This is a genomic window from Tessaracoccus sp. OS52 (assembly GCF_020687685.1).
Taxonomy (GTDB): Bacteria; Actinomycetota; Actinomycetes; order Propionibacteriales; family Propionibacteriaceae; genus Arachnia.
In genome coordinates this window covers 1-230686 of the sequence record NZ_JAJEWM010000002.1, presented here as the reverse complement: position 1 = coordinate 230686, position 230686 = coordinate 1, and the positions used below count along the sequence as shown (strand labels likewise).

At 68.0% G+C, this 230686-nt stretch carries 207 protein-coding genes, 2 tRNA genes and 2 pseudogenes (1 of these 211 cut by a window edge); 138 read left to right on the top strand and 73 right to left on the bottom strand.

Annotation, left to right across the window (positions count from 1 at the left end; all coding sequences use genetic code 11):
• A protein-coding gene (locus tag LKO27_RS10635; RefSeq protein ID WP_227737479.1) for an MFS transporter crosses the window boundary here: on the bottom strand, positions 1-199 show its start. The gene continues 1190 nt to the left of window position 1, outside the view; 199 of the gene's 1389 nt are visible here — the first part of the coding sequence; the start codon lies at positions 197-199; its stop codon lies beyond the left edge, outside the window.
• A gap of 195 nt (positions 200-394) precedes the next feature.
• On the opposite strand from LKO27_RS10635, the gene LKO27_RS10630 reads away from it, so the two are divergent.
• From LKO27_RS10630 to LKO27_RS10620, 3 genes are all read left to right on the top strand, one after another.
• The gene (locus LKO27_RS10630; RefSeq protein WP_227737478.1) at positions 395-1435 is read left to right on the top strand and encodes an NAD(P)-dependent oxidoreductase; all 1041 of its coding nucleotides are present in this window, start codon (positions 395-397) and stop codon (positions 1433-1435) included.
• Positions 1435-2484 (top strand): dihydrodipicolinate synthase family protein, encoded by a 1050-nt coding sequence (locus LKO27_RS10625; RefSeq protein WP_227737477.1) that lies wholly within the window; start codon positions 1435-1437, stop codon positions 2482-2484. The genes LKO27_RS10630 and LKO27_RS10625 overlap by 1 nt, the downstream gene beginning before the upstream one ends.
• 79 nt (positions 2485-2563) lie before the next feature.
• Positions 2564-3550: an aldo/keto reductase gene (locus tag LKO27_RS10620; protein WP_227737476.1), complete on the top strand. Its 987-nt coding sequence runs from the start codon at positions 2564-2566 to the stop codon at positions 3548-3550.
• Positions 3551-3586: 36 nt separating this feature from the next.
• On the opposite strand, the gene LKO27_RS10615 is transcribed toward LKO27_RS10620, so the two are convergent.
• From LKO27_RS10615 to LKO27_RS10605, 3 genes are all read right to left on the bottom strand, one after another.
• Positions 3587-3988: a type II toxin-antitoxin system VapC family toxin gene (locus tag LKO27_RS10615; RefSeq protein WP_227737475.1), complete on the bottom strand. Its 402-nt coding sequence runs from the start codon at positions 3986-3988 to the stop codon at positions 3587-3589.
• Positions 3989-4685: 697 nt separating this feature from the next.
• On the bottom strand, positions 4686-6545 hold the full coding sequence (locus tag LKO27_RS10610) for an ABC transporter ATP-binding protein (protein ID WP_227737474.1): 1860 nt from the start codon (positions 6543-6545) through the stop codon (positions 4686-4688).
• The gene (locus tag LKO27_RS10605) at positions 6542-8407 is read right to left on the bottom strand and encodes an ABC transporter ATP-binding protein (protein ID WP_227737473.1); all 1866 of its coding nucleotides are present in this window, start codon (positions 8405-8407) and stop codon (positions 6542-6544) included. Before LKO27_RS10605 ends, LKO27_RS10610 begins: the two co-directional genes overlap by 4 nt.
• 166 nt (positions 8408-8573) lie before the next feature.
• Here LKO27_RS10605 and treY point away from each other — a divergent pair, with 166 nt between their 5' ends.
• The 6 genes from treY to LKO27_RS10575 all read left to right on the top strand — a co-directional run bounded on the left by treY (position 8574) and on the right by LKO27_RS10575 (position 17018).
• The gene (gene treY, locus LKO27_RS10600; protein WP_227737472.1) at positions 8574-11150 is read left to right on the top strand and encodes a malto-oligosyltrehalose synthase; all 2577 of its coding nucleotides are present in this window, start codon (positions 8574-8576) and stop codon (positions 11148-11150) included.
• 50 nt (positions 11151-11200) lie between these two features.
• The gene (locus LKO27_RS10595) at positions 11201-12826 is read left to right on the top strand and encodes a response regulator transcription factor (protein ID WP_227737471.1); all 1626 of its coding nucleotides are present in this window, start codon (positions 11201-11203) and stop codon (positions 12824-12826) included.
• Between the two features lie 140 nt (positions 12827-12966).
• Positions 12967-13344, top strand: coding sequence for a hypothetical protein (locus LKO27_RS10590; protein ID WP_227737470.1), 378 nt, complete (start codon positions 12967-12969; stop codon positions 13342-13344).
• Entirely contained in the window at positions 13247-14395 is a 1149-nt protein-coding gene (locus LKO27_RS10585; RefSeq protein WP_227737469.1) for a class I SAM-dependent methyltransferase, read from the top strand. The genes LKO27_RS10590 and LKO27_RS10585 overlap by 98 nt, the downstream gene beginning before the upstream one ends.
• 262 nt (positions 14396-14657) lie before the next feature.
• Positions 14658-16418, top strand: coding sequence for a malto-oligosyltrehalose trehalohydrolase (treZ, locus tag LKO27_RS10580; RefSeq protein WP_227737468.1), 1761 nt, complete (start codon positions 14658-14660; stop codon positions 16416-16418).
• 96 nt (positions 16419-16514) lie between these two features.
• Positions 16515-17018 carry a ferritin-like domain-containing protein gene (locus LKO27_RS10575; RefSeq protein ID WP_227737467.1) on the top strand — a complete coding sequence of 168 codons (504 nt, stop codon included), beginning with the start codon at positions 16515-16517 and terminating at the stop codon, positions 17016-17018.
• A 171-nt stretch (positions 17019-17189) separates the two neighbouring features.
• Here the strand turns inward: LKO27_RS10575 and LKO27_RS10570 are convergent, their stop codons facing one another.
• The 3 genes from LKO27_RS10570 to lgt all read right to left on the bottom strand — a co-directional run bounded on the left by LKO27_RS10570 (position 17190) and on the right by lgt (position 19422).
• Complete coding sequence (locus tag LKO27_RS10570) at positions 17190-17354, bottom strand: hypothetical protein (RefSeq protein WP_227737466.1); 165 nt, start codon at positions 17352-17354, stop codon at positions 17190-17192.
• Between the two features lie 48 nt (positions 17355-17402).
• The gene (locus tag LKO27_RS10565; RefSeq protein ID WP_227737465.1) at positions 17403-18140 is read right to left on the bottom strand and encodes a hypothetical protein; all 738 of its coding nucleotides are present in this window, start codon (positions 18138-18140) and stop codon (positions 17403-17405) included.
• Between the two features lie 223 nt (positions 18141-18363).
• Complete coding sequence (gene lgt / locus LKO27_RS10560; RefSeq protein WP_227737464.1) at positions 18364-19422, bottom strand: prolipoprotein diacylglyceryl transferase; 1059 nt, start codon at positions 19420-19422, stop codon at positions 18364-18366.
• 145 nt (positions 19423-19567) lie between these two features.
• On the opposite strand from lgt, the gene LKO27_RS10555 reads away from it, so the two are divergent.
• Positions 19568-19640, top strand: a tRNA-Ala gene (locus LKO27_RS10555).
• Positions 19641-20069: 429 nt separating this feature from the next.
• Positions 20070-20222: a hypothetical protein gene (locus LKO27_RS10550; protein WP_227737463.1), complete on the top strand. Its 153-nt coding sequence runs from the start codon at positions 20070-20072 to the stop codon at positions 20220-20222.
• Positions 20223-20280: 58 nt separating this feature from the next.
• On the opposite strand, the gene LKO27_RS10545 is transcribed toward LKO27_RS10550, so the two are convergent.
• The gene (locus LKO27_RS10545; RefSeq protein ID WP_227737462.1) at positions 20281-21501 is read right to left on the bottom strand and encodes an ABC transporter substrate-binding protein; all 1221 of its coding nucleotides are present in this window, start codon (positions 21499-21501) and stop codon (positions 20281-20283) included.
• A 249-nt stretch (positions 21502-21750) separates the two neighbouring features.
• Entirely contained in the window at positions 21751-24519 is a 2769-nt protein-coding gene (locus tag LKO27_RS10540) for a LuxR C-terminal-related transcriptional regulator (protein WP_227737461.1), read from the bottom strand.
• 276 nt (positions 24520-24795) lie between these two features.
• Between LKO27_RS10540 and LKO27_RS10535 the strand changes: the two genes are divergently transcribed.
• From LKO27_RS10535 to LKO27_RS10500, 8 genes are all read left to right on the top strand, one after another.
• A complete protein-coding gene (locus LKO27_RS10535) occupies positions 24796-25365 on the top strand; it encodes a hypothetical protein (protein WP_227737460.1) in 570 nt (189 codons plus the stop codon).
• 38 nt (positions 25366-25403) lie between these two features.
• Positions 25404-28340, top strand: a complete 2937-nt coding sequence (locus tag LKO27_RS10530; protein WP_370630015.1) for a SpaA isopeptide-forming pilin-related protein — start codon at positions 25404-25406, stop codon at positions 28338-28340.
• Positions 28341-28445: 105 nt separating this feature from the next.
• The gene (locus LKO27_RS10525) at positions 28446-29933 is read left to right on the top strand and encodes a SpaH/EbpB family LPXTG-anchored major pilin (RefSeq protein WP_227737459.1); all 1488 of its coding nucleotides are present in this window, start codon (positions 28446-28448) and stop codon (positions 29931-29933) included.
• A gap of 118 nt (positions 29934-30051) precedes the next feature.
• Positions 30052-30219, top strand: coding sequence for a hypothetical protein (locus tag LKO27_RS10520; protein WP_227737458.1), 168 nt, complete (start codon positions 30052-30054; stop codon positions 30217-30219).
• A gap of 35 nt (positions 30220-30254) precedes the next feature.
• Positions 30255-31184 (top strand): class C sortase, encoded by a 930-nt coding sequence (locus LKO27_RS10515; protein WP_227737457.1) that lies wholly within the window; start codon positions 30255-30257, stop codon positions 31182-31184.
• Between the two features lie 116 nt (positions 31185-31300).
• Positions 31301-31777: an Hsp20/alpha crystallin family protein gene (locus LKO27_RS10510; RefSeq protein ID WP_227737456.1), complete on the top strand. Its 477-nt coding sequence runs from the start codon at positions 31301-31303 to the stop codon at positions 31775-31777.
• Between the two features lie 341 nt (positions 31778-32118).
• On the top strand, positions 32119-34326 hold the full coding sequence (locus tag LKO27_RS10505; protein WP_227737455.1) for a hypothetical protein: 2208 nt from the start codon (positions 32119-32121) through the stop codon (positions 34324-34326).
• A 125-nt stretch (positions 34327-34451) separates the two neighbouring features.
• The gene (locus LKO27_RS10500; RefSeq protein ID WP_227737454.1) at positions 34452-34802 is read left to right on the top strand and encodes a hypothetical protein; all 351 of its coding nucleotides are present in this window, start codon (positions 34452-34454) and stop codon (positions 34800-34802) included.
• Between the two features lie 100 nt (positions 34803-34902).
• On the opposite strand, the gene LKO27_RS10495 is transcribed toward LKO27_RS10500, so the two are convergent.
• Positions 34903-36633 (bottom strand): glycerol-3-phosphate dehydrogenase/oxidase, encoded by a 1731-nt coding sequence (locus tag LKO27_RS10495; protein ID WP_227737453.1) that lies wholly within the window; start codon positions 36631-36633, stop codon positions 34903-34905.
• Positions 36634-36803: 170 nt separating this feature from the next.
• On the opposite strand from LKO27_RS10495, the gene LKO27_RS10490 reads away from it, so the two are divergent.
• The 9 genes from LKO27_RS10490 (at position 36804) to LKO27_RS10450 (ending at position 44765) form a co-directional block, all read left to right on the top strand.
• Positions 36804-37736: a sugar-binding transcriptional regulator gene (locus LKO27_RS10490; RefSeq protein WP_255622471.1), complete on the top strand. Its 933-nt coding sequence runs from the start codon at positions 36804-36806 to the stop codon at positions 37734-37736.
• Between the two features lie 56 nt (positions 37737-37792).
• On the top strand, positions 37793-38743 hold the full coding sequence (locus LKO27_RS10485; protein WP_227737451.1) for an enoyl-CoA hydratase/isomerase family protein: 951 nt from the start codon (positions 37793-37795) through the stop codon (positions 38741-38743).
• 50 nt (positions 38744-38793) lie between these two features.
• Positions 38794-39768, top strand: a complete 975-nt coding sequence (gene trxB, locus LKO27_RS10480; protein ID WP_370630007.1) for a thioredoxin-disulfide reductase — start codon at positions 38794-38796, stop codon at positions 39766-39768.
• A 64-nt stretch (positions 39769-39832) separates the two neighbouring features.
• Positions 39833-40153 carry a thioredoxin gene (gene trxA, locus LKO27_RS10475; protein ID WP_227737449.1) on the top strand — a complete coding sequence of 107 codons (321 nt, stop codon included), beginning with the start codon at positions 39833-39835 and terminating at the stop codon, positions 40151-40153.
• A gap of 1 nt (position 40154) precedes the next feature.
• Entirely contained in the window at positions 40155-40982 is an 828-nt protein-coding gene (locus tag LKO27_RS10470) for a hypothetical protein (protein ID WP_227737448.1), read from the top strand.
• A gap of 51 nt (positions 40983-41033) precedes the next feature.
• Positions 41034-42341: a PLP-dependent aminotransferase family protein gene (locus tag LKO27_RS10465; RefSeq protein ID WP_227737447.1), complete on the top strand. Its 1308-nt coding sequence runs from the start codon at positions 41034-41036 to the stop codon at positions 42339-42341.
• A gap of 17 nt (positions 42342-42358) precedes the next feature.
• Positions 42359-43294: a D-alanine--D-alanine ligase gene (locus LKO27_RS10460; RefSeq protein WP_227737446.1), complete on the top strand. Its 936-nt coding sequence runs from the start codon at positions 42359-42361 to the stop codon at positions 43292-43294.
• A 1-nt stretch (position 43295) separates the two neighbouring features.
• Positions 43296-44012: an SURF1 family protein gene (locus LKO27_RS10455; RefSeq protein ID WP_227737445.1), complete on the top strand. Its 717-nt coding sequence runs from the start codon at positions 43296-43298 to the stop codon at positions 44010-44012.
• Between the two features lie 69 nt (positions 44013-44081).
• Positions 44082-44765, top strand: coding sequence for an FAD-binding protein (locus tag LKO27_RS10450; protein ID WP_227737444.1), 684 nt, complete (start codon positions 44082-44084; stop codon positions 44763-44765).
• A gap of 16 nt (positions 44766-44781) precedes the next feature.
• Here the strand turns inward: LKO27_RS10450 and LKO27_RS10445 are convergent, their stop codons facing one another.
• From LKO27_RS10445 to rpmH, 10 genes are all read right to left on the bottom strand, one after another.
• Entirely contained in the window at positions 44782-45195 is a 414-nt protein-coding gene (locus tag LKO27_RS10445) for a DUF3817 domain-containing protein (protein ID WP_227737443.1), read from the bottom strand.
• Positions 45196-45264: 69 nt separating this feature from the next.
• Positions 45265-46167 (bottom strand): ParB/RepB/Spo0J family partition protein, encoded by a 903-nt coding sequence (locus tag LKO27_RS10440; protein WP_227737442.1) that lies wholly within the window; start codon positions 46165-46167, stop codon positions 45265-45267.
• 1 nt (position 46168) lies between these two features.
• Positions 46169-47002: a ParA family protein gene (locus LKO27_RS10435; RefSeq protein WP_370630014.1), complete on the bottom strand. Its 834-nt coding sequence runs from the start codon at positions 47000-47002 to the stop codon at positions 46169-46171.
• Between the two features lie 526 nt (positions 47003-47528).
• The gene (locus tag LKO27_RS10430) at positions 47529-49586 is read right to left on the bottom strand and encodes a glycoside hydrolase family 3 protein (protein WP_227737440.1); all 2058 of its coding nucleotides are present in this window, start codon (positions 49584-49586) and stop codon (positions 47529-47531) included.
• Positions 49587-49725: 139 nt separating this feature from the next.
• The gene (gene rsmG / locus LKO27_RS10425; RefSeq protein ID WP_227737594.1) at positions 49726-50349 is read right to left on the bottom strand and encodes a 16S rRNA (guanine(527)-N(7))-methyltransferase RsmG; all 624 of its coding nucleotides are present in this window, start codon (positions 50347-50349) and stop codon (positions 49726-49728) included.
• A 59-nt stretch (positions 50350-50408) separates the two neighbouring features.
• Entirely contained in the window at positions 50409-50924 is a 516-nt protein-coding gene (locus LKO27_RS10420) for a R3H domain-containing nucleic acid-binding protein (RefSeq protein ID WP_227737439.1), read from the bottom strand.
• Between the two features lie 118 nt (positions 50925-51042).
• Positions 51043-52170: a membrane protein insertase YidC gene (gene yidC / locus LKO27_RS10415; protein WP_227737438.1), complete on the bottom strand. Its 1128-nt coding sequence runs from the start codon at positions 52168-52170 to the stop codon at positions 51043-51045.
• Positions 52167-52466 carry a membrane protein insertion efficiency factor YidD gene (gene yidD / locus LKO27_RS10410; protein ID WP_227737437.1) on the bottom strand — a complete coding sequence of 100 codons (300 nt, stop codon included), beginning with the start codon at positions 52464-52466 and terminating at the stop codon, positions 52167-52169. Before yidD ends, yidC begins: the two co-directional genes overlap by 4 nt.
• Entirely contained in the window at positions 52460-52810 is a 351-nt protein-coding gene (gene rnpA / locus LKO27_RS10405) for a ribonuclease P protein component (RefSeq protein WP_227737436.1), read from the bottom strand. Before rnpA ends, yidD begins: the two co-directional genes overlap by 7 nt.
• 9 nt (positions 52811-52819) lie before the next feature.
• On the bottom strand, positions 52820-52957 hold the full coding sequence (gene rpmH / locus LKO27_RS10400) for a 50S ribosomal protein L34 (protein WP_227737435.1): 138 nt from the start codon (positions 52955-52957) through the stop codon (positions 52820-52822).
• Between the two features lie 358 nt (positions 52958-53315).
• Here rpmH and dnaA point away from each other — a divergent pair, with 358 nt between their 5' ends.
• The gene (gene dnaA / locus LKO27_RS10395) at positions 53316-54695 is read left to right on the top strand and encodes a chromosomal replication initiator protein DnaA (protein ID WP_370630006.1); all 1380 of its coding nucleotides are present in this window, start codon (positions 53316-53318) and stop codon (positions 54693-54695) included.
• Between the two features lie 383 nt (positions 54696-55078).
• Here dnaA and LKO27_RS10390 read toward each other — a convergent pair whose 3' ends face one another.
• Positions 55079-55444: a hypothetical protein gene (locus LKO27_RS10390; protein ID WP_227737434.1), complete on the bottom strand. Its 366-nt coding sequence runs from the start codon at positions 55442-55444 to the stop codon at positions 55079-55081.
• 432 nt (positions 55445-55876) lie between these two features.
• On the opposite strand from LKO27_RS10390, the gene LKO27_RS10385 reads away from it, so the two are divergent.
• The 7 genes from LKO27_RS10385 (at position 55877) to LKO27_RS10355 (ending at position 68247) form a co-directional block, all read left to right on the top strand.
• Entirely contained in the window at positions 55877-56761 is an 885-nt protein-coding gene (locus LKO27_RS10385) for an ABC transporter ATP-binding protein (RefSeq protein WP_227737433.1), read from the top strand.
• Positions 56762-56766: 5 nt separating this feature from the next.
• Positions 56767-59322, top strand: coding sequence for an ABC transporter permease (locus tag LKO27_RS10380; protein ID WP_227737432.1), 2556 nt, complete (start codon positions 56767-56769; stop codon positions 59320-59322).
• Positions 59323-59425: 103 nt separating this feature from the next.
• On the top strand, positions 59426-60586 hold the full coding sequence (gene dnaN, locus LKO27_RS10375) for a DNA polymerase III subunit beta (protein WP_227737431.1): 1161 nt from the start codon (positions 59426-59428) through the stop codon (positions 60584-60586).
• A 196-nt stretch (positions 60587-60782) separates the two neighbouring features.
• Complete coding sequence (locus LKO27_RS10370; RefSeq protein ID WP_227737430.1) at positions 60783-63944, top strand: DEAD/DEAH box helicase; 3162 nt, start codon at positions 60783-60785, stop codon at positions 63942-63944.
• A gap of 49 nt (positions 63945-63993) precedes the next feature.
• Positions 63994-65163: a DNA replication/repair protein RecF gene (gene recF, locus LKO27_RS10365; RefSeq protein WP_227737429.1), complete on the top strand. Its 1170-nt coding sequence runs from the start codon at positions 63994-63996 to the stop codon at positions 65161-65163.
• A complete protein-coding gene (locus tag LKO27_RS10360; protein WP_227737428.1) occupies positions 65144-65692 on the top strand; it encodes a DUF721 domain-containing protein in 549 nt (182 codons plus the stop codon). Before recF ends, LKO27_RS10360 begins: the two co-directional genes overlap by 20 nt.
• Before the next feature lie 74 nt (positions 65693-65766).
• Positions 65767-68247, top strand: coding sequence for a phosphoketolase (locus LKO27_RS10355; protein ID WP_227737427.1), 2481 nt, complete (start codon positions 65767-65769; stop codon positions 68245-68247).
• 510 nt (positions 68248-68757) lie between these two features.
• Here the strand turns inward: LKO27_RS10355 and LKO27_RS10350 are convergent.
• From LKO27_RS10350 to LKO27_RS10340, 3 genes are read right to left on the bottom strand one after another with little or no spacing between them, the layout of a single operon-like run.
• Positions 68758-69201: an iron chaperone gene (locus tag LKO27_RS10350; protein WP_227737426.1), complete on the bottom strand. Its 444-nt coding sequence runs from the start codon at positions 69199-69201 to the stop codon at positions 68758-68760.
• A gap of 4 nt (positions 69202-69205) precedes the next feature.
• Entirely contained in the window at positions 69206-69610 is a 405-nt protein-coding gene (locus LKO27_RS10345; RefSeq protein WP_227737425.1) for a VOC family protein, read from the bottom strand.
• Positions 69611-69665: 55 nt separating this feature from the next.
• Entirely contained in the window at positions 69666-70076 is a 411-nt protein-coding gene (locus LKO27_RS10340) for a helix-turn-helix domain-containing protein (protein WP_370630005.1), read from the bottom strand.
• Positions 70077-70170: 94 nt separating this feature from the next.
• On the opposite strand from LKO27_RS10340, the gene LKO27_RS10335 reads away from it, so the two are divergent.
• The 6 genes from LKO27_RS10335 to LKO27_RS10310 all read left to right on the top strand — a co-directional run bounded on the left by LKO27_RS10335 (position 70171) and on the right by LKO27_RS10310 (position 78134).
• Positions 70171-71505, top strand: coding sequence for a serine hydrolase (locus LKO27_RS10335; protein WP_227737424.1), 1335 nt, complete (start codon positions 70171-70173; stop codon positions 71503-71505).
• Between the two features lie 205 nt (positions 71506-71710).
• Complete coding sequence (gyrB, locus tag LKO27_RS10330) at positions 71711-73741, top strand: DNA topoisomerase (ATP-hydrolyzing) subunit B (RefSeq protein ID WP_370630004.1); 2031 nt, start codon at positions 71711-71713, stop codon at positions 73739-73741.
• Between the two features lie 33 nt (positions 73742-73774).
• A complete protein-coding gene (gene gyrA, locus LKO27_RS10325) occupies positions 73775-76399 on the top strand; it encodes a DNA gyrase subunit A (protein WP_227737423.1) in 2625 nt (874 codons plus the stop codon).
• Positions 76392-77450 (top strand): DUF3566 domain-containing protein, encoded by a 1059-nt coding sequence (locus tag LKO27_RS10320; RefSeq protein ID WP_227737422.1) that lies wholly within the window; start codon positions 76392-76394, stop codon positions 77448-77450. The genes gyrA and LKO27_RS10320 overlap by 8 nt, the downstream gene beginning before the upstream one ends.
• 71 nt (positions 77451-77521) lie before the next feature.
• Positions 77522-77598 (top strand) — tRNA-Ile (locus tag LKO27_RS10315).
• 80 nt (positions 77599-77678) lie between these two features.
• Positions 77679-78134: an HIT family protein gene (locus LKO27_RS10310; protein WP_227737421.1), complete on the top strand. Its 456-nt coding sequence runs from the start codon at positions 77679-77681 to the stop codon at positions 78132-78134.
• Positions 78135-78294: 160 nt separating this feature from the next.
• Here LKO27_RS10310 and LKO27_RS10305 read toward each other — a convergent pair whose 3' ends face one another.
• Positions 78295-78627, bottom strand: a complete 333-nt coding sequence (locus tag LKO27_RS10305) for a TraR/DksA C4-type zinc finger protein (protein WP_227737420.1) — start codon at positions 78625-78627, stop codon at positions 78295-78297.
• Positions 78628-78711: 84 nt separating this feature from the next.
• The gene (locus LKO27_RS10300; protein ID WP_227737419.1) at positions 78712-79323 is read right to left on the bottom strand and encodes a TetR/AcrR family transcriptional regulator; all 612 of its coding nucleotides are present in this window, start codon (positions 79321-79323) and stop codon (positions 78712-78714) included.
• 43 nt (positions 79324-79366) lie between these two features.
• Here LKO27_RS10300 and LKO27_RS10295 point away from each other — a divergent pair, with 43 nt between their 5' ends.
• A complete protein-coding gene (locus LKO27_RS10295; protein ID WP_227737418.1) occupies positions 79367-80182 on the top strand; it encodes a type II CAAX prenyl endopeptidase Rce1 family protein in 816 nt (271 codons plus the stop codon).
• Between the two features lie 183 nt (positions 80183-80365).
• Here LKO27_RS10295 and LKO27_RS10290 read toward each other — a convergent pair whose 3' ends face one another.
• Both LKO27_RS10290 and LKO27_RS15600 read right to left on the bottom strand, forming a co-directional pair.
• Positions 80366-80950 (bottom strand): dihydrofolate reductase family protein, encoded by a 585-nt coding sequence (locus tag LKO27_RS10290; RefSeq protein WP_227737417.1) that lies wholly within the window; start codon positions 80948-80950, stop codon positions 80366-80368.
• 763 nt (positions 80951-81713) lie between these two features.
• Positions 81714-82099, bottom strand: a pseudogene (locus LKO27_RS15600) (hypothetical protein); the annotation flags it as partial.
• Here LKO27_RS15600 and LKO27_RS10280 point away from each other — a divergent pair.
• A pseudogene (locus LKO27_RS10280) lies at positions 82098-82331 on the top strand (dihydrofolate reductase family protein); the annotation flags it as partial. The pseudogenes LKO27_RS15600 and LKO27_RS10280 overlap by 2 nt on opposite strands.
• A gap of 538 nt (positions 82332-82869) precedes the next feature.
• On the opposite strand, the gene LKO27_RS10275 reads toward LKO27_RS10280, so the two are convergent.
• Positions 82870-83421, bottom strand: a complete 552-nt coding sequence (locus tag LKO27_RS10275) for a GNAT family N-acetyltransferase (RefSeq protein ID WP_227737415.1) — start codon at positions 83419-83421, stop codon at positions 82870-82872.
• Between the two features lie 325 nt (positions 83422-83746).
• Here LKO27_RS10275 and LKO27_RS10270 point away from each other — a divergent pair, with 325 nt between their 5' ends.
• Positions 83747-84190, top strand: a complete 444-nt coding sequence (locus LKO27_RS10270; protein ID WP_227737414.1) for a hypothetical protein — start codon at positions 83747-83749, stop codon at positions 84188-84190.
• Between the two features lie 131 nt (positions 84191-84321).
• The gene (locus LKO27_RS10265) at positions 84322-84666 is read left to right on the top strand and encodes a hypothetical protein (protein ID WP_227737413.1); all 345 of its coding nucleotides are present in this window, start codon (positions 84322-84324) and stop codon (positions 84664-84666) included.
• Between the two features lie 309 nt (positions 84667-84975).
• Here LKO27_RS10265 and LKO27_RS10260 read toward each other — a convergent pair whose 3' ends face one another.
• Complete coding sequence (locus LKO27_RS10260; RefSeq protein ID WP_227737412.1) at positions 84976-85728, bottom strand: hypothetical protein; 753 nt, start codon at positions 85726-85728, stop codon at positions 84976-84978.
• A 286-nt stretch (positions 85729-86014) separates the two neighbouring features.
• On the opposite strand from LKO27_RS10260, the gene LKO27_RS10255 reads away from it, so the two are divergent.
• The 3 genes from LKO27_RS10255 to LKO27_RS10245 all read left to right on the top strand — a co-directional run bounded on the left by LKO27_RS10255 (position 86015) and on the right by LKO27_RS10245 (position 89436).
• The gene (locus tag LKO27_RS10255; protein WP_227737411.1) at positions 86015-87253 is read left to right on the top strand and encodes an IS256 family transposase; all 1239 of its coding nucleotides are present in this window, start codon (positions 86015-86017) and stop codon (positions 87251-87253) included.
• Positions 87254-87566: 313 nt separating this feature from the next.
• Positions 87567-88235 carry an FHA domain-containing protein gene (locus LKO27_RS10250; RefSeq protein ID WP_227737410.1) on the top strand — a complete coding sequence of 223 codons (669 nt, stop codon included), beginning with the start codon at positions 87567-87569 and terminating at the stop codon, positions 88233-88235.
• A gap of 76 nt (positions 88236-88311) precedes the next feature.
• The gene (locus LKO27_RS10245; RefSeq protein WP_227737409.1) at positions 88312-89436 is read left to right on the top strand and encodes a dual specificity protein phosphatase family protein; all 1125 of its coding nucleotides are present in this window, start codon (positions 88312-88314) and stop codon (positions 89434-89436) included.
• A gap of 99 nt (positions 89437-89535) precedes the next feature.
• Here LKO27_RS10245 and LKO27_RS10240 read toward each other — a convergent pair whose 3' ends face one another.
• Positions 89536-89856, bottom strand: a complete 321-nt coding sequence (locus tag LKO27_RS10240; RefSeq protein ID WP_227737408.1) for a hypothetical protein — start codon at positions 89854-89856, stop codon at positions 89536-89538.
• 205 nt (positions 89857-90061) lie between these two features.
• On the opposite strand from LKO27_RS10240, the gene LKO27_RS10235 reads away from it, so the two are divergent.
• The 5 genes from LKO27_RS10235 (at position 90062) to LKO27_RS10215 (ending at position 95916) form a co-directional block, all read left to right on the top strand.
• Complete coding sequence (locus tag LKO27_RS10235) at positions 90062-90967, top strand: ABC transporter ATP-binding protein (protein WP_227737407.1); 906 nt, start codon at positions 90062-90064, stop codon at positions 90965-90967.
• Entirely contained in the window at positions 90964-91716 is a 753-nt protein-coding gene (locus LKO27_RS10230) for an ABC transporter permease (protein WP_227737406.1), read from the top strand. Before LKO27_RS10235 ends, LKO27_RS10230 begins: the two co-directional genes overlap by 4 nt.
• The gene (locus LKO27_RS15595; RefSeq protein ID WP_227737405.1) at positions 91713-92915 is read left to right on the top strand and encodes a sensor histidine kinase; all 1203 of its coding nucleotides are present in this window, start codon (positions 91713-91715) and stop codon (positions 92913-92915) included. The genes LKO27_RS10230 and LKO27_RS15595 overlap by 4 nt, the downstream gene beginning before the upstream one ends.
• Positions 92912-93541, top strand: coding sequence for a response regulator transcription factor (locus LKO27_RS10220; protein WP_227737404.1), 630 nt, complete (start codon positions 92912-92914; stop codon positions 93539-93541). The genes LKO27_RS15595 and LKO27_RS10220 overlap by 4 nt, the downstream gene beginning before the upstream one ends.
• A 110-nt stretch (positions 93542-93651) precedes the next feature.
• Positions 93652-95916, top strand: a complete 2265-nt coding sequence (locus LKO27_RS10215; RefSeq protein WP_227737403.1) for a beta-galactosidase — start codon at positions 93652-93654, stop codon at positions 95914-95916.
• On the opposite strand, the gene LKO27_RS10210 is transcribed toward LKO27_RS10215, so the two are convergent.
• Together LKO27_RS10210 and LKO27_RS10205 are read right to left on the bottom strand one after the other, a co-directional pair.
• Positions 95905-96564 (bottom strand): response regulator transcription factor, encoded by a 660-nt coding sequence (locus tag LKO27_RS10210; protein ID WP_227737402.1) that lies wholly within the window; start codon positions 96562-96564, stop codon positions 95905-95907. The genes LKO27_RS10215 and LKO27_RS10210 overlap by 12 nt on opposite strands.
• A gap of 9 nt (positions 96565-96573) precedes the next feature.
• The gene (locus LKO27_RS10205) at positions 96574-97869 is read right to left on the bottom strand and encodes a histidine kinase (protein WP_227737401.1); all 1296 of its coding nucleotides are present in this window, start codon (positions 97867-97869) and stop codon (positions 96574-96576) included.
• A gap of 163 nt (positions 97870-98032) precedes the next feature.
• On the opposite strand from LKO27_RS10205, the gene LKO27_RS10200 reads away from it, so the two are divergent.
• The 3 genes from LKO27_RS10200 to LKO27_RS10190 all read left to right on the top strand — a co-directional run bounded on the left by LKO27_RS10200 (position 98033) and on the right by LKO27_RS10190 (position 100791).
• A complete protein-coding gene (locus LKO27_RS10200) occupies positions 98033-98944 on the top strand; it encodes a hypothetical protein (RefSeq protein WP_227737400.1) in 912 nt (303 codons plus the stop codon).
• 133 nt (positions 98945-99077) lie between these two features.
• Entirely contained in the window at positions 99078-100250 is a 1173-nt protein-coding gene (locus tag LKO27_RS10195; protein ID WP_227737399.1) for a nucleotide disphospho-sugar-binding domain-containing protein, read from the top strand.
• A gap of 31 nt (positions 100251-100281) precedes the next feature.
• Positions 100282-100791: a flavin reductase family protein gene (locus tag LKO27_RS10190; protein ID WP_227737398.1), complete on the top strand. Its 510-nt coding sequence runs from the start codon at positions 100282-100284 to the stop codon at positions 100789-100791.
• A gap of 551 nt (positions 100792-101342) precedes the next feature.
• Here the strand turns inward: LKO27_RS10190 and LKO27_RS10185 are convergent.
• The 4 genes from LKO27_RS10185 to LKO27_RS10170 form a co-directional block, all read right to left on the bottom strand.
• Complete coding sequence (locus LKO27_RS10185; protein WP_227737397.1) at positions 101343-103040, bottom strand: alpha-amylase family protein; 1698 nt, start codon at positions 103038-103040, stop codon at positions 101343-101345.
• Positions 103041-103058: 18 nt separating this feature from the next.
• Complete coding sequence (locus LKO27_RS10180) at positions 103059-104015, bottom strand: TIGR03885 family FMN-dependent LLM class oxidoreductase (protein WP_227737396.1); 957 nt, start codon at positions 104013-104015, stop codon at positions 103059-103061.
• 91 nt (positions 104016-104106) lie between these two features.
• Positions 104107-105771 carry a nuclease-related domain-containing DEAD/DEAH box helicase gene (locus LKO27_RS10175; RefSeq protein WP_227737395.1) on the bottom strand — a complete coding sequence of 555 codons (1665 nt, stop codon included), beginning with the start codon at positions 105769-105771 and terminating at the stop codon, positions 104107-104109.
• A gap of 100 nt (positions 105772-105871) precedes the next feature.
• Complete coding sequence (locus LKO27_RS10170; protein WP_227737394.1) at positions 105872-106267, bottom strand: four-helix bundle copper-binding protein; 396 nt, start codon at positions 106265-106267, stop codon at positions 105872-105874.
• Between the two features lie 280 nt (positions 106268-106547).
• Between LKO27_RS10170 and panC the strand changes: the two genes are divergently transcribed.
• From panC to panB, 3 genes are read left to right on the top strand one after another with little or no spacing between them, the layout of a single operon-like run.
• The gene (gene panC / locus LKO27_RS10165; RefSeq protein WP_227737393.1) at positions 106548-107414 is read left to right on the top strand and encodes a pantoate--beta-alanine ligase; all 867 of its coding nucleotides are present in this window, start codon (positions 106548-106550) and stop codon (positions 107412-107414) included.
• Positions 107414-107806, top strand: a complete 393-nt coding sequence (gene panD / locus LKO27_RS10160) for an aspartate 1-decarboxylase (RefSeq protein ID WP_227737392.1) — start codon at positions 107414-107416, stop codon at positions 107804-107806. The genes panC and panD overlap by 1 nt, the downstream gene beginning before the upstream one ends.
• Complete coding sequence (panB, locus tag LKO27_RS10155) at positions 107803-108684, top strand: 3-methyl-2-oxobutanoate hydroxymethyltransferase (RefSeq protein ID WP_227737590.1); 882 nt, start codon at positions 107803-107805, stop codon at positions 108682-108684. The genes panD and panB overlap by 4 nt, the downstream gene beginning before the upstream one ends.
• A gap of 12 nt (positions 108685-108696) precedes the next feature.
• Here the strand turns inward: panB and LKO27_RS10150 are convergent, their stop codons facing one another.
• Positions 108697-108930, bottom strand: a complete 234-nt coding sequence (locus LKO27_RS10150) for a helix-turn-helix transcriptional regulator (protein ID WP_227737391.1) — start codon at positions 108928-108930, stop codon at positions 108697-108699.
• Positions 108930-109691, bottom strand: coding sequence for a hypothetical protein (locus LKO27_RS10145; protein ID WP_227737390.1), 762 nt, complete (start codon positions 109689-109691; stop codon positions 108930-108932). The genes LKO27_RS10150 and LKO27_RS10145 overlap by 1 nt, the downstream gene beginning before the upstream one ends.
• Positions 109692-109952: 261 nt before the next feature.
• Here LKO27_RS10145 and LKO27_RS10140 point away from each other — a divergent pair, with 261 nt between their 5' ends.
• A complete protein-coding gene (locus LKO27_RS10140; RefSeq protein ID WP_227737389.1) occupies positions 109953-110894 on the top strand; it encodes a uroporphyrinogen decarboxylase family protein in 942 nt (313 codons plus the stop codon).
• 21 nt (positions 110895-110915) lie between these two features.
• Here the strand turns inward: LKO27_RS10140 and LKO27_RS10135 are convergent, their stop codons facing one another.
• A complete protein-coding gene (locus LKO27_RS10135) occupies positions 110916-111656 on the bottom strand; it encodes an NYN domain-containing protein (protein ID WP_227737388.1) in 741 nt (246 codons plus the stop codon).
• Positions 111657-111872: 216 nt separating this feature from the next.
• On the opposite strand from LKO27_RS10135, the gene LKO27_RS10130 reads away from it, so the two are divergent.
• Positions 111873-112976, top strand: a complete 1104-nt coding sequence (locus LKO27_RS10130; protein ID WP_227737387.1) for a DUF4349 domain-containing protein — start codon at positions 111873-111875, stop codon at positions 112974-112976.
• A gap of 8 nt (positions 112977-112984) precedes the next feature.
• Here the strand turns inward: LKO27_RS10130 and LKO27_RS10125 are convergent, their stop codons facing one another.
• A complete protein-coding gene (locus LKO27_RS10125; RefSeq protein ID WP_227737386.1) occupies positions 112985-114661 on the bottom strand; it encodes a glycoside hydrolase family 10 protein in 1677 nt (558 codons plus the stop codon).
• Positions 114662-114902: 241 nt separating this feature from the next.
• Between LKO27_RS10125 and LKO27_RS10120 the strand changes: the two genes are divergently transcribed.
• The 4 genes from LKO27_RS10120 (at position 114903) to LKO27_RS10105 (ending at position 117698) form a co-directional block, all read left to right on the top strand.
• Positions 114903-115250 carry a hypothetical protein gene (locus tag LKO27_RS10120; protein WP_227737385.1) on the top strand — a complete coding sequence of 116 codons (348 nt, stop codon included), beginning with the start codon at positions 114903-114905 and terminating at the stop codon, positions 115248-115250.
• 73 nt (positions 115251-115323) lie between these two features.
• On the top strand, positions 115324-116445 hold the full coding sequence (locus LKO27_RS10115) for a glycerate kinase (protein ID WP_227737384.1): 1122 nt from the start codon (positions 115324-115326) through the stop codon (positions 116443-116445).
• Between the two features lie 22 nt (positions 116446-116467).
• On the top strand, positions 116468-117250 hold the full coding sequence (locus LKO27_RS15590) for a 2-oxo acid dehydrogenase subunit E2 (protein WP_227737383.1): 783 nt from the start codon (positions 116468-116470) through the stop codon (positions 117248-117250).
• A gap of 127 nt (positions 117251-117377) precedes the next feature.
• A complete protein-coding gene (locus LKO27_RS10105; RefSeq protein WP_227737382.1) occupies positions 117378-117698 on the top strand; it encodes a hypothetical protein in 321 nt (106 codons plus the stop codon).
• Here LKO27_RS10105 and LKO27_RS10100 read toward each other — a convergent pair.
• Positions 117670-118176, bottom strand: a complete 507-nt coding sequence (locus LKO27_RS10100; RefSeq protein ID WP_227737381.1) for a hypothetical protein — start codon at positions 118174-118176, stop codon at positions 117670-117672. The genes LKO27_RS10105 and LKO27_RS10100 overlap by 29 nt on opposite strands.
• A gap of 55 nt (positions 118177-118231) precedes the next feature.
• On the opposite strand from LKO27_RS10100, the gene LKO27_RS10095 reads away from it, so the two are divergent.
• Entirely contained in the window at positions 118232-118714 is a 483-nt protein-coding gene (locus LKO27_RS10095; RefSeq protein WP_227737380.1) for a hypothetical protein, read from the top strand.
• Positions 118715-118751: 37 nt separating this feature from the next.
• On the opposite strand, the gene LKO27_RS10090 is transcribed toward LKO27_RS10095, so the two are convergent.
• On the bottom strand, positions 118752-119672 hold the full coding sequence (locus tag LKO27_RS10090; protein ID WP_227737379.1) for a C40 family peptidase: 921 nt from the start codon (positions 119670-119672) through the stop codon (positions 118752-118754).
• Between the two features lie 636 nt (positions 119673-120308).
• Here LKO27_RS10090 and LKO27_RS10085 point away from each other — a divergent pair.
• From LKO27_RS10085 to LKO27_RS10065, 5 genes are all read left to right on the top strand, one after another.
• Complete coding sequence (locus LKO27_RS10085) at positions 120309-120578, top strand: PqqD family protein (RefSeq protein WP_227737378.1); 270 nt, start codon at positions 120309-120311, stop codon at positions 120576-120578.
• 33 nt (positions 120579-120611) lie between these two features.
• The gene (locus LKO27_RS10080; RefSeq protein ID WP_227737377.1) at positions 120612-120770 is read left to right on the top strand and encodes a lasso RiPP family leader peptide-containing protein; all 159 of its coding nucleotides are present in this window, start codon (positions 120612-120614) and stop codon (positions 120768-120770) included.
• 80 nt (positions 120771-120850) lie between these two features.
• Positions 120851-122020, top strand: coding sequence for an asparagine synthase-related protein (locus LKO27_RS10075; RefSeq protein ID WP_227737376.1), 1170 nt, complete (start codon positions 120851-120853; stop codon positions 122018-122020).
• On the top strand, positions 122017-122490 hold the full coding sequence (locus tag LKO27_RS10070) for a lasso peptide biosynthesis B2 protein (RefSeq protein WP_227737375.1): 474 nt from the start codon (positions 122017-122019) through the stop codon (positions 122488-122490). The genes LKO27_RS10075 and LKO27_RS10070 overlap by 4 nt, the downstream gene beginning before the upstream one ends.
• Positions 122487-123431 carry a hypothetical protein gene (locus tag LKO27_RS10065; RefSeq protein ID WP_227737374.1) on the top strand — a complete coding sequence of 315 codons (945 nt, stop codon included), beginning with the start codon at positions 122487-122489 and terminating at the stop codon, positions 123429-123431. The genes LKO27_RS10070 and LKO27_RS10065 overlap by 4 nt, the downstream gene beginning before the upstream one ends.
• A 64-nt stretch (positions 123432-123495) precedes the next feature.
• Here the strand turns inward: LKO27_RS10065 and LKO27_RS10060 are convergent, their stop codons facing one another.
• Positions 123496-124623 (bottom strand): nucleotidyltransferase family protein, encoded by a 1128-nt coding sequence (locus tag LKO27_RS10060; RefSeq protein ID WP_227737373.1) that lies wholly within the window; start codon positions 124621-124623, stop codon positions 123496-123498.
• 149 nt (positions 124624-124772) lie between these two features.
• On the opposite strand from LKO27_RS10060, the gene LKO27_RS10055 reads away from it, so the two are divergent.
• From LKO27_RS10055 to LKO27_RS10015, 9 genes are all read left to right on the top strand, one after another.
• The gene (locus LKO27_RS10055; protein ID WP_227737372.1) at positions 124773-126635 is read left to right on the top strand and encodes an ABC transporter ATP-binding protein; all 1863 of its coding nucleotides are present in this window, start codon (positions 124773-124775) and stop codon (positions 126633-126635) included.
• Positions 126636-126764: 129 nt separating this feature from the next.
• On the top strand, positions 126765-129971 hold the full coding sequence (locus LKO27_RS10050; RefSeq protein WP_227737371.1) for a family 20 glycosylhydrolase: 3207 nt from the start codon (positions 126765-126767) through the stop codon (positions 129969-129971).
• Positions 129972-130190: 219 nt separating this feature from the next.
• Entirely contained in the window at positions 130191-131195 is a 1005-nt protein-coding gene (locus LKO27_RS10045) for a sugar ABC transporter permease (protein ID WP_227737370.1), read from the top strand.
• Complete coding sequence (locus LKO27_RS10040) at positions 131195-132133, top strand: carbohydrate ABC transporter permease (RefSeq protein WP_227737369.1); 939 nt, start codon at positions 131195-131197, stop codon at positions 132131-132133. Before LKO27_RS10045 ends, LKO27_RS10040 begins: the two co-directional genes overlap by 1 nt.
• 68 nt (positions 132134-132201) lie before the next feature.
• Positions 132202-133908, top strand: a complete 1707-nt coding sequence (locus tag LKO27_RS10035) for an extracellular solute-binding protein (RefSeq protein ID WP_227737368.1) — start codon at positions 132202-132204, stop codon at positions 133906-133908.
• A 66-nt stretch (positions 133909-133974) separates the two neighbouring features.
• Positions 133975-135516, top strand: a complete 1542-nt coding sequence (locus LKO27_RS10030; RefSeq protein ID WP_227737367.1) for a hypothetical protein — start codon at positions 133975-133977, stop codon at positions 135514-135516.
• Between the two features lies 1 nt (position 135517).
• Positions 135518-137554 carry a beta-galactosidase gene (locus tag LKO27_RS10025; RefSeq protein ID WP_227737366.1) on the top strand — a complete coding sequence of 679 codons (2037 nt, stop codon included), beginning with the start codon at positions 135518-135520 and terminating at the stop codon, positions 137552-137554.
• A gap of 7 nt (positions 137555-137561) precedes the next feature.
• On the top strand, positions 137562-138260 hold the full coding sequence (locus tag LKO27_RS10020) for a hypothetical protein (protein WP_227737365.1): 699 nt from the start codon (positions 137562-137564) through the stop codon (positions 138258-138260).
• Positions 138257-140194, top strand: a complete 1938-nt coding sequence (locus LKO27_RS10015; RefSeq protein ID WP_227737364.1) for a hypothetical protein — start codon at positions 138257-138259, stop codon at positions 140192-140194. Before LKO27_RS10020 ends, LKO27_RS10015 begins: the two co-directional genes overlap by 4 nt.
• Before the next feature lie 29 nt (positions 140195-140223).
• On the opposite strand, the gene LKO27_RS10010 is transcribed toward LKO27_RS10015, so the two are convergent.
• The 5 genes from LKO27_RS10010 to LKO27_RS09990 form a co-directional block, all read right to left on the bottom strand.
• Complete coding sequence (locus tag LKO27_RS10010; RefSeq protein WP_227737363.1) at positions 140224-141183, bottom strand: ABC transporter substrate-binding protein; 960 nt, start codon at positions 141181-141183, stop codon at positions 140224-140226.
• Positions 141184-141192: 9 nt separating this feature from the next.
• Positions 141193-141888, bottom strand: a complete 696-nt coding sequence (locus LKO27_RS10005; RefSeq protein ID WP_227737362.1) for an ABC transporter permease — start codon at positions 141886-141888, stop codon at positions 141193-141195.
• A complete protein-coding gene (locus tag LKO27_RS10000) occupies positions 141885-142475 on the bottom strand; it encodes an ABC transporter permease (RefSeq protein WP_255622434.1) in 591 nt (196 codons plus the stop codon). The genes LKO27_RS10005 and LKO27_RS10000 overlap by 4 nt, the downstream gene beginning before the upstream one ends.
• 62 nt (positions 142476-142537) lie before the next feature.
• Positions 142538-143365, bottom strand: coding sequence for an ABC transporter ATP-binding protein (locus tag LKO27_RS09995; protein ID WP_227737360.1), 828 nt, complete (start codon positions 143363-143365; stop codon positions 142538-142540).
• 151 nt (positions 143366-143516) lie between these two features.
• A complete protein-coding gene (locus LKO27_RS09990; protein WP_227737359.1) occupies positions 143517-144305 on the bottom strand; it encodes a sulfurtransferase in 789 nt (262 codons plus the stop codon).
• A 115-nt stretch (positions 144306-144420) separates the two neighbouring features.
• On the opposite strand from LKO27_RS09990, the gene LKO27_RS09985 reads away from it, so the two are divergent.
• From LKO27_RS09985 to LKO27_RS09970, 4 genes are all read left to right on the top strand, one after another.
• Positions 144421-144705 (top strand): DUF4031 domain-containing protein, encoded by a 285-nt coding sequence (locus LKO27_RS09985; RefSeq protein ID WP_227737358.1) that lies wholly within the window; start codon positions 144421-144423, stop codon positions 144703-144705.
• 114 nt (positions 144706-144819) lie between these two features.
• Positions 144820-145836 (top strand): LacI family DNA-binding transcriptional regulator, encoded by a 1017-nt coding sequence (locus LKO27_RS09980; RefSeq protein ID WP_227737357.1) that lies wholly within the window; start codon positions 144820-144822, stop codon positions 145834-145836.
• Positions 145837-145849: 13 nt separating this feature from the next.
• Positions 145850-146809, top strand: a complete 960-nt coding sequence (locus LKO27_RS09975; protein ID WP_227737356.1) for an NAD-dependent protein deacetylase — start codon at positions 145850-145852, stop codon at positions 146807-146809.
• Between the two features lie 86 nt (positions 146810-146895).
• Positions 146896-148620, top strand: a complete 1725-nt coding sequence (locus LKO27_RS09970; protein WP_227737355.1) for a cell wall metabolism sensor histidine kinase WalK — start codon at positions 146896-146898, stop codon at positions 148618-148620.
• Here the strand turns inward: LKO27_RS09970 and LKO27_RS09965 are convergent.
• Positions 148586-149086 (bottom strand): methylated-DNA--[protein]-cysteine S-methyltransferase, encoded by a 501-nt coding sequence (locus LKO27_RS09965; RefSeq protein WP_227737354.1) that lies wholly within the window; start codon positions 149084-149086, stop codon positions 148586-148588. The genes LKO27_RS09970 and LKO27_RS09965 overlap by 35 nt on opposite strands.
• Complete coding sequence (locus tag LKO27_RS09960) at positions 149083-150558, bottom strand: AlkA N-terminal domain-containing protein (protein WP_227737353.1); 1476 nt, start codon at positions 150556-150558, stop codon at positions 149083-149085. The genes LKO27_RS09965 and LKO27_RS09960 overlap by 4 nt, the downstream gene beginning before the upstream one ends.
• Positions 150559-150663: 105 nt before the next feature.
• Between LKO27_RS09960 and LKO27_RS09955 the strand changes: the two genes are divergently transcribed.
• Complete coding sequence (locus LKO27_RS09955) at positions 150664-151476, top strand: HAD-IIA family hydrolase (RefSeq protein WP_227737352.1); 813 nt, start codon at positions 150664-150666, stop codon at positions 151474-151476.
• A 127-nt stretch (positions 151477-151603) separates the two neighbouring features.
• On the opposite strand, the gene LKO27_RS09950 is transcribed toward LKO27_RS09955, so the two are convergent.
• Positions 151604-152266: a metalloregulator ArsR/SmtB family transcription factor gene (locus LKO27_RS09950; RefSeq protein WP_227737351.1), complete on the bottom strand. Its 663-nt coding sequence runs from the start codon at positions 152264-152266 to the stop codon at positions 151604-151606.
• Positions 152267-152431: 165 nt separating this feature from the next.
• A complete protein-coding gene (locus tag LKO27_RS09945) occupies positions 152432-154879 on the bottom strand; it encodes a polysaccharide lyase 8 family protein (RefSeq protein ID WP_227737350.1) in 2448 nt (815 codons plus the stop codon).
• 77 nt (positions 154880-154956) lie between these two features.
• Here LKO27_RS09945 and LKO27_RS09940 point away from each other — a divergent pair, with 77 nt between their 5' ends.
• From LKO27_RS09940 to LKO27_RS09920, 5 genes are all read left to right on the top strand, one after another.
• Complete coding sequence (locus LKO27_RS09940; protein WP_227737349.1) at positions 154957-155127, top strand: hypothetical protein; 171 nt, start codon at positions 154957-154959, stop codon at positions 155125-155127.
• A gap of 6 nt (positions 155128-155133) precedes the next feature.
• Positions 155134-155745 (top strand): GyrI-like domain-containing protein, encoded by a 612-nt coding sequence (locus tag LKO27_RS09935; RefSeq protein WP_227737348.1) that lies wholly within the window; start codon positions 155134-155136, stop codon positions 155743-155745.
• A gap of 107 nt (positions 155746-155852) precedes the next feature.
• Positions 155853-156365 (top strand): hypothetical protein, encoded by a 513-nt coding sequence (locus LKO27_RS09930; RefSeq protein WP_227737347.1) that lies wholly within the window; start codon positions 155853-155855, stop codon positions 156363-156365.
• Positions 156366-156446: 81 nt separating this feature from the next.
• Positions 156447-157490 carry a GTP 3',8-cyclase MoaA gene (gene moaA / locus LKO27_RS09925; RefSeq protein WP_370630013.1) on the top strand — a complete coding sequence of 348 codons (1044 nt, stop codon included), beginning with the start codon at positions 156447-156449 and terminating at the stop codon, positions 157488-157490.
• On the top strand, positions 157487-157735 hold the full coding sequence (locus tag LKO27_RS09920) for a MoaD/ThiS family protein (protein WP_227737345.1): 249 nt from the start codon (positions 157487-157489) through the stop codon (positions 157733-157735). The genes moaA and LKO27_RS09920 overlap by 4 nt, the downstream gene beginning before the upstream one ends.
• Positions 157736-157741: 6 nt before the next feature.
• Here the strand turns inward: LKO27_RS09920 and LKO27_RS09915 are convergent, their stop codons facing one another.
• Positions 157742-158344, bottom strand: a complete 603-nt coding sequence (locus tag LKO27_RS09915) for an NTP transferase domain-containing protein (RefSeq protein WP_227737344.1) — start codon at positions 158342-158344, stop codon at positions 157742-157744.
• Positions 158345-158430: 86 nt separating this feature from the next.
• On the bottom strand, positions 158431-159252 hold the full coding sequence (locus LKO27_RS09910) for an alpha/beta hydrolase (protein WP_227737343.1): 822 nt from the start codon (positions 159250-159252) through the stop codon (positions 158431-158433).
• Positions 159253-159469: 217 nt separating this feature from the next.
• On the opposite strand from LKO27_RS09910, the gene LKO27_RS09905 reads away from it, so the two are divergent.
• From LKO27_RS09905 to moaC, 9 genes are all read left to right on the top strand, one after another.
• Positions 159470-163177, top strand: a complete 3708-nt coding sequence (locus LKO27_RS09905) for a nitrate reductase subunit alpha (RefSeq protein WP_227737342.1) — start codon at positions 159470-159472, stop codon at positions 163175-163177.
• Positions 163177-164745 (top strand): nitrate reductase subunit beta, encoded by a 1569-nt coding sequence (gene narH, locus LKO27_RS09900; protein WP_227737341.1) that lies wholly within the window; start codon positions 163177-163179, stop codon positions 164743-164745. The genes LKO27_RS09905 and narH overlap by 1 nt, the downstream gene beginning before the upstream one ends.
• Before the next feature lies 1 nt (position 164746).
• Positions 164747-165373, top strand: coding sequence for a nitrate reductase molybdenum cofactor assembly chaperone (gene narJ, locus LKO27_RS09895; RefSeq protein WP_227737340.1), 627 nt, complete (start codon positions 164747-164749; stop codon positions 165371-165373).
• On the top strand, positions 165370-166125 hold the full coding sequence (gene narI / locus LKO27_RS09890) for a respiratory nitrate reductase subunit gamma (RefSeq protein WP_227737339.1): 756 nt from the start codon (positions 165370-165372) through the stop codon (positions 166123-166125). Before narJ ends, narI begins: the two co-directional genes overlap by 4 nt.
• A gap of 3 nt (positions 166126-166128) precedes the next feature.
• Positions 166129-167469: a nitrate/nitrite transporter gene (locus LKO27_RS09885; RefSeq protein ID WP_227737338.1), complete on the top strand. Its 1341-nt coding sequence runs from the start codon at positions 166129-166131 to the stop codon at positions 167467-167469.
• Positions 167466-168854: an MFS transporter gene (locus LKO27_RS09880; protein ID WP_227737337.1), complete on the top strand. Its 1389-nt coding sequence runs from the start codon at positions 167466-167468 to the stop codon at positions 168852-168854. The genes LKO27_RS09885 and LKO27_RS09880 overlap by 4 nt, the downstream gene beginning before the upstream one ends.
• A gap of 94 nt (positions 168855-168948) precedes the next feature.
• Positions 168949-169407, top strand: coding sequence for a molybdenum cofactor biosynthesis protein MoaE (locus tag LKO27_RS09875; RefSeq protein WP_227737336.1), 459 nt, complete (start codon positions 168949-168951; stop codon positions 169405-169407).
• 326 nt (positions 169408-169733) lie between these two features.
• A complete protein-coding gene (glp, locus tag LKO27_RS09870; protein WP_227737335.1) occupies positions 169734-170939 on the top strand; it encodes a gephyrin-like molybdotransferase Glp in 1206 nt (401 codons plus the stop codon).
• Positions 170932-171402: a cyclic pyranopterin monophosphate synthase MoaC gene (gene moaC / locus LKO27_RS09865; protein WP_227737334.1), complete on the top strand. Its 471-nt coding sequence runs from the start codon at positions 170932-170934 to the stop codon at positions 171400-171402. The genes glp and moaC overlap by 8 nt, the downstream gene beginning before the upstream one ends.
• Here the strand turns inward: moaC and LKO27_RS09860 are convergent.
• Positions 171399-171887 (bottom strand): molybdenum cofactor biosynthesis protein B, encoded by a 489-nt coding sequence (locus LKO27_RS09860; RefSeq protein WP_227737333.1) that lies wholly within the window; start codon positions 171885-171887, stop codon positions 171399-171401. The two genes, moaC and LKO27_RS09860, sit on opposite strands and share 4 nt — an antisense overlap.
• A gap of 77 nt (positions 171888-171964) precedes the next feature.
• On the opposite strand from LKO27_RS09860, the gene modA reads away from it, so the two are divergent.
• The 8 genes from modA to arsA all read left to right on the top strand — a co-directional run bounded on the left by modA (position 171965) and on the right by arsA (position 181153).
• Positions 171965-172702: a molybdate ABC transporter substrate-binding protein gene (gene modA, locus LKO27_RS09855; RefSeq protein ID WP_227737332.1), complete on the top strand. Its 738-nt coding sequence runs from the start codon at positions 171965-171967 to the stop codon at positions 172700-172702.
• On the top strand, positions 172702-173478 hold the full coding sequence (locus tag LKO27_RS09850) for an ABC transporter permease (protein ID WP_227737331.1): 777 nt from the start codon (positions 172702-172704) through the stop codon (positions 173476-173478). Before modA ends, LKO27_RS09850 begins: the two co-directional genes overlap by 1 nt.
• A complete protein-coding gene (locus LKO27_RS09845; RefSeq protein ID WP_227737330.1) occupies positions 173475-174518 on the top strand; it encodes an ABC transporter ATP-binding protein in 1044 nt (347 codons plus the stop codon). The genes LKO27_RS09850 and LKO27_RS09845 overlap by 4 nt, the downstream gene beginning before the upstream one ends.
• A 103-nt stretch (positions 174519-174621) precedes the next feature.
• Positions 174622-177603, top strand: coding sequence for a FlgD immunoglobulin-like domain containing protein (locus LKO27_RS09840; RefSeq protein WP_227737329.1), 2982 nt, complete (start codon positions 174622-174624; stop codon positions 177601-177603).
• Between the two features lie 76 nt (positions 177604-177679).
• Positions 177680-178282: a disulfide bond formation protein DsbA gene (locus LKO27_RS09835; protein ID WP_227737328.1), complete on the top strand. Its 603-nt coding sequence runs from the start codon at positions 177680-177682 to the stop codon at positions 178280-178282.
• A 98-nt stretch (positions 178283-178380) separates the two neighbouring features.
• Positions 178381-178809 (top strand): VOC family protein, encoded by a 429-nt coding sequence (locus tag LKO27_RS09830; protein WP_227737327.1) that lies wholly within the window; start codon positions 178381-178383, stop codon positions 178807-178809.
• Positions 178810-178895: 86 nt separating this feature from the next.
• Positions 178896-179312, top strand: a complete 417-nt coding sequence (arsD, locus tag LKO27_RS09825) for an arsenite efflux transporter metallochaperone ArsD (protein WP_227737326.1) — start codon at positions 178896-178898, stop codon at positions 179310-179312.
• Positions 179313-179365: 53 nt separating this feature from the next.
• The gene (gene arsA, locus LKO27_RS09820; protein WP_227737589.1) at positions 179366-181153 is read left to right on the top strand and encodes an arsenical pump-driving ATPase; all 1788 of its coding nucleotides are present in this window, start codon (positions 179366-179368) and stop codon (positions 181151-181153) included.
• 9 nt (positions 181154-181162) lie between these two features.
• Here arsA and LKO27_RS09815 read toward each other — a convergent pair whose 3' ends face one another.
• Positions 181163-181936: a hypothetical protein gene (locus tag LKO27_RS09815; protein WP_227737325.1), complete on the bottom strand. Its 774-nt coding sequence runs from the start codon at positions 181934-181936 to the stop codon at positions 181163-181165.
• Between the two features lie 99 nt (positions 181937-182035).
• On the opposite strand from LKO27_RS09815, the gene LKO27_RS09810 reads away from it, so the two are divergent.
• Entirely contained in the window at positions 182036-182395 is a 360-nt protein-coding gene (locus LKO27_RS09810; RefSeq protein ID WP_227737324.1) for a helix-turn-helix transcriptional regulator, read from the top strand.
• Positions 182396-182466: 71 nt separating this feature from the next.
• Here the strand turns inward: LKO27_RS09810 and LKO27_RS09805 are convergent, their stop codons facing one another.
• On the bottom strand, positions 182467-183594 hold the full coding sequence (locus LKO27_RS09805) for a 6-phosphofructokinase (protein WP_227737588.1): 1128 nt from the start codon (positions 183592-183594) through the stop codon (positions 182467-182469).
• A 115-nt stretch (positions 183595-183709) separates the two neighbouring features.
• On the opposite strand from LKO27_RS09805, the gene LKO27_RS09800 reads away from it, so the two are divergent.
• On the top strand, positions 183710-184204 hold the full coding sequence (locus LKO27_RS09800; RefSeq protein ID WP_227737323.1) for a flavodoxin domain-containing protein: 495 nt from the start codon (positions 183710-183712) through the stop codon (positions 184202-184204).
• Positions 184205-184212: 8 nt separating this feature from the next.
• Here the strand turns inward: LKO27_RS09800 and LKO27_RS09795 are convergent, their stop codons facing one another.
• Entirely contained in the window at positions 184213-185658 is a 1446-nt protein-coding gene (locus LKO27_RS09795) for a sulfatase-like hydrolase/transferase (protein ID WP_227737322.1), read from the bottom strand.
• Positions 185659-185661: 3 nt separating this feature from the next.
• A complete protein-coding gene (locus LKO27_RS09790; protein ID WP_227737321.1) occupies positions 185662-186765 on the bottom strand; it encodes an ROK family protein in 1104 nt (367 codons plus the stop codon).
• A 222-nt stretch (positions 186766-186987) separates the two neighbouring features.
• Here LKO27_RS09790 and LKO27_RS09785 point away from each other — a divergent pair, with 222 nt between their 5' ends.
• From LKO27_RS09785 to LKO27_RS09755, 7 genes are all read left to right on the top strand, one after another.
• The gene (locus tag LKO27_RS09785) at positions 186988-187800 is read left to right on the top strand and encodes a carbohydrate ABC transporter permease (RefSeq protein ID WP_227737320.1); all 813 of its coding nucleotides are present in this window, start codon (positions 186988-186990) and stop codon (positions 187798-187800) included.
• A gap of 100 nt (positions 187801-187900) precedes the next feature.
• A complete protein-coding gene (locus LKO27_RS09780) occupies positions 187901-188704 on the top strand; it encodes a carbohydrate ABC transporter permease (protein ID WP_227737319.1) in 804 nt (267 codons plus the stop codon).
• A 58-nt stretch (positions 188705-188762) separates the two neighbouring features.
• Positions 188763-190079 (top strand): ABC transporter substrate-binding protein, encoded by a 1317-nt coding sequence (locus LKO27_RS09775; protein WP_227737318.1) that lies wholly within the window; start codon positions 188763-188765, stop codon positions 190077-190079.
• Entirely contained in the window at positions 190072-191097 is a 1026-nt protein-coding gene (locus LKO27_RS09770; RefSeq protein ID WP_227737317.1) for a Gfo/Idh/MocA family protein, read from the top strand. Before LKO27_RS09775 ends, LKO27_RS09770 begins: the two co-directional genes overlap by 8 nt.
• Positions 191098-191116: 19 nt before the next feature.
• A complete protein-coding gene (gene betC, locus LKO27_RS09765; protein WP_370630000.1) occupies positions 191117-192685 on the top strand; it encodes a choline-sulfatase in 1569 nt (522 codons plus the stop codon).
• A 173-nt stretch (positions 192686-192858) separates the two neighbouring features.
• Positions 192859-193266: an NUDIX domain-containing protein gene (locus LKO27_RS09760; protein ID WP_227737315.1), complete on the top strand. Its 408-nt coding sequence runs from the start codon at positions 192859-192861 to the stop codon at positions 193264-193266.
• A 1-nt stretch (position 193267) separates the two neighbouring features.
• The gene (locus LKO27_RS09755; RefSeq protein WP_227737314.1) at positions 193268-193474 is read left to right on the top strand and encodes a hypothetical protein; all 207 of its coding nucleotides are present in this window, start codon (positions 193268-193270) and stop codon (positions 193472-193474) included.
• Here LKO27_RS09755 and LKO27_RS09750 read toward each other — a convergent pair.
• Positions 193461-194684, bottom strand: coding sequence for an anaerobic sulfatase maturase (locus LKO27_RS09750; RefSeq protein ID WP_227737313.1), 1224 nt, complete (start codon positions 194682-194684; stop codon positions 193461-193463). The genes LKO27_RS09755 and LKO27_RS09750 overlap by 14 nt on opposite strands.
• A gap of 146 nt (positions 194685-194830) precedes the next feature.
• Here LKO27_RS09750 and mgrA point away from each other — a divergent pair, with 146 nt between their 5' ends.
• The 5 genes from mgrA to LKO27_RS09725 all read left to right on the top strand — a co-directional run bounded on the left by mgrA (position 194831) and on the right by LKO27_RS09725 (position 199295).
• Entirely contained in the window at positions 194831-195868 is a 1038-nt protein-coding gene (gene mgrA, locus LKO27_RS09745; RefSeq protein ID WP_227737312.1) for an L-glyceraldehyde 3-phosphate reductase, read from the top strand.
• Positions 195865-196140, top strand: a complete 276-nt coding sequence (locus LKO27_RS09740) for a hypothetical protein (protein WP_227737311.1) — start codon at positions 195865-195867, stop codon at positions 196138-196140. The genes mgrA and LKO27_RS09740 overlap by 4 nt, the downstream gene beginning before the upstream one ends.
• A 367-nt stretch (positions 196141-196507) precedes the next feature.
• Entirely contained in the window at positions 196508-196795 is a 288-nt protein-coding gene (locus LKO27_RS09735; protein ID WP_227737310.1) for a FeoA family protein, read from the top strand.
• A complete protein-coding gene (locus LKO27_RS09730; RefSeq protein WP_227737309.1) occupies positions 196792-198732 on the top strand; it encodes a ferrous iron transporter B in 1941 nt (646 codons plus the stop codon). The genes LKO27_RS09735 and LKO27_RS09730 overlap by 4 nt, the downstream gene beginning before the upstream one ends.
• Positions 198729-199295, top strand: coding sequence for a NifU family protein (locus LKO27_RS09725; protein WP_227737308.1), 567 nt, complete (start codon positions 198729-198731; stop codon positions 199293-199295). Before LKO27_RS09730 ends, LKO27_RS09725 begins: the two co-directional genes overlap by 4 nt.
• On the opposite strand, the gene LKO27_RS09720 is transcribed toward LKO27_RS09725, so the two are convergent.
• Both LKO27_RS09720 and LKO27_RS09715 read right to left on the bottom strand, forming a co-directional pair.
• Positions 199222-199608, bottom strand: a complete 387-nt coding sequence (locus tag LKO27_RS09720) for a VOC family protein (protein WP_227737307.1) — start codon at positions 199606-199608, stop codon at positions 199222-199224. The two genes, LKO27_RS09725 and LKO27_RS09720, sit on opposite strands and share 74 nt — an antisense overlap.
• 18 nt (positions 199609-199626) lie before the next feature.
• The gene (locus LKO27_RS09715) at positions 199627-200847 is read right to left on the bottom strand and encodes a YibE/F family protein (protein ID WP_227737306.1); all 1221 of its coding nucleotides are present in this window, start codon (positions 200845-200847) and stop codon (positions 199627-199629) included.
• Between the two features lie 131 nt (positions 200848-200978).
• Between LKO27_RS09715 and LKO27_RS09710 the strand changes: the two genes are divergently transcribed.
• The 3 genes from LKO27_RS09710 (at position 200979) to LKO27_RS09700 (ending at position 204023) form a co-directional block, all read left to right on the top strand.
• Positions 200979-201446 (top strand): DoxX family protein, encoded by a 468-nt coding sequence (locus tag LKO27_RS09710; RefSeq protein ID WP_227737305.1) that lies wholly within the window; start codon positions 200979-200981, stop codon positions 201444-201446.
• Between the two features lie 84 nt (positions 201447-201530).
• Positions 201531-202445 (top strand): rhomboid family intramembrane serine protease, encoded by a 915-nt coding sequence (locus LKO27_RS09705; protein ID WP_227737304.1) that lies wholly within the window; start codon positions 201531-201533, stop codon positions 202443-202445.
• Between the two features lie 189 nt (positions 202446-202634).
• On the top strand, positions 202635-204023 hold the full coding sequence (locus tag LKO27_RS09700) for a M23 family metallopeptidase (RefSeq protein WP_227737303.1): 1389 nt from the start codon (positions 202635-202637) through the stop codon (positions 204021-204023).
• On the opposite strand, the gene LKO27_RS09695 is transcribed toward LKO27_RS09700, so the two are convergent.
• On the bottom strand, positions 204024-205946 hold the full coding sequence (locus tag LKO27_RS09695) for a penicillin-binding transpeptidase domain-containing protein (RefSeq protein ID WP_227737302.1): 1923 nt from the start codon (positions 205944-205946) through the stop codon (positions 204024-204026).
• A gap of 258 nt (positions 205947-206204) precedes the next feature.
• On the opposite strand from LKO27_RS09695, the gene LKO27_RS09690 reads away from it, so the two are divergent.
• Positions 206205-207386 carry a TerC family protein gene (locus LKO27_RS09690; RefSeq protein ID WP_227737587.1) on the top strand — a complete coding sequence of 394 codons (1182 nt, stop codon included), beginning with the start codon at positions 206205-206207 and terminating at the stop codon, positions 207384-207386.
• A gap of 8 nt (positions 207387-207394) precedes the next feature.
• Positions 207395-208777 carry an MFS transporter gene (locus LKO27_RS09685; protein ID WP_227737301.1) on the top strand — a complete coding sequence of 461 codons (1383 nt, stop codon included), beginning with the start codon at positions 207395-207397 and terminating at the stop codon, positions 208775-208777.
• Here the strand turns inward: LKO27_RS09685 and LKO27_RS09680 are convergent.
• From LKO27_RS09680 to LKO27_RS09655, 6 genes are all read right to left on the bottom strand, one after another.
• Positions 208774-209163, bottom strand: coding sequence for an ATP-binding protein (locus LKO27_RS09680; RefSeq protein ID WP_227737300.1), 390 nt, complete (start codon positions 209161-209163; stop codon positions 208774-208776). The genes LKO27_RS09685 and LKO27_RS09680 overlap by 4 nt on opposite strands.
• Before the next feature lie 13 nt (positions 209164-209176).
• A complete protein-coding gene (locus LKO27_RS09675) occupies positions 209177-209509 on the bottom strand; it encodes an STAS domain-containing protein (RefSeq protein ID WP_227737299.1) in 333 nt (110 codons plus the stop codon).
• Positions 209506-211458 carry a glycosyltransferase gene (locus LKO27_RS09670; protein WP_227737298.1) on the bottom strand — a complete coding sequence of 651 codons (1953 nt, stop codon included), beginning with the start codon at positions 211456-211458 and terminating at the stop codon, positions 209506-209508. The genes LKO27_RS09675 and LKO27_RS09670 overlap by 4 nt, the downstream gene beginning before the upstream one ends.
• On the bottom strand, positions 211455-212606 hold the full coding sequence (locus LKO27_RS09665) for a GAF domain-containing SpoIIE family protein phosphatase (protein WP_227737297.1): 1152 nt from the start codon (positions 212604-212606) through the stop codon (positions 211455-211457). Before LKO27_RS09665 ends, LKO27_RS09670 begins: the two co-directional genes overlap by 4 nt.
• A 64-nt stretch (positions 212607-212670) precedes the next feature.
• Entirely contained in the window at positions 212671-213324 is a 654-nt protein-coding gene (locus tag LKO27_RS09660; RefSeq protein WP_227737296.1) for a response regulator transcription factor, read from the bottom strand.
• Positions 213325-213334: 10 nt separating this feature from the next.
• The gene (locus LKO27_RS09655; protein ID WP_227737295.1) at positions 213335-214531 is read right to left on the bottom strand and encodes a sensor histidine kinase; all 1197 of its coding nucleotides are present in this window, start codon (positions 214529-214531) and stop codon (positions 213335-213337) included.
• 127 nt (positions 214532-214658) lie between these two features.
• Between LKO27_RS09655 and LKO27_RS15245 the strand changes: the two genes are divergently transcribed.
• Positions 214659-214784, top strand: a complete 126-nt coding sequence (locus tag LKO27_RS15245; RefSeq protein ID WP_255622371.1) for a hypothetical protein — start codon at positions 214659-214661, stop codon at positions 214782-214784.
• A 39-nt stretch (positions 214785-214823) separates the two neighbouring features.
• On the opposite strand, the gene galE is transcribed toward LKO27_RS15245, so the two are convergent.
• The 3 genes from galE to LKO27_RS09640 all read right to left on the bottom strand — a co-directional run bounded on the left by galE (position 214824) and on the right by LKO27_RS09640 (position 217160).
• Entirely contained in the window at positions 214824-215813 is a 990-nt protein-coding gene (gene galE, locus LKO27_RS09650; protein WP_227737294.1) for a UDP-glucose 4-epimerase GalE, read from the bottom strand.
• 125 nt (positions 215814-215938) lie between these two features.
• Positions 215939-216562: an MBL fold metallo-hydrolase gene (locus tag LKO27_RS09645; protein ID WP_227737293.1), complete on the bottom strand. Its 624-nt coding sequence runs from the start codon at positions 216560-216562 to the stop codon at positions 215939-215941.
• Positions 216555-217160 carry a TetR/AcrR family transcriptional regulator gene (locus LKO27_RS09640; protein ID WP_227737292.1) on the bottom strand — a complete coding sequence of 202 codons (606 nt, stop codon included), beginning with the start codon at positions 217158-217160 and terminating at the stop codon, positions 216555-216557. Before LKO27_RS09640 ends, LKO27_RS09645 begins: the two co-directional genes overlap by 8 nt.
• A 176-nt stretch (positions 217161-217336) precedes the next feature.
• Here LKO27_RS09640 and LKO27_RS09635 point away from each other — a divergent pair, with 176 nt between their 5' ends.
• The 10 genes from LKO27_RS09635 (at position 217337) to LKO27_RS09590 (ending at position 230136) form a co-directional block, all read left to right on the top strand.
• Positions 217337-220063, top strand: a complete 2727-nt coding sequence (locus LKO27_RS09635) for an MMPL family transporter (RefSeq protein ID WP_227737291.1) — start codon at positions 217337-217339, stop codon at positions 220061-220063.
• On the top strand, positions 220060-222858 hold the full coding sequence (locus LKO27_RS15405) for a hypothetical protein (protein WP_304650898.1): 2799 nt from the start codon (positions 220060-220062) through the stop codon (positions 222856-222858). Before LKO27_RS09635 ends, LKO27_RS15405 begins: the two co-directional genes overlap by 4 nt.
• Positions 222859-223072: 214 nt before the next feature.
• Positions 223073-223711 carry a hypothetical protein gene (locus tag LKO27_RS09625; protein WP_227737290.1) on the top strand — a complete coding sequence of 213 codons (639 nt, stop codon included), beginning with the start codon at positions 223073-223075 and terminating at the stop codon, positions 223709-223711.
• Positions 223711-225078, top strand: a complete 1368-nt coding sequence (locus LKO27_RS09620; RefSeq protein WP_227737289.1) for a hypothetical protein — start codon at positions 223711-223713, stop codon at positions 225076-225078. Before LKO27_RS09625 ends, LKO27_RS09620 begins: the two co-directional genes overlap by 1 nt.
• A gap of 16 nt (positions 225079-225094) precedes the next feature.
• Positions 225095-226015 (top strand): hypothetical protein, encoded by a 921-nt coding sequence (locus tag LKO27_RS09615; RefSeq protein ID WP_227737288.1) that lies wholly within the window; start codon positions 225095-225097, stop codon positions 226013-226015.
• Between the two features lie 410 nt (positions 226016-226425).
• Positions 226426-226674, top strand: coding sequence for a hypothetical protein (locus LKO27_RS09610; protein ID WP_227737287.1), 249 nt, complete (start codon positions 226426-226428; stop codon positions 226672-226674).
• A gap of 94 nt (positions 226675-226768) precedes the next feature.
• Positions 226769-226936, top strand: coding sequence for a hypothetical protein (locus LKO27_RS09605; protein WP_227737286.1), 168 nt, complete (start codon positions 226769-226771; stop codon positions 226934-226936).
• A 1322-nt stretch (positions 226937-228258) separates the two neighbouring features.
• Positions 228259-228525, top strand: a complete 267-nt coding sequence (locus tag LKO27_RS09600; protein WP_227737285.1) for a hypothetical protein — start codon at positions 228259-228261, stop codon at positions 228523-228525.
• 157 nt (positions 228526-228682) lie between these two features.
• Positions 228683-229480: a hypothetical protein gene (locus LKO27_RS09595; protein ID WP_227737284.1), complete on the top strand. Its 798-nt coding sequence runs from the start codon at positions 228683-228685 to the stop codon at positions 229478-229480.
• 305 nt (positions 229481-229785) lie between these two features.
• Positions 229786-230136, top strand: coding sequence for a hypothetical protein (locus LKO27_RS09590; RefSeq protein ID WP_227737283.1), 351 nt, complete (start codon positions 229786-229788; stop codon positions 230134-230136).
• The last annotated feature ends 550 nt before the right edge of the window (positions 230137-230686 follow it).

The following is a 230686-nucleotide window of genomic DNA, read 5'->3' as shown; positions in this document are numbered from 1 at the left end:
GCCGGACCCCCATCGACGCCACCAGGGAGTCCTGATGCGCGGGCGAGAGTGCCTCGTAGATCAGACCACCCGGCTCCCGGAACCCGGGCATGACGGCGCCGTAGATCACCAGGTCGTAGCCGTCGAAGACCAGCCCGGCGAGGCTGATGCCCAGAACCCACATGATTGTTGATCGTCGCTTGGTGTTCGCGGCAGACATGGGCGAAAGTCTCCCACACGACGCTCCGCGAGCGCCGCCGTCGTCCCAGCGGAGGCACGAGCCGGCCGAATGCCGTTGCCCGTGCTTGGCCGATTTCCGCACCCGAAGCCGGATTCCCGAGGAAGCTTGACCCCGGCCAGCCGGATGCAATACCGTATAGAAAAGGCTTTCTGAATGCGTAAGAGTGGAGATGACATGCAAGCGGGAACACGCCCTGCGCCGCAGACCGAGGATGAGCTGGACGAAGTCCTGTCCCGTCCGACGGCGGGTGTCGTCGAGCAACTCCGGCAACTCGACGGCGACCTGGTACTGCTGGGGGGCGGCGGCAAGGTCGGACCCACCCTGGCCATGATGGCCCGCCGGGCACTCGACGAGATCGGCTCCAGCCACCGGGTCATCAGCGTCTCGCGCTGGTCCGACGAGCGGGCAGCCGCGGCCCTTCGGGAGGCGGGCGTCGAGCTGGTCTCGGCGGACCTCTCCAACCCCGACGCGTGGACCGGCCTGCCCGACGCCGCGGCCGCGATCTACCTGCTCGGCCACAAGTTCGGGAGCGCTTCGGCACCTTCGCTGACGTGGTGGCTCAACGCCGTCGTCCCCGGCTTCTGCGCCGCCCGCTACCGCGGAGTCCCCACCGTCGTCTACTCCACTGGCAACGTCTATCCGCTCCGCGAGACCAGCACCGGCGGCAGCTTCGAGACCGATCCGGTCGCGCCCGTCGGCACCTACGCCCAGTCCTGCGCCGCCAGGGAGCAGGCGTTCCTGCACGCGGCCGGGATGTGGGACACCCCCACCCTGATCTACCGCCTCAACTACGCCGTCGAACTGCGCTACGGCGTGATCGCCGACATCGCCGGCCAGTTGGCCGCCGGCCAACCCGTCGACGTCACGATGCCCGCGGTGAACGTCGTGTGGCAGGCGGACTCCAACGCGTGGACCCTGCAGTCGCTGGGGCTGACCGGGCCGGAGCCGACCATCCTCAACGCCACCGGCCCCGAGACCCTGTCCACCCGCTGGATCACGCAGCAGCTCGCCGAGCGCGGCGGCTGGGAGCCCCGGATCACCGGCACCGAGGCGCCGACGGCCCTGCTCAGCAACGCCGCCGCGGCCCACGGCCACTTCGGCTATCCGACGGCGTCGCCGCTGGAAATCATCGACTGGGTGGCCCAATGGGTCTCCGCGGGCGGCCGCCAACTCGGCAAGCCCACCAAGTTCCAGCAGCGCGAGGGGAGTTTCTGATGAAACCGGACGGACACGACATCCTCGGCAGCGGCCCCTTGGTCATTCCGGCCCACCCGCTCGCGGTGGACGACGACGGCGCCCCGGACTGGGTCTCCCAGCGGATCCTCACGCAGTACTACCTCGCCGCCGGCGCCACCGGCCTCGCCGTCGGCGTGCACACCACGCAGTTCGACATCCACGACGACCCGTACCTCTTGCGCCGCACGCTCAGCGAGGTGGCCGACGTCGCCGCCGCACAGGGCTCGGGCGTGAAGCTGGTCGCGGGGGTCTGCGGGGACACCGAGCAGGCCGTGGCTGAGGCGGAGCTGGCTGCCAGCCTGGGCTACGGTTCGGTGCTCCTGTCCCCCTACAAGGTGACCGCCTCCACTCACGCGGACTTGTTGGACCGGGCCCGCCGCGTCGCGGACGTGCTGCCCGTACTCGGGTTCTACATGCAGGAGAGCGTCGGCGGCGAGTTCCTCCCCGAGGAGTTCTGGCGGGAACTGTTCAGCATCGACGGCGTGGTGGGTGTGAAGATCGCCCCCTTCGACCGCTACCGGACCCGCGACGTGCTGTCCGCGCTGGCGTCGTCGCCGCGCTGGGACCAGGTGGTGGTGGTCACCGGGAATGACGACACCATCGTCGCCGACCTCGTGACCCCCTACCGCTTCGCCAACGGCGACCAGACCCGGACGTTGCGCTTCTCCGGCGGGCTTCTGGGCCAGTGGGCTGTGGGGACCCGCGCCGCCGTCGAGCTGACGCGCGAGGCGCACACCGTGCGCGGCGCCGTCGTTCCGGAGGCGCTGCTGGCCAAGGGCGCGGACCTGGTGACCGTCAACCGCGCGGTCTTCGACCCGGACAACCACTTCGCCGGCGCCGTCGCGGGGATCAACGAGTTGCTGCGCCAGCAGGGACTGGTGAAGTCCAGCCGGTGCCTCAGCCCCCGGGAGCGCCTCTCGCCCGGACAGGCGGAGCGCATCGCCGAGGCGCGTCGCGCCCACCCCGACCTCCTCGACGAGCAGTTCATCGCGGAGTTCATCGACTCCTGGCGTGCCGCGGCGGCCTGACCGGCCCCGGTTGGCCCGAGTGGACGTCGTCTCCGGGGGTTCGGGCTCCGATGTCGGGCACCGGTCCTAGGCTGAGTACATGGACACCAGAACACTTGGACGGACAGGGCGCCATGTGAGCGTCGTCGGGCAGGGCTGCTGGCAGTTCGGCGGTGATTGGGGAAACGTCAGCGACGACGCGGCGATGGGCGTGCTGCACGCGGCGGCCGACGCCGGCGTCACCTTCTACGACACCGCCGACGTCTACGGCGACGGGCACAGCGAGGAGCTCGTGGGTGCCTTCCTCAAGGAGCGCCACGACCACCTCTTCTTCGTCGCCACCAAGCTCGGCCGACGCGCGGATCCCTTCACGGCTGAGACCTACACCCGTGAGAACCTGCGGGCCTGGACGGACAGGTCGCGCAGCAAGCTTGGTCTCGACACCATCGACCTCACGCAACTGCACTGCCCACCACCGGCGGTCTACTCCACCGAGGCCGTGTTCGACGCCCTGGATGAGATGGTCTCCGACGGCTGGATCCGGCACTACGGCGTTTCCGTGGAGACCGTCGAAGAGGCGCTGTCGGCAATCGAGCGGCCAGGGGTGGCAACCATCCAGATCATCCTCAACGTCTTCCGCCGCAAGCCGCTCGAGGAGGTCCTCCCACGGGCGAAGGCCGCCGGCGTCGGCATCATCGCCCGGGTGCCACTGGCCAGTGGCCTGCTCTCGGGGAAGTTCTCCGAGGACACGCAGTTCCGGCCGCAGGACCACCGCAACTACAACCGCCACGGTGAGTCCTTCGACCAGGGAGAAACCTTCTCCGGGGTGCCCTACGACGTCGGCGTCGCAGCCGCGCGCGAGTTCGTGGAGCTCGTGCCGGAAGGGCTCACGCCCGCGCAGTACGCGCTGCGGTGGATCCTGGACCAGGACGGCGTTTCAGCAGTGATCCCGGGGGCAAGCCGGCCAGACCAGGCGACGGCGAACGCCAGGGCCGCAACGCTGCCGTCGCTGTCGTCGGACCAGCTTGGCGAACTGGAGGACCTCTACGACCGCCACATCAGGGAGCACGTGCACGGCCGCTGGTAGGCGGTCCCGCGGCTCCGCCGACCGCCAGCCGGCGCGTCAGCTGCCGAAGATGGCTGGGTATCCCGCTACGGGGACGATTCCCCGCGCCCCCGCCACCAGCGTCGGGTCCTCCGTGACCAGGACGTCGGCCTGCAGCTTCGCGACGGCGAGGTATTCGGCTGCCTCGATGTCCTCCCAGCCGAGTTGCGACGCGAGCTTCCAGGCGGTGGCGCGGGAGACCCGGTCCCCCAGGAGCCGGATCCGCAGCGCGGCGAGGTCGTCGAGCTGCCGCAGCGCGTCGCGTTCCGGGAGTTCCGCCGCCCGGACCTCCCGATAAATCCGTGACATCACGTGTGAGCGCAGGATCGACGGCGCAACCAGCTGGTCGCCCTCTGCCACCCGCCGCTCATCGCGGATGAGTCTGAGCGCGACGTCGGCGTCGATCGCGAAGCGCGTCACGGGACCATCCTGCACCAGATTCGCTCGAAATCGCCTCCTGCCCAGCGGTTGCCGGGTTCCGTTGGTCGAGTAGCGCCCGTGAGGCACGAACGGGGTTTCGGGCTCCGGTGGTCGAGTAGCGCCCGTGAGGCACGAACGGCGCGTGTCGAGACCAGGCCCGGGTCCGCAGGGGTCTCGACACGCTCGCTGGCGCTCGCTACTCGACCAACGGTGGGGGTGGGTCTCGCCACTCGATCAACGGTTGGTGTGTCGGTGGTCGAGTAGCGCCCGTGAGGCACGAACGGGGTTGCGGGTGTCGGTGGTCGAGTAGCGCCCGTGAGGCACGAACGGGGTTGCGGCTGTCGGTGGTCGAGTAGCGCCCGTGAGGCACGAACGGCGCGTGTCGAGACCAGGCCCGGGGGTCCGGGGGTCTCGACACACTCGCTGGCGCTCGCTACTCGACCAACGGTGGGGGTGGGTCTCGCTACTCGACCAACGGTGGGGGTGGGTCTCGACACGCTCGCTGGCGCTCGCTACTCGACCAACGGTGGGGGTGGGTCTCGACACGCTCGCTGGCGCTCGCTACTCGACCAACGGTTGCGGTTCCGTTGGTCGAGTAGCGCCCGTGAGGCACGAACGGCGCGTGTCGAGACCAGGCCCGGGGCTCCGGAGGTCTCGACACACTCGCTGGCGCTCGCTACTCGACCAACGGCGGGGGTCAGGCGCCCAGTGAGGTCTCCCACTGGCCGTGGAGGGCGGCGAAGTGGCCCGTGGCCTCCTCGATGAGGGTGGCGGGGTTCCCGTCCTCGACGATGCGGCCGTCCACCATCACCAGCACCCGGTGCGCGATGGCGACCGTGGACAGGCGGTGGGCGATGATGATGGCGGTGCGGCCCTTCAGCAGGGTCTGCAGACCGCGCTGCACCAACCGCTCGCTGGGCAGGTCCAGGGAGCTGGTGGCCTCGTCGAGGATCAGCACCTGCGGATCGGCAAGGAACGCGCGAGCGAATGACACCAGCTGCCGCTGTCCCGCCGACAGGCGTCCGCCGCGGCTGCGCACGTCGGTGTCGTAGCCGTCGGGCAGCGCCCGGATGAAGCCGTCGGCGCCGACGTTGATGGCCGCCGCCTCGATGTCCTCGCGGGAGGCGCCGGGCCGGCCGATCGCGATGTTGTCAGCCACCGTTCCGGAAAACAGGTAGGCGTCCTGGGTGACCGTGACGATCAGCTTGCGCAGGTCGGCGTCGGTGATGTCGCGCAGGTCGGTGCCGTCGATGCGCACCGTGCCCTGCTGCGGGTCGACGGTGCGGGCGATGAGTTTGACGAGCGTGGTCTTGCCGGCGCCGGTCTCCCCCACCAGCGCGACCACCTGGCCGGCGGGAATCTCGAGGTCGATCCGCGGCAGCACCGGAGCGCCCTCACCGTAGGAGAAGGTGACGCCATCAACCTCGATGTGGCCCTTGGCCCCGTGGACGGGCACGGGCACCGCCGGGTCCGAGAGGGTTGGCCGCTCCTCGAGCACGCCGGAGATCTTCTCCAGCGCTGAAGTGGCGCCCTGCAGCTGGTTTGCGAACATCATGATCTCGGTCACCGGGTCGAAGAACTGCCGCGCGTAGAGGACGGCCGAGAGCAGCACGCCGACCGGCAGCGTCCCCGCAAGCACCCGGCTGCCGTCGTAGAACATCAGCACCGCGCTCACGATCCCGGCCAGCGCCACGATCACGGTGTTGGCGATCCCGAAGACGAAGATGACGCTCGCGTTGCTGGTGCGGTACTCGTCGGCGCGCGCACCGAACTGCTGGCGGCGGGCGTCCTCGGCCCGGAACGCCTGCACGGCCCGGATCCCCACCATCGACTCCACGAAGGACCCGATCATCGACGACGACGCCACCCGCACCCTGCGGAACCGGTTGCGCGACTCCGTGACGAACCACCAGCCGAACAGCACCGTCGGCACCAATCCTGCAAGCAGGATCAGGCCGCTGGGGACGTCGAGCAGCATCAGCGCGATGACCGTGCCGAACAGGAACAGCAGGGAACTCACGAACGATGAGATGCCACTGGCGACGAACTCACGGATGGCCTCGACGTCGCTGGTCTGCCGCGAGATCAGGCGCCCGGAGGTGTACTTCTCGTGGAAGGCGATGCTCAGCCGTTGCGCGTGCTGGAAGAGCCGACGGCGCAGCTCCAGCACCAGCGCCTGCGCGAACTTGGGCGTCACGGCCTTGGCGTGGCCCTCCAGCAGGCCGGCCAGCAGCGCGGCCACCAGGGCGGCGACGGCGATGACCACGAAGCGGGACCAGGACCCGGTGTCCAGCGCTCGGAAGCCGGCGTCGACACCGAGTCCCACCAGTGCAGGCACGGAGACCTTCGCGGCGGTGCCGAAGACCGTGGCCGCGGCCACCTCCGCGACCTGCCACCGCACCGGGTGGAGCAGCGAGCCCAGCAGCCGCATCGAGCGCTGCCGCAGTGCTCGGTTCTCCGCACGCGTGTGGTGTTCGGCCTCCTCGCCCATCGTCCCCTGGACGCTCGACGGCGACTCCTGCCGGCGCGGCAGGCGCTTGGCGGGCTTCTGGGTCATCGTGGCTCACCTGCTCCCGTCGTCTCGTACCCGGCATCGGGGTCCAGTTCGGCCTCAGCCTCGCCGGCCTCCTCCGGTTCGTCGAAGGAGGAGATTACGTAGCGGTAGCGCTGGCTGGTGGCGAGGAGTTCGGCGTGGGTGCCGACGGCGACCACCTGCCCCCGGTCCATGAGCGCCACGCGGTCCGCGAGCGCCACCGTCGAGGGCCGGTGCGCGACGATCAGGGCCGTCGTGCTGCCGAGGGCGGCGTCGAGGGCCTCGGTGACTTTCGCCTCGGTGTGCACGTCCAGGGCCGAGAGCGGGTCGTCGAGCAGCATCAGGCGCGGCTTGGCAGCGATGGCGCGGGCGAGCGCCAGACGCTGCCGCTGGCCGCCGGAGAGTCCCTGGCCCTCCTCGCCGATGACGGTGTCGATGCCGCCGTCCAACTCGCCCACGAAGTCGGCGGAGGCGACGTCGAGCGCTTCCCGGAGGACGTCGTCGGAGGCCTCGGGGTTGCCGAGCAGCACGTTGTCGCGGATGGAGGCGGAGAACAGTGTGGGCGCCTCGAAGGCCACCGTCATCTGCTCGCGCAGGTGGTGACGCGAGACGTCGCGGACGTCGACGCCGTCGACGAGGATGCAGCCGGAGGTGACCTCGTAGAGTCGGGCGGCCAGGTTGACCAGCGTCGACTTGCCCGACCCGGTCAGTCCTACCAGGGCCATCCGTTCGCCGGGATGGACCTCCAGGTTGAGGCCCGACAGCAGCGGTTCCTCACCCGGTCCCTGGTCGTCGAAGCGGAACGTCACGTTTCGGAACTCCAGGCGGGCGCCGTGCGGGGCGCCGTCGAGTGGGACGGGGATGGTGGTTGGCTCGTCGGGGTCCGAGATCCGCGGGGCGGCGTCCATCACCTCCTTGAAGCGGGCCAGAGCGCTCAGCGCGTCCAGGGTGAACGCCAGCAGGAACCCGAGGAAGGCCAGCGGGTTGCGCAGGATGGTGGCGGTGGCGAAGAACGCGACGACGCCGCCGATGGTGACCCAACCGAGGGAGGCGAACCAGATGGACATGACCAGGCACACGGCGATCACTACGTTGGGGATGAGCGTGAGCCAGCGGAACATGCGGGCGTCGGCAAGGCCGCGGGCCACCTCGAGGTCGCGGAGTTGCTCGGCCTGGTCGCCGAACTGCGCCAACGCCTCCGGGGCCCGCCCGAACGCCTTGAGGATCCTGATGCCCTTGACGGACTCCTCCACGACGGTGGCGACGTCGCCGGACTTGTCCTGCGCCCTGCGGGTGAGGCGGGTGTACTGCCGCTCGAAGCGCAGCATCAGGTAGATCAGCGGCGCTGAACCGACGAAGAACACCAGGGCGAGGATCCAGTTGGTGCCGGCCATCAGGATGACGCCGACGCCGATGGTCACCACGTCGGAGATCAGCATGATCAGGCCGAAGGCGAGCCACCGTCGGATGAGGTTGAGGTCCTGCGTCACGCGGGTGAGCAGCTGTCCCGAGGGCCACTGGTCGTGGAAGGTGGTGTCCAGATCGACGAGGTGGTCGAACAAGGCCATGCGCGCGCCGTACTCGATGCGGGTGGAGGCACCGAGCACCAGCAGGCGACGGGTGAAGACCATCGCAGCCTCGAACAGGCCGAGCCCGCCCACGAGGAGCGTGGCGGGTAGCAGGGCGGAGCGGTCACCCGCGGCGATCGGTCCGTCGATCAGCCGGCCCAGGACCTGCGGCATCATCAACGCCGCAGCGGACCCGAGGATGGTGCACACCAGCGCCAGCACCAGCTTCCACAGGTGCGGCCGTGCGAACGGTGCGATCACTCCCACCAGTGCGCGGGGTGAAGGTGCCTGGCCCGATACCGGTTCTTTCCTGACCATCTCGTCCACCAAGCCTCCCAGTCCCCTCCCGCGGCGCCCAAAGGGCAGCCCGGACATGTTACCCCTTGAAACAATCCAATTCATCGTTGACCGGATCTCAGTCGGACAGGCCGTCGCGCAACTCGCCCCCGGACCGCCGGGGACCACCACCATTTACAGTGGGCCCGTGAACAACCGCGCCCTGCCAGCATCCACGTACCGCCTGCAGCTCCACGCAGGATTCACCTTCGACGACGCCGCCGCGCAGGTGGACCACCTGGCCGCGCTGGGGGTGACGCACCTGTTCTGCTCCCCCATCCTGCAGGCGGCGCCCGGATCCATGCACGGCTACGACGTCGTCGACCACTCCCGGATCTCCGCGGAGCTGGGCGGCATCGACGGGTTCCGCCGCCTGGTCTCCGCCGCCCACGGGCGCGGGCTGGGGATCGTCGTGGACGTCGTCCCAAACCACATGGCGGTCCCCACCCCGCTCTACCACAACCACGAACTGTGGGAGGTCCTCAAGGAGGGTCCGAACTCGCCGTTCGCGCGCTGGTTCGACATCGACCTGACCGGCTCGCAGGCCATCCTGATGCCGGTGCTCGGCAGCCGGATCGGGCAGGAGCTGGAGGCCGGCACCATCACCGTCGAGGAGCGGGAGATCCCGCGTGCCGACGGGTCAACGCAGGCGGAGTTGGTGGTGGTCCACCACGACCACGTCTTCCCCATCCTCCCCGGTACTGCGGGCCTGCCGCTGCCGGAGCTGCTGGAGGCGCAGTGGTACCGGCTCGCGCACTGGAAGGTGGGCAGCGAGGAGCTGAACTACCGCCGCTTCTTCGACGTCGACACCCTGGCCGCCGTGCGGGTGGAGGACGACGCGGTCTTCGAGGCCACCCATCGGCTGCTGTCCGACCTCCACGCCGAGGGCCTCATCGACGGCTTCCGCATCGACCACCCCGACGGCCTGGCCAACCCCCGCCAGTACTTCGCGGACCTGCAGAAGCTGACCGGCGGGTGCTGGGTGGTGGTGGAGAAGATCCTGGAGGCAGAAGAAACCCTGCCCGAGTTCTTCGAGTGCGCCGGAACCACCGGGTACGAGGCGCTGCTGCGGGTGAGCGGGTTGTTCCAGGACTCGGCGGGCTTGCCACGGCTGGACGCGTTGTGGGAGCGCATCTCGGGCTCCGGCGAGGGTTTCGGCCCGGTCCTGGCCCGGGCCAAGCGCGAGGTGGTGTCCTCGATGCTGTTCGCCGAACTCAACCGGCTCACCTCCATCGCCGTGACCATCTGCGACGGTGACATCCGCCTGCGCGACCACACCCGTCGCCAGCTCCGCAACGCCATCCGGACGCTGCTGGTGGAGATGGACCGCTACCGCGCCTACGTCGAGCCCGGACGACCGGCGCCCGAGTCCGAGCGGGAGGTCCTCGTCGAGGCTGCTGACCGCGCCCGCGAGAGCCTGGCCAGCGACGAACTGGACACGCTCGACCTGATCGTCGCGCTGGCCTGTGGCGACCCCGGCACCGGCGACGAGGGGCAGGGCGCCGAGACGCTCCCCGAACCCGGCAGCGGCCCCGTGACCACGCAACTCCCCGACCGCCCCCACGACACCCGCGAGCTGCGTGCCGAGTTCATGGTGCGCTTCGCGCAGACCTGCGGCCCGGTGATGGCGAAGTCGAAGGAGGACACCGCCTTCTACCGCTGGAACCGGTTCGTCGGCGTGAACGAGGTGGGCAGCGAACCCACCCTCGTCGGCATCAACCCCGACGGCTTCCACGACTTCTGCGCCCACCTCAGCACCCAGTGGCCCAGCACGATGACCAACCTCAGCACCCACGACACCAAGCGCTCGGCCGACGTCCGGGCGCGGTTGTCCGCCATCACCGAGTACCCCAAGGAGTGGGAGGCCTGCGTCCACGAGCTGCGGGCGGCCACCGAGGAACTGCGGGCGGAGCCGCTCGACGGCGCCACCGAGCTGTTCGTCTGGCAGACCCTCGCCGGCACTTGGCGGCTCCCCGGGACGGCCGCCGGCGCCAACCCCATCTCGGACGAGCGGCTCACCGGCTACCTCACCAAGGCGATGCGGGAGGCGAAGTCGCACACCAGCTGGACCGAGCCCAACCAGCCCTACGAGGACGCCGTCGTCGGCCTCGCCCTCGCGGCCCTGACCGACGACGCCTGCGCCGCCGCGCTGGATGCGTTCACCGCCACCGTCGCGCCCTCGGTCCGCGCCGCCATCCTCGGGCAGGCGCTGCTGCAACTGACCATGCCCGGGGTCCCGGACACCTACCAGGGCTGCGAGTTGGTGGACCTCTCGCTCGTGGACCCGGACAATCGCCGCGAGGTGGACTTCGGGCTGCGACGGCGCCTGCTGGCCGACGTCGACGCCGGGACCGCCGACGTCGACGGCTCGCTCGACGCCGCAAAGCTGCTGGTCACGAGCCGGGCACTGCGCCTGCGGACCCAGCACCCCGACGCGTTCCGCGGCCCGACGGCGGAGTACCGTCCCATCGCAACCACGTCCGGCCACGCCGTGGCCTTCGCGCGGGCGGTGGCCGGCTCCGACGACGTGACCGCCATCACCGTCGCCACCAGGCTGCCGTCGCTGCTGGGAGAGACCGGCTGGGCCGAGCACCGCATCATCCTTCCCGAGGGCCGGTTCACGGACCTGCTGTCGGGCCGCGGGGTGTCGGGCGGGGAGACGCCGCTGGCCGAGGTGCTGGCCGACCTCCCGGTGGCTCTGCTGGTACCCGACGGCGCGGCCTGAGCCCTTTTTCGAGGTGTTGCGGCCGGTGTTACCGTTGATTCGGAGCCACGATGGTCGACCAGGCAGAGGAGCTGCTCTCGACGGCGCGGGCGGCCTATGTCCGCGGGGACTGGAACGCGGCCAATCACGACCTGACGCTGGCGCATGAGAGCGGCGAGTTGTCCACCGACGGACTGGACCTGCTCGGCAGCACGTTGTGGTGGCTTGGCCGGGTAGGCGAGTCGCTGGCGTTGTCGGAGGAGGTCTTCCAGCGCTACGAGGACCAAGGCGACCACCTGCAGGCGTTGCGCAAGGCGCTGGACCTTGCCCTGCTCTGGTTCATCCGCGGGGACCTCGTCATCGCCTCCGGCTGGTGCAACAGGGCCCGCAGGCTGCTGGAAAGCGCGCAGGACTCACCGGAGGGCGGGTATCTCCTCTACCTCGACGCGGCCGTGGCCCTGGACTACAACAATCTGGGGCCGACGCGGGAAGCCGCCCGTCAACTGCAGGCCATGGGCACCCGCTTCAGGGCCTCGCCGCTGACGTCGCTCGGTCTGGTCCTGTCCGGGCTCGCCGACATCCGGGAGGGGCGTACCTCGTCGGGGTTCGCGCAGTTGGATGAGGCGATGCTGCCGGTCCTCTCGGGGCACATGCCGCCCGAGTGGGCCGGAGACATCTACTGCACCGTGATCCACACCTGCAACGAACTGGCCGACACACCCAGGATGCGGGCCTGGACCGAGGCGATGGAACAGTGGTGCCAGCAGTTCCAGGGAGAGGTGGTCTACTCCGGGATCTGCCGTATCCACCGCCTGCAACTGCTGTGCCTCGAAGGCGACTGGCAACACGCCGAGGAATCCATGACGCGCAGTGGCAGCGAACTGGTGGGGCGCAACAACTGGGTGGCCGGGGAGGCCTTCTACCAGTTGGGGGAGATCCACCGGCTGCGAGGCAACAGCCCCGGTGCGAGGGAGGCCTTCGACAGGGCGCGGTCGCTGGGCATCGAGCCCCAGCCCGGTGAGGCACTACTGCAGCTCTCCGCTGGTGAGGCGGAAAAGGCGTGGGCAGGGCTCTGCTCGGCGCTGGCCGGACTGGACCGGCTGTCAGCCGCGCGCCTGCTCGGCGCCGCCGTCGAGGTGGCCGTCCACCTGGACCGGCTGGAGGCGGCCGAACACTGGTGCGGAGACCTGGAGACCACCGCGCAGATCTTCGGGACTTCAGGGTTCCGCGCATGGGCGGCACACGCCCGGGCGAGGGTCCTGCTCGCCCGGGGCAGGCACGCCGACGCCCTGGCCAGATTGCGTGTCGCCGCGGCAGAGTACCGGAGCCTCCACGCCCGCCACGACGCCGCCAGGGTCCACGAGCTGCTGTCGGTGGCCCACCGAGGTCTCGGGGACGACGCTGCAGCGGCCGCTGACACCGCCCAGGCCCTTGCCATCTACCGTTCGCTGGGAGCGGGGCCGGACGTGCGTCGGCTGGACGTGAAGGAACTGCCGGGCGGGCTGACGGAGCGGGAGGCCGCGGTGCTGGCACTGATCGCATCCGGTGTCAGCAACCGGGAGATCGCCGAACGACTCTTCATCAGCCAGAAGACCGTGGCACGGCACCTGTCCAACATGTACACCAAGATCGGGGTGTCCTCGCGTACTGCGGCCGCCGCCTGGGCGCACGAGCACGGGCTAGCCCACACTCGCTGAGCGCCCGCCGACCAGATGAGTCGAATGACCCATCCGGTGCGCCACGAGATGGGCACTCCTCCCGATTCGGGTCAGGGGGTGGCTTCCTTACCGTTCTTGTAGTCCCCGACGCCGGGGACCCGACGGCAAGGAGAACCGGGATGGACCTGGACGTGTCCCTGGTCGCTGGGAGCATTTCCAGCGTGATCTTCGCAGGCAGCGTGCTGCCAATGGTGGCCAAGGCGCTTCGGACGCGCGACCTGTCCTCCTACAGCCTCGGCAACCTGATGCTTGCCAACGTCGGAAACCTCGTGCACACCGTGTACATCGTGAGCCTCCCGGCGGGGCCCATCTGGGCCCTCCATGGCTTCTACCTGCTCACCACCGGGCTGATGTTCGTGCTCTACCTCACGCACGCCCGGCATCCTGAAGGGATCACACATGACCACCCAGACCCTGCCGACCACGGCGTCGCACTCCCAGAAAAATCCGATCGCCGGTTCGTCGCCGTCGGACCAGGGCCCGCCCACGCCGTTTGACACGGAAGTCGCCACCGCGCTCGCGAACCGCTACCTGCAGATCCTCAACGACGCATCGATCGCGCTGCTGACCAGTGTCGGCCACAAGACGGGCCTGTTCGAACTGCTCGCCGCGAACCCGGGGAGCACCAGCCACGACCTCGCCGCCCTCGGCGACCTGCACGAGCGCTACGTCAGGGAGTGGTTGGCCGGCATGGTGGTGGCCGGCGTCGTCGAGTACGACCCCGTGCACGCCACACACGTTCTGCCGCCTGAGCACGCCGCGGTTCTCACGTCCGCCGCCGGGCCCAACAACGTCGCCCACATCATGCAGTACATCCCGATGATGGGCGGGGTCGAGGACAAGATCGTGGAGCGGTTCCGGCTGGGAGGAGGGCTCACCTACGCCGACTACCCGGACTTCCACCGGACCATGGCCGAGGAGAGTGCCTCGGTCAACGACGCCTCGCTCGTCGACGAGATCCTTCCGCTGGCGGACGGGCTGCCGGGGCGCCTGGCCGAGGGCATCGACGTGGCCGACATCGGCTGCGGCTCCGGGCACGCGGTCAATCTGATGGGACAGGCCTACCCCGCGAGCCGCTTCGTCGGCTATGACTTCTCCGAGCCCGCCATCACCGCCGCCCGGCAGGAGGCCGCCGCCATGGGGCTGACCAACGTCAGCTTCGAGCAGCTTGACGTCTCGTCACTCGAAGTCACGGATGGTTTCGACGCCATCACCGCCTTCGATGCCATCCACGACCAGGCCCACCCGGCCCGCGTGCTGGACAACATTCGGCGTGCACTGCGTCCCGGTGGGGTCTTCCTGATGGTGGACATCCGGGCAGCGAGCGCGGTTCAGGACAACATGGCACTCCCCTGGGCCAGCTACCTCTACGCCATCTCGATGTTCCACTGCATGAGCGTCTCCCTCGGCCTGGACGGGGACGGCCTGGGCACCGCCTGGGGGCAGGAGTTGGCCGTTCGGATGCTGGAAGGGGCGGGCTTCAGCCACGTCAAGGTCCGCGAGGTCGAGACCGACCCCTTCAACCTCTACTACGTCTCGCGGCCCTGACCCTCACCCCGAACGGCCTGGCGGCTGAGGGGCGCCTCCGCTCCCGCCGCCGGGACCGGGGGTGGCGCGGCCACGCCTTCAAAATGTGCACCTCACGGACTGGGCAAAGGCTTACTGCCCGCCCCAGCCTGATCGAGTTGCACGGTTTGAAGGTGGCGTCCTGCGGCCTTGAAGTGCGGGAGCCGGTCAGACCCATGCGTTTGGACGCGCTCAGCTGTCCGCAACGGGCTTGGGACTCGCTCGACTTGGTAGTCTCCGCCCCATGCTTGAGCCCCGGAACCCATCCGTACCCGAGGTCTGGGCCCCCAGTGCCGCCGCCGTATCCGCAGTGGTGGACGGGCAACCAGAGGACCTGCGGCCCATCCCCGGACGCACTGGATGGTGGTCACTCGGGCGCGAGTTGTCCCAAGGGCAGCGCTACGCGTTCAGCGTCGACGGCGGCCCGCCGCTCCCGGACCCGCGCAGCCTGGCCCAGCCCGAGGGCGTCCACGGACCGAGTGCCGTCGCGGACCCCGCGATCTTCGGGCGAGCTCCTGGCTGGGCCGGGCGCAGCCTGCGTGGCGCCGTCGGCTACGAACTGCACATCGGGACGTTCACCGACGCCGGCACCTTCGACTCCGCCATCGAACGGCTGGATCACCTCGTCGGGCTGGGCGTCGAGTACGTCGAGGTGATGCCGGTGGCGCCATTCCCGGGCGAGCGCGGTTGGGGTTACGACGGCGTCGCCCTCTACGGCGTGCACCACGCCTACGGCGGACCCGAGGCCTTTGCCCGGTTCATCGACGCCGCCCACGAGCGCGGCCTCGCGGTGGTGCTCGACGTGGTGTTCAACCACCTCGGGCCGGAGGGGAACTACCTGTCCCAGTTCGGGCCGTACTTCACCACCCGGCACCACACCCCATGGGGCGACGCGCTGAACCTGGACGACGAGGGCAACCAGGAGGTGCGGGCCTTCCTCCTGGGCGCCGCACGGCAGTGGCTCGTGGATTTCCAGGTGGACGGGCTGCGGCTCGACGCAGTGCACGAACTTGCCGATGATTCGGAGCCCCATTTCCTCGCCGAACTCGCCGGCGCCGTCGACGACTGGGAGCGCGAGACCGGGCGCCCGATGACCCTGATCGCCGAGTCCGACCTCAACCGGACCGAAATGGTCTCCCCTCTCCGCTCCGTTCCCGGCGCGCGCGGGATGGACGCCCAGTGGGCCGACGACGTCCACCACGCCCTGCATGCCTTCTTCACCGGCGAGACGCATGGCTACTACGTCGACTTCGGCACCGCCGACGTCCTGGCGAAGGCCCTCACCAAGGTGTTCATCCACGACGGCGGCCACTCGACCTTCCGGGGCACGGACTGGGGCGCCCCCGTCGACCGGGAATCAGACCTCTATGACGGCCACTCGTTCGTCACGTTCACCCAGGACCACGACCAGGTCGGCAACCGGGCCGTCGGGGACCGGTTGGCCCACGTCGTGGATCCTGGCTTGCAGGCGGCCGCTGCGGCCCTGAACCTGCTGAGCGCGTTCGGGCCGATGCTGTTCATGGGCGAGGAATGGGCCGACTCCAGCCCGTTCCCCTACTTCTCCCACCTCGGTCCCGAGCTGGGTCCGAAGGTGACCGAGGGCCGGGCGCGCGAGTTCGCGAAGGTCGGCTGGGCGGAGCCGACGCCCGACCCACAGGCCGAGGAGACGTTCCGGAGCGCCGTCCTGCGGTGGGAAGAGCGCCAGGAGGAACCGCACGCCCGCATGCTGTCGTGGTACCGGCGGCTGATCGGGATCCGCCACCGGGAGGACGACGTCAAGGACCCGGCCCTGACGTCGACGCGGGTCGAGGTGGTGGACGAGAACACCGTCGTGATGTGGAGGGGGCGCATCGGCGTCGCAGCCACGCGTGCTGCCGACGGCGCCGAGATCGGGTTGGGCGAGGACTTCGAGGTGCTGGCCGCCTGGGATGAGCCCGCCGACGCCGACGGCGGCGACCTGCGCCTGCGGGGCCCCGGGGCCGTCGTCGTGCGGCTGCTGACGTAGGGAGATTTTCGCTTTCGACCCATGGGTGAACCGCGCCGCCAGTAATGTCGTTCCACGCGCCCAATACTCAAAGGCGCCCGAACGGAAGGAGTCAGAATGGCTGACAAGGGACTGGAAGACCTGTTCTTCGACACACTTCGCGACATCCACTACGCGGAGCGCCACATCCTCAAGACCCTCCCCAAACTCCAGGCAAACGCCAGCTCGGACGAACTCAAGGAAGCCTTCGCAACCCATGAGAAGGAGACCGAAGGGCAGATCCAGCGGCTCGAGAAGGTGTTCGCGCTGATCGACCGCCCGCCGACATCCAAGCGCTGCGAGGCGATCGACGGAATCCTTGAGGAAGGCAACGGGGTCCTGGAGGACTACAAGGGCACCACGGCCCTCGACGCCGGCCTCATCTCCTCCGCACAGGCCGTCGAGCACTACGAGATCACCCGCTACGGCACGCTGCGCCGCTGGGCGAAGATGCTGTCGATCGGCAACGCCTACGACCTGCTGACCGAGAGCCTCGAGGAGGAGAGCCGCACCGACGAGCTCCTCACGAAGATCGCGGACAAGGAAGCCAACGCGAAGGCGGCCACGGTCGAGAAGAAGTAGCGTCCACGCACTGATCGAGCAGGACACCTCCCCGCTGATCGAGTAGGAGCCCGCGAGGAACGAGCGACACCGCCCCGCTGATCGAGTAGGAGCCCGCGAGGAACGAGCGGCGACGTGTCGAGATCCAACGACGACCCAGTGGTCTCGACACGCTGGCTCGTCCCTCGCCAGCTACTCGACCAGCGGAAAACAGCCCAGCGGCAACACCTCCCCGCTGATCGAGTAGGAGCCAACTAGCGCCACCTCCCCGCTGATCGAGTAGGAGCCAACTAGCGCCACCTCCCCGCTGATCGAGTAGGAGCCCGCGAGGAACGAGCGGCGACGTGTCGAGATCACACAAACGGCCCGGGGATCCACCCCGGGCCGCTTTTTCGTGTCGGTCCCTCAGGCATCCAGCCCGGCGCAGGACGTCACCTGGGAGCCGACGGCCTCGATGACCGTCGGGTCCAGGGAATCCAGACCGAAGTTGGGGGTCGAGGAGCCCTGGGCCTCGGCCTCGATCTCGTTGATCGCCGCGACGAGTTCCTCCTCCGTGGCGTACCCGGCCGAGGAAACAGTCTCCGCGCCGGTCACGTAGACATCACCGACGGCGGCAAGGTTGGACTCGACGTGGTCGGTCAACTCGGCGGAGCCCTCGAAGTTGAAGTCGTCTGGGAGCGCCGCCAGGTCCGTGCTCGCGGTGGTGAGGATCGTGCCGAGGTCGGTGTAGGTCTGCACGACGATGTCGGTCACCTCGGCGACGTCCATGTCAGGCTCGGTACTGGGCCCGGCCACCTCGCCGACACTGGCGATCGACACGCAGAAGGTGTCGAACCACTCCAACGCCTCCGCGCTGAGCTCGGCGCCATCCAGCGGACCCGACGACGGCGCGGGTTCGGCCGTGGAGGTGGTTGCGGGATCGACGGTCGGGGTCTCAGTAGGTGACTCGCTGGCGGTCTCCTCGGCGGTGGCCTCAGCTTCCGTCGCCTGGGATTCGGTGGGTTCTGCCTCTTCCGTGGCGACGGTGGAGGTGGTGGCCTCGGGTTTCAGCTCGTCGGTGTCAGCGACGCAACCGACCACGAGCAACGCGGTCAGGGATACGCACGCGACGACGGTACGGCGAACTGAGAATGGCTTGTTCATTGTTCGACCCTACGCGTCCACCGGTGCAGTGACCGAATCGCGCAGAGCCCTGCACGCGGATCTGGAAGCTCTTTCCACAGCCTTCCAAGCCTTGCGCACGGCAGATGTTCAGCGCTTTCCCGGTTTTCAACAGTTGTTCACAAGCTTGGGGAAATCCTCGACGTCGAGATTCTACGAAATGAGCATTCTTACGCTCAATCCACGCTGAGAAAGCGATCTCCCGTCAACCACGCGTCCCTTTACCACCTGTGCTACCGGGCGTGTCGCGCGGGGTGGCCGTAGCCGCCGTGCGGGAGTCGTCATCCACAGGTGCACCCGGGTTATCCACAGGTAGTTGAGCGCGTTCCTCAGCATTATCGTCCACCTCGTCGTCGCGGCCATCCGACGGCGGCTCCGCGCCCTCGGCGCTGGCCCCGTCCACCGCGTCATCGTCAGCGCCAGCGGCCCCGCCGGCCTCGACGTCGGAGATTGCCCGTGCGCGCGACCAGGTCCACAGGATCACGCCTGCCACGACCATCGGCAGTGACAGCCACTGGCCCATGCTCAGCCCCAGGGAAAGGAATCCAAGGTGAGCATCGGGCTCCCGCCAGAACTCTCCGATGAAGCGGAAGACGCCGTAGCCGATGAGGAAGGCGGCCGCCACCTGGCCTCGGTACCGCGGCTTGCGGGCGTAGAGCCACAGCAGGATGAACAGCAGCAGCCCTTCCAGCAGTGCCTGGTAGATCTGCGACGGGTGGCGGGGGATGTCGCCGCCGGTGGGGAAGATCATCGCCCACGGCAGGTCCGCGGGTGCCTCACGGCCCCAGAGCTCGCCGTTGATGAAGTTGCCGATCCGGCCGGCCATGAGACCGAACGGCACCGCGGGAACCAGGAAGTCGCCCACCTGCAGGAACGGACGCTTCTTGATCCAGGCGTGGACGGCGATGCCGACGATGACGCCCAGTGCGCCGCCGTGGAAGCTCATCCCGCCGTCCCACAGCTTGAACGCATCCAGCGGGTTCTGCAGGTAGAAGGCGGGCTTGTAGAACAGGACGTATCCCAGACGGCCGCCGACGATGACCCCGGCGATGGCGTAGAGCAGCAGGTCCTCGATGTCCTGGCCCGTGTACCTGGCTGGCTTGGTGATGGAGCGGTACGGCTCGTGCTGGAGCCGGCGCCTCAACAGAAGGTACGCGACGGCGAAGCCCAACAGATACATCAGCGCGTACCAGTGGATCTTCAGACCGAAGATGTTGATGGCAACTGGGTCGATGTCGGGGAACTCGAGCACGAGGGGTGGCATGGCAACAAGCATGTCACCTGCCACCGACGGGGAGAAAAGCAGTCCGGCGCGTCCACTCCGTGTGCACCTCGGCCCGTTCGGCTCTGCAAGCGGTCGTTTTCACAGTCGCGTCGGGGGCCGGTATGCTGGTCGGGCTGTCAAGCGCGGGGCATTAACTCAATTGGTAGAGTGCCACCTTTGCAAGGTGGAAGTTAGGGGTTCGAGTCCCCTATGCTCCACAATCCGAACCCGCGTTTCTCCAGGCCGAATGAGGGTAACAGCTCTAGTCAGGCCGGAAGGGTCCTGCGACAGGCCCCGCATCTCCCCGAAACTTGGCCAGAAACTGGGCTCAGATTGGGTTCAAGGTGGCGCATAAGTGCATCAGATTGAGCCTAACTTCTGAGCTCGGAGGTCCGATTGCGCGTGCAGATGTAAACGTGTGTATCGGCGTATATGGGTTCCTCTTACACGCGGTGATGGAGTCTTAGACATGGATCCCGTGATGAATCCTTCCGTCCCGGCGCTGGCCGACGACCTCCCGTACTGGCCGGGCGTGAGCGGCTACTCTCCAGTACCGGTCGCGGTGGGAGAGAGCGACTGTGGCGCAGCGGCGCATGCTAAGCGGGATGGCTGAACTCAGGGGCGACGATCCCGTGTAGATCGGAGAGTTGGCCACCTACCTCGGCAAGAACCGGACCTCGGATCTCTCGGTAGCCCGACGAGAACTGATCGGCAAAGGCCTCGTGTACCCACCTGAACGCGGCTTGGTGGCCTTCACCGTACCGGGCATGGCCGACTTCATCCTGGGTCAGGACAACTGACCGCGCCCCAACGTCGGCGATGCGCATGCACAGCCTTGCTCCCCGTCGCAAACGCCGGTCATCCCTTCGCGATCTTCCCCATGTCCGCAGCCGCGCGCCGCAAGGCCGCGGCGACGTCGTCGCCCGTGTAGGCCTCCCGTAGCGCCTGCACCCACCGCTCGGCGATGGTCCGGTACCGAGGGTGGGGCGTGACGAGGACTTCGGCGTGGTGCTCCAGGAGTTTGCGCGAGACGGCCGCGAAGTCGCCCCACCCCGAGACCAACTCCTTGAACTGCGGCGCCTCCCAGACGCTGCGTCGGGTGGGGTTGAGGTTGCCCTCCGACGCGGACCGGAGCAGGAACTCCTTGGAACTTGCCCACTCGATGAAGGCCCAGGCCAACTCCGGGTGCCGTGAGGACTCCGTCATGGCCAGGGACCAGGTCCACAGGTTGGGCCGGACGCCGAGCGTGCCTGCAGGTGTCATCGCGTAGGCGATGCGCTCGCCCATGCTGCACAGTTCGGGGTTCTCGAAGATCGGCGCGTAGTGGTCAGAGTCGACGATGAGCCCGTACTTGCCCGCCCCGAAGTCGAGGGCGAGCTCGTACCACCGTCGCGACGTCCAGTCGGTGGGCCCCGCCTCCCGTAGCGCGTCGACGAACCTGGTCGTGGCGGGGAGCGCCTCGTCGGACGCGACGGCAACCCGCTCCCCATCGAAGTCTGACCCGCCCTGGGACCAGAGGTAGGTGGCGAACCCGGTGTACATGGTGTGCCAGGCCTCGGTGCCCCGTTGGGCGAAACCCATCGTGCCCGGCACTCGCTGAGCGACGGCGGCCGCCGCCGCGAAGTACTCGTCCCACGTCGTCGGCACCCCGACGCCTGCCGCCTGCAGATGCTCAGGGACGTAGGCCAGGTTGTAGGACTCGCAGTTGACGGGGACCTCCATCAGCGGGCCATGCCCCAGCGGATCCCCGAAGCGTCCGGTCCACCGGTTCGACTTGAGCAGGGTCCCGAAGAAGTCGTCTGCATCCCACTGCGCCGACGCGGAAGCAACGTGGGCGTCCAGCGGCGCGACGAGCCCGGCTCCCATGTGTTCCCACAGCAACACGGGTCCCGACATGAACACGTCGACCCGACCCGGTTCGGCGAGGGCGCCCTGGATGTTCCCGGCGAAGTAGTCGTCACTGGCGACGATGGTCGTCTCGAGCCCGATCCCGGTCTGCTCGGTGAACTCGTCGGCGTGCTTGACGACCGAGGCGACATAGGCGTCGGTGTCCGGGCCCAGAAATCTGACCGTCTCCATGATCATTCCCACATCTGCATCGAGGTGGACTCGTGAAAGGAAGTTACTCCCAACCGGTGTGGGGTGGCGGCGATTGCCAAAAGCGCGGGCCTGAGGATGTGGCCGCACGACCCCCGAAGAGGCGCCCCCCGGCAGCGACCACACCCTGGCCTGCGATTCCACTTCGGTGATCCGTCGTGGTGAACCCAAACCTATTTGGTACTTAGTCGCGACGCCTCAGTAGTGGACTACTGAGTTTTTCCGGACCACTTACGCAGAGTCCCTACGCAACCCCGACGACCGACCCGAGCGACCCGTCGAGTCGGTTCGATCCTCGCCGTCGACGCCCAGCAGCTCTGCGATCTCCTCCCGACGGCGCACGCCGAGCTTTGCGAAGACCTGATAGAGATGCGACTCGACGGTGCGCACGGACAGCACGAGCCGCTCGGCGATGGCCTTGCTGCTCAACCCCTCCGCCACCAGGTGGGCGACCTCGCGTTCGCGCCGCGTCAATTCCGGCAGGTCCTTGGGGATCGCGAAGCCGTTCACGGCTGCCCCTTCGCACTCTGCGGCCAGCCGGGCGGCCCGTGCCTTGGCCCTGTCGGCGGCAGCTCCGGGGCGCATGAGACGACCCGCCTCGGCAGCGGCCTCAGCCGCCTCCAGCCGGAATCCGGCGTCCTCCAGCCGTTCCGAGATCCGCTCCAGGCGGGCCGGGTTCCGCGCGACGAGCGCTGCCGCATGCTCCGCGAGCAGAGCGGGCAGCGGCGATGGGCATGCCTCGGCGCAGTCGGCCAGCAACGGCTCAACGGTCGCCACGGGACCCCCGAGGCGGAGTGCGGTGTGCAGCAGGCGTGCGCGATGCACCGGCAGTTCCTCGAACTCGGCCGCCCGCTCGAGCGCGATCCGCGACGCGTGGGTCTGGTCTCCCAGCGCGGCACGCACGAACACCTCGGCCAGCACGAAATCCAGCCGGGAGCGAGACCTCACCCCTGCGATCGGCAGCCTGCGGGCGCGCTCCAGCGTTTCGCGCGCGGTGGCCCCGTCGCCGGTGCAGGCCTGGGCGTGGGCGATGGTGGCCAGGACCCACGCCAGGTTGCCCCCGAGGTCCGCCTCCCGGAACGACGCCGCCGCCTGCTGCAGGTGCTCAAGTGCGGTCGCGGGGCATCCCCGGAGCAACTGCATTACCCCCAGGCCGAACGTCGCCAGCCCGACGCTCACGTCGTCGTACCCGGGCACCCACTTCTTGTAGTTGGCCTGGATCAGGTCCTCGGCCAACCGAAGCTTCCCGTCCTGCAGCAGACAGTAGATCTCCTGCAGGTCCATCGACTGCCGGATCCGGGGCGCGAGGGGACCGCCTCGCGCGGCGAGGGCCCGGAGCCTGCCATGGATCTCACGCGCGCGGTCCGTCTGGCCCATCAGGGTGAGCGACTCCCCCGCCACCTCGCCGGCGATGACGAAGGTCTGCTCGCGGACGTCGGGGTCCTCCACCACCTCCAGCGCCTGCTGCGCCGCTGCCCGCAGCCGCCCCGACTCAAGGTCGATCATCGCCCGCAGCGCGGCGTGGAGTCGCCTTGAGTCCGGGTCCGTGCAGCGATCGCGGAAGCGGTCGAGCACAGCGCGAGCCTTGTCGTCCTCGCCCAAGCCGTGGAACAGGGCCACCACCCTCCGGTTCACGTACTCCAGACGCACGTCCACCCGCTCCTCGGCGAAGGCGCTTTCCTCCACCGACGCCAGGGTCGCGGCCGACTCCTGGAACCGCCCCAGGCCGTTGAGCGCAGCGGCCATCACGACGGTGGCTCGCACGTCCGCGCCGCGTGCGACGGCGGCATCGGCGAACCGCAGCGCTTCGTCGAAGGCGAACACGGAGGCGGCGTGCTCCGCGGCCAGGACCAGCGTGTCAGTGTCGGGCACCTCGCCGGCGTCGAGCTGCCACCCCGCCAGCCGCATGCGTGCGGCGCCGTCGAGGATCTGCAGCGAGGCGGCACGTGCCAGTGTGTGCAGCAGGCCCCTTCGGTCCTCCGCCGAGAGCCGGGCGAGCGCCACCTCCCCGAGGAGCGGGTGACCCAGCCGGTAGACGCTGTCCAGGTCCCCCTCGTGGTCGCGGACGCGCTGGACCATCCCGGACCGAACGAGCGACGCGAGGGCTTGTGGATCGCAGACCCGCTCCGCGAGGCGGGGCTCCAGTGGCTCCCCCAGCGCGAGCAGGGCGAGGGACTTGCGCTCGGCGTCCGTGAGCGAGTTGAGCCGGCCACCGATGGCGTCCACCAGCCGTGCGGGCAGAGGGACCTCGCCGTCCCAGCTCCAGACGCCGTCCTGTTCAGTCAGCGAACCGGCTTCGACGGCGGCCAGCACGAATTCGCGGATGTGCAGGGGGTTGCCGCCGGTCACGTCGTAGAGCCGATGCAGCACCGGCTCGGCGATCGCTCCCCCGAGCGCTGTCCTGACCAGACTTGCTGCCTCCTCCCGGGTGAAGGGGCGGATGTCCAGCCGATGTGTGAGGCCGTCGCGCCACAGGGCAGCGATCGGGTCCGGGGCGGGGGCCCCCGAGCGGACCGTGGCCACCACCACACCCGATCCCGTGAGCGCGATCCGTAACAGGAGAGCCGCACTTCCGGGGTCCAGCAGGTGCGCGTCGTCGACCACCAGCAATGGCACCGTGCCGTCGCCCGGGTCAAGTGCGTCGATGAAGGCAGAGTGGAAAGACACGACGTCGGTGAAGTTGCCCGGCGCGATCCGCGGTGCCCAGTGCGCGAGCGCGGCATACGGGATCATCGCGGCTGCGCCAGTGCCCACCGCCCAGAAGTTCCGGAAGCCAGCCTGCTGCGCCCGCAAGCTTGCCTCCCTGGCGAGCCGGGTCTTCCCCTTGCCCGGTGGCGCGACGATCACCGCCCCCCGCGGCCCCTCTGACGGTCCCGGTTCGCCGATCGCCTCAGCGAGGAAGGCCAGTTCCTCGTCCCGCCCGACCAGGGGCCAGGATGCGAGCAGGCGCGACGGGAGGTCTCCCCCGTCGGATCGCAAATGTCTGTCGACCTGCGCCATGCGCCGATCTTAGGAGTTGGCCCCGTGCCTCGCGACGGTTTCGCCCGTTTGCCAGGCTCGTGCGGCGACCTGAAGGCCATGGAAAAGTTGCCGACGAAGTGCGGGCGCGTAGCGTAGCGCACGATGGGTGCAACTTAAGCCAACAAGTTGCCCTGTGATTGAATTTATTCTAACTTTCTTGTTACAGTGATATCGCCGGTAGAGAAGCCGGTTTCTATCACCCGCATCGAGCTGCAACCCACACCTAACTACCCCCGGAAAGGTGGCCAAGAGCTCATGTCCAGCCCCCTTTCCGTGTCCCCGAACGCGGCCAGGAGCACCTCGACGACGGCAGCCAACGACGGCTCCCCGACAGAGGTCCGGTCCTTGCGCAACCGCCGGATCCGACGTCGCCGTATCCTGATGGCCGTCGTCGGAGTGGTTCTCAGCGGCCTTGCCCTCTCCCCCGCCGTCCAGGCGTCGGCAATGAGCCGTCCCGATGCAGCCTCACGTTCGACGCAGCTTTCCGCAGCCGCGCTGGCACCGGCGGCGGTCCCGGCACCCCCCGCCGGTCACGCCGTCGTCTCGGTCAAGGTCAGCGGTGACAGCACCGGATTCAACACGAACAAGCGCGGCGGCACCGGGCTGGTGGGCCGCCCAGGCGTGCAGCTCGGCCTGTACTCGAGCTCCTCGGACACGAGCAGGTACAACGCTTCCTGGGCGTGGACGACGTGCACCTCCGACGCCGCTGGGGACTGCAACTTCGTGATTCCGATCGGAGGCAGCGGCACCCCACCCAGACGGCAGTACCCGAGGACACCCGCTTCTACGTCCGTGCGGAGTCCGCCCCCGCCGGCTGGCGCCTGAACCAGCATCTGCGCAACAGCTCCGGCGGCGGCACGCTGATGCCCTACACCTTCCAGACCGGCTCCAGCCTGCGATCGGGGAGCACCTACCTGTCCACGCAGGACTTCATGTGGAAGCCGGAAGTGGACCGCCACTTCAACAGCTCCAGTGGCAACTGGCAGGTCTCGCGCGTCAACCCGGCCCCGTACGAGGAGTGCGGGATCGACGTCGCCCTCATGCTCGACCTGTCCAACTCCATCCCCGACGTCACCCAGGTCCGCAGCGCGGTCAACAAGATCGTCGATGGCCTGGTGGGCACCCCGTCGCGGGTCTCCCTGTTCTCCTTCAGCCGCCAGAGCCCCGCCGACGGCGCCACCAACTACCCCAACCTGATGCCTGTGGCCACGTCCAGCCAGGCCCAGAACGTCAAGAACCTCTACAGCTCCTGGGGCACCTCGGCCGGAACCAACTGGGACGCCGGGTTCAGCGCCGTCGCCACCTCAGCCAGCAACTACGACGCCGTGGTGGTGCTTACCGACGGCGGCCCCACCGTCAACCGCGAGAGCAGCGCCTCGAGCAGCACCGTCCGGAGCACCAACCGCGACGTCGAGTACGGCATCTTCAGCGCCAACGCGGTCAAGGCAAAGGGCACTCGGGTGGTGGCCATGGGCGTGGGCGGTGGCATCTCTGGCAGCGACGCAGCGCAGAACCTGATCGCCATCTCCGGGCCGGTCCAGAACAGCGACTACTTCCAGACCTCGGACTTCACGCAGGCCGCCAACCAGATCGTGCAGATGGGCCAGGCCGCCTGCAGCGGCAACATCACGGTGACCAAGCAGTTGGTGCCGCTCGGCGGCACCAAGAGCAACGCGACCCTCGCCGGCCCGGGCTGGACCTTCACCGCGACGGCCCAGACCAGCGGAGTCACCGTCGCTCCCGGCAGCGCCACCACCGTCAACGACGAGACCAGCACAGTCTCCTTCGACGTGAGCCTCCCCAGCGGCACCACCCAGAGCGCCGTGACGGTCACCGAGCAGCAGCAGGCGGGCTACCAGATCTTCCAGGTGAGCGGGAAGAACGCCGAGTGCCGCAACCTCAACACGGGCGCGGCGCTGACGGTCACCAACGTCGGCGCGAACGGGTTCTCGGTGACCGCACTCAGCGACGCCGCCGTCGGCTGCACCGTGTACAACACGCCCCCGCCGCCATCGACCTCCTGTGAGGCCAACACTGTCTTCAACGTCGACGCCAGCAGCGGGGAACTCTACAAGATCACCGGTGGGACGGCGACGAGGCTGCTGGACCCGCCCAACGACGTCTCCGACACCTTCGAGGGCGTTGGCGTCTCCCAGGACGGCTCCACCTTCTGGGTGCTGGAGTCGAACAGCGCGGGCAGTGTTGAGATCTTCCGGTGGCGGTCGGGGGACACCAACTGGCAACCCTTCCCGTCGGGCGGCGGTGTCCACACGATCACCAGCGGGGTGAAAGCTACCGGCGGCGCGGTAGCCCCCGACGGTGCCTACTGGTTCGGCGCCTTCAGCGGCTCGAATTACCAGCTGTGGCGCGTGGACCCGAACACCGGGGCGCTTACGTCTGAGGGTTCCCTGGCCTTGGGCACGGTGTCCAGTCCCAGCGGCGACTTCGCCTTCGACGCCCGCGGCAACCTCCACCTCGGCCAGTACGACGCCACCGGTGGTGCGCGGTTCGCCAGCGTTCCCGCTGCCGAGCTCATCGCCACCGACGCCACCCTGACAGCCACTTTCACGGGTTGGCGCCCCATGCCCAAGGTGTTCGAGGGCATCGCCTTCGACAACGACGGATCGGTGTTCACGGCATCCTCGGACAAGACCATCCAGAAGCGGGTCTCGACGACCTGGGCCGGCACCGAGCTGGGCGTGTTCGACGGGGATCGGGACCTCGCCAGCTGCCAGACCCCGCCCACCATCACGCTGGCCAAGAACGTCGTCACCAGGGTCAGGTCCACTGACCAGTTCACCCTGAGCCTGGTGGGCTCGGGCTCGAACATCGCTTCCGTCACCACAACGGGCACCGCCACGGGGGTCCAGGCCCAGCAGGTCGGGCCGGTGGTCATGATGAACATCGGAAACTACACGTTGAGCGAGACCGCCTCGGGGACCAACAACACGCTTACGAGCTACCAGACCACCTATGAGTGCAGGATCCCGCAGACGGGAACGGTGCTGACCTCCGGCACAGGAGCGTCCTTCTCCCTGACTTTGGGAGCATCCAGCACCACCGGTCCCGAAGTGGTGTGCACCTTCACCAACCGGCTGCCCAGCGCCGCCCTCACGCTGGTCAAGGGATTCGACATCCGGTACGGGGCACCGTCCAACCCATCCGCCTGGGTCCTGACCGCCAATGCCCTCCAGTTCGCCAGTGGCCAGACCCAGGATGTCCCGCCCAGCACCTACACCATCGGCGAGGTGGCCAAACCCGGATATGAGTTGTACAGCATCGCCTGCACGCTCAACGGCACCCAGTCCACCACCTCACTCGCGTCGCCGACGATCGCGCTGAACGCCGGCGACGTCGCCACCTGCACCCTCACCAACCGGGACCTGCCCGGCCAGGCGACGTGGCTGAAGTCCAATTCCGCCGGCACGGCATTGTCCGGGTCCGAATGGGAACTGACCGGTCCGCGCGGCACCACCATCGTGGTGGACAACGGCGCCGGTGACACCGACCCTGCTGAAGGCGCCATCGCGGTCGCCGGCCTCGCCTGGGGAGAGTACGAACTCTTCGAGGTCAAACCACCCACAGGATTCCAGCTCACCACGGAGCTCTGGAACTTCGTCGTCACCGACGTCTCGCTCGCCAACAGCAAGCCCCAGGCCTTCGTGAACAGCCCCGTCACTCTACCCGCGCTCCCGCTCACCGGGGCCTCCACCCAGCTGGTGGTGTGGCTCACCGGGCTGCTGCTCGTGCTCGCCCTGCTCGGCGTGGCCGGCTGGACCCAGTTCAGACAGAAACCCTGACCCATCATCCCCACCCCGACGGCTCCACCCGCTCCCAGCGGCCCGGCTGTCCCAACCCCCCAAGAACCAGTTCCGGAGCCACCGGAGCAACAAGAAAGGAAAATCGTGTCAATCCGAACCAAGGCACTTCGCCGCGTCGCGGCGGCAGCCGGGGCCCTCACCCTGGCTGGTCTCGGCCTTGCCGGTGGTGCATCCATTGCCCACGCAGCACCCGGCGACGTCGACTTCACAGAAGACGGGTCAATCACCGTCCACAAGCTCACCCAGCCCGCCACCCCCGGCGCAGAGGGCACCGGTGAGCAGATCACCATCCCTTCCGGGTCCGAGCCGATCGCAGGGGTTGACTTCACCGTCACCCAGATCACCAGCATCGACCTCTCCGACCCCGCCGAGTGGGACCAGCTCGCCACCCTCACCGTCGCCGACGCCAAGGCCACCGAAACCCTCGGCACCCCCGCAACGGGCACCACCGACGTGACCGGCGCTGCGGCCTTCACACCCCTGCCGGTGGGCGTCTACATCGTCGAGGAGACCAGCGTCGCGAACGCGAACGTGAACGGCGAACCGGTCACCATCACCTCTCAGGCTGCCCCTTGGATCGTCGTCATCCCGACCAGCATCAACGACGTCTGGACCTACGACATCCACACCTACCCCAAGAACGTCGTGACGCAGCTGGTCATGGCCGTCAACGAGACATTGGCCTCCGGCCTCGGCTCGGCAGTCTCCTGGCCGGTCACGGCAACCCCGCCGGTCTACCCGGGCGACGAGCTCCTGTCCGCCTACACCCTCACCGACGTCCTCGATCCCCGGTTGGCCTACACCGGAATCAGCGGAGTCACCTACAACGGCGTCGCACTCGTTGAGGGCACCGACTACTCGGTCACCGTCACCGGACAGGAAGTGGTCATCACGCTTCTGGCCCCGGGTCTGAGCACTGTCAACGCCACCCCCGGCGCCGAGCTTGCGCTCGTCGTGGAGACCACCATCACGACCATCGACGACGGCATGATCCCCAACTCCATCACGCAGTCGGCGCTCGGCAGCGCTGCCGGTGCAGTTGCTGCGGTGACCTTGTCCAACGAGCCGCTCACCAACTGGGGCGCGATCCAGATCATCAAGCAGGACCAGGACAGCCTGGCCCGGATCTCCGGAGCGGAGTTCCAGGTGTACTCGGTCGATCCCGCCACCAACCCCGGCGCCACGCCCATCGAGTTCCCGACCGGCACGGCGGGGCTCGTGGACGGCTCGACGAACACGTTCGTCACCAACGACGACAACCCGGCCGACCTGGGAAGCGTCGTCATCCCCGGTCTGGTCACCGGCCAGGACAACACCCAGGACTACTGGCTCGTGGAGACCAAGGCACCTGCCGGCTACGTCCTCGACGCGGCCCCTCGGTTGGTCACCGTCGTCACGAGCAGCATCGAGACCGCCGTCGACGTGGTCATCGACAACGTGAAGCAGGACCGCCCGCTGCTCCCCCAGACCGGTGGAGCTGGCACCGTCGCATTCAGCGTCGGTGGCCTGGGCCTGGTGCTCGTCGCCGTGGTCCTGGGCATGCGCTCGCGTCGTTCACGTGCGACTGCCTGATGAACCCACGTCAGCCGGGCCGAGGGCATAACCTGACCTGACGTGCTGGAGACTGGGGCGCGGACCAATCGGTCCGCGCCCCAGCTCTCATCACAACCACAAGACAGGAGGCCGATTTGTGCTGAACATGATTCTGGCGTTGTGGCTGGTTCCCGCCACTCCTCCGCCGCCACCCTTGGAGGACGTCGAGTTCTCGGGCACACCTGCCTTGTTCTACTGGGTCATCGGTGGCCTGCTGCTGGCCGGGGTGCTGGGGATCCTCCTCTACGGGCGCTTCAAGAAATGACCCATGGCGCCGCCTCCGGGCGTGGCCGCCACGCAATGCCCGAGCCTGGGCCCGCGCAGGCGCGGAGCCCACGGGGCAACGGGCTGACCTCCCGGACAGTGCTCGCGGTCATCGGCCTCCTCGGCCTGGGCATGGCCCTGTACCCGTCGGTCGCCAGCTGGAACGCCGCCGTCATCCAGTCCCAACTGACTGACACCTACCACGTCGAGGTCAATGACCTCGCCGAGGAGAGCCGGCTCGCCGCACTGCGGAGGGCCGCGGACTACAACGTCACTGTCGCCGCCGGCGCCGCCTACGACCCGGAGACAGGGCTCCTGGCCCCGCCCGACTCGCAGGAGTACGGCACCTACCTCTCGATGCTCAGGGACGTCCCCTCCGGTGTGATGTCGCGGATCAAGATCCCGAAGATCGAGGTGGACCTGCCCATCTACCACGGGACGAGCGAGGCCGTCCTCCTGGCCGGCGTCGGCCACCTCTACGGGACCTCCCTTCCGGTGGGGGGTGAGTCCACCCACTCGGTCCTCACTGGGCACGCCGGCCTCGCGGAAGCGATCATGTTCACCGACCTGCGCGAGCTGGACCTGGGCGACGAGTTCGAGCTGCAGACCTATGGGGAGACGCTCAACTACCGGATCTCCGACATCCAGATCATCGAGCCCAACGAGACAGAACTGCTCGTGGTCCAGCCCGGTCGCGACCTCGTCTCTCTCATCACCTGCACACCCATCGCCATCAACAGCCACCGCCTCGTGGTGACCGGGGAGCGGATCCCCACCCCGGCCGAGCCTGTGCCGGATGAGGTGGTCGCCGAAGCGCTCGGCTTCCAGTGGTGGATGGTGTGGGGCGCCGCAGGCTGCCTCCTGGCCCTGCTCTACGTGATCCTGGGCGGCCGCAAACGCAAGCCGCCGACGACGCCGCGGCGCGCGCTGGTCTCCACGGACCATGCGACGCCGCAAGAAAACTGATTTTCCTTTCGGCAATCTTGACTCCTCGTCGCCCCGTACTAAACTTGAGTCGAAGGCACTCAAGTTGTACGAACAACTCAAGAACGCCACTCAAAACCCACGAAAGGAGCAACATCATGGCACGCAGTTTCGATCCGTTCCGGGACATGGAGCGCCTCTTCGGTGAGGTGGCACGCAGCACCACCCAGCCGGGTCTGGCAATGGACCTGTACCGCTCGGGCGACCACTTCGTCGCCGAATTCGACCTGCCCGGTGTGGACCCGCAGTCGATCGACATCGACATCGACGACCGCACGCTGACGGTCAGGGCCGAACGCAGGAGCGAGGACACCCGCCAGGAAGGCCAGTGGCTGGTGCGCGAGCGCGCCTCCGGCACCGTCGCCCGCCAGCTCGCGCTGGGCCGCGGCGTCGATCCCGCAGGGATCGCGGCCGACTACAGCGACGGCGTGCTGAAGGTCACCATCCCGGTGGCCGAGGACTCCAAGCCTCGCAAGATCTCCGTCCAGCACACCGGCGGAAACCGGGCGATCGAGTCCGACGTCATCGAGGGCGAGTCCTCCGAGGAGCCCCAGGAACAGGCTCAGGCGAGCTGAGTCACCGACGCTGGCAAGCCCCCACCCGAGCGGGTTGGGGGCTTGCTCATGTCTGAAACATTTATCGTTGTCAGAGCCAAGTTGCACTGCTCTGACAAGGGCAAACACCTCTTTGGTGCGGATCTTGTCCCGGAGGCAATTTAGTGCAACTTGTGTCTGAAGGCGCACGACGGCGCTTAGTTTCAGTCCCACGGATCGCAGCGAGGCGTTGCCAAGTGGGTGGTGCCTCCCGACAGGAAAGAGACACAGTGAACCGAAATCCAAAGAGGAGCCTAGCCGCTTTCACCGGCGTCGCGCTCCTTGCTGGCCTCTCCCTAATCGGGGCCCAGCAAGCAACCGCAGTGGGGACGACGTACTACGTCGACGCCGTTGCCGGCAACGACACCAACCCCGGCACCTCGGAGTCCGCTCCACTGAAGTCCACGGCAGCGGTCACCGCCCTGGTGCTGCAGCCCGGCGACACGGTCAAGTTCAAGGCGGGCCAGACCTTCGACGGCAACATCAAGCTCGAAGAGTCCGGAACTGCGGCGAACCCGATCAAGATCAACTTCTACGGCGAGGGCACCCGCCCGCACATCCGGGGCATCAACCTGGATATCGACACGGCAACCAACAAGTACAAGGGTGGTGCAACCATCCAGCTCCTGAACGTCGAGGGCTACGAGATCTCGGACCTCGAAGTCACCAACGACGTCCCGGTCCGTTCCGAGGAGACCCGCGCGTACCGCCAGGGCGTCGACGTCCTGGTCAACCGCGCCACGGAGGGTCAGGATGGGGTCTACGAGCACATCCACTTCGACAACCTCTACATCCACGACGTCTGGGGCTTCCTCGACTACAAGGGTGACGGCAACCTTGGCAAGAAGAACGGTGGCCTGGGCTTCGTCATCTCCAAGACCCTTGGCGACACCGGCGCCCCCGGGCGCTTCGACGACATCCGGGTGACCAACACCCGCATCCACGACGTCGACCAGACCGGCCTCTGGCTCGAGGGCATCCGCGACGCCAAGGTGGATCCCGGTTCGGACGGCACGCAGGCGACGGGACAGACCTGGGACCAGGTGAAGTTCACCAACGTCGTCATCCGCAACAACGAGATCCTGCGCACCGGCAAGAACGCCGCCATCCTGCGCATGATGGAGGGCGGCGTGTTCGAACACAACCGCATCTCGGAGATCTCCGCGGACATCGGCGCCGGCAACTCGGTGTTCACGTCCTACGTGGATGGCGCCACCATCCAGTACAACGAGGTCTCGCACAACCTGTCCAACGTGACCAGGGACCCCGACAACCCGACGCAGCCTGCCAGCGGAGATCCAGACCCCGCGTGGAAGGACGGCGCCGCGTTCGACCCCGACCTCGACAGCCCCAACACGGTGTGGCAGTACAACTACAGCCACGACAACCACTACGGCCTGGTGACCATCTGCACCCGCGACGACGATGACGGCATCATCCTGCGCAACAACATCGACATCGGCGGCAAGGGTCGCATCCTGAACATCAACTACTCCTTCGAGGGCGTAAAGATCCTCAACAACGCCCTGTGGACCAAGCCGGTCCCGGAGAAGGAGTACGACCACCTCGAGTTCGACTTCACCAACCCTGACCGCAAGGAGGCCAACGGCTACCCGCAGCTCATCTGGGAAACCTTCCTGCGCGAAGCGCCCACCTTCACAAAGGGCCAGACCTACACCCTGTCGGGCAACACCTGGTTCAACGAGGCCACCACCGCATCCTGGTACCTCAACCCGAACAAGGACGGCGTCTCCCAGCAGATGGTCAACCGCACCGTCTCCGGCAACAAGATCTACGGGAACGTGCCCGGAGTCGACACCGTTCCCGACGGCGCCGAGGACGACTACCAGCAGGTCATGGCCGGCTTCACCCAGAAGGGCGGCAGTGCGCCGGCCACCTGGATCAAGGACACCGTCGGTGACGAGGCCTGGAACTACTGGCAGCCGGTGATCGAGGGCGTCGAAGGCGGGCAGCCGAAGAACGGCCCGCAGACGCACGAGAGCTTGGTCCCCCAGCCGATCGATCCCACCTCGTCCCCGACGGCGTCCTCGTCCCCGACGGCGTCCTCGTCCCCGACGGCGTCCTCGTCCCCGACGGCGACCTCGTCCCCGACGGCGTCCTCGTCCCCGACGGCGACCTCGTCCCCGACGGCGACTTCGTCCCCGACCCCGTCCCCGACTCCGACCACGTCTGCACCGACCAATGCAGGCTCCACGGCCACCGTCGCGGACTACAAGGTGAACATCTACGACACCTACGGTGACAAGCTCCTCAAGGCGCACCGCGTATACAAGGACGACGCGTCGAACGAGGCAGAGTTCTACCAGGAGCGCATCAGCGACTCAAAGAGCCGGTTCCTGCCGGTCGAGCTCGTCGCCTCCTGCGATGGTGACGAGTGCGTGACCGTAGGCGGCCTCACGGAGGACTTCTACGACGCGGCTCCCACGTTCAGCGTCCACCCGGACACCGGCAAGCTGACCGCCGCCCAGGAGCAGCAGATCCGCGACTACTTCGCGAAGTACCTCAACTGATGCAGCAGTAAGCACTGGTTGAAACCACAAGAGCAGCCAGGTCACGCCCCCCGCGTGACCTGGCTGTTCTCTTGCCTCGGGGAACTGGCAACATGTGCTCCATCCGACCCCGATTGGAGCAGCCGATGAGAACCCTCCCCTCCCTTGACGGACGCGTGTTCACCGCCGTCGTGAACGACGACGGCGAGGTCGGTTCCAGCACCCGCTTCCGGTACACCGAGAGAAGCGCCGTCGTGCACGCCGACTACGCGGGCGGCGACGTGGTGCGAGGATTCCTGGTCGGCACCCGCGACGGCGACCAGCTCGACTTCCGCTACGCGCACCTGAACACCCAAGGCATCACCTCCACGGGCCACTGCGTCACCCGCGTCGAGGAACTGCCCGATGGCCGGCTCCGCCTCCATGAGACCTGGGAGTGGGAGTCTCGCGATGGAAAGGGGACCAGCATCGTCGAGGAGATCCCGCGCGACAGCTGAGCGGTCACAGACCGTCAGCCGGCTGGCGCCCCGCACGCCGTGGCCGGGAACCGAACGGCCCCTGCACCGGGAGGTGCAGGGGCCGTCGTCGTCGGTGTCTTCAGTCCAGGGAGCCGCCCTCGACGACCTCTGGTGCCTGCAGGCGCGCGGCCGCGGCCGCCTCGTCGGTGGCCTCCTCCTCGGCCGCCAGCTCGGCCGCGATCCTTGCCCGGTACTGATCCTTTTCCGCCTGCTTGCGAGCCTCGTCCCAGCCGAGCACGTCAGCTGCGATGTCGGCCACCTCATCGACGGCGGACCCGCCCCTGTCGCGGGCCTCGGAGTTCAGCCGGACCCGGGCCACGAAGATGTCCTCCAGGTGCATGGCCCCTTCGACGGCGCAGGCTCGGTGCACCTCGGCGCGCAGGAACTGCGGTGCCGCCGTCAGCGGCTCCCCGAGCTTCGGGTCGCGGTCGATCTCGGCCAGCAGCTCGCCGAGTTCCGAACCGTAGCGGGACAGCAGGTGCTTGACCCGGTCGTCGTCGAATCCGTACTTCTGTCCGATGTGGGCTGCCTGGTTCCTCATGGCGTCGTAGCCGGCAGCACCCAGCAGCGGCAGTGACTTGGTCACAGACGGCTTGCGCTTGGCCTCTGCCTTGCCGAGCGCGAAGTCGACGGCGTCCTCGGCCATCACGCGATAGGTCGTCAGCTTGCCGCCGGCGATCGCGACCATGCCGGGCGCGACCTCGGTCACGGTGTGCTCGCGGGAGACCTTCGTCGACTTCGACTCGTCCAGCACCGCTGGCTGCAACAGCGGACGCAGGCCCGCGTAGGTGCCGATGATGTCGTCGCGCGTGAGTGGCTTGGCGAGCACGGAGTTGGCGTGCTCCAGCAGGTAGTCGATGTCCGCGCTGGTGGGTACGGGGTGCTGCAACTCCTCATGCCAGGCGGTGTCGGTGGTGCCGATCACCCAGTAGTGCTGCCAGGGAATGATGAACAACACCGACTTCTCGGTGCGCAGGAACATGCCGGACCGGGCCTTGATGCGTTCCCTCGGCAGCACGATGTGGATGCCCTTCGACGCCAGCACCCGCAGGCCACCGGAACCGCCGGCCATGGCCTGGGTCTTCTCGGTCCAGACGCCCGTGGCGTTGATGACGTGCTTCGCCCGGATCTCGAGCTCGCGCCCGGACTCCAGGTCCACGACCTTCGCTCCGGTGACCCGGCCGTCGGTGCCCCGCGGGATCTCGGTCACCTTTGTGCGGCTGGCAGCCACGGCACCCAGGGACACCGCCGTGCGGATGAGGGTGATCACCAGACGGGCGTCGTCCACGCGCGCGTCGTAGAACTCGATCGCGCCGATGAGCGCCGATGGCTTGATGTCCGGGAAGTGCTCCATCGCCCCCTTCTTGCTCAGGTGGCGCTGGATCGGGACGGTCTTCTTGCCACCCGAGCCGATGAGGGCCAGAGCGTCGTACACCCCGACGCCGACGGCGGAGTACGCGCGCTCGATGACCCGCTGCTTGAGCGGCCACAGGAACGGCTGCGCCTCCACCAGGTGCGGCGCGATCTTGCTCAGCAGGGCGCCTCGCTCGCTCAGGGCTTCGGCGACCAGCTTGAAGTCCAGGTTGTACAGGTAGCGGAGCCCGCCATGGACCAGCCGGGAGGATCGCGACGACGTGCCGGAGGCCCAGTCCTGTGCCTCGACAACAGCTGTGCGCAGGCCGCGCGCTGCGGCGTCAAGGGCGATCCCGGCGCCGGTGACGCCCCCGCCGATGACAAGTACGTCGAACTCCTGTGTCCCCAGGGCCTCGATGGCCTCGGAGCGTTGTTCAGTGGACAGCTTGCTTGACATGCGTTCTCCTTCGATCCGCGTGATTTCAACCCTCCCTGCAGCTGCACGTAGTTGCAAGGCCGCTGCACGTTCGTGCATCCACCCTGTAGGCTGGCGCAACAAACCAACGTTCCCCCGGAGAGGGAGTGGCCGTGCGCCGCAACAACGACACGCTGCTACGGGTCGCCCGCATGTACCACGTGCAGGCGGAGACGATGGAGGCGATAGCCAACCAGCTCGGGGTTTCACGCTCGACGGTGTCGCGGCTCCTCAAGGACGCCAAGGACCGCGGCCTGGTCCGGGTGACCGTGGTGGATCCGGACCGGCCCTCCACCCGCATCTCTGAGCTCTTCGAGCGCTTCTTCCACGTCCAGACCCACCTGGTGAACGTGCGCCATGGGGCCAGCAGCGTCTTCCGGCTGGAACAGGTGGCTCGCGTCGCCGCCACCCTCCTGGACGAGACCGTGCGCAACGGGGACACCGTAGGCGTGGCCTGGGGCACCACCACCTCCGCGATGGCGTCGCACCTCAGGCCCAGGGACCTGAGCGGTGTGACCATCGTCGGGCTCAACGGCGGCGCAAACCACCGCACGACGGGCCTGCCCTACGTAGGCAGCATCCTGCAGCGCTTCGCCGCCGCCTTCAGGGCCGACGAGCAGCTCTTCCCGCTGCCCGCGTTCTTCGACAATCCCCAGACCCGGCGCGCGATGTGGCTGGAGACCAGCACCCAGCACATGCTCGAGGTGCGGGCCCGGACGCGGGTCGCGGTCTTCGGCGTCGGAGGGCTCGGTTCGGAGCTGCAGTCCCACGTCTACGCGTCCAACTACCTCAGCGAGAGGGACCTGGCCGAACTGAAGTCCGCCAGCGTCGTCGGTGACGTGTGCACCGTCATGCTGCGCGAGGACGGCTCCTGGCGCGATGTGGCGTTCAACGACCGGGCCACCGGCATGAATCCCGACGAGCTGCGCCGGATCCCGAAGCGGATCTGCGTGGTCAGCGGCACCAGCAAGGCACCCGCGGTGCTCGGGGCGCTCCGCGCGGGCGTCGCGACCGACCTCGTCATCGACGACGAGACCGCGCGCGTCGTGCTGCGCAGGATGCGGCCCGGGCTCAGGCTCGAATGACCTGATATTCATGGGATGATCTCCCGAGCATCGGGTGGGTGTCTACGCTGGAGGCCATGTCGGAACTCATTCAGGCCACCGTCGACGACGGCGTCGCCACCCTGACGCTGAACCGGCCGAAGGCCATCAATGCCCTGAACCTGGAAATGCTCGAGGCGATGGTTTCCGCGCTCACAGGTTGGACCAGACGCCAGAGCCACGAGGGTGAGCCGCCGCTGCCCGAGATCTCGCAAGTGGTGTTCAAGGGTGCCGGGGAGCGCGGATTCTGTGCGGGCGCCGACGTGCGCGAACTCGCCGAGCTCGTGGCGAACGACGGGGCCTGGCTGCAGTACCTCGAACTGGAGTACGCGCTCGACGGCCTGATCAACAGCTACCCCAAGCACACGCGCTCGGAGATGTTCGGCATCACCATGGGCGGCGGGCTGGGGTTCGCCTCCAAGGCCAGCTCCCGGATCGTCGACGACTCGACGCTCATGGCCATGCCGGAGACCAAGATCGGCTTCTTCCCCGATGCCGGCGTCATGTACCAGCTGGCCAGGGCCGGTGGCGTCGGCACGCACGTTGCCCTTACCTCGGCCCAGTTCAACGGTGGTGACGCCATCGCCATGGGACTGGCCGACGAGTCGGCCGTTGGTGATCTCCCCACTCCCCTGTCCGACGCCGCCGCCGAGTGGATCGACGAGTGCTACGCCGGCGACGACGTCGTGGAGATCGCAAACCGCTTGGAGAACCACGAGCACCCCGACGCCAGGCGCGCGGCCCAGGACCTGCGCGCCCGCAGCCCGTTCGCGGTCACCGTCGCGCTCCGGGCCCTGCGTCGCGCCGAGACCCTTGACATCCCCGAGGTGCTCACCCAGGACCTGCGCCTGGCGGAGTCGGTCATCCCCGTCGACTTCCTCGAAGGCGTGAGGGCTCTGCTCGTACGCAAGGACAACGCCCCGAAGTGGCAACACGCCCGCCTCGAGGACGTCCCCGCCGCGTTGGTGGATGAGGCCTTCGCCTACTGACCGACCGCTTGGTTAAGCCCTGCGCGGAACCGCAGTTGCGGGCGCATAGGATGGGGGCGCCCGCCAATCGACACCCAGGAGCTTGCATGTCCGACCAGGTCCACGACCTCATCATCATCGGATCCGGACCCGCCGGCTACACCGCCGCAATCTACGCCGCCCGCGCCGCCCTGAACCCCGTCATCTTCGAGGGTTCCTTCGACGCCGGTGGCGCCCTGATGAACACCACCGAGGTCGAGAACTACCCCGGATTCTCCGAGGGCATCATGGGCCCAGCCCTCATGGACGAGATGCGCAAGCAGGCCCTGCGCTTCGGCGCCAACATCATCACCGACGACGCCACCGAGCTCGACCTGACCGGCGACGTGAAGCTGGTCACCGACTCCGATGGCGTGGTCTGGAAGGCCCACGCGGTCATCCTCGCCATGGGCTCGGGCTACCGCAAGCTCGGGATCACCGACGAGGACCGCCTGTCCGGGCGCGGCGTGTCCTGGTGCGCCACCTGCGACGGCGCCTTCTTCCGCGACAAGCCGATCGCCGTCGTCGGCGGCGGGGACTCGGCAATGGAGGAGGCCACCTTCCTCAGCCGGTTCGGCTCCAGCGTGGCCGTCATCCACCGTCGCGACGCCCTGCGCGCCTCCGCGATCATGGCGGCCCGGGCCGAGAAGGACCCCAAGATCAGCTTCGAGTGGAACTCCGCCGTCACCGGGATCAACGGCGACAAGTCCGTGGAGTCCCTGACCCTCACCGACACCCTCACCGGTGAGGAGCGCGACTTCCCGGTCCAGGGCCTGTTCATCGCGATCGGCCATGAGCCGCGTTCGGAACTGGTCCGGGGCCAGGTGGACCTCGACGGCGAGGGCTACGTCCTCACCAAGCAGGGCTCCACCGCCACCAACCTGCGTGGCGTCTTCGCCTGCGGGGACCTCGTGGACCACACCTACCGCCAGGCCATCACCGCCGCCGGCACCGGCTGTTCGGCCGCGTTGGACGCGGAGAAGTTCCTGGCTGCGCTCTCCGACTGACCGGCTTGCGCGGACTAGACTTGCCCATCGCCCCCGAAGGGGATCACAGGAGGAAGAGGAACCAATGGCAGTCACCGATGTGACCGAATCGACGTTCTCAGACGAAGTGCTGGGCTCAGACCAGCTGGTCGTCGTGGACTACTGGGCGGACTGGTGCGCGCCCTGCAAGCAGCTGAGCCCCATCGTCGAGGAACTGTCCAACACCTACGCGGGCCAGGTGAAGTTCGTGAAGGTGGACACCAGCGCGGAGCCCGGTCTCGCCGCGCAGCAGGGAATCCTCAGCCTGCCCACCCTGCAGTTCTTCAAGTCCGGCGACGTCGCTCACTCGATCTCCGGCGGCAAGTCGAAGAACGCGCTGAAGAAGGTCATCGAAGAACTCCTCTGACGTGACCGAGCCCAGAGACCCAGTGCAGGGCGACGAGGAGCCGCAACCGGTACCCCGTCGCTCTGCCGAGTCCGCCCCGACGGCAGCCACTGCGGTGTCGCCGCCCTCTGGGACGTCCGCGACGTCGGCCACCTCCGTCGGTACGCCGTACTCGTCCTGGAGCTCGTCGTCGGCGCGGTCCTCGGCGTCGGCCCCCGAGCCCCGCGAGGTCAGCGGCACCCCCGAGGGCACGCCAGACCCGTCCGGCTCCTGGCGCAAGGTGACCAAGGCGCCGCCGGCAGTGACCGACCCCACCCCGCTGATGGACGCAGCCATCCCGGACCCGCCTCCTCCGATCCCGCTCTGGGTCAAGATCGCGGGCCTCGGTGGCGTCGCGGTCCTGCTGCTCCTGTCGCTTTGGCTCGGGCTGACCCTCGGCGCCCCCGGACCGACGGCGTCCCCGTCGACCACGCCGTCGCCGAGTGCAACCTGGGAGCTGGCAGCGCCACAACAGGTGGGCGACTTCGTGCAGGGCGACGTGTCCGAGTCCATGGACCCCGCCATCGAGGAACGCCGCATCATCACCTCCGGTTACAGCGACGGCACCGACCGCATCGTGGTGGTGCTCTCCCGGCCCGAGCCGGACATCCGCACCTACCTGGCCAATGCCGCCATCTCCGACGTCACCGAGGTCGGCGAGGCAAGCTGCGGCACGTCGTCGGACACCGGCGCGCCCGTGTGCGTCCGGATCGTCGACGACAGCGCCGTGATGGTGCTGGGCCTCACCGAACAGACCCACACCGTGCTCGCGGGCAATGTGGAGGCCTTCATCCAGGCACTGACGGCGTGAGATGGGCGGACCGTCCCCGGTGTCCCCGCGCTGATGGGGCACAGTAGATCCATGACACCCGAACAACCCAGGTTCGATACCCGGCTCGACCGGTTCATCGACAACTACGCGAACCGGACCCGCGGCATGAGGGTGTCTGCCGTTCGTGCCCTGTTCGCCGTCGCGAACCGGCCGGAGATCGTCTCGCTCGCCGGGGGCATGCCCAACATCAAGGACCTGCCGCTGCCCGACATCGCCGACCACCTGGCCCAGCTCATCCGCGACCACGGCACCCAGATCATGCAGTACGGCTCCGGGCAGGGCGAGCCTCGCATCCGCAATCACATCTGCGACGTGATGGCGCTCGAGGGCATCGAGGCCCATCCCGACGACGTGATGATCTCCGCTGGCTCCCAGCAGGGTCTGGACCTGGTCTCCCGCATCTTCCTGGACCCGGGCGACGTCGTCCTGGCGGAGTCGCCGTCGTACGTGGGGGCCCTTGGCACCTTCCTCAGCTACGAGGCCAGCGTCGTGCACGTGGCAAGCGACGATGCCGGCCTGGACCCGCAGGCCCTCCGGGAGACGGTGCTCCGGCTGCGCGCCGACGGCAGGCGTGTCAAGTTCCTCTACACCATCCCCAACTTCAACAACCCCTCCGGGCTCACCCAGCCCTGGGAGCGCCGCCTCGAGGTCCTGCGGGTCTGCGAGGAGTTCGGCGTCCTCGTGGTCGAGGACAACCCGTACGGTCTGCTGAGCCTCGACGCGGAGCCGGTCCCGGCCATGCGCTCCGTCAACGCCGACGTCATCTACCTGGGCTCATTCTCGAAGACGTTCGCGCCCGGTTTCCGGGTCGGCTGGGTGCTGGCACCGCACGCGGTGCGCGAGAAGCTGGTGCTCGCCCAGGAGTCGGCGACGCTGTGTCCCCCGGTGTTCAGCCAGTTCGCCATCTCCAACTACCTGGAGGAGTCGGACTGGCGCGGACAGATCGTCGTGTACCGCGACATGTACCGCCAGCGCCGCGACGCCATGCTCGAGGCCCTCGACGACTTCATGCCACCCGGCTGCACCTGGACGCGCCCCAAGGGCGGCTTCTTCGTCTGGGTGACGATGCCCGAGGGTGTGGACTCCCAGGTGATGCTGCCGCGCGGCGTGGACGCGCGCGTCGCCTTCGTCCCGGGGTCGGCGTTCTATGCCGACGGCCAGGGCGCCCGCAACGTGCGCCTGTCCTACTGCTTCCCCACGCCGGACAACATCAGGATCGGCGTGGAGCGTTTCGCCGACGTCCTTGAGGGTGAGCTCGAAGTCATGACCACCTTCGGCGTCCACTCCCCCACCATCCACCCGGGACGCCCCGTCGGACCCGGCCCAGATCTCTCCTGACAAGGACTGATGCACCCATGACCATCATTGTGATCTCCGGTGGGCTGAGCCATGAACGAGACGTGTCCATCCGTTCGGGGCGTCGCGTCTCGCAGGCCCTGCGGGACCAGGGGCACGACGTCGTCGAGGCCGACGTCAACGCCGAGCTCGTGCGCCTGATCGAGACCTCGACGGACCCGGTGGTGATCCCGATGCTCCACGGCGGCCTGGGCGAGGACGGGGCGCTGCGTGAGGTTCTCAGCCTCCTCAAGGTGCCCTTCGTGGGCTCCACCGCCGCCGCTTCGCGCCTTACGTTCGACAAGTCCATCGCGACGCCGGTCATCCGCGCCGCCGGTCTTGCGGCTCCTCGCCAGCTGGCCCTCCCCCACGACATCTTCAAGGAACTCGGGGCGCAGTCCATCATGGCCGCCATCGGCGAGCAGCTCGGGTACCCGCTGATGGTCAAGCCCTCCAGGTCCGGCTCCGCGCTGGGCGCCACCCGGGTGGACTCGGCCGAGGGACTGCCGGGTGCGCTCGTGGGGGCGTTCGCCTACGGCCCGATGGCCGTCATCGAGCAGTTCATCACCGGCACCGAGGTGGCCGTCACGGTGCTGGAGACACCGGAGGGGCTCCGGGCGCTGGCACCCGTCGAGATCCGCCCCAGCTCGGGCATCTACGACTACGAAGCCCGCTACACCGCCGGCTCCACCCGGTTCGTGACCCCAGCCGAACTCCCCCGCGAGCAGCTGGAGGCCGCCAAGGAGCTGGCACTGGCCGCGCATAACACCTTGGGGCTGCGCCACTTCTCCCGCACCGACATCATCGTGGACGGACAAGGGGTTCCGCAGTTCATCGAGGGCAACGTCGCTCCGGGCATGACGGAGACGTCGCTCGCTCCCCTGGCTTTCGAGGGAGCCGGGCTCGAGATCGGGGCGGTGTTCGCAGGCCTCGTCGAACTCGCGAAGCAGGCCTGAGGTGAAGCTTCGCACCAAGCAGGTCATAACCGTCGGGGTGGGCATCCTGGTGGCCGTCGGGATGCTCCTGCTCGGCCTTTGGCAGATGTCGCGGTTCCAGTTCTCGGTGGCCGACGTCGCGGCCGAGCGGGCTCAGCAACCGCCCGTTTCGTTGGCCGAGAGCGTCGCACAGGACGGCACCATCGACGACATCTACGGGCGCACGGTCACCCTCCAGGGCCGGTTCCTCCCTGACTACGCGGTGCTTGTGGGTACCCAGTGGCCGATGCGCTCGGTGATGGCCTACGAGATGAGCGACGGTCGGGTTGTTGCCGTGGTCCTGGGGACTGTCGAGCCCACCACACCCCCGCCGGACGTGCCGGAGGAGATGTCGCTGAGTGGGGTCTTCCTTGCCGGCGACGCCGGCAGCCAGGACACGGTGGCGCCTGACGCGCCGGAGGGTTCCCTTCCGACGGTGCGGCTCCAGAGCCTGGTGCAGCACTGGCCCCAGCCGATGATCGCCGGCTACGTGACCGTTCCGGCGGAAACGTCGGCGGAGTTCGGCCTCTCGGGCGCGGAGACGGTGTTGCCCGAGACCGACGGCACCGCCATGCACCAGGGCTACGCGCTCCAGTGGTGGGTGTTCGCCGCCGCGGCCGTCGCCTTCAGCATCTTCGTCGCCAAGGGCTTCGAGCAGGACGAGCGGAAACGGCTGGCCCGCGTCGATGGTCCTCGTTGAACCGACGCTGCTGGCGGGTGTCCCCCGCAAGCTCTTGTAATCGCAGCGTCGCGGGGGTGCAATTGGGCCATGGGAGCAACCGAGGTTGTCACGGCGCGCACCGAGCGTGAACTCCTGGCCGTGGTCCGGGCGGCCGACGAGACGGGGGTGCCGCTGTTCCTCACTTCCGCTGCACCCGGCTACCTGGCTTCTCAGGGCCGATCAGTGCGGGTCGCGATCACCGGTATGGAGATCGACGAGACCGGGTGCGACACCGACGACCTCGTCTACTGCGGCGCCGTCCAGGTGACGGCGGCCCCGGGCGAACAGTGGGATGATCTGGTCGCCCGTGCAGTGCAGACCGGCTGGGTGGGAGTCGAAGCCCTCTCCTGGCTCCCCGGTTCGGTCACGGACGCGGTCAGGTACAACGCGGCCGCCTACGGGCAGTCCGTGGCCGACGTCGTCGTGTCAGTCCGGACCTGGGACCGGGCGCAGGGAGCTCAGCGAACCTTCCCCGCCGTCGACTGCGATTTCGCCCTTGGCTCGTCCAGATTCCAGGAAACACTGGCCGACGGGACGGCCCGCTACGTCATCCTCGGGGTGTCGCTGCTCCTGCCGCAGGGTGAGCTCACCAAGCCTGTCCGGGACCCCGAGCTGGCGGCCCTCCTGGGGGCAACTCTGGGTGAACGGGTCGAACTCGCCCGGGTTCGGGAGGCTTTGAGCCCGCACGCAGACGCGCCAGCCAGTGGTCCGGCGGGCCGGCCCCTGGTTTGAACCCAGGCCGTGCGGATCAGGACTCCAGTTCGGCGACCTGGGTCAGCTTCTCCCGCACGTCCTTGGTGGCGTAGTGCTCAGCCACGAAGGACAGGAACGGGACTGTTCCAGCGGCCATGATGGCCAGCACCCACTTGATGGACCACCCGACGCGGCGGCTGAGGTCGTAGGCCGTGATCAGCAGGACCATGTAGAGCCAGCCGTGCGGGACACCGGTGAAGGTGACCATCGTGGTACCGAAGGCGCGGATGGCCTCAGTTGGCCCGAACCACTTGGGCAGCGCCCCGAGGCAGACCAGCACCACCAGCAAGATGCCCACAACCCAGGCCATGATGCGGTAGCGCAGCAATGCCCCCCGGATGCCCGGGATCTCATCAACCTCAATCCCCTCAAACTCCGTGGGGGCCGGTTCCGTACCTGCGTCAGCCATTCAGCCATCCTAACCGAGGCAATATGCTGCTTTGCAGCCGTGCCGGTCTATCGCTATATCGCCATATCGTTAGATCGTTGTGTCGTTGATCACGGCCAGGATGCGCTCCAGATCCTCCCCGGAGGCAAACTCGATGGTGATCTTCCCCTTGCTCCGCCCGATGTTGACCTTCACCCGGGTGTCGAAGTGGTCGCTGAGCGAGCGGGCCAGGTTGGTCTCGCGCTCCGACGGCTGGTGCAGTCCACGTCGAACGGGCGCCGGCCTGGTCTCTCGCTGACCCATCGCCACGATCTCCTCCGTGCTGCGCACCGAGAGCCCCTCCGCGATGATGCGGTCCGCGAGTAGTTCCTGCGACCTGGCGTCAGGAAGACCAAGCAGCGCTCGTGCGTGTCCGGCGGAGAGAACACCTGCTGCAACCTTCGACTGCACTTTGGCAGGGAGATTGAGGAGGCGGAGGGTGTTGGAGATCTGCGGCCGACTGCGGTGGATCCGTCGTGCGAGTTCCTCCTTGGAGCAGGCGAAGTCATCCAGCAACTGCTGGTAGGCGTGCGCCTCCTCCAGGGGATTCAGGTTTGCGCGGTGAAGGTTCTCCAGCAGAGCGTCGCGCAACAGCGCCTGGTCTTCGGTCCCGCGTACGATCGCGGGCAGCGTGGCCCTGCCAGCGCGGTGGCTCGCCCTGAAGCGACGCTCCCCCATCACCAGCTCGTAGGATTCCCTTCCCACTTCCCGCACCACCACCGGCTGCAGGACGCCGAACTCGCGAATGGACTCAGCGAGTTCGCCCAAGTCCTCCTCGTCGAAGTTCGTGCGCGGTTGCCGTGGGTTGGGGACGATCTTGTCCAGCGCGATCTCGGCGAAATAGGAGCCGTCCGCAAGCGGTTTGGACGGCCGTCCCGCCTGCTCATCCTCATCGGTCCGCGCGAAGAGGTCTCCGAGTCCCTTGCCCAGTCCACTGTGTTTCATCGCCGCCATGTCAGGCTCCTTCCGTTCGGGCGCTGTGTGCAATCTCCTGCGCCGCCTGCGCGTACGCCACAGCGCCTGGGGACTTGGGTTGGTACGTGAGGACCGTCTGCCCGAAGCTGGGGGCCTCGGCCACGCGTACCGACCGGGGGATCAGGGTGTCCAAGGTCTGCTCCGGGAAGTACTTCTTCGCTTCACGTGCAACCTCTTGGGAAAGGTTGTTGCGCTGGTCATACATGGTCAGGATGACGGTGGATAGCTCCAGCTCGTCGTTCAGGTTGCCCTTGACCTTGTTGATGGTGCGCATCAATTGCGAGACGCCTTCCAGCGCGTAGTACTCACACTGGATCGGGATCATGATCTCGGTGGCTGCCACCAGGGCGTTGAGGGTGAGGAGTCCCAGCGACGGGGGACAGTCGAAGAAGACGTAGTCCACCTCCGAAGCCTCGATGTAGCGTGCCAGCGCCTTCTTCATGCGGGCCTCGCGACCATGTTCGGTGACGAGCTCGAGTTCGGCGGAGGCGAGGTCGATCGTCGCTGGCAACACATGGAGGTTGGGGGTGTGGGGTGAGCGTTGCACCAGGTCCGCGATCTCGGCTCCGTCGAGCAGCACCTCGTAGGTGCCTTCGACGCCCTGTCCATGCTCGACACCGAGTGCGGTGGCCGCATTGCCTTGCGGGTCGGTGTCCACCACCAGAACGTTCAGTCCACCAAAGGCGAGGGCCGTGGCGATATTGACGGTCGTGGTGGTCTTGCCCACGCCGCCCTTCTGGTTGGCGACCACGAAGACGCGCGGCTCGGCGGGCCGGGGGAGTGTCAGTTCGGGCGCCTCCGGCTCCAGTTCCATCCCGTACTCGTCGTCGACGTCCCACTCGTCATCGGCACGGTCGAACGCCGCTCTCCGGGGACCCTGCGGCAGCTTGATGGCCGTTTCACGTGAAACGTTCTCGTGCTTCTTCCAGAGTTCGCTCGCAACTGGCTGTGGGGGAGTCTTCGCTTTCTTGCGAAAGAACAAGGCCATGGGTGACGTCTCCTCTCAACGCATGGTCACTCTAGTGGGGGACTTCACCACGACACGAACCGACCACACTCCAGGCGCTTCCGGCGACCGCGGGCATCCAGAGGAACCGGGCGGTCTGATGGACCAGCGGCGGGAGTTCGCGCGTCGGCGCCTCCGGCCGGAGTCAAGCCAGCTGCCGGGACACCAACTCCAGTGGGGCTGAACTTGGCCCGGTCCTGGGGAGGCCGGCCAACCGCTAGGAGATCCGCCGTTCGCAAAGCCCGAGAGCGCCAACGAGGGGCCGTTTCACGTGAAACGGCCCCTCGCGCTATAGCGTTTTGTCGCTATATCTCTACAGCATTACATCGGTACATCAATTCGGACCCTTGCCGGAGCCGCGGCCGGGCCGCTCGAAGGTGTGAGTCCACTCCGAGTCGACATCCGACGGGATGTAGTAACCCTCAACCGCCCGCGCGACCACTGTGACCTCGCCCTTTGCGGGGTAGCGGCCTGCATCAACCAGCACCCCATTCACCAGGTACTCGACACCCTCGACCTCACCGATGGTGTAGAAGTCGTTGGCACGGTTGAGCTGGTCATCGAACACCGGGGCATCAGGCACCACCGGTGTCTCGTAGGAGAGCCCGAAGCCAAGCGGCAGCAGGATGCCTGAGCCGTCCGCCGTAGGGACGTCAACAGGCAGGCGCCCGCTTGGATTCACCAGGCCCGCGATGGCGCGCGCTCCGGCGCGGTGATTCGGAACGCCCCAGCCGTAGATGTTCAGCACGGCATCAGCAACCGGGAACACGTTGATGTCGTAGGGATTCCGCGTCGCCACGACGATGACCGGGGTACCCGTGGCAGCCAACTCGGCCACCATCTGACGCTGAGCCGCGTTGCCCGTCGCATTGTACGATGCGAATACGACTGCGTCGTGCAAGGGCGCCGCCGCGACGGCGCGAGCCCGGTAGGCAGCGCTCGGCGAGCCACCGTTCTCATAGTCCTGCGTGACCTCGAACCCGAGATCAACGAGCATCGGACCCATTCGCTCGGGCCAAGCGCTTCCCGCCCCGACCATCAGGATGGAGTCGGTCTCCGGGTCAAGAGGCAGTACATGATCCTCGTTGCGGAGCAGCGTCACCGCGCGGTCGGCGATCTCCGCCGCCGTGGCCAGGTGCTCCGCATTGCCCACCACGTCCATCACCGCGTCCACCGGAACGCTCGGGTCGGACTCCCAGACACCACGTTCCAGCTTCCATTCGAGGATCCGTGTCACCGACTCCTCAAGCCGCTCGCGCGTGATGTCCCCTGCGGCCACTGCCTCCAGCACGCCGGTGATCGAGGCGTCGACGTTGGGGGAGTTGAGGAGGATGTCCGAACCGGCCTGAATGGCCAGGGCCGCAATGTCGCCGTCGTCCAGCGGCATGTCGGGCAGCTGCTTGAGGGCTGCCATGTCCAGCGCGTCGGTGGTGATCAGGCCGTCGAACCCCATCTCCTCGCGGAGAAGTCCGGTCAGGACGGCCTCCGACAGCGTGCCGGGCATCGTCGGGTCAATGGCCTCGACGATGACATGAGCGGTCATGATCATGTCCACACCCGCCTCGATCGCGGAAGCGAAGGGGATGAGGTGCTGGTCCAGAACGTCTCGGGAGTAGGTGACGATCGGCAGGCCGGTGTGGGAGTCCACCGCGGTGTCACCGTGTCCCGGGAAGTGCTTGGCCGTGGCGGCGACGTCCTGGGACTGCATGCCCTCGACCTGCGCGGCACCGAGCTCACCGACGAGCTCCGGGTCCGAGCCCATGGAACGGACCCCGATCACGGGGTTGGCGGGGTTCGTGTTGATGTCGACGACCGGGGCGAAGTTCACGTTGACGCCGACGGCAGCCAGTTCCGAGCCCAGCACCTCACCCTGCGCCAGCGCCAGCTCGGCGTCAAAGGTGGCGCCCAGCGCCATGTTCCCTGGGAGCACCGTGGCCGGCGCACCCATTCGTGCGACGATTCCGCCCTCCTGGTCTATGGTCACCGCGAGCGGGATGCCTGAGCCCTCATCACCGGTCGAGGCCGCCTGCAGCCCGTTGGACAACTCGGCCGTCCCCACGGGATTGTTGATCACCACCGGATTCGACCACGCGAAGTACAGCACCCCGCCGAGGTCGTACTTCTCGACCACCTGCGCCGGGGTGTCTACCCCGTAGCGGGCCTGGTTGCTGGCCGCCATCGACGTGTCGTCGGCCGACCTGCCATAGACATGGGTCCACGTCATCTGGCCGATGAGCTGTTCCAGGGTCATGGCGTCGACGACGGCTGCGATGCCATCGGGTGACGACGGTGGGGGGATCTCTGCGGCGGCAGGCGACACGCCGGAGACAAGCAGTCCGACTGCAAGGGCACCCGCAGCGCCCCAACGAACGGGCTTCAACTTATGAGACACGGCTCCTCCTGGCTCGTGAGCGCAACCCTGCGCTCGACAAAACATGAAGTGGCCCCCCGCCCAACCTTCTGGGCCTAGACGGCCACCCGCGTCACATTACGTCACGGGTCCGCGCTCGGGAAGAGTTCGCCGGAATCGCTCAGGCGTCGTTGCGGGTGACGCGGATTGCGCGGGTGCCCTCGACGTCGGTGGCGGCGCGGATCTCCAGGATCTCAGCCCGCAACCGGGCATGTCGCAGCCAGCTGCCAGCCTCGGCAACCTCCCGCTCAGCCGTGAGTCCCTTGAGCGCGAGGAGCTGACCGTTCGGCAGGAAGAGGGCCGTGGTCCAGCGCAACAGCTTGTCGAGCGGCGCAACAGCCCGGCAGACGACGGCGTCGAACACGTCGCCGGAGTCCTCGGCGCGGATCCTGTCCACCGTTGCGCGTGCCTCGAGGTCCAGGTCCGCCAGCGTCTCGCCCAGGAACGTCGCCCGCCGCAGGAGCGGTTCCATGAGCGTGAGCCTCAGGTCAGGTCGCACGATGGCCAGGGGAATGCCCGGCAGACCTGCTCCCGATCCCACGTCTGCGACGTCGGACCCCAGCGGCAGCACATCCACCAGCGCCAGCGAGTTGGAGACGTGCCGACTCCACAACTTGTCCCCCTCGCGCGGGCCGAGCAGTCCCCACTCGATCCCCTTGGAGCCAAGGATGGCGACGTAGGCGTCCAGCAATTCCGCGGATTCGGGAAAGCGCTGGTGGAGCGCGGCGCGCGCCGATTCCTCCACCGACTCCGCCGACTCACCGGCAGGTGCCGCAGGGTCGGCCCCGTGGGAGTGGGGCTCGTTCACTTGGAGACGACCACCCGACGGTGGGGCGGCTCACCCTCGGACTCGCTCACCAGCCCAGCGGCGGCCACCTCGTCGTGCACGATCTTGCGCTCGTAGGCGTTCAGCGGTGCCATGCGGACCGGCTCCCCGGTCTCGAGGACCGCGGCGATGGCGTCCTTCGCGAGCGCGACGAGTTCCACCCGCCGCTTCTCGCGATAGCCGGCCACGTCCAGGGTGAGCCGGGAGCGATTGCCGGTCTCGGTCATGACCACCAGCCGCGCCAGTTCCTGCAGTGCCTCCAGCACCTCGCCGTCGGGACCGACGAGGCTTTCGTCCTCGGTGTCGATGACGACGTGGGCGCGCCCGCTCACGACCGAGTTCTCGATGTCGCCGTCGAGGTCGGCGATGTCGAGGAGTTCCTCCAGGTAGTCGGCCACGAGATCGCCCTCGTTGAGGAGCGCGTCGGTGGCGGAGGGCTGCTTCTCCTCGGCTGCGGAGGGCTTCAGCTCCTCCGTGGTGGTGTTCTCGCTCATGTGTTACTCGCCTTCACTTCAGGGCCCGCTCTGGCGGGAGTTCACTGGGATCTTGGGTACTGCTCGGAAAGGGTGGGGCAGAAGGTCTGCCACCACCGTCATCCGCGACGGTGGGGACTCACTTCTTCCTGCGGTTGGCTCGTGACTGGGTCCGGGGCTGCTGGCGCGTGACCACGGTCTTGCCGTCCGCGGTGGTCCGGACCGTCTGGCGTGCCACCTGCTGCCGCGCCACCTTGGGCTTGTCCTGCTCGCCGTCCAGCTCCGAGGGGGAGACTGCGGAGGTGGCCGACGCCGCTGAGCCGGCTCCGACGGTGCGCCCGACCGGGGCCTGCTTCACCTTGCGGCGCTTGGCCATGCGCTGCGCCATGATCTCCTTCGGGTCGTGACCCTTGGCGAGCATGCGCTCCTCCCAGTCGATGAACGCAGGAGTGTTCGGTGCTGGGTTGTTCCGGATCAGGAGTCCCTGCTGACCCATCGTCCAGATGTTGGAGGTGAGCCAGTAGATCAGGACACCGATGGGGATGACGGCCGACGACGCGGCGTAGATGACGGGGAACAGGTAGAGCATCATCTTCTGCTGCTGTGCCATCGGACCGTTGAGGGACTCGGGCGGCATGTTCTTGCGCATCAGCTGCAACTGCGTGACGAACAGGGTGCCCACCATCAGGATCACCAGGATGATTCCGAAGACCTGGGTCGCACCGAACGGGGTCAGCGGGAAGATGCGCTCGGCAAGGCCGGCGCCGAACAGTTCGGCGTTCTGCAGGGACTCGACGAGCTGCGGGTTGTCCTTGAAGAACTGGCCACGCACGTTGTTGTTGGAGACCCCCTCCAGCACCCGGAACAGCGCAAGGAAGATGGGCATCTGCAGCAGCAACGGAAGGCAGGAGGCCATCGGGCTGATGCCCTCCTCCTTGTAGAGCTTCATGGTCTCCTCGCCGAGTTTCTGGCGATCGGCACCATGCTTCTTCTGCAGCTCCTGCACCTTGGGCTGGACGAGCTGCATGTTGCGTGCAGAGTTGATCTGCTTCACGAACAGCGGGATGAGCAGTGTCCGGATGAAGATCGTCAGAAAGACGATCGCCAGGGCCCAGGTGACACCGGAGTCTGCGGGCAGGAACCTGGACCAGGCCCAGTGGAAGAAGACCACCAGCCCGGAAACCGCCCAGTACAGCGGTTGCATCATCGTGGACAACGCCCCGTAGATGCTGTCCCAGATGCTCAGCGGAATCAACAGTTCAATCACTTGGCAACCTCAGTCGTGGTCTTCTCGGAGTGGTCCGAATGGTTGTGGGACTCGTTTTCGGCCCACTGCAGCGCCTCGGGAGTGCCGGGCACGTAGTCGACGCCGCCGTCGGACCAGGGGTGGCAGCGCACGATCCTGGCCACGGTGAGCGCGGAACCCTTGAACGCCCCGTGGAACTCGAGGGCGCGCAGGCCATAGGCGGAGCAGGTGGGGTGGAACTTGCAGACGTCACCGTAGAGGGGGGAGATGACCTTGCGCCAGCCCTTCACGAACCAGATCAGCGGGTATTTCAGCATGCCTGGACCTTCTGGGCGGCGCGTCGCCAAGCCGAGGTCAGGTCCTCGCCGAGCCGGTCGGGCTCTGAGGCCGCGGGCGGCAGCGCCCGCACCACGACGTCGGCGGGCACCGGGGTGGTCAGCCCAGCCGCAAGGTGGCGCAGTCGGCGTTTCACCCGGTTCCGGACGACGGCGTTGCCCACCTTCTTGGACACAACAAAACCCACCCGAGGCAGCTCGGGTGGATTCGTGTCGTCGAGTCGGTGCATGTGCACGACCACGCTCGGGGTGCCGGCTCTGGCCGCTGACTTGAAGGCCCCGGTGAAATCACCGGGCCGGATCAGTCGTCTGGCCCTGGGCAGCACTGGGCCCGATCAGCCAGCCAGTTCGCTGCGGCCCTTGCGACGGCGTGCGCTCAGGATGGAGCGGCCGGCGCGGGTGCGCATGCGGAGGCGGAAGCCGTGGGTACGGCTGCGACGACGGTTGCTCGGCTGGAACGTGCGCTTGCTCATGGGGCAAACTCCCTGAATTGTCTTTGATCGGAAAATCCGCCCTTGCGGGCAGGCGAGGTGGCCACCGCACGGCGGCGACCTGTCAACGATACGCTCCAACAGGCCGTTTCCACAAACCAGCGGCGGGGATCAAGTACCCAAGCAAATGACACGGCTGTAAGTCCAGAAGACACGCCGCGAAAACTAAGAATATGTTGCAGAAGCGGCCCCGGACCACTAGTTTCTTGAGCCTATGCATTTGACCTTTTCCACAGGGGGAGGGTCCCGCAGCAACCCATCCGTGAGTTGTACCCTACTGTGGACAAGTGTGTGGAAAGTCGTCCAAAGGGGCTGTGACCCCCAGTCAGGAAGGGGTTAGGTGAGTCAACCCACGCCGACCCCGGACCTGGTGGATCTGTGGAACGAAGTCGTCCTGGCCGCCGACATGCCCACTAGGGCGTGGCTGCGGCGGACCAAGCCCCTTGCCATGCACGGCAGCACGCTGATGCTGGCCGTGGCCGACGAGACCACCCGCGAGCGGGTCGAGTCGAAGCTCCGGACAGAGATCGAGCACCGCCTCACCAACCACTCCGGCCAGATCACGCACCTGGCCGTGATGATCGACGCCTCGCTCGTGATCGACACAGAGGACGGCATCGCCGAACCGGTACTCGAGGAGCAACCCGCCGCACAGCCCAGCTTTGCCCCGGTGGGAGCCCGACCGAACGCGGGGGAGGACAAGCTGAACCCCCGCTACACCTTCGAGTCCTTCGTCGCCGGCTCCTCCAACCGGTTCGCCCACGCTGCCGCAGCCGCCGTCGCCGAGCAGCCCGGCAAGTCCTACAACCCGCTGATGATCTACGGACCCTCCGGCCTGGGCAAGACCCACCTGCTGCACGCCATCGGCCACTACGTGCGCAGCTACTACGAGAACCTGCGCGTGCGTTACGTCTCCACCGAGGAACTCACCAACGACTTCATCAACGCCATCTCCGACAACCGAACCGCGGAGTTCCGCAGGGCCTACCGCGACGTCGACATCCTCCTGGTGGACGACATCCAGTTCCTGGAGTCCAAGATCCAGACCCAGGAGGAGTTCTTCCACACGTTCAACACGCTGCACAACTCGCAGAAGCAGATCGTGATGACCTCCGACCGGCCGCCGAAGCTCCTGGAGGCACTGGAGCCCCGGTTGCGTTCGCGGTTCGAGTGGGGCCTGATGACCGACATCCAGCCCCCCGACCTCGAGACCCGCATCGCCATCCTGCGGAAGAAGGCCGCGTCACAGCGCCTGACCGCGGGCACGCAGGTGCTCGAGTTCATAGCCTCGAAGATCACCACCAACATCCGCGAACTCGAGGGCGCGCTCACCCGCGTCGCGGCGCTCGCGAGCCTCAACCAGCAGGAGATCGACCTCCCGCTGACCGAGGACGTGCTGCGGGACCTCATGCCCGACGGGGGTGACGTCCGCGTCGACGCGGAGACCATCATGAACGCGACGTCGCGGTACTTCGGGATCTCCATGGACGACCTGACCGGCGCGAGCCGCGTCGCCACCATCGCCTCGGCCAGGCAGATCGCGATGTACCTGTGCCGTGAGCTCACGGACCTCTCGCTGCCCAAGATCGGCGCCAAGTTCGGCGGCCGCGACCACACCACCGTGCTGCACTCGGTTCGCAAGATCAACGAGAAGATGGGCGAGGACCGGGACCTGTTCACCCAGGTCACCGAGCTGACCAACCGGATCAAGCACTCCTGACCAGGGTCTCGACACGCCGGGCTTCGCCGCGGCTACTCGACCAGCGGATCTCCGGTGATCGAGTAGGCCGCGCGACGAAGGAGCCGGGCAGGAACCGTGGGGGGGATACGGGTCTTGGTGCTGGATACAAGCCGTGTACGGCGGGTATCCAGCACGAAGGCTTGTATCGAACCTCCCGCTGATCGAGTAGCCCCGCGCGACGAAGGAGCCGGGGCGTGTCGAGATCACCAGCCCCAGCCACACCAGGTCTCGACACGCGCCCGTTCGTCCCTCACGGCCGCTACTCGACCAGCGGGACCTCCGGAGTCGAGTAGCCCCGCGCGACGAAGACCCTCCGCTGATCGAGTAGCCCCGCGCGACGAAGGAGCCGGGGCGTGTCGAGATCACCGCCTCAGCCGAACAGGAACGAGACCACGTTCAGCAGCACCATCGCGACGGCGATCGCGACGCTGAGCCAGGCGGCCACCTGACCGCTGCGCGAGCCATTGCGATGGGCGCGCATGCCGAAGTGCCACGCAGGGCACGACGGGCAGCGCGAAGACCACCAGTGCCGGGACGCTGGCAGCCAGGATCTGCCACAGAGCGGGCTCGGCGCCATCGGGCCAGCCGAACAGCCACGTCGCGAGCCCCTCGCCGACGAGGAACGAGGCTCCGAAGGACACGATGAAGAACAGCAGGGACAACCAGGCGAAGACGGTGTCCTGCCTGGGGTCGTGGGCGATGTGTACGGGGATTCCAGCGGTGCTCATGGATCCCACCTCCTGAAGAAGGAGGCACCTGGCGAAGAGGTGTCGGGAGCCGCCATGGCTCTCACTCCAAGGATGCCACCACCATGCCCTCTCCGCTGCCCCGGGGGCTGGTATGGAAGCCTGTGCAAACGCTTGGGGAAAGCTGGTGCAAGCGGCTGTGGACGAAATCTGCCGATCGACGATCCCCACAAATCCTCCCCGTGTAGTTTTCGGTTCATCCACAACACATGCACACGACGGGTCGTGATCTGACAAGGGAAGATGATGGTTCTCCACAGGATCCACAGCAGCTATGACTACAGCTGGTAATTACATGTCCTGATTCCTTCAAAGTAACAAGGGCGCAAAGGTGTGGATGTCCGAGCACGGTCGCTCCAGCACAGCCCCAAGAGCACCGATCCCCGACGGTGACCCCGCTGGTAGCGTGACCCCGTGACGATTGCTGCTCGCGCCAGAGGGCTGACCAAGACCTACGGTCAGGGGACTGCCAAGGTGGTCGCCCTGGACGACGTCGACTTCGAAGTGGTGCAGGGCGAGTTCACAGCCATCATGGGGCCCTCCGGCTCAGGCAAGTCGACGCTCATGCACCTGCTCGCAGCGCTCGACACCCCGACGTCGGGAACCGTCTACATCGGCGAGACCGACGTCGCCTCGCTGAAGGACACCCCACTCACGGAACTGCGGCGGGACCGGATCGGGTTCATCTTCCAGGCGTTCAACCTGGTGCCGACGCTGACCGCGCGCGAGAACATCGTCCTGCCGCTTGCCATCGCCGGCAGGAAGGTGGACCAGGACTGGTTCGACCGGATCATCGACGTCCTGGGCCTGGCGGACCGGCTGACCCACAAGCCGTCTGAGCTCTCCGGCGGCCAGCAACAGCGCGTCGCCTGTGCCCGAGCGCTCATGAACCGTCCCGACATCGTGTTCGGCGACGAACCCACCGGCAACCTCGACTCCACCTCGGCCGCGGAGATCCTCACCTTCCTGCGGCGCAGCGTCGACGAGTTCGGGCAGACCGTCGTGATGGTCACCCACGACGCCCACGCCGCCAGCTACGCCGACCGGGCGGTGTTCCTCTCCGACGGGCGCATCGTCGAGGAGATGCGGGGAGCCTCCCAGGTGGACCTGCTGCACGCGATGTCGCGGATCTACCCCCGTCATGACTTGGCCCCCGGCGAGCAGGAGCCCAGACCTGCCCACAGCCCGCTCGAAGCTGAGCTCTACCGCGAGGGCGGACCTGCGCCGGAGCAGTCGGATCCGGACCTTGACGAGCCCACCGTCGAGCAGAGCCTGCCCCGTCGCGCACTGCGGGACTGAGTCACATGTTCAAGGCCGCGTGGAAGTCACTGCTGGGACGCAAGATCCGCCTGCTGATGAGCGCCTTCTCCATCGTCCTGGGGATCGCTTTCGTGTCGGGTTCGCTGATCTTCACCAACCTGCTCGGCGACAGCTTCGACCAGATCCTCACCGGTTCCATCGCCGACGTCAACGTCGCGGCCGCGACGTCGGACACCGGCACCGACGCACCCGACCCCGCCGTGGCGGCCGTGATGGACCCGGACCTGGTGGAGCGGATCTCCCAGGTCGACGGCGTGGCCGAGGCCACCGGCAGCGTCACCTCCTCGGCCATCTACGCGCTCGACAAGGACGGGAAGGTGCTGGCTTTCGGGGGTGCTCCCGGGATCGGCCAGAACTACTTCGAGACTCCGGCGTCGGGGGGCAAGCCAGGCATCGGCATCGTCGAGGGGCAGGCACCTGATGCCGACGACGAAGTGGCGCTCGACCCGGCCACCCTCGCCAGGGGCGGCTACGCCGTCGGCGACGAATTGGAGGTGGCCACGCCCTTCGACGGCGTGCGCACCTACCGGATCGTCGGCACCGCCACGTTCGGTGGGGGCGGGACGGCCGGCGCCAGTTACCTGTTCTTCTCCACGGCGGAGGCGCAGGAGCTGTTCATGGACGGCCAGGACGCCTTCAACGGCGTCTGGGTGGCCACGGAGCCCACCGCCGACGTCGAACAGGTGACCGACGCCATCGCGGAACTGCTGCCCGCCGGCGTCGAGGCGGTCTCCGGCCCGGAACAGGCAGAGGCGCTGGAGGAGCGTCTCAACGTCGGGTTGTCATTCGTCAACACGTTCCTGCTGGTGTTCGCCGCGATCGCGCTTCTGGTCGCTGCCCTGCTGATCCTCAACACCTTCTCGATCCTCGTGGCCCAGCGCAGCAAGGAGCTGGCGCTGTTCCGGGCGCTCGGCGCCAAGCGGACCCAGGTGCGCAACTCGGTGCTGTTCGAGGCCGCCGTGATCGGTTTGCTGGGAGCGAGCGTCGGCATCGTCGCCGGCTGGCTGCTGTGCTGGGGCATCGCCATCTCGCTGCGCGTCATCGGGCTCGACCTCGGGTCGGTGGTTCCCCAACTCACGCCACAGGCGATCATCGCCTCCTACGTCCTCGGCCTGGGCATCACCATGGTGGCGGCCTGGATGCCGGCTCGAAAGGCATCGGCCACCCGGCCCGTGGAGGCGATGACCGCGGCCGCGGCCAGCGGCCCCGAGGGCATTGGCGTCGGGGTCATGATCGGGTTCGCCGCCCTCCAACTCGGCGCGGCGGGAATCGTCTGCGGCCTGTGGCTGGACGTTCCCGAACCGCTGGCCTGGGTGGGCATCGGCTGCGCTCTCGTGCTGGTCGGCCTGGTCCTGACCGCGGCGGTGGTGGGCAGGCCGGTGGTGTGGCTGTTCGGCCGCCTCTACCGGGTGGTCTTCGGCGAGGTCGGCAGGATGGCGGAGTTGAACTCGCTGCGCCAGCCGCGCCGAACCGCCGCCACTGCTGCCACGCTCATGATCGGGCTGTCGCTGGTCACCACCGTCGCCATCCTCGCCGACTCCACGACGACGTCGCTGCGAGCGGGGCTCACCGAATCCCAGCGCGGCGACTTCCTGGTGACCCCTGTGAACTTCATGCCGTTCGACAGGGCCGTTGCCGAGGAGGCAGAGACCATCGACGGGGTCCGCGCGGTGTGGACGTATGCGCGCACGGCTTCGGTGTTCGGTGAGGAACGTGTGCCCATCGTCGGCACCACACCAGAGGGCCTTGCCGACGGCACGGCGACGGAGGTCCTGGCGGGCCGGCTCAACCCCGACGACAACTCGGTCCTGCTCAGCCACGAGGCCTCCCGCGAACTGGACCTGCCCATGGGAATGACCTTCCGGCTGCCCACGGTCACCGGTGACACGGTCGAACTGCTGGTCTCCGGGATCTACGACGAGGGCACGACCGGCGCGCTGTTCTCCCACATGATCGTGAACCTCGAGACCTACGCCCAGCTCGGCGACGCCCGCGTCGTCGACCAGATCAAGGTTGAACTCGCCGACGGTGCCGACCCCGACGGCGTGCGCAAGGCCCTCGACGAGGCCACGGCCGAGCTGCCCACCGTCGTGGTGACCGACAACGACGAGTACGCAGACACGCTCGTGAGCCAGTTCGACCAGGCCTTCGGCATCATCTACGCACTGCTGGCGCTGGCGATCGTCATCTCCGTGCTCGGCATCGTCAACACCCTGGGGCTTTCGGTGTTCGAACGAACGCGCGAGATCGGACTGCTGCGCGCCGTCGGCATGACCCGGCCGCAGCTGCGCCGTCTGGTCACTCTGGAGAGCGTCATCGTCGCGGTGTTGGGCTCCTTCCTCGGCGTTCTCCTGGGACTCCTCTTCGGGGTCGTGCTGGTGGAGATGCTGCGGGACTCCGGGATAACCCACCTCGGCATCCCGTCGGGACAGCTGGCGGTGTTCCTGGGTCTGGCGGTCGTTTTCGGAATCATCGCGGCGTTCGGCCCGGCCCGCCGCGCATCCGGAATGAATGTTCTGCAGGCGATAGCGGAGGAGTGATCACCCGGCCAGCGGGCACGACCTGCGAGCCGGTATGCTGTCGACCGACCGGGCCCGACACCGGCGTTGGCAATCGATCACTGAGGGAAAATAGGGGTTTGATGTGAAGATCCGAGTGGAACGCGACGCGCTGGCCGACGCTGTTGCCTGGGTGGCACGCAGCCTCCCCAACCGCCCCACCGCACCGATCCTCGCAGGACTTCTCATCGAGGCCGAAGGTGATTCCGTCACCCTCTCCAGCTTCGACTCCACCACGTCTGCCAAGGTCACGATGCCCGCGGAGGTGACCGAGGAGGGCACGTCCCTGGTGTCCGGCCGGCTGCTGGCCGAGATCGCCCGCTCGCTGCCCAACAAGCCCGTCGAGATGTCGGCTGACCACTCCAGGGTCGAGCTGACCTGCGGGTCGGCGCGCTTCACCCTGCAGACCCTGCCGGTGGAGGAGTACCCGAGCCTGCCCGAGATGCCCAGCCAGACCGGCACCGTCGCCGCTGACGTCTTCGAGAAGGCGGTCTCCCAGGTGGTGGTGGCCGCTGGCCGCGACGAACTGCTCAACGTCTTCACCGGCGTCCGGGTTGAGATCAACGGTGACCAGCTGTCCCTGCTCGCCACGGACCGCTACCGCATGGCGCTCAAGGAACTGAACTGGAAGCCGTCGTCGCCGTCGGTGGAGGGCGCGGTCCTGGTGCCGGGCCGCGTGCTGGCCGACACGGCCAAATCACTCACCTCCGGTGAGACCGTCACCGTCTCACTGTCCACCACGGAGTCCGAGGGCGAGGGCCTCGCCGGCTTCATCGGTGAGGGCTCGAAGGGCAGCCGGGAGGCCACCACCCGCCTGCTGAACCAGGCCTTCCCGAAGGTGCGCCACCTCATGGACGTCGACGCCACCGTCGCGGTCCGGATCTCGACGGCGGACCTGCTGGCAGCGGTCAAGCGCGTGTCGCTCGTGGCGGAGCGCAACACCCCGCTGCGCATGCTCATCAACGAGGACAACGTCGCGCTCGAGGCGGCCACCGGTGACCAAGCGCAGGCGTCCGAGGCCATTCCGGCCGAGGTGGAGTTCACCACCGACGAGCCCACCATCACGGCCGCCGGCTTCAACCCGCAGTACCTGCTGGAAGCACTGAACGCCCTGGATGCGCCGTACGCGCACTTCTCGTTCACCGCGCCGGGCAAGCCGTGCCTGATCACGGGCCTGGCCAGCATCGACGGTGACCAGCTTCTGGACTACCGCCACGTCATCATGCTGATGCGCCTGCCCAGCTGACCCGTCCCCGGAGGTCAGTACGGGTTGAACATCACATAGACCACCACTGCCGCCCAACCGCCGGCAGCGATCACGCCACCGGCCAGGCCGCGTGCTGCCGATGGGTCAGCAGAATCTCGTGGGACAAGCGCCCGCGTGCCCACGGCCAACCGACGCGCGCGCCATGTCCGAGCGACTCGACTACGATTCTGCGAAGATGACCAACTTTCCAGCCTGGGTGCTGACACCCAGCGAGGCCGACCTGAATCGCTACTTCGGCGCGCAGACGCTCGCCCGCGGGGAGGCCTACGCGCGGGAGCGGCGAGTGGGTAGCGTCCAGGCGTTCGAGAAGATGGTCACGGCCCAGGTGCGCGGCTCCGGCTACCACGTCTACCGCACCACCGTGGTCGGCGAGCGCGAGGGCGCGGCGATCACCACGGTCTGTACCTGCCCGGTGAAGGACGCCTGCAAGCACGGCGCCGCGGTGCTGGTCCACGCCCGAACTGCCCTCCGCACCCAGAACACGCCGTTCTGGCAGCGCGCCTTCGACCTGGTCCTCTCCGACGCTCACCAGCTGCGCGACGGTGTGAGGCTCGGCCTGCTCGTGGACGACGACGGCACCGGCCCGGGCATCACCCCGATGCGCTGGGGGAAGACCGACAAGTGGGTCAAGACCGGTGCCTCCTGGAACGAGCTGCGCTACTCGGCCCAGTTCGACCCGGCGCAGGCCGAGGCCCTCAACCGGCTGGGTGACATCTACCCGACCGACTACTACTACGGGCGCATCCCCGCGCGGTTGCGGCTGCACGAGTTCTCCGCCGATGTCTGGCGGGCCCTCCGAGCGCTGGGGGAGGTCGGCATCCCCCTGCTGGCCGCACCCGCACGCGGCCGCTCGGATGGACCGACACCGAAGCTACTGGAGGGCCACGCCAGGGCGGCGATGACCATCGGCAAGGACCCGGCTGGCATCGTCGCCTCGCCCACCGTCGTCGTCGAGGGCAGGAAGGTGCCGGTCAGCGCCCGCGAGCTCCTGGGTTCACCCACCCACGGCATCTACCTGCGCACCGCCGAGCACCTCCTCCTCGGCCCCCTTGAGCGACCGCTGTCGGACGTCGAGGAAAGCCTGTTCATGGCGGGGCAAGTCCGGATCCCGGCGAAGGACGCGGCGCTGTTCGCCACCGGCTACCTCCCGCGTCTCCGGTCCCGGTTCGAGGTGGACGTCGAACCGGGCGTCGTGCTGCCCGAGCCCCTGCCGCCGAGGCTCCGGTTGCAGGTGACTTTCGACGGGCACTCCGCGGCGCTCGCATGGGGCTTCAGGTACCAGCTGGAGGACCAGACCCTCGACGTCGGCCTCCGCACGGGCGCCGGCGACCCACCGCTGCGGGACCCGGAAGCCGAGGCCGCGCTGGTCGAGTCGCTTCCGGCCGGGCCATGGCTCACCACGCACTACACCGGACGCAGCCACCTGCACGATGCGGAACTGCGTGGCATGTGGCTGATCACCTTCACCACCGAGGTCCTGCCGGAACTGGTCGCGCGCGACGACGTCGACGTCGAACTCAACGAGGCCGCACCGGAGTTCCGCCGGGCCGAGGAGGCGCCCACGATCTCCCTGAACGTCGAGGAGTCCCGCGAGGGTGACTGGTTCGACCTCCAGGTGGAGGTGAGCGTCGGTGAGGAGAAGGTGCCGTTCGCTCCTCTGCTCTCCGCGCTGGCGGCAGGGCAGGACCACATCATCCTGCCCACCGGCACCTGGTTCTCCCTGCAGGTCCCGGAACTGGATCGGCTGCGGCAGCTCGTCGAGGAGGCCCGTGTGCTCGTCGACCACGAGGGCGACACCTTCCAGCTGCGCCCAGAGCATGCGGGGCTGTGGCAGGAACTGGTCGAGCTCGGCGTCGTGGGGGAGCAGTCCGCGGCCTGGCGCGACGCCGTCGGCGCACTGCTGGACCACTCGGAACTGCCCGACGACGAACCCCCGGCCGGGCTGCGGGCCACGCTGCGTCCCTACCAGCGGGAGGGCTACGCCTGGCTGAAGTTCCTGTGGCGGACCCGGCTGGGCGGGATCCTCGCCGACGAGATGGGGCTCGGCAAGACCCTGCAGTCGCTGGCGATGGCCCAGGCCGCGCTCGAGGCCGGACAGCTGGACCGGCCCGTGCTCGTCGTCGCGCCGACGTCGGTCATCGGGACCTGGGCGTCGGAGGCGGCCCGGTTCGCGCCGGAGCTGCGGGTGGTGGCCATCACGGAGACCGGCAGGCGACGCGGGGAGCCGCTGGCCGACGTCGTGGCCGGGGCCCACGTCGTGCTCACCTCCTACACCCTGCTGCGGCTGGAGGACGAGGACTACCTGGGGCTGGAGTGGTCCGCGGTGCTGCTCGACGAGGCGCAGTTCGTGAAGAACCCGGCCGCCAAGGTGCACCACGCCGTCCGGAAGCTGCGGGCCCGCATGAAGGTGGCGCTGACCGGCACCCCGCTGGAGAACAACCTGATGGACCTGTGGGCGCTGCTCTCGATCACCGCGCCCGGGCTGTTCGCGGACCCGAAGGCGTTCACGGAGGTGTTCCGAAAGCCCATCGAGGGCGGCGACGCCGACGCCCTGGCCAAGCTCCACCGTCGGATCCGTCCCCTGATCCTGCGGCGCACCAAGGCGGCGGTGGCCAAGGAGCTGCCGGAGAAGCAGGAACAGGTGGTCAGCGTGCCGCTGGGCCCGGTGCATCGCAAGCTCTACGACCGCCACCTCACCCGCGAGCGGCAGAAGGTGCTCGGCCTCGTCGGTGACCTGGGCCGCAACCGGATCACCATCCTGCGCTCCCTCACCCTGCTGCGGCAGCTGAGTCTGGCGCCGTCCCTGGTCGACGACGAGTACCCGGCCACGTCGGCGAAGATCGACGCCCTGCTGGAGCACCTCCAGGAGCTGCGGGCAGCGGGCCACCGGGCGCTGGTGTTCAGCCAGTTCACCAGCTTCCTCACGCTGGTCAGGCACCGGCTCAACGAGGCCGGGATCGCCTTCGAGTACCTCGACGGCCGCACCCGGGACCGGGCCAAGCGGATCGACGACTTCCGCACCGGCGACGCCCCCGTGTTCCTGATCAGCCTCAAGGCGGGCGGCTTCGGCCTGACTCTGACCGAGGCGGACTACGTGTTCATTCTGGACCCCTGGTGGAACCCGGCTGCGGAGAGCCAGGCCATCGACCGCACCCACCGGATCGGGCAGGACAAGCACGTCAACGTCTACCGGCTCGTCAGCGCCGACACCATCGAGGAGAAGGTGGTGGCGCTGCAGGCGCGCAAGCGGGACCTGTTCGACGCCGTCGTCGCCCGCACCTCGGACCTGGCAGCGCCCCTGTCGGCCGACGACATCCGCGGTCTCCTGGACGCCTGAGTCCTCGCCACCGGCCACCCCGGGCGGGTGGCCTAGGATCGAAGCCACCATGTTCGTGACCGAGCTGTCCCTGACGGACTTCCGCAACTACCCCGAGGCCAGCCTGCAGCTGACCGCGGGTGTGAACGTGTTCGTCGGCTCCAACGGGCAGGGCAAGACCAACCTCGTCGAGGCCATCGAGTACCTCTCGACGATGACCTCGCACCGGGTCGCGGCGACGGCGCCGCTGATCCGCTCCGGCTGTGAGTCCGCGATCGCCCGGGCCCGGGTCCAGCGCGGACTCGACGACGACCGCACCATCCTGATCGAACTCGAGATCGCCAACGGCAAGTCCAACGTCGCCCGCCTCAACCGGGCCCCGGTCAGCCGGCCCCGCGACATCATCGGGGCGCTGCGCACGGTGGTGTTCTCCCCCATGGACCTGGTCATCGTGCGGGGGGACCCATCGGACCGGCGGTCCTGGCTGGACTCCCTCATCGTCACCCGCTGGCCGCGAATGGCCGGCGTCAAGCAGGACCACGACAAGATCCTCAAGCAGCGAAACGCCCTGCTCAAGTCCATGTCCGGCCGCTCCATGCGGCCGCCGCGCGGAGACGAGGAGTCCACCCTCGAGGTGTGGAACGAGCAGTTGGCCGCCATCAGCGCAGAACTGCTGCACGCCCGGCTGGACACCCTGGCCGACGTCCTCCCGCACGCCCAGCGCGCCTACGAGGGCATCGCGCCGGTCAACAACCAGGTCAGCGCCAACTACCGCGCCTCCATCGACCTCACGGGCGTCGCCTCCGAGACCGACGTGCGGCTTTCGCTCACGGAGCGGCTGCTGAGCGCCTACCAGGAACGACGTGACGAGGAGGTGCAGCGGGGCGTCACGCTCGTCGGGCCGCACCGCGACGACGTCGACCTGTTCATCGGCGACCTCCCCGCCAAGGGCTACGCCTCGCACGGCGAATCCTGGTCGCTCGCGCTGTCGTTGCGGCTCGGTGGTTTCGAACTGGTGCGCGTGGAGGGCACCGAGCCGGTGCTGGTGCTCGACGACGTGTTCGCCGAGCTGGACTCGACGCGTCGGGAGCGGCTCGCGGGCGCCGTCGCCGACGCCGAACAGGTGCTGATCACAGCAGCCGTCGGGGCCGATGTGCCGGACTTCCCGACCGAGCGCCGCTTTCGGGTGGATGCTGGAACGGTGGCGCAGGAGGTGAGCGATGACCGAACCGCACGATGACTTCGAAGAGCCCGTGGAGCACGACCCGACGGGGTTGGACCTCGCCTCGCAGATCGCCCGCCAGACTGCCTTCACCGAGGCCCTGCCGCCCGTGCCGGTGCAGCGCAAGCCGCGTCGACAGTTCCGGAGCCGCTTCTTCGAGGAGCAGCGCTCCGGGGCCCGCCCCGACGACCGCGACCCGCAGCCACTGGGCTCGGTCCTGGGCCAGGTCGGTGCCAAACGGGGCTGGCAGAAGCGGATCTCGCTGTCGACGGTGCTGCAGGGCTGGGCGGCCCTCGTCGGGGAGGACAACGCCGAGCACAGCAAGCCCGTACTGTTCGAGGAAGGCGTCCTCACGGTTGTGTGTGACTCGACGGCGTGGGCGACGGGAATGCGGTACTCGGCCTCCAAGCTGGTGGCCAGGCTGAACGCGGAACTGGGGGACCAGACCGTGAAGCGCGTCGACGTCCGGGGGCCCAACGCGCCCAGCTGGAAGAAGGGTCTGCGCTCGGTTCGCGACGGCCGCGGCCCGCGCGACACCTACGGCTGAGCACCGTTGCGGTGAACCCCTGTCCCGCGGACCCCCCCGGTGCTTTGATGGAGTGGTCCAGCAGGAGAGGAACAATGATGAACCAGACCTGGCAGACCCGCGCCGAGTGCGGCGCCCCGGAACTCACCGACGACCACGTCCGAGGCATCCACGCCTGGTGGCGAGCCGCCAACTACCTTTCGGTCGGGCAGATCTACCTGCTCGACAACCCGCTGCTGCGCCGCCCGCTGGAGCGTGACGACGTGAAGCCGCGCCTGCTGGGGCACTGGGGCACCACACCCGGCCTCAACTTCCTCTACGCGCACCTGAACCGCATCATCGCCGAGCGCCATCAGAGCGCCCTCTACATCACCGGCCCTGGTCACGGCGGCCCCGGGATGGTGGCCAACAGCTACCTCGACGGCACCTGGACCGACACCTATCCCGACGTCACCCGCGACGAGACCGGCCTGCAGAAGCTGTTCAAGCAGTTCTCCTTCCCGGGCGGCATCCCATCCCACGTCGCCCCCGAGGTCCCGGGGTCCATCCACGAGGGTGGCGAGCTGGGCTATGCCCTCTCGCACGCCTACGGCGCGGCCTTTGACAACCCGCACCTGCTGGTGTTCGCGGTGGTCGGCGACGGGGAGGCGGAGACCGGCCCGCTGGCCACCTCCTGGCACTCCAACAAGTTCCTGAACCCCGTCAACGACGGCGTCGTGCTCCCCGTCCTGCACCTCAACGGCTTCAAGATCGCCAACCCGACGGTGCTGGCCCGGATCCCCGAGTCCGAACTGGTGGACCTGATGCGCGGCTACGGCCACAACCCGCACGTGTTCACCGCAGGCTTCGACGACGAGGAACCCGTGGCGTTCCACCGTCGCTTCGCCGAGCTGCTCGATGAGGTGATGGACGAGATCGCGGGGATCCGCCGTGCGGCGTCGGAGCAAGGGGCGATGACGGCCGAACGACCCCGCTGGCCGATGATCGTGCTGCGCACCCCGAAGGGCTGGACCGGACCGGAGGAGATCGACGGCCAGAAGACCGAGGGCAGTTGGCGCAGTCACCAGGTGCCGCTGGCCAGCGCCCGCGACACCGACGAACACCTCAAGGACCTGGAGAGGTGGCTGCAGTCCTACCAGGCCGACGAGTTGTTCGACGAGGCCGGCGCCCCCGTCGCCGACCTCGCCTCCCTGGTGCCGCCCGAGGGCTTGCGGCTGGGGGAGCGGCCGGAGGCCAACGGCGGCCGGGTGCTGGAGCAGCTGCGGCTGCCGGACTTCCGCGAGTACGCCGTCGACGTGCCGACCCCCGGTGGCAGTGAGTCCGAGGCCACGCGGGTGCTGGGGGAGTGGCTGCGCGACGTCGTGGCCGCCAACCGTGGCAACTTCCGCATCTTCGGACCCGACGAGACGGCGTCGAACCGCCTGCAGGCCGTCTACGAGGAGACCGACAAGCAGTGGGTCGCCGAGTACGAGTCCGACGAGGTGGACCAGCACATGGCCCGCGATGGCCAGGTGGTGGAGATGCTCAGCGAGCACCAGTGCCAGGGCTGGCTGGAGGGCTACCTGCTGACCGGTCGCCACGGGCTGCTGTCGTCCTACGAGGCGTTCATCCACATCGTCGACTCCATGGTGAACCAGCACGCCAAGTGGCTGAAGGTCACCAACCACCTGGAGTGGCGCCGGCCCATCGCCAGCCTGAACTACCTGCTGAGCTCGCACGTTTGGCGGCAGGACCACAACGGGTTCTCACACCAGGACCCGGGCTTCATCGACCACGTCGTCAACAAGAAGGCAGACATCGTCCGGGTGTACCTGCCGCCGGATGCCAACACGCTGCTGTCGACCTTCGACCACTGCCTGCGCAGCACCCAGTACGTCAACGTCGTCGTCGCCGGCAAGCAGCCGAACCCCAACTGGCTGACGATGGACGAGGCGGTGAAGCACTGCACCCGAGGCCTGGGGATCTGGGACTGGGCCGGCACCGAGGAGGCGGGTACCGAACCCGACGTCGTGCTGGGCTGTGCCGGGGACATCCCGACGGTGGAGGTACTGGCCGCCGCGCACATCCTGCGCGACCGCATCCCGGACCTGAAGGTGCGGGTGGTCAACGTCGTCGACCTGATGCGCCTGCAGGACGAGGACGAGCACCCGCACGGCCTGCCGCACCGCGACTTCGACACCATCTTCACCTCGACCAAGCCGATCATCTTCGCCTACCACGGCTACCCGTGGCTGATCCACCGCCTCACCTACCGACGCAACGGACACGGCAACCTGCACGTGCGCGGGTACAAGGAGGAGGGCACCACCACCACACCGTTCGACATGGTGATGCTCAACGACCTGGACCGGTTCCACCTGGTGATCGACGTGATCGACCGGGTGCCCGGGCTCGGCACCCGCTACGCCGGGCTGCGGCAGGAGATGGCCGACAGGCGCATGGATGCTCGTGCGTATGCCCGCGTCCACGGCGAGGATCTGCCCGAGGTGAGCGAGTGGGTGTGGCCCGACTCCGGCAACACCGCGAGCGAACGCCAGGCTCGCGCCGTCGCCGCCACCGGTGGCGACAACGAGTAGGCCCGGTGGCCGCGGGTGGCCCGGCCGGCCCGGGTTGGGCGCGGCCGCGGTGGCGGTGGCGGGGGGCGCGTCGACGGTCTGTGTCGCGTCGCGCTGTGCCCCGCCGGGGTTGTGCGGTTTACCAGCGTTGTTGCTCGGTACCAGCCTTGTATGGCTGGTGGTGAGCGATAGCGCTGGTGAACGCCAGCAAGCGCTGGTGAATGCGAGGGAGCGCTGGTGAACGCGAGGGAGCGCGGTGGTGCGCGGGCGTGGGGGGTCGCGTCGACGGTGTGTGTCGCGTCGCGCTGTCTCCCGGCTGGGGTGTGCGGTTTACCAGCGTTGTTGCTCGGTACCAGCCTTGTACGGCTGGTGCCGAGCGATTGCGCTGGTGAACGCGTGGGAGCGCTGGTGAACGCGTGGGAGCGCTGGTGAACCCGACCGAGCGCTGGTGAACCCGACCGAGCGCTGGTGAACCCGAGGAAGCTCTGGTCAACCCGGAGGAGCGCCGCGGTGAACCTGAGGGAGCGCTGCTCAGTCCCGGTCCCCGACCGCGTTTCTCACCAGAGCGGTGAGCTGTTCCTCCTCCTTGGCGCCGATGGCGGTGATGGCGAACGACGTCGCCCAGAGCGTGCCGTCGTCGAGGTTGGCCCGGTCGTTGAAGCCGAAGGTGGCGTAGCGGGCGCCGAACTTCTTCGCGTCCTGGAAGAAGCACAGCACGTTCCCGTCGAGTGCATAGGCGGGCATCCCGTACCAGAGCTTGGGTGCCAGCTGCGGTGCGACGGTGGTGACAATCCGATGGATCCGTTCCGCGATCTCCTTGTCGCTTCCCTCGAGGGAAGCGATCTTCTGCTCGACATCCTGGGCGTCCTGCGCGGCCTTCTCCTGCTTGGTCATCCGCTTCCGGGGTGCCCGCACCTCGGCGGCGCGTTCCTTTATGGCGGCCCTCTCCTCTTTGCTGAGTCCCGCTGAGCTCATCGGCCTATCCCTCCGCGTTGATGCGGATCATGTTGCCCGACGGGTCGCGGAAGGCGGCGTCCCGCGGGCCCCAGGGCTGGTCCATGGGCTCCTGCAGGACTTCGGCACCCGAGGCGCTGAGGGTTTCGTAGACGGCGTCGAGATCCGGGACCGACAGGACCAGCGGGCCGATCGCTCCCTTGGCGACGAGGCGTTCCAGGGCAGCGGCGTCCTCCTCGGAGCGGCCGGCGCCCGGTGCGGAGAGCACCAGGCTGAGGTCCTGCCCGGGCACGGCGAGCGACACCCAGCGGAAGTCGCCGTTGGAGACGTCGGAGGCCACCTCCAGGCCGAGGGCGTCGCGGTAGAAGGCGAGTGCCTCGTCGACGTCGAGGACGGTCACGGGCACGTACTTGACTGAGATCTGATTCATGTCACAAACGCTAGGCAACGCCCACACGTCGATGCTTCTCCAAAACTGCTCGGTTTCACCAGCGGGGTGGCCGGAGCAGGATCTTGGCGATGCAGGCGGGGAGTTCCTCGGTCTGGCTGTGTTCGCGCGCCCGGTAGGCGGTCGGCGACTCACCCACCACCTCGGTGAATCGCGCCGAGAACGAGCCGAGCGACGTCCAGCCGACGCGCATGCACGCGTCGGTGACCGAGACGCCGGCCCGCAGGAGGTGCATGGCCCGCTCGATGCGACGGGTCAGCAGGTAGGAGTGCGGGGTCTCACCGTAGGCGCGTTTGAACTCGCGGGAGAAGTGCGACGGTGACATCAGCGCGCGCTGGGCCATCGTCGGGACATCAAGCGGACTCGCGTAGTCGCGGTCCATCAGGTCCCGGGCGCGACGCAGATGGGCCAGGGTCACGGCGCTCTGCTGTTCGGAACTGGCGGACACACCCGAGACGCTACCAAGCGGGCCTTGCACGCCAGGCCAACGCGAGTTCGGCGGCCCGACGGCGCGTGCGCCGACCCGGCGTTATCGTGTCGCCATGGCTGAACGACGGCGGAGTCGCCGCGCACGCTGGGTGCTGCTGACGCTGGCGCTGGTCGTGACCACCGCCGCGGTGGGGGCCTATTGGTACGTTCGGCCGCTGCTGCTCACCGCCACCGGCTACGCCGCACACAACGCCTGCGCGCTGGAACACATCGCTGACCGGACGGATCCCGCCTCCGACCTGCCGCCCAACCCCTTGGTGCCCTACCTGCGGACCAGCAGCTCCGACGACGGCTCGGTCAGGGCCTCCGTGCTCGGGCTGCTCGCCGCCCAGACCGCCTGGTACACCGAGGGCCACGGCTGCGCGCTCGCCGACGAGCGCCCGGCCTTCCCCGCGGCCACCCCGATCACAGACGCCCACCCGCTCATCGACGCCCCCGCCCCGACGTCGACACGCGAGGGGGTCGAGGCGGCCATCGACGCGGCGTTCGCCGAGGGCCTGGGGACGCGCGCGATCGTCGTCGTGAAGGACGGGGAGCTCGTGGCGGAGCGCTACGCCGACGGTTTCACGGCCGAGACCCCGCAACTGGGCTGGTCGATGTCCAAGAGCGTGGCCAACCTGCTGGTGGGCAGACTCGTGGAGGAGAACGGCTTCGACATCCGGGCCTCCGACCTGCGCCAGGAGTGGACAGGCGAGCACAGCACCATCACCGCAGACCACCTGATGCGGATGACAGCCGGACTGGCCTGGGATGAGACCTACGACCTCGGCACCCCAATCACGGCCATGCTCTACCTCACCGAGGACATGGGCGACTACGTGGCGAGCCAGCCGCTGGCGCACCCCGTCGGCGACTTCCAGCAGTACTCCACCGGATCCACCAACCTGCTGTGCGAGGTGGCCAGCGAAGCCGTCGACGGCGACGCCAACCTGGCGCGCGAACTGCTGCTGGAGCCGCTCGGGCTGCCGTCGGCGCAGTGGGAACTGGACGCCTCGGGCACGCCGGTGTGTGGTTCCTACCTGTGGGCGACCCCGCGCGAATGGGCCGCCATCGGGCAGTTCGTCCTGGAGGACGGCGTGGTGAGCGGCGCCCGGCTCCTGCCGGAGGGCTGGGTGGCGGGGGCAACTGAGCCCACCGTCGCCGACGAACTCATCCCGACTCCGTACGGCGCGGGCTGGTGGCTGAACCGGGACGTCGACGGCGACGTCGCGCTCCCTGGGTTCCCGGCCGACGGTTTCTGGGCCCAGGGACACGACGGGCAGCGCCTATACATCGTCCCGTCGGAGGGCTTGGTGGTGGTGCGGATGGGCTTCAGCCCGGGCCTCGACGACACGGGCATCGGCAGCGCGGAGCTCATGACCGGCATCCTCGACTCGCTTGTCGGCTGATCGCCGCGATTTTGGCGCCTCAGGAGCCCGGGGCGCGTATCGGGAGTAGGGAAGTGGCCCCAAAACGGCTCCAATCGCCTGTTCCGGCGATTTGGGGGGCAGCCACGCCGCCGTCCGACCCTTCGATTTCGGCCCGGACAGGGTAGAGTTGAGACGTTGCCCGGGCCGTCGGTTTCCGACGGCTGTTCTGTGAACAGGAGAATCGGTGTCGGAAGAGTACGCAGAGGAACTCGTGACCGAGCGGTTGGAGGGCCTCACTGACAAGGCCGACACCTCCGCCAATGGCAGCTACGACGCAGACCAGATCTCCGTCCTCGAAGGACTCGAGGCGGTCCGCAAGCGCCCGGGCATGTACATCGGCTCCACCGGTGAGCGCGGTCTGCACCACCTGGTCTACGAGATCGTGGACAACTCCGTCGACGAGGCCCTCGCCGGACACTGCGACCAGATCGACATCGCCCTCCTCGACGGCGGCGGTGTCCGCGTCGCCGACAACGGCCGCGGCATCCCCGTCAAGGAACACCCGATCGAGAAGATCCCCACCGTCACCCTCGTGCTGACCGTGCTGCACGCCGGCGGCAAGTTCGGCGACGGCGGCTACAAGGTCTCCGGCGGCCTCCACGGCGTCGGCTCCTCCGTGGTGAACGCGCTCAGCGAGGAACTCACCGTCGAGGTCAAGCGCGACGGTCACCGCTACGCGCAGACGTTCCACCTCGGCGTGCCCACCGGTGAACTCCAAGAGCTGGAGGAGACCGACGAGACCGGCACCACCATCACGTTCTACCCCTCGAAGGAGATCTTCGAGACCACGGACTTCAACTACGAGACCCTTTCAGGGCGCTTCCGCGAGATGGCGTTCCTCAACAAGGGCCTGCGGATCACCGTCTCCGACCTGCGCGCCGTCCCCCGCGACGGCGACGACCTCGACGACGAGCAGCGCGCGGACTCCTTCATGTTCCCCGACGGCCTGATCGACTACGTCAAGTTCCTCTCCGGCCACAAGGAAACCATCCACCCCACCGTCATCGACGTCGAGGCCCACTCGGCGGAGATGAAGATGGGCCTGGAGATCGCGATGCAGTGGAACACGAGCTACACCAGCAACGTCCACACCTTCGCCAACACCATCAACACCCACGAGGGCGGAACCCACGAAGAGGGCTTCCGCACCGCGCTGACGACGATGGTGAACCGGTGGGGAGAGACGTGGGGCCTGATCAAGAAGCGTGAGGACCGCGTTTCCGGCGACGACTGCCGCGAGGGCCTGACCGCCATCGTCTCGGTCAAGCTGTCCGAGCCCCAGTTCGAGGGCCAGACCAAGACCAAGCTGGGCAACACCGAAGCCAAGACCTTCGTGCAGCGCGTCATGAACGACCGCCTCGGTGACTGGTTCGAGCGGAACCCGGCCGAGGGCAAGGAGATCGTCCGCAAGTCCCAGGCCGCGGCTGCCGCGCGGATCGCCGCGCGCAAGGCTCGCGACATGGCCCGCAACCGAAAGGGGCTGCTCGGCTCCGGTGGCCTGCCCGGCAAGCTCGTCGACTGCCAGTCCACCAACCCCGCCGACTGCGAGGTGTTCATCGTCGAGGGCGACTCCGCAGGCGGTTCCGCCCGCGGTGGGCGTGACCCGAAGACGCAGGCCATCCTCCCCATCCGCGGCAAGATCCTGAACGTGGAGAAGGCCCGCATGGACCGGATCCTCGCCAACAAGGAGGTCGAGGCCATCATCAACGCCCTCGGCACCGGCATCCAGGACGACTTCGACATCGACAAGCTGCGCTACCACAAGATCGTCCTGATGGCCGACGCCGACGTCGACGGCGCCCACATCCGCACGCTCCTGCTGACGCTGTTGTTCCGGTTCATGAAGCCGCTGATCGACGCCGGCCACGTGTACCTGGCGCAGCCGCCGCTGTTCCGGATTCGCTGGAGCAACGCCCCGCACGAGCTTGCCTACAACGACCTGGAGCGCGACGGCCTCCGCGACAAGGGCCTTGCCGAGGGCAAGAAGCTGCCAGCCGTCAACCCCATCCAGCGTTACAAGGGCCTCGGCGAGATGAACGCCGACGACCTGTGGGACACCACGATGGACCCGGAGAAGCGGATCCTGCTCCAGGTGACCCTCGACGACGCCGCCCTGGCGGACCAGATGTTCCAGGTGCTCATGGGCGAGGAAGTCGAGCCGCGCCGCAACTTCATCCAGCACAACGCGCGCGACGTGCGTTTCCTCGACATCTGATCCGGCCCGCCCAGCAATTCAAGAAGGTAACCGATGACTGACACCCCCCAAGGCCCCGCGGACAACGAGGACGGCGCCATCGACACCGGCATCGTCCCGCCGCAGCTGGGAACCGTCTCGCCCGTAGACCTCCAGGTGGAGGTGCAGCGGTCCTACCTCGACTACGCCATGAGCGTGATCGTGGGACGTGCCCTGCCCGACGTGCGCGACGGCCTCAAGCCGGTGCACCGTCGCGTCCTCTACGCGATGTGGGACGGCGGCTACCGCCCGGACCGCGGCTGGAACAAGTGCTCCCGCATCGTGGGCGAGGTGATGGGGCTCTACCACCCGCACGGCGACTCGGCCATCTACGACACCCTGGTGCGCCTGGCGCAGCCGTGGGCCATGCGTCTGCCGCTGGTCACCGGGCAGGGCAACTTCGGCTCCCAGGGCGACGACAAGGCCGCGGCCATGCGTTACACCGAGTGCAAGCTGGCTTCGCCGGCAGCCGAGATGGTGCGCGACATCGAGCAGAACACCGTCGACTTCAAGCCCAACTACGACAACCGCGAGCAGGAGCCGGTGGTCCTGCCGGCACGGTTCCCGAACCTGCTCGTCAACGGCTCCACCGGCATCGCCGTCGGCATGGCCACCAACATCCCCAGCCACAACCTGCGTGAGGTCGGCGACGCCGTCAACTGGGCGCTCGAGCACCCGGAGGCCACCAACGAGGAGATCCTCGAGGCGGCCATCCAGCGCATCCAGGGCCCCGACTTCCCGGGCGGCGGCCTCATCGTCGGCCGACAGGGCATCGAAGACGCCTACCGTACCGGCCGCGGCTCGGTCATCATGCGTGCGGTGATGGACCTGGAGGAGGACAGCAACGGCCGCCAGGTGATCGCCATCACCGAGCTGCCCTACATGACCAACCCGGACGCACTCGCGGCCCGCATCGCGGAGCTCGTGAACGCAGGCAAGCTCACCGGCATCGCCGACGTCCGCGACGACACCTCCGCGCGTACGGGCCTGCGCCTGGCGATCGTCCTCAAGCGCGACGCCCAGCCGCGCGTCGTGATGAACAACCTGTACAAGCACACGGCGCTGCAGGACACGTTCGGCTGCAACATGCTGGCGCTGGTCGACGAGGTGCCCCGCACCCTGCGCCTGGACCAGTTCATCACCCAGTGGATCAAGCACCAGCTCGACGTCATCCGTCGCCGCACGCAGTACCAGTTGGACGAGGCCGAGAAGAAGGCCCACATCTACCGCGGCCTGGTCAAGGCGCTCGACGCGCTCGACGAGGTCATCGCGCTGATCCGGCGTTCGCCCACCACCGAGTCGGCCCGCGACGGCCTGATGTCGCTGCTGGGGATCGACACCGTGCAGGCGACGGCCATCCTCGACATGCAGCTGCGTCGCCTGGCCGCCCTCGAGCGCCAAAAGATCGTCGACGAACTGGAGGCCCTGGAGCTGAAGATCGCCGACCTCGAGGACATCATCGCCCGCGAGGAACGGCAGCGCTCCATCGTCACCAGCGAGCTCGCGGAGATCGTCGAGAAGTACGGCGACGAGCGCCGCACCCGCATCGTTGCCGCCGACGGTGACTTCTCCGACGAGGACTTCGTGCCCGACGACGAGATGGTGGTCACCATCACCCATGGGGGATACGTCAAGCGCACCCGCGGGGACCAGTACCGGGTCCAGAAGCGTGGCGGCCGTGGCGTGCGCGGGGCCTCCCTGCGCGCCGACGACGAGGTGCAGCACCTGTTCACCGCCACCAACCACGAGTGGATCCTGTTCTTCACCAACATGGGCCGGGTCTACCGCGAGAAGGTCTGGCACCTGCCGGAGGCGGGCCGCGATGCCAAGGGCGGCCACGTCGCCGGGCTGATGAGCTTCCTGCCCGACGAGCGGATCGCCCAGGTGCTCACGCTCAAGACCTACGAGGACGCGCCCTACCTGTTGCTGGCCACCAAGAACGGCCTGGTCAAGAAGACGGCTCTGTCCTCCTACGACTCGCCGCGCCAGGCCGGTGTCATCGCCATCAATTTCCGCGAGGAGGGCGACGAGCTGATCGGCGCCGCGTTGTGCTCGGCCGAGGACGATGTGCTGCTGATCTCCCGCAAGGGACAGGCCATCAGGTTCCAGGCCTCCGACGAGCAGCTCCGGCCAATGGGACGTGCCACCTCGGGCGTCACGGGCATGAAGTTCCGCGACGGCGACGAACTGCTGTCGATGGCCGTCCTGGAGGGCGACGCCGACCACTCCGAGCGGTTCGTGTTCACCGTCACCGACGGCGGCTTCGCCAAGCGCTCCCTGGTGGACGACTACCGCCAGCAGGGCCGTGGGGGCCTGGGCATCAAGGCCATGAAGCTGAACGAGGGCCGCGGCAAGCTCGTCGGCGGGCTCATCGTCGGGGAGACCGACGAGGTCATCGCCATCAAGGAGTCCGGCCAGATCACCCGCAGCGCGGTCAGCGACGTGCCGGTGAAGGGCCGCGACACCATGGGCGTGAAGTTCGTGGGCATCAAGGGAGACGACGCCGTGGCGGCGATTGCCCTCTACCCCGACAACGACGCCGACTCCGCCGAAGAGGAATCGGGCGGGGAAGAAGGTACCGTTGACGAACACGTGGCCGAAGACGCGGCCGCAGTGATCCAGGAGGATGGCGATGAGTGATAGCTCGCCACGCTGGCCGGGGAACAACGGTTCCCCCGGTCTGGACTTCTCTGCGCGCCGTGACGCTCCGGCCGAGGGCCCGGCAAAGGGCGGCTCGGCGAGCCGACCCGAGGGCGGTCAGGGCGACGGTCCGGTAGGCGCGAACGCACCGCGCCCAACGCGGCCGACGCCCCCGCCGTTCGACCCGACCGCACCCCCAGCTGCCGCGCCGCAGAACCAGGGCACCTCGGTCCAGACCCCCTCTCGCACCGACGGCGGGGCCGCGCCCACGCCGTCGGATGGCTCGCCGGCCAACCGCAACGGTGAGGCCGCCAAGCCGAAGGATCTCCCCACTCCGGGTCCGCAGGAATCCGCCGCCTCCTGGGCGTGGCAGCCTCTCGACGCGGAAGCTGCGGGCAAGCTGGCTCCCGGTGCGCCTGGCGCCCGTCCCGGCCGCACCGCCGGTCCCGGCGCCGGAGGCGCTCCTGGACGTCCCGCCCCTGGCCCGGGCACTGCCCGAGTGGGTGAGACCGGCCCAAGGCCGGCCTCGGAGGTGGGCGCGGCGGCAGCCGCCGGTGTGATCGCCGGGGCCGCCGTGCGAGCAGCCGACCAGGCCAAGCAGCAGCCGGGCACCCCGCGGCGCCACACGCCGTCGTCCGCGGTCTCTGCACCCAGGACGGCCAGCCTCCGCAACGGGGTCCGCCGCACCCGCAAGGCGAGGTTGCGGCTTGCCCGGCTGGACCCTTGGTCGGTGATGAAGACGACGTTCCTGTTCTCCATCGCGTTCGGCATCATGATGATGGTCATCGCGTGGGTCCTGTGGTCGGTGATCGCCGGTTCGGGTGCGCTCGAGTCGCTGAACCAGTTCCTCACCACCCTCATCGGCAACCAGGGCGACGCCCCCTTCCGCATCGAGGACTACATCAACGCACCGCGCGTTCTCGGGGCTGCCGCTGTTCTGGCAGCCATCGACGTCGTCATCCTCACCGCCGTCGCGACGCTGTTCGCGTTCCTGTACAACCTCGCGGCCACCGTCATCGGCGGCCTCGAGGTCACCCTCGCCGAGGACTGAGCCCCCTCCCGGGCACGGCTACCCGTTTTGATTCGGGTACGGCCCGTGCGCTAGAGTCAGTCGTCGGTTACGGGCCTATAGCTCAGACGGTTAGAGCGCTGCCCTGATAAGGCAGAGGTCACTGGTTCAAGTCCAGTTAGGCCCACCAACGACCCGCGTCGACTTAGGTCGGCGCGGGTTTCTTCGTTGCGGCAGGCTCAGCCAGTGCCCAACTGGGACCATTGCGGCATGACTGCGAATGCTTCACCGGAGACCGACGACTGCGTCTTCTGCGCGATAGCGGCCCGTCAGCACGAGGCCAGTGTCGTGTACGAGGACGAGACCGTCGTGGCCTTCATGGACCGCTACCCGGTCACGCGCGGCCACGTGCTGGTGGTGCCACGCCGGCACAGGGTCGGCCTCGAGGACCTAGATGCAGCCACGGGTTCTCACGTTTGGTCCGTCGGACACAAGATTGCACGAGCCCTCAGGCGCTCAGGCCTGGGATGTGAGGGGATCAACGTCCTCGTGTGCGACGGCGAAGCCGCCTTCCAGTCGGTCTTCCACTTCCACCTTCACGTCATTCCCCGGTACACCGACGACGGCTGGACCATCAATCCGGAGACGCAGGAACGGCAGCGAACCCTCCTTGACGACGACGCGGCAGAGATCAGGAGCGCCATCCAGCCTTCGGAGACCCACTGATCCCTGCCGGGACTCCCACAGCGGGATTCTCACGCCGCCTCATGCTGCACCTTGTTTATCGTCCCGTACTCCCCTGTTCGTCCATTCGAGCCAATCGGGACGCTCGCTGATGCACACCGCTCGGGTAAGCGCTGGCATGAGGGAGTGGAGCGGCGGGGGGTCAGGCGTGGTCCATGCACCGCGTCGACCAAGGACGGAACTGGAGCCGGTCGTCGTCGATCGGTTCACCGCAGACGTCACACTGCCCGTAGGTGCCCTCGGCCAGCTTGGCCGTCGCGCGCAGCACTGCGTCGAGGGTGGAGTTGAGGGCCTGAGCGGACGAGGCGTCCGCCATCTGCTGGATGGCTTGGGTGGTGCCTTCTCCTATGCGCTTGCCGAATCCGATCGTGGCCCCTTCGGCGGGTGGCGCAGTCAGGCGCTCGATGGAGCGACGCAGGTCGGCTTCCTTCGCGTTGAGTTCCGCCCGCATCTTCGCCAGATCGAGACTCGTCATCGACCCATCATGCGGCTTCGCGTGGCCGTGCGGTCGGAATGTCGGCTGACTCGGTGGACGCTGTGTCCAAGGACTGGGATCGCGTCACCGCAGGCCCAATGCGTCCAGGAGTAGCTCGAGTTCGTCGAGGTCTCCGGTCGGCAGCCGTGATGCGGCCAGGGTCAGCGGGATCTCTGCCGGGTCCAGCCCTGTGAGCAGCCCGGCGGGGACGTCCTCGTCGTCGGAGGCACGCAGCAGCGCCCGACCGTGCAGCCAAGCCGTCAACAGGTAGGTACCCGACGCTGCATGCGCCAGCCCCAGCCCCGCGCGTTCGGTCAGGAACCCGAGCAGCGCCTCCTGCAGCGCCAGCGAGTTCACGCCAACCACTCGGTATCGACCCAAGAGGTCGGCCTGGCCGGGGTGGGACGTGAACTGGTCCCACACCTGTCGGATGAAGGACGCGGCAGCTTCCCTCGGTGCGGCGGAGTCGAGCAGCGTGAGGTCCCAGGTGCCGATGAACGCGTCGGCCACGGCGTTGGTGAGGTCGCGCATGTCGGCGACGTAGGTGTAGACGGCGTTGGGTGCCACCCCCGCCTCGGCGGCGACGGCGCGGAGGCTCAGCGCCGACGCGCCGTCGCGCTCGACGATGGCGCGGGCGGCTTCCACGATCAGGTCCCTGTCGATATCGCCACGGGGACCCCTGCGTCCCTTTGCCATGGCACCCCTTCCATTGCTCTTGCCCACAGGCTACGCTCTATTTGTGCAGCGAACAAATATCTCGCCCGAGCAGGGTGTCAGAAGCTTCATCGTCTTCTCTCTCATCGTTGTGGCCGCCCTCTGGCTGGTGGTCCTGCCCTTCATCCTGGACGCCACCGATCCGCCCGGTTGGCTCCTTCTGGCGGGCAGGTGGATACCGGCCCTCGCGTCGCTGGTGGTCGTGCTCTGGCTGGTGCCGCTGCGGGTCCGGATCCCCGAGCTGTGGGGGCTGCGCGTTCGAAGCTGGTCTCGGACGCTGGTCTGGGCAGGGTTCGCGTTCGCGGCCGTTCTGGTGGCGCAGCTGGTGCAGGTTGCGGTTGGACTGCCACTCGGGCTGGCGCGCTGGGCGCCGACCGAGGGATGGCTCCTCGCCGTCGTCGGCTCCGTGATACCGATCACCCTGGTGACGATGCTCAGCACCCTGGGTGAGGAGGTTGCGTGGCGTGGGCACCTCGCGCAGGCGCTGGCGCACCTCGGGTTCTGGCGCTCGACCATCCTCATCGGGCTGGTGTGGATGGTCTGGCACCTCCCCCTCGTGGTGGCCTACGCCGTCGCCGACGTGATGCCGCTGGCCGCGAACCTCGCGGCCAACCTCGGCATCGCCTTCCTCGCGCCGCTGCTGGCGGCGGTCGCCATCCGCGGCGGGTCCATCTGGCCAGCCGTCGTTGCGCACGCCGTACCACCGTTCAGCGGCGTGCTGGTGACCGACGCGTCACCGTGGTTCCACGTCTTGTTCGTCGCGGCGATGCTGATGTTCGGGATCGCGCTGGCGCCCAGGACGCGAGCCCGTGCGGAGCGGGAGCGTGCCGCCGCGATCTGATCGATGAAGGGCGAGCTGGCTCTCCAGGTCACGGGGCCGTCGTCAGCGATCAGGATCAGACCCCGGCACGGGTAGGAGGAGGCGCTTGACGTTCGTCCAAGGTCGTTCGGTCCCTGACATGCTGGAGCGCCCAGGGTCTACGGCCATCTGTCCCACCGTTGTCGGCGGAAAAATGCGCTCGGTCTACACATAGAGTGTGTAGACCGCCGCGATGGTGCCCTTGCTGGTGGTGCCGACGCTCGACAGCCGCAGCGGCCGGGGCGCCGGCACCTCACCGAACAGTCGCTTGCCGGCGCCCAACAGCAAGGGGTGGATGAACAGCCGCAACTCGTCGATGAGACCAGCCACCATCAGCTGGCGCACGACGTCACCGCTTCCGAGGATCACCACGTCTCCGTCACCCTCGCCCTTCAGGCCTCGAACCGCCTCAGTGAGCTCTTCGTGCAGCGGGACGGCTCCCGCCCATTCGAGCACCGGGCGGGTTCTCGTTGCGACATGCTTGGGCGCGGAGTTCAGGCTGGCTGCCATCGGATTGTCGGGCGACTGGAACGGCCAGAAGGCGGCCAGCTTCTCGTATGTTCGACGCCCGAACAGGTACGCCGAGGTTGCGCCAAGACCCGCCGGATCCACAACCTCATGCATGACGTCTCCATAAGGCACGCCCCAGCCACCGTGTTCAAAGCCACCGTCGCGGTCCTCGTCCGGCGAGCCGAGGCCTTGCATCACGCCGTCGACGCTCAGGAACTCGACGGCTACCAGTCTTCTCATCGCATGCATTCCTTCCTGTCACTTGTGCTCCATTCTCTCTGCGGAACTTCTGTTGTGGCTTGAACAAATCTGACCGGCAATACTGGATCAATGGCGAACCCGGAGTTGGTGCGGCACCGTCCGCACCCTTGCCTTGCCGGGCTGGTCGCGGGATTCGTCGGCTCCCACGAGCGCGCCGACGATCCCGTCGAACGACGCCAGCCGGCCGGTAGTTTGCTGCCTCTGGTCGTGTCGTTCGGTGATCCGCTGGACGTCATCAGCCTGTCCGAGGGCGAGGGGACGGGCCGCTACTCCTCGTTCATCGCAGGATTCATGCCGGGCCATGCGACCACGCGCTTCGTCGGCACCCAGCGCTGCGTACAGGTCTACCTGACCCCCCTGGGTGCCTATCGTCTGCTTGGCCTCCCCGGTCGTGAACTCGCACGTCGGGTGGTGGGCGTCGACGAGGTCGCACCGTTCCTAGGCGGCTCGCTACCCGAGCGCCTCGCGGAGACCACGACGTGGGCGGGGCGGATCGGCGTGGTGGAGCAGACCCTGCTCTCGGCCCTCGACGCAGGTCCCGAGCCGGAGCCCTTCGTGGCATGGCTGTGGAGCCGGATCCGCGACTCCGGTGGCCGTGCCCGGATCGATGACCTGGTAGCCCAGACTGGGTGGAGCCATCGCCACGTGACGACCCGCTTCCGGGTCCAGATCGGGCTTTCCCCCAAGGCAGCCGGGGGCATCGTGCGGTTCGAGCCCCGAGGGCCGTGTATGCCGTGGGGCGTTGTGCCGCCAGTGTCACGGCTGCTTCGATGCTGTCGACGAAGTTGGAACGGCGCTTCGGGGATCCCAGCCCTCGGGCGCCGGCCGGTGCGTCACGACGACGACGTGGTCTATCCCGCTTGGCGGCGTCCCGTCCCAGCCGTCCGTGATGTCGAAGACGTGGCGGCCGGTGATTGTCACCCCGACCTGGTCCCAGTAGGGCCGGATATGGTCGTAGGACGCCTGCGACACCTTCAGTACGCCGCCGTCGTCCAACGGCACATCCCCACTGACCAACCACTCGAACAGCGGACCGGGGTCGTCGTTCTCAGCCGCAATGAAACCATCCACTGATACCGGACCTCCCTGAGATGGCCGAAAACCGCAAGAGTTGGGACTCCAAGACAAGGCACAGGAGCTCGCGGGCGACCGCATCGTCGAGTTCGCCGCCGGCGACGTCGGTGGGCAGGCGCTTGCCGCCGGCCTGATCGACGAGGTCCGCATGGACGTCGCACCCGGGGTGTTTGGGTCAGGCAAGCGCTACTTCGGGTCGGTCGACGCGCAGCACCTGCTGGAGGACCCACACGTGGTTGTTCAGGGCAACCGGGTGCTCCACCTGCGCTACCGGGTGCGCCGTTGACCAATCTGAGTGGGTACGGGAAGAACCCAACTTCTACGGTGACACGAGATGGGCGCTCGCTGTGCTTGTGCGTCGCTGCGCCCCGGGACGGAAGTCGAGGTCTTCCAGATCGGCACAACCAGACACGTCTGACGCTACCTTTTTTGCTTGCCGGTGCTGCCTGTGCGAGTCAGAGTCAATAAGCCAACGGTCCCGGACTGGGAAGCTCTCCGGCTGCTCAGCGTCCATGTCCCCGCCTGCACGGCGAACCGAGGCTCATCAGTCTGGGTCAAAGTGCCTTGTTTGGGCCCAGCCTCGGCCCGCTCATGTCGATGGGAACGCTCTGTCATGCCGATGTGCGAGCGCCCAGAGATCCCACTCTGCGCGCCAACCCAAGCCCCGCGCATCGGCCCAGACAATCCAAAGCGCTGGAATGGTTACGGCTGTCGAAACGTGGTCGAGTTCCGCTTCAAGGTGCAACGCGTAGCCAGTAGGCAATGTCGGACAGCCCAGAGGGGTTCTGCGCGTGGCGAACTTCTGAGACAGGGCGGACGTGAAGTCAGGGTCGTCTGGCGCGCCAGTCTGCATCGCTCATCGCGTACACCAGATTGTCGTCCCAGGCGCCGCGGCACCAGTACGACTTTGGGGCCAACGTTTCGACGTGCATGCCCAACTTTTCCAGCAGCCTTGCTGATCGCTCGTTCTCGGGCGACAGCTGCCCGAAGATGCGGTGGCAGCCCAGCCGATCGATCAGATCCCCGACGACGGCCGCGGCAGCCTCGAACGCGTACCCGTAGCCCTGGTACTCGACCCGAAGGGTGAAGCCGATCTCTGCGACCCCACCGTGCTCATCGAGGCCGACGTAGAGGTCTCCGATGAGTTCGCCATCGAGGTCAATCCCGATCTGGCGGGGCTCGCCGGGGACGATGTCACTCCAGCCTGGGTGGGCCTCGACGTTCCGCCCAACCCGCTCGCGCGTGACGGGAAGATCCCAGTCCTGGTACTGCGCCACCGCAGGGTCGTTCCGGTAGGCGAGGATCACGTCGATGTCTTCCTTGCGAAGAGGGCGCAGGGTGAGACGTTGAGTCTTGCGTGGGTAAGCGGCACTCATACCCCCAGTGTGTCAGTCTCGCCGTCCCAACAGCCCTGAGGTGGAGCCCGACTTCCGCTTGGGACCAACCGGGCCCCATCGACAATGCCTCCAAGTTGGGTTGCCCCTCTCGCTGCCCCATTGTCGGAGCAACCTGAGGTGTTCGTCAGGGAGCCGAGCGAGTCCGTGAGGTTCCTGATGAACAGAGACGACCCAAGGTGCCCTCCACGACGGTCCGTCGAGCGGCATCGACGAACGCGCGCAAATGCCGCGTCTAGAGCGGGCATCCAGCTAGTGAAATGCAGGGCTACCCCCGCTGGTGTGCCCGTGGTGGCAGGATCGAGCAATGAAGCGCTGGCCGGGCATGATCGCCCTAATCGTGGCAACCGGAGGTGTCGGCGTGATGCTGCTCCCAACGATGGAAATGCACTGGGGTATCGACCCGGCTCTGCGAGCGGATCCGCCGGTGACCAGGCACTCCTGGTTCGACCCGATTCTTCCCAGCTACGGCCACTTTGATGCGCCTCTGGCGCTCCTGGCGGAAATGGCGGGAGTCCTGCTGCTGGCTGCGGCTGTTCGACGGGGCTCGCCCTCGAGGCTCGCTGTTGGCTTTCTCGTCGCATCGGCCGCGTTGCCACTGCTCGGCTGGTGGGTCCTTGGAAGTCCCGGCTGGATTGCGCTGATGGCGCCGCTCGCCTTGGGGATCAGTGCTGTGGTCTCGGTTGCTTGGCGTCGCCTTCTGAAGATCAACGCTCCCTCTCTCGAGACGCATGTCCGCTCCGAGGCTTGAACAGATCCTCAAGACCGCACATGCCGCGACGCGGGTTCGTGCTCTGGTCGGTGACACGGATGAAGTTGCCGCGAGTCGTCAGCACGTCGGTTTGATGCTCGCCCCTCGCCCCTGCGTGCTAGCGTCCGCTCATGAGTGACGCCAAGACTGTCGCGAGCACTGCAGTCGATGGGTTTCCCTTGACGCCTCGGGTCGTCCGCGCAGTGACTTGGGTGGGCCTTTCGTCAGCCATCATAGGCCTCATCACAGGCCTAGCGATGCTGCTACAGCGTCGGGTCGTGGAATGCCCCGACGGCACCTATTTTCCCAACGGAACCACCGATTTCCGGTGTTTCGAGCATCCCCTCGCATTCGAGGGCACGGCCGTCTCCGCCCTCGCGATCTCAGTTGGCGCTCTCATCCTCCTCACGAGCTCCGCGGTCACCAGGTCTGCAGTCCCCGCGACGGCAGAGCCAAGTCAGACTGTCACGGAGTGAGCGCGCCTGTCAGTACGTGCTGACTGCCTGTCGACCGACTCACACACCCCGACATCCTCGTTGCTGCGGTGTGCGAGGGCAACCTTTCCGGCTGGAGGGAGTGACGGCGTAGCTGCCCGGTTGCTAAGCGTTCGCGTCCCCGCCTGCACGGCGAACCTATGCCCATGCTGGGGGCTTTAATGAGCGACAGGGAGTGGTCCCACCCAACGCTGATGGCACCTATCCGTGCAGCAGACCCTCGTCCCTGGGCGGCGCGTGGGGGGACATTAAGCTACGGGAACCCCGAACCTCCGTGAGAAGAGTTGCCGATCAGACGTCGAAGCCGAGTTCGTGTGCTCGGTGTCGGCCATGGAACCATCTGCCGCTGTCCCGGGAGCGTCGGAACTGGCCGATGAGCCCAATCGGGACGATCGTGACGTCCACCCGCCAGGAACGCCCGTTCGGGAGTGGTTGCAGCCGCGACCCGGCCTGTTCGAGCAGCCGGTACCAGCCGCGATGCACCGGCAACACCAAGGATGCGTGGCCCGGCTCGTTGACCTGGAGCACGGCCAGCTCTTCAGCGCGACGTTCCGGCTCTGCGACTGCTGCTTGGTAGTGCCAACCAAGATGCAAGTTGTCGGGGCCGAACATCGCGGCATCCTCTCGAGCCGCCTGCAGGTGTTGCAGCGCAACGGTTGCTGTGGCGTGTTCGTTGGCGTGGGGGGAGCCGAGGTACCAGAACGTGAACGCCGGCAACGCTGGCCCCCACAACTCACTGACCGTGTTGAGGGTCGGGTCCCCGTTCGGGTCGAACCCAGCCAGGGCCCAACGCGCCAGCCCGATGTCCACGCGCAGCCATCCGAGGTGGTAGTGAAGTAGCGGGAGAAGCGGACCCCACGCACGTAGCCGCAGGGTGTGTGGTTGGCGGGTGTCTGTCACTTTCGGCATTGCGCAGCTTGGAGCTCCGCCGACGCGGCGCATCACCTCCGGGGACCAGAAATGCCAGCCCGGTTCATCCCCGAAGTGGCCGAAGTCTTCGTGGGTGATGCTTTGCAGCTGCCACAGGTCGCCGGTGATGATCACGGCTGTCTCCCTTCGCGATCTGTTTGGGCCGAGCGGATGCTGGGGCCGACCGGTTCGAGCCAGACTTTGAACATGCCCCAGCTATGTTTCGGATCCTCCTGCAGCACGTTGTAGTCGTGGCTGACAGCCCATGGTGTGGTGGTGAGCCAGTCGTGGGTTCGGTTCCAGTTGAGTCCCTCATAGTGGTGTAGCCCTCGGTGGCTGCGGCTGGCAGAGACGGGAGCGCGGTCACCGTGGGATCCTTCGAGTTCACCTCTCACAGATCTCTCGAAAGGACATCGCCACGATGACCGCTCCTCACATTGTCGACCCTGCCCACGTGCTGGGCAACCTACTGGCCGACGCATCGCCGGACATGATGCGCAGCCTGCTGCAGAACATGATCAACCAGCTCCTGTCCGCCGACGCCGACCAGGTTTGCGGCGCCGAATGGGGCCAGGCCTCAACCGGGCGGGTGGCCCAGCGCTACGGCTACCGCCACCGGCCCCTCGATACCCGCGTCGGCACCGTCGATGTCGCCGTCCCTAAACTCCGCTCCGGCACCTACTTTCCCGAGTGGCTGCTGGAGCGCCGTAAACGAGCCGAAGCCGCACTGATCACGGTGATCGCCGACTGCTACCTCGCCGGCGTCTCGACGCGCCGGATGGACAAACTCGTCAAAACCCTCGGCATCGACGGCCTGTCGAAGTCCCAAGTGAGCCGCATGGCCGCCGACCTGGATGAGCACGTCGCCCAGTTCCGTCACCGACCCCTGGGCGAGGCGGGTCCGTTCACGTTCGTCGCAGCCGACGCCCTCACCATGAAAGTGCGGGAAGGTGGCCGGGTGATCAACGCCGTCGCCATGGTCGCCACCGGCGTCAACGGGGATGGGCACCGCGAGGTCCTGGGCCTGCAGGTCGCCACCTCCGAAACCAGAAGCGCTTGGAACACGTTCTTCGCCGACCTGGTCGCCCGCGGCCTGGCGGGGGTGAGGTTGGTCACCTCCGATGCCCACGCAGGGTTGGTGGAAGCCATTAGCGCGAACCTGCCCGGAGCCAGTTGGCAGCGCTGCCGAACCCACTACGCAGCCAACCTGATGAGCGTCACACCCAAGAGCATGTGGCCGGCGGTGAAGGCGATGCTGCATTCGGTCTATGACCAGCCCGACGCAGCATCCGTCCAGGCCCAGTTCGACCGGCTGCTGGACTACACGGCAGAGAAGCTCCCCACCGTCGCCGAACACCTAGAGCACGCCCGGGCCGACGTCCTCGCCTTCACCGGCTTCCCCAAAGACGTGTGGACCCAGATCTGGTCCAACAACCCAGCCGAACGCCTCAACCGGGAGATCCGCCGCCGCACCGACTCCGTCGGGATCTTCCCCAACCGGGAAGCCATCATCCGCCTCGTCGGGGCAGTCCTGGCCGAACAAACCGACGAATGGGCAGAAGGCCGCCGCTACCTCGGCCTCGACATCCTCGCACGCTGCCGCCTCACCACCATCACCAACACCGAGGAGGTGACCGAACCCCTAGCCCTCACCGCCTAAACGAAGGAACCCGCACTACACCACTACACGGGACTTGACCCGGGGGTTCCCACGGTGAGTGAACCTGCACGCTGAGGGTTCACGCACCCGCCTGCACGGCGAGCCTAGGACCATGCTTGGGCCGTGATGCGCGACGGGGAGGTGGCCCCACGCAACGCTGATGTCACCGGTTCGTGCAGCAGACCCAAACGATCCATCCCACTGCCGGCGCATCCACCGCCGCCAATCCCGCCACCGATTCACCGCGCTCGCCAGCATCGAGGTGTTAGACGCGCAGCACGCAGTCCGCGAACCGGTATGCCAGACTGAGTTCATGCCGCCGTGGGGGACGCTGAAAATCCTGGTTGAGGACCAGGTCCTCCAGCGCACATTGACTGCTCCGCGCTATCGACTCGGCCGGGAGCACGGATCCGAGATCTACCTCGAGCCGGGCTGGGTGTCGCGCCGGCAGGCGTCCATCGCCAGGCATCCAAGCGGGGCCATCCTGACGAACCTTGCGCGCTACAAGATGCGCGTCACATCCGACGCATTGGACTCCACCGTCTACAGGGGCGGTGCGGTGTTGATCAGCCGTGGGGACACGGCAGAAGCGGCATGGCCTGGGATGCCGGATCGGCTAACGGCTTTGCTGGCGGTCTCCCTGCCAGAAGGCGTCAAGCGACTGTTGCCCAGAGGGAAGGGTGCGGGCACGTTGCGCCCGTCTCCCTCCTGGATCGAGGATGCCTCGCCCGTGGTGCGGTACCGCATGGCGGTGCTGTTTCGGCACTTGCTGTGTGGCGGGGAGCGCCCGTCGGCTCTGTACGAGGCCGCCGCAGCCGAATTGGGAGTCAGCGTGGGGGTACTCAAACAGACTGTCCACCGGTTGAGGGTTCAAGCGGCCCGTAGTGATCATGCATTGGTCGATGTGGATGCCCTTGGCCGCTATCTCGTGGATTCCCGGTCGCTGACGAAGAACGATCTGGACCTGCCGGGTCGGATGTAACCCGGGGTTACGGATCTGGGAGCTTGCCGATGCCACACGGGCACAGTGGTCCCAACGACCACGAAAGGACTCCCTGATGTACACCTTCACTACCGCTAACGCTGACTTCGTCACTGACCGAATCGTCGTGGGCGGCGATTTCGAGACCCGCTACACCGGCCTCGCTTTGACGCAGCTCCGTGAGCTCGTCGACGCGGGCGTGACACACATCATCGACACCCGGGTGGAACGCGACGACCGGGCCGTCGTCGCCGAGCACGCCCCGCACATTGAATACCTCCACCTCGGTGTCGACGATGACGGCCAGCGCAAACCGAACGCTTGGTTCGACACCGCCGTCGCCTGGATCGATGAGGCGCTTCGATCCCCCGACAGCACAGTCCTGGTCCACTGCCACATGGGCATCAACCGCAGCCCTTCACTCGTGTTCGCATACCTTCTCCACAGCGGCGTGCACGTCCCCGCGGCGCTCAACGCCATCCGCACGGCCCGAAGCATCGCCGTCATCGACTACGCGGCAGCCGCCCTCGACTGGCACCACACCCGCACCCAGGCCTCAGCGCGTAAGCGATCGGCAAACCGGGCCGCCCTGGACCAATGGCGCTCCGAAAACCACCTCGACGCCAACGAAGTCGTGCGCACCATCCGCGCCAACGAGACCCTCACACAAGCCGCCCACGACCTCACCCGTGTGTCCAATGGAATGCGCGACGCCGACGGGCATCCTCTGGGCTACACCTGGTTGTTCCAGATGTCATCGACCTACGCGGAGAACTGCCGCGACGACTGGAACGATGGCATCGACTCATGGATCCTCCCAATCAGCCGCCACGAGGAGGAAGTGCTCCCAGGAGACGTGGTGCTGCTGTGGCAAATGGGAGGCGGCAACACCGCGGGCCTCTTCGGCTACGCCGTGGTCACCGAGACCGACCTCCAAGCTACCCGCCCCCGACGTTGGGACGAGCCCGACGGCCCCACCACCATGGAGAAGGCCGTGGAAGCGGAGCTCATTCTCGTAGCAAACGAGCCGTTCATCACACGGACCCTCCTCAAACCAGTGGTGGAACTCAGCCAGTTCGAACTCTTCGTGATGCCCAACCGCCCCAACATGTTCGCAGTCACACACTCCGAACTAGACGCAATCGCCGGCGAACTGCGCAAGCGCACGGGCATCTTGAGGCGGCTTCCTCTGGCAGGTTGAAGGACCCGCGCCCCCAATCCGCCACGGTAAGGATTAGCCCCGGAAGGTTCGCTTCAGGCCTGCAGGTGTCTCTGACATGGTCCGCCTCGATGGGTTCGATCATCGGTTCTGGAACATGAGGCGGTCGATGATTTCCTGAAGCGCACGGGGGTCGATGTCGGGTCGGGTCGCGGCCCACTTCCTGAGTTCAAGACCGTAGCCGGTGATGGGACCGCCGGGGTCGGGTACTCGCCGCGCCTCCTGCCACACTTCTTGGACGCCCTCGAGCAACTTGTGGCCCCGCTGTGTCCCGTAGTGGGCAAGGAACCGGTCAGCACCCGTAGGCACGGTCCCGGGGCCTCGCCGGGCAGGATCGAAGAGGGCCTCGTGGTTGGCCTCGCGGAGCGTGCGCAGCGCGGCGCTGAGTTCGTCGTCGATCATCTCGATCCTTCCCGGAGGCTTGGCGCCCAGATGTCAGGGTTCGCGCGGCAGGCCGCCCCGTTGGGCAGGCAGTTTAGGGTGCATCTCGAGCAACATCCGGGCGTCACCGGACGCTGAGCGCGGGTGGCGACCTCATCCGATCGGGAGTCGCGCTCCACCGGGTTGGATGAGCCGCGGCGACTGTAATCAGGGGACCGTGGTGGGCATGAACATCATCGAGGTCCGCGATCTGCGGAAGAGCTACTCGGGAAGACCCGTGGTGCAGGGCATCGACCTGTCGGTGGCCGAGGGGGAGGTCTTCGGCATCCTTGGCCCGAACGGGGCTGGCAAGACTACGACGGTGGAGATGATCGGCGGGCTCCGGCCCCGCGACGTCGGCTCCATCCGGGTGGCCGGGTTCGACCCTGCGGCGGAGGAGCGGGAGTTTCGCGAGCTCCTGGGAATGCAGCTGCAGGAGTCGCGGCAGCCGGCGAAGATCAAGGTGCGGGAGTCGATCGAGCTGTACCGGTCGTTCTACCGCAACCCCAGGGCCACCGACGAGCTGCTGGAGCGCTTCGGGCTGGCCGACAAGGCTGACACGCGCTTCGAGCACCTCTCCGGCGGTCAGCAGCAACGTCTCTCGGTGGCGTTGGCGCTGGTCGGGAATCCGCGGGTGGCCATCCTGGACGAGCTGACCACGGGCCTGGACCCGGCGGCCCGCCGCGAGATCTGGGAGTTCCTCGGCGACCTCACAAGCGACGGAGTGACCATCATGCTGGTCACCCATTCGATGGAGGAGGCCCAATTCTTATGTGACCGGGTGGCCATAATCGACGGCGGGCGCGTCGTCGCCCTGGACAGCCCGGCCGGGCTGGCCCACAGCGGGGCCCAGTCGATCATCCGCTTCACCACTAGCCACGCCGCCGACGTGGCCTGGCTGGCCGACCTGCCCTCGGTGGCCACCGTCGAGGTGGAGGGCAACCAGGTCACGGTCCGTGGGTCCGAGGCGAGTCCCGTCGCCGTGCTGGGCGGCCTCACGGGGGCGGGTATCGAGTTCGAGGGTCTTCGGATCACCGCGCCGTCGCTGGACGACGCCTACGTCAGCCTGACCCGGAAGGAGGAGGCCCGATGACTGCCCCCAATGCGTTCCCCATGTTGTTGCGCACCGAGGTGCGCCTGCTGGGACGGGAGCCTGCGCCGGTGATCTGGGCGGTTGTCCTGCCCTTCCTGGCCGCTGTGGTCACCCCGCTGGTGCCGCCCGTCGCGGCCCCGCAGCCCTACCTGGGCGGGATGAGCTTCGCGCAGGTCTACCAGCCGGTGCTTGTGTTGTTCACGTCGTCGGTGCTGGCGTTGCAGGTGCTCCCGACGGTGGTGACGCAGTACCGCGAGTTCGGGGTCCTGCGGCGGATGCGGACCACCCCGGTGCCGGCGTGGACGCTGCTGTCAGCCATCGTCGTCGTGGTCCTCGGACTGAGTGTCCTCATGACGGCCCTGCTCGTGTTCGTGCCGGCGCTGCTGGGGCTTCCGCTCCCGGCAAACCTGCCGGCGTTCGCGCTCACCGCACTGCTCGGAGCGTTGTCGTTCCTCGCCATCGGTGCCATGCTGTGCGGCGTGGCGAAGAACTCACGCGTCGGCGCTGGGATCGGCGGATTCGTTGCTGCCTGCATGTGGTTCGCCGCAGGCATGTGGGTGCCCCGCGCCGTGTTCCCGCCGGTGCTGACCGTCATCTCGGACCTCACCCCCGGCGGTGCTGCCGCCGGCGGCATGCTGAACGCGATGGCGGGGCAGTGGCCCGACGCGTCGGCCGTCGTTGTGATGCTGGCCTGGGCAATCGTCGGCTTCGCGGTGGCGGCCCGCACCTTCCGGCTGGAGGCGCCGTGACCATTCCGACGACCGCCGAGGCCTCCGACGTCGGCAGCGAAGAGGGGAGGTGGCTGGGCCGCGGCCTGGTCGCCGCCCCCTTCGTGCTACTGGCCCTCGCCTTCGTGGTCACGCTCGCGCTGGGTGGCGCCCCCGTCGCGCCCGACCGCCTGCCGTGGCTGATCGCGGTCACGTCGACGACCCTTGGCCTCCGGCTGTGGCTGCTGCGCTGCGGCTCCCGCGGCGAGCGCATCGCCGGGTTCGTGCTCAACCTGGCGCTGACGTTGGCGCTGGTCAGCATGAGCCCGGTGTTCGGTATCTACGCCTTCGTCGGCTACCTCGACGCTGTGGCCGTGTTCCCCGCGAGGGGCCAGGCCTGGGCGCTGATCGCGGCGGCGTCGCTCAGCGCTCTGGCCCAGTCCGGTGGACCCGACGGCGTGGTGCAGCGGCCGGTACTGTTCGGTTTCCTGCTGCTGGCCAACGGGGGTCTGGCAGTCGGCATGGTGCACGTCGACCGGCACCGCCAGCAGACGGTGACGCGCCTGCGCGCGGCCCTCGACGAGCTGGAGGAGGCCCACCGGATAAATGAGGCGCTCCAGCACCAGATCGTCGAACAGGCCCGGGAATCCGGTGTGCTGGAGGAACGTCAGCGGCTCTCCCGCGACATCCACGACACCGTCGCCCAGGGCCTGATCGCCGCCCTCCGGCAGATCGAAGCGGCCTCGGAGTCCTCGAGCCTCACCGACGCCCGCGCCGTCCTGGACCGCGTCGACCGCACGGTGCGGGACTGCCTGGCCGAGGCCCGACGAGCCGTCAGCGCGCTGGCCTCACCGCTGCTGGACCACTCCGATCTCCACTACGCCCTCAGCTCACTGTGTGCGGCCTGGTCGGAGGGCACGCGCATCGCCGCCACCTTCCGCACGACAGGCGACCCCAACCCCACGCCCCACGATGCCGACCTGCTGCGCATCTGCCAGGAGGCGCTGTCCAACGTCGCCAAGCACTCCCACGCCACCGCCGTCGACGTGACCCTCACCTACACGACACAGGACGTCCGGCTCCGGGTGGCTGACGACGGCGACGGTTTCGACCCGGCCGCCACCACCGGCGGCTTCGGGCTGGCGGGCATCCGGGAACGTCTGCGCGGAGCCAGCGGAGCCCTCGACCTCGAGTTGCCAGAAGGAGGAGGCTGCGTCCTGACCGCAGTCGTGCCCACATGACCCAGACCAGCGAACCCATCCGCGTCGTCGTCGTCGACGACCACCCCGTGGTGCGCGACGGCCTCGTCGGCATGTTCACCACCGAACCAGGAGTCGAGGTGGTCGGCCAGGCGGGCGACGGCCGCGAGGCCCTCGTCGTCATCGATGCCACCAGCCCCGACGTCGTCCTCATGGACCTACGGATGAGCGGCGGCGACGGTATCGAAGCAATCTCAGCCCTGCGCGCCGACGGCCGCACGACCCCCCGCATCCTGGTGCTGACCACCTACAACGCCGAGCGCGACATCCGCACCGCCCTGGAGGCCGGGGCCGATGGCTACCTACTCAAGGACGCCCGTCGCGCCGAACTGGTCCGCGCGGTCACCGACCTGGCGCAGGGCCGCCCGGTACTCACGGCCGAGGCGCTCGCCGTCCTGGCCGGACGGACCGGCGAGCAGCAGTTGACGGACAGGGAACTGGACGCATTGCGCCTGATCGCCGAGGGATTCACCAACCGCAGCGCCGCAGCCCGGATGCACGTGAGCGAGGCGACCATCAAGACCCACCTCGCCCACGCCTTCGACAAGCTGGGTGTCAGTGATCGTGCCGCGGCAGTGCGCGTCGCCTACGAGCGAGGCATCCTCTGAGCCCGGTGAGTCCTTGGGCGGGTTTCAAGGGAGTGGGGCGGGGGCAGCCGTCCCTGCGATCCAGCTTGGGATAGCCTCATGACGTACGTCGCTGACAAGGAGTTGGACCGATGATGACACCCCGCGCGCTGGTGCCCGGAGGCTGGGCGAAGCCGCTGACCCGTCCGGCGATGGCGAACGACGTGGACCAGCACTCCCGAGTGGCTCTGAACAGCCGGTTCCTTGAGCTCGACGGGCGGCCCTGGCTGCCCGTCTCGGGTGAGTTGCACTACTCCCGGGTGCCGCGCGCGGAATGGCGGCAGCGGCTCCTGCTGATGAAGGCCAGCGGGGTCGACGTCGTCTCCAGCTACGTGATCTGGCTGCATCACGAGCCGGTGCGCGGCGAGCGGTCCTTCGAGGACCAGCTCGACATCCGGGCGTTCGTGGAGCTGTGCCACTCGCTGGACCTGCTGGTCTGCCTCCGCCTCGGTCCGTGGGTGCATGCCGAGGCCCGCAACGGCGGCTTTCCCGACTGGCTGCAGGAACTTGAGGTGGCCCACCGCACCGACGACCCCGAGTACCTGGAGCTCGTGCGGGAGTGGTTCCAGGCTCTGGGCGAGCAGGTCGGGGACCTGTGCGGCCCGGACTCCCCGGTGGTGGCCATCCAGGTGGAGAACGAGCTCTACGACCAGCCCGGGCACCTGCTGACACTGAAGGGCCTGGCCCGCGACGCCGGGCTCACGGCACCCATCTGGACCGCGACGGCGTGGGGCGGCGCGGACCTGCCGCCGGAAGAGTTCCTGCCGGTGTGGTCCGGGTACGCCGACGGCTTCTGGGTGGAACACGATTCCGCCTGGCACGCGACTTTCCGCGCCCACTTCCGGATGTCACCGCAGTGGGACGACCCGGGAGTGGGGGCCGACGTCCGCGGTCTCGACATGGCGGTCGTCGCAAGCTTCGTCGCCGAACCGGTGGATCCGACGTTCCCCGCCGCCACCTGCGAGCTCGGTGGCGGAATGGCGACGGCGTACCACCGCCGCCCCGTGCTCGAGGCGCTGGACGTGCCCGCGGTCGCCAATGCGAAGCTGGGCAGCGGATCGGCCTGGCAGGGCTACTACATGTACGCCGGCGGCACGAACCCGCAGCCGGGACTGCAGGAGTCGCAGGCCACCGGCTACCCGAACGACCTGCCCGAGTTCGACTACGACTTCCAGGCTCCCGTCTCCGCGGTCGGCCTGCCCGGACCGTCCATGCCGGGCCTGCGCCGCCAGCACGCCTTCGTCCACGCCTTCGGTGACCGGCTCGCGACGCTGCCCGTCACCTTCCCCGAAGACGAGCGCCCCCGCTGGAGCTTCCGCGGCGACGGCGATGGCGGCTTCGTCTTCCTGAACTGGCACCAGCCCCACATCCCCCTCCCGGACCTCCCGGCGGTGGAACTGAGCCTCGAACTGGCCGACGGCCCGGTGACGATCGGCCATGGCCCGGTCACCATCCCGGCGGGGACGGTGGCGCGCTGGCCGGTCAACGTCACCGTCGGTGGGCTCACGCTGAAGTGGGCCACGGCGTCGCTGCTGACCGCCACGGAGGAGGGCGTCTTCCTGGTGGCCGAGCCCGGCATCGCTGCCCAGGTGGCGCTGGACCCCGACGCGACGGTCACCGGTGACGCCGAGCAAGTCGCACCCGGCGTTTGGGAGTTCACCGACGGCGGAGTGATCGAGGTCACCGTCGGCGACACCCGGCGGCGAGTGGTCGTAATCGCCGCCAACGACGCCGACCAGGTCTGGGTACTGGGGACCGAGCGCCGCGTCCTGCGTTCATCCGACCCGGTCTGGCTCGACGGCGACACCTTGGTGGTGCGTTCCGAGGGTCGGCCGAGCGTGTCGGAGTTCATCGACGGGCAGTGGCGCCGACTGCGAACCGACGACGACGGCGTGGCCGCCGGTGTGGTGCTGGAAGCCGAGCTGGTGCGCGACGCCGTCGAACCACCAGCATCGTGGGGACGCTCGGGGACCCGGGCTGCGGCACCGAACGGGGCCGACTGGGAGGGTGCGGCGCGCTACCGACTCCGGGTGCCGTCTGGCGAGCATCCGGATCCCTGCTCCAGCGGCTTCCTTGAGATCCATTTCGCCGGCGACGTCGCGCGCCTGGTCATCGACGGCGCCGCGGTGGCGGACCGGTTCTACGACGGACGTCCATGGCTGGTCCAGGTGCCCGGGGACTCCGAGCTGGTCCTCGAGATCCTGCCGCTGCACCCCGAGGCCAAGGTGTGGCTGCCCCCGGCGGCTGCGGACCGTCGCGACGCCACGGCTGGCCCGCTGCTGGAGCTCGACCTCGTGGTGCTGCGTCGCTCGCAGGTCCGGGAGCTGCGAGCGGACCCGGGAGTGTCACTGCTCTGAAACGAGGCCACCGAGTGCGGCGGTGACCGCCACCTGCGTGCGGTTGCGCAACCCGAGTTTGGTCTGGATGGATGCGAGGTGCGTCTTCACAGTCGCGTCGGCCAGGAACAGCCGCTTGCCGATCTCGTTGTTGGTGAGTCCCTCTGCGGTGGCCGCGGCAACCTCGCGTTCCCGCTCGGTGAGCCTTCCGACGCTGGCACGGGCGTGGTCAGCCCCTTCATTGGACTTGGAGCGCCACTGCTCCAGCAGCTGGCGTGTGCTCTTGGGTGAGAGAACCGCGTCACCAGCCATGACGGCCCGGATGGCCGCGATGAGCTCACGGCTCGAGGACTTGAGGATGAAACCGGACGCCCCCGCCTCGATCGAGCGCACGACGGCGTCGTCCACGTCCCACGTCGTGAGCACTATGACGTGCGGCGGCGGCTGCAGCGCCCGCACTGCGGCTGTGGCCGCGACGCCGTCGACCCGACGCATGATCAGGTCCATGAGGACGACGTCGGGCCTGGAGGCCTTGACGGCCGATACCACTTCGTCGCCGTCGGCGGCTTCACCGACGACCTCCAGGTCATCGGCGCTGTCGAGCAGGAACCTGACTCCGGCACGCACCAGCGGGTCATCGTCGACGAGGAGAACTCGGGTGGGTAGCACGCCAGCATTCTAGGAGCGCCCACTGACAACCTGGGTGCCGGCCCGGCCAGCTCCGCCATAAAGCCACGGCAGCCGCACCTCCACCCTGAACACGGTGCCACCCTCATCCAGCCCGTACCGGACAGAACCGCCCAGGAGCTCGGCACGCTCCGCGATGCCCGAGAGCCCGCGGCGGGACCCGGGAGCGGATGGCCCCGCCGCCGCAGGCGGACGCACCGGGTTGCGCGCGTCGATGGTGATGCCCGTGTCCGGACCGCCGATGACCGACAGGACGGTCCGGGCGTCTGGCGCGTGCTTGCGCGCGTTGTTCAGCAACTCCTGGACGATGCGGTAAACCGCCCGCGACAAGGCTGGGTCAGCGTGCGCGGCCTCCTGGATGAACACCGACGAGCTGAGCTGCTGACCGGCGCCGAAGGACTCCTCCACCACCCGTGGCAGCAGGGTCAGTGGCAATTCAGGCTGGTCTGCGGTGGGGCTGCGGAGCATCCCCAGCAGCGAGCGCAGGTCATCCATGGCGCCCTCGGCGCTGTTGCGCACGAGTGAAGCAGAGGTGCGCAGTCGCTCGTCGCCTTCGGAGTTGGCCTCTATGGCGCCGGCGTGGAGGCCCAGGAGTGAGAGCCGGTGACCGAGAGCGTCATGGACCTCCCGAGCAATCCGTTCGCGTTCTTCGCGGCGGGCCACCTCGTCGCCGAGTACCGAGCTGACCCGGCGTTCCGCCCGGGCGGTCGCCTCCGCGAGCCGGGCGAGGCGCCTGGCGCGCAGGAGAAGACCCACGCCGATGCTCGCGCCCAGTCCCACCACGGCCATCACGATCACGGGCCCGACGGCGACGTCGACGGCCTGAGAGGGATCTGCTTGCGCACCCGTGAGGATCTTCTTGACGAACGACGCCGCCAGAGGCTGTGCCATGGCGTCCGCGACGACCACCCAGGTGGTGGTGAGGATGGTCAGGGCGGTGACGGCCCACACCCCCGGGCCACGGCGACGGCCGATGAGGGAGCCAACCGTGATGTAGGCGAAGGTGTTGCCGACGGGAATCGCGAGGGGGAGCAGGGCGGCGACGACGGCGAACCACACCGGCGCCCTGTGACGCCACGCGAGGGCGATCGAGCCCACCAGGGCGAGGAGCATGCCGGCGAAAGCGAGGAGGAGGGCAGAGCCGGACTCCGCGTTGGAGTCCGTCATCTCCCAGCCCGCCGGCGAGTAGACCACGCTGATGAGCGTCCCGAGGAGACCGAGCGGCATCAACAGCGCCGTCCGCCACCACGGTGGCCGGCGTCGATCAATGGCCTCGGTCCTCAACACAGCCTCATGCTAGAACGCGCCTCCGACAGTCGCATCGGCCGATCGCCTGTTCCCAGCCCGCGGCCACCACCCGTTCGGACGGTGTTGCTCCACCCGGACGGCCGATGCGGGCGAGCGGGGCCTCGCGGTGGGATGGGAGCACACCACAAGCAGGAGGAAAGCCATGAGCACCACCCCGTCCAGCGCATTCCAGCCGGGAGGACCCGGCGCCTACCAGACCGGTGGCACGCCCCCCGGGTCCTGGGCGCCCGAGCCGGCTGCCAAGCCGCGCAACACCCTCGCCATCGTCGCTTTCGTGGCGGCTGTCATCGGCTTCGTCTTCGCCGTCTGGGAGGGCGCCTACCTGATCGGTTGGATCCTCCTTCCCATTGCATTCGTGCTCTCGATCGTCGCGCTGGTGGGCAGCGACAAGCCCAAGAAGCTGGCGGTGTGGGCGCTGGTGCTGTCCATCGTCGGAACCATCGCTGGAGCGTTTGCGTTCATGGCGTCAACCGCTCGGATCATCGATGACGCCATCGGGGAGTCGACGTCCACCGTCGTGGCGTCCACTCCGCAGGCGGAGACCGGGGAACCAGGTGAGGAGACGACGGTGCCGAGCGAGGCGCCCTCGACCGACACCGCGACGCCGCAGGCAACTAGTGAGCCCATCGCTTCAGGATTGGGTACCCGTGAGCAGCCGTTGCCGCTCGGAACGACGATCGGCACCGACGAGTGGCAGGTCACGGTCAACGCCTTCACGGCGGACGCCACTGAGGCAGTCCTGGGTGAGAACCAGTTCAACGACCCGCCGGCCGAAGGCAACACCTACGCTCTGGTGAATGTGACGCTCACCCGTGTGGCCGCCGAAGCGGCGACCCCCTTCGGTGTCCAGGTCTCCTACATCACTGCCGGCGGGAACGTCGTGACCACTACCGACGCGATGGTGGTCGCCCCCGAGGCGCTGGGCTTCGACGAGCTCTACGGGGGAGCCAGTGTCACGGGCAACGTCGTGCTTGAGATTCCAGCCGGAGATGCCGGGGTGCTGCGTGTGGAGCCAGGGTTCCTCGCGGATGAGGCCTTCGTAGCCACTTCGTAGTGGTTGCGCAAGGACTCCCGGGAGCCGTGTTCGGGGGCACGGCTCCCGGGAGTTGTCCGCTGATCCTCGGTCCGCATCCCGTTATGGCCGCGTGGGGGATCACAATGGGTGGACGGACAGACGGAAGGCTGAGATGGCTCGAATCCTGATGGCCGGGGTACCCGCGTACGGGCTGGCGAACCCCGCGATGCCGTTCACGAAGGCGTTGGTCGATGGAGGGCACGAAGTTGACTTCCTGATGGGGGAGGCGTTCCGCGACAAGGTCGAGCGGACGGGAGCAACCCTGGTCCCCTTCGGCCCGGCCGAACCGATCATCAGTCCGAGCCAACTGCTGCGCAATGGGCGGGCCCTGTTCTCCGCGATGAACAAGTCGATCAAGCTGTTGGCCCCGCACTACGACGCCGTCGTGGCAGCGGGCATCAACCCGGCCGTGTCTGAGTTGGAGCGGGATCTCGACCTGCCGGTGGTGTTCCTGTCCCCGGTGTTCTTCCAGAACGAGCGGGTGATCCGGCACCTGGCGGGACTGGCCACGGGGATGCCGGCGCCGGCGCGTCATCTCCTGCGCACCCCGGCGCTGCGCACGCTGGCGGCCCGTGTCGTCGGGCCGCTGATCCTGGGTGCCAGGCCCAGGGACTTGCTGGACCTGCTTCGCCCTCAGTCGAGCGTGCTGAACATCAGTCCCGCCAGCCGCTACTACCAGCCCTTCGCCGACGACTTCGACGAGCGGTGCTTCTTCGCCGGACCCTCCCCGACGATGTCTGCGCCCGACCCCGACTTCCCGCTGGAGCGGCTGCGCGCCCACGACGGCCCGGTCGTCTACGCCACGCTGGGCACTGTCTTCAACCGGTGGACCGCGTACTTCCGCGCCATCGCGGACGCCTTCGCCGGCAGCGACGCCCTCGTGGTGATGACGACGGGGCGCGCCGCCACCGTCGCTGAGCTTGGGCCGATGCCGGACAACGTCATCCTGCGCTCGTTCGTCCCGCAGACCGACGTGCTCCGCGAGGCTGACCTGTGCTTCACCCACGGCGGTTTCGGCAGCGCCACGGACACCGTCCTGATGGGCGTGCCTGCGGTCCTCACCCCCATGGGAGCCGACCAGTTCTTCAACGCCTACCGCATGCAGGAACTCGACGCCGGACGCGTGCTCCCCAAGCACGACGTCACGCCCGAGGCCATCCGTCGGATCGCCGACGAAGTCCTGGCGTCCGGTCCCACCACGGGGCTGACGGAACTGCGCAGGTCGTTCGAGGAAGCTCCCGGTCCGGCGGGTGCGGCCAGGGAGATCGAGTCCGTACTGGCCTGAGTTCCCCGGTCCGCGCGGGCACACTGGGAGCATGTCGATCCACAGCGAGCACCCGTTCTTGCTTCCCGCCGAGCAGCGCGACCCGGCCCGCCGGCTGCGTGGTCGCCTGCCGGCGCCCGTGAGCATCTGGACCAGCTCGGGGGAGGGTCGTCGCGACGGCTGGACCATCTCGTCGCTGCTGGTGGCCGACGGCAAGCCCGCCGAACTGGTGGCCCTCGTCGACGAGGACTGCGACTGGTGGGGGGTCTTCCGGGAGACCGGGAAGGCGACTGTGAACGTGCTGGGACCGGGTCAGGGCGGGATCGCCGACATCTTCGCGCGCGTCGCCCCATCTCCTGGCGGTCCGTTCCGGGCGGGGGAGTGGACCGACGCCGAACATGGCCCCCGACTGGCGGGCGCCACCGCCTGGGTGGGGGTCCGGCTCCTCACTCCCGAGCCGGAGCACGCGGGCTGGGGCCTGCTCGTCCGCGCGGTCATCGAGACCGTTGACCTGGCCGACGACGTCGCCGCGCTCCAGCACCAGCAGGGTCGCTATCTCTGATCCATCTTCGTTGGTCGAGTAGTCGGGGGCTCCCTTTCGTTGGTCGAGTAGTCGGGGGCTCCCTTTCGTTGGTCGAGTAGCCGTCGGGCTCCCTTTCGTTGGTCGAGTAGTCGGGGGGCTCCCTTTCGTTGGTCGAGTAGCCGTCGGGCTCCCTTTCGTTGGTCGAGTAGCCGTCGGGCTCCCTTTCGTTGGTCGAGTAGTCGGGGGGCTCCCTTTCGTTGGTCGAGTAGCCGGCGAGGGACGAGTCGGCGTGTCGAGACCCGTCGGGCTCCCTCTTTCGTTGGTCGAGTAGCCGGCGAGGGACGAGTCGGCGTGTCGAGACCCGTCGGTCCCCGGGAACCTGCGGGTGATCTCGACACGTCGCCCGCTCGTTCCTCACGGGCTCCTACTCGATCAGCGGTCGGGCTTCTACTCGATCAGCGGATGGCGGGTGCGGGTGATCTCGACACGTCGCCCGCTCGTCCCTCACGGGCTCCTACTCGATCAGCGGTAGGGCTCCTGTTCGATCAGCGGCGGGTGTCGCTCCTGCTCGACCAGCGGATGGACCGACGTCAGGGGAGGCGGATGCCGCCCGATGTGTGGAGGCGCCACCACAGGTGGCCGTAGCCGTCGACGGGAATCGTCAGCTTGCCGCCCTTGCCGACGGTGAGGCTGGCGTCGGAGAACATCTCGTAGGCGCGTGCGCCCTCCTCCAGGTCCTCACACGTCACGGTGATCTCCGTGGCCTCCGGCCCGAGGTTGTGGACCAGCAGCGTGCTGGCACCCGGCTCGTTCTCGTGTTTCCAGGTGCAGCGGTGGGCCAGCACCGCGGGAGCGTCGTGCTCGAGGATCTCGAAGGTGCCCATGCCCAGCTCGGGGGACTCGCGGTGGCCCTGGGCGAGCCGCGAGATGAACGAGAGCAATGAGTCCGGGTCCCTGCGCTGGTCGGAGACGTTCACGTGACTCGGGCCGAAGGGCCCCTCGGTGACGGCTGCGGGCAGCTGCGATGGCTTCGCCTTCGAGAAGCCGCCGTTCTTGTCGGAGGTCCACTGCATCGGCGTCCGGACGGCCAGCCGACCGGGAACGTCGAGATTCTCTCCCATCCCGATCTCCTCGCCGTAGAACAGCACGGGGGTGCCGGGAAGGGAGAACAGCAGCGAGTAGACCATGCAGATGCGGCGCGGGTCGCCGTCGAGCATGGGTGGCACCCGACGGCGCAGGCCGCGGCCGAACAACTGCGTGTCCGGGTCGGGGCCGAAGGCGTCGAAGACCTCCTGCCGCTCCTCGTCGCTCAGCTTGTCCAGCGTCAGTTCGTCGTGATTGCGCAGGAAGACACCGAACTGGTTGTGTTCGGGCAGTTGCGGGCGCCGCTCAAGGGTCTTCTCTATCGGGGCGGCGTCGCCGCGAGCGAGCGCTAGGTAGGTCTGCTGCATCAGCTCGAAGTCGAACTGCATGGTGAGCTCGTCGCCGCTGTCGCTGCCGCCGAAGAACTTGACCTGTTCGGCGTAGGGGACGTTCACCTCGCCGAGGAGGATCGCGTCACCTTTGCGCCGGCCCATGAACGCCTTCAACTGGCGCAGGTAGTCGTGTGGCTCGCCGTAGGTGTCGGCGGCGCCCGCTGTGGCACCGACGGTCTCGATCAGGTTGGGGACGGCGTCGACGCGGAAGCCGTCGAAGCCCAGCTGCATCCAGAACCCGATGATCTTGCTGATTTCGTCGCGCACCTTCGGGTTGGTGACGTTGAGGTCGGGCTGGTGCTTGTAGAAGTTGTGCAGGTACCACTCGCCGGTGCGCTCGTCGAGTTCCCAGATTGAGTCCTCGACATCGGGGAAGACCACCTTGTCGGAGGTGTCCGGCGGCTCGGTGTCGCGCCAGACGTAGTAGTCGCGGTACGGGTTGTCCTTGGACTTGCGGGCCTCCTTGAACCACGGGTGCTTGTCCGAGGTGTGGTTGACCACGAGGTCCGCGATGATCCGCATCCCCCGGTCCTTGGCGGTGCGGATGAGTTCGACGACGTCGCCGAAGGAACCCACCCGCGGGTCGACGCCGCAGAAGTCGGTGATGTCGTAGCCGTCGTCGCGTTCGGCGGTGGGGTAGAACGGCATCAGCCACAGGCAGGTCACGCCCAGGCCCGCGAGGTAGTCGATGCGTTCGGAGACGCCATCGAAGTCACCGAAGCCGTCGTTGTCGGAGTCGAAGAAGGTCTCCACGTCGAGGCAGTAGAACACCGCGGTCTTCCACCACAGGTCTGAGGTCTCGGTCTTGCGCATTGTGTGCTCCTTGGCCGATCAGTTGAGTTGGGGGAGGACCTTCTCGCCGAAGGCGTCCAGGAAGGGGGTCTGGTCCTGCCCGACGTGGTGAAGATAGACCGAACCGAACCCGAGTTCGGCAAGATCGTGGATGCGCTCGGTGAGCTCACCCAGGTCGCTCGAGACCAGGACGCTGCGGCGCACCTGCTCTTCGCTGACGCCCTCCCGGCTGACCTCGTCGAACGAGGCTCGGGTGAGATCCCAGCAGGCGGGGGCGGCGAACACGTTGGAGCGCCATTGGTCGTGGGCGATGGCGTAGGCCTCGTCCTCGGTGGGCGCCCAGGAGAGGTGGACCTGGAGGATCTTGTGATCCGGACCGCCGGCGTCGTCCCAGGCATCGAGCATGCGCCGCAGCACCTCGGGGGCCTGGTTGATCGTCGCGAGCCCGTCGGCCCACGCCGCCCCACGGACGGCCGTGGGCACGCTGATGGCCGGTGCGATCATCCCGGGTCGCGGGTCCGGGACCTCCCAGAGCCGGCCCTCGTGCACCGAGACCAAACCCTCGTGGGTGACGGTCTCGCCCGCGAGCAGGCGGGCGATGACGTCGACGCACTCCTCCAGGCGCAGCTGCCGGGTCTCCTTGTCCGGCCACGGCTCGCCGGTGACGTGTTCGTTGGCGAACTCGCCGGAGCCGAGCGCCGTCCAGAACCGGCCGGGGAACATCTGGCCCAGCGTCGCCATCGCATGCGCGACGACGACGGGGTGGTAGCGCTGGCCGGGGGCGGTGACCGTGCCGAAGGTGAGGTTCGTCGTCGCGAGTGCCGCGCCCAGCCAGGGCCACGCCATGCCGGAGTGGCCCTGCCGTTCGGACCAGGGTTCCACGTGGTCCGAGCACATGGCCGCCTGGAAGCCGACCTCCTCGGCGCGCTGGACGCCGGCGAGCAGTTGCCGCGGGGAGATCTGCTCGTGTGAGGCGTGGAATCCGTAGGTGGTCACCGCCCCTGTCTACCGGGCTGGGCTGAGTTGGACAAGGCCTCCGGCGTCGGAGGGGGACGTTTGCGGCGGTGCCCGGCGGACCGCAGCGGGATCAGCCGCGCCGCTGCAGCGCCCTGACCACGTCTTCGCCGGCGTTCATGATGGTCGACAGCTCGCCGACCACGATCAGGCGATCCGTGGCCCGGGACAGCCCGACATACATGCGTTCGCGGAAGCGGTCCCGGGCGCCGTCCTCGTTGATGCACAGCACCACTGCCCGCCGCTCGAGGCCCTTGAAACCAAGCACATGCCCGTAGAAGACCAGTTCCTCGTCCCAGAAGGTGTCCCAGTAGCCGTCCTGCCCGAGCAGTTCCTGCCGGGCCCGCTGCTCGGGATGCCGGCGGCCGGTGGTCAGCAACGCCACGTGTCCCGGTGGCCAGCCCTCGTCCAGCAGCGCCTCGACCTGGTCGTCGGCGACCTCCAGCGCGTCGCCCGCTGCGGCGGGCACGTGGAGCACGTCCGGCCCGTCGCCACCCTCGAGCCGCATGCGCAGCGGGGCCAGCGGCCGGAACACCTCCGCGATCTGCCTGGTGTTGCGCAGGTTGTGGTCCAGCACCAGCGGGACCAGCGGCACCGGCGGCCGGCCGAAGCGCTGGAACAGGCGCTGGTTCTCGTCGGAGTACAGGAACAGGCCGCCGTCGTTCTCGTCGCGGAGGGCCGCCACCAGGGGCCGCCACCAGGATTCGGCGAAGTCCTGGGCCTCGTCGACGACGAAGGAGTCGAACCGCTGACCCGGTGGCAGTTCCGCTGCGCGCTGGGCCATCAGTTGCGGAAGTTCCTCCTCCCAGAAGGCGGTGTCGTCGCGGGAGCCGGAGCCGATGCCCCAGAGATTGGCGAGGGCCTCGAAGGTGCCGACGAACGCAGGCCTCTGCTTGTAGTGCCAACCGGCCACTTCCCGCCGGAAGTAGGCGGCCAGGCCGAGCGAGTAGCACAGCAGCGCCACCCGCTCCGGCCGTCCACCGCGCCCCGAGCTGAGCTGCCTGGCCTGCGTGAGCGCGAGCACCGTCTTGCCGCTGCCCGCCCCGCCGCGGATCTCGACCCGCCGCAGCAGGCGGGTGACGTCCAGAACCAGTCCCTGTTCCTGGGTCAGCCGGTCCGCGCGGTGCTGCCTCTCGTCGGACTCGTCGGCGACGGAGGCGACGGCGTCGGTGCCGCGGGCGGTGAGGATGTCGACGACGACGTCGCAATCCTCCAGTGTCGGCGGCCGACGGTGCGTCTCGAAGCCCACCGGGAAGGCGGCCAGGCGAGCGGACAGGTGGGGAAGGTCGAACTTGTCGTGGACCATCCAGCGGGGGCAGTCGGGCAGGACGAAGTCGTCGCCGAGAGCGGTGAACGGGGTTACCACCGCGTGCGCGAACCTGACGGGCGCGCGAGAGGTCTCTGCCCACCGCCGATCTGACTCAACGAAGCGGCGGACGGCGTAGTGCGTGTCTCGGGCCTGGGCCACCGGGTCCACCGGTTCACGCCGGCCATCGCGCAGCATGGTCCAGCGGCCGTCAGTCACCCCGATGCCGGCCCCCTTCACCTCGATGACGACCACACCGACGTCCGGCATCACGAGGACCAGGTCCGCCTCGTGATCCCTAGAGGTGTCTGTCAGCCGATAGTTGGCGATGAGGGTGTCCTGCGGCCGCAGGGACCCTTGCAGGTTCTCCCAGACGGCGCGCTCGGACTCCGTGGTGAAGCGTGGGTCCTCCGGGATGAGGCGCGGTGGCATGGTAGAACGCTAGCCGCAGACTCAGACAAGCAGGCCATAGCCCGGAGACGGGGGCGCGGCATCCTCTGTGCAAGTCGCACCCGGGGCGACGAGTTCGGAGTCAGGCCTGACCGGCGACCAGGTCCAGGCACAACCTCTCGCAACGGCGGCAGGCCTCGGCGCAGACGCGACAGTGCTCGTGGATCTCCGCGTGCTGCTCGCACTCCGTGGCGCAAGCCGCGCAGGCTGCCGCGCACGCCGACAGCAGGGCGTTGATGACGGCGACCTCCCGGCCCACCTGGCGGGCGAGCACGCCCTGGGTGGCGGCGCAGACGTCGACGCAGTCCAGGTTCAGTCGGATGCAGTTGCGCAGGTCGGCGACCATGTCCTCGGCGAGGCAGGCGTCGGCACAGATGGTGCAGGTCTGGACGCACTCCGCCAGGGCCGAGAGCACGTCGGCCAGACCTTCGGCGTTGGGCGTGTCGATCGGGTGGGTCTGAAGCATGTCGAGATGCATGGCTCCTCCTTCTGGCGTTCGCCACCAGCCGGGTGCCGGTGGCACTCCAACCATCCTCACCCGATGATCCGGCCGGTGTGGCAGCTTTCGAAGAATTCGATGCGGTCCGTTTTCCTCCGCGAACACCCCTCTGCGGGGTGGTGTAACTCCCTTACAGTGTGCGGTGCGCCCATCCCGTCAGCCGAAGGAGTCAGCCCGTGCACTGCGTAGTGTCCGTTCGCCCTCCGACAAGCTCAGGGCAACGGTTCCTGCCCTCAGTCCCTCTCGTGGAGGGCTGGGGATGAGGACCGTGCGGTCCGTCGCGGAACTTCGGGACGTGCTGGCGGCGGAGCGGGCGCAGGGCCGGCGCGTGGGTTTCGTGCCCACGATGGGCGCGCTGCACGACGGCCACTGCTCGCTGATCGCCGCAGCCCGCGGCCAGTGCGACGTCGTCGTGGTGTCAGTGTTCGTCAACCCCACGCAGTTCAACGACGCCGGCGACCTGGCCGCCTATCCCCGCGACGAGGCCCGTGACGCCGAGCTGGCAGCCGACGCCGGCGCCGACCTGCTCTTCGCTCCCGACGCCCCAGAGATGTACCCGCCCGGGCATTCCACGACCATCCACGTAGGTGGCGTCAGCGAGCCGCTGGAGGGGGAGCGCAGAGGCCCCTCCCACTTCGACGGTGTGGCCACGGTGGTGGCCAAGCTGCTGATCGCCGTCGCGCCCGACGTCGCCTGGTTCGGCCAGAAGGACGCGCAACAGGTCGCCGTCGTCCGGCGCCTGGTGTCTGACCTGGGGCTGCCCCTCGCCATCGAGGTGGGCCCGACGGTGTGCGAGCCAGATGGTCTGGCCATGTCCAGCCGCAACGCCCGGCTCGGGGAGGCTGACCGGTCGCGCGCCCTGGCGCTCAAGAACGGTCTCGACGCCGCGGCCGAGGCCATGGCGGCAGGACGGGGGCCGCGGGAGGCCGAAGTGGCCGGTCGAGGGGCCATGCTTGCCCTGGGCGTTGAGCCGGAGTACCTCGCCGTCGTTGACCCGACGACGTTCGCGCCGGCCTCGGACCCGGCCGCGCCCAGCCTCGCGGTCGTCGCCGCCGTCGTCGGTGACGTCCGGCTGATAGACAACCTGCCCATCCAACCATCGACGCCAACCCGGGAGCTCCCCTGATGCAGCGCATCATGCTGAAGTCCAAGATCCATCGCGCCACGGTCACCGACGCCGACCTGCACTACGTCGGCTCCATCACGATCGACCCGGACCTCCTTGAGGCCGCGGACATCTTGGAGTACGAGCAGGTCAGCGTCGTCGACATCGACAACGGCGCGCGGTTCGAGACCTACACGATCGCCGGCGAGCGCGGCAGCGGCGAGATGAAGGTCAATGGTGCTGCCGCCCGTCTGGTCCACACCGGGGACAAGATCATCGTCATCTCCTACGGCCAGTACGAGGTCTCGGAGCTGTCGCGGCACGAGCCGGTGGTGGTCCACGTCGAGAGCGGCACCAACGCCATCATCGACGTCGACGCGGCGGTCGCCACTCTCCTGACGTGTGCGCAATGATGTCGGCTGCTTCGCGGGGAGAGGCGGAGCCCTCCCGGCGCCGCAAGGTGACGCTGCCCGGTCTGGCGGCGATGAAGCGGGCGGGCCAGAAGGTAGTCATGGTCACCGCCTACGACTACCCGGGGGCCCTCGCTGCCGAGGAGGCCGGCGTCGACGTCGTCCTCGTCGGGGATTCCGGCGCCATGACCGTGCTGGGGCACGAGAGCACCGTCGCGGTCACCGTCGACGAGATGCTGATGCTCACCGCAGCCGTTCGACGGGGCCTCCAGACGCCCCTCCTGGTGGCCGACCTCCCCTTCGGTTCCTACGAGATCAGCGACGCCCAGGCGGTCGCGACGGCGGTGCGCTTCGTGAAGGAGGCGGGCTGCGACGCTGTGAAACTCGAAGGCGGCGGGCAGATGTCGCTGTCGCGCGCCTCGGCCATCATCGCGGCGGGCATCCCCGTGATGGGACACGTCGGCCTCACGCCCCAGACAGCCACCGCGCAGGGCGGCTACCGGGCACAGGGCCGCACCGCGGCGGCCGCGTGCCGCGTGCGGGAGGAGGCCACCGCGCTGCAGGCGGCGGGCTGTTTCGCGGTCGTGTTCGAGGCCATCCCGGCGGAGGTGGCCGAGGCCATCATGGCCACCATGGAGGCGGTCGTGATCGGGATCGGGGCCGGACCCGCAACCGATGGCCAGGTCTTGGTGTTCCACGACCTGCTCGGGATGTGCTCGGGCGGGTCGGCGCGCTTCGTCAAGAGCTACGCCGACGTGCACGGCGCGGTGGTGGACGGTCTGCGCCGCTATGCCGACGACGTCCGCGACGGCACCTACCCGGCGGCCGAGCACTGCTACGGCATGGATGCCGCTGAGCTGGCCGAGTTCCAGGCCCGCTGAGACGCGTGTCGCTCAGTCGTCGGTGACCACCAGCAGGTCGCCGACGTCGCAGTCCAGCACCCGGCAGATGGCGCGCAGCGTCGAGAACCGGATGGCGCGGGCGCGGTCATTCTTGAGGATGCTCAGGTTGACCAAACTCATCCCCACGAGCTCACTCAGCCTCGTGAGCGTCATTCCCCGTGCGGCCAGGAGTTCGTCGAGTCTGCAGTGGATCCCGGATGCTTCCTCCGGGTCGGCGGGGGGCATCAGACCAGCCCGGTGGTGTCGCGCTGCAGGCGCTCGGCGTGGCGGAACGCCGCAGCCAGGGCGGCGAGCGCCAGTCCGGTGAACACCGGCCAGAACTGGACGTAGACCATGAACTCGGCGGACTGAGGCAGCACCATGGTCGGGTCAAAGGTCCCGCTACGCTGCTCGCTCGTCCAGCCGGAGATCTGCAGCGCCTCGGTGGCCGCCATCGACTGGCCGATGCCGAAAAACACCTGCCACAGCACACCGCCGCTCACCAGTGCCACAGCCGCCACCTGCAACGAACGGCTCAACATGGGCCTGAAGGGCTCACCCTGGAGCATGCGCTGAGCCAGGAGGTAGACCGCGGCGATCACCGTCAGGAAGACCAGACCCTGGATCAGGCTGCCTGTCGCCAGCATCGCCCGGGTGGCGACGCTGAGTCCGGCCACCGAGACTTCGGCGACGTTGAATCCGCCACCGACGACGGTGGCGGCCGCCGGCTCAATGGTGACGCCGTCGGGAGGGGCGGGCCAGAAGGTTCGCGTGGGGAGGCTCACGTCCACGACGTCGGAGGTGAGCTGCCCGACCACTGCGACCACCGTCGCGAGCCCCACGATGAAGCCGTAGACGAGGGAGCCAGCCCGAACGACCTTCAGAACGGTCACATCCTCGTTGACATCGGGGTGGCGCCGGCCCATGGAGACCAGGACGACCATGAACGCGACGAGCGCGAGAACGGTCAGTGAGCCGAAGATCAGGAAGGGGAGACTTGCGACCATGGTCGTTTCCTTAACGATAGTCGATAACAACGATAATCGTTATGGTAGGACGTGACGGTCCAGCGCGCAAGGCCCTCAGCGGCGACCGAGTCACGGCCGACGGGTTGCGTTCCGGGTGGGCTGGACGCACACGTCGATCTGCCGACGACGGCGAGTGGTCCCGCCGACCCCGGGCCGATTCCCCACGCCGACGGCAAGTAGTCTGCTGAAGCACGAGTGGGTACCAACCGGCCTGCGCACGACCGCCGAGGAGAGACAACGATGACAACTGGACGCGAGCGCTTCGTCGCAGCCGGCCATGGCCAGTCCACCGACCGGCCGCCGGTGGGTGCATGGATCCACTACGGGACTTCGTTCTACAATCCGCGCCAGGCCGCCGATGTGCACCTGTGGTTCGGTGAGGAGTACGACTGGGACTACCTCAAGGTCATGGATGACTTCCGGCTGGAGCACCCCGCCGGGCTGGACGAGATCACCGACGTCGCGCAGTTCGCCGACGTCGTGCCCGACCCGGGCGCCCCGCTGGCCAACCTTGAGCGACAGGCCGAAACGCTCCGGCTGATCCGGGAGGGCGCGCCGGAGCGGGCCATCATCGACACCGTCTTCTCCCCGATGCAGACGCTGGTGCGCGCGTTCGGCGCCGACGTCGTCGAGTACTTCAAGGCCGACGCCGCCCTCGCCCACGAGGTCATCTCGCGGGTGGCGACGGCGCTGGCCAGCTACGCGTCGCGCCTTGGCGACCTGGGCGTCGACGGCATCTTCCTGGCGGTCAACGGCGCCAGCTCGGACTCCTCCTCGATGGGCATCACCGCCGAGCAGTTCGACGACTGGGTGGCGCCCTACGACAGGCAGGTGCTCGAAGCCGCCGCCGGGCTCGTGCGCATCATCCATCTGCATGGTGAGGGCGTCGACCTCGAGCGCGTCCGCGACTACCCCGCCGAGGTGGCCAGCTGGTCGGACCTGACGGCAGGGATCTCCGTGGCCGAGGTCCGCGACGAGCTCGGGCTGGTCCCGATGTTCGGGCTGGACGAGGTCAACAGCATGTACTGGACGCCGAGCCGCACCCGGCAGGAGGTGCGCCGGGCACGCGAGCTGACTGGGGACCGTCTGATCCTGGCGCCGAACTGCACCGTGCACAGCGACCTCTCGCCCGCCGTCCTGCGCGCGTTCCGCGAGCTGGCCGAGGAGCCGCTCCAGGGCTGAGGCAGGAGCCGGTGGCCGGCCTCACTTGTGTTTGACGACGGCCCCGCCCTTCGGCTTGACCACCACCCCGCCCTTCGGGTTGGTCTGCACCACGTAGTCGGGGTGTGCGGCGAACAGGTCCTTGAGTTTCGCGAAGCCCCAGGTGCGGGAGTCGAAGTCGGAGGCGATGCGGGACAGGTTGCTGCCCACCACTCCGAGGTTGGCCGAGTTGTCGTCGCCGGCCGCGGCGTCGACGGCTTCCGCGAGGAGCTTGTCCAGGCCGACGTCGCCCTTGAGCTTGCTGCTGCGGTCGTCGGTCGGCGCGGGCGCGGGAGCGGCGGTCAGGTTCTCGACGTAGATGAAGGTGTCGCAGGCCGCTACGAAAGGTTTGGGGGTCTTGCGCTCCCCGAAACCGTAGACCACCAGCCCGTCCTCCCGGATCCGTGCGGCCAGGCGCGTGAAGTCGCTGTCGCTGGAGACGATGCAGATGCCGTCCAGGTTTCCGGCGTGGAGCAGGTCCATGGCGTCGATGATGAGGGAGCTGTCGGTGGCGTTCTTGCCGGTGGTGTAGCTGAACTGCTGGATGGGCTGGATGGAGTGGCGCAGCAACTGGGTCTTCCAGGAGTTCAGCTGCGTCGAGGTCCAGTCGCCGTAGGCGCGGCGCACGCTGGCCCGGCCGTGCTTGGCCACCTCCACCAGCAGCGGCTCGACGTGGTCGGCTCGCGCATTGTCGGCGTCGATGAGGACCGCCAGTCGTGCCTCGTGGGTGCCGTTGTCGGCCATTGGCGTTCCGTTCACTAAAGGGGGTCGGGCTCCGGTTGTCCCGGCGCATCCCCGTCCTGGTTCGAATCCTAGTCGTCACGCGGCACGGGCGGATCGGCCCGGTCGCGCGAGCGGCCGGCGCGGTATTCTCAATACATAAGGTGGACGTCGGCGACGGTCGTCCTCTCGGCTTCAGCATCAGCCCACCGCTGTTGCGTCTTGCAAGGAGGCAAAGTGATGCCGAACGGTCTGTTGCGAAGGGTGTCTGGGGTCGTGCTGGCCGTGCTCGCCCCGCTCTTGCTCGCATCGTGCAGCGGTTTCCCGCAGAGCACCCCCGACGTGCCCCAGAATGGCGAGCCACCCAGCGCGGGTGAGGGATTCCCACAGGAGAACGGCGATGACACCGGAGGCGACGGCGAGAAGCTGATCATCCGCACCAAGGTCCTGAGGCTGGAGGTGGAGAGCACTCCGGACGCCGTGACCAAGATCCGCGAACTGGCCCGGACCCACTCCGGCAGCGTGACCGACATGCAGGTGGCCACGGACAGTGATGAGTCGGTCTACCACTACGACGAGAACGGCAACCCCGTCGGTGACGGCACGGCGCTGCGCGGTTGGGTCACCGTCAGGGTCCCCACGGACTCCTACGAGGACTTCGTCGAGGCCGTCGTGGGCATCGGCACGGTCAAGTACCAGTCCGAGGCCTCCGACGACGTGACCCAGGAACACGTGGACCTCTCGGCACGGCTGGAGAACCTGCGCGCGCAGGAGGCGCGCCTGCGCGAGTTCTTCGATGCCGCCGCGAACGTGACGGAGATGCTGGCCATCGAGGAGGAGTTGGGCCGGGTGCGCGGGGAGATCGAGTCCCTCGACGCCCAGGTCAAGTACCTCGAGCGCCAAGCGGCGATGGCGACGGTGACCCTCGAGCTGGTCGAGCCCCGCGACGTCGTGCGCCCGGAGGGCGAATCGTGGGGATTCAGCGAGGCCATCACCAGCGGCTTCCGGGGGGCCGCGACCCTGCTGACCTCCTTGATCACGCTCGTGATCGCCACCGCACCGCTGTGGCTGGCCGTCCTGGTGCTGTTCTTCCCGTTGCGGGCGATGCTGCGGCGTCGCGCGGCGAACCGGCCCCCGAAGGCGGTCCAGCAGCAGGCCTGGGCCGGCCCGCCGCCCGGGGCCCATCCGAGGCCCACCGCGCCAGCCCCGCCGCGGCCAGCGCCGTCGGAGCCGCATCCCACGACGGCGACAGCCGCGGAAGCCGATACCGAACAGCGAGTCACCTCCAAGGAGGAACCCCAAGCCCCGAAGTCCCCGCAGGAGCCGACCAAGTCGTCGGACTGAGTGCGACCTCAGATCTTGAACCGGACCATGTTGTTGAACAGCCATACGTTGGTGCGGTAGTAGCGCCATGAGCCGTCGGAGTTCTGGACCGCCTGCACGATGCCGAGCGCCAGGATGTAGCTGCGGCAGCCGTTCCTTCCCGTGACGACGGTGTCGCACTCGGTGCGCCACTGCCGTCCGTCGGAGGTGAAGCTCCCGCTGTGCGCCAAGGGGTTGCTGCCCCAGGCGGCCCGGGTCATCAGCGCCAGATAGGTGAGGTTGTTGAACACCCAGCCCTCGGACTTCACGTACCGGCCGCCTGTGTAGACGACGGTGGTGGCCCAGATGTCGGTGCGGCACCTGACCGTCTGGGAATACGGCTCGCAGGAAGTGCGCCACTCGCGGCCGCTGACGTTGTGGTACCCGGGAGTGCTGTAAACGTCGATGGGCTTCTTCCAGAGCATCTCCGGCACTGAGACCGGCGTCGGGAAGACGCTGGCCTTCAGCGCGGCGAGCAACAGCCTGCGCTCGTCTGTCTTCACGGCCAGCGACGTCGAGGCCGCGGCCGCCTGGCTGGCGTTGGCGTAGCTGAAGCCGGACCAGCCGAGTCCCAGCGAGGTGATGGCCTGGGCCTGGCGGATCGAGTTGGGCCGGGTGTTCAGGTACAACGCCGCGCCGGAGATCATCTGCCTGTCGGTGGCGTTTCGCACCCGCACCAGGAACTGGTTCCAGGACGCGAACATGGCGGCCTGGGCGGAGTCGTGCTGGCGCTTGTAGTTCATGAGCGCGACGGCGTCGATCAGCCCCGCCCGGGTCCAGCCGTACCAGTCCTGCAGTACCTCGGCGTAGGGGGCGGTGGCCTCCCAGCTCAGCGAGGCCGAGGGCCCGTAGCCGTAGGAGATGCCGTTGACCGACAGGACCACCGACGGGTCGGTGCCGTTGATGCCCTGGCTGATCCTGCGGACCACGCCGGTGACCTGGTCGCGCCGCCATTGCGAGAACCGTGAGTCTGACGGTGTGGGCCTGCCGGTGGTGCCGGTGGCGGCCCGGTAGCGCTGCATCGAGGTGTCGGAGTAGCCCCAGTCGTTTCCGGCGACGGTGCCGCTGCGGTCGGGGTAACGGATGTAGTCCAGGTTCACGCCGTCGACGTCGTAGTTGCGCACGATCGAGTTCACGCCAGCGACGATGTAGTCGACCGCTGCGGGATTGCCAAGGTCGACGTAGACGTTGCTGTTGACGCGCTCAGTGCCGTCGTAGCGCCTGTCGAGCCAGCGGTTGGCGCCGGTCGCCGTCGGGCCGTGGGTGTTGTACACGTGGCTGGAGCTCGGTGGTGCCGTCGTGCTGTTCCACAGCGTGCCGACGTTGACCCAGGCGTGCACCCTGAGTCCGGCCGCGTGCCCCTGCCGGATCATCTCGGCCAGCGGGTCGAACGGGGCAGGCGTGCCGATGCTGGCACTTCGCGGGTAGGAGGACCGGTTGCAGAAGCAGTCGAAGCGGCGGACGGTCTGGACGAACAGGGAGTTGAGGTTGGCCGCCTTCGCCTCGGCCACCACCCGCGAGATCTCGCTCGGCGAGTTCAGCCCGGGGTTGAACGCGTCCACCCAGAGGGAGCGCCACTGCGGTGGCGGGGCCGCCGCGGCCGGTAACGGCTGGAAGCCGGAGGCCGCCAGGACGGCAGCGAACAACAGGACCAGGAACTTCTTCATGACTTCCCCCGACCACAATCGGTGAGCAGGGGAGCGGCTGGGCGGGCGCGTCGACGCGCGGGCCCCTGTTCTGCTCGCGGAGCCACCGGCTGCATTTGATTTTACGCCTGACAAGGGCGTTGGAGAAGGGCTGATCAGAGTCGTCGCGTGGGAGCCTAAGGCGGCGTAACGTTGGCTGCTCAGGCGCAACGAGGCGTCACCTCCTCCGGAACCGGAGGGCAGACATGACGGGAGCAAACCCATGCATGACGACCAGGTGAAGGACAACCTCAAGGGCATGGACGACCTTGACTTCGACGGCTGGAACAACGCCGACTGGAACGGGGTCTTCGCACACCACCACACCGACGACGTGCTGGTGGACTGGAAGGGCCAGCCACCGACTCGCGGGAAGCAGGAGCACATCGACGCCATGAAGGCGTTCGTGGAGTCAGCCGGCGGGACGCCGCCGCAGATCGTCGCGCACCCCATCTCGTTCGGGTCCGGGGAGTGGACCTGCGTCGTCGGGGAGTTCGAGGACGGTAGCCGCATGGTCACCGTCGCCAAGTGGAAGGACGGCGCCATCTCCGAGGAGTACATCTGGGCCTGAGTCGGGCGCGCGGGAGCGCGACCGCCGCCGACGACTATCGTATGGACACCTGCCCAAGCTGAGCGGAGCCCGCGTGAAGGTCGTGATCGCCCCCGACTCCTTCAAGGAGTCCATGAGCGCGGTGGAGGCAGCCCGTGCCATGGAGGAGGGCGTGCGCCTGGTCTTACCGGAGGCCGAATGCGTGCTTGTCCCGATGTCCGACGGTGGTGAGGGATTCGCGCAGGCGGTGACGTCCGCTTGGGGCGCGGAGTGGATCGAGGTCGACGCGGTGGATGCGCTCGGGCGACCACTTCGCGCCGGCTTCGGGATGGCTGGTGAACGGGCCGTCGTCGACATCGCCTCGACGGCCGGGCTGGAGCGGATCCAGCCCGGGGAGCGCGACGTCGCGAACTCCTCCTCCGCGGGCCTCGGGATCCTGATCCGGGACGCCGTTGGCAGAGGTGCACGCAGGGTCGTCGTCGGGATCGGGGGATCAGCCACCAACGACGCCGGGGCCGGGATGTTGGTGGCCCTCGGGGCCCGACTCCTGGACCGGGATGGTCGGGAATGCAACGGAACCCTGGCGACACTGTCTCGCGTGGCCACCGTCGAATTGTCCCAGCTGTGCGTGCCGGTCGGTGTGGTCGAGTTTCTCGTCGCCAGCGACGTCGACAATCCGCTCACCGGGTCGCGTGGAGCCACTGCGGTCTTCGGCCCGCAGAAGGGGGTGCTCCCTCAGCAGGTGCCCGAGTTCGACGCTGTGCTCGGGAACTTCGCGGCAGTTGCCGGCAAACACGACGTTGCGAAGAGGGCAGGAGCTGGGGCGGCGGGCGGCGTCGGTTTCGCGTTGATGGCCTTCCTTGACGCTTCTCTTCGGCCCGGCGTCGAGGTCCTGGGTGAGATTGTGGACCTGGCGGAGAAGATCGAAGGGGCCGACCTGGTGCTGACCGGCGAAGGGGCGGTCGACCCGCAGACCCTCCACGGGAAGACCCCGGCTGGTGTCGCGAGGCTGGCAGCTCGTGCCGGAGTACCCACGTTCCTGTTCGCGGGCCAGGTCCGCGCCGGCGCCGAACGCATGTTGGAACACGGGGTCACCAGGATCATCCGGATTGGGGGCGACGGTGCCCCGCTTGACCAACTGCTGGCACATGGCTACGACAACTTGAGGCAGGCGACCGCACGCGCTCTCGAGGGGTATCAACCGAGGCAGCAATAAGGCGCGGTCCACAGGAGGAAGAGTGTCGAACGAGTCGTTTGAGTCCAGGCCGTTCCTGAAGGTTCGCAAGGCCTATCTGGAGGTCCTGGCCGCCGGCAGGCGCAAGCACGTCATCCATGGCCTCATCGAGGCCGACGTCACCGAGGCGCGCCGCCGTCTCCGTGCGCGCCGGGAGGCGGGCGAGGACCTGTCCTTCACCGCGCTCGTGCTGCACGCCGTCGCCGCCGCCGTCGACGAGGACAGGATCCTGCATGCCTACAGGAGGCGGAACCGCCTGATCCTGTTCGATGAGGTGGACGTCAACCTGCAGATCGAGGTGGGTCTGGAGGGTCAGAAGGCAGTCAAGTCATTGTTGATCCGGGGCGCCAACCGCAAGACCGTCGCGGAGATCTCAGCCGAGATCCGCGCCGGCCAGCGCCCCGAGCCGAACTCGCAGCGCCGCTACCGAGGCACTCTGGCGATGGTCAGCATCCCCGGGCCGCTCCGGACCGCGCTCTGGCGGTCAGTACTCGGGAACCCGCGCTTGTTCAAGAGGTTCGGAGGCACCGTCGGCCTGAGTTCGGTTGGCATGTTCGGCCCCAGCGGTGGCTGGGGGATCCCCATCGCGCCTCCGACGCTGATGGTTACGGTCGGCGGCATCGCTACAAAACCCGGCTACGTCGACGGCGAACTCCTGCCCCGGGACATGCTCAGCCTCACGGTCTCGGTGGACCACGCGATCGTCGACGGTGCTCCGGCGGCCAGGTTCGCCCGGCGCCTCGCCGAACTGCTGGAAACGGCGGAGGGACTAACCGGCCTGTCGTGAGCACATTGCCAACGGGCCGCGGGAACCGGCGAATATGGCAGGGCGCTCGCCGGCGTTCAAGTCAGGAGAACCGCCGTAAATCGACAGGATCCAGTGACCCCGGGCGCGGGCCAGCACAATGTTGGGCATGACTACTCACACGGTGGCGTGGCAGCGCCGGAGCCCCACCTGGGCCAAGGCCGTAGCCGTCGCCGGATTGCTGTTTCTCCTGTTGCCAGCCGGATACGCCGCGTGGCTGGTCGTCGACGATCTCTCCTACCGGGGTGACAAGTTCGACGGCCTCGGAGCGGGCCTCGGGGCGATGGTGCTGGCGCTCACCTTGGTGCCCGCAATTCCGCTCGCGATCTTCCTGCGTCGGGGCGGCCGGATCGCCTTCGCCATTGGCGCAGCGCTGGCCGCAACGGGTTTGGTGTCCGTCGTCATGATGGGCTTCTCGCTAATCTCGTGAGCGCGCCAGCCGCGGCCGCCAACGTCGCGCCGGTCCAGTCCTCGTCGGCCGTCACCTCTGCAATGACGTCGAGCCAGGGTGGCAACTGTCTGGGTGGGGTGTCGCCGTCGTCGATCTCCGCGAGCAGCGTCCCGTCTGGCAGCACGTCGACGGCCATGCGCCAACCATCGCGTTCGACGATGTGGCGAACCTTGGACAGGGTGGCGGCGGGGAGACCCGAAAGGACCGCCCACTCCGATTCATCCAGGTACACCGACGTGCAGGCGATCTCCTGGGGCCCATCTCCCAGGCGGACCTTCTGGCCCAGCTTCCTGGTCACGTTGCCCGCTTCGTCCTGAATCTCACGCAGACGCAACCGCGTACCTGTCAGGTAGCGGTCGGTGATCTGTCGGACCGCGACGACGCCGTCGGGGAGGGAGCGCACCAGAAACCGGCGCTCGCGCTCGATCACCGCGTACTTCCACGAGTCACTCGGCATGACTGTCAGCATAGGACGGACGCTCCCGTGGCTGGGCCGGGACTAACGTGAGGGCATGGATGACACGCAGCTGGCCCATTTCACCGTGGAACTGGAAACCGACTGCCCGCCCTCGACGGCGATCCGGCGAGTCCTGGACCTTCGCCGGCACAGCCGTGTCATCCCCTTCACGACGGTGACGCCGTCGGTCCCCGCGGACTCGCTCAGCCCCGGCACGAGGTTCGTGGCCCGCACCTCCCTGGGCCCCGTCGGCTTCGATGACGCCATGAGGGTGGACACCATTTCGTTGGGCGACGGGCTGCCGACGGCGAGCGCGCGGATCTCGAAGGAGAGCCGGGCGATCCGCGGCTCGATCCGGCTGCTCGTCAGCCCCACGGCCGCGGGCAGCCTCGTGCGCTGGGACCAGGACGTGTCCTTGCCGTGGCTCCCTGGTTTTCTCCAGCGGCCCGCCGCCTCGGTGCTGCGGCTTGGCTACCGGCAGGTGCTCTCACGACTCCTACGCGGGTCCGGGCACAATAAAGCAGCGCCCTCACCGTAGGGGGGTGGCCGGTGAGGGCGCTGCAGCTCTGTGGGTGTCAGCCGAGGACGCGGACCGCTCCGGCGAAGGGCATGGAGTCGACGGAAGCGACGCGCACGCCAGTGCGAGGGTTCGCGGCGTCGACGATCTTGCCGTCACCGATGTAGATGCCGACGTGGCTGATGGGGCTGTAGTAGAAGACCAGGTCGCCGGGCTTCAGGTTGCTCCGGGAGACGCGGGTGCCGGCGGAGAACTGGGCGCCGGAGGACCGGGGCAGGGTGATCCCCACCTGCTTGTAGGCATAGCTGGTCAGGCCGGAGCAGTCGAAGGAGTTGGGGCCCGCGCTCGCGTAGACGTAAGGGCTGCCGACCTTGGCCAGGGCGGCGGCTACGACGTTCTCGGCGGCGGAAGCTGCCACGGGCTTTTCTACCGGCACTCCACTGATGGCAGGGGCGGCAGCCGGGATGCTGGTGACCGCGGGGATGGATGCCGTGGAGAACGTGACGATGTTGTTGATCACCCATTCCTTCTGGGTGGTGTAGGTGGTACCCGCGATGTCGATCGTGGTCGACACGGCGTAGGAACGACACCCTCCGCGGCCAGTGCTCGCGGTGTCGCACTCCGTGCGCCAGCGGCGGCCATCCTTGCCCACCCAGTCGCCGCTGTTGGCCAGCGGGTTGGAGCCCCACGCGGCGCGGTCCGACGGGAGGTAGGTGAGGTTGTTGAACACCCAGCCGTTGTGCTTGACCCAGCGACCGTTGTAGTTGATCACGGTCGTTCCCCAGATGTCAGTGCTGCAGCGCACCACTGTGGTGGAGTACTTCTCGCAGGCGGTCTTCCAGTAGCGGCCGTTGACGTAGTGATCACCTGGCTGCGTGTACACCGTCGGTTCCGCAGCGCGTGCATTCTGTCCGTTGATGACGCCGAGGATCAGCGCCACCAGTGCTGCGACCGCTACGGCTGTTGCCTTCTTCAGCATGTTGTCCCCCGAGTTTGCTTGCTCACGACCCGGAAAGCATAAGCCGAGAATCTGAGAATTCCAAACCTTTCTCTCAGGAAGTTTCTCAGAATGGGGTTCCGATGCGTCGGGGGTTGCCTCGTTGGCCTCTTCGAGACTGAGATTTCTCAGGCTGGCGGCAGCTTCATCAGCGCTCGTCTCACCCCCGTCTAACGGGTGCGGGGGCCTGGGCCGAGGTCCCCCTGCGGTTGACCAGCGTTGTTGCTCGACACCAGCCGTACAAGGCTGGTGACGGTCATCAACGCTGGTGGACCGGTGGGGTGGCTGGTGGACCGGTGGGAGGGCTGGTGGACCGGCGGTCACCGCTGGTGAACCCGCGGGAGGGCTGGTGGACCGGTGGGGTGGCTGGTGGACCGGTGGTCACCTCTGGTGAACCCGGCGGGAAGCTGGTGGGCCCGTGGGAGGGCTGGTGTTGAGCGATTGCGCTGGTGAACCCCGCGGGAGCGCTGGGGCGCCGGAGTCCAAACGGCTCTGACAAGCGCTGCGATAAGAAACAAATAGAGTTTTTGGTTTTCTATTCCCAAGAGCCTGTTCCAGCATCTAGACTTCGGGAACTCGGTACCGACGATTGGGCCGATGTGTAATCGGGGGATGCACATGAAGCTTCGCGCACACGACATCACGTGGCGAGAGATCGACGGCGATCTGGTCATTCTGGACCTTCGCTCGTCCACCTACCTGACGACCAACGCCAGCGGCGCTGTGCTGATGAAGGAACTCACCCAGGATCGCACCGATGACGAGCTCGTCCGCGCACTGGTCGGGGCCTTCGGCATCAGCCAAACCCAGGCGGAGCAGGACGTGCGCAGTTTCGTCACGGCCCTTGAAGACGGCGGACTGCTGGAGCAACAGCAGCCCACCGCCTGACTGAACTAAGTCGCTGCCAGCGACACTTGGACAATGAACACCTTGGGGGAGGTGAAGACAATGCCGGAAACCTATGAGGCACCGCGCCTGACCACGGTTGGGTCGCTCGCAGAATTGACACTCGGCGGTGGCCACGGCGGCACCGACGACATTCACGTGTGGTTCCTGAAGAAGGGCCCATACCTGTCGTGACCAAACAATGTGGCTCGGGGATCGCCGTGACAGGTGGTCCCCGAGCCACGTTTTGCTAGCTTTGCGCCTGGGAGGAATCGATGAAGCGGCCTGCTCTTGCGGACGCCTACGTCCGTAGTTCGCCACTCGAAGTGGCCACCGGTTGGGTGTACGGGCTGCTCCCTGCCACGCCGCTCCCCAAGACATCGTTGACTCCCCGCCAGGCCCTCGATGACGTCATCCGGCCGGCGCTCGAGGAGGCCCCGTGTTTCGTGACCTTCTCAGGAGGTCGTGACTCCTCGGCCATTCTCGCGGCCGCGACGTCCCTGGCCCGCCGCGAAGGGCATGAGCTCCCCATCCCAGTGACGCGCATCTATCCGAACGTTCCGGACTCCGACGAATCGGATTGGCAACGCCTGGTGCTGGACCACCTGGGGATCAGGGAATGGGTTCGTCTGGAGTTCGCAGGTGACGAGACCGACCTTCTGGGGGAGGCGGCCCGCGTCGAACTGCTCAGCCATGGAGTGGTGTGGCCCGCAGCTCTCCATACCCAGCCCGCCACCTACAGCCGGCTCCAGAAGGGGTCGATGCTCACCGGGGAAGGCGGAGACCTCGCTCTCGGCCTCCGAAGGGGAACGGCGCTTACCGTGCTGCGCAACGGACGTCGACCAACGCGGGGCCTGATTCTCCAGGCTGCCACGTCCCTCATGCCACGGCCGGTCAGACGACTCGACTTCTCCCGCGCCGCTTCCCGTGAAACCACCATGAGCTGGCTGACCCCCAGCGCGGTCAGGGAGCATTTTCGCAGGGCCGCCGACGACGAGGTGGCGGAACCCCTGCGTTACGACGCCGGCACCTGGTTCCTCACCCGTCGCAGGTTCTGGTCCGTGCTCTCGCACAATCAGTCCATGGAGGCGGCGCGCTACGGACTGCGGATCCACGATCCACTGCTGAACCCTCACTTCCTGGCCGCGCTGGCGCACTCCGGGGGCCGCTGGGGCTACAACGGCCGCACGGCCACGATGCGCGCCCTGTTCTCCGACGTCCTCCCACCCCAGTTGATCTCCCGTCCGACGAAGGCCGCGTTCAACCACGCCTATCGCGGGGACACCACCCAGCGCTTCGCCCGTTCCTGGGACGGCTCCGGGGTGGACACTGATCTGGTCGACGTCGAGCGACTGCGTGAGATGTGGCTGTCCGAACACCCGACGATGGCCACGGGGCTGCTGCTCCAGACAGCTTGGCTCGCGAGCGGGGGGAAGACACCGTGACCGCGGGCTCCACAGCCGAACGCCTCGGTCGTCTCCTGCCCGAACTACCAGCAACCTTGGCTGCGTTTCTGGTTGCCGTGGTGGTCGAGGTGGGTCTGAGGGTCACCACGCTGCCGCGCCTGGCCTCCCTGCTCGGAGTCCCCCTCGCATCCGGTGAGCCGTCCGGGGAACCCGAGACGATGTCCGGCAAGCAGCTGGCAGGCCTGCCTGCGACTGCGCGGAGGCAGGTCCGGGCCACCCGTCGGGTGTTGAATTGCTGGCCCTTCGGGGACACCTGCCTGAGGCAAGCCCTGGTCAGTGGCAATCGCCTGCGGCGGCTGGCGCCGTCGCTCCACATCGGCGTCGCGAAGATTGAGGGAGAGATCCGTGCGCACGCCTGGCTCGTGGTCTCCGGCCGGGTGCTGGACCCCCTGCGCGCGGCTTCGAGCTACCAGGACCTGAGCGTCCCGGGACGGGAGAACCAGAAGTGACAGACACTGCGCGGCTCTACGGTCTGGTGGTCCGCTCCGAGATTCCCCTCCACCAGGACCGCCCTGTCCCGCCTGGAACTCCCATTGACCTCGAGATCATCCTGGGTGAGCGGATCGCGCGGGTCTCGGAACGCCCCACCGGCCAGGTGCTGCTCCACCTGCAGGTGGACCGCCAGTACTACACGGTCACCAAGGTCGACGACGGGTACCTCATCCGGTTCTACACCACCTGCGACGTCCTGATCGACGCGTCCCTGAGCCGTGCCACGGTCCACCTCTACCGCGACGCGGACGCCTCGATCGCGGCCGTCCTGGCCGGTGGAACCGTCATCGCGGTCGTTCTGGCCCTACGCGGTGCGGCGGTGCTCCATGCGAGCGCGGTGCAGGTCGGCGACGAGGCGATCGCCTTCGTCGGGGCCTCCGGCATGGGCAAGTCCACCACCGCGACCCTGCTCTGCGCCGACGGCGCGAAACTGATAACCGACGACCTCCTCCGGCTCGACCTCACGCGCACGCCACCGACCTGTTCCCTCGGCGCCACCGAGCTGCGGCTGCGGAAGTCCGCCGGCGAGTTGTCGGATCGCTTCAAGACGGCGCCCGGCCGGCGCACCACCGGCGACGCGCGGCACGCTTTGGCGGCCCATCCGTCGAACACCGACGATCTGCCGCTCAAGGCCATCGTCGTGCCGGTGCCCGACCGTTCCGGCAGGACCGTGGCAGCCATCGAGAGACCGGATTCCATGACCGCCTTCCTGCTGCTCTCGCGTTTCCCCCGGCTGCTCGGCTGGGAGGACGAGGAGATCCTGAAACGGCACTTCCAGCAGTTGGGCGACATCATCGAGAAGGTGCCCGTCTTCGTCGCGCGGCTCCCCTGGGGACCGCCCTTCCCCGACGACGTTGCCGCCTCCATCCGCACAGCGGTCGGGGTCGGCGTCGGCTGATGGGCATGCTCCTCGTTACCTGCCCTACTCCTGGTTACAAGCCGTACACGGCCGGTAACCAGCACTAAGCCCCGTATCCGGCGGCACCGACTGCCTCCACCCGGGCGAGGTAGGCGTCGACCACCGCGGGCGACGCGGCAACGCGAGGACTGCGCGGGGGAGCTGGACGCAAGCGGTGCGCGACGCCGTTGGCGGCTCTGCCCGCGATCGTGGCAGCGGTTCCCGCGAGGCCCGGCCGCAGGGCACGGGTGACCAACCGCACCCAGGACGCGTCCTGGCGGAGTGACTGGATGGGCCACTGCGAGTCCACCCCGACCAGCAGGCGCCGCATGCCGGGACCAACCCCGAGTCTGGCATCCAGCCCGGCGGGGACGGGGGTGTCAAGGAGCCGCTGAGCTCGCCCGAGGACGGCCGCCACCTGGATGCTCGCGCCCCACTGTGCGGCGCGTTCGACGAGTTCGTCCCAGTCGTCCACCTGCCGGGCGAGCTGATCGGCGTCCAGGACGTGGCCCAGCTTGGTCGCCCCGATCAGGGCCGCGTGCTGGCAGACGTGCACCAGCGCGTCGGCGGGCGCGAGGGCGTACAACTGAGCCGGGCCGATTGTGACGGGTACCCGACGATCCAGAAGGGCGTCGGCGGTCACCTGGAAGCGGCTCCGCACGCTCTTCATCACCACCATCGACCAGTGGAGGTCCATGACCACGCCGTGCGGGTCGCCCAGGGCTATCTCGCCCGGGAACTCCGCACTCTCCAGCGAGTCATCCCCGAGCAGGAGCTGCCACCCGGCGTCGAACAACCGGTTGCATGCCTCCCTGAACTCACCGGGCCCGACGAGCAGGTCCAGGTCCTTGTAGAACCGCAGTCCGGGGATCGGGTGGGCGAACTCGGACAGGATGGGGCCCTTGAACGCCAGCCACCGAATCCCCTCCAGCGTGCCAGCCACCGACGCCAGCAGGGCGGTGGTGCGCAGGTGGTTGATCAGGGCTTGGGACCGGTCATCCCTGAGGGCATCCGCGACGTCCGGGCGGCTCCCGCGCACCGCCACATGGGCCAGCGGGGCGATGCGGTGGTATCGAGCCGCGGAGACGAAGTCCTCCGCCGCTCCCGGCTCCTCGCCGAGGAAGGGCTGCTCGCCCCGGCAGACCGCGACCAGCGCATCATCGACGCGATGCTGCACAGCGGTTCGGCGCATCTTCGCCCCCTCCAAGGTTCGGCTGCCGCTTCCACGCACACGGTAGCGGGCATCACCCACCAGGCAGGGTGATCCACGGTTAAATGGTGTCCACGGTCCGCGCCCAAGTCGGTCGCAGGCCATCGGCAGCGTCGGGAATCGGGGGGTTCATGGACGACGAGCAGGTGGACGTGGTGTCCCTGCGCGTGGCAGCACGCGCAGAGCGCAAGTCCGTTGGCAGGCTCTCGCGCCTGGTGCGTGCCAGCCTGGGCCTCGTGTGGGCTTCCGGCCGACCGTTGTTCCTTGCCCTCGTCGCCTTGCAACTCGTGGCAGCGGCCGCCTTGGCGGGCCAGGTTCTTGCCGTCCAGTCGGTTCTCGACGCGATCCTCACAGACGCCGCTGTGGCCAGTGTGGTGGGACCCGTGCTCGCTCTTGCAGGGCTGACGGCGCTCTCGATGATCACATCCGGCACGCAGGGGCAAGTCCAGCGGCTGCTGGGGGAGAAGGTGGCCCGTTCGATGTGGCACCGGGTCCTGGGCGTGGCCACCGGGGTCGGACTCCGCCACTTCGAGTCGCCGGAGTTCTACAACCGGCTGAACCGAGTCCAGACCAACGCCATGACCCGGCCCTACCAGGTGACGCAGGGCCTGCTCGGGATGGCAGGTGCGCTGGCGGCGTCGCTCGGCGTCGGGATCGCGCTCGTCAGTGTCTCTCCGCTACTTTTGCCGCTCGTGGTGGTGGGCGGCATCCCGATCCTGATCACAAGCCGTCGTGAGTCCAGACTCGAGTTCGACTTCTCCGTCCGGCAGACTGTCGCCTTCCGCTGGCGCCAGTACTTCACCATCCTCCAGACCGGCCGCGACGAGGCCAAGGAGGTGCGGGCGTTCGGACTGGGGCCGTGGCTGCTGCGCCGCTTCGACGGCTATTACCAGACCTACCTGGATGACCTGTCCACCCACGTCCGAAGGCGCACGATCCTCACCGTGATCGGTCAGATCGGTGCAGCGGTGGTGCTTGTGGGCACACTCCTGGTGCTGGTGTGGCTCATCTCCGAGGGTCGGATCGGGGTCGCCGGAGCCGGGGCGGCCATCGTCGCCATCCGGATGCTGGCCACGCAGGTGCAGAACCTCTTCAAGGGCGTGCAGACCATCTTCGAGTCCGGCTTGTTCCTCGACGACCTCAACGGCTTCCTGGAACTGGGCAACGCCGCCCGCGAGGAGGACCACGGGGCAGAGGCGCCGTCGGGCTTCCAGCTGGTGGAGGCCGAGGGCCTCCGCTTCCGCTATCCGGGGTCCGACGTCGAGGCTTTGCGTGGCGTCGACATCCGGCTGGAGGCGGGGGAGGTGGTCGCGCTCGTGGGGGAGAACGGCTCGGGCAAGACCACGCTGGCCAAGCTGCTGGCCGGCCTGTACGAGCCCGACGGTGGCACCATCCGCTGGGACGGCCGTGACATCTCCGAGTTCCGGCCATCCAGCCTTCGGAAGCGCATCACCGTCGTGTTCCAGGACTTCGTGCGCTACGCCCTGACCGCGACGGAGAACATCGCCGTGGGCCGGATCGACGCACCCGTCGACCCGGAGCGACTGCGGGAGGCCGCGCGAGCCGCTGGGGCGTCGTCGGCGCTTGAGGGTTTGCCCGAGGGTTACGACACCCTGTTGTCGAGGCTGTTCAGCGGAGGCAGGGAACTCTCCGGTGGACAGTGGCAGCGGGTGGCGTTGGCGCGCTCCTTCTACCGGGACGCGCCGCTGGTGATCCTCGACGAGCCCAGCGCCGCACTGGACCCCCGCGCTGAGTACGAGCTGTTCTCCACGTTGCGCGCCGCGCTGCACGGGCGCACCGCGATGTTCATCTCACACCGGTTCTCCACCGTCCGGGGCGCCGACCGAATCTACGTCCTGAGCGACGGGGAGGTGGTCGAGGAGGGCAGCCATGACGAGCTGATCGCCCGCGACGGCCGCTACGCCGAGCTGTTCCGGCTGCAGTTCGACGCCTACGTCGTCGGTGACGGCGCGGCCCGAGAGGTAGGCGATTAGCAGGTCCGCGCATTTTGCCGAAATGGGTTGAAAAGGTTCTCTCGCTGTGTTTGAGTGCGTCCAGCGCCGAACCCAATGACGGGTAGCACACGCAACGAGGTCGAACCCCGGCAATCGAGGAGAGCGACGATGAAGCTCCGCAGCAGGAACTCATTCAGAACCGCAGCCGTTGCTGTCCTCGCCGTGATGATCGCGGCCGGCGCACCCATACCCGGACAGGCCGAAGGCCCCGCGCCGGAGCAGCCAATCGTCGCCGACGTCGCGGCGCTCGTTCCCGTCGTCCAGTCCTGGGAGCCTGGCCAAGGTTCATTCCACCTGGCCAAGGACGCGCGCCTGGCACTCCATGCGGACCTCCCGCCAGCCATCACCGAGGCGTTCGCGACCGACCTACGGCTGCTGACCGACCGTGCGCTGCCGTCAACTGCGGAAGTGGCCAGCGGCGACGTGGCCATCGTCGTGGACCCGTCCCTGCCGGCGGGTCCGACCGCCACCGCGGGTGATTCCGCCGAGGAGACCTACCGGATGGTGATCACCGACCGCGTGACCATCACCGGCCGCACCCCCGCAGCCGCGGCGCGGGGCATGCAGACCCTGCTCCAGTTGTTCAGCGACGCGCCAGGACGCCGCGACCTCCCGCAAGGCACCATCAACGACTGGCCGAGGGCCGGGGACCGAATCATCATGCTCGATGCGGGCCGCCACTATTACCAAGTCGCCTACATCAAGCAGCTGATCCGGGAGATGGCCTGGCTGAAGTTCGACACCCTGCACCTGCATCTCACGGAGTGGAACGGCTTCCGGTTGGACAGCCCCAATTTCCCCGGACTGGCCCCCGAGGAGTCCTACGACCAGGGTGACATCGCGGCGCTCGAGGAGGAGGCCGCTCGGTACGGGATCGAGATCCTGCCGGAGATCGACCTGCCGGCCCACGCCACCGCCATCACGACGATGTGGCCTGAACTGAACTGGGAGTGCGCCTCGATGGGCACGATGTTCGGCATCGGCAGCTTCACAATGAACGTCACCAAGCGGGAGACCTTCGAGCGCACCAAGGAGTTGCTCGACGAGTTCATCCCCTGGTTCTCAGGGCCGCGTTTCCACGTCGGCACCGACGAGTACCCCACGAATGCGGCGCAGAAGGCCTGCCGGGAACTGGTCGAGTTCGCTGCGGCGGAGGGCTACGGGGACACCGCAGACGCCTTCGTCCACTTCATCAACGCAATGAACGACACCGTGCGCACCCACGGCAAGGAGACAGTCGTATGGGACTGGTGGCGCTACCAACAGTCGCCCACGATTGACATCGACAAGGACATCACGGTTCAGGCCTGGACCAACGACGGCCAGCAGTTCCTGGCCGACGGCTACGAAGTGATCGTCTCCCCGGCCAGCCGGTTCTACGTCACCCCCTGGACCTCGCCGGGATTGAACGCGCTGCAGCCCTCGACGCAGTGGTTCACCAACGGTCTGGTGCCATCGGCGGAGGCTGGCGTCGTGGGCTACGCCCTGCCGCGTTGGTCGGACCAGGCAGAGACCGAGAACGACTCCTACTTCGAATGGTTCGCCCACCGACCGGAGCACGTCCTCGCCGATCGCGCCTGGGGAGCGCCGAGTGACGACACCGCGGCGGAGATCGAGGACCGGCTGGATCGACTCGGGCCACCACCGGGCGAACCGTGGCGCACCCAGCCTGACGCGGAGGCCGTGACCGGCGTCGCGTTTGCCTCCGGCCCGCCCTGGGACGCCGCCGGAGTGCCGGCGCACGCCTTCGACGGCAACGTCACCACCGCCGTGGACCTGGACGAGGATGCGGGCCACGTCGGCCTGGACCTCGGAGAGGGAAACGCCACCACGATCAACGGCATTCGGTTCTACCCACGCTCCGGCCATGGATTGACGCGCATGGTGGGCGGCAAGTTCCAGGGCTGCACCGAGGGCCCCGACGCCGGCTGCCGGGACCTGGCGAGCGTGGACTGGAAGCCGCCGCTCGACTGGATGCACCTCACCGTCGCAGACGCGACCCCCTACCGCTGGCTGCGCTATGTGGCCCCCGCCGGAGGCCATGGCAACGTCGCCGAGATCCAGTTCCTCACCTCGCCCGAGCAGTCGCCGCTGGCGGTCGCATTGTCGGTGCCGCCCACGACGAAGGCCCTCGGTCACACCGTCGGCTCAAATACGGTGACGGTGACACTCACCAACACCGGCACCAAGCCGGTCACCTCACCGAAGCTGCGGGTGCTGGCGGTGGGCGAGGACTTCTTCACACGTACCGAGATCCCGTTCCGGCTGCCGCGTTCGGCAATCCTTCCGGGGCAGGAGGTGGAGTTGGAGGCGCAGTTGCCGGTTTCGCTGGCGACGCAGGGTGAGCGCATCCGGGTGCAGGCCATCGCGACTGCCCAGGCCGCGGGGACCGAGCGGCTCACCGTCGCACGCGCAACCGCCGGCACGACGACTCTGTCCCCGGTGCAGGTCACGGTGTCCCCCGAGCTGGCGGTTGCATCCGACGGCACCGCGGAGGTGTCCGTGACACTCACCAACTCGGCGGCGGCCGACGTCGAGGTGACCTTGGTCGCGACCCCGGGTGACGGTGTCACCGTGACCCCCGAATCGTCGACGGTGCGGGTGCAGGCAGGCGGGACCAGCGCCGTGGCGTTCAGCGTGAGCGCACCGGATGTTCCGGGGACGACCAGCATCCCGATGGCGGTGACCGTCAGCGGTGCCGGGCAGACGGCGGAGTTGGCCGACGCGCAATTGCGCATCTCTGTGCCCTACCCGTCGCTTGAGGCGGCGCTCGACGTCGTCGCGTTCACCGACGACGACAACCCCAACCCGGAGGGCTTGGGCGGGGGCGTCGACGGCGACGGTTCCAGTTACTCCTGGCAGGCACTCGCCGACGCGGGTGTCCAGCCCGGCGGGACCTTCCAGCATGGCGGGTTCGACTTCGTCTGGCCGGACCGCGATGGCTACCAAGCCGTGCTCGCCGATGGGCAGCTCATCAGCGTAGGCGCCTCTGCCAGCGCGATCGGGTTCCTCACTGCGGGGGAGTGGGGGCCGGTCTCGGGCACCGGCGTGGTCACCTACACCGACGGCACGACCTCGGAGTTCACCATCAGCGACCCGGACTGGCAGACCTGGAACGTCCCCCCGGACGCCGAGGTGGCAATCCAGATGCCGTATCACAACTACGCCTACGCGGACCGGATCAATCGCAATACCTACGTGTTCTTCCACGAGGTCGCGACCGACCCGTCGAAGACCATCCAGATGGTCCAGCTCCCCGGCTGGGACCAGGGCGGGAGGTTCCACATCGCAGTGTTCTCAATGGCGCTGCGCTGAGGCGCACGGCATGGACCTCGGTGCGGGGCCGAAACCTCCCGAAACGACAGACCGCGTCTAAACGGAGGCTGATTGGCAGCAATTTGGGCCGAAGAATAACAATTTCCCCGGAATCCCTTGACAGTGCTCGGGTGTGTTGGGTTACGGTCGAAACAGTCCAGACGAGTTCCGAAACTTTTCGGAAGGACTTGATCGCCTAGGCCTGACGCAAGGGAGCGTATGACCATCAAGGAATCCGCTGTCGACACGGCGGCCCACCCGGCAGAGGTGGTGCCACCGAAGCCGGCTCGTGGCACAGTCCCCAAGCGAAGACACGTCGACCCCAGGTCCTGGAGGCGGGCCTTCGCGAAGGACTGGCGCCTTTACACCCTGCTGGTTGCGCCAGTGGTGTTCCTTCTCGTCTTCCGCTACGTACCGATGGCGGGCAATGTGATCGCGTTTCGTCGGTACCGGCCGGGCGGCAGCATGTTCGGCGACGAGTGGGTGGGGCTGCATTACATTGAGCTGTTCATCAGCGACCCCACCTTCTGGCGGGTGTTCATGAACACCCTGATCATCGGCGGTCTGAGCCTCGTCATCGTCTTTCCCCTGCCGATCATCCTGGCTCTGATGCTCAACGAGTTGCGCTCGGTCAGGTTCAAGCGGGTCGCGCAGTCCATCTCCTACCTGCCGCACTTCATGAGCGTCGTCATCGTGGCTGGCGTGGTCCTGCAGCTCACGTCCGCGCGAGGATCGATCAACCAACTCCTGACCGCCGTGGGCTCCGATCCGATCCCATTCATGCAACTTTCCGAGTGGTTCCGAACCATCTACATTGGCTCCGAGATCTGGCAGACGGTCGGCTGGGGCACCATCCTGTACCTTGCGGCGCTCTCGACGATCGACCCGCAGCTATATGAGGCCGCCCGCATCGACGGGGCTGGCCGCTGGCGGCAGACCTGGCACGTGACCCTGCCTGGCATCCGGCCGACGATGATCGTGCTGCTCATCCTCAACATCGGCACGTTCATGGCCGTGGGCTTCGAGAAGGTCCTGCTGCTCTACAACCCGCTTCTATACCCGACGGCGGACGTGATAGCCACCTATCTCTACCGCGTCGGGATCTTCTCCAGCCAGTTCTCCTATGCGGCGGCCATCGGTCTGTTCGAAGCGTTGATCGGCCTCACCCTGATCCTCGGCGCCAACTGGATTTCCAGAAAGACCGTCGGAACGAGCCTCTGGTGATGACCAACACGACCCTCGAGCCGCGCTCCCTCAGGTCGCGAATCTTCCGGCCCGCCACCGTTGGCGGAATCAAGGATTCGCGAGGCTACACCGCCTTCCGGGCACTGAACGGGTTCCTTCTGATCGTCATCTGCTTTCTGACGCTCTACCCGTTCCTCAACATCGTCGCGCAGGCCTTCAGTTCAGAGGCCTTCATCAATTCCGGTCAGGTGAACCTCGTCCCGAGGGGCTTCAACCTCGCCACCTTCGGCTACGTGCTGGGGGACCCTCTGTTCTGGCGCAACTACGGCAACACCGTCGTCTACACCGTCGTTGCAACGGCGATCGCGATGATCCTGACAACGAGCTTCGCATATGCCCTCTCGAAGCGGCATCTCAAGGGCCGCACCTTCTTCATCGGCCTGGCCGTGTTCACGATGTTCTTCAACGGTGGTCTCATCCCCAACTACATCCTGATTTCCAGCCTGGGGATGAAGAACACCATTTGGGCGATAGTCCTGCCGAACGCCATCAGCGTCTTCAACCTGCTGGTCATGAAGTCCTTCTTCGAGAACTTCCCCGAAGACCTGGAGGAGGCGGCCGCGATTGACGGCCTGTCCACCTACGGAATCCTGCTGAGGATCGTGTTGCCGCTGAGCAAGGCGGTGATCGCGACGATGGTGCTGTTCTACGCAGTCTCATTCTGGAACTCGTGGTTTACGGCCTTCCTCTACATGGACCGCGCCGAGCTGTACCCGGTGACCGTGTACCTGCGCAACCTGATCGCTGGGGCGACGTCGGCTGACCCCGCGGCGCAACAAGCAGGTGAGGCCACCCAGGTTGCCTCGAACGTCAAGGCGGTGACGATGTTGCTGATCATGTTGCCCATCGTCAGTGTCTACCCCTTCATCCAGAAGTACTTCGTGTCCGGCGTGATGCTCGGATCCGTGAAGCAGTAACCGGCAGGAGAACGGCCGATCACGCTCGGTGATGCGGCCGAGGACACAGCAAGGAAGGAAACAATGATATGAGGAACGCGAACTCGGCAGCGCGGCCGACGCGGCGGCGCGGCACGCGAATTCTCGTGGCGGGGCTGACGAGCGTCGGGCTCATGCTCACGGCGTGCGGCTCCGAAGATCCGGGACCCGACGGTGAGGAACCGACAAGTGTCCCGGAGTCAGTCTTCGAGGGCAAGGACGTGGGCGCGATGGACGACTATGGCGTCGGCACGACTTTCAAGGCGACTGAACCCGTGGAGTTCTCGCTCTTCTACCGAGATCACCCCAACTACCCTCTGAAGGAGGACTGGCGGATCCTCACAGCCCTCGAGGAGAACCAGAACGTCACCTTTGACATCACCGCAGCGCCGCTCAGCGACTGGGGGCAACGGCAAGCGACCGTTATCGGCGCCGGCACCGACGTCCCGCAGATCATCTCCGTGACCTACCCCGGGCAGGAGGTCTCGTTCATCTCGGGAGGCGCCATCCTGCCGGTGAGCGACTACCTGGACTACCTGCCGAACTTCAAGGACAAGGTCGAGAAGTGGGGCCTCTCTGAGACCATCGACACCGCGCTGCGTCAGGAGGACGGGAAGTTCTACCTGCTTCCGGGCATCCGGGAGACCCCGAGGGCACAGTACAGCTACGCAGTACGCGCCGACGTCTGGGAGGAGCTCGGACTGAGCCTCCAGCCGGAGACTTTCGAGGAGTTCGCGGACCAGCTGCGGACGGTCAAGGAGGCCCACCCGGACGCGTTCCCGCTCTCGGATCGCTGGTCAGCGAACGGACCCCTCGAAGCCACCCTGAACTTCGCGGCAGCCAGCTTCGGCACGTCCGCGGGCTGGGGGTACGGCGAGGGCGTGACCTGGAACGAGGAGGCCGGCGAGTTCGAGTACACGGGCGCGACCGATGAGTACAAGTCCCTGGTGGAGTACTACGCCATGTTGGTGGAGGAAGGTCTCATGGATCCCGAGAGTCTCATCCAGGAGGACGACCAAGCCATCCAGAAGTTCGGCTCCGGCCAGTCCATGGCCATCGCAGGCAACGACCAGGAGGTGCTCAAGTACCGCACCACGTTCGAGGAACTGGGTACCGACGCCGAGGTGGCGATGATCCGGGTTCCCGCAGGGCCTGCAGGTGACAAGTACGCCGCCGGCACCCGGCTGCAGAGCGGTCTCATGCTCTCCTCCGACGTTGCCGATTCGGAGAACTTCATGGCGCTCCTGCAGTTCATCGACTGGCTCTACTACTCCGACGAGGGCCTCGAGTTCGCCAAGTGGGGCATCGAGGGAGAGACCTACACCAAGGCCGCCGACGGTACCCGGACCCTTGCCGAGGACATCGACATCAACGGCCTGAACCCCGGAGCACCCAAGGCGCTGAACGTCGATTTCGGCTTCCACAACGGGGTATGGATGCTTGAGCACGGCTCGACCACTGACCTCGACCTGTCCATGCTGAGGCCTGAGGTCGTCGAGTTCGTGGAGGCGATGAACACCAAGGAGGAGCTACCCCTGCCACCGGCCGCGCCGCTGACTGAACTCGAACGCGAGCAGGCCTCGCTTTGGCAGACGTCGCTGCGTGACCACGTCCTGCAGAACACCTCCCTTTTCATCCTTGGCCAGCGACCCATGTCGGAATGGGACGCCTACGTCGCGGAACTCGAGGGGATGAACCTGCAGCAGTACCTCGACATGTTCAACGAGGCACAGAAGCGCTACGCCGAAGGCGAGTGAGTCAAGGCTCCCGAATAGCCGCCCGCGCCCGGCTGTTCGGGAGCCCCACGACGACGAGAGGAAGCAGTGCCCACCGCAGTTCCCCGAGAGCCCATCGGCCAACTGAACGAGGCCTGGCGTGAGTGCGTCGGCACCGGCCGACTCAACCTGGCACTCCGACACGACTACGTCGAGTCGCTCCGCCTCGTCCAGGAACAGATCGGCTTCCGCCACATCCGCGGGCACGGTCTGCTGTCCGACGACATGGGCATCCACCGTCCTTACGAGCACGACGGCGTCCGCCGCGTTCGCCACAGCTTCACCCACGTCGACCTCGTGGTCGACTCCTGGCTCCAGCTCGGCATCCGGCCATTCATCGAGCTTGGGTTCATGCCGTCAGCGCTGGCGTCGGGCGGCCAGACGGTGTTCTGGTGGAAGGGCAACGTCACCCCGCCCTCGGACGAGAACGAATGGGTCTCGCTGGTGCGCGCAACCGTCGGCCACCTCGTCGACCGCTACGGCTTCGAAGAGGTGCGCCACTGGCCCATGGAGGTCTGGAACGAGCCGAACCTGACACACTTCTGGAAGGGTGCCGACCGCGGCGCCTACCTGCGGCTCTACGAACTGACGGCTCACGCCATCAAGGACGTCGACGCGTCGCTGCAAGTGGGTGGTCCGGCCCTCTCCCCGGGCTCCGACGACTGGTGGGAGCCGTTCGCCGAGTTCGTCACGAGCCGGGAGGTCCCTGTCGACTTCGTCAGCCGCCACGCGTACAGCAGCGGCCCGGCCGAGCACGTGCCCTTCGGTGTCTACCAGACATTGCAGCCGCCCTCGACGTTGCTGGAACAGTTCGACGCGCCGCGTCGCCACCTCAAGGACACCCGGCTGGCGGGTCTGCCGGTGCACATCACAGAGTTCAACACCTCTTACCGTCCGGACAACCCGGTCCACGACACCGCCTACAACGCGGCGTATCTGGCGCCGGTGCTGGCCTCTGGGGGCAACTTCGTGGACTCCTTCTCCTATTGGACCTTCTGCGACGTCTTCGAGGAGGAGAACGTCCCGACGTCGATCTTCCACGGCGGCTTCGGACTGCTCACCCACAGACAGCTCCCCAAGCCGACCTACCACCTGTTCACATTCATGGCCCGGCTCGGCCCCGAGATCCTCTCCCGAGGGGATGATCACCTTGTCACGCGCCACACGGATGGCCGGCTGGCGCTGCTGGCCTGGCAGCCTGTCGACGGCACCAACCCCGGTTCCGGGGGCCACACCGTCGAACTCTCGCTCCCGGTCACCGCAGGCCGGGCAGTCTACGTCCATCGACGCCGGGTCTCGGAGAGCGACGGCAACGCCTGGGACGCCTGGCGGCAGCTCGGGCGGCCACACCATCCCAGCGAGCGGATCCTGGGCCTACTGCACGACGCTGCGCGACCGGCAGTTGAGCGCAGCACCAGATTGATCCAGGACGGCCGGATCGAGCTGAAGCTGACGCTCTCGCGCCATGAGGTCACTCTCGTGGAGCTTGACGCGGTGGCTGACGAGACCGCTCCCTGGATAGATGACAGCCGGATCCCGGGGTATGTTCACAGCCGGCCGGCGGCACGAGACCGGACGAAGGAAACCTGACTTGAGCCTCCCCGACACGGACCGCATCGCCTTCGGCGGTGACTACAACCCCGAACAGTGGCCCTCTGAGGTGTGGCGCGAGGACCACGCCGCCTTCGACTTGGCACACATCGACACCCTCACAGTGGGGGCTTTCGCGTGGTCGGTCACGCAGCCCGCTGAGGACACCTACGACTTCTCTGTGCTCGACGCGAGCTTGGATCTCGCGCACTCCAACGGCCGGAGCGTCTGCTTGGCCACCGGTACTGCCGCAGTGCCGCCGTGGCTGGCGCATCGCTACCCGGATGCGTGCCGAACCGACTTCGAGGGTCGCCGTCATGTCTACGGCCAGCGGCACAACGCATGCCCGAGCTCGCCCCATTTTCGTCGGCTGGCCACGGCCATGGCTGCAGCCCTGGCGGAGCGCTATGCGAACCACCCAGCCGTGGTGGCCTGGCACATCGGGAACGAGTACGGCGGAATCTGCTACTGCGAGCTGTGCGCAGTCGAGTTCCGTGCTTGGCTCCGCGCCAGGTACGGCACCCTTGATGAACTGAACCGGGCCTGGTACACGACCTTCTGGTCCCACCGCTTCACCGACTGGCAGCAGGTCGTCCCGCCAAACGCGCTCTCGGAGCACTGGCGCGGGCCCGACCACACGGCCTTCCAGGGCATCAGCGTCGATTACCTGCGCTTCAACTCCGACAACCTGTTGCGGAGCTTTCGCGAGGAGAAGCAGGCCATCGCTGTCCACTCCGACCTTCCCGTCACCACGAACTTCATGGGTGCCTACAAACCCATCGACTACCACCGTTGGGCGCCGCACCTGGATTTCGCATCCTGGGACAACTACCCACCCGACGATCGCTCCGCCGCCCGGATGGCGTTCCAGCACGCCTTGATGCGTGGCCTCAAGGACGGCCAGCCGTTCTGGCTGATGGAGCAGGCGCCGTCGGCTACAGCCACCCGCGACGTCAACCCGGTCAAGCGCCCGGGCATCATGCGGCTGTGGTCGTGGCAGGCCGTCGCCTGCGGCGCCGATGCAGTGTTGTTCTTCCAGATGCGCAGATCGCGAGGTGCCAGCGAGAAGGAGTTCGGCTCAGTGCTGGACCACGCCGGCCGAACCGACACGCGCACCTTCCGCGAGGTGGCCGCGCTGGGGGCCGAGTTCGAGACGGTCGGCGAGGCCCTGCTGGGCGCCCGCACGCCGGCACGCGTGGCGCTGCTGTTCGACTGGGACAGCTGGTGGGCCCACGAACTCACCGACGGCCACAGCCGGCACGCCCGTTACCTGGACGTTGCGCTCAGCCATCACCGTGCGTTGTGGGAGGCAGGTGCGCAGGTTGACGTCGTTCCGGTGAGCGCGTGCCTTGACGCCTACGACGTCGTCGTGGCGCCGACCCTGGAGGTGGTTTCCGGGGATCTGGCCCCACGGCTGGAGGCCGTCGCCCGACGCGGTGGGAGCGTGGTTATCACGGCGATGTCAGGCCGCGTGGACCAGGACATTCTCGCCTTCCGAGCCGACCCGCCCGGCCCGTTCGCAGCTATCGCGGGGGTTCGCGTCACGGAGACCGACGCCCGCTTGCCCGGGGAGTTGAATCCGGTACAGCTGACTGACCCCGAAGGCGGCACGGGCGGATTCGTGGCCGCTGGCGAGCACATCTTCGAACTGCTCGAAACCGACGGCGCCCAGGTGGTGGGCAGGTATGGCGCCGACTTCTACGCCGGCACGCCCGCCGTCACACGGCACGGTGTGGGGCAGGGGCACGTCTGGTACGTAGGGACACTTCTGGACGCTGCCGGGCTCGCCTGGCTCCACCGGATTGTGCTGGACCGTCATGGGTTGGTGGGTCCTTACGCCGAGACGCCAGACTTGGAGCATGCCATCCGGATCGCCGGTGACAAGCGTTTCGAGTTCCTGCTCAACCACGGTGAAGGGCCGGTGGACGTGATCGCCGCAGTGAGTGGTGTCGACCTGCTGACGGGAGAGTCGGTTCTGCAAGGGGAAGCGTTGGTCATACCCGCCGCAGGTGTCCTGCTGCTCGAGGTGGGGAGATGATGTGCTGGTGACCCCGGAGAACCGCCAGGGAACTGGTGACCCCCGCAACACGCCGTTGGGGCGGGTTACCGCGGTGGTCTACTGGTTCATGGTGGTCGAGGCCTGTTTCCTCCTGGCGGCCGCCCCCGGGTTCCTGGGGCTCATGCTCCTGACCCGTGACGCGAGCAACATCGCGCTCTTCGCACTCTGCCTGGTCCCGCTCGCGCCCGCCTTCTCCGCGGCGCTCTTCGCGCTGGACCGCAGGGCTGCCGGGGCGGATCTGGTGGTGTGGCCCGTGTTCTGGCACGGTTGGCTCCAAAACGTAGTCGACGTCTGCAAGGTTTGGGTGCCCGCGCTCGTCGGCGGAGCGATTCTGGCGGTGAACCTCATCGTCGGGGGCGAGGCAGGCGTCGGTGAGGCGATGCGCGTCGCTTCCGGCGTCCTTGGGGTGGTGCTGGTGCTGTGGGCCGTCAACGCCGTCGTAATCGCGACGTTCTTCCGGTTCCGGACCCGGGATGTGGCCCGGCTGGCCCTGTTCTACCTGGCCGCAAGGCCCATCGTCAGCCTCGGAGTCATCTCGTTCCTTGTGATCCTGACCACGCTGATCACCTTTGCCTCGGACTGGGCCGCGGCTCTCGCGGCCTCGTTGCTGGCTGCGCTGCTGCTTTCGATAGTTCGCCCAATGCGCGATGACGTCCGTGCCCGATTCGTGGAGGAAGAACCATGAACCCACACCCGATGTGGTTGCCGCAGGCTGCCACCACGCACCTCCGTGGACGCGTCCTGCGTCTCACTGGCAGCGGACCCCTGGTGGAGACCATTCGCCAGGAGGCGTTGAGGGCCCAGATGGTACCCGGTGACACCGGCGCGGATCTCGCCATCAAGGTGGGGACCGACGAAGCCGGCACCAGTCCGCAGGGCTACCGGATCGAACGCACCGACGGCGTGACGACTGTTGTGGCCCGGGACGGGGCCGGAGCACTCTACGGATGGTTCGAGGTGGTCAGGTCTGGGGCCGAGGCCCTCACGGAGAGGATGCGGCTCGGTATCCGTGAACCCGCACACGAATTGCGGATGCTCGACCATTGGGACAACGTCGACGTCCACCCCGTGATGGGTCAGGTGGAGCGCGGTTACTCCGGCGGCTCCCTGTTCTTCGAGTCCGGTTCCATACGGCCGGACCTGTCGCGCGTCGGGGAGTACGCCCGCCTGCTGGCCTCCATCGGCGTCAACCGCGTGGCGATCAACAACGTCAACGTGGCCGCCCGGGAGACGAGGTTGCTGACCGACGACCTCCCGGAGGTAGCCCGGATAGCCGAGCAGTTCCGGCCATGGGGGATCCAGCTGCACCTCTCGGTGAACTTCTCCTCGCCCATCCTGCTCGGGGGACTCCCAAGTGCAGATCCGTTGGACCCCTTGGTAGCCCAGTGGTGGCGCGACACCGTCGAACGCGTCCACGAGGTTGTCCCGGACCTCGGCGGCTTCGTGGTCAAGGCGGATTCCGAGGGCCAGCCGGGCCCGTTCGCCTATGGCAGGGATCACGCTGACGGCGCAAACGTGATCGCCAGGGCACTGGCCCCACATGGCGGCATCCTGCACTGGCGCGCCTTCGTGTACAACCATCGGCAGGACTGGCGGGACCGCAGCACGGATCGTGCCCGGGCCGCCCACGACCACTTCACCCCCCTGGACGGCCGGTTCGACGACAACGTAGTCGTCCAGGTCAAGTACGGCCCGATGGACTTTCAGGTCCGCGAACCCGTCTCGCCGTTGCTGTTCGCAATGCAGCGCACCCGAGTGGCGCTGGAGCTGCAGGTCACACAGGAGTACACCGGTCACCAGCTGCACGCTGTCTACCTCGCGCCCCTCTGGCAGCAGGTGCTCGGGTTCCGACCCTTTGGCGATGACGCCCCCGCCACCGCTGCACTCGTGCGGGGCGGGATGGCTGCGGTCTCCAACGTCGGTGACGATGAGTTCTGGACGGGTCACCCGCTGGCGCAGGCCAACCTGTACGCCTATGGCCGCCTGGCCTGGGATCCAACACTGCTTCCGTCGGACATCCTCGACGAGTGGATCGCGCTGACCTTTGGCGACGACGAGGTGGTGGCTGGTGTCATCCACGAGATCCTGGATGACTCCTGGTCGGTCTACGAGTCCTACACCGCTCCGCTCGGGGTGGGGTTCATGGTCCAGCCGGGACATCACTACGGCCCCGCCGTCGACGGGTACGAGTACAGCCCTTGGGGGACCTACCACTTCGCTGACCGCGACGGCGTTGGCGTCGACCGCACCACCGCCACCGGGACCGGGTACGCCGGCCAGTACCCCGAACCGTGGCGCTCCCGGTACGACCACCGGCAGACGACGCCCGACGAGCTGGCGCTGTTCTTCCACCATCTGCCCTACGGACACCGGCTTCACAGCGGCAAGACCGTCATCCAGCACATCTACGACTCGCACTTCGACGGTGTGGAGGCGGTGGATCGTATGCGTCGTCGGTGGGAGGACCTGTCGGGACGGGTGGATGACGCCCTGTTCGACAGGGTTGCGGAACGCCTGGACGAGCAGCTTCGCTCAGCGGTCGAGTGGCGTGATCAGATCAACACGTACTTCCTGCGCAAGTCAGGCCTAGCCGATGAGCACGGACGCACCATCTATTAGCCAACCGAGGATGCTGAGGCCTCTGGGACTCAGCCGAGCAGGCCCATCCGCTCCAGCCACTCCTTGGCGATGACGTCCGGGGAAGCCTTCTCCTCGCCCTGGTTGCGCGCGTTCATGATGATCAGTTGGTCGGTGGTCAGCTTGGCCTGGACAGCGTTGATGACCTCTTCGGCTTCAGCGGGGACGTTCTCGCTCGCCACCGGCACAACGTTCTGCGGGACGATCATGCCCTTCGGGTCCTCGAGGACGACCAGGTCCTCGTCTCGGATCGCAGGAGTGGTGGTGTAGATGTTGGCCATCTCGACCTCACCGCCAACCAGGGCCTGCACGGTCAGGGGGCCGCCGCCGTCGTCGATGGGGGTGAAGATGATCTTCTCAGGTGGGACGCCGTAGATCTCGGTGAGTCCCGGCGGACCGTAGGGACGCTCGGCCAACTCCGGGTTGCCCGCCAGGCGAATGGTGCTCTCGTAGGTGGCAAGGTGCTCCAGGGAGGTGATCTCGAATGCGGAGGAGAACCGCTGGGTGATGCAGTAGGAGTCGCTGTTGGAGGCCTCGGCGGCCTCCAGGACCCGCAGGCCGTCCGGCAGCGCCTCGCCCAGCCCGGCCACGATGGCGTCGGCATCCGACTCCGTCGACTCGGGCTCCAGGAACTGCAGCAGGTTGCCGGAGTACTCGGGCAGGAGGTCCACCGAACCGTCGGTCAGGGCGCCGAAGTAGATGTCCCGGGCGCCGATCTGCATCCTGCGCTCGACGGTGTAGCCGGCGTTCTCCAGAGCCTGCGCGTAGAGCTCGGCGATGATCTCGTTCTCCGCGAACCCAGCGGATCCGACGGTGATGGCCCCGCCGGTGGGGGCGGCGCTGTCATCGGAGGTTGCGTCGGCGCTCGGCTGGTCCGTGGCGAGCGGGTCGGAGTTCGAGCAGCCCGCAAGCGCGAGCGCGGCGACCCCCGTGGAGACGAGGACGGATCGTCGGCTGGGACGGAACGGCATGGGGTACTCCTATGCATCCATGGGTCCGACGGCTACGTGGACCCCGCGAGGAATTGTGGTGCGTTGCACGATCTGGATGATGAGGTCCACCGCCAGGGCCAGGCCACCCACCGCGATCGCGCCCCCCAGCATACGGGGGTAGTCGCTCACCGAAAGTCCGTCCAGGATGAAGCGACCCAGCCCCCCGAGGCCGATGTAGGCGCTGATGGTTGCGGTGGCGATCACCTGCAGCGCCGCCGCCCGCAGGCCCCCGACCATCAGTGGCAGCGCGAGCGGCAGTTCCACCCTGCTCACGATCTGCAGCTCCGAGAAGCCGGTGGCCCGTGCGCCGTCGACCACGTCGTCGGCCACGGAGTCGAACCCCGAGTAGGTGCCTGCGAGCAACGATGGCACCGCCAGCAGTGCCAGCACGATCGTCGACGGCACTATGGACCAACTGAGCCCCAGCCCCATCGAAACCGCCAGCAACGTGAGCAGACCCAGCGACGGCAGGGCGCGCACCGCCCCGGACGCCGCGACGGCGAAGGTGCGGCCCCGGCCGGTGTGGCCGATGTACATGCCGAGGGGCACCGCGACCACCGCGGCCAGCGCCAGGGCCAGGACCGAGTACCACAAATGCTCACCGGTCCTCGCGATGATCCCCCCGGATCCGCTCCAGTTGGCGCCGTCGGCGAGCCACGCGAGCGCTGCGACGATCTGGTTCATGGCCGGTTCCTGTCCGTCGCACGGACCCAGGGCATCAGCACCCGGCCGACGACGACCAGCGCCAGGTCGAACACGGCGGCCAGCAGGACCGTCCCGACGATCCCCACCCAAATCTCGGTGGGGAACGCGCGGCGGTAACCGTCGGTGAAGAAGTAGCCCAGCGAGGGCACGCCGATCAGGGCACCCACCGAGACGAGGGAGAGCGTCGACGCGCTCACCACGCGCAGGCCCGCCAGGATGGCGGGACCGGCCAGCGGGAGCGCCACGCGCCAGAACACCTGGCCGCGGGAGTGCCCGACGGCCAGCGCGTCGTCGCGGATGGCAAGTCCGACGTTGTCGAAGGCGTCGGTTACGGTGCGCACCAGCAGCGCCACACCGTAGATCGTGAGCGCCACCACGACGTTGACAGGATCAAGGATGCGGGTGCCCAGCAGCACCGGCAGCACCACGAACAGCGGCAGCGACGGCAACGCGTACAGGATGCTGCTGAACGGAAGCAGGGTCTTGCGGGCCACCCGGTTGCGGTGCGACGCCCACCCGATCGGCACCGCGATCAGCAGGCTCAGGACCACCGGCACCAACGACATCTGCACATGCTGAACCGTCAGCGCCCAGATGCGGTCCCAGTTGTCCTGGACCCAGCCGAAATTCACGCTGAGCCCCCCGTGCCGCCGTCGGTGGCCACCCCCGCCACCCGGCCTTCGGCGTCGACGACGAGGCGCCTGCCTTCGCGCACCTCCGTGTGGAGGCGCCGTCGGGGTCCGCCGATGAAGTCGGTGACGAACTCGTCGGCGGGCTCGAGCAGGATGTCGGCGGGGGTGCCGCGTTGGGCCACCTCGGCGCCCGTCCGCAGAACGAGGACCTCGGAACCCAGCAGGAAGGCCTCGTCGACGTCGTGGGTCACGAACAGGATGGTCTTGGCCAGCTCGTCCTGGATCCTCAGCAACCAGGTCTGGAGTTCTGCGCGGACAACTGGGTCCACCGCGCCGAACGGTTCGTCCATGAGCAGGATGTTGGGATCGGCGGCCAGGGCTCGTGCCACCCCGACCCGCTGGCGCTGTCCACCGGAGAGCTGGCTCGGGTAGCGGGGTGCGACGGACTCGGGCAAACCCACGAGATCCAGAAGCTCGCGTGCCCGGGCGTGCGCGGCGCGGCGCGTCTGGCCGTTCAGGACCGGAACGGTGGCGACGTTGTCGATGATGGTGCGGTGCGGCAGCAGGCCGCCGGCCTGCATCACGTAGCCGATCCGGCGCCGGAGCCGGACCGGGTCGAGGTCTGCGACGCGGTCGTCGTCGATCCAGACCTCTCCGCTGGTGGGCTCCACCATCCGGTTCACCATCCGCATCAGGGTGGTCTTGCCACAGCCGGAGGAGCCCAGCAGTACCACCACTTGGTGTGAGGGCACCTCGAGGGAGAAGTCCTCGACGGCGACGGTGCCGTCCGGGTAGGTCTTGTTCACGTGGTCGAAGAGGATCATCGGACTCCCGGTGCTCGGAGGTTCCACTCTATTGGGCCTGCGCCCGGCGCGAGGACAGAACGGGGTGAGGAGGACTGGACAGAAACTTCGTTTTCTGTGCACTCCTGTGCAAAGAAAACGAGGTTTCCGTCCAGTCCTCCATGGGTCCCGATCAGCCCTGCTTCGCGGACAGGTCGGGATCCTGGGCGGCACGCGCGCTCGCGCGGCTTGCACGCGGGCTGAGGTCGGGGGAGAGCGCCTCCCGGCCGTCGAACACGAAGCAGTCACCCTCGTAGTGGGCCCCGCCCACCTCCTCGAAGTACTTCAGGATGCCGCCGTCGAGCTGCAACACGTTGTCCAGCCCGAGATCCCGCATGTAGATGGCGGCCTTCTCGCAGCGGATCCCACCCGTGCAGTAGCTCACCACCGTGCTGCCCTCCAGCTGCGCGCGATTCTCTGCCACAGCGCGCGGGAACTCGGTGAACCGCTCGATCCGCCAGTCGACGGCACCGGTGAAGCGGCCGTAGTCCACCTCGAAGGCGTTGCGGGTGTCCAGCATCACCACTGGCTTGCCGTCGTCGTCGTGGCCCTGGTCCAGCCAGCGCCGCAGGGTGCGGGGGTCGACGCCGGGGGCGCGGCCCGCGGCCGGCTCGACGGCGGGGTGGTCCATCCGGATGATCTCGCGCTTGAGTTTCACCAGCATCCGGCGGAACGGCTGGTGCTGCGACCAGCTCTCCTTGGCCTCCAGCGCTGCGAATCGCGGATCTGCCCGGAGCTCCGCCAGGAACGCCCGGACCCCTTCCGGGGGCCCGGCGATGAACAGGTTGATGCCTTCGGGTGCGAGCAGGATCGTGCCCATGAGCCCGGCGGCGACGGCTGACTCCTTCAATCGGACGCGCAGTTCTGCCCTGTCCGCCAAGGGGGTGAACAGGTAGGCAGAGACGTTCAGCACGCGATCCATGACCGAAATCCTAGGTGGCTGTTCCGGGCGAACGCGTGCGTCGGCGGGACCGCACGCTTCCGGTGGCCCGTCCAGGATGGCAGCGCCGCGGCCAGTGGCGGCCTAACCTTTGGTGATGGCCATCCTCATCGACCCGCCCGCGTGGCCCGCGCACGGCACGGTGTTCTCGCACCTGGTCTCCGATGCGTCGTTCGAGGAGTTGCACGATTTCGCCACCCTCGCGGGGGTGCCCGAGCGGGCCTTCGACCGCGACCACTACGACGTCCCCGAGCGCATGTACGAGGCGCTGGTGGCGCTGGGTGCGCTCCCGGTGCCCTCAAAGGTCCTTGTGAAGCGCCTGATCGCCAGCGGTCTGCGTCGGCGGCGCCACCTCCTGCGCAACGACGACACCCAGAGCTGAGGCACATTCACCCAGGGCCTGAGGGGCCAGCCCGCGGTCCCGCGTCCGTGACCGGCGGACAAGTGTGGCTCGCGTCGCGCGCGTGCGGGCAGTCGGTAACGGTATTCTCCCTCCATGAGTGGAGCAAGGCTGAGGGATGTGGCCAACGCGGCGGGGGTTTCGCTGGCCACGGCGTCTCGGGTGCTGTCCGGCAGCGACTACCCCGTCAAGGAAGACCTGCGCCTGAAGGTCGAGGAGGCGGCGACGGCCCTCGACTACATTCCCAACGCCCAGGCCCAGGGCCTGCTGCTGGGTAACCCCGGATCCATCGGCGTCCTCGTGGGGGACGTGGGCGACCCCTACTTCTCCGGCATGATCGCCGGCATCCACCACGAGGCCAACAAGCGCAACTACATGGTGACCGTGCTCAACACGCAACGGGACCCCATCCAGGAGATCCAGGCCTTCCGGACCCTGCAGGCGCAGCGCGTCGGTATGGCCATCATCGCCGGCTCGGGACTGCTCGACGAGACCTACCGCAGTGAGATCGGCAACCGCGTGCGCGCCTTCTCCTCCGATGGGCTCCGCACCGCCGTCCTGATAGGCCGCCACGAGGTGGACGTGCCCGCGAGCCGCATCCTCGTCGACAACGTGAGCGCCGGCCGTCAGGTCGGCGAACATCTCGCTTCTCTGGGACACCGCGACGTGGCTCTGCTGGCCGGTGACCCGGGAGTGACCTCGACGGTCGACCGCATCACCGGCATCCGCGAGGTCCTCGGCGACGGCGTCCACGTCCATCCCGCCCTCGGCACCCGCGACGCCGGGTACGCCGCCGCTGCCGAGGTCATGGCCGAACACCCCCGGACGACGGCGATCGTCGGCACCGCAGACCAGATGGCCATCGGGGCCATGGTGTGGTTGCGTGACAACGGCTACGACGTCCCGGGACAGGTCTCCGTCGTGGGCTGCAACGACATCTGGGTGTGCCGGGACCTCACACCGGCCCTCACCACGGTCGCCCTGCCACTCCATGAGATGGGGGTGGCCGCCCTCAAGATCGGCGTTCGGGCCCGCACCGAGGGCCCCATCGAGGAGCACTTCGAGCCCAAGCTGGTCGTACGCGACTCCACTGGGCCGGTCCGCAACGGCTGACTACTCTGGAAGCGTGACCGATCCCGCCCTGCCCGACGTCGGTGGCTGGTTCCGCTCCGCCGTCGACGACGTCCCCGCTGCCCCGCGCATCCGGCGCTGGGAGCCGTTGGGCGGCTTCGGCCGCGTCTCCACCGACGACGATGTCACCGCAGCACTTGAGCTGTTCAGGGAGCGGCCGACGATGGTGCTGACCGGCGCGGGCATGTCAACCGGCTCCGGCCTGCCCGACTACCGAGGCCGCGACGCCAAGGTCCGCAGCCCCATGACCTTCCAGGAGTTCGTGGGGTCCGACCTCGCCCGACGCCGCTACTGGGCACGCAGCACCGTCGGCTGGCTGGCCTTCGGGGCGGCGCAGCCCAATGAGTCGCACCGTCTGCTGGCAGAACTGGAGCAACACCTGCCCATCACCGGGGTGGTGACCCAGAACGTCGACGGCCTGCACCAGGAAGCCGGCTCCAGCAAGGTGGTTGACCTCCACGGGTCGCTGGACGGCGCCTATTGCCTGTCGTGCGGTTTCGCCGTCGGACGACATGACCTCCAGGACCAGCTGCTGGCGCTCAACCCCGACCTGCACGCGCGCCTCCACGATCTGGCCCGGGAAACGGCAACCGCCCCCGACGGTGACGCCGAGGTTGACCGGACCGAGAGCTTCTCCTACCCGGCGTGCCCACGTTGCGGCGGGATCCTCAAGCCGGACGTGGTGTTCTTCGGTGAGAACGCGCGGCCCGAGGTGGTCCGGGAGGCCTTCGGCCTCCTGGAGGCGGCCGAGGCGTTGACGGTGCTCGGCTCCAGCCTGACCGTGATGAGCGGACTGCGGTTCGTGCGCCGCGCGGCGCGGGAGGGCAAGACGGTGGTGATCGTCAACGACGGCGACACGCGTGGCGACGACCTCGCCGACGTCCGGGTGCATGGCCGACTGGAGAACGTGCTGCGACGTTGGCATGAGGTGGTGACCGGGAGCGGTCGGTCCTGACGACTTGTCGGGTGAGCGTCACGGAAATATCACGGTTGTCGGGGACCCCGTTCCGCGGATTCGCCCCGACCATGGATAATCGGGCCATGACCCAGACGGTGGCGCAGGCCCCAACGGAGGAGCACGGCTCGGGGATGATGCCGATGCTGCAGCGGCCGTTCCACACCTACGGGCTCCAGACGCGCATCTTCCTGTCCCAGCTGCCGCTGACCCTGACCATCGCCGTCGTGATGATCCCCCTGGCCATAACCACGCAGTCCACGGCCTCCGACCCGCTGTTCCGGTGGGGCGTCATCGTGGTCGGCGTCATCACGGTCCTTTCGGCGGCGGTTCCCTGGGACCGGCTTCCCTACGGCACCTATCTGGTGCTCCCGATGCTCGACTTCTTCGCCGTCGGCCTCATCATCCATGGCGCGGCGCCGGACCTGGACGGGCTGTCGCTGCTGCTGGGGTTCCCCGTGCTCTGGCTGGCTTGGTCCTCCATCCTCCCCAGGGTGATGTGCCTGGTCTCGTTCGTCCTGCCGCTGCTCGTCACCTATGCCCCGTTCATCCTCGGCCGGGAGGAGATCACCGCCCGCAACCTGGGCCGGCCACTTCTGGTTCCTGTCATGACCTTCGGACTGGCCGTGGCCGCGACGTATGTCAACCGGGAGATGGAGAGCCACCAGGAGAAGGTGGAGGAGGCGGGTGAGATCAGCCGGCAGCGGCAGCGCCTGGTCGAGGCCATCGTCGACACCGCCGATGTCGGCGTGCTGGCCATTGACGCCCACGGAGTGGAGATCCTCAAGAACCCCCGCCAGCATGCGCTCCAGGCGCGGGCTGAACCCGACGTCGACCCCGAGGACCCCGGAGAAGGCAGGCTCCTGCTGTTCGAGGGTCCGGATCGCACACCGATCCCCGTGGCCGACCGCCCGGTACGGCGTGCGGCGCGCGGGGAGAGCTTCACGCGCGACCGGATCTGGCTGGGCAAGGGCGCTTCCGAGCGCGCCGTCAACGTGTCCGCCCAGCCCATGTTCGACGACGAGGGTGACTTCGCCGGCTCGGTGCTGGTGTTCGAGGACGTCACGGAACTCGTCGCTGCCCTCGCTGCGCAGGACGACTTCGTCTCCGGGATCTCGCACGAGTTCCGGACTCCGCTCACCTCCATCATCGGTTACTCCGACCTGCTGCTGGAGAGCGCGGAAGACGGTGGCATGAGCCCGGCCGACCGGCGCAGCGTGGTGGTGGTGCAGCGCAACGCGGAGCGTCTCCTTGGCCTGGTGAACGACCTGCTCGGCACCGCCTCCGGCAGGGTGCCGCTGGTCCTCGAGCGGGTGGACCTCACCGCGATCGTGCGGGAGTGCGCAGAGGCGGCCGTGCCGTCTGCCAACTCCGCCGGCCTGACGCTCGGCGTGGATGCGGAAGCCTGCGTCCACGTGTCCGGGGACCGGGTGAAGCTCACCCAGGTGCTGGACAACCTCGTGTCCAACGCCGTCAAGTACACAGCAGTCGGTGGTGTCCTGGTGCGGGTGGGCGTCCGTGGCGGGCTGGCCTTCATGGAGGTGGAGGACACGGGCCCCGGGCTGACCGAGGCGGAGCAGAGGCAGCTGTTCGACCGGTTCTACCGGACCGAGTCGGCGCGCGCGTCCACCATCCCCGGTAGCGGGCTGGGCATGGCTGTGGTGAAGTCGATCGTCGACGCCCACGGTGGCGAGCTCATTGTGGACAGCGAGCCGGGCCGGGGGACGCGCATGGTGGTGCGGCTGCCCCTGGCTCCGGACGGGACCTCCGGGGGGATCAACCAGCTTCCCGAGCCAGCAGCGCACGCTTGACCTGGACCCCCCAGGCGAATCCCCCGAGGCTGCCGTCGCTGCGGAGCACCCGGTGGCAGGGCACGAACAACGCCGGAGCGTTGCGGGCGCAGATCGCGGCAGCGGCGCGGACCGCCGTCGGGGCACCGAGCGCGGCGGCGAACTCCGTGTAGGTGAGGGGACGGCCGGCCCGGATCCGGCGCAGCGCCGCCCAACCCTCCTGCTGGAGCCGCGTCCCGCGCTGGCGGACGGCGACGTCGTCGATGGCGGACAGGTCCCCGCCGTAGTAGGCGGCGACGGCGTCGGCTGCGGCTGTGCTGCCGGGCCGGGTTCCGGAGGGGCGCAGTTCCGGGTGGATCCGGCCCACGATGCTGTCGACGTCGGCCGACCAGCCCGAGGCCAGCACGGCACCGTCGGCGTCCACCACGATCGTGAACGGCCCGTCGGGTGTGTCGATGGTCTGGACGGAGGCGATGGCTTCGCTCATGGTCGGGTCTCCTTCGTTGCGGCCGGGCCTGCGGCGCGCCACAGGTGCATGGACAGGTACGAGCGCCAGGGGGCCGCCCGGCCCGCCCACGACGCGAGCTCGGGGGGGCGGTGCGGCAGGCCCGCGCGGCGGGCGCCGGTGCGGAGGGCGACGTCGCTGGCGAGGAGGACGTCGGGGTCCCCCAGCACCCGCATCCGGACGTAGTCCGCGGTCCAGGGTCCGATCCCGGCTCGCTCCAGCAGGGCTGCACGCTGCTCGCCGGGCTCGTCGGCGGTGGTCAGTTGCAGCTCCCCGGCGGCCAGGGCGGCGGCGGCCGACGTGATGGCTCGCAGCCGGGCCGCGGGACCGGTGAGGATCGCGCCTCCGTGCTCCGCGATGGCGGCCATCGTCGGGAAGAGGCGACGCCGCTGGCCAGCCAGGTCCACCTCCCCACCCAGGGCGACCACCAGCCGCGCCAGGTGGGTGCGCGCCGCGGCCACGGAGATCTGCTGCCCGACCAGCGCGCGGATCAGCAGCTCGTGCGGATCGACGACACCGGGCAGCCGGATGCCTGGGACGGCGGCCACCAGCGGCGCGATCTCACGGTGCCCGGCCAGCGCGGCGTCGACTGCTTCGGGGTCCGCGTCCAGGTCGAACAGCCGCCGCACCCGTGAGACGAGAACTGCGAGGTCATCGAGGTGTTCCAGCCGCGCCTCCAGCCGCAGTCGGCCATCTACGCTGAGGCGGAACCAGCCGATGCCGCGGGGGAGCCGGATGGTGCGCTCGAAGCTCGTGGCGTCCCCGGCCTCGACCCCGGGCAGGGCCCTGGCCGCCATCCAGGCGAACAGGCCTGCGTGGTCGAACGGCTCGCGGACCGGGAGGGCGAGGGTGATGCCGGCGGGGGCCGGGGCGGCGCCTCCGGCTTCGCGCCGGGTGGCCCGCAACTGCAGCGGCGTCATGTCGAAGACCTCGCGCATGGTGTCGTTGAACTGGCGGAGGCTGGCGAAGCCGGCTGAGAAGGCGACGTCGGCCACCGGGAGCCCTGTCCCCACCAGCAGGAGCCGCGCGGTGTGCGCTCGCTGTGCGCGTGCCAGCGCGATTGGTCCGGCGCCCAGTCCCGCCGAGAGCAGACGGTTCAGGTGGCGCGACGAGTACCCCAGCCGCGCGGCCAGGCCGGTCACGCCCTCGCGCTCGACCACGCCGTCGGCTATCAGGCGCATGGCGCGGGCGACGGCGTCGCCGCGGAGGTTCCAGTCCGGCGAGCCGGGTGCCGCCTCGGGTAGACAGCGCTTGCATGCGCGGTAGCCCGCCTCGTGGGCTGCGGCGCTGGTGGGGAAGAAGGTGACGTTGGCCGGCTTGGGTGTCCGGGCGGGGCAGCTCGGCCGGCAGTAGATGCCGGTGGTGCGCACTGCGGTCACGAACTGGCCGTCGAACCGGGTGTCGCGCGCCGAGATGGCCCGGTACCGCTCATCGAAGGTCAGACTCGGTGTCATGGCTCCACTCTGGCACGTCCCCCCGCGCGCTTCTGGCGGTTTTCGGACATGGCCGTGGCGTGGGACCCCAGCGAGCGCGCAGGCGTGACGGGCTAGGGTTGCGGCATGCGTGAGCGCAAGGACATCAAGAGCTGGCTGACCGACATGGACGGAGTGCTCGTCCACGAGAACACCGCGCTGCCAGGCGCGCAGGAACTGATCGAGCAGTGGAAGGCCGACGGCACCGAGTTCCTCGTGCTGACCAACAACTCCATCTTCACCCCGCGTGACCTGGCCGCCCGCCTGCGCGCCTCCGGACTCGACGTCCCGGAGGAGCGGATCTGGACCTCCGCGCTCGCGACGGCGGACTTCGTCGCCTCCCAGAAGCCCGGCGGCACCGTCTACGTCATCGGCGAGGCGGGCATCATCACCGCCCTGCACGAAAAGGGCTTCATCATGACGGACCGGGATCCGGACTTCGTCGTCGTGGGGGAGACCCGCACCTACTCCTTCGAGCAGGTGACCACCGCCATCAGGCTCATTGCGGCCGGTGCCCGTTTCGTCGTCACCAACCCCGACGCCACGGGCCCCAGCCCGGACGGCATCCTGCCCGCAACCGGCGCCATCGCCGCCCTGATGACCAAGGCCACCGGCCTCAAGCCCTACGTGGTGGGCAAGCCGAACCCGATGATGTTCCGCTCGGCCCTGAACAAGATCGGGGCGCACTCGGAGGAGACGGGGATGATCGGCGACAGGATGGACACCGACATCGTCGCCGGCATGGAGGCGGGCCTGCACACCGTCCTCGTACTCACCGGGATCGCCACGCGCGAGAACATGCAGGTCTTCCCGTTCCGTCCCGTGGAGGTCCTGGAGGGCGTCTTCGAGTTGGTGGACAACTACCAGGAACGGCACGAGCCCGAGCCCGAGGACGACTGAGTCAGCCCCATGGGCTTCCGCAAGACCGGCTCCAGGGCCGCCGTCGCGTCAGAGGCGGCCAGCCTGCGCTGGCTCGCCCCGGCGGAGGCCGACGGTGGCCGTGGCGCGGCGACTGGTCTGAGCGGACTCAGCCGCCGGCCGCTCCCAGCGCGGGCCGCCGCGTGAGTCTGGCCACGCAGACGTCGCCGGGCGTGAGGCTGGTCACCTCCAGGTCCGAGTCCGCGGCGTCGAGGTAGCCGCGCATCATCCCAAGGTGCAGCGTGCAGATGCTGGCCAGCGTCGGCTGGCTCACCGAGCGGTAGGGGCAGCTGCGGAACGTGATGGTGTCCCGCGTGGGCGTGCCGACGGCGAAACCCATGGCGCTGGTGTGGTCCAGCAGGTCACCGAGTCCGTCCCTGGCCGTGGCAGGGATCGTCGCGGGGCTGGCCGCGAGTTCCTCGCCCCACCCTCTTCCTGCCAGCTCGGCCACCCGCTGGGGGTTGTCGGCCTTGTGGACCAGCTGGCGCACGAGGACCTGGGTGAGGTCGCGCAACTGGGTGGAGTCGATGACGGGGGCGGTGTCCGTGGCGTGATAGAGGGCGCGCGGCCGACCCTGCCGTCTGGTCGGCTCGAGTGTCCGGGTGACGTATCCGGCCTCCACGAGCGCCTCGAGGTGGAACCGGACCGTGTTGATGTGGAGCCCGAGGTCCGCCCCCAGCGCCGAGACGCCGATGCCGCCGTCGAACTCGGCCAGCCGGTTCAGCACGCGGGCACGCGTCGGCCCCAGCCCGTGCCCCACCTTCTTCGCCATGCTCCACATTGTGCCCCCGCGCGCGAAAACTTGCCGAGCCACCCCCGCAGTGGGGCCCAGTGGGACACCTCGACAGACTCGCCAGGAGGGCAACTGATCCGGTTCGGTGGTCCCTACGACAGACCCGGCGAGGCTCGGCGGCAGGCGCTACGCGACGACACGGAATCACCCGCCGATCTGGAACTCGACGGTGGCGCCGGCCAATCCCGTGGTGTCGACCTTCACCGAGACCCCAGCGGCGGTGCGGCGAAGGCTCACCCGGGTTGCGTCACGCCCCCGGATCCGGCCAATGCCCTGGCCGTGGATCCCCTCGATGTCGAACTCGACGAAGTCCTGGGTCTGAGTGGGATCGCTCACGTTGAGACGCACGCTGTTGTTCGTCACGTCCCGGGCGATCAGGGACAGTGGCACGCTCGCGGTGTAGGCGTCGACCTTTCCCGGCTTCCAGAAGTTGACGGCCACCACCCCGACGTCGGTCCTCAAGCCCTGGGCCACACCGTCGTTGCGGAGCACGGACACCCGCGGGCTCGTTGAGGCCTGCTCCGCCTCCTCCACACCCGCGCCTGGAAGCACCATGTACGCGTAGCTGGATCCGTCGGCCGAAGCGCCGACGCCGTGCTCGTAGGCCAGGGTCGCGTACTGGCGCCTCTGCACCGTCGCGGTTCCCGCAGCGGCGTTGTTGTTGTTGGCGCGCCACGTGCCCTGACGCTCGGCGACGCTCGCCAGAAGGGACGGCGCACCACCGAGGAACACGTAGCCGCCAGCGCCCTCCACGTGTGCCCATTGGGCGTCCGCGAGCACCGTCTCCGCGGTGACTGCCGACCCATCGACGACCATGGCCCGCGCCGAGGTGCCGAGGTTGCGGTGCTCGACGACGCTCCGGACAGCGCCGTCGCTGGCGGTGGAGATGTCCGAGCCCAACGCGACGACGCGGTCGTCCATGGTGAACCACGACTTGCGCGCCACGAGGCCGGTGCCGCCGGGAGCGATCAGGTGCATGCCGACCATGGCGTACGCGTCGGCGGTCACCCCGCCTGTCCACTCGTTCGCCGGAGTCGTCTCTCCCCACTGGCCCTCGGCGTCGTCGGGCAGGGGGGTCAGGTCGACAGTGGTTCCCGGCGGAGCGTCCAGGTCGGACGTCGACCAGAACTCGTCGTCGAAGTGCGTGTCGTTGTCTGCGGTGTACAGGTACGTCATGCCCTGGCTGGTCTTGACGCCGCGGAAGTTCTCGGCTCCAGAGCTCTCGCTCCAAGCGATGCGGTTGGAGCACATGGCCACACACATCGCCCAGTCGCCGCTCGAACCGCGGTGGACGTGGCGGTCCATGGCAGGGAAGAACCGTGGCCCGGTGACGTCGGCGACGGGCGCGACATCGGAGTTCATGAGGTCGGTCACCAGCGCGATGCGAGCGATGTTGCCTTCCAGGACGGTGGCGGCCGAGTTGGACTCGATCCATTGACGGCAGAGGCCACGCCACCGGGTCGCCGTCTCGGGGTCCGCGGCTTTGGCCATCCGGAGCGTGTACTCGATGAGCTGGTTGCCATTGTCGATGCTGCGTTCTGCGAACCGAGAGACCGCACGGCCGCGCACGGCGTCCATCATCTGGCCGTTGAACATGAATGGGGCGAACGAACCCTCGATCGTGGAGGTCAGATTGCTTCTGGTGGCGTCGGTGATGTCGAACGTCGAGTTGGCAAGCAGCGCGAACAGCTTCGAGAGCCCCTCCAGCAGGACCAGCCCGTAGGTGCCTGTGTAGCCGATCGTCGAGTGCTGGACGAAGGAGCCGTCCTTGAAGAACCCGTTGCCGGAGGTGACGTACTGCCAGGTGGGGCTGAGCGCGGCGACGGACGCCTGCAGGAGCGCCGTGTCCGGCTGGACGATCGAGCGGACGATGAAGGCGCGGCAAATGTCGACGCGGTTGGCGCCGTTGGACTCCTGGACGCCGGGAGTCGCGGGGTCACCGATCGGGTGGATCTGCAGCTGTGGATCCCTGTTGGGCAGGAAGTGGTCCATGGCCGCGCAGTACGTGTCGATCTCGTCTTGGTCCAGCACGGGGTGCAGGATCGCCAGGATGTCGGCCAGCGGTTTCGTGGCCCCGATCAGCCAGCTCCACCAGTTGCCGAACCACACCGTCTGGTCGTTGTAGATGTGGGTGTGCAGGTGCGCGAGAGCCCTGCGGATGGTGGCAACCAGGGTGTCAGATCCGTACCAGAGGGAGGTGGGCGTGGCCCACGCCGTGGCCATGGTCTGCAGGTTGGAGTAGCTGAGCCGCATCTTGTTGGACTTGACGATGTCCGTGGCGCCCACCGTCCAGTCGAGATCCTTGAACAGTGCGTTGGGGAGGAACACCATTCCCCTGGCGTGCGCGGGGTTCTGGAAGTTGCCGACCAAGTTGTCCATCGCCCCGACCCGGGCGGCAAAGGTACCGGGCGACGCCAGGATGATCGACGCCGAGGTCAGATCCTCGACCCACTTGAGGCGCAGCGCCTCCAGGTCGGCGGGGAGGAGGGTGGGGGCGGCGGCCGCGGCCTCCTCGAAACAGGGGGCGAGAGCGGCGACGATGGCGAGGCTGCCGACTCCCTGCAAGATGGTGCGGCGGGACAGCTGGGGCATGGACGACTCCTTTGACGTGCGGTGCGCACGGGGAAGCGCACCTAGGGGCTGGGCCACTGGAGGCAAACGTGCAGGCAATGGAAGGACGCAATCAAGACCTACTCTCGAAGTACGGCACCAAAATGACGGTTCGTCGTGGTTGCGGCGATCTTGCCTTGCAGGGGAAGCCCGAAAGCGCGGCCCCGGTGGCAGGCTTGCTGATGCGCACCTGGTCGCACTCGATCAAACCGGTACGCCTGCGGAAGTGAGACACGATGGACACCTACGACATCAAGCGGGAGTTCAAGAACCTCTACGCGCCAAAGGGCACGGACTTCGAGGAGGTCGACGTTCCCGAGATCCCCCACATCGCGGTCGACGGTGCGGGCAACCCGAACACCAGTCCCGCCTACGCGGAGGCGCTCGAGGCGCTCTACCCCGTCGCCTATGCGCTCAAGTTCGCGCACAAGGCGCGGGGCCGCGACTGCGTCGTCGGGCCGCTCGAGGGCCTGTGGTGGGCCGACGACATGTCCACCTTCGTGAGCCGGGACAAGGACGCCTGGCGCTGGACGATGTTGATCACAGTCGCACCCTGGACCACCGAGGACGACTTCCGGGCCGCCGTGGACAAGTCGGCGAAGAAGGACCTGCCAGCCCTGGGCCTGGTCCGGTTCTCCTCGCTGGTGGAGGGCCGATGCCTGCAGATCCTCCACCTCGGTCCCTACGACGATGAGGGCCCGACGCTGCGCCGCCTGCACGAGGAGGAGATGCCGGCGCGCGGCCTGACCTTCAACGGCAGACATCATGAGATCTATCTCAGTGATCCCCGCCGCACGGCACCGGAAAAGCTCAAGACCGTGCTGCGGCAACCGGTGGCGCCCGGCTGATCGCAAAGGGGGAGCGAGCCCGGCACAGGCCACAATGGCGGGAGAGGAAAGGGGTGATTGTGGCGATCAGCGGTCGAAGAGTGTTCTTGGGCGTAGTCAAGGTGGTCTTGAGTCTGGTCCTGGTTGCCGTGCTCCTGTTCGTGTTCCTCCTCCTCCTCCTCTTCGGCCTCTCTATCGCGTCGTGGTTCTACGCCCCGACGCAGCCCAGGTTCGACCGGATGGAGCCCGAGTTCCGGGAGAACCGTCCCAGCTATGAGGCGGTGGTGGCCCGGATCGACGAGGTCATCGCCGAGTCGCCGGGAGTCACGAGGATTGGTCTCACCAGCAGTTTGCTGTGCCGCACCATTGCTGGTGACGAGACCTGCGAGGACGCGTCGGTTGCCGATCAGGAGTTGATGCGCTCGGTTCTTGCGGAGCATGCCACCTGGCAGGCTCGAGACCCGGAGCGCGTGTTCATGAGTTTTTTCGGTGAGGACAGCCCGGTGTGCTTCTTGATGTATGACACCTCCGGGCTGAAGCCGCTGGCCTATGCGCGGGACCGGGGCTTCCACGCGCTTCGAGTCATCGACGAGGACTGGTCGCTCCTTGGCCCCGTGGACTACGACCAGTGGGACGAATGACCAGGACCCTCCCTGCTTGGACCTTCCGACTCCAGGGTGCTCGCAGGCGGTTCAGGCGCCCCGCGATTGGCAGCGGTTAGAGTGGCCCCCGTGCCCAACAGTGCAGTCGCGAGCCAACTGGTGGACGCCTTCGGGCGGACCGCCCGGGACCTGCGCGTCTCACTGACCGACCGCTGCAACCTGCGCTGCACCTACTGCATGCCCGCGGAGGGGATGCAATGGCTGCCCGGCGAGGAGGTCCTCACCGATGGCGAGGTGGTGCGGCTGGTGCGCATCGCCATCGAGACGCTGGGCATCACCAAGGTGCGCTTCACCGGCGGCGAGCCGTTGCTGCGCAAGGGCCTGGAGGACATCGTCGCCGCCGTGGCCGGGTTCACCACCGTCGACGGCGCCCGTCCGGAGCTCACCCTCACCACGAACGGGCTGGGGCTCGAACACCGCGCCCGGGCGCTCAAGGATGCGGGTTTGGACAGGGTGAACATCTCCCTGGACTCGCTGGACCCTGAGCGCTACGCCCGGCTCGCGCGCCGGGACCGGCTGCACGACGTGCTGGCCGCCATCGACGCCTCCGCCGCCGTCGGCCTCACCCCCGTGAAGGTCAACGCGGTGATCATGCGCGGCCAGAACGAGGCCGACATCGTGCCCCTGGCCGACTACTGCCTGAGCCGGGGCCACCACCTGCGCTACATCGAGCAGATGCCGCTGGGGCCGCACGACGAGTGGGACCGCACCCAGATGGTCACCCAGTCCGAGATCCTGGCCGTTCTCGCCGGCCACTACTCGCTGACGCCGGCGTCGACGCCGCGGGGGGCTGCGCCCGCGGAGCTGTGGGACGTGGCGCCCGACGAGACCCAGCCCGGCGGTCGGCTCGGGGTCATCGCCTCGGTCACCGGACCCTTCTGCGGGGCCTGCGACCGAACCCGCATCACCGCCGACGGCCAGATGCGCAACTGCCTGTTCGCCCGCACGGAGACCGACCTCCGCGGCCCCATGCGGGCCGGCGCCGACGACGCCGAGATCGCCCAGCTCTGGTTCGGGGGGCAGCACGCCAAGCGCGCCGGGCATGGCATCGGGGATCCGGGGTTCCGGCAGCCGGATCGCAACATGAGCGCCATCGGAGGATGACAGTGGAAGTCCGGTTCTTCGCAGGGGCGGCCGAGGCCGCGGGGACGCCGTCGCGCACCGTCGAGGTGGCCCCGGAGCGCACCGTCGCGGACCTGCTCGCGCAGCTGGTTGGCGACGACGCGCGCCTGGGCAAGGTGGTGGGAGCCAGTTCGTTGCTGCTCGACGGAACCAGGGTCACCGACCGCGGCGCCGCCGTCGGGCAGGCCCGCCAGCTCGACGTCCTGCCGCCGTTCGCGGGCGGCTGATCAGTCCTACTGGGTGACCGCCTCGTCGGCGTCCGGCACGTCGATCCCGGCTTCCCGGGCTTGTTCGGGGGTGTCGACGTCGGCGATCAGGTCGTGGTCCACGACGACGCGCGTCACGTTCAGGAGCTGGCCGAGTTGCCGCACCGGCACGTCGCGGACGGTGCCGAGTTCGCCGAGCGCCCGGCGCAGGGACCCCAGCCGGTAGCGGCCGAACAGGTACTGCGGCCAGCCCTGCTGGTCCTGCAGCACGACGCCGTCGGGCCCCGGGCGGGAGGCTGCGAGCTCGCCCGCGGCGTCGCTGGCCGACACGGCGTCGGCGGGCAGGAGGATGACCTCCTCGTTGTCGGGGAGTGTGGAAAGCTGCGCCACGCCGGCGGCGATGCCCGCGACGGGGCCTCCGAACGGCGGGTTCTCCAGGGCGAAGCGAACCTCGGGCCACGCCTGTGCGGGCTCCAGTTCGACCTTGTCAGCGACGACTATGGCGAGACTCGCGTCGGTGACGGCGTCGACCGCCCGCTCCAGCAGCGTGCGGCCCTCCAAGGTCAGTTCGACCTTGTTCGTCCCCATGCGCTTGGAGCGCCCGCCTCCCAGAATCACTGCGACCGTCATCCCCCCAGTCTAGGCTCGTTGCTCCCCACGGGAGGGTTATGGAGCCCTTCGGTTGGCACTGCGGACGAGCAGGGCCGGCCCGGTCGTCAGCGCTGCTCGTCGGCTGCGGTACGCGCGGAATCCTGGCCCGGGTGCTTGCGGGCCACCAGCGTCGCGAACGTCTCCGACTGGCCCTCGACCGGGAAGTCTCCGAATACGCTGCGCAGGAAGCGGACGGAGTCGGCGAACCACTGCGCCACCGACGGCTCCACCAGTTCCGCGTGACCACTGGCGGTCAGGGGCCTCGACAGGCTGAGACCGTGCGGTCCGAGCAGGTAGATGTGGCTCTCGAACGGCACACCGGCGCTGGCCAGGGCACCCAGGAACTCCAGCGAGTTGCGGATGGGAACCACCGTGTCGTCGCAGGTGCTGAACAGGAACGTGGGCGGGGTGTCGGAGGTGACGTGGTCCGGCACGTTCAGGATGTCCTTGCCGATTGCGGGCCCGAACTCCGAAAGCGTCACCGGATAGCCGACGACTAGCGCGTCGGGCTTGTCGGCGCCGACGGCGAGGCTCGAGGCGAGGTGCCCGCCAGCGGAGAACCCGGCCACCGCCACCTTCTCGGGGTCCACGTGCAGCTCGTCGGCATGCCCGCGGATCCAGCGCAGGGCGGCCTCGGCGTCGGCGAGCGAGTTCGAGAACGGCGCTTCGGCCCCGACGGAGTAGCGCAGGACGAAGGTGTTGAAGCCCTCGGCGAGGTAGGCGAGGGCCACCGGCTCCGCCTCGCGGTCCGACGTGATGAAGTACCCGCCTCCCGGGAGCACGAGGACCGCGGGCCGCACCGTCGCCGTGCTGAGTTCCGCGCTGGGTTCCTGGATGTAGCCGGTGAGGGCGGCGTCGTTGCCGACGGTCTGGGATATCAGTCTCATGGCGGCAACTCTTCCAGAAGGCCGGGGGCGGTTTGAGGACCCCCCCGGCTGTGCGTTCGCTGCTCCACGATGGAGCACGGAACGCACACCCAAGCGAGGGGTGGTACACCGGAATCCCGCCCGCCGGGACCCAGGACGGGTTTGTCACAGAAAGATCGTCACAAACTTCCGGGCGATTCGCCCACATGCGACCTTGTCGCTTGGTTCGATAGGGACCATGACTTCGGAATCCGCACGCCTCGACGGTTCTGCCAGCGACGCCCTGCTGAAGATCGGGAAGTTCTTCACCGGGTGGGACGAGACCCCCGACGGGCGGGCGGTGTTCCGGGAGGGCGGGCGCGAGGGAGACGTCTTCTACCGCGACCGCTGGAGTCACGACAAGGTCGTGCGCTCCACGCACGGCGTGAACTGCACCGGCTCCTGTTCGTGGAAGGTCTACGTCAAGGACGGGATCATCACCTGGGAGGCCCAGCAGACCGACTACCCCACCACCGGCGATGACCGCCCCGAGTACGAGCCCCGCGGCTGCCCCCGCGGCGCCGCGTTCTCCTGGTACACCTACTCGCCGACGCGGGTCCGTTACCCCTACGGCCGCGGCGTGCTGATCGAGATGTACCGCGAGGCGAAGGCCAGGCTGGGGGACCCCGTCGCCGCCTTCAAGGAGATCTCGACGGACCCGGTCAAGCGCCGCAAGTACCAGCAGGCCCGCGGCAAGGGTGGCCTGGTGCGCATGACGTGGAACGAGGCGCTCGAGATCGCGGCCGCCAGCTACGTCAACACCATCAAGGAGTACGGCCCCGACCGGCTGGTCTCGTTCTCGCCCATCCCGGCCATGAGCCTGGTGAGCCACGCCATCGGCACCCGGTTCACGCACCTGCTCGGTGGCGCGATGACAAGCTTCTACGACTGGTATGCCGACCTCCCCGTCGCCTCCCCGCAGGTCTTCGGGGACCAGACCGACGTCCCGGAGTCAGGCGACTGGTGGGACTCCACCTACCTGATGATGTGGGGCAGCAACGTCCCCGTCACCCGCACCCCGGACGCCCACTGGATGGCCGAGGTCCGCTACCGCGGCACCAAGGTGGTCACCGTCGCGCCGGACTACGCCGACAACGTGAAGTTCGCCGACGAATGGCTCCCCGCGCAGGCCGGCACCGACGGCGCGCTGGCGATGGCGATGGGCCACGTCATGCTCAAGGAGAACTTCGTCGAGCGCCGCGTCCCGTTCTTCGAGAACTACGTCAAGCAGTTCACCGACCTGACGATGCTGGTGAAGCTCGTCGAGCACCCGGGCGGCCACGGCCTGACAGCGTCGAAGTTCGTCACCGCCGCCGACCTGGGCCAGGACGTCCCCGACGCCGCCTTCAAGACGGTGCTGTGGGACAAGGCCGCCGACGCGCCCGCCGTCCCCAACGGCTCCATCGGCTACCGCTACAACGACGACGGCCAGGGCAAGTGGAACCTGGACCTGCAGGACCTGGACCCGGCCCTCAGCCTGCTCGACGCCGACGGCTCGGAGGCGGTCGAGATCGCGCTGCCGTGCTTCGAGGACCCCCACGGCGAGGGTTCCATCCTGCGCCGCGGCGTCCCGGCCCGCCGGATCGACGGCCAACTGGTCACCACCGTCTTCGATCTGATGCTCGCCCAGTACGGGGTGCCGCGCGACGGCCTCCCCGGCGTCTGGCCCTCCGGTTACGACGACGCCACCGTCCCCTACACCCCGGCCTGGCAGGCGCCCATCACGTCGGTCCCCGCGGAGGCCTGCCTGCGCATCGCCCGGGAGTTCGCGAAGAACTCCGAGGAGTCCGAGGGCCGCACGATGATCATCATCGGCGCCGGCATCTGCCACTGGTACCACGCCGACGCCACCTACCGCGCGATCATGGCGCTGCTCATGATGACCGGCTGCATCGGCCGCAACGGCGGCGGCTGGGCGCACTACGTCGGCCAGGAGAAGGCCCGCCCGATGACCGGGTGGTTCAACGTCGCCAACGCGCTGGACTGGTCGCGGCCGCCGCGCACCATGATCGGCACCGGCTACTGGTACATGCACACCGACCAGTGGCGCACCGACGGCTACTCCGCCGACGCCATCACCAGCCCGCTCTCGACCGGGTCGCTGGACGGCCTGCACAACGCCGACGCGCTCGCCAAGTCCGCGCGGATGGGCTGGATGCCGTTCTACCCGCAGTTCGACCGCAACCCGCTCGACCTCGCCGACGAGGCGCAGGCCGCCGTCGACGCGGGGGAGGCGCCCGACGTCGGCACCTGGGTGGCGGCGAAGCTGAAGTCCGGGGAGCTGGCCTCGGCCATCGAGGACGTCGATGCGCCCGCCAACTGGCCGCGCACGATGATCCTGTGGCGCTCCAACCTGTTCGGGTCCTCGGCCAAGGGCAACGAGTACTTCCTCAAGCACCTGCTGGGCACGCACAACAACGTCATGCCCAACCAGCACGGCGCGGACCTTCGCCCGACGGAGGTGAAGTTCCACGACGAGGCGCCCGAGGGCAAGCTCGACCTGCTGATCACGGCAGACTTCCGCATGACGTCGTCGACGCTGCTGAGCGACCTGGTGCTGCCCGCAGCCACCTGGTACGAGAAGTACGACCTGTCCAGCACCGACATGCACCCCTACGTGCACGCCTTCACCCCGGCCATCAACCCGCCGTGGGAGACCCGCACCGACTTCCAGCTGTTCAGCGACCTCGCGCGGGCCGTCTCCAGCATGGCCAAGGGCCGGCTGGACACCCGGCGCGACCTTGTAGCGGTGCCGTTGCAGCACGACACGCCCGGCCAGGTGAAGCAGCCGGGCGGGATCGAGCGGGACTGGAAGCGCGACGACATCGAAGCCGTCCCCGGCGTGAACATGCCCCAGCTGATGGTGGTGGAGCGCGACTACACCGCGATCGCGGACAAGCTCGCCACCGTCGGCCCGCTCGCGGACCGGCTCGGCTTCACGATCAAGAACATCACCTACGACGTGCACCACCAGGTCGAGCAACTGTCACAACTGCACGGGGTCTACCCGTCCGGTCCAGCCGGCGGCAGGCCCGCGATAGACACCGATCAGCGCATGGCCGAGGCCATCCTGATCTTCTCCGGTACCACCAACGGCGAGCTGGCCACCCAGGGCTTCCGGAACCTGGAGCGCAAGACCGGCCGCAAGCTGGCCGACCTCTCCGAGGGCCTGGAGGAGAAGCGGATCACGTTCGTGCAGACCCAGCAGGCGCCGCAGCCGGTGATCACGTCGCCGGAGTGGTCGGGCTCGGAGACCGGCGGTCGGCGCTACGCGGCGTTCACCATCAACGTCGAGCGGCTGAAGCCGTGGCACACGCTGTCGGGGAGGATGCACTTCTTCCTGGACCACGACTGGATCACCGACGCCGGCGAGAACCTGCCCATCTTCCGGCCGCCGCTGGACATGTCGCGCCAGTTCGGTGAGCCGGAGCTCGGCCCCAACGGTGAGAAGTCGATCGTGCTGCGCTACCTGACCGTCCACAACAAGTGGTCCATCCATTCGGAGTACCAGGACAACCTGTTCATGCTCTCGCTGGGCCGCGGCGGCCCGCAGGCCTGGCTCAGCGTCGCCGACGCCACCTCCATCGGGGTGCGGGACAATGACTGGATCGAGCTGACCAACGCCAACGGCGTGTTCGTGGCGCGCGCCGTCGTCACGCCCAAGCTGCCCGACGGCGTCGCCTACGTCCAGCACGCGCAGGAGCGCACCATCGACGTGCCGAAGTCGGAGGCCACCGGGCGCCGAGGTGGCATCCACAACTCGGTGACGCGGATCCTGCTGAAACCGACGCACCTGATCGGTGGCTACGCCCACCTGTCGTACGCGTTCAACTACCTGGGCCCGACTGGCGTCCAGCGCGACATCGTCTCGACGGTGCGCCGTCGTTCCCAGGAGGTGCAGTACTGATGCGGGTCATGGCTCAGGTGTCGATGGTGATGAACCTCGACAAGTGCATCGGCTGCCACACGTGTTCGGTCACCTGCAAGCAGGCTTGGACCAACCGCGCAGGCGTGGAGTACGTGTGGTTCAACAACGTCGAGACCCGCCCCGGGCTCGGCTACCCGCGCACCTACGAGGACCAGGAGCGCTGGCAGGGCGGCTGGGTCCGCACGAAGTCCGGGCGGCTGAAGCTGAAGTCGGGTGGCCGGTTCAAGAAGCTGCTGAGCATCTTCGCCTCACCGGTGCAGCCCGGGCTCGACGACTACTACGAGCCGTGGACCTACGACTACGAGAACCTCATCCAGTCGCCCCTGCTCGACGACTTCCCGGTGGCGCAGCCCAAGTCGCTGATCACCGGCGACAACATGGCCATCAAGTCCTCGGCCAACTGGGACGACGCGCTGGGCGGCATCCACGAGACGATTGACCAGGACCCGATCGTGGCAAAGCTGCGCCGGGAGTCGAACGACCGGATCAAGGCCGAGTACGAGAAGTCGTTCATGTTCTTCGTGCCCCGCATCTGCGAGCACTGCCTGAACCCCTCCTGCATGGCTGCGTGCCCGTCGGGTGCCATCTACAAGCGGGAGGAGGACGGCATCGTCCTGGTGGACCAGGACCGCTGCCGCGGCTGGCGCCAGTGCATCACCGGCTGCCCGTACAAGAAGATCTACTTCAACCACCGCACCGGCAAGGCCGAGAAGTGCCACTTCTGCTATCCCCGCATCGAGGTGGGGCTGCCGACGGTGTGCTCGGAGACCTGCGTGGGCAGGCTGCGCTACATCGGCATCGTGCTCTACGACGCCGACCGCGTCACCGAGGCGGCCGCCGTCGAGGATCCCAAGGACCTCTACGAGGCGCAGCTGGACCTGATGCTGGACCCGCGTGACCCCGAGGTGATCGCCGCGGCGCGCGCCAGCGGCATCGCCGAGGACTGGCTGGCTGCGGCGCAGAAGTCGCCCATCTACGCGCTGTGCAAGTACTTCCGGGTGGCGCTGCCGCTGCACCCGGAGTACCGCACCATGCCGATGGTCTGGTACATCCCGCCGCTGTCACCGGTGGTGGACCTGCTGAAGGAGCAGGGCCATGACGCGGAGGCTGCGGGCAACCTGTTCGGCGCCATCGACGCGCTTCGGATCCCGGTGGAGTACCTGGCCGAGCTCTTCACGGCAGGTGACACCGCCGTCGTCACGGGGGTGCTGCAGAAGCTGGCGGCCATGCGCAGCTACATGCGCGACGTCACGCTGGGCCGCAAGGGCGACGAGGAGGTGGCGGCCGCCGTCGGCATGACGGGCGCGGCCATGGAGCAGATGTACCGGCTGCTGGCCATCGCCAAGTACAACGAGCGCTACGTGATCCCGCAGGCGCACCGCGAGCAGGCGCACAACCTGGAGGAGATGGGCTGCTCGGTGGACTTCGACGGCGACCCGGCCTGGGGTTCGGAGCCCTTCGGTGAGACCTCCGGCAAGCCCGTGCCGGTGACCATCCAGAGCTTCAACGCCATGCGTGCGGCCCGCGACGACGAGAGCATGACCTGAGATGGCATCTTCCATGCAGGTCTGCTTCCAGGCCGCGGGCATGCTGCTCACCTACCCGGACGAACGGCTGCTGGGGACGCTCGACCTGATCGAGGAGTCGCTGGCCGGGACGCCGTCGGTGCCGCTGTTCCGGCCCGCGTTGGCGCACCTGCGATCGGCGCCGTTGCGGGAACTGCAGGAGTTCCATGTCCAGGAGTTCGACCTCTCCCGCCGCCACGCCCTGCACCTGACCTACTGGACCGACGGCGACACCCGCCGCCGCGGCGAGGTGCTGGCCGCCATCAAGCAGACCTACCGGGACTCCGGCCTCATCGTTGACCTCGACGGCGAACTGCCCGACTACCTGCCCATGGTGCTGGAGTTCGCCGCCCGTGGTGACCAGGAGCGGGGCGTCGCGCTGCTGAACACCTACCGGGCGAGCCTGGAGCTGCTCCGGCTCGGGCTGCGCAAGGACAAGCTGCCGCACGAGGGCCTCGTGGAGGCGGTGTGCCGGCACCTTCCGGGACCGCTCGCGGCCTCGCGGGCCGACGTGCAGCGCATCTACGGCGCGACATACGTGGACGCACCCCCGATCGAACAGGTCGGGCTCGAGACCTACCAGATCCAGACAAGCAGGCCAATGTCATGACTTTCCTTCTCTGGGGGATCTTCCCCTACGTCGTCGCGATCATCCTCGTGGGCGGGCTGGTGTGGCGGTACAAGTACGACCAGTTCGGCTGGACCACCCGCAGTTCCCAGCTGTACGAGTCCAGGCTGCTGAAGATCGCCTCACCGCTGTTCCACTTCGCGTTGCTGGCGGTGCTGATCGGGCACCTGGTCGGACTCCTGATCCCGAAGGCGTTCACGGACTGGGCCGGGCTCTCGCAGGAGATGTACCACCTGGGTGCCTTCTACGGCGGCGGCCTCGCGGGCATCGCGCTCGTCGTCGGCCTGGCCATGCTGATCTGGCGACGGCGCCGCACCGGCCGCGTGTTCAAGGCCACCACGGCCAACGACAAGGCGATGTACCTGGTGCTCGCCATCGTGATCGTGCTTGGACTGCTGGCGACGTTCACCGGCGAGACCCACCCGAACGGGGAGCACCACAACTACCGCGAGACCGTCTCGGTGTGGTTCCGGTCCCTGCTGGTCTTCCAGCCCGACACCGCCGCCATGGCCGCCTCCACCTGGCAGTTCCGGCTGCACGTGTTCTTCGGACTGTTCCTGTTCGCCATCACGCCGTTCACCCGCCTGGTGCACGCCTTCACCGCGCCGGTGCACTACCTGTTCCGGCCCTACATCGTCTACCGCTCGCGTGACGGGGGGAAGCGGAAGGTCGCCGCCGGCAGGCGCGGCTGGGACCCCGTCGGCACCTCTGACCGCGACAAGGGGCAGCGGTAGTCCATGGCACGACTCGTTGAGGTCGCGCCGGTCCACGAGACGGGGCGCGGCGCAGGTCGTGTCATGACCATGTCCACGATCGCGTTCACCCTGATGTTCGCGGTGTGGTTGATGTTCGGAATCCTCGGCGTCCCCATCCAGAAGGAACTGGGGCTCACCGACGTCGAGTTGTCCTGGGTCTCGGCGCTGGCGGTGCTCAACGGCTCGCTGTGGCGGTTGCCCGCGGGGATCCTCGCCGACCGGATCGGTGGCCGCAAGGTCACCCTGTTCATGCTGTTCGCCGTGGCGGTGCCCTCCTACCTGGTCTCGACGGCCGACAGCTACGCCATGCTGCTGGTGCTCGCGTTCGTGGTCGGGTTCGCCGGCAACCTGTTCTCCGTCGGCACCACCTGGAACGCGGCCTGGTTCTCCCGCGACCGGCAGGGACTCGCGCTCGGGGTGTTCGGGGCCGGCAACGTCGGCGCCTCTGTGACGAAGTTCATCGGGCCGCCGCTGATCCTGGCAACCTCCGGAGCCACGTTCGCGTTCGGCATCCAGGGCGGCTGGCGGCTGGTTCCGGTGATCTACGCGGTGCTGCTGGTCGTCGTCGGCCTGGCGACGCTGCTGGTGGTGCCGCGGGTGGACCGGGCCCCCGGCCGCGCCAAGTCGATCCGCGAGATGCTCCAGCCGCTGCGGCACGTCCGGGTCTGGCGGTTCAGCCTGTACTACGTGGCGGTGTTCGGGGTCTACGTGGCGCTGTCGGCCTGGCTGCCCAAGTACTACGTCGACAACTTCGACGTCGACCTCACCGTCGCTGGTCTGCTGACCGCCACGTTCATCTTCCCGGCGTCCTTGCTGCGGCCCGTCGGCGGCTGGATGTCGGACCGCTGGGGGGCCCGGCGGGTCATGTACCTGACGTTCGCCGTCATGCTCGCCACCTCCGGGATCCTGATGATGCCCAACGGCTACATCGTCATCACCCACGCCGACGGTTCGACCACGCAGCACCTGCCCTACCACCTGCCGCTGGCGGGGTTCGCGGTGCTGGTGTTCCTGCTCGGCTGCGCGATGGGCTTCGGGAAGGCGGCAGTGTTCAAGCACATCCCCGAGTACTTCCCGGACAACGTCGGATCCGTCGGCGGGCTCGTCGGCACCCTGGGCGGCCTGGGCGGGTTCTTCCTGCCCCCGCTGTTCGCCTACACGAAGCAGTGGTCGGGGTTTCCCACCAGCACCTTCTTCGTCATCTTCCTGGTCACGGCCCTGTGCGCCATCTGGATGCACCTGACCGTGGTGAGGATGCTCCACGACCAGTCGCCGGAGCTTGCCGGCACCATCGAAATGCCACTTGAGGAGGCTGTGAAGTGACCACGAAGCACGAGACCAAGGGGGATTGGCTCCAGTCCTGGAACCCCGAGGATCCGGAACAGTGGGACAAGAAGCTCGCCTGGAACACGCTCACAGTCACCACGGTGACGCTGACGCTGTGCTTCGTGGCGTGGTTCCTCCCCAGCGCCATCATCCCCAAACTGAACGCGCTCGGCTTCACGTTCACGCAGGAACAGCTGTATTGGATGGCGGCCATGCCGGGTATCTCGGCCGGCCTCCTGCGGCTGGTGTGGATGATGCTGCCCCCCATGATCGGCACCCGCAAGATGGTCTCGCTGACCACGCTGCTGCTGCTGTTGCCGGTGCTCGGCTGGGGGTTCGAGGTCACCAATCCCGACGTTCCGTACTGGCGTCTGATGGCGCTGGCGTTCCTCGCCGGGATCGGCGGCGGTGCGTTCTCCGGGTTCATGCCCTCGACGTCGTACTTCTTCCCCAAGCGCATGCAGGGCACCGCGCTGGGCATCCAGGCCGGCGTCGGCAACTTCGGCGTCTCCCTGGTGCAGTTGCTGACGCCCTGGCTGATCTCGTTCGGCATGTTCACGTTCCTGGGCTCCCAGACCATGAGCTTCGCGGGCAAGAGCGACGTCGTCGTCTGGTACCAGAACTCGGCGCTGGTCTACGTGCCGCTCATCATCGTCACGGCCATCTGGGCCTACGTGGTGCTGAAGTCGGTCCCGGTGAAGGCAAGCATCCGGCAGCAGTTCGACATCTTCTCCAACAAGGACACCTGGTTCATGACGCTGCTCTACATCATGACCTTCGGTACCTTCTCGGGGCTCTCGGCTCAGTTCGGCCTCCTGATGGCCAACCTCTACGGCCAGAACAACGACAACATCGTCACCGGCTCCGGTGCGACCGCCCAGCTCCTGATCGAGGGCTACGAGGTGCCCGACGTCGTCAAGTTCGTGTTCCTGGGGCCCCTCGTCGGCGCCGCCGCCCGGATTGCGTTCTCGCCCCTCACCGACCGCATGGGCGGTGCCATCTGGACGCTGATCTCCGGCATCGGGCTCGTGATCTCGATCATCGTGACCATCCCGTCGCTGACCCCGGACTACAGCTCGGCCGAGACCCTGTCGTCGGGGTTCAACCTGTTCCTGTTCGGAATGCTGGCGATCTTCCTGTTCTCCGGGATCGGCAACGCCTCCACGTTCAAGCAGATGCCGATGATCTTCGAGCCGCGCCAGGCGGGCGGCGTGATCGGCTGGACCGCGGCCATCGCAGCGTTCGGGCCCTTCCTGTTCGGCGTCGGCCTGACGATCATGAGCCCCACGATGTTCTACTGGATCGGCGTCGCGTGGGCGCTGATGTGCATCGCGATCACGTGGTTGCGCTACGCCCGCCCCGGCGCCCCGAAGCCGAGCTAGTGTCGGCTGATCGAGTGGCGGGCGTGGTTCCGTGGATCGGGTAGCGAGCGGAGCGAGCGTGACTTCCGTTGATCGGGTAGCGAGCGGAGCGAGCGTGTCGAGATCACCCCAGCAGTCCTCATCCGACCCGGGCGTCGTCGTGCGCCTGGCCGCCGTCTCCGAGGAGCCGATCGACGTCGCGGCAGTCACCGCCCTCGTGGAGGACCAGCAGGCTGGCGCCGTCGTCACCTTCGCCGGCGCCGTCCGCAACCACGACGGCGGACGCGAGGTGTCGTCGCTGTCCTACTCCTGTCACCCGAGCGCTCCCGAGGTCCTGCGCCAGGTGGCCGAGGAGTTCGCCGACCGCGAGGGCGTCCACGCCATCGCCGTGGTCCACCGGGTTGGAGGCCTGGAGATCGGGGACGTCGCGCTGCTTGCCGTCGTGGCGGCCTCGCACCGACACCAGGCATTCAGCTGCGCGAGTGACCTCGTGGACCGGGTGAAGGAGCAGGTTCCCATCTGGAAGCACCAGCGCTACCCGGACGGCACCGCTGACTGGACCGGTCTGCCCTGACAGGCGCCGCCGACGTCGTGACCCGCCTGGGTGTGCGTTGTGTGCTCGGCGTCGGAGCAGCGATCGCACAGCCAAGGCCGCGGGGGTCCGTCCGGGGCTGGTGGGAGAGCCCGACGACCCGCTTGGGTGTGCGTTGTGTGCTCGGCGTCGGAGCAGCGATCGCACAACCAAGGCCGCGGGTGTCCGTCCGGGGCTGGTGGGGGCGCCCGACGACCCGCCTGGGTGTGCGTTGTGTGCTCGGCGTCGGAGCAGCGATCGCACAGCTAGCGGAACGGGAGTGCCGACAGCGTGGGCTGGTCTATCGTCGGGGCATCGGAAGGGGAGGCATGCGGACGGTCGAGGAGCATCTGGACGCGGTACTGGCGTTGGCGAAGCCATTGCCGGCGGTGCGAGTCCCTGTGGGTGCGGATCCCGACGCCGTGCTCGCTGAAGCTGTGATCGCGCGGCTCCCGGTCCCACCATTCGACAACTCGGCGATGGACGGCTTCGCCGTGCGCGCCGACGACGTCGCCGCGGCACCCTGCGTGGTGGACGTGGCCGGCGACATCCCGGCCGGAACCGCCGCGTCGACGCCCCTCGCGCCCGGGCAGGCGATGCGCATCATGACCGGCGCCCCGATGCCCGCCGGCGCCGACGCCGTCGTCCCGGTCGAGGACACCGACCAGCCACCGGGCGACTCTCCGCTGCCGCGCCGCGTCGAGGTACGGACCGCGCCCGTCCCGGGGCGTCACATCCGACGGCGGGGCGAGGACGTCGGCGTCGGCGACGTCGTGCTGTCCGAGGGCGCGCGCGCCACCTCGGCTGCGGCTGCGGCGGCGGCGTCGGTGGGCCTGGGGGAGTGGCTTGTGACCACCCGGCCGCGCGTGCTCGTGGTGGCCACCGGTTCCGAACTCGTCGCGCCCGGCGAGCCGCTCGGACCCGGGCAGATCCCTGACTCCAACAGCCTCCTGCTGGCCGGGTTGGTCAGGCAGTTCGGGGGGCGGGTGGCCGACGTCGTGAGAGTCGGCGACGCCACGGAAGACTTCCTCCAGGCGCTGGCCGGCGCCGACGCCGACCTGATCGTCACCACGGGCGGCGTCTCCGCGGGTGCCTTCGAGGTGGTCCGGCAGGCCACCGCCGGCGACGTCGAGTTCGTGAAGGTGGCAATGCAGCCCGGCAAGCCGCAGGGCGTCGGCCACTGGGAGGTCCGGGGCGCCAAGGTGCCTCTCCTCGCACTGCCCGGCAACCCGGTCAGCGTGTTCGTCTCCGCCTGGCTGTTCGTGCGCCCGCTCATCGCGCGGCTGGCCGGTCGGCCGGTCGGCCTGCCCACCCGCCGCGCCAACGTCGTCGAAGGCTGGACCACCCCGCCAAACCGTCGGCAGTATGTCCCCGTGACCACCACCCCCGACGGCATCCGCCCAGCTCACCGGCTGGGGTCCGGGTCCCACGCCGTCGCTTCCCTGCACCTGGCCGACGCGCTCGCCGTCGTCCCCGAAGACGTCGGGCAGATCCGCCCCGGCGACGTCCTGGAGGTCTTCGACACCAATGCCTGAGTTCAGCCACCTCGACGCCGCGGGCCAGGCCCGTATGGTCGACGTCACCGCCAAGCAGCCCACCGTCCGCTCGGCCACCGCCCGCGCCAAGGTCACCTGTTCCGACGGCGTGGTCACCGCCCTGCGCGACGGCACCGTCCCCAAGGGCGACGTGCTCGCCGTCGCCCGCGTGGCCGGGATCGCCGCGACGAAGCGGGTGCCGGACCTGCTGCCGTTGGCCCACGTCATCGGCGTCCACGGGGCGCGGGTGGACCTCGTGATCGTCGACGACGGCGTCGAGATCGAGGCCGAGGTGCGCACCGCTGACCGGACGGGCGTGGAGATGGAGGCGCTGACCGCCGCCACCGTGGCCGCACTTGCCATCGTCGACATGGTCAAGGGCGTGGACCGCAGCGCGGAGATCGTGAACGCCCGCGTCACCGCGAAGTCGGGTGGCCGTTCGGGGGACTGGCGCCGCGACTAGTGGCTCAGGCCGTCGAGCTGTCCGAGGATGTGCTCGACCACCGGGATCACGACGGCGGTGGCGTCGCGCGCACCACCCCGTGAGCCGGGCGCGTTGACCACGAGGGCCGAGCGGTCACCGTCGCGGACGACGACGCTGATGCCCCGCGAGGCGATGGCGAACGGGGTGTTCTCCAGACCCTTGCGACGGATGGCCTCCGCGATGCCGGGCAGTTCCTGGCCGCCTAGCTGGGCGGTTGCCTCCGGGGTGACGTCGCGGGGGGAGACGCCGGTGCCGCCCGTGGTGAGGACAAGGCGCGCGCCGTCGTGGATGGCGTGGTGGATGGCGGCGAAGATCCGCTGGGAGTCGTCGGGGACGATGACGATGTCGGCGCAGTCGAACCCGGCGGCCACCAGGGCGTCCCGGGCGACGGGCCCGGAGCGGTCCTCGTACACGTCGTTGAAGGCGCGATCGGAGATGGTGATGACCGCTGCACGAATTGGCATGCCACGAGCCTAGGACACCGCCGCTGCCTCCCGTCCGCTGCCCCTCCCGGACAAAGCGCCGATGCTATCGTCGCCCCATGACGGCGGACCGCTCGCGCAGACGGGTGGTGGCCCTGTTGGCCGCGGTCACCCCGCTGGTCACCGCCTGTGCCGCCCACGCCGAGCAGGCCCCCGTCGTCCTCGCCGCCGCCTCGCTCGCGGGTCCGTTCGAGGAGATCGCGCAGACCCAGGACATCGAGGTCGCCTTCTCCTTCGACGGGTCGGCCGCCCTCGTGGACCAGCTCGCCGGCGGCGCCCCCGCCGACGTGTTCGCCGCCGCGGACACCGCAACGATGGAGCGCGCCGTCGAAGCAGGCCTCACGGAAGGCGACCCCGTCCGGTTGGCAACCAACGTCCTGGTCCTGGTGACCCCGCCCGGCAACCCGGCCGGGATCACCGGACTCGATGACTCCCTGGCCGGCGCCAAGCTGGTGGTGTGCGCACCGGAGGTGCCGTGTGGTCGTGCGACGGCGGCGCTGGCCGACGATCTGGGCGTGCGTCTGAGCCCGGTCTCGGAGGAGACCAAGGTCACCGACGTCCTGGGCAAGGTCACCTCCGGTGAGGCCGACGCCGGCTTCGTCTACGCCACCGACGCCGCCGCCGCAGGCGACGCTGTGGACGTCATCGACGTCCCCGCCGCCGAGGACCACCCCAACGAGTACTGGATCGTCTCCGTCAGGGGTGGCTCCGGCGTGGAGGCGGCCGCGTTCATCGAAGTCGTCACGTCCACCGACGGCCAGGCCGTACTGGCGGCCCGCGGCTTCGGGGCGCCCTGATGCCCAGGTGGACCTGGCTGCCGTTCGGGATCGGGCTGGCGTTCCTCGTCGTCCCGCTGGCAGGGATGCTCGCGCGGATCCCTTGGGGCGAACTTCCGGGACTGCTCGGGACCGGGGCTGCCCGGCAGGCGCTGGTCCTGTCGCTGGTCACCTGTCTGGTGGCGACGTCGGTCTCGTTCCTGCTGGGCGTCCCGCTGGCGCTGGTGATGGCCCGACTGGAGGGCCGGTGGGCGACGGTGGTGCGCACGATCGTGACCATCCCCATGGTGCTGCCGCCGGTGGTGGCGGGCCTGGCGCTGCTCGCGACGCTGGGGCGCCGCGGCCTGGTCGGGCAGCAGCTGTCCGCGTGGGGGATCGAGATCGGTTTCACGACCGCGGCCGTCGTCGTGGCGCAGGTGTTCGTGGCCATGCCGTTCCTGGTGATCGCGCTCGAGGGCGCGCTGCGGGCTGACTCCGGCGACTACGGCACCGTCGCCGCCAACCTGGGAGCCTCCCCGACGCGGGTGCTGCTGCGCGTCACGCTGCCGATGGCCATGCCCGCACTGGTTTCCGGAACCGCCCTGACGTTCGCCCGGGCGCTGGGGGAGTTCGGGGCGACACTGACCTTCGCCGGCTCCCTCGCAGGCACCACCCGCACCATGCCGCTGCTGGTCTACCTGGTCCGGGAACAGGACGCCGACCTGGCGCTGGCGCTCGCGCTGGTGCTCGTCGTGGTGGCGCTGGTGGTCGTCGCGGTCTCGGCGAGGTTCAGCCGGCGGATCAGGGTGGGATCGTGAGCGGGACGAGGGTGGCCGCCACCGTGCGGGTGCGCGACGTCGAGCTGGACCTCGAACTGCCCGAGGGTGTCTGCACCGCCGTCGTCGGGCCCAACGGAGCGGGCAAGTCCACGCTCGTGGCGCTCCTGTCGGGGGCCCTGCGCCCCGACAAGGGCACCGTGGAGGTGCTCGGCCGGCGGCTGGCCGACGAGCGGGGCTTCGTGCCCGCCCACCGTCGGGGCTTCGCACTCCTGGAGCAGCGCGCTTTGCTCTTCCCGCACCTCGACGTGCTGGCCAACGCGGCCTTCGGGGTCCGGGCGCACGGCGTCGGCAAGGCCGAGGCCCAGTCCCAGGCCCTGCGGCACCTGGCCGCCGTCGGCTGTGTCGACCTCGCCGCCCGCAGACCGGCCCAACTCTCCGGCGGTCAGGCCCAGCGGGTCGCACTGGCGCGCGCGCTCGCCGTCGACCCCGACCTGGTCCTGCTCGACGAGCCGCTGGCTGCCCTCGACGCAGCGGCCGCCCCAGAAATGCGCGGGCTGCTGCGCTCCCACCTGCGGGGGCGCACGTCGGTGCTGGTCACCCACGACCTGCTCGACGTCCTCACCCTCGCTTCCCACGTCGTGGTGATGGATGCCGGCCGCGTGGTCGAGGAGGGACCGGTCGCCGACGTCCTACCGCGGCCCCGCAGCCGGTTCCTCGCCGACTTCACAGGCGTCAACCTGCTCACGGGGGAACTCGTCTCCGGCGGTCTGCGCCTGGCCGACGGAACCGTCGTCGCCGGCTTGATGGGCGACGACGCCACCGCCGGACCCGGCTGGGCCAGCATCCCCGCGAACGCCGTCGGGTTGCACCTTCGAGATCCCCACGGCAGCCCGCGCAACGCCTTCGACGTCGTGGTCCGCTCGCTGGAGCCCCGCGGTCCGGTGGCACGGGTGGTGGTGGACCTCGCGGGCCAGTCGCTCGCCGCGGACCTGACCACGAACGCCGTCGCGGAACTGGGGATCGAACCGGGGCTGCGGCTGGTGGCCGCCATCAAGGCCACGGCCGTGACGCTGTACTGACCTCCCGGACGTGCGTATCGCGCCCCGCGCTGGACGACTTGGATGCCGGTCGGTACCTTGAGCCAACGACCACGGTGGTCGTGGTCCTCGAGAAAGCACGCCGATGCGCCGTCAGGTCGCTGCCCTTGCCCTCTCCGCGCTGCTGGCGACCAGCGTCGGAGCGTCCCCGGCCGCCGCAGAGGGGACGCTGACGCCGGTCGAGTCCCTGCCGGGTGTGGTGGGGCCAAGCGCGACCAACGGCTTGTTGGCCAGCGACGACGGACACTTCCTGGTGGGTGGCGCGACCCTGATCGACGGCGAAGGCGAGGTCATCCAGCACTTCGACGGCGCGGGCGCCGATGGAGTGCCCGCGACCGCGAGCCTGCGTTCCGACAGTCGGGCCGTGCTGAGGAACAATGACCAGTTGCTCGTCGTCGACCTCGCGACGGGGGAAGCCACTGCCCGGCCGGATCCGGGGGTGGGCACGTATCTCGGAGCTGAAGGCTGGGTCGGCCTCAGGACCGGAACCGGCGTAGACACCTACGTCTTCCACAGCTGGGAGGGATCGCAGACAGAACTGATTCCCGCCACGTACACCGAGGTGCGACTGGACCGGGGTCGGGCCCTGATCCCTGGGAGGGACGCCAGACTCAACGTCATGGATGTCGCCAGCGGCGAGGCCTACTCCATCGCAGGCGTCCCGGGGGACTCGCAGTGGCGCACCAGCGAGCGCGGCGTCAGTTGGGCAAGTCTCACCCAGTCCTACGAGGCGCCGGCAGCCAGGCAGTGGTGCCATGCCGACTGGGGTGCCACCGAGGGCGTCTGCACCGACTACACCTGGGAACGGCCTGCTGGCACCGCGCGCACGGTGCTCCCGGGAGCAACCGCACTGTTCGTCGTCGCCGACGACGGCATCTCCGTCTTTGCCGGTGGCTCCTGGCGGCTGGCCCCGATCCCCGCGGGGTCGACTGCCTCCGGTTGCCGCATCGACGACGAGGAGGTGGTGTGCATGCTCAAGGGCCCGGAGACGTGGTGGCTCTGGCGCGTCGGCGCCGATGCGGTGGACCGGCTGGTCCCGGTGCCCGACTCGGAACTGACCATCACAGCCGCTTCCCTGACTCCCACGGCCGTGTACGGGACGGACGACCGCAGATACTTCTGGCCCGAGCAGGGCGTCTGGCGCCAAGACCTGACCGGAGGTGCCCAGCCGGTGCCACTGCTCGCCGGCCGCACGGTCCTCGCGCAGGGGGCGCGCGCCGTCGTCGGCACCCAGTGGCACCTCGACGATGAGCCCGGCGTGGAACTCGACGCCGCCGCGGTGGAGTTCCTGTCCGGTCCATACGCCGTCGCCACCGGAACGGGCTGGTACTCCGACGCCGTGTTCGGCCCGGACGGGACGCGGCGCTACGGACCGAACCGCGCCATCCATGCCATCTTCGGGACCAACGTCCTGGAACCCAACGGCATCTACGACCTGACCACCGGTCTGCGGGTGCGTGAGCTATGGGCAGACTCCCGTCACAAGCTGTGGGGGGCCTGGATCCTGCGCGACAACGACTCGGTGGAGAACTGGGCGACGGGGGTCGGGGCTGAACTGGCGGTGCCTTCCCAGCACTGGGGCTCAGACGTGCTCCTCGGCGACGGCATCGCCATCCTGCAAGGGCGCGGGGACGACCGTCGCAATCGCGCGTTGATCTATGACCTGTCGCGAATCGAGCAGGGCAAGCCGCTGGTGGCGGCCCTCGACCTCTCGGTTCGGGTGCTGGCGCTGGACGGAAACCGGATCGCGTGGACCGAGCCCGACGACTCCCGCACCGGCCGGCCCGACGGAGACATCCACATCTCGGTACTGCCGTTCGGGGGCACCTCCGAGCCGTACTTCCTGGGCTCGACGGCTGCCGGCACCGGATTGGCGCAGACAGCACCGTGGCGGACCTCGTTCGACTTCACCCGCGACGTCACCCCGGGCACCCTGACGATCCGGGACTGGACGGGACGCGTGGTGCGCACCCTCCCGACGCCGGCCTCGCGGGCGGGGATCATCCGCGACGTCGTCTGGGACGTTCGCGACCAGGCAGGTGCCGTGGTGGCGGACGGACCCTACACCTGGGAAATCTCGACGACGGATGCGCAGGGACGCACGGCCAAGGGCTCCGACACCCGCTCCGCAGTAACGGGGAACCTCACGGTCGGCACCGGCCTCATTCCCGTGACGGCACCCACACCGAAGTTCGTGGATGCATGCGGTGACCATGCCGACACCTACACCCTCGCTGCCGGCCAGGGCTTCGACTACAAGACCGGGACGACCGTGCGAGCCCCCGGGACCTACACCGTGGGCGCCGTCAGGGAGATCCCGATCACCGCCGTCGCCCGACCCGGCTACCGGCTGACGGGCACGACGAGTTGGACCTTCGCGCCGTCGCCGGCTCTGTGTTCGCTCAGCCTCCCCGGGTCCGTCAAGTACCAGGACCTGCCGGGTACGGCGAACGACACCTACACCCTGCCAGGCCCGTCGCCGCACGTCATCGGTTGGATGGTGAACGGGAGACTGACCCCGGCGGGCACATACCCGGCGAAAGGCACCTACACGTTCGAGCCCCTTGCCGAGCGCGGTTACGACACGTTCGGAATCGTTGTGCAGTTCACCGATGTGCCCGAACCCACAGCGCAGCCATTCGACGTTTACACGAATCCCGGCACCCACCTGTACAACGGGCGCACCTGGGACACGCGGTGCGAACCCTATTCCCAGACCCAGCGCTGCCGCACCCAGATCATGGCGTCGACAGTGGTTCAGAAGGACGGCAAGTTCACCGTCGTCAACGGCTGGGTGTTCAACAACCTCACCTATCTTCCGATGGCCCGCAGCGCGTGGAAGGGCAACCCGCTGGGCGGCAATGGTGAGGTGGGCAAGGAGATGTCCTGGACCGCGATGGACGGGCGCCAATGGCGCACTCAGTGCGACACTGCCGTCACCGGCCGGGGCGGCTGCCGTTCCTACGTGCGGGCGTCGCTCATCGTGACGGAGCCGGTCCAGGGAGGCGGTAGCCGGTACCTGTGGGATTCGCGCTGGATACTGAACAACATGGTTCGGTTCTCGTAGCCGGCCGACGGCGGGCGTGCGACGGCGACCCGGACGTGGCCGCCCCTGCTTGGCGCCGTGTGGTTGCATTGGGCCCATGACGACTTCCGTTGATTTCTGGTTCGACCCGACCTGCCCCTGGGCCTGGATGACCTCCCGCTGGATGCTTGAGGTGGAGAAGGTTCGCGACGTGCAGACCACCTTCCACGTCATGAGCCTCGCGGTCCTCAATGACGGCCGCGACCTGCCGGAGGACTACCGCAAGGCGATGGACGCCGCCTGGACGCCCGCGCGGACGGCGCTCGCCGTCGAGCAGGCCCACGGCTCCAAGGGGCTGCGGGAGTTCTACACGGCCATCGGCACCCGCTTCCACCCGGGCCGCGAGCCCAAGGAGGACGCCACCGTCGCCAAGGCCCTTGCCGACGTCGGGTTCTCCTCGGACCTGCTCGAACTCGCCCGCACCGACGAGCTGAACGACGCCCTTCGTAAGTCGCACCACGAGGGGATGGACCCGGTGGGCGACGAGGTGGGCACGCCCGTGTTGCGGGTCAACGGGATGAGCCTGTTCGGCCCGGTCATCTCCCCGGCGCCGAAGGGCGAGGAGGCCGGCGACCTGTTCGACGGCTTCGTCAAGGTCACCGCCTACCCGGGCTTCTTCGAGCTCAAGCGCACCCGCACCGTCGGCCCGATCTTCGACTGACGCCCCCGCCGGGGCAGGAAATCGGTGGATCGGCACACGAGTGTCGGTCCACCGATCCACAATTGGGCAGCGGGACAGTCCCGGCGAAAGGTGCGGCAATGACCATCTCCATCACTCCCTACCTCCAGTTCGACGGCGACGCGCGTGAGGCCATGGAGTTCTACCACTCGGTCTTCGGCGGGGAGCTCACGATGACCACCTTCGGCGAGGGCATGGGGGACACGGCCGACGCGGAGTCGGCCTCCCGGATCATGCACGCCTCGCTCTACGTCGAGCCAGGCTTCCACCTCATGGCCTCCGACACCGCCCCGGGGATGCCGCCGGCCCGAAACGGGGTCTACTCGCTGAGCTCCGACGGCACCAACGCCGCCGACGACGAACCGCTGCGTGGTTACTGGGAGAAGCTCGCGGCCGACGGCGCCATCGACATGCCCATGGAGGTTGCCCCCTGGGGCGACGCCTTCGGCCAGGTGACGGACAAGTTCGGGATCAGCTGGTTCGTCAACGTCACGGCCGCGCAACGCTGAACGGTCGCGGCCGCACGTTGCATTGACATCCGTCGATACGGCGAGCAGGATTGCCCGTATCGATAGACGTCAATAGGAGACCAGCCATGACCACCCAGCCACAGACCGCTTCCACCGGCACCCGGGTGATCGAGGTGTTCGAGCCGGCGCTGTGCTGCAACACCGGCGTGTGCGGACCTGACCCGAGCGAGCAACTCATCACGTTCACCGCCGACGCCGCACACCTGGCCTCCAGGGGTGTCCGGGTGGTGCGCCACAACCTGGCGAACGATCCGCACGCCTTCGTGAACAACCCCGCAGCCAACGCGTTCCTGCAGATGGTCGGTTCGGAGGGTCTGCCCCTGGTACTGGTCGACGGTGTGACCGTGGCCGCCGGGACATACCCGGACCGCGCTCAGCTCGAGAAGCTCGCCGGTGTCGAGCCGGAACCGCTCGTCGGCCTGGACCTGGGCCTGAGCGCGCAGAGCAGCGGTGGCTGCTGCGGTGGTGGTGGAGCGTGCTGAACTCCACCGTCGCCCACGCGCGAACTGATGTGACGTCGACGCCTCCCGCTGACCTGGCCTTCCTGAGGGACCTGCCGCGGTTCGTCTTCTTCACCGGCAAGGGCGGGGTGGGCAAGACCTCCGTCGCCTGCGCCACCGCCCTCACGCTCGCCGACCGCGGCAAGCGCGTCCTGTTGGTGAGCACCGACCCGGCGTCGAACGTCGCCCAGGTCTTCGGCCAGCCCATCGGTCACTCAATCACGCCATTGGAATCCGCCCCCGGAGTCGACGCCCTGGAGATCGACCCCGACGCGGCCGCGGCGCAGTACCGGGAGACCATCATCGGACCCGTCCGCAACCTTTTGCCGGCGGCGGAGATCGCGTCAATGACCGAGCAGCTGTCCGGGTCCTGCACCACGGAGATCGCATCCTTCAACGAATTCACCGACCTCCTGGCTGAGCCGGCCCGGACAGCCGGGTACGACCACGTGGTGTTCGACACCGCACCCACCGGGCACACGATCCGCCTGCTGCAACTGCCCGGAGACTGGACCAAATTCATCGACGACGGCGCGGGCGATGCCTCGTGCCTCGGCCCGATGTCCGGCCTGGACAAGCGCCGAGAGGTCTACAGCGCCGCCGTCGACGCGCTGGCCAACCCTGAGCACACCCGGCTGGTCCTCGTGGCCAGGGCCCAGGAGTCCACGCTGCAGGAGGTTGACCGCACCCGGGTCGAGCTCGAGGGCGTCGGGCTTGCCAACCAGTACCTCGTAATCAATGCGGTGATGCCCGAGACCGGCGACGGCGACCCCCTGGTGGCGGCGGTGCGTCGTCGCGAACAGGAGGCGATCGCCAACCTGCCCGAAGGTGTGGCGGCTCTCCCGCGCGACGTCATCGAGTTGCGTCCATGGAACATCATGGGCGTGGCGAACCTGCACGACATGTTCCGGCTCGGCTCGCCCGCCGCAGCCACCGCCGAGCGCCCGGCGCACCACACCCGCAACAGCGAATGGCCCTCCGTCGGGTCGCTGGTCGACTCCCTCGAGGAACAGGGCCACGGGCTGGTCATGTTCATGGGCAAGGGTGGCGTCGGCAAGACGACGATGGCCCACGCCGTCGCGCTGGCCCTGGCCGCGCGCGGTCACGGGGTCCTGCTCACAAGCACCGACCCGGCCGGGCGGGTGGGGTCCTCGTCCTACGACCAGTTCCCGAACCTGCGCGTCGAGCGGATCGATTCGAGGGTCGCGCTCGCCGAGTACACGAGTGACGTGCTGCGCTCGAAGGGGTCACGCCTCGACGAGGCGGGGCGGCAGCAGCTGCTTGAGGACCTCCGCTCACCCTGCACCGAGGAGGTCGCGGTGTTCCGCCAGTTCTCGGCGGCCATCCGGCAGGCCAGGCGCAAGTTCGTCATCATGGACACCGCCCCCACCGGGCACACTCTCCTCCTCCTGGACGCCACCGGCTCCTACCACCGCGACGTCGTCCGACAGCTTGGGGCGGACGCCCACGTCACCACGCCGATGATGATGCTGCAGGACCCGACGTTCACGAGGCTCTGCATCGTCACGCTGCCTGAGTCCACCCCCGTGCTGGAGGCTGAGCAGTTACAGGCCGACCTGGCCCGCGCGGGGATCCGGCCATGGGCATGGGTGGTGAACAACTCGGTGGCAGCAGCGGACCCGGACTCACCGTTCCTGCGGGCGATCGCAGCGAACGAGGCCGAGCAGATCGCGCGGGTGCAGTCCCTGGCGGAGCGCTCAGCGCTGGTGCCGTTGCTCGCGGAACCCCCCGTCGAACCAGGGCAACTGCTGGACTTGGTCGACGGGGTGCCGGAAGCGGGACGGGAACCTGTCGCCGGCTGAGCGACGACGTCAGGCCCGGGCCGCGGTGGCCCTGAGGAACGAGTGCCAGCCGTCGGTATCGGCGAGTGGGCGGCTGATCCCCAGCTCCCGCTGCACCTCTCGCAGCGGGGAGCGGGTCTGCTCGTCGTAGCCGCCGGTTGTCTCGACATCGCGTCCGAAGACGTGGCGCAGCGCAGCCTGGACCAGGTGGACCTGGGCCTGTGAGCCCTCGCTGAAGGTGCTGAGCGAATCACCGGAGATCGAGTTGTCCACGTGGATGTGATTGTGGTGCCCGACGTTGTACAAGTAGGTGAGCGTGTAGGCGAAGTGCAGGTGTAGCGACGCGGCCAGCCGCCAGTAGTCCCGCAGCTGGCCATCGGTTCCAGGCTGCCACTTGTCGAACCGGCAGGAGACGCTGCCCCCGTCGTGGACCACCTCGGCGAAGTCGAAGGCGCGCCCCACCTGGTGGAAGGAGGCGCAGCGGTCTACGTAGGCTCCGTAGCTCCACACCGACTGGATCCGGCCAAGCCCACTCAGGTCGGACCAGTCGGCAGCCCACGCCTCGAGCCGCCGGAGGAATGCGGCGTCGGCCCGCATGGTGGTGGGTCCCCGGGTGATCTCGTAGCCGAGGACCGCAGTCCCGACGCTGCTGAAGTCGACGAGCGGCCCGGGAGTGCGGCAGGTTCCCTGTGCCTGGCCGTCGTCCGGTTGCTCGGGTAGGGGTTGGGCGTCGTCGGAGCCGCAGCCGGGGAGCAGGAGCGTGCCGCCCGCCAGGAGCAGACCGCGACGGGACACAATCGCCATGCCCAGATGTTAGCCAGCCCGTGGGCGACCAACATCGGACGTTGGTCTGAGCGTCGCTGGGCAGATCGAAGATTGTCGATGCGAACGTAGACTGTGGGCATGAAGCACACGTTGCCGGTGGTGGAACCAGCCGATTCCGACTCGTGCTGCGTCACGCCCACGGTTGAACTGCTCGCCTCCGACGACGCGGAGCGGCTCTCGAATGTGTTCAAGGCCCTGGCCGACCCGACGCGGGTGCGGCTGCTGCGCTACCTCGCGGAGTCCGAGGACGGGACCGTGTGCGCCTGCCACCTGCCCGCGGCGCTAGGCATTTCGCAACCGACGCTGTCGTTCCACATGCGCAAGCTCCACGACGCCGGTCTGGTGGACCGGGACCAGCGCGGCCGCTGGGCCCACTGGTCGGTCAAGCCCAATGTCCTGCGCGACGCGGTGGCCGTGCTGAACCTCACCGTCGGCTGAGCGAGGCGGCTTCCGGATTCGGCATCGACACGCCGGACGCCGCGGAGTCATCCGGCTCGGTTCAAGACGGTTCAGTCGCCCAGGCTGGTCCCCACGTTGCGGGCGGTCCGGATCCAGGAGTGCTCCAGCGGCACCAGCGACAGGTTCCCCGCGACGTCCTTGAGCGGCACTGGTTCGGTGCCCTCGCCCTTGGAGCCCACCATGATCCCCCACTCACCGTCCGCGATCAGGTCTGCCGCGGCGGAGCCGATCCGCGAACCCAGCAACCGGTCCTCTGCGCACGGGATGCCGCCGCGCTGGACGTAGCCGAGGATGGTCACCCGGGTCTCCAGGCCGGTGGCCTCCTCCAGCTGGTGGGCCAGTTTGAAGGTGTGCTCCCGGTGCTCGTACTCGACGCTGGCAAGGTGCTTCTTCGCCGCCGCCTTGGCCTCGGGGGTGTTCGCGTCCTTGACCAGCTTCACGGCTGCCTGCAGTTCCACGGTGTCCTCGGTGTCGCGGGCGCCCTCGGCGACGGCCACGACGCTGAAGTTGGTGCCGCGCTTCCTCCGGGCCTGGATGGCAGTGACGATGGAGTCGACGGAGAACGGGATCTCCGGCAGGAGGATCACGTCGGCGCCGCCCGCGATGCCCGAACCCAGGGTGAGCCAGCCGGCCTTGTGGCCCATGATCTCGGCGATGATGATGCGGTGGTGGCTGTGCGCCGTCGAGTGAAGGCGGTCGATGGCGTCAGTGGCGATCTCCAGCGCCGTCGAGAAGCCGAAGGTGTTGTCGGTGTGCGCCACGTCCTTGTCGATGGTTTTGGGCAGGTGCATAACGTTCACACCGGCGTTGGCGAGCCGGAGCGCGTTCTTCGCGGTGCCGCCGCCGCCCAGCAGCACGAGCCCGTCCAGCTTGTTCTTGTCGACGATCTTGGCGATCTCGCCGGTCATGTCGCGGACCTCGCCGTCGACCAGCATTTTGTGGGCCTTGTCACGGGAGGTGCCCAGGATGGTGCCGCCCGTGGTGAGGATGCCCGAGAGCATGGAGGTGTCCAGGTCGATGTGGCGGTCCTCGGACAGCCCTCGGATGCCGTCGCGGAAACCGATCAGTTCCATCCCGTGAGTGCCGATGGCCGCCTTGCCCAGACCACGGATCGCCGCGTTGAGGCCGGGGCTGTCGCCGCCCGCCGTGAGGACTCCGATTCGCTTCGCTGACGCCATGATGTCTCCCTGCTCGGCTGTGGGAGTCCCGACGATACCGCGACGGCCCGGGGCACGGGGCGGGAAGGGGACCCCGGCCGGTTCCTCCAGTTCCGCGCTGCCTATGGTGTGCCGCATGGGACGCATCCTCATCACCTACGCCACCCGGTCAGGCTCGACGGCCGACGTCGCCAACATCCTCGCGGGCGGACTGCGGGATCAGGGACACGACGTGGTGGTCGCCGACGCCAGGGAGAACCCGTCCGCGGTGGGCTACGAGCTCGTCCTGGCAGGCAGCGGGATCAACGCGGGCCTGTGGTTCGCAGAGGCGACCAACTGGCTGCAGCGCAATGCCGCTGTCCTGGAAGGTCGCACCGCGTTGTTCAACGTCTGTCTGGGTGCCGTGGACCCCGCCAAGCGGAACGAGACCCTGGCCTACAACGATCTTGCAGCCAGGATCGTCGAGCCACTGAACCAGAACTCCTTCGCCGGCCGGTACGTCCCCGCACAGGTGGGCTTCCTGAAGCGGTTGTTCCTGCGCTCGCTGCGGACCCAGCCCCAGGACCACGTCGACCCCGACGCCATCCGCGCCTGGGCCGACGAACTCAGCGGACTCGTCCCGGCCGCCTGAGGATCGTCCTAGTCCTTCTCAGGGTTACCATCCGGGGCTGGCTCTGTGGCGTAAGTCAGTCGGTCTGGGAGACCCCGAGTTACGGGATGGACCTGGCCGAACCCGCGGACGTCGTGGTCCCACGCCGACACATCTGCGCGTTGCCTGAGCTGATACCACTCATGCAGTCGTCGATGCAGCTCCTCCTTGATCGGAGTCGCAGCCGCGTCATCGATCAGGTTGACCCGCTCCTGTGGGTCCGCCTGTCTGTCGTAGAGTTCGTCGGGTCCTTCCCGCCGGTTCACGTAGACCCAGCGACCGTCTGTGATCATGCGGCCCATCCCGTACTCCGCAGCGACTACGACCACGTCCGCGCCTTCGTCAGCCCCACCGAGCAGGAGTGGAGCGATCGAGTCCTCTGCCCGCCACCGGTCTGGCGGAGGTTCCACCCCCGCGAGTTCGCAGATCGTCGCATGCATAGCCATCGCGGACGTCAGTGCCTTGGTGGTTCCTCGGCTGCCCCAGGGGACGTGAGCCACCAGCGGGACGCGCACCGACGTGTCCCAGAAGTTGAGAGGCCACGTGCCGTTGCCCTTGCCCCAGAGACCGTGGTGACCGCAGCTGAACCCGTTGTCTGACATGAAGATGATTACCGTTGACTCTCGGAGGCCGGCCTCTTCGAGTTCCTCAAGGATCCGTCCCAAGCCTGCGTCCACGGCCGAAAGTGAGGCTGCGTAGCCCACCAGTCTTGGCAGCGGATGCTCGTAAGCCCCATCGAAGTGGGTGTGAGAGAGCGTCCATTCGTGTCTCGGTTCGCGTGGCACTGATGGGAAGTCGCAGTCTGCATAGAGCGACGTGTACTCCTCCGGGTGTCCCTCCAACCAGGGGTCGTGTGGGGCTGTGTAGTTCACCTGGAGGTAGAAAGGCTGATCGGGCTTTCTGTCCCGGATGAAGCTGATCGCCTCTTCGGTGATGGCATGCGTCAGGTAGCGCTCTTCGTTGACGGGTTCACCATCCCGCCAAACCGGGGCGCCGACGTAGGGCCCGCCCCCGTAGCGGTGCGCATACCAGCGCGTGAAACCGGGTGCGGGATGGCGAGAGTCCCCAACGTGCCACTTGCCGCTCATCCAGCACTGGTAGCCAGCTGAGGCGAGTACTTCTGGCGTCGTCTGCTGCCCTTCAAGGAACCTGTCGGGAAGGGCGCCCGGAGCCCGGTCACCCACGATCCAATCGTGCACGCCGTGAGCTGAGGGCGCCCGTCCTGTCAGAACCGATGCTCGGGCGGGTGAGCAAACCGGTGACGCGCTGTAGAAGTTGGTGAACTCCAGGGAGTCTGCCATCAGCTCTTCCAGGCTCGGCATTTGCAGTTCTGGCATGTGGCGGGGCATCGACCACCAGCCTTGGTCATCGGTCATGATGACGACGAAGTTGGGACGTGAGACGGCTGCGTCGCCGTCGACCGTAGCGGAGGTCAAGTTTCACTCCCTCGTGAGTCGGGTTCTTGGCCCCCAGAGATCCGGGAGCAGTCGGTCAAGACCAGCGCGTGCTGCGCCCTTGAGGACAGCGTCGCCGGTGACCCGGGTGGTTTGGATTGGCACAGTCATGGGCCATAGCGAGGCCAGCGAGGCTTCAACCGACTCGGCCAGCTTCTTGCCGCCGGCTTGCCCCCAGGGGCCACCAAGGACGACCATCTGCGGATCGACCACCGAGCAGATGGCGCCAACAGCCAGAGTCACTGGGAGTGTCAAGGCTTCGAAGTCGGCCGACCGTCCTGTTCGAAGTCGGCCGATCACGTTCCCCAGTCCGCCCGACACCTGGTTGCCGGGACCGAGTGCCGGCAGTTCGGGACCCGTAGGCAGGTAAGCAATCTCGCCAGCCGCCCCGTTCGTACCTCGCCACAGTTCGCCGTCTAGCACTATGGCCGAGGCAATGCCCGCAGGGCCGATGGAAATCAGGACGAAGTTATCCGGCGTGCTGGGCCGGACCGCCTCCAACTCTGCGAGTCCAAGAAGTTTCACCTGGTTTTCCAGATGCACGGGCATCTCGAGCTCCTGCTCCATGTTCGAGCGGATGGCGTCCTTCCACTCCGGATGCCCTTTGACGTAGGCGACATCTCCAGTGCCGGGATCGACGACTCCTCGGGTGGCGACCACGGTCAGTTTCACCGAATCCGCATCGACCTGAGCGGCTTGAACAGCATTGCGTATGGTCTGGGCCACATGTTGGGACGGGCTGTGGGTATCCGTGGGTTTGCCTCCGGAAACCACGGAGAGGAGTTCTCCTCCGAGATCCGCTATTGCCGCCACGCACTCGTCGGGGGCAACCCTGGCCACGGCGACAAGCGCCTTGCGAACGTTCACGCGATAGCCGTTCGCCCTCGGTCCTCGGCGCCCAGCGACGACACCCGCCTCCTCGATGAGGCCATCGGCCAGCAGTCGCTCGAAGAGTTCCAGCGTCGACGGTTGCGACATGCCCAGGGCAGCCCTCATTCCCGACCGGGTCATCAGGCCGCTCGAGAGCATCAGGTCCAAGGCCACACGGTCGTTGATCCTGCGTGCGATCTGCGGAGCAACACTTTGCATGGGACAACCATAGGCTGTTTACACATAGGTCGGCTACTGGTAAGTTCCGGTCTCATGTCAGTGTCAGACCCACGAAGGGGTGGGACCGCGCTTGCGGCCATATCCCCCGCCAGCGATGTCGAGGAGTCGATTCCCCGCACCAAGAAGACGCCTCTGGAGAGGTCTCGCAAGAGGGTCTTCTGGTGGTTCGTGTCACCGGCACTGCTTCTGTACGTGGCATTGATGATCATTCCGAGTGCGCAGACGATCTGGATCAGCCTGCACCAGTGGAGCGGTGCCGGGCCTATGGACTTCGTCGGGCTGGGCAACTACCGCCGGATATTCGGGGATCCCATCTTCCTCACCTCCTTCAAGAACACCTTGGCGATCCTCTTCGTCGTTGGCGGTGTCACCTTCGCGATCAGCTTCGTTCTGATGCTGGTTCTGAGGGACCTACCCGGCCGACGGTTCATTCGCGCCGTCATCTTCTTCCCCAACATCGTGCCCGGCGTCGTTCTGTCGATCGTCTGGGGCTTCCTCTTTCAGCACGAAGGACTCGTCAACACCTTCCTTAGGGGGATGGGTGTGGATGCTCCGCCTGAGTGGCTGAACGAGAACAACCTGTTCATGGTCATCATGATGGGTCTCATCTGGATCAACACCGGGTTCTTCGCAACGATCCTGCTGGCCGCCGTCGACCGCATCCCGCCGTACCTCTTTGAAGACGCTTCGTTGGCGGGCGCAAACGCCTGGCAGCGCATGCGACACATCATTTTCCCGTTGACGTGGGATGTGATCGGAGTGGCAGCAATCTTGTGGACCATCAGTTCCATCAAGATCTTCGAGTTCATCTACGCCTTCGCTGGGGGCGCTGGTTACCTTCCCCCGACCAAGGTCTGGAACACGGCGGTCTACACCTACGCCGAGGCCTTTTCCGCCCAAGGAACGCCCCGCTACGGCACCTCAGCGGCAACTGCGATCGTCATGCTGCTCCTGGTGGGCGCCATGGTGGCTCTCGTTGGGCGGATCTTCCGACACGATTCGATCGAGTACTGAGGTGGCAACCGTGCTACGAAACCAGACTGCACCCGTCTCGCGACCCAGCGGCCCTCGCACCCGAGGATCGGATCTGCCTGGAAAGATTCTCTGGAATGTTGTGATCACGCTCGTTTGGGCACTGGCGATCTTTGGCATCCTCCTCCTGGCTTGGATCCTGCTCTCGAGCTTCAAGTCGACCAACGAGTTGTTCAACGATCCGTTCGGCCTGCCCGACGAGTGGAGGTGGGAGAATTTCGCCAGTGCATGGGGGGCCAGCAACTTCGACACGGCTCTCGGCAACAGCCTGATCCTGGTCCTTTCGACCGGCGCAGCGACCGTTCTACTCGCCGCCCCGGCGTCCTACGCGCTGAGCCGTTTCGGGGTGTTCGGCAGCCGAGCCATCACCATGGCCTTCGCGATCGGTGTCGGCATCCCGGTGCAGGTCATCATCCTGCCGCTCTACAGCATCATGAACGAGCTCTACCTCGTCAACAGCCTGGAAGGGGTGTGGCTGCTCTATGTCGCGACGTCGCTGCCCTTCGCGGTGTTCTTCCTGACGGGCTTCTTCATCTCATTGCCGAAGGAGATGGAGGAGGCTGCGGCGCTGGATGGGGCGGGGCCCGTACGCACATTCGTGACGATCATGCTCCCACTGGCACGCTCGGGCCTTGTCACGTTGCTGATCCTGAACATCATCTCTCACTGGGGGGAGACGATCATCGCACTCGTGTTCCTCCAGACCACGAACCTTGAGACCTTGCCACTGGCGCTTCTGAAATTTCTCCAGCGACTGCAGTACACCGGCGCTGACTGGGGACAGCTTTTCGCAGGCGTGGCCATCGTGATCGGTCCCGTCCTGGCCCTGTACGTATGGCTCGGCCGCCGCATCATCGAGGGCCTGACCCTGGGCGCCGACCGCTGAGCCACCAACAACCAACTCATCCCACCACCGCGCAGCATCACACAAAGGAGTTTGAAACATGAAGCGCATCGCAACAATGCTCGTCGCGATCGTCCTCACCTTCACGTTAGGAGCCTGCACCGCCATCCAACGTGCCACTGAGGGTGAGGCGCCGGCAGGCGAGGAGTCTAAGTCGTTCACCTACTGGTCCATGTGGTCCGAGGGCGAACCACAGCAGGTCATGGCCCAGAAGGCCATCGACGAGTTCACAGCTGAGACCGGCATCGAGGTCAAGGTCGAGTGGATCGGCCGGGACAACATGAAGAAGTTGTCCCCTACCCTCAATTCCCCCGAGTCGCCCGCTGATCTGGTCGATGCGGCCCAACGAAACATCAAGTCGGTGCTCGCCAGCACGGATTCGAGCCTGTCGATGAACCCGGTCCTCGATGCCAATATCCCGGGCGAGGACGTGACAGTGCGTTCTGTCATCCCTGAGGAGTACTGGGACATGGTCACCGACGACGGCGACACCTGGATGGTCCCCTACCAGGTCATCAGTTCCGCGTTCTGGTACAACGGCGCAACCCATCCGGAACTTGACGGCCAGTACCCGAAGACCTGGGACGAATTCATCGCGTGGCTGGAGGCTGCAAAGGCGGAAGGCGCCACCCCCATCGCGCAAGATGGCGACATCGCAAACTTCAACCTGTACTACTTCGCCGAACTTGCGGTTCGCAACACCGGACCAGGCGAACTCAATGCAGCCGCCGGGGATCCCAGCGGCGAGGCGCTCAAGGCCGAAGGTTTCGTGAATGCGGCGAAGCAGGTCCAGCAGTTGGTCGATGGCGGCTACTTCGTCGATGGCTACTCCAGCAGCAAGTGGCCCGCGATGCAGCAGAAGTGGGCCGAGAACGAAGCAGAACTGATCTACAACGGCACCTGGATTCCCCACGAGACCAAGGCGTCCGCTGGGGATGAATTCGAGTACAGGGCCTTCCCCATGCCCGAAGCAGCTCCGGGTGGAAACATGTCGCAGGAGGTCTCGTTCATCGGTTTCGGCATTCCGGCGAAGGCCCCGAATGCTGAGGCCGCGCAGGAGTTCATCACCTACTTCATGAACAAGGAACGGCTCTCGCGGGTGTCCTCCGAGGTGGGGAACATGACACCTCGCGGAGACATCGAGGTGCCGGAGGCGCTCACCGACATCAAGCAGATGATCGATGATGCTCCTGCAGTCCATGGCCAGTTCGATCAAATCATCGACGACCACGGCGACTGGACCACGAAGGTACTCATCCCCCTTACGAACCAGCTGGTCTTCGGGGAGATCTCCGCGGAGGAATTCTCGGCACAATTGCCGGCTACAAGTGCCGAGTACTGGAAGAACAATGCCTGAGTTCAAGACGCTCAGGCTGGGATTTGTCGGGGCGGGGGTTCGTGGGCGGCTGTTCGCGAACCTCGCGCTCCGGCATCCCGACGTGGAGGTGGTGGGCGTTCACGATCTCTCCCCAACGGCCGCTCGGGCGTTCTCCGACGAGACGGGTGTCCCCATCCTGAATGGGATCGAGGCGCTAATTCGAGAAGGCCTCGACTCCTTGGTGGTGGCCACCCCGGACCATGTCCACGCCGAAGCTGTCCTCGCGGGGGCTGCTGCAGGCCTGCACCTGCTGGTCGAAAAGCCCTTGGCCACAACCACGAGGGACGCGGTCGCCATGCGCTCGGCAGTCCGAGACCACGCTGCGCGGGTATCGGTGGCTTACCTGAACAGGTGGCACCCGGCTTTCCGAAACATTCTGGCCGACGCCGATTCAGGTGCGCTCGGGCGAGTTCTCTTCCAGAACGCTCGGCTCAGCAACTCCCTCCGCGTCCCTCTCAAGGCATTGTCCTGGGCCCGCCACTCGTCACCGGGCTGGTTCCTGATGCCGCACACGCTCGACATCGTCGCGGCCCTGGCGCCCAAGGGGCGCACCGTCGTCCAGGCAGTGGGCAGCCGAGGCGTCCTGGCCTCACACGGAGTCGACACCTGGGACGGTCTGCAAGCGCTCTTGGCGTTCGAGGATGGTAGCTCTGCTTCCGTCGAGTCCCTGTGGGTGCTGCCGGACGGAATGCCTGCGCCGGTCCGGTTCGGTTATGAGGTAGTCGGGGAGCACGCTTCAGCCGTTGTGGAGGACTCTCGGCAAGGGCTCGAGATATACCGGGCGGCCTCCACGGAGTTCCCCAGGGCGCTGGTCTCGGCGTACGACGACATGCCCATGGGGCCGAACGTCACAATGCTGGATGCCTTCATCCAGACTCTGCGGGACGGACACAAGCGACTCCCTGACCTTGATGAGGCCATGTGGGTGAGTCAGCTTATTGAGGCCGTTCACACGGCCGCGGCTGAGCGCGCGGCCGTGACCGTGGAGCCGGCCTGACCAGGGAGAGTTGAGTGGTGTGACAACAACAACGGATTCTCTACGGCCCGTCAACATTGTGCTCGTGATGGCCGATCAGCTTTCGGCCCTCGCCACGTCGCCCTATGGGAACGCGGACGTCCTGACCCCGAACATGGATGCACTGGCAAGTCGCGGTACGTTGTTCGAGAGGACGTACTGCAACGCTCCGTTGTGTGCACCATCCCGGGCCTCCATGATGACCGGGATGCTCCCCGGCCGGATCCCCGTCGATGACAACTTTGAGGAACTCCCAGCGGGAATTCCCACCTTTGCCCACCACCTGCGACGGCGTGGTTACCAAACGATCCTCAGTGGCAAGATGCACTTCGTCGGGCCGGACCAGTTGCATGGTTTCGAGGAGCGTTTGACAACTGACATCTACCCGTCTGACTTCCTCGGTGCCCAGGATTGGGAAACCCTGGGAGATCCTCCGCGGCCACCAGCCGTCCGACAGGGCAGACCGATGGCGAGGATGGTGCCGGAGGCAGGGCCGGTGAAGTGGTCCACTCAGTTGGACTATGACGAGGAGGTTCACTTCCGTGCGTGCGAACGACTTCGCCAGTTGGCCCGCCGCGAGGACGAGAGCCGGCCATGGTTCCTTTGCGTTTCCTACACGCAACCCCATGATCCATATGCACCAGCACAGGAGTACTGGGACAGATACGAGGGCCGCGAGTTGGCACCCCCGGCGGAGGGGCCGGAGGGATGGAAACCCACCGTGTGGGACCAGTGGGTCAACTCTTACCAGGGCGTGGAGATGGTGGACACAAGCCCGGAGGCAGTCCGGCGCCTGCGCCGCGCCTACTACGCGATGGTCAGCTACATCGATGACAAGCTGGGCGAACTTGTGTGGGAGTTGGAGCGGCTCGGGCAACTCGAGAATACCGTCGTCGTACTGACGAGCGATCACGGTGACATGCTCGGTGAGCATGGGATGTTCTTCAAGCGGACATTCAGGGAGTGGTCAACGCGCGTGCCCCTGATCCTGGCTGGTCCCGGGATCCCGTCCGCGCAGCGGGTGGAGACGCACGCTTCACTGGTGGACCTCTTCCCGACGATGGTCGCACTAGCGGACGCGAAGGATGACTACGGGGAAGACCAGAACGTCCCGGCCCGCCCTGGGAGGGACCTGTTCGACCCGAACACCACCCCGGAGCCCGTGATCATCGATTACAGCGCGAACGGAGTGATCGCGCCCACGAGAACCGTTGTCTCCGGATCGATGAAGTACGTCTACGTACACGGACGGGAGGAACTCCTCTTTGACCTGGAACAAGACCCCGACGAGTGGTGCGACGTCTCAACCGATCCCGACTACTCTGAGTCGCTCACCAGCCTCAGGACCGCTTGTATGACTGACTGGGACCCCGCAGCAGCGCACGAACGCACTCTCAAGAGTCAGCGAAGGCGGGCGTTCTTGGGTCAGGCGCTGGCCACCGGCCGGGTCAGGGACTGGGACTTCCAGCCTTTCTTCGACGCCGCTCGCCAGCACATGCGACGACCGGCGGGGCCCATCTGGGACTTCAGCTATACCGACCAAGCAAACCCGTCACTTGGAGGCGGATGACGAATGCCTGGGGTTCTTTGACCAGAGGGTGCCTCACGGGCACGCGGCCAACAGCGCTTCGGCCGTGAGGTGGCGCAGCCGCGGCGCGTCGATGGCCCCCTGAGCACACGCGGGGCCGGCGCCCGGAGGCCGTATCCTGACCGGGATTCCTGGACCCGTTGATCGGAGGGTGTGTGCGGCAGCTGGTGGTGGGCGCGCTGATCGTCGACGACCTCGCCCGGCCCACGCGGGTGCTGGCCGCCAGGCGGACCACCCCACCCGCCGGCCGCTGGGAGTTCCCCGGCGGCAAGGTGGAGCCCGGGGAGAGCGCTGTCGACGGGCTGGCCCGGGAGATTGCCGAGGAGCTGCTGGTCGCCGTCGAGGTGGGAGACCGGCTGGATCCGCCCGACGGCGGGCGCTGGGTCATCTCGGAGGCCCTCGAGCTGGAGCTGTGGTGGTGCACCGCCGACGGCGGGCGGCCCACACCCCACGACTCGCACGACGCCGTCCGCTGGCTCACCGCCGAAGAACTCACGGCCGTCGACTGGCTCGACGGCGACCGCGCGGCGCTGCCCACCGTCGCCGCCAGGCTGCGGGGCTGAGGTGCCCGGACTGCCGCGCGGGTTCAGGGAGGTGCCGATCGGGCAGCGCGTGACCGTTCGCTTCCTGCTCGACGACGGGTCCGCCACCGACGCCGTCGGGCCCGTCACGGAGCGCGACGAGGAGACCTTCGTCGTCGCAACCAAACGTCGGGGCGAGGTGCGGATCCGCTACGACCGCGTGGTCGCAGCGCGCGTCATCGCTCCATGACTTCTGCCGGCGCGCGGCCGGACTGGAGCAGCATGGCCATCTCCTCGATTGTCGGGGCGGCGTGGCTGAAGAAGTTGAAGTACCCCTCGCACAGGTAGTTCTGCCCCTCCTGCCCGTCGACGGAGACGGCGAAGCGGTCCTTGGGACAGCCGCCGTTGCAGGCCCAGCGCACGGGGCAGCGACGGCACTGGTCGGTCAGTCCGGTGCGTTTGGAGCGGCCGAACTCCCGCTGCTGGGGGCTGGTCAGGACGTCGGCGAAGGCGTTGGTTCGGACGTTGCCCAGTTCGTAGCCGGGCTCGACGAAGTGGTCGCAGGAGTAGATGTCACCGTTGTGCTCCACCGCCAGCGCCGTGCCGCACTCGGGGGCATGGACGCACAGCGAGTACTGCCCGAAGCGGGCGGCCAGCATCACGTCGAAGTGCTGGACGTAGACCTTGCCGACGTCGGTGCGCACCCACTCGTCGAACACCTGGTTCAGGAATCGGCCCCACTGGGCGGGCGCGACGGAGCGGGACGTGACGGCGTCGCCGACCTGCCGGTAGAGCAGCCGCGCGCCGTCGGGGCCGATCCAGCCCTGCTCGGCGGTGGCCAGATCCTCGGCCGGGACGCGTTCGACGATGGGGATGAACTGCAGGAACGTGGCGCCCAGGTCGTCGCGGAAGTAGCGGTACACCTCGGCGCCGTGGTCGGCGTTCGCGGCGTTGACCGTGCACAGGATGTTGGTCTCGACGTCGTGCTTGCGCAGGTACTCCCAGCCGCGGATCACCTGGGCGTGCGTGCCGCGGCCGGCCTTGTTGACCCGGTAGGAGTCGTGGAGCGCGGCGGGGCCGTCGATGGACAACCCGACGAGGAAGCCCTCGTCGTGGAGGAAGGCGCACCAGTCGTCGTCGAGCAGGGTGCCGTTGGTCTGCATGGCGTGGGTCACGCGCTGACCGGGGCGCTTGAGCTCGTTGCCGAGCCGCACCGCCTCCCGGTAGAAGGCGAGCCCGCGCATCGTCGGCTCCCCGCCCTGCCACATCAGCGTGACGTCACCGTCGGGGTGGGAGTCCAGCTGGTTGGCGATGTAGGCGTGGAGGGTCTCTGCGGACATCCGTTGCGAGTCGGCGTCGTAGAGCAGTTCCTTGGACAGGAAGAAGCAGTAGGTGCAGTCCAGGTTGCAGGCGGCGCCGGTGGGTTTGGTGACGACGGAGAACGGCAAATTGCGCTGCATCGACACCCTCCTGCCCTCGACTCGGGAACGAACCTGTCCCCCTTTACTACGCGGTCGGAGGTGGGGAATCAAACCCAAGGGGCAACTTGCGCACCGGCACCGACCCCCAACGCCCCCGTCGTCTGCGACTGGGGCAGGATGGGGGCATGTATCCCACCTACGTTCCTGATCCCGACCGCTACGACGGCCGGATGCCCTACCGTCACACCGGACGCTCGGGACTCCAGCTGCCGCTGATCTCGCTTGGCCTGTGGCAGAACTTCGGCGACGACAAGCCCATGGAGACCCAGCGGGCCATCATCCGCCGCTCCTTCGACGCGGGCATCACCCATTTCGACCTCGCCAACAACTACGGACCGCCCTACGGGCAGGCGGAGATCAACTTCGGGACGATCTTCGCGCAGGACCTCAAGCCGTTCCGCGACGAGCTGATCATCTCCAGCAAGGCCGGCTACGACATGTGGGCGGGCCCCTACGGACAGGGTGGCGGCAGCCGCAAGTACGTGCTTGCCAGCCTGGACCAGTCGCTGGCGAGGATGGGGCTGGACTACGTCGACATCTTCTACTCGCATCGCTTCGACCCCGACACCCCGATCGAGGAGACGATGATGGCGCTGGACCAGGCCGTCCGGTCCGGCCGCGCCCTCTACATCGGCATCTCCTCGTACTCTGCGGCCAAGACGCGCGAGGCGGCCAACATCGCCCGCCAGCTCGGCACCCCGCTGCTCATCCACCAGCCCAGCTACAACATGTTCAACCGCTGGATCGAGCCGGACCTGATCGAGGCCTGCGACGCCGAGGGCATGGGCATCATCGCCTTCACGGCTCTGGCGCAGGGGCTCCTCACCGACCGCTACCTGGGCGGCATCCCCACCGACTCCCGCATGGCCCGTCCCGGCAGCCTCTCGAAGAGCATGCTCACCCCTGAGACCCTGGACCACATCCAGGCGCTCAACGAGATCGCGAAGAGCCGTGGCCAGAAGCTCGCGCAGATGGCACTGGCGTGGGTGCTGCGCGACGAGCGGGTCACCTCGACGTTGATCGGGGCCTCGTCGGTGGAGCAGCTCGAGACCAACCTCGGTGCGCTGGAGAACCTGGACTTCGCCGACGACGAGCTGGCCGCCATCGACGAGCACGCCGTCGAGGCCGGAGTGAACCTCTGGGCGAAGGCAACCGAGGAGTGAGGGGTCGGCCGATCACGCCTGAACCCGTCGACGGCGAGCCGCGGGCGGTGCGGTGGGTGGTTCCCTTCGAGGACCTGCCCGTCGGCGAGGTCACGTCCGCCCCCGGGACGATCGGCCCACTGTTGGAGTACGGAGTCCTGACACGGGTGGTCCTTGAGGCTGGCGCCGTGGTGACCTGGCTGCGTGAGGACCAGTCCTGGACGGACCAGGGTCCGCGCATCCGCGACGCCGTCGACGCGGCCCTGGACCTCGACGGCTGGGAGGTCGGCTGACGAAGCCGGCCGTCGCGTTGGCCACAGTCTGAGTCGAGAGCGACGGCGCGTGGTCGGTCCGGCGGCGCCACTGTTCCTGGGCCGCGCTACCGGTCCCCCTTGGACGCCACCGGTCCCGGGCCGCGCTACCGGTCCCGGGCCGCGCCACCGCTCCAACGGTGGCGTCGGCCCTTAGTGGTGGCGAACCGCGCCGACGGTGGCGTCGGCCCCTAGCAGTGGCGCACCGCGCCGACGGTGGCGTCGGCCCCTAGCGGTGGCGAACCGTGCCGACGGTGGCGTCGGCCCTCGGTCACCGCTGCGGCGCAGCTCGGGGCCGAAACCCCACCCCGCTGATTTTGGTCAGGTTAGGCATTGCTAATTTGACTGCGTGACCGAGATCCTGAGGCGACTGGAACAGCGCAACTGCGCCGTCGACGAGGGCGAGGTCAGCTGCTCGCTCGCTGAGCTGGGCGCGGACTGCCCGGCCCGCATCGTCGGGTTCAGCTGCGACGGCGCAATCGCGCGCCGCCTGTTCGATCTGGGTTTCGCGCCAGGGCAGACCGCCAGGCTCGTCCGTCGCGCGCCGCTGCGTGACCCGATCATGTTCAACGTCGGCGGGACCGACATCGTGCTGCGCCGCGCCGAGGCGGACCGGATCCTCGTCGCCATCCCATGAGCCACCACCACGGCGCCACCCGGACGGCCCCGCTCGCGGCGGGGACACCCCGGTTCGCGCTCGTCGGGAGTCCGAACGCGGGCAAGACCACGCTGTTCAACGCGCTGACCGGATTGCGCGCCAAGACGGGAAACTACCCGGGCGTCACCGTGGCCAGATACGAGGGTGTTCACGTCCGAGGCGAGCAGCGCCACCTGGTGGAGGACCTGCCGGGCACCTACAGCCTCGACGCCATCAGCCCGGACGAGGAGATCGTCTCCAAGGTGCTGACCGACGGCCTGGCCGACGAGCCGATCGACGGCCTCATCGTGACCCTGGACGCCACCAACCTGCGCCGCTCCCTCGGCCTGCTCGCCCAGACCCAGCACCTGGGGGCTCCGGCCATCGTCGTCCTGACCTTCACCGATGAACTCGCCCGCCGCGGCGGCACCGTCGACCCCGAAGCCCTCGGCAGGGCCACCGGCAACCGGGTGGTGCCCGTCGTCGCGGGGGACCGACGGGGGGTCGCGGCCTTGTCTGCGGCCATGTCGGAGGTGACGCAGTGGCCACGGCCGGTCATCCCGGCACCCACCGACCCCTCCGAGCTCAGCCAGTGGGCCGACTCGGTACTTTCAGCCTCCGGTTTCCGTGCCCCCGGATCCGACGCCCGCACCAGCCGGATCGACGCCGTCCTGCTGCATCCGCTGTGGGGGACGCTCGTGTTCATCGCGACGATGTTCGCGTTCTTCCAGGTGGTCTTCACGGTGGCCGCACCCCTGCAAGGGCTGATCGAGGCCCTGTTCGCCTGGCTGGGCGACGTCGCCCGCAGCGGTATCGGGATCGGCTGGCTGGCGGGTCTGGTCGCCGACGGGCTCATCGGCGGCGTCGGCGGGGTGCTCGTATTCCTGCCCCAGATCGCCCTGCTGTTCCTCCTCATCTCCCTGCTCGAGGGCACCGGCTACCTGGCTCGCGCCGCCTTCCTCATGGACCGCGTCATGGGCCTGGCCGGACTGGAGGGCAGGGCGTTCGTCGCGCTCCTCAGCGCCATGGCGTGCGCAATCCCCGGGATCATGGCCACCCGGACGCTGCCGTCGGCGAAGGACCGGATCGCCACGATGATGGGCGCGCCGCTGATGACGTGCTCGGCCCGGCTGCCGGTCTACGTGATGCTGATCAGCATGCTCGTCCCCGCTGACCAGCGGTGGGGCCCGGTGGGTGCGCAGGGGATGATCATGTTCGGGCTCTACGTCCTGGGCGCGGTCTCGGCCATGGCTTCGGCGTGGGCGTTCAAGAAGATCCTCGGACGCTCGGACGCGGCGCTGCCGTTCTACCTCGAGATGCCGTCCTACCGCCTGCCCAGACTTCGCAGCATCGCCGTGGCCGTGTGGGACGCCTGCACCGCGTTCCTGCGCAAGGTGACCAGCATCATCCTGCTCACCACGCTGTTGCTCTGGGTGCTGCTGAACTTCCCGCTCGCCTCCCGGGCGGAACTGGACCGCGCGGGCATCGACGCCCGCGACGAGGTGGCCGTGCAGGCCCACGTCCTCGACAACTCCTTCGCCGCCGGGATCGGGCGGGCGATCGCGCCGGTCTTCGAGCCACTCGGATTCGACTGGCGGGTCAACGTCGGCGTCGTCTCCGCGCTCGCGGCGCGCGAGGTGTTCGTCGCCACCCTCGGCCAGGTGGCGGCGGCAGAGGACCCGGAGAACCCCGCGGAGGCGCTCACCGCCTGGGTCCATGCCGACGGCGAACGCGCCGGCCAGCCGGTGTTCACGCCCCCGACGGTGGCGGCCCTGCTCGTCTTCTTCGTCTACGCCCTCCAGTGCTTCGCCACGCTCGGGGTGATGCGGCGCGAGACCGGGACGTGGCGATGGTCGGTGATCGCGTTCGCCTACATGGGGTCGTTGGCCTGGGTGATGGCTTTCCTGGCCCACCTGTTTGTGGGTGCGCTCACATGAGCCTGCCCATCCACGCCGAGTCCGTCGTCGGTGATCCCTGGGCCGTGCGCTGGGTGGTCGAGGCCGGGAGCATCGCCGTCGGGGAGGTGAGCAGCGCCCCGGGGCAGCTCGGGTCCCTGCTGCGCGACGGCGTGCTGTCCGAACTGCTGGTGGAACGCGGCGGGGTGTGGTCATGGCTGGCCGACGGGCTGGACTGGGCGGTCGAGGGTCCCCGCGTCCGGCAGGCAGTGCAGTCCGCCGTCCAACTCGACGGTTGGGTCACGGTGCGCTCGGCCCGGCTGCTGGAACTCGTGGCGCGGGACGTCATCGAGGTGCAGCAAGGTGGCTACATTGCTTCGCACGGCGGGGTGATCGGCATCGCTGCAGTGGAGCAGGACTCGTTGGTCCTGGACCTCGGTGGCGCCTGCAGGGACTGCCCGGCGGCCGGCCGCACGCTGAACCAGCGGATCGAGCGCTCCGTGCGCGCGCGCTATCCGGAACTCGCTACGGTCAGTCGTTGTCTGCCTGCGCTGCGGGGACCAGTTCCACCAGTCCGACGAGGTTGTCCTCCGAGTCTCGGATGAAGGCGTGCCACTCGTGGTGTCCGGCGCTCCCCAGGAAGTCGTCGACGTGCGTGAAGATGCGATGTGGCTCCGACTCTATCCGGACGCCAGCACCCCTCAGCCGTTCGACGGTGCCCGCAAGGTCGGCCACACGAAGATAGACAAGGCTGCTCGGCGCGTTTCGGTCCAGCAGGAGGCGTGTGCCGTCGAGGAGGAAGAACAGCAGCCCCGGCGGATCGAACCTGGCAGCGGGTGGGGTGCCGAGGAGCTCGGTGTAGAACTCGGCGGCTCGGTCCAGGTCGGCGGCGCGTTGGGCCACTTGGAGCAACAGCACGGTCTGTCCTTCCACTCCCTAGTGGTTCGCGGCCGACGCTGCGACGCTGACCGGCTCCTTGGCCGGGCCGACGGTGAGCGCGGCGATCCCCGTCGTGATGGGAACCGACAGCACCAGGCCGATCGCGCTCGTCAGGGTCCTCACTGCCTCGCCGGCGAACATCTCGACACCAAGCAGGTCCAGGGTGTCGCGGTTGGTGAAGTAGAGCAGCAGCAGCACTGCCAGCGCACCGCCGGCGTAGGCGAAGACGATGGTGTAGATCGTGGAGGCGATGTGGTCCCTCCCGATCCGCATCCCGGCCGCGAACACCTTCGTCCGGCTCCACTGCGGTGCGGCGGCCCGAAGTTCCCACACCGCGGAGCTCTGGGTGATGGTGACGTCGTTCAGCACACCGAGCCCGCCGATGATGATGGCCACCATGAGCAGTTCCTGGAAGTCGAGCCCGCCGACGAGCTGGGCCAGGTCGTACTCCATCTCGTCGGCGAACCCCGACAGCCGGGCGGCCTTCACCGAGATCCAGCCCAGCCCGGTCGTGACCGCCAGACCGAGCAGGGTGCCGGCGAGTGCCGTCGAGGTCCGGATGGAGACGCCGTGGGCCACATAGAGGACGACGAACATGATGGCGGTGGACCCCGCGAGCGCCACGGGCAGGCCGGGTTTGCCGACGATGAGCGCCGGCAGCATGAAGCCCATCAGGACGTAGGCGGCCACCCCGAGGCCGATGAGCGCGAACAGTCCCTTCCAGCGGGCGACGGCCACGACGCACAGGACGAACAGCACGGCCAGCGTGATCAGCACCGGTAGTCGGTTGGTGCCGGAGTAGGAGTAGATGGCCTCGCCGGTCTCGGTTGTGATCCGCGCCATCTCGATCGAGTCGCCCTCGGTGAGGCCCGCCTGGGTCTGTGGCCCGAGGAGTTCGACGTCGACCGTCTGGCCCACGTCCTCTCCGGTGCTCACCTCCACCTTTGCCGTCTGGCACCCGGCTCCCGGGCCGCTGTCCACCGAGGACTCGCAGCCGTCGGTCATCGCGACGATCGTCCCGTCCTCGTACGAGACACCGGGCGCGTCGTAGACGGGGACGATCGCGGTGCCCAGTTCAGCCTGGGACGGCCACAGCCAGATCAGGCCCGCGACGGCGAACACGCCCAGGACGGCGAGGAACGCGACGAGGGCATTCCGCGCACGGGTGCCCACCTCGACTTCTGCGTGCTGCCCGCCGTGCGAGTGTCCGTGGCCCATGGTCGCTCAGCCTACCCACGAGGCACGCCTAGGGGTGGCCGCCCATGCCCCGGATTTGCATTCGGGACGGGCCAGCAGGCATAGTTGTCCGCGCAACAGTTGAACCTACAACCATCAACGTTAGGAATCCGATGTCCCTGCTCGCCCCTGCCCGCCGCATCCCAGCTCTGCAAGATGTCGCCCTGCTCGTGGCCCGCGTCGCCGTCGGCGTCGTCCTCCTCGCGCACGGCCTCCAGAAGGCCTTCGAGTTCACCCCTGCCGGAACCGCCGGCGCGTTCGCCCAGATGGGCGTCCCGGCCGCCGAACTCGTTGCCTGGTACACGATCTTCGCCGAGTTGGTTGGTGGCGCGGCCATCATCCTTGGCGTCCTGACCCCGGTGTTCGCGCTCGCCAACATCGTCAGCATGGTCGGTGCCTTCTTCATGGTGCACCTCGCCAACGGCGTGTTCGTCACTGCCAACGGCTACGAGCTCGTCCTGGCCATCTTCGCCGCACTCGTCCCCGTCGCCGTCCTTGGCGCCGGACGGTGGAGCATCGACGCCCTCTTCTCGCGTCGGGCCGAGGTCCGCAGCGACGTTCGGGAGGACGTCCTCGTCTGAGGCAACCCCCTCCGACCCCGATGCGCCGCCCGGCTCCAGCCGGGCGGCGCATCGTCGTTGTGGCCCGCCGGTAGGCTGGCCAGCATGGAATCCGCCGTGCAGCCCGTCTGCTATCGCCACCCGGACAGGCCCACCCGGATCGTCTGCCAGCGTTGCAACCGCCCGATCTGCCCGGACTGCATGATCCCGGGCGCCGTCGGATTCCAGTGCCCGGAGTGCGTGGAGCTCGGCCGGCGGCAGACCAGGCAGGGAGTCCTGCCCTACGGCGGTCGTCGCAGCGCCAACCCGAAGACCACCTCGATCGTCCTGATTGCCGTGAACGTCGCGGTCTGGCTGGGTGTCATGCTGACCGGTGGTGCCTTCGGCCGGCTGTTCGACGTCCTGAGCATCAAGGCCTTGGGCTATTGCCTGGTCAACGACGGCCGCATCCTCCTGGTCGACGAGTCCGGGTGCGCCGCCGGGGGCCTGTCCTGGGTCGACGGAGTGGCCTCCGGTGGGTGGTGGCAGCTCATCAGCAGCGCGTTCACGCACGCGGACCCCTTGCACATCGCGTTCAACATGCTCGCACTGTGGGTGCTGGGCCCACAGCTCGAGCAGATCTTCGGCCGGGCCCGCTTCCTGGCGGTCTACTTCGTCTCGGCCATCGTCGCCTCGGCCTTCATCATGTGGTTCTCCGAGCCGTACACGTCGACGGTGGGGGCCTCGGGTGCCATCTTCGGTCTCATGGGGGCGATCCTGCTGGTGGCCTACAAGCACAAGGGGAACTACCAGACCATCCTGATGTGGCTGGGCGCCAACGTGGCGATCACGATCTTCGGCTCGGCCTACATCTCCTGGCAGGGCCACCTCGGCGGTCTGGTCGGCGGCCTGCTGGCCGCCTTGGCTCTGATGTACCTTCCCAAGGACAAGCGCAAGCCGTGGCAGTGGGTGCTGGTCATCGCCATCGGAGTCCTGGCCCTGGCGCTCATCACGGTGCGGGCCCTCACGATCACCGTCTGAGCTTTCTCAGCGAGTCGACGGCCCAATACCTCATGGCGAGGTCAATCTCCGAAACAATTCTCAGATTTTGTTAGGAATTCTCAGAGTGTTCCCGTAGCCTCTTCTCATCCCAAGCGATGCAAGGAGGCTGTCGCGGTGCGTCGTACCCGAGCTTTTGTGGTTTCTGTGATAGGCGCGCTCCTCCTTCCCATGGCGGGAATGCTGCCCCGGGCGCAGGCGGCGGAGCTCCCGGACTTCCAGCTCGCACTCCCCGTTCCGTGGGGCGCGACCGTTCAGGCGGGCGGCACCCACACCCACGCGTCCGGTGTCCGCAGTTCGGTGGACCTCGGAGCCAGCAACAACGTGAGCATCGCGGTCAGTGCCGCCGCCGACGGCGTCGCGTCGGTCAAAGCGGGCTGCAGCGTGACGATCGACCACGGCGACGGCTGGCGCACGCAGTACTACCACCTCAAGAACATCCCCTCCGGGCTCAACGGCGCCAAGGTGGTTGCCGGGCAGAAGCTCGGCATGACCGGCATGCCCGGAACCGAGACCTGTGGCCGCGGCACCTTCCGCCATGTGCACCTGACGCTCTACCGCGATGGCGTCGAGGTTCCGATCAGTGGACTGTCCATCGGTGGATACACCGTCCACGACTACGGCCGCAGCTACTGCGGCTACTGGACGCGGGACAGCGACGGCGCGATCGTCGCCGACGCGCGGCGGGCTTGCCTGGCGGTTCCCAGCGTGACCAACAACATCCTCAACCCAGCCACCCTGGTCGGCCGGACGGGCGACGATGCTTCCCGCGGCAGCGAGCGCCCCGTGATCGCGGAGTCCGACACCATCTCCGCCGTCCTGCTCTATGTGACCGAGGGCAACCACACCGTGGGCGGTCGCGCCTGGCGAACGGACTGTGAGCCCTACTCCCAGACGGAGCGCTGCTTCACCGAGATCTGGGCGACGCAGACGGTCAGGGCCGGCAGCGGTTACGCCAAGGCAGAGGGCTGGGTCTTCAACAACCTCACGTACAAGCCCATGAGCCGTGCGACCTGGCGCGGCAATCCCCTTGGGAACACGGGGGAGTGGATCGCCGTCGACGGACGCAGGTGGCGCACCGAGTGCGACACCGCCAACACCGGCTCGAACGGGTGCCGCAGCTACATCTGGTCCTCGGTGTTGCAGCTGACCCTGGATTCCTCCGGTCGGCAGCGCGCGACCACCAGCCCCCAGTGGGTGTTCAACAACATCGTCCACTTCAGCGCCGCTTCCGCCGTCGCTGCGGCGGCAGGCGTGAACCTCACGCAGACGACCTCGCTCGCCCGTTCCGCCGCCCAGCCGGAACTCGAACCGGCCACCCCGCCTGAACCGGTCGTGGACCAGCCGGTACCCGACGTCGAACCTTCCAGGACCCCGGACGACGTCGCTCCGAGTGAGCCCGCGAACCCGTCTTCTGACCCGGATTCCGTTGAACCCTCAGCATCTCCTGCCGACCCTGGGTCCATTGAGGCCAACGATCCCTCGGCGAACCAGGTCAGCGTCCAGGATGCGGATGTTCAGCCTGCCGACGTCGCCACTCCCGCTCCCGGTGAGTCCTGATCACGAGAACAGCGCGGTGATGAGCGGGGCCGCGCTCTTGGAACCGGACTCGCCGACCTCGACGAACGCGGCCACCGCGTAGTCCTTGTTCCAGGAGATCATCCAGGCGTGGTGCTGGTAGTTGCCCACCTGCCCCCACTCCGCGGTGCCGGTCTTGGCGCCGGTCATGATCGGTGCCAGTGACCGGCCGGGACCCTCGGTGATGACCGTCGTCATCATCTGTTGCAGGCTGGTGGCCTCCTCCGGGGTGAGGGGCGCGGCCGTAGGCGTGGCCTGGGCACCCTCCACCAGCCACGGGAGTGTGGTCTTGCCGCTCGCGACACTGGCGGCCACCGTCGCCATCCCCAGCGGCGACATGGTGATCTGGCCCTGGCCGATCATGCTGGCCGCCCGGTCGATCGCACTGTTGTTGGGCTCGACGGTGCCGAAGTTCGAGGTGAAGCCCGCGTCGTAGTCCGTACCGACACCGAGGCTCCCGGCGGCCGCGTGCAACTGCTCCGGTGTTATCGACGACGCCGCCGCGGCGAACGTGGTGTTGCAGGAGTGGGCCAGAGCCTGGGAGAGAGTGATGTTGCCGACCATGTTGGCGGGGTAGTCGGAGTAGTTGCCGAAGTTGTGGCCCGAGACGTTGAGGGTCGCTGGGCAGCTGACGCTCGAGGAGGGCTTGAAGCCCGCCCGCAGCATCGCCAGCGAGGAGACCACCTTGAAGGTGGAGCCCGGCGCGAACTTGCCGAAGGTTGCGTGGGGGAACTCGCCGGCGGCAGGTGAGTTGGCCGCTGCGAGGAGGGCGCCGTCGCTGGGCCGCAGGACCACCAGCGAGGCCAGTCCGGTCTGCTTGGACAGGATCTCCTCGGCCTTGAGTTGCAGGTCCCGGTCAAGGCTCAGGTTGAGGGGGTCGCCGACGCTGGAGGCCTGATGGAAGAGGTTCTGGGTCTCGAACTCCGCCCCGGCCTCCTGGTCGCCCGCCGTGTCCCGACCCACCAGGTCGACCTTGATGTCGGGAACTCCCCGCAGCCTGTCCTCGTAGCGGGCCTGCAGTCCGCTGAGACCGATGGTGTCCTGGGCCATGACGTCGCCCTCGGATGCCTTCACCTGCTCGGCGCTCGGTTTGCCGGTGCGGCCCAGCAGGGCGATGGCGAAGGTGTCGCTCGGGGCGACGACCGCGGAGGTCTCCACCACCTGGGCGCCGGGCACCAACCCGATGTCGGGGCTGATCTCCTCCTGGCGCATGGTTCGCGCCACCACGAACTGCTTCGGCCCGCCGGCCAGGACCTTCGCCTGGTAGGCCGCGGCGTCGATCTCCATCAGCCGCGCGAGGTCTGCCGCGGAGGTCTCCCACTGCGCGGCGTCGATGGCCGCCTTGTCGATACCGACCTGGTAGAGCGCTCGTTCCTCGACGAGGGCCAGGCCGGCGTTGTCGTTGATCGGTGCCCGCTTGGGCAGCGTGCGCTGGTGTCGCAACCGCGAGTCGCTGGTCAGCTGCGGGTGGACGACCTGTGGCGTCCACTGGACCTGCCACTTGCCGTCGACGAGTTCCAGGGGTGCCGTGGTCTCGAACGTCCAGCCGTCCAGGCCGAGATCATAGGTGTGGGTCAGCTTGACGGCGGCGGCGTCGTCGTTGGCCTGGTACTCGACGCCCGACACCTCCACGGTGGGGCGGTAACCGTCCATCCCCGCGAAGATCTGCTCCAGTTCGGCCTGGGCACCCGCGGGATCAGCCACCGGGAGAGCCGTCAAGTCCATGGCGGACAGACCGGCGGCGAGGTCCGCGGCCACCGGGTCCGCGCTGGGCAGTTCCCTGGGTGGCGAGGTGATCGCGGTCGGCGCCTCGGACTCCTGGGGTTGGACGCCGCCCGGCGCGCACCCACCGGCCACCGCGAGGGTCAACATGAGTGCGATGGCCGCGATGCGTCGACGTGCCATGATCCTCCCTAGCCAGAGCGTGCAGGACCGAGGATACTGCGGATCCGCGTCGGCCAGCCGCAGGCTCGCGGCCGAGGCTTGGGCCCTCGCGTGTGGCGGCAGCCGTCGCTTCCAGGGCTCCGTGCCCGGGGCAACTGCAGGCAACAGCCTGCCGGTGGGTTGGGCGCTCGCGGTAAGCTTGCTCCGGCGCAGGTGCTGATTTCATGGATCTGGGCCGTTTTTTGATCCGCCACCACAGGGAGTTGCTTCACGTTGACCGTGCCGCTTTGGATCTGGGCCCTCACAATCCTCGTCATCGCCGGTCTGCTGGCCTTTGACTTCTTCTTCCATGTTCGCAAGGCGCACATCCCGACGCTGAAGGAGGCCGCCCTCTGGTCGGCCATCTACGTCGGACTCGCAGTGCTCTTCGGCATCCTGGTGCTCATCTTCGGCGGGGCCACCATGGGCGCCGAGTACTTCACCGGATACCTCATCGAGAAGGCGCTCAGTGTTGACAACCTGTTCGTCTTCCTCGTGATCATCGGCTCCTTCGCGGTGCCACGCGAGGACCAGCAGAAGGTGCTGCTGTTCGGCATCGTGTTCGCGCTGATCGCGCGGACCGGCTTCATCTTCGCCGGCAAGGCGCTGATCGAGACCTTCTCCTGGACGTTCTACATCTTCGGGTTGTTCCTGATCCTGACGGCCGGTCGCATGCTCAAGCCGGAGACCGAGGAGCACGACGAGGCCAACAACTGGATCATCCGGCTGGCCAAGAAGTACCTGCGGACGTCGGACCACTACGACGGCGACAAGCTGTTCACCGTGGAGAACGGCAAGCGCGTCCTCACCCCGATGCTGCTGGTCATGGTGGCCATCGGCGGCACGGACCTGCTGTTCGCCGTGGACTCGGTGCCCGCCATCTACGGCGTCACCACCAACGTCTACCTGGTCTTCACCGCCACCGCGTTCTCGTTGATGGGTCTGCGCCAGCTCTACTTCCTGATCGACGGCCTGCTCGACCGCCTCATCTACCTCAAGTACGGACTGGCTGCCATCCTGGCCTTCATCGGCATCAAGCTCGTCCTCGAGGCACTCCACAAGAACCAGGTGCCGTTCATCAACGGCGGCGAGCACGTCCCCGTCTGGGTCATCCCCATCCCGGTGTCACTGCTGTTCATCGTCGTTGCACTGGCGCTGACCATCATCATCTCCCTGCTCAGCCCGAAGGGACGGATCGCCAGCGTCATCGGGTCCCTGGACCGCGCCGCGCACGGCTACCTCCACACCGAGTACCACTCCGACGGCGAGGACCGCCGCGTCGAGTACGAGCGGATCCTGGAACTCGAGGCCAAGCTGAACGCCCTGGACAGCGAAGTGGCCCGTGAGATGGCCGACGAGGCGAGCCTGCCCTGGACCTTGGAGAAGGTGCACCGGCTGCACGCCGAATCCACCAGCGGATAGGTCGGGTCGTGGCTATCGGGCCCGCACTCCGGCGGCTGTGGCGGCATGCCGCTTTCCGCCGACTCCTGACCGTGCGGGTCCTCAGCCAGGCTGCCGACGGCACCCTTCAGGTGGGGATGGCCTCCTACATCCTGTTCTCGCCCCAGACCCAGCCCAACGCCTGGGCGATCGCGGCGGTGCTGGCCCTGACGCTGCTGCCGTTCACGCTCGTCGGCCCGTTCGTCTCCACCTACCTGGACCGCTGGTCGAGGCGGCAGGTGGCTGTGATCTCCGACACCATCCGGTGTGCGCTGGCGGTGGTGATCGGCGGCATCATCGCCGGTGACCTGACCGACGGCGGCTGGCAGGTGGCGCTGTTCGCGGCACTCCTGGTGGCGATGAGCATCAACCGCTTCATGCTCGCGGGACTCGCTGCAGGCATGCAGCACACCGTCGACGCGGACGAGTACCTCTCGGCCTCCTCCATCCTGCCGACGGTGGGACCTCTCGGAGTCGTCATCGGCGCCGCCCTCGGGTTCGCCGCCCGGGCCGGTCTCGGACCCTTCCTGCCCTCCCACCAGGCCGACGCCGTCGTGTTCTGGGTGGCGGCCGTCGGCTTCGCGTGCTCCGTGATGGTGTCGCGACGGTTCGCGCACGACGCGCTCGGGCCGGAGCCGGGGCAGGCGCGCACGAAGGCGCGCGATGTCCTGGTCGGCCTCGGTGCCGCCTGGCGCCATCTCAACCACCGGGCACCTGCCGCACTGGGTCTGGCCGGGATGTTCTTCTCAAGGGTGCTGTTCGGCCTGCTCAGCGTCATCGTCATCCTGGCCCTGCGCAACCACTACCACACGGATCCGGCCCCGGCGCTGGCAGACCTGACCGTCTGGGGCCTGCTCACCGGTGCCGGCTTCATCTCCGCAACACCGTTCGTGCCGCTGCTGGCGAGGCGGCTCGGGCTGCGCCGCACCGCCGTCGCGGTCCTGCTTCTCGGTGGAATCGCGCAGTCCTTCACTGCGCTGATACCTCAGAAGTGGACCCTGTTCGTCGTCTCCTTCTTCATCGGCCTGGCCGCGCAGTCCTTCAAGATCTGCGTCGACACCCTGGTCCAGGCGCACATCGACGAGGAGTTCAAGGGCAGGGTCTTCGTCTTCTACGACGTGCTGTTCAACCTGGCGTTCGTCCTCGCGGCCGTGCTCGCCGCCCTAGTCCTGCCGCCGCAGGGGTTGTCCGCGGTTGCCTTCGTCCTGATGGCCGTCGCCTGGGTGGTGCTGGGAATCGGCTTCGGCGCAGGCGCCCTGCTCATCGGACGGGCCGCTTTCGAGCGGGGTACGGGCGACGTCACAGGAGCCGACGCTCCCGCCAACCCGCCGGGGGCAACAGGCCTCAGTGCAGCGGAAGCGCGGACCGACTAGAGCTCGCGGCGAAGATGCCAGACGTTCCCCGCGGTCCTGGCCTCGTGGGAGAAGTCGCTGAGCACCGCACGGGCAAGGGCCAGGCCACGCCCTGATTCGAGATCGGCGCCCGGCATCGTCGTCGACCCCAGGTCCAGGGAGACCGGGGGCGCGGTGTCTGACACCGTTGCCTGCAGGGCAACCGGGCTGGCGCACAGTTCAACGGTCACCTGCACGGCGTCGGCAGGGGCGCTGTGCTCGATCACGTTGGTCGTGATCTCGCTCAGCGCCAGCGCGAAGAGGCTACGGTCCTCGACGCTTCCAGGTGGATCCTCCTCCAACAGCGTCTCGAGGGCATCAAGGACCCGATCCAGGAAGTCCGGGACGGCTTCACCCTCGATCTTCACCCATCGATTGGAGTCAGCTGTCACTGAATGCCGACCCGGCGGTGGGGTGGTTCCTCAGGACCCGGTCCAGGTTCGTGAGTCGCAGCACGCTGCGGACGTGGTCCGGCGCGGCCGCGATGCGCAGGTCTCCACCCGCCAGCCGCGCCGTCTTGAGCGCATTGATGAGAGCCCCCAGCCCCGACGAGTCGACGAAACTGGCCGCGCCCAGGTCGACCACCAGCCGCGTGTTTCCGGTGCTGACGAGGTCGGCGGCTGCCTGCCGCAGAAGCGGCGCGCCGGTGGCGGTCAGCCGTCCGTCGACGGCGATGACCGCGTAATCGTCGTGGATCTGTGTGGTCAGGTTCACTTCTCTCCTACGTAATCTGTCAGCACCTTCGGGCCACGGTAGCGGGCGGCCTGGACGATGACGCTCAGCACCACGACGTCGTAGGCCACCCAGGCGGTGTTCACCAGGGTGCCCGTCCCGTCAGCGGTCCCGATCAGAACCCGCACCACGCCGATGACCAGCGCTGCCACAAGCACGAGCATGGCGGTCAGTTGCGGCCAGATCTGGCGCCAGGGGACACCCGAGGGATCCCTGCCGTCCTTGCGGGTGACGGCGAAATCGAGCGGCCGGTGGAGCACCACGTTGGCGAAAGCGGTCCAGCAGGCCTTGATCCACACCGGGAACAGCGCGAGCGAGTACTGCTGACCGCGCCAGGTGCGCATCCCCCGCGCCACCACCACGAACAGCAACTGGTTCACCAGGAAAGCCGGCAGGAATCTGGCGAAGAAGTCCACGCTCCAGGCCGTCACCGGCAGGATGCCGAACACCAGGTAGATCACCGGTGCCGCGAGGTACACGATGGCGGCGAACCCCGAGAGGTAGCTCCACATCGTCGCGAAGTACATGAGCCGCTGACCGGCGGACAGACCCCGTTTGACCAGCGGGTTGTCCCGCAGCATCACCTGCAGGGTCCCTTGTGCCCACCGCAGCCGCTGCGTGAGCATGGTGCGCAGGTCCTCCGGGGCCAGCCCTTGGGCGAGGATCTCGTGGTGGTAGACGCTGCGCCACCCGACGGCGTGGAGTTGCATCGCCGTCGCCATGTCTTCGGTCACGGAGATCGTCGCGAGTGGAAGGATCGGCTGCGCTTCCTCCGAACGGTCGATTCGGAGCCCTTCCAGAAGCTGCCCGACGGCCCGGATGGATCCGACGGGGGAGAGTCCGGCATCGGCAAGGCGATCCAGGGCCATTTCGTCGACGACGACGGCGTCGAGCTGCGCGTCACGTTCCAGTGGGAGTTGGCCGAGGATTGCAAGATCTGCCTTCATCGCCGCCACATCGCGGTTCGACAGCCGCTGGGAAGCGGCGCTCACGAGCTCGCGGACCTCGAACGTCACGTCGCCGATCGGTTCACCTGCCCTGAGTCGAGACCTGGCCCTGACCACCCCCGCCCGGAGGCTCGCCAGCTCTTCGGCGAGGTCGCTGTCGCGTGAGTTCCGGATCTCGGTGCCCAGGAGTTTCGCCGATACCCGAAGGACGTGATCGGTGGAGTCCGCGACCTCCCGGACGTATCCCACGATCCCGAGCTGCATCAGCGCCTCACGACGCAGCACCGCGTTGGAGCCGCAGAAGAAGGCAGCGTTCCAGCCGTCCTTTCCCTGCTGGATGGGGCCGTAGAACAGCGGGGCCTGGCTGCCGAGAGGATCCGACTCGTCGACGTTGTGGAACCACTGGGGAGTCTGGACAAGCGCCACTGACGGGTCATCGGCGAAATAGCCGAGCGTGCGGTGCAGGATCAACGGGTCAGGAACCTGGTCGGCGTCGAGGATCAACAGGAACTCACCGTCGGTCTGGAACAACGCCGCGTTGAGATTGCCGGCCTTTGCGTGACGGGGCTTGCCCACCCAGTCCTCCGAGCGTGTCAGGTAGCCGATGCCAGCGGCGCGCGCCGCCTCCTCCAGGGCTGGGCGGGCCCCGTCGTCGAGAATCCAGGTTGCGTGCGGGTAGGCGATCCGGTGGGCGGCCCGGGCGGTGTGCATCACCATTTCGATGGGCTCGTTGTAGGTGGTGATGAGGACGTCGACGGTTCCCTGTGGCTGGGAGACCGGACCCGGCCTCTCGCGCGCTCGCCACATGGTCAGGGCGAACAGAAAGGTGTCGACCAGGCTGTAGGTCTCGGCCACCACCAGCGGCACCGCGATCCACCAGGCCGACCAGTTGACCGACTCCAGCCAGCGCCACACGACGTAGTTCGTCCCGAGCACCACCGAGAGCACCGCCAGGATGCGGATGACGACGAAGCGCGCGCTCACGCCTCCCGCCTGACCACGAGGACGGTGACGTCGTCGGGCGCGGACTGCCGCTCCGCGAGCAGCAGGGCTTCCCGGACTGCGCCCTCGGGGTCCTCGGCGACGAGGGTGCGGGCGACGTGCCCGAAGGGGTCCGTGGGGTCGAGGACGTCCAGTAACCCGTCGCTGCAGGAGATGAACGTGTCGCCCCGCTGGAGGACGACGCGGGTGACGTCGCGCTCCTCCTGGATGGTGAGTCCCATCCCCAGCGGCAGTCCGGTGGATCGCAACTGCTCCCAGGAACCGTCGGCTCGAAGGATGTAGGTCAGCCCATGGCCGGCGTCGACGAGTTCCACCTCGCCGGTGACGGTCGAGATGTCGGCGTGCATGGCGGTTACGAACATGGCCGTGGCCAGGTCCTCTCCGAGCAGGCGGTCGGCTTCGGCCAGACCCTCGCTCACGCTCCGAGCGGGGGCGGTGCGGAGGGAGGCCCGGACGAAAGCGGCGGCTATGGCAGGACCCACGCCCTTGCCCATCGCGTCCCCGAGCGATACGCGCAGCACCTCACCGTGCAGTGCCAGGTCGTACATGTCCCCGGAGAGTTGCCCGCTGGCACGGGTGCCGGCGGCGATCGTCCAACCGGGGACGGCGGGGACAGCACGCGGGCGCAGCGCCTGCTGGATCAGGGCCGCATGCCCCAGTTCGTAGTCGCGAGCCAGCTCGGTCTGAACCCAGAAGGCGAGGTCCTTCAGGACGGCGCGTTGGGCGTCGCTGAAGGCGCGCGGCTCGGTGTCCACGATGCACAGCGTCCCGACCGGCTCGCCACCCGGTGCGTGCAACGGGTGTCCCGCGTAGAACCGCAGGTGCGGGTCGTTGACGACGAAGGGGTTCTCCGCCCACAGGCCGTGCAGGCTGGCATCTTCCACGACCGAACTGGCGTCCTGTCGGACCGTGAAGTCGCAGAAGGAATCGGCCCGCGGGGCCTCCGCGCCCCCGAGCCCGATCTGGGACTTGCGCCACTGCCGGTCCCGGTCGATCAGCGACACGCTGACCATCGGAACGCCGAACAGCTCCTTCGCCAGCCGGGTGACCCGGTCCACGCGCTCATCCGGCGGGGTGTCCAGGATGTTCATCGCGTCCAACGCGGCTTGCCGTTGCTCCTCGTTGTACACGTGAACCCCTTTCTGCGGGCAACCCTAGCGGGGGGTGGGCGCGAGTGCAGGCAGGTGTCCGTCCTCAGTCGTCGAGCAGGCCGCACTCGTGGGCGATCAGGACCAGGCCCACCCGGTCGCGCGCCTGGAGCTTGCTCAGCAGGCGGCCGATGTGGGTCTTGACCGTCCCCTCTGCCATGAACAGGCGCTCACCGATCTCGGTGTTGTTGGCGCCTTTGGACACCTCCAGCAGCACTTCCTTTTCCCTGTCGGTGAGCGCTTCCAGCTTGTCGCCGGCGCGTGGCCGCCCCGAAGGCAGCCTCGGGGCCACGTGGTCCAGCAGGCGGCGCGTCGCCGTCGGGGCGACGATGGCCCCGCCGGCGGCGACGGCCCGGATGGCGCCCAGCAGTTCCTCGGGCAGCGCATCCTTCAGCAGGAAGCCCGACGCTCCGTTGCGCAGTGCGGAGAACACGTACTCGTCCAGGTCGAAGGTGGTCAGGACGAGGACCTTCGTGTCCACCCCCAGCTCGGAGATCAGCCTGGTGGCCTCGGTGCCGTCCATGACGGGCATGCGCACGTCCATGAGGACGACGTCGACGCGCCGCGTCCTGACCATGGCGACGGCGTCGGCGCCGGTGGCCGCTTCCCCCACCGTCTCCATGTCGTCGGTGGAGTCGATCATCATTCGCAGCCCGCTGCGCACCAGCGACTGGTCGTCGGCAATGAGTACCTTGATCAATTCAGTCCCTTCATCTGAGCCATCCGCGCCCCAGCTTCGACGGTACGGGCAGCGTAGCGGTCACCAGGAATCCGCCGCCGGGGCGGGGCCCCGCCTTGAAGTTGCCGCTCATGGCACCCACCCGCTCCTGCATCCCGCGCAGGCCGGAGCCGGCGTGCTCCCCTGCGCTCTGGCCGCCGATGCCGTCGTCGGCCACCCGGATCCTGATCTCCTCCGTGGAGGTCTGCACGCTGACGGTGGCGTGCGCCGTCGACCCGGCGTGCTTGAGGAAGTTGGTGACGCTCTCCTGCACGATCCGGAAGGCGGTCAGGCCGAGCGACTCGGGCACCATGGGGAGGGTCTCCGGCATCTCGAGGTCGATCCGGTTTCCGGCCTTCGCCACCATCGAGGGGATGTCCGCCAGGCCGGGGCTCGGGCCGAAGTCCGCGTTCTCGTCGCCGCGCAGCAGGGAGACGATGTGCCGCATCTCGTGGATCGACGACCGCCCGGTCCGGGCGACGACGTCGAGCGCCTCCGCGGCCGCCTCGGGACGCTTGTCCAGCAGCGCCCTGGCGCCTTCGGCCTGCACGACGATCACCGACAGCGAGTGCGCGACGACGTCGTGCAACTCCCGGGCCACCTCGTTGCGGATGCGCTCGGTGGTGAGCTCGGACTCCTGCCGCTGCCGCTGGGCGCCGGTGACGAAGCGTTCCTCGGTGAGCTCCCGGTCCAGCGACTCGAAGCGCGCGCGGTCCTGGAACCAGCGCCCGAGCACGTAGGCCAGGGTGCACAGGGTCAGGCAGAGGCAGACCAGCAACGAACCCGCGACGAAGCGTTCGCCGTGCTCCACCCGCCCGAGCCACGACAGGGGGCCGGCGATGGAAGCGGCCACGAAGATGGGGACCAGCACCAGACTGACCGTGGCAGAGACGCAGCGTGCCACCGAGTAGATGATGACGATCACCACCAGCACCGCCGGGCTTGGTGAATCCAGTTGGGCGACCATGCCGATCCCCGCGACGGTGCAGACGCCGACCGCGTGAAGGGGCGCGACCCGGCGCAGGGCCAGCGACGACACCATCAGCGCCGACCAGGCGGCCACCACCCACATGGTCGCCGACTGGTCGACGAGCAGCAGCGGGACGACGAGGACCAGCAGTGCGCCGAGTGCGACGAGGGCATCGGTCAGCAGTCGACGGCGATCGGTCGACAGCCCGGCTCCCATCATGGGTGTCAGCTTAGGAGTACTTCCGGACACCGACCATCAGACCTTGGGGTGGATCAGGGAGGACTCAGGTCTTGGAGGGGGACAACCCCCATCCCCACGGACCGTCCCGGAGGGTACATTTCGGGGCATGCTTCGAAAGCTCTTCTGGGTCTTCACCATCGTGGCCGCCGCCTGCGCCGCCTCCGGGTTGGTGGACCGGCGCCGCGCCAAGGAGCGGCGCGAACTCTGGGCCGAGGCGACGGACCAGGTCTGACCCGGCACCAGCCGCAGCTCTCTACGGGCCCGCCGGCGGTCAGTAGCCGAGCATCTCCTTGCGGACAGGCAGCCAGGCGATGGCGTCGCGGACGGCGTCGGTCTCGGTGAGTTCCGCCTCCCAGCCCAGAACGTCCTTGGCTTTCGAACTCACCGTGTAGACGCCGGCGACGTCGCCCGGGCGTGGGTCGCCGTACTGGACCTGCAGCGGGTCCCCCGAGATCTCCTCGAACGACGCTGCCAGTTCCTTCACCGTCACGCCGTTGCCGGTGCCGATGTTGAACACCTGGTACGGCTCCTCGGTGGTGGCCTCGTCGAAGTGCTCCAGGGCGGCGACGTGGGCCTTGGCGAGGTCCCACACGTGGATGAAGTCGCGGATGCCGGAGCCGTCGCGGGTGGGCCAGTCGACCCCCGTGACCGTGAAGGTCTCCTTGTTCACCCAGGCCTCCAGCAGCTTCGCCAGCACGTGGCTGGGCTGCGCCAGCTGCTGGCCGGAGCGCAGCTTCGGGTCGGTGCCGATCGGGTTGAAGTAGCGCAGGCTGAGCACGCGCACGTCGCTGGCATGGGTGAAGTCCTCCAGCACCATCTCCACCATGTACTTGGTGCGCGCGTAGGGGGACCCGGGACGCAGGGGCGACTCCTCGGTGACGACGAAGTTCTCGTCCGGGGCATAGATGGAGGCCGACGAGCTGAACAGGAACCGCTTCACTCCGTTGCGTTCCAGCCCCTGCAGCAGGGTGACGGTCTTGGAGACGTTGTTCTCGTAGTAGCCCAGCGGGTCGGAGACCGACTCCGGCACGATGATCTTCGCGGCGCAGTGCACGACCGCGTCGATCCGGTGCTCGGTGAACACGCGGTCGAGCAGGGCGGCGTCGGCGATGTCGCCGTCGTAGAGGGGACGGTCCCCGACGAATTCGCGGCGCCCGGTGGAGAAGTCGTCAAGGATGACCACCTCGTGACCGGCGTCCTCGCAAGCGGATGCGACCGTGCTGCCGATGTATCCCGCGCCACCAGTGATCAGTACCTTCATGTTTTCCTCTCGGGAGTTCCCTCAACCAGAGTCTCCATCCTAGGACCGTCGCCGCGGGCGGTCCTCACCCACCCGGCAAACGCTCACCGCGTCGTCCCACCTGAGTCGACGTGCCCGGCCGACGCTCACCAGCCGCGTTCGCGCCACTCCTCGAGGTGCGGCCGCTCCGCCGCGATGGTGGTGGAGGGGCCGTGCCCGGTGTGGACGGCCGTGTCATCGGGGAGCCCGAACAGCCTGGTCCGGATGGACTCCAGGATGGTGCTGAAGTCCGAGTAGTCCCAGCGGGTGGCTCCGGGGCCGCCCTTGAATAGCGTGTCGCCGGTGAAGACGGCTCCCAGGTCCGGGACGTGAAAGCTCGTGGAACCGGGGGTGTGTCCGGGAGTGGCGAGGGCGGTCACCGTGGTGTCGGCGACGGTGAACCCCGCTCCGTCCTCCAGGGTGGTGAACGGCGCGTCGCCGTGTTCGCGCGCCCAGAGGAACTCGTCGGCGCGGCCGAGCAGGATCGGGGGGAAGCCGACGAGCGCGGCGAAGTCGCGCACCGCCCGCAAGTGGTCCCAGTGCCCGTGGGTGAGCAGGATGGCGGACACCCGCCGGCCGGCGACGGCGGCCGCGACGGCCCGGGCGTCGTGGGCTGGGTCGATGACCAGGACCTCCGAGTCGTCGCCCACCAGCCAGACGTTGTTCTCGTGGACGGGTGGGCCCGCGGGGTCGTGGTTCCCGGCGGTGACCAGGTGGGTGACCTCAGCCATTGCCGTCCCCGATCGGCCGGGACAGTGCCACCGCCACCTGGCCGATGAGGTGCCCGGTCCGCTGTTCGGCCGGGAGATTCAGCTCGGAGAAGTACAGCGCGTCGAACACCTGCAGAAGGTCCTCGGTGGGGATCGTGAACCGCAGCCCGAGCGCGGCGGCGAGCTGGTCGATGAAGCTGACCATCACGGGGCGCACGTCGTCGTGGAGGTCCCTGGCGCGGGCCGCGAGTTCGGGCACGCGGGTGGTGCGCAGCCGGATCTCCATCAGGGTGACGCGGAACTCGTCTGTGGGGGCGATGATGCGGAAGTAGGTCTGCAGGGCCGTCCCGGTGGCCCAGGAGACTCCCCCCTCGGCGGGTGGTTCGGCGTAGACGCGCGTCAGGCCCTCCACCACCATGTCCCGGTGGTGTTCGAGGATGGCGATGCACAGGTCGTCCTTGGTGGAGAAGTTCGAGTAGAACGCCCCCCGCGAGAAGCCCGCCGCCTCGCAGAGCTGCTCGACGCTTGTGGCGTCGATCCCCCGGGTGGCGAATTCGTGGATGCCCGCCTCGATCAGGCGCAGGCGCGTCGCCTCGCGGCGGGGCGTGGTCTCTGTCATGCATCCTCCAGATGGGCTCGGACCAGCTTAACCACGTGCGTGTGTCGGTCAGTCCCGTCCCTCAGAACGGTCAACCGGAGTTCAGCGTCGTTTGGATACACAAATGTATCGACCTAGAATCGGTGTGGCTTTCCTCCAGCCGCTTCTCCCCGTTCATCGCTTCCCGAAGGTGGCTCATGTCCGCTCAGCTCTACGCCCTTGGCCGCTGGTGCTTCCGCAACCGGCTCAAGGTGATCGGCGCCTGGCTGGCGCTGCTGGTGGTCCTGGGTGGCGCGGCGGCCGTCCTGGGTCCGAAGTTCGACAACGCCTTCGAGATCCCCGGTTCTTCTTCCCAGGAGGCGCTGCGCAAGCTCCGGATGACGTTCCCGCAGGGCGCCGCCGTCGGGGCGACGGCCATCATCGTCGCCCCGGAGGGGACCGACGTGAACGAGCTGCGGCCCCAGATCGAGGACGCCGTCGCCGGCTTCGGCGAGGTCGAGGTGGTGGACGTGGCCACGTCCCCCTGGAACGAGTACGTCACGGGGCTCGTCGCGGAGGACAACTCGGCCGCCATCGTCCAGCTCCAGCTCAACGTCACCGAGACCCCCACCGACGAGGAGCTCGCCACCATCACCGCCGCGGCGGAGCAGGCGGAGGCAGGCATGCCGGAGGGCACCCAGGTCGCCATGGGCGGCGAGGCGTTCAACGTCGAGGTCCCGGCGCTCTCCCTCATCGAGGCCATCGGCCTGGTGGTCGCCCTCATCGTGCTGCTGATCCTGCTCGGCTCACTCGTGGCGGCGGGGCTGCCGCTGGTGACCGCGATCGTCGGCGTCGGCGTCGCCATGGCCATCATGGTGATCTTCTCCCAGGTCTCCACCATCAACTCCACGACGCCGATGCTGGCGGTCATGCTCGGCCTGGCCGTCGGGATCGACTACGCCCTGTTCATCCTTTCGCGCCACCGCGACCAGCTGCGGGAGGGCATGGAGGTGGAGGAGTCCGCCGCCCGCGCCGTCGGAACAGCGGGGTCCGCTGTGGTGTTCGCCGGCGTCACCGTATTCATCGCGCTGCTCGGCCTCGGTGTGGCCGGCATCCCGTTCCTCACCGTCATGGGGGTCTTCGCGGCCATCACCATCGTCTTCGCGGTGGCCATCGCCATCACGATGCTGCCCGCGTTCATGGGGCTGCTGGGCGGGCGCATGCGGCCACGGAAGTCCCGTCGCGCGGCGGCGGTTGCCGACGCTGACGGGGAGGGTCACACCATCGAAGGTGCTGCCGCCACGAAGCAGCCAGCCGTCAAACGTGGTGGGCTGTTCGCCTGGTGGGCGGGCGTCACCACGAAGCACCCCCTCGTGACGATCGTCGCTGTCGTGGTCTCGCTGGGTGCGCTGACCATTCCTGGCCTGTCAATGCAGCTGTCGCTCCCGAACGCGGGCCAGCACGAGGCCGACGCGCCGGACCGGATCGCCTACGACCTCATCGCCGAGCACTTCGGGCCCGGCTTCAACGGCCCCCTCGTCGTGACCGCCGACATCATCGGATCCACCGACCCCCTCGGCCTGGTGGCCTCCCTGAAGTCCGACATCGAGCAGCTCGACGGCGTCGCCAGCGTCCCCCTGGCCACGCCCAACCCCAACGCGGACACCGCCCTGATCCAGATCATCCCCACCACAGCCTCCGACGACCCGGCCACCGCCCTGGTGGTGGAGGACCTCCGGGAACTCGGCCAGGTGTGGGAGGAGCGCTACGGGGTGAGCACTGCGGTCACCGGCTACACCGCCGTCCAGCTCGACGTCACCGACAAGCTCTCCGACGCGCTGGTGCCGTTCGCGATCCTCGTGGTGGGACTGTCGATGGTGCTGCTGACCGCGGTCTTCCGTTCGGTGTGGGTGCCGGTGAAGGCCACCGTCGGCTACCTCCTCAGCGTCGGCGCCGCCTTCGGTGCCACCACTCTGGTGTTCAACGAGGGCTGGTTCAAGGAACTGGTCAACCTCGAGCGGGGCATGCCGGTGATCAGCTTCCTGCCGATCCTGTTGATGGGCATCCTGTTCGGGCTGGCGATGGACTACGAGGTGTTCCTGGTGTCGCGGATGCGCGAGGAGTACGTCCATGGCAAGTCCGCCATCGAGGCCATCCGGGCGGGCTTCGTCGCCTCCGGCCCGGTGGTCATGGCGGCGGCGGCCATCATGTTCGCCGTCTTCGCCTTCTTCGTGCCCGAGGGCATGGGCCCGATCAAGCAGATCGCCTTCGCGCTCGCCGTCGGTGTGGTGGTGGACGCACTGCTGATCCGCATGACGTTCGTGCCCGCGGTGCTGGCGCTCCTGGGCGATCGCGCCTGGTGGCTGCCGCGCTGGCTGGACAAGCTCCTGCCGTCCTTCGACGTGGAGGGCGAGGTGCTGACCAAGCAGCTCGCGCTCGCCGGCTGGCCGGGCGACGGCTCGGTCCTCCATGCCGACGAGCTCGCCGTCGACGGCGTCATCGACGGCATCACCATGACGGCCTTCGGTGGCAACGTGATCGGTATCGCGGGACCCGTGGGTGCCCGCACCGGTACGGCCCTCGCGCTCAGCGGCCGGCTTGCCGCAAGCTCCGGGCGCGCCCGAGTGGCAGGAGAGCTTCTGCCGGAGGCGGCGACCCAAGTCCGCCGTCGCACCAGCTACCTGGACCTCGCCGTTGAGCACGGCATCGCCGACGCCCTCAGTCGCATCAAGCCCCGCCCGGGAGGTGTGGTCTTCATCGACTCCGTGGACGTCGTCGGGACCGCCGCGGAACGGGAGGCGTTGCTGCGCCTCGTGGACCTGGCCCGCTCCGGGCGGGAGTTCGCGCTCGTCCTGTGCGCGGCCGGTGCGCCCCACCTCGAAGACTTCAACCCCGACGGTGTGGTCACCGTCAGCGAATCCACCCTCGAACGGAGCAACGCATGAGGCCAGAGAGCACCAACCCAGGGCACAAGATCGGCTGGCCGGCGCTCACCGCGCTGGTCCTCGTCCCCCTCCTGGCCGTGGCCGGCCTCATCGGGCTCGTCGACGCCCGGGCAGACGAACGGGTGCAGGCGGCCGTGGTCAACCTCGACGAGGCGGTCACCGTCGGGGACCAGTACGTCCCCATGGGGCGCCAGCTCGCCGCGGCGATGATGGAGCGCGAGGGCGAGAACATCACCTGGACACTGGCGGATGCGAAGAACGCCCAGGCCGGGCTCGACAGCGGCGAGTACTCCGCCGTCGTCACCATCCCCCGGGAGTTCTCGGCGGCCGCCACCTCCTTCAGCGAGAACGACGCTGACCGTGCCCGGCAGGCAACCATCGACGTCGCCGTTTCCGAGAACGCTCCCGTCACCGACGCGGAGGTGGCGCAGGAGATCGCCCGGATCGCTGCCGACAGCATCAACTCCACCCTCACCGAGAGCTACCTGGACAACGTCTTCATCGGTTTCAACACCGTCCAGGAGCAGTTCACCACCATCGTCGACGGAGCCCAGCAACTCGCCGACGGTGCCACCCAGCTGGCCGACGGCACCGGCCAGGCGTCAGACGGGGCCACCCAGCTGGCCGACGGCATGCGGCTGCTCGCCGACGGCGCCGTGGACATCGATGACGGCGGAGTCCTCCTGATCGACGGCGGGGCGGAACTCACCGCAGGGGGAGCCCAACTCGCCGACGGCGGCACCGATCTCGCAGCGGGGAGTGGTCAGCTGGTCTCCGGCGGCGCCCAGGTGGTCGAGGGCGGGGAGCAGCTCGTCGACGGCGGGACGCAGGTGGTGGCCGGTGGCGGCCAGCTGGTTGCCGGGGGTACGGAACTCGTCTCCGGCGGCGCCACCCTCGCCGCGGGTGCTGAGGAGTTGGACGCAGGCGTCGGCCAGCTCGCCGGGCAGCTGCCGCAACTCGTCGACGGCGTGGGCCAGCTCGTGGATGGGGCCGAGCCCCTCCTCTCAGGCGTCCCCGCCTACACCGACGGCACGGTGCAGGTGGTCGGCGGCGTCTCGGAGCTGCAGGGTGGCATCGACCAGCTGATCGCCGGCCTCGACGCCGGCGGGGTGACGGTGGACCCGGCGCAACTCGCGGAGCTGGGCGAGGGTGCCACGCGGATCGCGGCGGGGGTCGACGGCGTGGCCGATGGTCTCCAGGCTGCCGACGGCGCACTCCAGGGCTTCGCCTCCGGGGCCGTGCCCGCCCCCGCCGAAGTGCAGGCCATCGGTGGGCAGATTGCCGCGGCCTTCGAGTGCCCGGTGGCTGACCCCGCCACGTGCACCATGCTCGAGCAGACCTTCGCCGCAGGGGCAGCCGCAGGCGTCGACGCCGGTTTCCGCGCCGGCACTGGAACCGCCTCGACCGTCCTGAACACCCCCGACGCGAGCGGCAGCAGCCTCGTCGGGGGCGCGGAGCGGCTCGCAACCGAGTCCGACCCGTTCTTCGACGGCGTGACCCAGCTCACTGATGGGCTCCCGGAACTGCTCGGCGCGCTCCCGCAGTTGCGGGACGCTCTGCAGCAGCTCTCCGATGGCGCGGGCGCGATCGTCACAGGCGCCCAGCCGCTGGTCGACAACGCCGACTCGCTCGGCGAGGGCAGCACCCAGCTCCTGGCCGGCATGCAGCAACTCGACGCGCAACTGACAGCCCTGCCCGCAGGTGCGGAGGAACTCTCCCAAGGGGTGTCCGCCTTCGCCGACGGTGTGGGGCAGTACACCGAGGGGGTCGCCACCTATGCCGACGGTGTCACGCAGTACGCCGACGGGGTGGAGACCTTCGCGGGCGGCGTCGGGCAGTACGCCGACGGCGTGGTGACCTACGTCGACGGCGTCGGGACCTATGCCTCCGGCGTAGGGCGCTACGTCGACGGCGTCGCGCAGTTCATCGGCGGCGCGGGACAGTATGCCGACGGCGTGTCCCAGTTCGTCACGGGCGTGGACCAGTTCACCGACGGCGTGGCCTCCGCCAGCGACGGTTCCCGGCAACTGGCCGACGGCATCGTCGCGCTGGACAGCGGAGCCGGGCAACTGGCCGACGGCGTGGACACCTTTGCCTCGGAGCTAGCAAAGGGCGCGGACCAGGTCCCGACCTACTCGGCGGACCAGCGCGAGGTTCTCTCGTCGGTGGTGGCCTCGCCGGTGGACGAGTCCGACGAACTGATCGCCGGCAACTCGGTCGGTCTGGCGTCGCTGCTCCTGGTGGCCGCCCTGTGGGCCACCGGACTGGCCTCCTACATCGTTGCCCGCGCGGTGCCGTCGGACGTGGTGAGCTCCCGCGCGACGAGCGTCGCCTTGTGGGGGCGGACGCTCGCGTTGCCCTCCCTGGTGACGGCTGGGCTGGGTGCGCTGTTCGGGGCCATCGGTTCGGTCGCAGTCGGGCTGGGGCTCGGCCAGTCCCTGGGCCTGGTGGTGCTGCTGGCTGCTCTCGGGGTTTCGTTCGTCCTGGTCAACCACGCCCTGACCGCCTGGCTCGGGAACGTGGGGCGGGGGATCTCGGCGCTGCTGCTCGTGGCGACGGTGGCCCACGGCCTGACCTCCGCCGTGCCGTCGTGGCTGGCGTCGGTGGCGGCCTTCTCGCCGGTCCAGAACGGGCTGGAACTGGTCCGCGGCTGGATGGCGGGCGGCTCCGGGCTCGTCGGGCTCGCCGGTGGGGCTCTCCTGGTGGGAGCCATCGCACTCGCGCTGTCCTACCTGGCCATCGCGGCCAGGAGGCAACTGACCGCCGACCAGTTCCGGCGCAGGGTGGCGGCCTGAAGGGGGCGAGGCCAGACACGCTGTTGATTCGCCGTCACTGACCGCTCCTGGTCGGGTCGAACCGCGTCTGGGAAGCGGCGCAGCGGCCCTGCACCGGGTCCTGTCTGACCCCTGCGGTTGCAATACTGGGGGCGTGCGATTTGAGAGATCGGAGGTTTGGCCCATGGCCCCGGAGGTTGAACCGTTGAACGATCTGGATCCTTTGGCCCCGGCCGTGTATGCGGATGAAGAGGCCGCCGACGACCTTGCCGAGGAGGAAACCGACGACGGCGGCGTCTCTGACTCCGACAACGTCGTGCGGGTTTGGGTCACCGACGGTCGTCTGGTCAGGGTCAGGGTCTCACCCGTCTGGTACACCCGGACGGGCAGGCGGACTTTGTCGGACTGCTTCTCCCAGGCCCTGCGGATGGCCAACGCCACCGTCGCGGACCTCCCACCGCGGCCGGAACCCACCTTCGAGGACGTGGACTTCTCCGCCCTGCCGCCCTTCTCCCCGGAGACCTTCGCCGTCATCCAGGACCTCATGGCTGAGGTTGAGGAACGCTGGGAGGACGCCTTTGGCCGCCAGCAGTCGCGCCCACCCGTGAAGCAGCCCGTCGTGGAGGGCCGCTCGAAGGGAGTCACGGTGACGCTCAACGAGTCCGGTCAGGCCGAGGGTGTCACGTTCGAGCCGAAGTGGCTCGAGTCGGCGCAGGCCGGCGCCATCTGCACGCATGTCCAACTTGCCGCGAACAACGCCTACGGCAAGTTCGTCCCAGCGCAGGAAGAACCGTCTGAACTCGACGCCATCGCGGGGGAGCACCAGTTCCTGATGGCCGCTTTCAAGGCAATGCTCAATCCGAAGGAGCGATGATGACTGATCAGCCAGACCCGTGGTCCGAGGTGGAGCGGCGTGCGGCGCGCGGCGCGTTCTCCGGCATCACGTCGGAGACTGATGACACCGTCGGCGACGCCGAGCTCGGTGAGGCCGCCATCAACCCGAACTCCAGGGGCGGCAAGGGCAAGGATGGCCAGGGCGGCATGATGCCGCCGATGATGATGGGCGGTGCCGGTCGCGGTGGCGCGGGTGTAGTCGGTGCCCCCGGTGGGGGTGGCGTGGTCGACGCCGGTGCCGTGGGGCAGGTGAACGCCTTGGGGGCTGCGGGTGCGATGCGGGCCCCGGCGGCGAATGGTCTGGCGTCGGGTGCTGGGATGGGCGCTGCGGGGACCGCGGGTGGTCTGCCTGGCGGCTTGCCTTCGGGTGGCGCGGGTCTTTCTGGTGGTGGTCTGCCGTCCGGGGTGATGGCGGCGGGTTCGGGGCCGGGTGATGTGAACGGCGACGGCGTTGCGGACCGTTACGTGGCTGGCGGGATCGACGTCGATGGCGACGGGGTTGCTGACGTCTCGGGCGGCCCGGGTTACGGCACCGGTGGAGTGGCGGGGGACGTGGATGGTGACGGGATTGCCGACCATTACGTCGGCGGGGGAATCGACACCGACGGCGACGGTGTCGCGGACACCGATTATCGGGGTAACCCGTTGCCCGGTGGTGGTGGGGGTGTTGCCGGTGTGGGCGGCTACAGCCCGGCACCCGGGTCGGGTTCCGGGTATGCCGGAGGGTCGGACTCCAACGCCCCCGGGGTTGGCGGCTATGACCCCTCGTATCCGGGTGGGGGCTCGTATGATCCGAACTTCCCGGGTGGGGGTTCGTATGATCCGAACTACCCGGGTGGGGGTTCCTACGATCCGAACAACCCCGGCGGTGGCGGTACGAGCCCGAACTACGTCGGCGGTGGGACGGCCACCTCGGGTAGTGGCGGTGGCGTCGGGGGCTACAACTCAACGCCCGTCGGTGGAGGCTCCAGCAGCGGGGGCGGAGGCACGAGCAACGGATCCTACGGTGGTGGTGGCGGCTACACCGCCGGGGGTGGGGGCGGGAGCGGTGGTGGCCACGACGGCTACGTCGCTGAGCCCGAGAACCTCCGCCAAGCCGCGAGCGAGTGGAACCAACTGTCCTCGGAGATGCAAGGCGTCTCGTCGGAGTCAGCCACGGTGAGCGAGTTCGGTCTCGTACGCCAGGTCCAGCCGTCTCACACCGAGCTTTCGAGTGCGGCTTCCCAGTGGTCCGGAGGTGCGAGCACAGAGTTCGATTCCCTGACCGGCAAACTCAAGTCGGCGGCTGGCGACTACGAGTCCACGGAGGAAGCCAATGCCCAGCAGACCAACGCCATCCAGCAGTGAAAGTGAGTGACTACTGATGCTTGCCGACGCGATGCTCAGCCGTGTGATGACGGCCTTCGGGGCAGCCGAAAAGGTCGCCGCCTCCTCCTACGAGTACCCCCAAGTCCAGCAGGAGCTCTCCGAGCTTCGCGCGGCGGTCATGTCAGCCATCCAGCAGGATGACAACGAAGCGGAGAGTTTCTGGACCGACCTCAGCCGACTGGCGACCCACACCGTCAACTTCTTCTCGGAGCGCAACCGTTTCAATCGCGAGGCCAACGCGGTCAAGTCTCAGGCGCTCCAAGCCTTGGGAAGGGTGGAGTCCGTCTGCGCCGCCCGGGTCGGAGTGCATGCCGGGGTGCCCGCGCAGCTCGATTCGGACGCCGAGGGGTGGCAGCAGCGGGCCAGGAAGGTCCGGCAGATGCGAAACGATGCCCGACGCCTGCGAGACGTCGCTGGCTGGGAGGGTCTGGCGCATGACCAGTACACAGCTGCCGCGACCGTCCAGATCAATGCGCTGAGTGAGCTCGAAGGCATCATGATAAGCACAGGCAACGGCTGCACCGCCGGCGCCTCCCTCAACCGCGCCATCTTCTACGTGGTCGGGAAGTCCATCAGGCAGGCGGCCGCTCGCATCAGGTCCACACCGGGCAGCGGTGGCGGGCAGTACTACCGCCGCACGTCGACTGCGCGCAATGAATGCTCGTCCTTGCTCGGGGAGATCATGCGGGCTGCCGGTGGTGAAGTGGCGGCTGGCTCAATCCAGTCGCTGAGCGGTGAACTGGCCAAGACGGTCTCGCTACCGAACCTGCTTCGGGTCGGTTCTTGGCCGACGGGAACGACTGGTGCGGATACCACGCCCGCCAACACAGCCGACGCCGTGCGTCCGCACGGGGGAGATACGAATCTGAACACCGGGAGAGGCTCCGGTGGGAATGCACCGGGTGTCAGACTGTGAGCGACCCGACGGCGGGGCAGCACTGGCCTGGCGCAGGCGGCCGCGTCCCCCAGCGTGGGGGGTCCAGCGGATCCCGCGCTGCCCTGTGGGTGCTCTTGGCGGTGTTGGCAGTGGTCCTCGTCGCGCTCGTAGTGTGGGCCGTGGTCGGCCGGGGGGGTTCACAGTCCACCGTCTCACCGTCTCCCTCGGCCACAACGCAGGACGGTGCACCGTCCGGGACTGCAACCGCGGATCCAAGCGCGTCTCCGACCGGATCAGCCACGGATGACTGGGGGCCTGTAGCGCCACCCAACGCCGGCGGGCTCAAGGACTTCGCCGACCCTGCTCTCCCGGAGAGCATCGCGCCCTTCGTCCGCGAGGAGCCGCAGGAGAACGTCGGCGTCGTTTCGGTTTTCTACCAGGATGACGAGGTGTTTCGTTCCGTCCTTGTCACCGTTCTGATGGGTACCCACCACTACGCCAGTTCCGTCGCGGACATGGCTGATCCGACCGCTTTCGGTGCTGCCGTTTGCGGGACCGTCACCGACGACATCGGCGACGAGTTGAGGTGCGTGGTTGCCGGTTCTTCGGCGACGCTGGAGACCGGTTCCGCAGACATCGAGTACCTCACGATCGAAGAACTGGCGGCGTTCACCAACGAGCTGCACGAACAGCTCTGAGCATGGGAGTGGAACTCGGTCACCTGTTGGTTCCAGGCGTGCCGCCACGACTTGCGGGCCCAGTGAGTGGGGAGTTGAAGGTGAGTGGGGTCCGATGCCGCCGCCCAACGTGGGGGTGCTGAAGGACCTGTTTCAGTCGACGTTTCCCGAGTCGGTGGGTGCTTTCGCGCTTGACGATGAGTTGATGGTTGACAACGGCGGCGGCATCGCAGGCTATGACGACTCCGACAACTACCGGGGCTTTCTTGCGGCAGTGTCGTAGGGCGGGCACCATTGCGCACGGTTCGTGGGCAACCTGACCGACCCCATCTACCATGGCGACGCCGTGTGCGGCACCCATCGCCGACAGTGTTGGGGGGAGGCGGTCCCGGCTTCGAGCGCCTCCGCTCGCCCGCCATGACGTCGAGTGGATGACGGTGCGGTTGGGATACTGGGGCGGTGCGAAGGAGCGATGATGACTGATCAGCCAGACCCGTGGTCCGAGGTGGAGCGGCGTGCGGCGCGCGGCGCGTTCTCCGGCATCACGTCGGAGACTGATGACACCGTCGGCGACGCCGAACTCGGTGAGGCCGCCATCAACCCGAACTCCAGGGGCGGCAAGGGCAAGGATGGCCAGGGCGGGATGATGCCGCCGATGATGATGGGCGGTGCCGGCCGCGGCGGCGCGGGTGTCGTCGGTGCCCCCGGTGGGGGTGGCGTGGTCGACGCCGGTGCCGTGGGGCAGGCGAACGCCTTGGGGGCTGCGGGTGCGATGCGGGCCCCGGCCGCGAATGGTCTGGCGTCCGGTGCTGGGATGGGCGCTGCGGGGACTGGGGGTGGTCTGCCTGGCGGCTTGCCTTCGGGCGGCGCGGGCCTGCCTGGTGGTGGTCTGCCGTCCGGGGTCATGGCGGCGGGCTCGGGGCCGGGTGATGTGAACGGCGACGGCATTGCGGACCGTTACGTGGCTGGCGGGATCGACGTCGACGGCGACGGGGTCGCTGACGTCTCGGGCGGGCCGGGTTACGGCACCGGCGGCGTCGCCGGGACGTGGACGGTGACGGGATTGCCGACCATTACGTCGGCGGGGGAATCGACACTGATGGTGACGGTGTCGCGGACACCGATTATCGGGGTAACCCGTTGCCCGGTGGTGGTGGGGGTGCTGCCGGTGTGGGCGGCTACAGCCCGGCACCCGGGTCGGGTTCCGGGTATGCCGGAGGGTCGGACTCCAACGCCCCCGGGGTTGGCGGCTATGACCCCTCGTATCCGGGTGGGGGTTCGTATGGTCCGAGCTTCCCGGGTGGGGGTTCGTATGATCCGAACTTCCCGGGTGGGGGTTCGTATGAGCCGAACTACCCGGGTGGGGGTTCCTACGATCCGAACTACCCCGGCGGTGGCGGTGGGACCGGCACCGGTTTCTCCGGGAGTGGTTCCTCGCCCGGTGCTGGCGGTACTGGTGTGGATGGTTACAGTTCCCCAGCCCCCGGTGGGAGCACGAGCGGTGGTGGCGGCACGGGCAGCGGATCTTATGGCGGCGGTTACAGCACCGGGGGTGGGGGCAGTGGCACGGGCGGTCATGATGGCTATGTCGCTGAGCCTGAGAGCATGCGTCAGGCCGCGAGTGAGTGGAACGAGTTGTCTTCGGAGATGCAGGCTGTCTCGTCGGCGTCGGGTGCCACGGTGAGTGAGTTCGGTTTGGTGCGTGAGGTCGAGCCGTCGCACCGGAAGCTGTCGGGGTCTGCGACGCAGTGGTCGGGGGGTGCCAGCGGCGAGTTCGACTCGTTGACGGGCAAGCTCAGCTCGGCTGCGGGTGAGTATCAGGCGGTCGAGGAAGCCAATGCCCAGCGAACCAAGTCGATCGAGCAGGGGTGAGTGGAGAATGAGAGTTCCCGTTGAGTTGACCAGCAGGGTTTTCGACGGTCTACGCGCGGCAACTGGAGGGGGTGGCGGGGGCGGCGCCGGTCAGCGTTCTGGGCCGCAGGTGGAGTATGCCCAGGTGGAGTCGCGGTTGTCGGATCTGCGGGCTGCGGTGGAGGCCGCGATCCGTGCCGACGACGCCGAGGCGGAGTCGTTCTGGACCGATTTGCTGCGTCTGGCCAAGCACAACGTCAACTTCTTCTCGGAGCGCAGCAGGTTCAACGCCCAGGCCCGACGGATCAAGGGTGAGGCGATGGGGGCCCTCGAAGTGGTGGAAAACCTGTGCGAGACGGGCATCGAGGTCCACCGGGAAGTGCCGGGGGACCTGGAGGGCGACGCCAGAGATTGGCAGGGGAGAACAAGAGACGTCCTGCGGATCCGGCTTCGCGCGGAGAAGTTGCGTGCCATCGCTGGCTGGCAGGGTGCAGCGAGCGAGGAGTACACGGCGGCGGTCACGGTGCAGATCAACGCACTCAAGGAACTCGAGGGTGTCATGATCAGCACCGCAGAAGGCTGCCAAGCTGGCGCTGAACTCAACCAGGGAATCTTCTTCCTGGTGGCCGAGGCGATCAAAGGAGCCACCAACGACATCCGCGGTGCATCAGGGGGCCGAGGTGGCCAGTACTACGTGCGCACGGCCGTAGCGAGGAATGAATGCCTGGAGCTGGCGAAGGCGATTGCCCAGGCTGTGGGGGGCGAGGCGGCTGCTGGGTCTGTGGCTGTGTTGTCGAAACAGTTGGAGCAGACGGTGGAGTTGCCGAATCTTCTTGAGCCAGGACAATGGCCGACCGGAACCAGCGCCGCCGATACCATCCCGGCGAATACCGGCGCGGGCGTTCGTGGGGGTGGTCGCGTGGACAACCCGAAGCCCGGCGCGGGCAGTCGGCCGACTACCGGTGTGAACCTGTGATGCCGCCGGAGGCACAACGGGGTTGGGGCGGGCCACCGCCGCCTGTTGGTAGCGGCGGTGGGGGCGGGTCTGGTGGGTTGGGTTCGCGTGGGGTTTGGTGGGTTGTGGTTGTGGTTGCGGGGGTGGTGTTGGCTGGGTTGGTGGTTTATGCGCTCTGGGGTGTGGGTGGTCCTGGGGTGGCACCGTCGCCGTCGCCGTCGCCGTCGGGGTTGGTTTCGGGTTCGACTCCGGTTGAGAGTGAGGAGCCGGTTGAGCCGAGTGGGGAGGATTATTGGGGTCCGATGCCGCCGCGGAATGAGGGGGGGTTGCGGGATCTTTATGAGCCGTCGTTCCCGGCGTCGGTGGGCGGGTTCGTGCAGGAGGGGGAGATCCGCACTGACTTCGACGGTGGCAACGCGAGCTACGTCTCGGCCGATTACCGCGGCTTCAACGCCGACATCAATTACGGCCATGCCACCTACGACATGCTCGTGGAGGGTTTGCTGGATGCGGCTTATTACGGGGATGCGGTGTGCGGGGTCGAGGAGTCGTATCCGACGTTGGGTTCGTGTGTGATGGCGGGTCAGGCGGAGGTGCTCTATACCGGTGCCGGCGTTGAGGATGTGCCGTTGGAGGAGTTGGCGGCGTTGACGCAGGAACTTTACGGGAAGTTGTGAGGATGGCGGGGGCTTTGGGTGGTGTGTGCCGGTTGGTCCCCGGCCCGGCCAGGTTTCTGGGAGCAGTGACCTGTCATCTGAAGGGCAGCCGGTGGAACAACGGGGTTGGGGCGGGCCACCGTCTGGGGGCGGTCCGGGTTGGGGCGGGCCACCGCCTGGTAGCGGCGGTGGGGGCGGGTCTGGTGGGTTGGGTTCGCGTGGGGTTTGGTGGGTTGTGGTTGTGGTTGCGGGGGTGGTGTTGGTCGGGTTGGTGGCGTATGGGTTGTTCGGCCGTGGTGTGGGTGGTCCTGGGGTGGCACCGTCGCCGTCGCCGTCGCCGTCGGGGTCGGTGCCGGGTTCGACTCCGGTTGAGAGTGAGGAGCCGGTTGAGCCGAGTGGGGAGGATTATTGGGGTCCGATGCCGCCGCGGAATGAGGGGGAGTTGCGGGATCTGAATCACCCCGGTGTGTCCGGAGACTTCGATCCTTGGGAAGGATGGAGTCATGCCAGGAAACACGTCGAAGAGGTACCCGGCCGAGTTGAAGGCTCGGGCGGTGCGGATGTATCACGA

Bases quoted from the DNA above. Each gene is read 5' to 3' on its own strand.
- LKO27_RS10630 (WP_227737478.1), top strand. From the start codon at position 395: ATGCAAGCGGGAACACGCCCTGCGCCGCAGACCGAGGATGAGCTGGAC.
- LKO27_RS10625 (WP_227737477.1), top strand. From the start codon at position 1,435: ATGAAACCGGACGGACACGACATCCTCGGCAGCGGCCCCTTGGTCATT.
- LKO27_RS10620 (WP_227737476.1), top strand. From the start codon at position 2,564: ATGGACACCAGAACACTTGGACGGACAGGGCGCCATGTGAGCGTCGTC.
- LKO27_RS10610 (WP_227737474.1), bottom strand. From the start codon at position 6,545: ATGACCCAGAAGCCCGCCAAGCGCCTGCCGCGCCGGCAGGAGTCGCCG.
- LKO27_RS10605 (WP_227737473.1), bottom strand. From the start codon at position 8,407: ATGGTCAGGAAAGAACCGGTATCGGGCCAGGCACCTTCACCCCGCGCA.
- LKO27_RS10595 (WP_227737471.1), top strand. From the start codon at position 11,201: ATGGTCGACCAGGCAGAGGAGCTGCTCTCGACGGCGCGGGCGGCCTAT.
- LKO27_RS10590 (WP_227737470.1), top strand. From the start codon at position 12,967: ATGGACCTGGACGTGTCCCTGGTCGCTGGGAGCATTTCCAGCGTGATC.
- LKO27_RS10585 (WP_227737469.1), top strand. From the start codon at position 13,247: ATGACCACCCAGACCCTGCCGACCACGGCGTCGCACTCCCAGAAAAAT.
- treZ (WP_227737468.1), top strand. From the start codon at position 14,658: ATGCTTGAGCCCCGGAACCCATCCGTACCCGAGGTCTGGGCCCCCAGT.
- LKO27_RS10575 (WP_227737467.1), top strand. From the start codon at position 16,515: ATGGCTGACAAGGGACTGGAAGACCTGTTCTTCGACACACTTCGCGAC.
- LKO27_RS10565 (WP_227737465.1), bottom strand. From the start codon at position 18,140: ATGAACAAGCCATTCTCAGTTCGCCGTACCGTCGTCGCGTGCGTATCC.
- lgt (WP_227737464.1), bottom strand. From the start codon at position 19,422: ATGCCACCCCTCGTGCTCGAGTTCCCCGACATCGACCCAGTTGCCATC.
- LKO27_RS10545 (WP_227737462.1), bottom strand. From the start codon at position 21,501: ATGGAGACGGTCAGATTTCTGGGCCCGGACACCGACGCCTATGTCGCC.
- LKO27_RS10540 (WP_227737461.1), bottom strand. From the start codon at position 24,519: ATGGCGCAGGTCGACAGACATTTGCGATCCGACGGGGGAGACCTCCCG.
- LKO27_RS10535 (WP_227737460.1), top strand. From the start codon at position 24,796: ATGTCCAGCCCCCTTTCCGTGTCCCCGAACGCGGCCAGGAGCACCTCG.
- LKO27_RS10530 (WP_370630015.1), top strand. From the start codon at position 25,404: ATGCCCTACACCTTCCAGACCGGCTCCAGCCTGCGATCGGGGAGCACC.
- LKO27_RS10515 (WP_227737457.1), top strand. From the start codon at position 30,255: ATGCCCGAGCCTGGGCCCGCGCAGGCGCGGAGCCCACGGGGCAACGGG.
- LKO27_RS10510 (WP_227737456.1), top strand. From the start codon at position 31,301: ATGGCACGCAGTTTCGATCCGTTCCGGGACATGGAGCGCCTCTTCGGT.
- LKO27_RS10500 (WP_227737454.1), top strand. From the start codon at position 34,452: ATGAGAACCCTCCCCTCCCTTGACGGACGCGTGTTCACCGCCGTCGTG.
- LKO27_RS10495 (WP_227737453.1), bottom strand. From the start codon at position 36,633: ATGTCAAGCAAGCTGTCCACTGAACAACGCTCCGAGGCCATCGAGGCC.
- LKO27_RS10490 (WP_255622471.1), top strand. From the start codon at position 36,804: ATGTACCACGTGCAGGCGGAGACGATGGAGGCGATAGCCAACCAGCTC.
- LKO27_RS10485 (WP_227737451.1), top strand. From the start codon at position 37,793: ATGTCGGAACTCATTCAGGCCACCGTCGACGACGGCGTCGCCACCCTG.
- trxB (WP_370630007.1), top strand. From the start codon at position 38,794: ATGGGGGCGCCCGCCAATCGACACCCAGGAGCTTGCATGTCCGACCAG.
- trxA (WP_227737449.1), top strand. From the start codon at position 39,833: ATGGCAGTCACCGATGTGACCGAATCGACGTTCTCAGACGAAGTGCTG.
- LKO27_RS10465 (WP_227737447.1), top strand. From the start codon at position 41,034: ATGACACCCGAACAACCCAGGTTCGATACCCGGCTCGACCGGTTCATC.
- LKO27_RS10460 (WP_227737446.1), top strand. From the start codon at position 42,359: ATGACCATCATTGTGATCTCCGGTGGGCTGAGCCATGAACGAGACGTG.
- LKO27_RS10450 (WP_227737444.1), top strand. From the start codon at position 44,082: ATGGGAGCAACCGAGGTTGTCACGGCGCGCACCGAGCGTGAACTCCTG.
- LKO27_RS10445 (WP_227737443.1), bottom strand. From the start codon at position 45,195: ATGGCTGACGCAGGTACGGAACCGGCCCCCACGGAGTTTGAGGGGATT.
- LKO27_RS10440 (WP_227737442.1), bottom strand. From the start codon at position 46,167: ATGGCGGCGATGAAACACAGTGGACTGGGCAAGGGACTCGGAGACCTC.
- LKO27_RS10435 (WP_370630014.1), bottom strand. From the start codon at position 47,002: ATGGAACTGGAGCCGGAGGCGCCCGAACTGACACTCCCCCGGCCCGCC.
- LKO27_RS10420 (WP_227737439.1), bottom strand. From the start codon at position 50,924: ATGAGCGAGAACACCACCACGGAGGAGCTGAAGCCCTCCGCAGCCGAG.
- yidD (WP_227737437.1), bottom strand. From the start codon at position 52,466: ATGCTGAAATACCCGCTGATCTGGTTCGTGAAGGGCTGGCGCAAGGTC.
- rpmH (WP_227737435.1), bottom strand. From the start codon at position 52,957: ATGAGCAAGCGCACGTTCCAGCCGAGCAACCGTCGTCGCAGCCGTACC.
- LKO27_RS10390 (WP_227737434.1), bottom strand. From the start codon at position 55,444: ATGAGCACCGCTGGAATCCCCGTACACATCGCCCACGACCCCAGGCAG.
- LKO27_RS10380 (WP_227737432.1), top strand. From the start codon at position 56,767: ATGTTCAAGGCCGCGTGGAAGTCACTGCTGGGACGCAAGATCCGCCTG.
- LKO27_RS10370 (WP_227737430.1), top strand. From the start codon at position 60,783: ATGACCAACTTTCCAGCCTGGGTGCTGACACCCAGCGAGGCCGACCTG.
- recF (WP_227737429.1), top strand. From the start codon at position 63,994: ATGTTCGTGACCGAGCTGTCCCTGACGGACTTCCGCAACTACCCCGAG.
- LKO27_RS10360 (WP_227737428.1), top strand. From the start codon at position 65,144: ATGACCGAACCGCACGATGACTTCGAAGAGCCCGTGGAGCACGACCCG.
- LKO27_RS10355 (WP_227737427.1), top strand. From the start codon at position 65,767: ATGATGAACCAGACCTGGCAGACCCGCGCCGAGTGCGGCGCCCCGGAA.
- LKO27_RS10350 (WP_227737426.1), bottom strand. From the start codon at position 69,201: ATGAGCTCAGCGGGACTCAGCAAAGAGGAGAGGGCCGCCATAAAGGAA.
- LKO27_RS10345 (WP_227737425.1), bottom strand. From the start codon at position 69,610: ATGAATCAGATCTCAGTCAAGTACGTGCCCGTGACCGTCCTCGACGTC.
- LKO27_RS10335 (WP_227737424.1), top strand. From the start codon at position 70,171: ATGGCTGAACGACGGCGGAGTCGCCGCGCACGCTGGGTGCTGCTGACG.
- gyrA (WP_227737423.1), top strand. From the start codon at position 73,775: ATGACTGACACCCCCCAAGGCCCCGCGGACAACGAGGACGGCGCCATC.
- LKO27_RS10320 (WP_227737422.1), top strand. From the start codon at position 76,392: ATGAGTGATAGCTCGCCACGCTGGCCGGGGAACAACGGTTCCCCCGGT.
- LKO27_RS10310 (WP_227737421.1), top strand. From the start codon at position 77,679: ATGACTGCGAATGCTTCACCGGAGACCGACGACTGCGTCTTCTGCGCG.
- LKO27_RS10305 (WP_227737420.1), bottom strand. From the start codon at position 78,627: ATGACGAGTCTCGATCTGGCGAAGATGCGGGCGGAACTCAACGCGAAG.
- LKO27_RS10300 (WP_227737419.1), bottom strand. From the start codon at position 79,323: ATGGCAAAGGGACGCAGGGGTCCCCGTGGCGATATCGACAGGGACCTG.
- LKO27_RS10290 (WP_227737417.1), bottom strand. From the start codon at position 80,950: ATGAGAAGACTGGTAGCCGTCGAGTTCCTGAGCGTCGACGGCGTGATG.
- LKO27_RS10275 (WP_227737415.1), bottom strand. From the start codon at position 83,421: ATGAGTGCCGCTTACCCACGCAAGACTCAACGTCTCACCCTGCGCCCT.
- LKO27_RS10270 (WP_227737414.1), top strand. From the start codon at position 83,747: ATGAAGCGCTGGCCGGGCATGATCGCCCTAATCGTGGCAACCGGAGGT.
- LKO27_RS10265 (WP_227737413.1), top strand. From the start codon at position 84,322: ATGAGTGACGCCAAGACTGTCGCGAGCACTGCAGTCGATGGGTTTCCC.
- LKO27_RS10255 (WP_227737411.1), top strand. From the start codon at position 86,015: ATGACCGCTCCTCACATTGTCGACCCTGCCCACGTGCTGGGCAACCTA.
- LKO27_RS10250 (WP_227737410.1), top strand. From the start codon at position 87,567: ATGCCGCCGTGGGGGACGCTGAAAATCCTGGTTGAGGACCAGGTCCTC.
- LKO27_RS10245 (WP_227737409.1), top strand. From the start codon at position 88,312: ATGTACACCTTCACTACCGCTAACGCTGACTTCGTCACTGACCGAATC.
- LKO27_RS10240 (WP_227737408.1), bottom strand. From the start codon at position 89,856: ATGATCGACGACGAACTCAGCGCCGCGCTGCGCACGCTCCGCGAGGCC.
- LKO27_RS10235 (WP_227737407.1), top strand. From the start codon at position 90,062: ATGAACATCATCGAGGTCCGCGATCTGCGGAAGAGCTACTCGGGAAGA.
- LKO27_RS10230 (WP_227737406.1), top strand. From the start codon at position 90,964: ATGACTGCCCCCAATGCGTTCCCCATGTTGTTGCGCACCGAGGTGCGC.
- LKO27_RS10220 (WP_227737404.1), top strand. From the start codon at position 92,912: ATGACCCAGACCAGCGAACCCATCCGCGTCGTCGTCGTCGACGACCAC.
- LKO27_RS10215 (WP_227737403.1), top strand. From the start codon at position 93,652: ATGATGACACCCCGCGCGCTGGTGCCCGGAGGCTGGGCGAAGCCGCTG.
- LKO27_RS10200 (WP_227737400.1), top strand. From the start codon at position 98,033: ATGAGCACCACCCCGTCCAGCGCATTCCAGCCGGGAGGACCCGGCGCC.
- LKO27_RS10195 (WP_227737399.1), top strand. From the start codon at position 99,078: ATGGCTCGAATCCTGATGGCCGGGGTACCCGCGTACGGGCTGGCGAAC.
- LKO27_RS10190 (WP_227737398.1), top strand. From the start codon at position 100,282: ATGTCGATCCACAGCGAGCACCCGTTCTTGCTTCCCGCCGAGCAGCGC.
- LKO27_RS10185 (WP_227737397.1), bottom strand. From the start codon at position 103,040: ATGCGCAAGACCGAGACCTCAGACCTGTGGTGGAAGACCGCGGTGTTC.
- LKO27_RS10175 (WP_227737395.1), bottom strand. From the start codon at position 105,771: ATGCCACCGCGCCTCATCCCGGAGGACCCACGCTTCACCACGGAGTCC.
- LKO27_RS10170 (WP_227737394.1), bottom strand. From the start codon at position 106,267: ATGCATCTCGACATGCTTCAGACCCACCCGATCGACACGCCCAACGCC.
- panC (WP_227737393.1), top strand. From the start codon at position 106,548: ATGAGGACCGTGCGGTCCGTCGCGGAACTTCGGGACGTGCTGGCGGCG.
- panD (WP_227737392.1), top strand. From the start codon at position 107,414: ATGCAGCGCATCATGCTGAAGTCCAAGATCCATCGCGCCACGGTCACC.
- panB (WP_227737590.1), top strand. From the start codon at position 107,803: ATGATGTCGGCTGCTTCGCGGGGAGAGGCGGAGCCCTCCCGGCGCCGC.
- LKO27_RS10150 (WP_227737391.1), bottom strand. From the start codon at position 108,930: ATGCCCCCCGCCGACCCGGAGGAAGCATCCGGGATCCACTGCAGACTC.
- LKO27_RS10145 (WP_227737390.1), bottom strand. From the start codon at position 109,691: ATGGTCGCAAGTCTCCCCTTCCTGATCTTCGGCTCACTGACCGTTCTC.
- LKO27_RS10140 (WP_227737389.1), top strand. From the start codon at position 109,953: ATGACAACTGGACGCGAGCGCTTCGTCGCAGCCGGCCATGGCCAGTCC.
- LKO27_RS10135 (WP_227737388.1), bottom strand. From the start codon at position 111,656: ATGGCCGACAACGGCACCCACGAGGCACGACTGGCGGTCCTCATCGAC.
- LKO27_RS10130 (WP_227737387.1), top strand. From the start codon at position 111,873: ATGCCGAACGGTCTGTTGCGAAGGGTGTCTGGGGTCGTGCTGGCCGTG.
- LKO27_RS10125 (WP_227737386.1), bottom strand. From the start codon at position 114,661: ATGAAGAAGTTCCTGGTCCTGTTGTTCGCTGCCGTCCTGGCGGCCTCC.
- LKO27_RS10120 (WP_227737385.1), top strand. From the start codon at position 114,903: ATGCATGACGACCAGGTGAAGGACAACCTCAAGGGCATGGACGACCTT.
- LKO27_RS10105 (WP_227737382.1), top strand. From the start codon at position 117,378: ATGACTACTCACACGGTGGCGTGGCAGCGCCGGAGCCCCACCTGGGCC.
- LKO27_RS10100 (WP_227737381.1), bottom strand. From the start codon at position 118,176: ATGCCGAGTGACTCGTGGAAGTACGCGGTGATCGAGCGCGAGCGCCGG.
- LKO27_RS10095 (WP_227737380.1), top strand. From the start codon at position 118,232: ATGGATGACACGCAGCTGGCCCATTTCACCGTGGAACTGGAAACCGAC.
- LKO27_RS10090 (WP_227737379.1), bottom strand. From the start codon at position 119,672: ATGCTGAAGAAGGCAACAGCCGTAGCGGTCGCAGCACTGGTGGCGCTG.
- LKO27_RS10085 (WP_227737378.1), top strand. From the start codon at position 120,309: ATGAAGCTTCGCGCACACGACATCACGTGGCGAGAGATCGACGGCGAT.
- LKO27_RS10080 (WP_227737377.1), top strand. From the start codon at position 120,612: ATGAACACCTTGGGGGAGGTGAAGACAATGCCGGAAACCTATGAGGCA.
- LKO27_RS10075 (WP_227737376.1), top strand. From the start codon at position 120,851: ATGAAGCGGCCTGCTCTTGCGGACGCCTACGTCCGTAGTTCGCCACTC.
- LKO27_RS10060 (WP_227737373.1), bottom strand. From the start codon at position 124,623: ATGCGCCGAACCGCTGTGCAGCATCGCGTCGATGATGCGCTGGTCGCG.
- LKO27_RS10055 (WP_227737372.1), top strand. From the start codon at position 124,773: ATGGACGACGAGCAGGTGGACGTGGTGTCCCTGCGCGTGGCAGCACGC.
- LKO27_RS10050 (WP_227737371.1), top strand. From the start codon at position 126,765: ATGAAGCTCCGCAGCAGGAACTCATTCAGAACCGCAGCCGTTGCTGTC.
- LKO27_RS10045 (WP_227737370.1), top strand. From the start codon at position 130,191: ATGACCATCAAGGAATCCGCTGTCGACACGGCGGCCCACCCGGCAGAG.
- LKO27_RS10040 (WP_227737369.1), top strand. From the start codon at position 131,195: ATGACCAACACGACCCTCGAGCCGCGCTCCCTCAGGTCGCGAATCTTC.
- LKO27_RS10035 (WP_227737368.1), top strand. From the start codon at position 132,202: ATGAGGAACGCGAACTCGGCAGCGCGGCCGACGCGGCGGCGCGGCACG.
- LKO27_RS10015 (WP_227737364.1), top strand. From the start codon at position 138,257: ATGAACCCACACCCGATGTGGTTGCCGCAGGCTGCCACCACGCACCTC.
- LKO27_RS10010 (WP_227737363.1), bottom strand. From the start codon at position 141,183: ATGCCGTTCCGTCCCAGCCGACGATCCGTCCTCGTCTCCACGGGGGTC.
- LKO27_RS10005 (WP_227737362.1), bottom strand. From the start codon at position 141,888: ATGAACCAGATCGTCGCAGCGCTCGCGTGGCTCGCCGACGGCGCCAAC.
- LKO27_RS10000 (WP_255622434.1), bottom strand. From the start codon at position 142,475: ATGTCGTTGGTGCCGGTGGTCCTGAGCCTGCTGATCGCGGTGCCGATC.
- LKO27_RS09995 (WP_227737360.1), bottom strand. From the start codon at position 143,365: ATGATCCTCTTCGACCACGTGAACAAGACCTACCCGGACGGCACCGTC.
- LKO27_RS09990 (WP_227737359.1), bottom strand. From the start codon at position 144,305: ATGGATCGCGTGCTGAACGTCTCTGCCTACCTGTTCACCCCCTTGGCG.
- LKO27_RS09985 (WP_227737358.1), top strand. From the start codon at position 144,421: ATGGCCATCCTCATCGACCCGCCCGCGTGGCCCGCGCACGGCACGGTG.
- LKO27_RS09980 (WP_227737357.1), top strand. From the start codon at position 144,820: ATGAGTGGAGCAAGGCTGAGGGATGTGGCCAACGCGGCGGGGGTTTCG.
- LKO27_RS09970 (WP_227737355.1), top strand. From the start codon at position 146,896: ATGACCCAGACGGTGGCGCAGGCCCCAACGGAGGAGCACGGCTCGGGG.
- LKO27_RS09965 (WP_227737354.1), bottom strand. From the start codon at position 149,086: ATGAGCGAAGCCATCGCCTCCGTCCAGACCATCGACACACCCGACGGG.
- LKO27_RS09960 (WP_227737353.1), bottom strand. From the start codon at position 150,558: ATGACACCGAGTCTGACCTTCGATGAGCGGTACCGGGCCATCTCGGCG.
- LKO27_RS09955 (WP_227737352.1), top strand. From the start codon at position 150,664: ATGCGTGAGCGCAAGGACATCAAGAGCTGGCTGACCGACATGGACGGA.
- LKO27_RS09950 (WP_227737351.1), bottom strand. From the start codon at position 152,266: ATGGCGAAGAAGGTGGGGCACGGGCTGGGGCCGACGCGTGCCCGCGTG.
- LKO27_RS09945 (WP_227737350.1), bottom strand. From the start codon at position 154,879: ATGCCCCAGCTGTCCCGCCGCACCATCTTGCAGGGAGTCGGCAGCCTC.
- LKO27_RS09940 (WP_227737349.1), top strand. From the start codon at position 154,957: ATGGAAGGACGCAATCAAGACCTACTCTCGAAGTACGGCACCAAAATG.
- LKO27_RS09935 (WP_227737348.1), top strand. From the start codon at position 155,134: ATGGACACCTACGACATCAAGCGGGAGTTCAAGAACCTCTACGCGCCA.
- LKO27_RS09920 (WP_227737345.1), top strand. From the start codon at position 157,487: ATGACAGTGGAAGTCCGGTTCTTCGCAGGGGCGGCCGAGGCCGCGGGG.
- LKO27_RS09915 (WP_227737344.1), bottom strand. From the start codon at position 158,344: ATGACGGTCGCAGTGATTCTGGGAGGCGGGCGCTCCAAGCGCATGGGG.
- LKO27_RS09910 (WP_227737343.1), bottom strand. From the start codon at position 159,252: ATGAGACTGATATCCCAGACCGTCGGCAACGACGCCGCCCTCACCGGC.
- LKO27_RS09905 (WP_227737342.1), top strand. From the start codon at position 159,470: ATGACTTCGGAATCCGCACGCCTCGACGGTTCTGCCAGCGACGCCCTG.
- narH (WP_227737341.1), top strand. From the start codon at position 163,177: ATGCGGGTCATGGCTCAGGTGTCGATGGTGATGAACCTCGACAAGTGC.
- narJ (WP_227737340.1), top strand. From the start codon at position 164,747: ATGGCATCTTCCATGCAGGTCTGCTTCCAGGCCGCGGGCATGCTGCTC.
- narI (WP_227737339.1), top strand. From the start codon at position 165,370: ATGACTTTCCTTCTCTGGGGGATCTTCCCCTACGTCGTCGCGATCATC.
- LKO27_RS09885 (WP_227737338.1), top strand. From the start codon at position 166,129: ATGGCACGACTCGTTGAGGTCGCGCCGGTCCACGAGACGGGGCGCGGC.
- glp (WP_227737335.1), top strand. From the start codon at position 169,734: ATGCGGACGGTCGAGGAGCATCTGGACGCGGTACTGGCGTTGGCGAAG.
- moaC (WP_227737334.1), top strand. From the start codon at position 170,932: ATGCCTGAGTTCAGCCACCTCGACGCCGCGGGCCAGGCCCGTATGGTC.
- LKO27_RS09860 (WP_227737333.1), bottom strand. From the start codon at position 171,887: ATGCCAATTCGTGCAGCGGTCATCACCATCTCCGATCGCGCCTTCAAC.
- modA (WP_227737332.1), top strand. From the start codon at position 171,965: ATGACGGCGGACCGCTCGCGCAGACGGGTGGTGGCCCTGTTGGCCGCG.
- LKO27_RS09850 (WP_227737331.1), top strand. From the start codon at position 172,702: ATGCCCAGGTGGACCTGGCTGCCGTTCGGGATCGGGCTGGCGTTCCTC.
- LKO27_RS09840 (WP_227737329.1), top strand. From the start codon at position 174,622: ATGCGCCGTCAGGTCGCTGCCCTTGCCCTCTCCGCGCTGCTGGCGACC.
- LKO27_RS09835 (WP_227737328.1), top strand. From the start codon at position 177,680: ATGACGACTTCCGTTGATTTCTGGTTCGACCCGACCTGCCCCTGGGCC.
- LKO27_RS09830 (WP_227737327.1), top strand. From the start codon at position 178,381: ATGACCATCTCCATCACTCCCTACCTCCAGTTCGACGGCGACGCGCGT.
- arsD (WP_227737326.1), top strand. From the start codon at position 178,896: ATGACCACCCAGCCACAGACCGCTTCCACCGGCACCCGGGTGATCGAG.
- LKO27_RS09815 (WP_227737325.1), bottom strand. From the start codon at position 181,936: ATGGCGATTGTGTCCCGTCGCGGTCTGCTCCTGGCGGGCGGCACGCTC.
- LKO27_RS09810 (WP_227737324.1), top strand. From the start codon at position 182,036: ATGAAGCACACGTTGCCGGTGGTGGAACCAGCCGATTCCGACTCGTGC.
- LKO27_RS09805 (WP_227737588.1), bottom strand. From the start codon at position 183,594: ATGGCGTCAGCGAAGCGAATCGGAGTCCTCACGGCGGGCGGCGACAGC.
- LKO27_RS09800 (WP_227737323.1), top strand. From the start codon at position 183,710: ATGGGACGCATCCTCATCACCTACGCCACCCGGTCAGGCTCGACGGCC.
- LKO27_RS09790 (WP_227737321.1), bottom strand. From the start codon at position 186,765: ATGCAAAGTGTTGCTCCGCAGATCGCACGCAGGATCAACGACCGTGTG.
- LKO27_RS09785 (WP_227737320.1), top strand. From the start codon at position 186,988: ATGATCATTCCGAGTGCGCAGACGATCTGGATCAGCCTGCACCAGTGG.
- LKO27_RS09775 (WP_227737318.1), top strand. From the start codon at position 188,763: ATGAAGCGCATCGCAACAATGCTCGTCGCGATCGTCCTCACCTTCACG.
- LKO27_RS09770 (WP_227737317.1), top strand. From the start codon at position 190,072: ATGCCTGAGTTCAAGACGCTCAGGCTGGGATTTGTCGGGGCGGGGGTT.
- LKO27_RS09750 (WP_227737313.1), bottom strand. From the start codon at position 194,684: ATGCAGCGCAATTTGCCGTTCTCCGTCGTCACCAAACCCACCGGCGCC.
- mgrA (WP_227737312.1), top strand. From the start codon at position 194,831: ATGTATCCCACCTACGTTCCTGATCCCGACCGCTACGACGGCCGGATG.
- LKO27_RS09730 (WP_227737309.1), top strand. From the start codon at position 196,792: ATGAGCCACCACCACGGCGCCACCCGGACGGCCCCGCTCGCGGCGGGG.
- LKO27_RS09725 (WP_227737308.1), top strand. From the start codon at position 198,729: ATGAGCCTGCCCATCCACGCCGAGTCCGTCGTCGGTGATCCCTGGGCC.
- LKO27_RS09715 (WP_227737306.1), bottom strand. From the start codon at position 200,847: ATGGGCCACGGACACTCGCACGGCGGGCAGCACGCAGAAGTCGAGGTG.
- LKO27_RS09710 (WP_227737305.1), top strand. From the start codon at position 200,979: ATGTCCCTGCTCGCCCCTGCCCGCCGCATCCCAGCTCTGCAAGATGTC.
- LKO27_RS09705 (WP_227737304.1), top strand. From the start codon at position 201,531: ATGGAATCCGCCGTGCAGCCCGTCTGCTATCGCCACCCGGACAGGCCC.
- LKO27_RS09700 (WP_227737303.1), top strand. From the start codon at position 202,635: ATGGCGGGAATGCTGCCCCGGGCGCAGGCGGCGGAGCTCCCGGACTTC.
- LKO27_RS09695 (WP_227737302.1), bottom strand. From the start codon at position 205,946: ATGGCACGTCGACGCATCGCGGCCATCGCACTCATGTTGACCCTCGCG.
- LKO27_RS09655 (WP_227737295.1), bottom strand. From the start codon at position 214,531: ATGATGGGAGCCGGGCTGTCGACCGATCGCCGTCGACTGCTGACCGAT.
- LKO27_RS15245 (WP_255622371.1), top strand. From the start codon at position 214,659: ATGCTTCGAAAGCTCTTCTGGGTCTTCACCATCGTGGCCGCCGCCTGC.
- galE (WP_227737294.1), bottom strand. From the start codon at position 215,813: ATGAAGGTACTGATCACTGGTGGCGCGGGATACATCGGCAGCACGGTC.
- LKO27_RS09645 (WP_227737293.1), bottom strand. From the start codon at position 216,562: ATGGCTGAGGTCACCCACCTGGTCACCGCCGGGAACCACGACCCCGCG.
- LKO27_RS09640 (WP_227737292.1), bottom strand. From the start codon at position 217,160: ATGACAGAGACCACGCCCCGCCGCGAGGCGACGCGCCTGCGCCTGATC.
- LKO27_RS09635 (WP_227737291.1), top strand. From the start codon at position 217,337: ATGTCCGCTCAGCTCTACGCCCTTGGCCGCTGGTGCTTCCGCAACCGG.
- LKO27_RS15405 (WP_304650898.1), top strand. From the start codon at position 220,060: ATGAGGCCAGAGAGCACCAACCCAGGGCACAAGATCGGCTGGCCGGCG.
- LKO27_RS09620 (WP_227737289.1), top strand. From the start codon at position 223,711: ATGACTGATCAGCCAGACCCGTGGTCCGAGGTGGAGCGGCGTGCGGCG.
- LKO27_RS09615 (WP_227737288.1), top strand. From the start codon at position 225,095: ATGCTTGCCGACGCGATGCTCAGCCGTGTGATGACGGCCTTCGGGGCA.
- LKO27_RS09605 (WP_227737286.1), top strand. From the start codon at position 226,769: ATGCCGCCGCCCAACGTGGGGGTGCTGAAGGACCTGTTTCAGTCGACG.
- LKO27_RS09600 (WP_227737285.1), top strand. From the start codon at position 228,259: ATGCGTCAGGCCGCGAGTGAGTGGAACGAGTTGTCTTCGGAGATGCAG.